This is a genomic window from Nocardiopsis mangrovi, assembly GCF_042653925.1.
GTDB lineage: Bacteria > Actinomycetota > Actinomycetes > Streptosporangiales > Streptosporangiaceae > Nocardiopsis_B > Nocardiopsis_B mangrovi.
In genome coordinates this window covers 168,479-397,337 of sequence record NZ_JBHSFQ010000001.1, presented here as the reverse complement: position 1 = coordinate 397,337, position 228,859 = coordinate 168,479, and the positions used below count along the sequence as shown (strand labels likewise).

At 72.6% G+C, this 228,859-nt stretch carries 201 protein-coding genes, 2 tRNA genes and 2 pseudogenes (1 of these 205 only partly in view); 112 read left to right on the top strand and 93 right to left on the bottom strand.

Annotated features, from left to right (window positions below):
• Positions 1-759 precede the first annotated feature (759 nt).
• The 4 genes from ACFO4E_RS01810 (at position 760) to ACFO4E_RS01795 (ending at position 5,903) form a co-directional block, all read left to right on the top strand.
• Complete coding sequence (locus ACFO4E_RS01810) at positions 760-2,781, top strand: hypothetical protein (RefSeq protein ID WP_378570826.1); 2,022 nt, start codon at positions 760-762, stop codon at positions 2,779-2,781.
• 73 nt (positions 2,782-2,854) lie between these two features.
• On the top strand, positions 2,855-3,787 hold the full coding sequence (locus tag ACFO4E_RS01805; protein WP_378570936.1) for a glycosyltransferase family 2 protein: 933 nt from the start codon (positions 2,855-2,857) through the stop codon (positions 3,785-3,787).
• A gap of 16 nt (positions 3,788-3,803) precedes the next feature.
• Positions 3,804-5,054: a glycosyltransferase family 4 protein gene (locus tag ACFO4E_RS01800; protein ID WP_378570824.1), complete on the top strand. Its 1,251-nt coding sequence runs from the start codon at positions 3,804-3,806 to the stop codon at positions 5,052-5,054.
• A 660-nt stretch (positions 5,055-5,714) separates the two neighbouring features.
• Positions 5,715-5,903 carry a hypothetical protein gene (locus tag ACFO4E_RS01795; protein WP_378570822.1) on the top strand — a complete coding sequence of 63 codons (189 nt, stop codon included), beginning with the start codon at positions 5,715-5,717 and terminating at the stop codon, positions 5,901-5,903.
• Between the two features lie 56 nt (positions 5,904-5,959).
• On the opposite strand, the gene ACFO4E_RS01790 is transcribed toward ACFO4E_RS01795, so the two are convergent.
• Complete coding sequence (locus ACFO4E_RS01790) at positions 5,960-7,426, bottom strand: HNH endonuclease (RefSeq protein WP_378570820.1); 1,467 nt, start codon at positions 7,424-7,426, stop codon at positions 5,960-5,962.
• 389 nt (positions 7,427-7,815) lie between these two features.
• On the opposite strand from ACFO4E_RS01790, the gene ACFO4E_RS01785 reads away from it, so the two are divergent.
• Entirely contained in the window at positions 7,816-8,961 is a 1,146-nt protein-coding gene (locus ACFO4E_RS01785) for a cystathionine gamma-synthase (protein ID WP_378570818.1), read from the top strand.
• A 43-nt stretch (positions 8,962-9,004) separates the two neighbouring features.
• Here ACFO4E_RS01785 and ACFO4E_RS01780 read toward each other — a convergent pair whose 3' ends face one another.
• On the bottom strand, positions 9,005-9,187 hold the full coding sequence (locus ACFO4E_RS01780; RefSeq protein ID WP_378570816.1) for a DUF397 domain-containing protein: 183 nt from the start codon (positions 9,185-9,187) through the stop codon (positions 9,005-9,007).
• Positions 9,174-10,004 (bottom strand): helix-turn-helix domain-containing protein, encoded by an 831-nt coding sequence (locus tag ACFO4E_RS01775; protein ID WP_378570814.1) that lies wholly within the window; start codon positions 10,002-10,004, stop codon positions 9,174-9,176. The genes ACFO4E_RS01780 and ACFO4E_RS01775 overlap by 14 nt, the downstream gene beginning before the upstream one ends.
• Positions 10,005-10,308: 304 nt before the next feature.
• On the opposite strand from ACFO4E_RS01775, the gene ACFO4E_RS01770 reads away from it, so the two are divergent.
• Positions 10,309-10,755, top strand: coding sequence for an ATP-binding protein (locus tag ACFO4E_RS01770; RefSeq protein ID WP_378570812.1), 447 nt, complete (start codon positions 10,309-10,311; stop codon positions 10,753-10,755).
• Positions 10,756-10,876: 121 nt separating this feature from the next.
• Complete coding sequence (locus ACFO4E_RS01765) at positions 10,877-11,845, top strand: nucleoside hydrolase (protein ID WP_378570810.1); 969 nt, start codon at positions 10,877-10,879, stop codon at positions 11,843-11,845.
• Between the two features lie 193 nt (positions 11,846-12,038).
• On the opposite strand, the gene ACFO4E_RS01760 is transcribed toward ACFO4E_RS01765, so the two are convergent.
• Entirely contained in the window at positions 12,039-13,997 is a 1,959-nt protein-coding gene (locus ACFO4E_RS01760; protein WP_378570808.1) for a vWA domain-containing protein, read from the bottom strand.
• Positions 13,998-14,054: 57 nt separating this feature from the next.
• Positions 14,055-15,482, bottom strand: a complete 1,428-nt coding sequence (locus tag ACFO4E_RS01755; protein WP_378570806.1) for a sigma 54-interacting transcriptional regulator — start codon at positions 15,480-15,482, stop codon at positions 14,055-14,057.
• A 173-nt stretch (positions 15,483-15,655) separates the two neighbouring features.
• Here ACFO4E_RS01755 and ACFO4E_RS01750 point away from each other — a divergent pair, with 173 nt between their 5' ends.
• Entirely contained in the window at positions 15,656-16,816 is a 1,161-nt protein-coding gene (locus ACFO4E_RS01750) for an FIST signal transduction protein (protein WP_378570804.1), read from the top strand.
• 24 nt (positions 16,817-16,840) lie between these two features.
• On the opposite strand, the gene ACFO4E_RS01745 is transcribed toward ACFO4E_RS01750, so the two are convergent.
• Positions 16,841-17,743 (bottom strand): alpha/beta fold hydrolase, encoded by a 903-nt coding sequence (locus ACFO4E_RS01745; RefSeq protein WP_378570803.1) that lies wholly within the window; start codon positions 17,741-17,743, stop codon positions 16,841-16,843.
• Positions 17,740-18,384 carry a TetR/AcrR family transcriptional regulator gene (locus ACFO4E_RS01740; protein ID WP_378570801.1) on the bottom strand — a complete coding sequence of 215 codons (645 nt, stop codon included), beginning with the start codon at positions 18,382-18,384 and terminating at the stop codon, positions 17,740-17,742. Before ACFO4E_RS01740 ends, ACFO4E_RS01745 begins: the two co-directional genes overlap by 4 nt.
• A gap of 298 nt (positions 18,385-18,682) precedes the next feature.
• On the opposite strand from ACFO4E_RS01740, the gene ACFO4E_RS01735 reads away from it, so the two are divergent.
• Positions 18,683-20,170 carry an SH3 domain-containing protein gene (locus tag ACFO4E_RS01735; RefSeq protein WP_378570799.1) on the top strand — a complete coding sequence of 496 codons (1,488 nt, stop codon included), beginning with the start codon at positions 18,683-18,685 and terminating at the stop codon, positions 20,168-20,170.
• A 6-nt stretch (positions 20,171-20,176) separates the two neighbouring features.
• Here the strand turns inward: ACFO4E_RS01735 and ACFO4E_RS01730 are convergent, their stop codons facing one another.
• The 5 genes from ACFO4E_RS01730 to ACFO4E_RS01710 all read right to left on the bottom strand — a co-directional run bounded on the left by ACFO4E_RS01730 (position 20,177) and on the right by ACFO4E_RS01710 (position 23,501).
• A complete protein-coding gene (locus ACFO4E_RS01730; RefSeq protein ID WP_378570797.1) occupies positions 20,177-20,746 on the bottom strand; it encodes an RDD family protein in 570 nt (189 codons plus the stop codon).
• 108 nt (positions 20,747-20,854) lie between these two features.
• Positions 20,855-21,421, bottom strand: a complete 567-nt coding sequence (locus ACFO4E_RS01725; RefSeq protein ID WP_378570795.1) for an RDD family protein — start codon at positions 21,419-21,421, stop codon at positions 20,855-20,857.
• Between the two features lie 101 nt (positions 21,422-21,522).
• Positions 21,523-22,170, bottom strand: a complete 648-nt coding sequence (locus tag ACFO4E_RS01720; protein WP_378570793.1) for an RDD family protein — start codon at positions 22,168-22,170, stop codon at positions 21,523-21,525.
• A gap of 190 nt (positions 22,171-22,360) precedes the next feature.
• Positions 22,361-22,858, bottom strand: coding sequence for a transcription elongation factor GreA (greA, locus tag ACFO4E_RS01715; RefSeq protein WP_378570792.1), 498 nt, complete (start codon positions 22,856-22,858; stop codon positions 22,361-22,363).
• Between the two features lie 229 nt (positions 22,859-23,087).
• Positions 23,088-23,501: a DUF4307 domain-containing protein gene (locus ACFO4E_RS01710; RefSeq protein WP_378570790.1), complete on the bottom strand. Its 414-nt coding sequence runs from the start codon at positions 23,499-23,501 to the stop codon at positions 23,088-23,090.
• A gap of 161 nt (positions 23,502-23,662) precedes the next feature.
• Between ACFO4E_RS01710 and mca the strand changes: the two genes are divergently transcribed.
• Complete coding sequence (mca, locus tag ACFO4E_RS01705; RefSeq protein WP_378570788.1) at positions 23,663-24,541, top strand: mycothiol conjugate amidase Mca; 879 nt, start codon at positions 23,663-23,665, stop codon at positions 24,539-24,541.
• Positions 24,538-24,756: a hypothetical protein gene (locus ACFO4E_RS01700; RefSeq protein ID WP_378570786.1), complete on the top strand. Its 219-nt coding sequence runs from the start codon at positions 24,538-24,540 to the stop codon at positions 24,754-24,756. The genes mca and ACFO4E_RS01700 overlap by 4 nt, the downstream gene beginning before the upstream one ends.
• Positions 24,757-25,009: 253 nt before the next feature.
• Here the strand turns inward: ACFO4E_RS01700 and ACFO4E_RS01695 are convergent, their stop codons facing one another.
• The 3 genes from ACFO4E_RS01695 to ACFO4E_RS01685 all read right to left on the bottom strand — a co-directional run bounded on the left by ACFO4E_RS01695 (position 25,010) and on the right by ACFO4E_RS01685 (position 27,884).
• On the bottom strand, positions 25,010-26,083 hold the full coding sequence (locus ACFO4E_RS01695) for a hypothetical protein (RefSeq protein ID WP_378570784.1): 1,074 nt from the start codon (positions 26,081-26,083) through the stop codon (positions 25,010-25,012).
• A gap of 66 nt (positions 26,084-26,149) precedes the next feature.
• The gene (locus ACFO4E_RS01690; protein ID WP_378570782.1) at positions 26,150-26,722 is read right to left on the bottom strand and encodes a TIGR03086 family metal-binding protein; all 573 of its coding nucleotides are present in this window, start codon (positions 26,720-26,722) and stop codon (positions 26,150-26,152) included.
• Positions 26,723-26,951: 229 nt separating this feature from the next.
• On the bottom strand, positions 26,952-27,884 hold the full coding sequence (locus ACFO4E_RS01685; protein ID WP_378570780.1) for a helix-turn-helix transcriptional regulator: 933 nt from the start codon (positions 27,882-27,884) through the stop codon (positions 26,952-26,954).
• Positions 27,885-28,056: 172 nt separating this feature from the next.
• Here ACFO4E_RS01685 and ACFO4E_RS01680 point away from each other — a divergent pair, with 172 nt between their 5' ends.
• On the top strand, positions 28,057-30,045 hold the full coding sequence (locus ACFO4E_RS01680) for a thioredoxin domain-containing protein (RefSeq protein ID WP_378570778.1): 1,989 nt from the start codon (positions 28,057-28,059) through the stop codon (positions 30,043-30,045).
• Positions 30,046-30,092: 47 nt separating this feature from the next.
• Here the strand turns inward: ACFO4E_RS01680 and ACFO4E_RS01675 are convergent, their stop codons facing one another.
• Positions 30,093-31,469, bottom strand: a complete 1,377-nt coding sequence (locus tag ACFO4E_RS01675) for a serine/threonine-protein kinase (RefSeq protein WP_378570776.1) — start codon at positions 31,467-31,469, stop codon at positions 30,093-30,095.
• Between the two features lie 176 nt (positions 31,470-31,645).
• Here ACFO4E_RS01675 and ACFO4E_RS01670 point away from each other — a divergent pair, with 176 nt between their 5' ends.
• From ACFO4E_RS01670 to ACFO4E_RS01650, 5 genes are all read left to right on the top strand, one after another.
• On the top strand, positions 31,646-32,239 hold the full coding sequence (locus ACFO4E_RS01670) for an RNA polymerase sigma factor (protein ID WP_378570774.1): 594 nt from the start codon (positions 31,646-31,648) through the stop codon (positions 32,237-32,239).
• 136 nt (positions 32,240-32,375) lie between these two features.
• Entirely contained in the window at positions 32,376-33,137 is a 762-nt protein-coding gene (locus ACFO4E_RS01665; protein ID WP_378570772.1) for an isoprenyl transferase, read from the top strand.
• Positions 33,138-33,500: 363 nt separating this feature from the next.
• Complete coding sequence (locus ACFO4E_RS01660) at positions 33,501-34,772, top strand: PhoH family protein (protein ID WP_378570935.1); 1,272 nt, start codon at positions 33,501-33,503, stop codon at positions 34,770-34,772.
• 201 nt (positions 34,773-34,973) lie between these two features.
• Entirely contained in the window at positions 34,974-36,551 is a 1,578-nt protein-coding gene (locus ACFO4E_RS01655; RefSeq protein ID WP_378570770.1) for an alkaline phosphatase D family protein, read from the top strand.
• 394 nt (positions 36,552-36,945) lie between these two features.
• On the top strand, positions 36,946-37,590 hold the full coding sequence (locus ACFO4E_RS01650; protein ID WP_378570768.1) for an aggregation-promoting factor C-terminal-like domain-containing protein: 645 nt from the start codon (positions 36,946-36,948) through the stop codon (positions 37,588-37,590).
• 90 nt (positions 37,591-37,680) lie between these two features.
• On the opposite strand, the gene ACFO4E_RS01645 is transcribed toward ACFO4E_RS01650, so the two are convergent.
• From ACFO4E_RS01645 to glpX, 6 genes are all read right to left on the bottom strand, one after another.
• Positions 37,681-39,387 carry a serine/threonine-protein kinase gene (locus tag ACFO4E_RS01645; RefSeq protein WP_378570766.1) on the bottom strand — a complete coding sequence of 569 codons (1,707 nt, stop codon included), beginning with the start codon at positions 39,385-39,387 and terminating at the stop codon, positions 37,681-37,683.
• Positions 39,388-39,578: 191 nt separating this feature from the next.
• Positions 39,579-40,973 (bottom strand): class II fumarate hydratase, encoded by a 1,395-nt coding sequence (locus ACFO4E_RS01640; RefSeq protein ID WP_378570764.1) that lies wholly within the window; start codon positions 40,971-40,973, stop codon positions 39,579-39,581.
• 87 nt (positions 40,974-41,060) lie between these two features.
• Complete coding sequence (locus ACFO4E_RS01635) at positions 41,061-41,657, bottom strand: DUF1707 SHOCT-like domain-containing protein (protein ID WP_378570762.1); 597 nt, start codon at positions 41,655-41,657, stop codon at positions 41,061-41,063.
• A 168-nt stretch (positions 41,658-41,825) separates the two neighbouring features.
• On the bottom strand, positions 41,826-42,776 hold the full coding sequence (locus ACFO4E_RS01630) for a lytic polysaccharide monooxygenase auxiliary activity family 9 protein (RefSeq protein WP_378570760.1): 951 nt from the start codon (positions 42,774-42,776) through the stop codon (positions 41,826-41,828).
• Positions 42,777-43,104: 328 nt separating this feature from the next.
• Entirely contained in the window at positions 43,105-44,583 is a 1,479-nt protein-coding gene (locus tag ACFO4E_RS01625; protein WP_378570758.1) for a hypothetical protein, read from the bottom strand.
• A gap of 177 nt (positions 44,584-44,760) precedes the next feature.
• Positions 44,761-45,786: a class II fructose-bisphosphatase gene (gene glpX, locus ACFO4E_RS01620; RefSeq protein WP_378570756.1), complete on the bottom strand. Its 1,026-nt coding sequence runs from the start codon at positions 45,784-45,786 to the stop codon at positions 44,761-44,763.
• A gap of 122 nt (positions 45,787-45,908) precedes the next feature.
• Between glpX and ACFO4E_RS01615 the strand changes: the two genes are divergently transcribed.
• The 3 genes from ACFO4E_RS01615 (at position 45,909) to ACFO4E_RS01605 (ending at position 47,634) form a co-directional block, all read left to right on the top strand.
• Positions 45,909-46,523, top strand: a complete 615-nt coding sequence (locus ACFO4E_RS01615; RefSeq protein ID WP_378570754.1) for a TetR/AcrR family transcriptional regulator — start codon at positions 45,909-45,911, stop codon at positions 46,521-46,523.
• 57 nt (positions 46,524-46,580) lie between these two features.
• Positions 46,581-47,105 (top strand): DUF4245 domain-containing protein, encoded by a 525-nt coding sequence (locus tag ACFO4E_RS01610; protein WP_378570752.1) that lies wholly within the window; start codon positions 46,581-46,583, stop codon positions 47,103-47,105.
• 139 nt (positions 47,106-47,244) lie between these two features.
• A complete protein-coding gene (locus tag ACFO4E_RS01605; RefSeq protein ID WP_378570750.1) occupies positions 47,245-47,634 on the top strand; it encodes a hypothetical protein in 390 nt (129 codons plus the stop codon).
• 128 nt (positions 47,635-47,762) lie between these two features.
• Here ACFO4E_RS01605 and ACFO4E_RS01600 read toward each other — a convergent pair whose 3' ends face one another.
• A complete protein-coding gene (locus tag ACFO4E_RS01600) occupies positions 47,763-48,728 on the bottom strand; it encodes a 4-hydroxy-3-methylbut-2-enyl diphosphate reductase (protein ID WP_378570748.1) in 966 nt (321 codons plus the stop codon).
• Positions 48,729-49,060: 332 nt separating this feature from the next.
• Between ACFO4E_RS01600 and ACFO4E_RS01595 the strand changes: the two genes are divergently transcribed.
• The 3 genes from ACFO4E_RS01595 to ACFO4E_RS01585 all read left to right on the top strand — a co-directional run bounded on the left by ACFO4E_RS01595 (position 49,061) and on the right by ACFO4E_RS01585 (position 51,718).
• Positions 49,061-49,756, top strand: coding sequence for a DUF8129 domain-containing protein (locus tag ACFO4E_RS01595; protein WP_378570746.1), 696 nt, complete (start codon positions 49,061-49,063; stop codon positions 49,754-49,756).
• 397 nt (positions 49,757-50,153) lie between these two features.
• Positions 50,154-51,392: an exodeoxyribonuclease VII large subunit gene (gene xseA / locus ACFO4E_RS01590; protein ID WP_378570744.1), complete on the top strand. Its 1,239-nt coding sequence runs from the start codon at positions 50,154-50,156 to the stop codon at positions 51,390-51,392.
• A gap of 29 nt (positions 51,393-51,421) precedes the next feature.
• Positions 51,422-51,718, top strand: a complete 297-nt coding sequence (locus tag ACFO4E_RS01585; protein WP_378570742.1) for an exodeoxyribonuclease VII small subunit — start codon at positions 51,422-51,424, stop codon at positions 51,716-51,718.
• A gap of 117 nt (positions 51,719-51,835) precedes the next feature.
• Here the strand turns inward: ACFO4E_RS01585 and ACFO4E_RS01580 are convergent, their stop codons facing one another.
• Positions 51,836-52,390, bottom strand: a complete 555-nt coding sequence (locus ACFO4E_RS01580; protein WP_378570740.1) for a DUF6542 domain-containing protein — start codon at positions 52,388-52,390, stop codon at positions 51,836-51,838.
• Positions 52,391-52,505: 115 nt separating this feature from the next.
• Positions 52,506-53,807, bottom strand: coding sequence for a DNA recombination protein RmuC (locus ACFO4E_RS01575; protein ID WP_378570738.1), 1,302 nt, complete (start codon positions 53,805-53,807; stop codon positions 52,506-52,508).
• A 278-nt stretch (positions 53,808-54,085) separates the two neighbouring features.
• Between ACFO4E_RS01575 and ACFO4E_RS01570 the strand changes: the two genes are divergently transcribed.
• The 12 genes from ACFO4E_RS01570 to ACFO4E_RS01515 all read left to right on the top strand — a co-directional run bounded on the left by ACFO4E_RS01570 (position 54,086) and on the right by ACFO4E_RS01515 (position 73,162).
• Complete coding sequence (locus tag ACFO4E_RS01570) at positions 54,086-54,628, top strand: hypothetical protein (protein WP_378570736.1); 543 nt, start codon at positions 54,086-54,088, stop codon at positions 54,626-54,628.
• A gap of 106 nt (positions 54,629-54,734) precedes the next feature.
• Positions 54,735-55,829 (top strand): redox-regulated ATPase YchF, encoded by a 1,095-nt coding sequence (gene ychF, locus ACFO4E_RS01565; protein ID WP_378570734.1) that lies wholly within the window; start codon positions 54,735-54,737, stop codon positions 55,827-55,829.
• Positions 55,830-56,128: 299 nt separating this feature from the next.
• Complete coding sequence (locus tag ACFO4E_RS01560; protein WP_378570732.1) at positions 56,129-57,112, top strand: conjugal transfer protein; 984 nt, start codon at positions 56,129-56,131, stop codon at positions 57,110-57,112.
• An 87-nt stretch (positions 57,113-57,199) separates the two neighbouring features.
• Positions 57,200-57,505: a hypothetical protein gene (locus ACFO4E_RS01555; protein ID WP_378533809.1), complete on the top strand. Its 306-nt coding sequence runs from the start codon at positions 57,200-57,202 to the stop codon at positions 57,503-57,505.
• 12 nt (positions 57,506-57,517) lie between these two features.
• Positions 57,518-64,423: a TcpE family conjugal transfer membrane protein gene (locus ACFO4E_RS01550; RefSeq protein ID WP_378570731.1), complete on the top strand. Its 6,906-nt coding sequence runs from the start codon at positions 57,518-57,520 to the stop codon at positions 64,421-64,423.
• Positions 64,424-64,499: 76 nt separating this feature from the next.
• Positions 64,500-67,019, top strand: a complete 2,520-nt coding sequence (locus ACFO4E_RS01545) for an ATP-binding protein (protein WP_378570729.1) — start codon at positions 64,500-64,502, stop codon at positions 67,017-67,019.
• 86 nt (positions 67,020-67,105) lie between these two features.
• Positions 67,106-69,415 carry a type IV secretion system protein gene (locus ACFO4E_RS01540; protein WP_378570727.1) on the top strand — a complete coding sequence of 770 codons (2,310 nt, stop codon included), beginning with the start codon at positions 67,106-67,108 and terminating at the stop codon, positions 69,413-69,415.
• Positions 69,416-69,537: 122 nt separating this feature from the next.
• Positions 69,538-70,197: a hypothetical protein gene (locus ACFO4E_RS01535; RefSeq protein ID WP_378570726.1), complete on the top strand. Its 660-nt coding sequence runs from the start codon at positions 69,538-69,540 to the stop codon at positions 70,195-70,197.
• Positions 70,198-70,275: 78 nt separating this feature from the next.
• A complete protein-coding gene (locus tag ACFO4E_RS01530; RefSeq protein WP_378570724.1) occupies positions 70,276-71,442 on the top strand; it encodes a C40 family peptidase in 1,167 nt (388 codons plus the stop codon).
• Between the two features lie 42 nt (positions 71,443-71,484).
• On the top strand, positions 71,485-72,240 hold the full coding sequence (locus ACFO4E_RS01525) for a hypothetical protein (protein WP_378570722.1): 756 nt from the start codon (positions 71,485-71,487) through the stop codon (positions 72,238-72,240).
• 194 nt (positions 72,241-72,434) lie between these two features.
• The gene (locus ACFO4E_RS01520; protein WP_378570720.1) at positions 72,435-72,620 is read left to right on the top strand and encodes a hypothetical protein; all 186 of its coding nucleotides are present in this window, start codon (positions 72,435-72,437) and stop codon (positions 72,618-72,620) included.
• Between the two features lie 143 nt (positions 72,621-72,763).
• Entirely contained in the window at positions 72,764-73,162 is a 399-nt protein-coding gene (locus tag ACFO4E_RS01515) for an MmcQ/YjbR family DNA-binding protein (protein ID WP_378570718.1), read from the top strand.
• A gap of 62 nt (positions 73,163-73,224) precedes the next feature.
• On the opposite strand, the gene ACFO4E_RS01510 is transcribed toward ACFO4E_RS01515, so the two are convergent.
• The gene (locus ACFO4E_RS01510; RefSeq protein WP_378570716.1) at positions 73,225-74,304 is read right to left on the bottom strand and encodes a serine/threonine-protein kinase; all 1,080 of its coding nucleotides are present in this window, start codon (positions 74,302-74,304) and stop codon (positions 73,225-73,227) included.
• Between the two features lie 346 nt (positions 74,305-74,650).
• Between ACFO4E_RS01510 and ACFO4E_RS01505 the strand changes: the two genes are divergently transcribed.
• From ACFO4E_RS01505 to typA, 6 genes are all read left to right on the top strand, one after another.
• A complete protein-coding gene (locus tag ACFO4E_RS01505) occupies positions 74,651-75,121 on the top strand; it encodes a YDG/SRA domain-containing protein (RefSeq protein WP_378570714.1) in 471 nt (156 codons plus the stop codon).
• Between the two features lie 3 nt (positions 75,122-75,124).
• A complete protein-coding gene (locus tag ACFO4E_RS01500) occupies positions 75,125-75,823 on the top strand; it encodes a YDG/SRA domain-containing protein (protein ID WP_378570712.1) in 699 nt (232 codons plus the stop codon).
• A gap of 44 nt (positions 75,824-75,867) precedes the next feature.
• Complete coding sequence (gene recD2 / locus ACFO4E_RS01495; protein WP_378570710.1) at positions 75,868-78,297, top strand: SF1B family DNA helicase RecD2; 2,430 nt, start codon at positions 75,868-75,870, stop codon at positions 78,295-78,297.
• Positions 78,298-79,801: 1,504 nt separating this feature from the next.
• The gene (locus ACFO4E_RS01490; protein WP_378570708.1) at positions 79,802-80,098 is read left to right on the top strand and encodes a hypothetical protein; all 297 of its coding nucleotides are present in this window, start codon (positions 79,802-79,804) and stop codon (positions 80,096-80,098) included.
• Positions 80,099-80,156: 58 nt separating this feature from the next.
• On the top strand, positions 80,157-80,567 hold the full coding sequence (locus tag ACFO4E_RS01485; RefSeq protein WP_378570707.1) for a (deoxy)nucleoside triphosphate pyrophosphohydrolase: 411 nt from the start codon (positions 80,157-80,159) through the stop codon (positions 80,565-80,567).
• Positions 80,568-80,856: 289 nt separating this feature from the next.
• Entirely contained in the window at positions 80,857-82,743 is a 1,887-nt protein-coding gene (typA, locus tag ACFO4E_RS01480) for a translational GTPase TypA (protein WP_378570705.1), read from the top strand.
• Positions 82,744-82,812: 69 nt separating this feature from the next.
• Here the strand turns inward: typA and ACFO4E_RS01475 are convergent, their stop codons facing one another.
• Positions 82,813-83,331: a nitroreductase/quinone reductase family protein gene (locus tag ACFO4E_RS01475; RefSeq protein WP_378570704.1), complete on the bottom strand. Its 519-nt coding sequence runs from the start codon at positions 83,329-83,331 to the stop codon at positions 82,813-82,815.
• Between the two features lie 196 nt (positions 83,332-83,527).
• On the bottom strand, positions 83,528-84,199 hold the full coding sequence (locus ACFO4E_RS01470) for a cupin domain-containing protein (RefSeq protein WP_378570702.1): 672 nt from the start codon (positions 84,197-84,199) through the stop codon (positions 83,528-83,530).
• A 379-nt stretch (positions 84,200-84,578) separates the two neighbouring features.
• Between ACFO4E_RS01470 and ACFO4E_RS01465 the strand changes: the two genes are divergently transcribed.
• Positions 84,579-84,830 carry a hypothetical protein gene (locus ACFO4E_RS01465; protein WP_378570701.1) on the top strand — a complete coding sequence of 84 codons (252 nt, stop codon included), beginning with the start codon at positions 84,579-84,581 and terminating at the stop codon, positions 84,828-84,830.
• Positions 84,831-84,869: 39 nt separating this feature from the next.
• Here ACFO4E_RS01465 and ACFO4E_RS01460 read toward each other — a convergent pair whose 3' ends face one another.
• Positions 84,870-85,400: a beta-class carbonic anhydrase gene (locus ACFO4E_RS01460; RefSeq protein ID WP_378570699.1), complete on the bottom strand. Its 531-nt coding sequence runs from the start codon at positions 85,398-85,400 to the stop codon at positions 84,870-84,872.
• Between the two features lie 16 nt (positions 85,401-85,416).
• Positions 85,417-85,965 carry a hypothetical protein gene (locus ACFO4E_RS01455; protein WP_378570697.1) on the bottom strand — a complete coding sequence of 183 codons (549 nt, stop codon included), beginning with the start codon at positions 85,963-85,965 and terminating at the stop codon, positions 85,417-85,419.
• 181 nt (positions 85,966-86,146) lie between these two features.
• On the opposite strand from ACFO4E_RS01455, the gene ACFO4E_RS01450 reads away from it, so the two are divergent.
• The 4 genes and pseudogenes from ACFO4E_RS01450 to ACFO4E_RS01435 all read left to right on the top strand — a co-directional run bounded on the left by ACFO4E_RS01450 (position 86,147) and on the right by ACFO4E_RS01435 (position 88,109).
• Complete coding sequence (locus tag ACFO4E_RS01450) at positions 86,147-86,851, top strand: DUF998 domain-containing protein (protein ID WP_378570695.1); 705 nt, start codon at positions 86,147-86,149, stop codon at positions 86,849-86,851.
• Positions 86,826-87,683, top strand: coding sequence for a helix-turn-helix transcriptional regulator (locus ACFO4E_RS01445; RefSeq protein ID WP_378570693.1), 858 nt, complete (start codon positions 86,826-86,828; stop codon positions 87,681-87,683). Before ACFO4E_RS01450 ends, ACFO4E_RS01445 begins: the two co-directional genes overlap by 26 nt.
• Positions 87,684-87,766: 83 nt before the next feature.
• A pseudogene (locus ACFO4E_RS01440) lies at positions 87,767-87,877 on the top strand (SDR family NAD(P)-dependent oxidoreductase); the annotation flags it as partial.
• A gap of 85 nt (positions 87,878-87,962) precedes the next feature.
• Positions 87,963-88,109, top strand: a complete 147-nt coding sequence (locus ACFO4E_RS01435) for an SDR family oxidoreductase (protein WP_378570691.1) — start codon at positions 87,963-87,965, stop codon at positions 88,107-88,109.
• Positions 88,110-88,205: 96 nt separating this feature from the next.
• Here the strand turns inward: ACFO4E_RS01435 and ACFO4E_RS01430 are convergent, their stop codons facing one another.
• The 4 genes from ACFO4E_RS01430 to ACFO4E_RS01415 all read right to left on the bottom strand — a co-directional run bounded on the left by ACFO4E_RS01430 (position 88,206) and on the right by ACFO4E_RS01415 (position 93,289).
• Positions 88,206-89,009, bottom strand: coding sequence for a succinate dehydrogenase/fumarate reductase iron-sulfur subunit (locus ACFO4E_RS01430; RefSeq protein WP_378570690.1), 804 nt, complete (start codon positions 89,007-89,009; stop codon positions 88,206-88,208).
• Complete coding sequence (locus ACFO4E_RS01425; RefSeq protein WP_378570688.1) at positions 89,006-91,000, bottom strand: fumarate reductase/succinate dehydrogenase flavoprotein subunit; 1,995 nt, start codon at positions 90,998-91,000, stop codon at positions 89,006-89,008. The genes ACFO4E_RS01430 and ACFO4E_RS01425 overlap by 4 nt, the downstream gene beginning before the upstream one ends.
• Positions 91,001-91,112: 112 nt before the next feature.
• Positions 91,113-91,931, bottom strand: coding sequence for a hypothetical protein (locus ACFO4E_RS01420; RefSeq protein ID WP_378570686.1), 819 nt, complete (start codon positions 91,929-91,931; stop codon positions 91,113-91,115).
• Positions 91,932-92,347: 416 nt separating this feature from the next.
• Entirely contained in the window at positions 92,348-93,289 is a 942-nt protein-coding gene (locus ACFO4E_RS01415; RefSeq protein ID WP_378570684.1) for a LysR family transcriptional regulator, read from the bottom strand.
• A 79-nt stretch (positions 93,290-93,368) separates the two neighbouring features.
• On the opposite strand from ACFO4E_RS01415, the gene ACFO4E_RS01410 reads away from it, so the two are divergent.
• Genes ACFO4E_RS01410 through ACFO4E_RS01400 form a run of 3 tightly spaced genes read left to right on the top strand, consistent with a single transcriptional unit; the run spans position 93,369 to position 96,763 of the window.
• On the top strand, positions 93,369-94,079 hold the full coding sequence (locus ACFO4E_RS01410) for a succinate dehydrogenase cytochrome b subunit (protein ID WP_378570682.1): 711 nt from the start codon (positions 93,369-93,371) through the stop codon (positions 94,077-94,079).
• Positions 94,080-96,020 carry a fumarate reductase/succinate dehydrogenase flavoprotein subunit gene (locus tag ACFO4E_RS01405; RefSeq protein ID WP_378570680.1) on the top strand — a complete coding sequence of 647 codons (1,941 nt, stop codon included), beginning with the start codon at positions 94,080-94,082 and terminating at the stop codon, positions 96,018-96,020.
• Positions 96,017-96,763 (top strand): succinate dehydrogenase/fumarate reductase iron-sulfur subunit, encoded by a 747-nt coding sequence (locus ACFO4E_RS01400; protein WP_378570678.1) that lies wholly within the window; start codon positions 96,017-96,019, stop codon positions 96,761-96,763. The genes ACFO4E_RS01405 and ACFO4E_RS01400 overlap by 4 nt, the downstream gene beginning before the upstream one ends.
• 104 nt (positions 96,764-96,867) lie before the next feature.
• Here the strand turns inward: ACFO4E_RS01400 and ACFO4E_RS01395 are convergent, their stop codons facing one another.
• The 9 genes from ACFO4E_RS01395 to ACFO4E_RS01355 form a co-directional block, all read right to left on the bottom strand.
• The gene (locus tag ACFO4E_RS01395) at positions 96,868-97,128 is read right to left on the bottom strand and encodes a hypothetical protein (RefSeq protein ID WP_378570676.1); all 261 of its coding nucleotides are present in this window, start codon (positions 97,126-97,128) and stop codon (positions 96,868-96,870) included.
• Between the two features lie 215 nt (positions 97,129-97,343).
• Positions 97,344-97,835, bottom strand: coding sequence for a hypothetical protein (locus ACFO4E_RS01390; protein ID WP_378570674.1), 492 nt, complete (start codon positions 97,833-97,835; stop codon positions 97,344-97,346).
• Between the two features lie 327 nt (positions 97,836-98,162).
• On the bottom strand, positions 98,163-100,988 hold the full coding sequence (locus tag ACFO4E_RS01385) for a DEAD/DEAH box helicase family protein (RefSeq protein ID WP_378570672.1): 2,826 nt from the start codon (positions 100,986-100,988) through the stop codon (positions 98,163-98,165).
• Positions 100,985-101,650, bottom strand: coding sequence for a TrmH family RNA methyltransferase (locus ACFO4E_RS01380; RefSeq protein WP_378570670.1), 666 nt, complete (start codon positions 101,648-101,650; stop codon positions 100,985-100,987). Before ACFO4E_RS01380 ends, ACFO4E_RS01385 begins: the two co-directional genes overlap by 4 nt.
• A gap of 109 nt (positions 101,651-101,759) precedes the next feature.
• Complete coding sequence (locus tag ACFO4E_RS01375; RefSeq protein WP_378570668.1) at positions 101,760-102,143, bottom strand: hypothetical protein; 384 nt, start codon at positions 102,141-102,143, stop codon at positions 101,760-101,762.
• A gap of 146 nt (positions 102,144-102,289) precedes the next feature.
• Positions 102,290-102,676, bottom strand: coding sequence for a DUF3054 domain-containing protein (locus ACFO4E_RS01370; protein WP_378570666.1), 387 nt, complete (start codon positions 102,674-102,676; stop codon positions 102,290-102,292).
• 126 nt (positions 102,677-102,802) lie between these two features.
• Positions 102,803-104,137: an MFS transporter gene (locus ACFO4E_RS01365; RefSeq protein ID WP_378570933.1), complete on the bottom strand. Its 1,335-nt coding sequence runs from the start codon at positions 104,135-104,137 to the stop codon at positions 102,803-102,805.
• A gap of 261 nt (positions 104,138-104,398) precedes the next feature.
• Positions 104,399-105,553, bottom strand: coding sequence for a S1 family peptidase (locus ACFO4E_RS01360; protein WP_378570664.1), 1,155 nt, complete (start codon positions 105,551-105,553; stop codon positions 104,399-104,401).
• Between the two features lie 492 nt (positions 105,554-106,045).
• Positions 106,046-108,229, bottom strand: a complete 2,184-nt coding sequence (locus tag ACFO4E_RS01355) for a S9 family peptidase (RefSeq protein WP_378570662.1) — start codon at positions 108,227-108,229, stop codon at positions 106,046-106,048.
• Between the two features lie 123 nt (positions 108,230-108,352).
• Between ACFO4E_RS01355 and mshB the strand changes: the two genes are divergently transcribed.
• Positions 108,353-109,213 carry an N-acetyl-1-D-myo-inositol-2-amino-2-deoxy-alpha-D-glucopyranoside deacetylase gene (gene mshB / locus ACFO4E_RS01350; RefSeq protein WP_378570660.1) on the top strand — a complete coding sequence of 287 codons (861 nt, stop codon included), beginning with the start codon at positions 108,353-108,355 and terminating at the stop codon, positions 109,211-109,213.
• 72 nt (positions 109,214-109,285) lie between these two features.
• Positions 109,286-109,741, top strand: coding sequence for a hypothetical protein (locus ACFO4E_RS01345; protein WP_378570658.1), 456 nt, complete (start codon positions 109,286-109,288; stop codon positions 109,739-109,741).
• Between the two features lie 31 nt (positions 109,742-109,772).
• Here ACFO4E_RS01345 and ACFO4E_RS01340 read toward each other — a convergent pair whose 3' ends face one another.
• The 3 genes from ACFO4E_RS01340 to ACFO4E_RS30145 all read right to left on the bottom strand — a co-directional run bounded on the left by ACFO4E_RS01340 (position 109,773) and on the right by ACFO4E_RS30145 (position 112,480).
• The gene (locus ACFO4E_RS01340; protein ID WP_378570656.1) at positions 109,773-110,672 is read right to left on the bottom strand and encodes a site-2 protease family protein; all 900 of its coding nucleotides are present in this window, start codon (positions 110,670-110,672) and stop codon (positions 109,773-109,775) included.
• Positions 110,673-110,835: 163 nt separating this feature from the next.
• The gene (locus ACFO4E_RS01335; RefSeq protein WP_378570654.1) at positions 110,836-112,167 is read right to left on the bottom strand and encodes a hypothetical protein; all 1,332 of its coding nucleotides are present in this window, start codon (positions 112,165-112,167) and stop codon (positions 110,836-110,838) included.
• Between the two features lie 79 nt (positions 112,168-112,246).
• Positions 112,247-112,480, bottom strand: coding sequence for a putative acetyltransferase (locus tag ACFO4E_RS30145; RefSeq protein WP_465263118.1), 234 nt, complete (start codon positions 112,478-112,480; stop codon positions 112,247-112,249).
• 209 nt (positions 112,481-112,689) lie between these two features.
• Here ACFO4E_RS30145 and fdxA point away from each other — a divergent pair, with 209 nt between their 5' ends.
• Positions 112,690-113,013 carry a ferredoxin gene (gene fdxA, locus ACFO4E_RS01330; protein ID WP_378570652.1) on the top strand — a complete coding sequence of 108 codons (324 nt, stop codon included), beginning with the start codon at positions 112,690-112,692 and terminating at the stop codon, positions 113,011-113,013.
• Between the two features lie 227 nt (positions 113,014-113,240).
• Positions 113,241-114,362, top strand: a complete 1,122-nt coding sequence (gene dapC / locus ACFO4E_RS01325) for a succinyldiaminopimelate transaminase (protein ID WP_378570650.1) — start codon at positions 113,241-113,243, stop codon at positions 114,360-114,362.
• Positions 114,363-114,483: 121 nt separating this feature from the next.
• On the opposite strand, the gene ACFO4E_RS01320 is transcribed toward dapC, so the two are convergent.
• Positions 114,484-115,338: a hypothetical protein gene (locus tag ACFO4E_RS01320; protein ID WP_378570648.1), complete on the bottom strand. Its 855-nt coding sequence runs from the start codon at positions 115,336-115,338 to the stop codon at positions 114,484-114,486.
• Between the two features lie 290 nt (positions 115,339-115,628).
• On the opposite strand from ACFO4E_RS01320, the gene ACFO4E_RS01315 reads away from it, so the two are divergent.
• From ACFO4E_RS01315 to ACFO4E_RS01305, 3 genes are all read left to right on the top strand, one after another.
• Entirely contained in the window at positions 115,629-116,465 is an 837-nt protein-coding gene (locus ACFO4E_RS01315) for a 2,3,4,5-tetrahydropyridine-2,6-dicarboxylate N-succinyltransferase (RefSeq protein WP_378570647.1), read from the top strand.
• Between the two features lie 94 nt (positions 116,466-116,559).
• Positions 116,560-117,630, top strand: a complete 1,071-nt coding sequence (dapE, locus tag ACFO4E_RS01310; protein WP_378570645.1) for a succinyl-diaminopimelate desuccinylase — start codon at positions 116,560-116,562, stop codon at positions 117,628-117,630.
• A gap of 74 nt (positions 117,631-117,704) precedes the next feature.
• A complete protein-coding gene (locus ACFO4E_RS01305) occupies positions 117,705-118,508 on the top strand; it encodes an LOG family protein (RefSeq protein ID WP_378570643.1) in 804 nt (267 codons plus the stop codon).
• Positions 118,509-118,524: 16 nt separating this feature from the next.
• Here the strand turns inward: ACFO4E_RS01305 and ACFO4E_RS01300 are convergent, their stop codons facing one another.
• Positions 118,525-118,881 (bottom strand): hypothetical protein, encoded by a 357-nt coding sequence (locus ACFO4E_RS01300; protein WP_378570641.1) that lies wholly within the window; start codon positions 118,879-118,881, stop codon positions 118,525-118,527.
• Between the two features lie 83 nt (positions 118,882-118,964).
• On the opposite strand from ACFO4E_RS01300, the gene ACFO4E_RS01295 reads away from it, so the two are divergent.
• The 3 genes from ACFO4E_RS01295 to ACFO4E_RS01285 all read left to right on the top strand — a co-directional run bounded on the left by ACFO4E_RS01295 (position 118,965) and on the right by ACFO4E_RS01285 (position 122,462).
• Positions 118,965-119,744, top strand: coding sequence for a hypothetical protein (locus ACFO4E_RS01295; protein WP_378570639.1), 780 nt, complete (start codon positions 118,965-118,967; stop codon positions 119,742-119,744).
• Between the two features lie 311 nt (positions 119,745-120,055).
• Positions 120,056-120,559 carry a hypothetical protein gene (locus ACFO4E_RS01290; protein WP_378570637.1) on the top strand — a complete coding sequence of 168 codons (504 nt, stop codon included), beginning with the start codon at positions 120,056-120,058 and terminating at the stop codon, positions 120,557-120,559.
• A gap of 49 nt (positions 120,560-120,608) precedes the next feature.
• Positions 120,609-122,462 (top strand): serine/threonine-protein kinase, encoded by a 1,854-nt coding sequence (locus tag ACFO4E_RS01285; RefSeq protein WP_378570635.1) that lies wholly within the window; start codon positions 120,609-120,611, stop codon positions 122,460-122,462.
• Between the two features lie 57 nt (positions 122,463-122,519).
• On the opposite strand, the gene ACFO4E_RS01280 is transcribed toward ACFO4E_RS01285, so the two are convergent.
• The gene (locus tag ACFO4E_RS01280) at positions 122,520-123,311 is read right to left on the bottom strand and encodes an enoyl-CoA hydratase-related protein (RefSeq protein ID WP_378570633.1); all 792 of its coding nucleotides are present in this window, start codon (positions 123,309-123,311) and stop codon (positions 122,520-122,522) included.
• A gap of 279 nt (positions 123,312-123,590) precedes the next feature.
• Between ACFO4E_RS01280 and ACFO4E_RS01275 the strand changes: the two genes are divergently transcribed.
• Positions 123,591-123,758 carry a DUF3117 domain-containing protein gene (locus tag ACFO4E_RS01275; protein ID WP_378570632.1) on the top strand — a complete coding sequence of 56 codons (168 nt, stop codon included), beginning with the start codon at positions 123,591-123,593 and terminating at the stop codon, positions 123,756-123,758.
• A 134-nt stretch (positions 123,759-123,892) separates the two neighbouring features.
• On the top strand, positions 123,893-125,413 hold the full coding sequence (locus ACFO4E_RS01270) for a leucyl aminopeptidase (RefSeq protein WP_378570630.1): 1,521 nt from the start codon (positions 123,893-123,895) through the stop codon (positions 125,411-125,413).
• Between the two features lie 90 nt (positions 125,414-125,503).
• On the opposite strand, the gene ACFO4E_RS01265 is transcribed toward ACFO4E_RS01270, so the two are convergent.
• Positions 125,504-126,127 (bottom strand): O-methyltransferase, encoded by a 624-nt coding sequence (locus tag ACFO4E_RS01265; protein WP_378570931.1) that lies wholly within the window; start codon positions 126,125-126,127, stop codon positions 125,504-125,506.
• 362 nt (positions 126,128-126,489) lie between these two features.
• Here ACFO4E_RS01265 and sigE point away from each other — a divergent pair, with 362 nt between their 5' ends.
• The 4 genes from sigE (at position 126,490) to ACFO4E_RS01245 (ending at position 130,666) form a co-directional block, all read left to right on the top strand.
• Positions 126,490-127,095, top strand: coding sequence for an RNA polymerase sigma factor SigE (gene sigE, locus ACFO4E_RS01260; protein WP_378570929.1), 606 nt, complete (start codon positions 126,490-126,492; stop codon positions 127,093-127,095).
• Between the two features lie 2 nt (positions 127,096-127,097).
• Positions 127,098-127,778 (top strand): anti-sigma factor family protein, encoded by a 681-nt coding sequence (locus ACFO4E_RS01255; protein WP_378570628.1) that lies wholly within the window; start codon positions 127,098-127,100, stop codon positions 127,776-127,778.
• The gene (locus ACFO4E_RS01250; protein WP_378570626.1) at positions 127,775-128,881 is read left to right on the top strand and encodes a sigma-E factor regulatory protein RseB domain-containing protein; all 1,107 of its coding nucleotides are present in this window, start codon (positions 127,775-127,777) and stop codon (positions 128,879-128,881) included. Before ACFO4E_RS01255 ends, ACFO4E_RS01250 begins: the two co-directional genes overlap by 4 nt.
• A 180-nt stretch (positions 128,882-129,061) precedes the next feature.
• A complete protein-coding gene (locus tag ACFO4E_RS01245; protein ID WP_378570624.1) occupies positions 129,062-130,666 on the top strand; it encodes a S1C family serine protease in 1,605 nt (534 codons plus the stop codon).
• A gap of 64 nt (positions 130,667-130,730) precedes the next feature.
• Here the strand turns inward: ACFO4E_RS01245 and codB are convergent, their stop codons facing one another.
• From codB to ACFO4E_RS01230, 3 genes are all read right to left on the bottom strand, one after another.
• Positions 130,731-132,080, bottom strand: coding sequence for a cytosine permease (gene codB, locus ACFO4E_RS01240; protein ID WP_378570622.1), 1,350 nt, complete (start codon positions 132,078-132,080; stop codon positions 130,731-130,733).
• Positions 132,077-132,544, bottom strand: coding sequence for a nucleoside deaminase (locus ACFO4E_RS01235; RefSeq protein WP_378570620.1), 468 nt, complete (start codon positions 132,542-132,544; stop codon positions 132,077-132,079). Before ACFO4E_RS01235 ends, codB begins: the two co-directional genes overlap by 4 nt.
• Before the next feature lie 177 nt (positions 132,545-132,721).
• Positions 132,722-133,861 carry an Mrp/NBP35 family ATP-binding protein gene (locus tag ACFO4E_RS01230; RefSeq protein WP_378570618.1) on the bottom strand — a complete coding sequence of 380 codons (1,140 nt, stop codon included), beginning with the start codon at positions 133,859-133,861 and terminating at the stop codon, positions 132,722-132,724.
• A 197-nt stretch (positions 133,862-134,058) separates the two neighbouring features.
• Between ACFO4E_RS01230 and ACFO4E_RS01225 the strand changes: the two genes are divergently transcribed.
• The 7 genes from ACFO4E_RS01225 to ACFO4E_RS01195 all read left to right on the top strand — a co-directional run bounded on the left by ACFO4E_RS01225 (position 134,059) and on the right by ACFO4E_RS01195 (position 141,832).
• On the top strand, positions 134,059-134,982 hold the full coding sequence (locus ACFO4E_RS01225) for an RNA polymerase sigma-70 factor (RefSeq protein ID WP_378570616.1): 924 nt from the start codon (positions 134,059-134,061) through the stop codon (positions 134,980-134,982).
• A 144-nt stretch (positions 134,983-135,126) separates the two neighbouring features.
• Positions 135,127-136,356 carry a CPBP family intramembrane glutamic endopeptidase gene (locus ACFO4E_RS01220; RefSeq protein ID WP_378570614.1) on the top strand — a complete coding sequence of 410 codons (1,230 nt, stop codon included), beginning with the start codon at positions 135,127-135,129 and terminating at the stop codon, positions 136,354-136,356.
• Between the two features lie 82 nt (positions 136,357-136,438).
• Entirely contained in the window at positions 136,439-137,104 is a 666-nt protein-coding gene (locus ACFO4E_RS01215) for a DUF6758 family protein (RefSeq protein ID WP_378570612.1), read from the top strand.
• A gap of 57 nt (positions 137,105-137,161) precedes the next feature.
• A complete protein-coding gene (locus ACFO4E_RS01210; protein WP_378570610.1) occupies positions 137,162-138,037 on the top strand; it encodes a PHP domain-containing protein in 876 nt (291 codons plus the stop codon).
• A 185-nt stretch (positions 138,038-138,222) separates the two neighbouring features.
• Entirely contained in the window at positions 138,223-139,365 is a 1,143-nt protein-coding gene (locus ACFO4E_RS01205; protein ID WP_378570609.1) for an MBL fold metallo-hydrolase, read from the top strand.
• Positions 139,366-139,876: 511 nt separating this feature from the next.
• Positions 139,877-141,148, top strand: a complete 1,272-nt coding sequence (locus ACFO4E_RS01200) for an acyltransferase family protein (RefSeq protein WP_378570608.1) — start codon at positions 139,877-139,879, stop codon at positions 141,146-141,148.
• Positions 141,149-141,187: 39 nt separating this feature from the next.
• Positions 141,188-141,832 carry a TetR/AcrR family transcriptional regulator gene (locus tag ACFO4E_RS01195; RefSeq protein WP_378570606.1) on the top strand — a complete coding sequence of 215 codons (645 nt, stop codon included), beginning with the start codon at positions 141,188-141,190 and terminating at the stop codon, positions 141,830-141,832.
• On the opposite strand, the gene ACFO4E_RS01190 is transcribed toward ACFO4E_RS01195, so the two are convergent.
• Both ACFO4E_RS01190 and ACFO4E_RS01185 read right to left on the bottom strand, forming a co-directional pair.
• Positions 141,829-142,713 carry an alpha/beta fold hydrolase gene (locus ACFO4E_RS01190; protein ID WP_378570605.1) on the bottom strand — a complete coding sequence of 295 codons (885 nt, stop codon included), beginning with the start codon at positions 142,711-142,713 and terminating at the stop codon, positions 141,829-141,831. The genes ACFO4E_RS01195 and ACFO4E_RS01190 overlap by 4 nt on opposite strands.
• 130 nt (positions 142,714-142,843) lie before the next feature.
• Positions 142,844-144,310, bottom strand: a complete 1,467-nt coding sequence (locus ACFO4E_RS01185; protein ID WP_378570603.1) for a DEAD/DEAH box helicase — start codon at positions 144,308-144,310, stop codon at positions 142,844-142,846.
• A gap of 1,076 nt (positions 144,311-145,386) precedes the next feature.
• Between ACFO4E_RS01185 and ACFO4E_RS01180 the strand changes: the two genes are divergently transcribed.
• The 3 genes from ACFO4E_RS01180 (at position 145,387) to ACFO4E_RS01170 (ending at position 147,084) form a co-directional block, all read left to right on the top strand.
• A complete protein-coding gene (locus ACFO4E_RS01180) occupies positions 145,387-146,130 on the top strand; it encodes a ferritin-like fold-containing protein (RefSeq protein WP_378570601.1) in 744 nt (247 codons plus the stop codon).
• 143 nt (positions 146,131-146,273) lie between these two features.
• Positions 146,274-146,585 carry a DUF6401 family natural product biosynthesis protein gene (locus ACFO4E_RS01175; RefSeq protein ID WP_378570599.1) on the top strand — a complete coding sequence of 104 codons (312 nt, stop codon included), beginning with the start codon at positions 146,274-146,276 and terminating at the stop codon, positions 146,583-146,585.
• 250 nt (positions 146,586-146,835) lie between these two features.
• The gene (locus tag ACFO4E_RS01170; RefSeq protein WP_378570596.1) at positions 146,836-147,084 is read left to right on the top strand and encodes a hypothetical protein; all 249 of its coding nucleotides are present in this window, start codon (positions 146,836-146,838) and stop codon (positions 147,082-147,084) included.
• 112 nt (positions 147,085-147,196) lie between these two features.
• Here the strand turns inward: ACFO4E_RS01170 and ACFO4E_RS01165 are convergent, their stop codons facing one another.
• Positions 147,197-147,820: a TetR/AcrR family transcriptional regulator gene (locus ACFO4E_RS01165; protein ID WP_378570594.1), complete on the bottom strand. Its 624-nt coding sequence runs from the start codon at positions 147,818-147,820 to the stop codon at positions 147,197-147,199.
• Between the two features lie 246 nt (positions 147,821-148,066).
• The gene (locus ACFO4E_RS01160; RefSeq protein WP_378570592.1) at positions 148,067-148,312 is read right to left on the bottom strand and encodes a hypothetical protein; all 246 of its coding nucleotides are present in this window, start codon (positions 148,310-148,312) and stop codon (positions 148,067-148,069) included.
• A 170-nt stretch (positions 148,313-148,482) separates the two neighbouring features.
• Here ACFO4E_RS01160 and ACFO4E_RS01155 point away from each other — a divergent pair, with 170 nt between their 5' ends.
• The 6 genes from ACFO4E_RS01155 (at position 148,483) to ACFO4E_RS01130 (ending at position 158,774) form a co-directional block, all read left to right on the top strand.
• Entirely contained in the window at positions 148,483-149,418 is a 936-nt protein-coding gene (locus ACFO4E_RS01155; protein WP_378570590.1) for an alpha/beta fold hydrolase, read from the top strand.
• 202 nt (positions 149,419-149,620) lie between these two features.
• Positions 149,621-150,799: an adenylyltransferase/sulfurtransferase MoeZ gene (gene moeZ / locus ACFO4E_RS01150; RefSeq protein WP_378570589.1), complete on the top strand. Its 1,179-nt coding sequence runs from the start codon at positions 149,621-149,623 to the stop codon at positions 150,797-150,799.
• A gap of 170 nt (positions 150,800-150,969) precedes the next feature.
• Positions 150,970-151,332: an SPW repeat domain-containing protein gene (locus tag ACFO4E_RS01145; RefSeq protein WP_378570587.1), complete on the top strand. Its 363-nt coding sequence runs from the start codon at positions 150,970-150,972 to the stop codon at positions 151,330-151,332.
• Positions 151,333-151,421: 89 nt separating this feature from the next.
• Positions 151,422-151,745 carry an MGMT family protein gene (locus tag ACFO4E_RS01140; RefSeq protein WP_378570586.1) on the top strand — a complete coding sequence of 108 codons (324 nt, stop codon included), beginning with the start codon at positions 151,422-151,424 and terminating at the stop codon, positions 151,743-151,745.
• Between the two features lie 145 nt (positions 151,746-151,890).
• Entirely contained in the window at positions 151,891-155,115 is a 3,225-nt protein-coding gene (locus tag ACFO4E_RS01135; RefSeq protein WP_378570927.1) for an ATP-dependent helicase, read from the top strand.
• Between the two features lie 248 nt (positions 155,116-155,363).
• Positions 155,364-158,774, top strand: coding sequence for an ATP-dependent helicase (locus ACFO4E_RS01130; protein ID WP_378570925.1), 3,411 nt, complete (start codon positions 155,364-155,366; stop codon positions 158,772-158,774).
• 109 nt (positions 158,775-158,883) lie between these two features.
• Here ACFO4E_RS01130 and ACFO4E_RS01125 read toward each other — a convergent pair whose 3' ends face one another.
• Positions 158,884-160,014, bottom strand: a complete 1,131-nt coding sequence (locus ACFO4E_RS01125; RefSeq protein WP_378570585.1) for a type III PLP-dependent enzyme domain-containing protein — start codon at positions 160,012-160,014, stop codon at positions 158,884-158,886.
• Between the two features lie 310 nt (positions 160,015-160,324).
• Here ACFO4E_RS01125 and ACFO4E_RS01120 point away from each other — a divergent pair, with 310 nt between their 5' ends.
• Both ACFO4E_RS01120 and nudC read left to right on the top strand, forming a co-directional pair.
• The gene (locus ACFO4E_RS01120) at positions 160,325-161,785 is read left to right on the top strand and encodes a M20/M25/M40 family metallo-hydrolase (protein WP_378570584.1); all 1,461 of its coding nucleotides are present in this window, start codon (positions 160,325-160,327) and stop codon (positions 161,783-161,785) included.
• Positions 161,786-161,829: 44 nt separating this feature from the next.
• On the top strand, positions 161,830-162,819 hold the full coding sequence (nudC, locus tag ACFO4E_RS01115) for an NAD(+) diphosphatase (protein ID WP_378570583.1): 990 nt from the start codon (positions 161,830-161,832) through the stop codon (positions 162,817-162,819).
• A 63-nt stretch (positions 162,820-162,882) separates the two neighbouring features.
• On the opposite strand, the gene ACFO4E_RS01110 is transcribed toward nudC, so the two are convergent.
• Together ACFO4E_RS01110 and ACFO4E_RS01105 are read right to left on the bottom strand one after the other, a co-directional pair.
• Positions 162,883-163,392 (bottom strand): ANTAR domain-containing protein, encoded by a 510-nt coding sequence (locus ACFO4E_RS01110; RefSeq protein ID WP_378570581.1) that lies wholly within the window; start codon positions 163,390-163,392, stop codon positions 162,883-162,885.
• Positions 163,393-163,464: 72 nt separating this feature from the next.
• Positions 163,465-163,725, bottom strand: coding sequence for a mycoredoxin (locus tag ACFO4E_RS01105; RefSeq protein WP_378570579.1), 261 nt, complete (start codon positions 163,723-163,725; stop codon positions 163,465-163,467).
• Between the two features lie 376 nt (positions 163,726-164,101).
• On the opposite strand from ACFO4E_RS01105, the gene ACFO4E_RS01100 reads away from it, so the two are divergent.
• The 6 genes from ACFO4E_RS01100 (at position 164,102) to ACFO4E_RS01075 (ending at position 169,136) form a co-directional block, all read left to right on the top strand.
• Positions 164,102-166,210, top strand: coding sequence for an ATP-dependent DNA helicase UvrD2 (locus tag ACFO4E_RS01100; RefSeq protein WP_378570577.1), 2,109 nt, complete (start codon positions 164,102-164,104; stop codon positions 166,208-166,210).
• On the top strand, positions 166,200-167,114 hold the full coding sequence (gene tesB / locus ACFO4E_RS01095; RefSeq protein WP_378570575.1) for an acyl-CoA thioesterase II: 915 nt from the start codon (positions 166,200-166,202) through the stop codon (positions 167,112-167,114). The genes ACFO4E_RS01100 and tesB overlap by 11 nt, the downstream gene beginning before the upstream one ends.
• Before the next feature lie 208 nt (positions 167,115-167,322).
• Positions 167,323-167,610, top strand: coding sequence for a hypothetical protein (locus ACFO4E_RS01090; RefSeq protein WP_378570574.1), 288 nt, complete (start codon positions 167,323-167,325; stop codon positions 167,608-167,610).
• Positions 167,611-167,802: 192 nt separating this feature from the next.
• Positions 167,803-168,081 (top strand): WhiB family transcriptional regulator, encoded by a 279-nt coding sequence (locus ACFO4E_RS01085; protein ID WP_378570572.1) that lies wholly within the window; start codon positions 167,803-167,805, stop codon positions 168,079-168,081.
• Positions 168,082-168,145: 64 nt separating this feature from the next.
• Positions 168,146-168,304, top strand: coding sequence for a hypothetical protein (locus ACFO4E_RS01080; RefSeq protein WP_378570570.1), 159 nt, complete (start codon positions 168,146-168,148; stop codon positions 168,302-168,304).
• 274 nt (positions 168,305-168,578) lie between these two features.
• On the top strand, positions 168,579-169,136 hold the full coding sequence (locus ACFO4E_RS01075; protein ID WP_378570568.1) for a M48 metallopeptidase family protein: 558 nt from the start codon (positions 168,579-168,581) through the stop codon (positions 169,134-169,136).
• Between the two features lie 34 nt (positions 169,137-169,170).
• Here the strand turns inward: ACFO4E_RS01075 and ACFO4E_RS01070 are convergent, their stop codons facing one another.
• The gene (locus tag ACFO4E_RS01070; RefSeq protein WP_378570567.1) at positions 169,171-169,584 is read right to left on the bottom strand and encodes a VOC family protein; all 414 of its coding nucleotides are present in this window, start codon (positions 169,582-169,584) and stop codon (positions 169,171-169,173) included.
• Positions 169,585-169,653: 69 nt separating this feature from the next.
• Between ACFO4E_RS01070 and ACFO4E_RS01065 the strand changes: the two genes are divergently transcribed.
• On the top strand, positions 169,654-170,277 hold the full coding sequence (locus ACFO4E_RS01065) for a TetR/AcrR family transcriptional regulator (RefSeq protein WP_378570566.1): 624 nt from the start codon (positions 169,654-169,656) through the stop codon (positions 170,275-170,277).
• A gap of 100 nt (positions 170,278-170,377) precedes the next feature.
• Here the strand turns inward: ACFO4E_RS01065 and ACFO4E_RS01060 are convergent, their stop codons facing one another.
• Both ACFO4E_RS01060 and ACFO4E_RS01055 read right to left on the bottom strand, forming a co-directional pair.
• A complete protein-coding gene (locus ACFO4E_RS01060; RefSeq protein ID WP_378570564.1) occupies positions 170,378-170,932 on the bottom strand; it encodes an NUDIX domain-containing protein in 555 nt (184 codons plus the stop codon).
• Complete coding sequence (locus tag ACFO4E_RS01055; RefSeq protein ID WP_378570562.1) at positions 170,929-172,392, bottom strand: zinc-dependent metalloprotease; 1,464 nt, start codon at positions 172,390-172,392, stop codon at positions 170,929-170,931. The genes ACFO4E_RS01060 and ACFO4E_RS01055 overlap by 4 nt, the downstream gene beginning before the upstream one ends.
• A 146-nt stretch (positions 172,393-172,538) precedes the next feature.
• Here ACFO4E_RS01055 and ACFO4E_RS01050 point away from each other — a divergent pair, with 146 nt between their 5' ends.
• The 3 genes from ACFO4E_RS01050 (at position 172,539) to ACFO4E_RS01040 (ending at position 175,305) form a co-directional block, all read left to right on the top strand.
• Entirely contained in the window at positions 172,539-173,606 is a 1,068-nt protein-coding gene (locus ACFO4E_RS01050; protein WP_378570560.1) for an NAD-dependent epimerase/dehydratase family protein, read from the top strand.
• A 147-nt stretch (positions 173,607-173,753) separates the two neighbouring features.
• Entirely contained in the window at positions 173,754-174,191 is a 438-nt protein-coding gene (locus tag ACFO4E_RS01045) for a molybdenum cofactor biosynthesis protein MoaE (RefSeq protein WP_378570559.1), read from the top strand.
• Between the two features lie 58 nt (positions 174,192-174,249).
• Positions 174,250-175,305, top strand: a complete 1,056-nt coding sequence (locus ACFO4E_RS01040) for a YlbL family protein (RefSeq protein ID WP_378570557.1) — start codon at positions 174,250-174,252, stop codon at positions 175,303-175,305.
• Between the two features lie 64 nt (positions 175,306-175,369).
• Here ACFO4E_RS01040 and ACFO4E_RS01035 read toward each other — a convergent pair whose 3' ends face one another.
• On the bottom strand, positions 175,370-175,891 hold the full coding sequence (locus tag ACFO4E_RS01035; protein WP_378570555.1) for a PPA1309 family protein: 522 nt from the start codon (positions 175,889-175,891) through the stop codon (positions 175,370-175,372).
• A 256-nt stretch (positions 175,892-176,147) separates the two neighbouring features.
• Between ACFO4E_RS01035 and ACFO4E_RS01030 the strand changes: the two genes are divergently transcribed.
• The 3 genes from ACFO4E_RS01030 (at position 176,148) to ACFO4E_RS01020 (ending at position 179,606) form a co-directional block, all read left to right on the top strand.
• Positions 176,148-179,171: a UPF0182 family membrane protein gene (locus ACFO4E_RS01030; protein ID WP_378570553.1), complete on the top strand. Its 3,024-nt coding sequence runs from the start codon at positions 176,148-176,150 to the stop codon at positions 179,169-179,171.
• Positions 179,172-179,292: 121 nt separating this feature from the next.
• Positions 179,293-179,369 (top strand) — tRNA-Met (locus ACFO4E_RS01025).
• A gap of 160 nt (positions 179,370-179,529) precedes the next feature.
• Positions 179,530-179,606 (top strand) — tRNA-Met (locus ACFO4E_RS01020).
• A 117-nt stretch (positions 179,607-179,723) separates the two neighbouring features.
• Here the strand turns inward: ACFO4E_RS01020 and ACFO4E_RS01015 are convergent.
• From ACFO4E_RS01015 to hisN, 5 genes are all read right to left on the bottom strand, one after another.
• Entirely contained in the window at positions 179,724-180,449 is a 726-nt protein-coding gene (locus tag ACFO4E_RS01015; protein ID WP_378570551.1) for an ABC transporter ATP-binding protein, read from the bottom strand.
• A gap of 1 nt (position 180,450) precedes the next feature.
• Positions 180,451-181,515, bottom strand: a complete 1,065-nt coding sequence (locus tag ACFO4E_RS01010) for an efflux RND transporter periplasmic adaptor subunit (RefSeq protein ID WP_378570549.1) — start codon at positions 181,513-181,515, stop codon at positions 180,451-180,453.
• A 12-nt stretch (positions 181,516-181,527) separates the two neighbouring features.
• Positions 181,528-182,733: an ABC transporter permease gene (locus ACFO4E_RS01005; protein WP_378570547.1), complete on the bottom strand. Its 1,206-nt coding sequence runs from the start codon at positions 182,731-182,733 to the stop codon at positions 181,528-181,530.
• A gap of 385 nt (positions 182,734-183,118) precedes the next feature.
• Positions 183,119-183,643, bottom strand: a complete 525-nt coding sequence (locus tag ACFO4E_RS01000) for a hypothetical protein (protein ID WP_378570544.1) — start codon at positions 183,641-183,643, stop codon at positions 183,119-183,121.
• A 65-nt stretch (positions 183,644-183,708) separates the two neighbouring features.
• A complete protein-coding gene (gene hisN / locus ACFO4E_RS00995; protein ID WP_378570542.1) occupies positions 183,709-184,515 on the bottom strand; it encodes a histidinol-phosphatase in 807 nt (268 codons plus the stop codon).
• 94 nt (positions 184,516-184,609) lie between these two features.
• Here hisN and ACFO4E_RS00990 point away from each other — a divergent pair, with 94 nt between their 5' ends.
• The 4 genes from ACFO4E_RS00990 (at position 184,610) to ACFO4E_RS00975 (ending at position 188,899) form a co-directional block, all read left to right on the top strand.
• Positions 184,610-185,347 carry a TetR/AcrR family transcriptional regulator gene (locus ACFO4E_RS00990; protein ID WP_378570540.1) on the top strand — a complete coding sequence of 246 codons (738 nt, stop codon included), beginning with the start codon at positions 184,610-184,612 and terminating at the stop codon, positions 185,345-185,347.
• 150 nt (positions 185,348-185,497) lie between these two features.
• Complete coding sequence (locus ACFO4E_RS00985; RefSeq protein ID WP_378570923.1) at positions 185,498-186,166, top strand: HAD family hydrolase; 669 nt, start codon at positions 185,498-185,500, stop codon at positions 186,164-186,166.
• 193 nt (positions 186,167-186,359) lie between these two features.
• Positions 186,360-186,905 carry a DUF2087 domain-containing protein gene (locus ACFO4E_RS00980; RefSeq protein WP_378570539.1) on the top strand — a complete coding sequence of 182 codons (546 nt, stop codon included), beginning with the start codon at positions 186,360-186,362 and terminating at the stop codon, positions 186,903-186,905.
• Positions 186,906-187,588: 683 nt separating this feature from the next.
• Positions 187,589-188,899 (top strand): YeeE/YedE family protein, encoded by a 1,311-nt coding sequence (locus ACFO4E_RS00975; protein WP_378570538.1) that lies wholly within the window; start codon positions 187,589-187,591, stop codon positions 188,897-188,899.
• A gap of 99 nt (positions 188,900-188,998) precedes the next feature.
• On the opposite strand, the gene rsgA is transcribed toward ACFO4E_RS00975, so the two are convergent.
• Both rsgA and aroA read right to left on the bottom strand, forming a co-directional pair.
• On the bottom strand, positions 188,999-190,015 hold the full coding sequence (gene rsgA, locus ACFO4E_RS00970; protein ID WP_378570537.1) for a ribosome small subunit-dependent GTPase A: 1,017 nt from the start codon (positions 190,013-190,015) through the stop codon (positions 188,999-189,001).
• Between the two features lie 94 nt (positions 190,016-190,109).
• Positions 190,110-191,384, bottom strand: coding sequence for a 3-phosphoshikimate 1-carboxyvinyltransferase (gene aroA, locus ACFO4E_RS00965; RefSeq protein WP_378570535.1), 1,275 nt, complete (start codon positions 191,382-191,384; stop codon positions 190,110-190,112).
• 118 nt (positions 191,385-191,502) lie between these two features.
• On the opposite strand from aroA, the gene ACFO4E_RS00960 reads away from it, so the two are divergent.
• From ACFO4E_RS00960 to thiC, 3 genes are all read left to right on the top strand, one after another.
• Positions 191,503-191,994, top strand: coding sequence for an OsmC family protein (locus ACFO4E_RS00960; RefSeq protein ID WP_378570533.1), 492 nt, complete (start codon positions 191,503-191,505; stop codon positions 191,992-191,994).
• 114 nt (positions 191,995-192,108) lie between these two features.
• Positions 192,109-192,975: an SOS response-associated peptidase gene (locus tag ACFO4E_RS00955; RefSeq protein WP_378570531.1), complete on the top strand. Its 867-nt coding sequence runs from the start codon at positions 192,109-192,111 to the stop codon at positions 192,973-192,975.
• Between the two features lie 280 nt (positions 192,976-193,255).
• Positions 193,256-194,926: a phosphomethylpyrimidine synthase ThiC gene (thiC, locus tag ACFO4E_RS00950; protein ID WP_378570529.1), complete on the top strand. Its 1,671-nt coding sequence runs from the start codon at positions 193,256-193,258 to the stop codon at positions 194,924-194,926.
• Between the two features lie 71 nt (positions 194,927-194,997).
• Here the strand turns inward: thiC and ACFO4E_RS00945 are convergent, their stop codons facing one another.
• Complete coding sequence (locus ACFO4E_RS00945; RefSeq protein WP_378570527.1) at positions 194,998-195,858, bottom strand: class I SAM-dependent methyltransferase; 861 nt, start codon at positions 195,856-195,858, stop codon at positions 194,998-195,000.
• 378 nt (positions 195,859-196,236) lie between these two features.
• Between ACFO4E_RS00945 and ACFO4E_RS00940 the strand changes: the two genes are divergently transcribed.
• The 4 genes from ACFO4E_RS00940 (at position 196,237) to ACFO4E_RS00925 (ending at position 200,607) form a co-directional block, all read left to right on the top strand.
• Entirely contained in the window at positions 196,237-196,881 is a 645-nt protein-coding gene (locus tag ACFO4E_RS00940; protein ID WP_378570525.1) for a sigma-70 family RNA polymerase sigma factor, read from the top strand.
• A complete protein-coding gene (gene rsrA / locus ACFO4E_RS00935) occupies positions 196,878-197,162 on the top strand; it encodes a mycothiol system anti-sigma-R factor (protein ID WP_378570523.1) in 285 nt (94 codons plus the stop codon). Before ACFO4E_RS00940 ends, rsrA begins: the two co-directional genes overlap by 4 nt.
• A gap of 812 nt (positions 197,163-197,974) precedes the next feature.
• A complete protein-coding gene (locus ACFO4E_RS00930) occupies positions 197,975-199,300 on the top strand; it encodes an HD-GYP domain-containing protein (protein WP_378570522.1) in 1,326 nt (441 codons plus the stop codon).
• A gap of 20 nt (positions 199,301-199,320) precedes the next feature.
• Positions 199,321-200,607, top strand: a complete 1,287-nt coding sequence (locus tag ACFO4E_RS00925; protein ID WP_378570922.1) for an HD-GYP domain-containing protein — start codon at positions 199,321-199,323, stop codon at positions 200,605-200,607.
• Between the two features lie 95 nt (positions 200,608-200,702).
• Here the strand turns inward: ACFO4E_RS00925 and ACFO4E_RS00920 are convergent, their stop codons facing one another.
• On the bottom strand, positions 200,703-202,364 hold the full coding sequence (locus ACFO4E_RS00920) for an acetolactate synthase (RefSeq protein WP_378570520.1): 1,662 nt from the start codon (positions 202,362-202,364) through the stop codon (positions 200,703-200,705).
• Positions 202,365-202,472: 108 nt separating this feature from the next.
• Positions 202,473-203,216: a GntR family transcriptional regulator gene (locus tag ACFO4E_RS00915; protein WP_378570518.1), complete on the bottom strand. Its 744-nt coding sequence runs from the start codon at positions 203,214-203,216 to the stop codon at positions 202,473-202,475.
• Positions 203,217-203,312: 96 nt separating this feature from the next.
• On the opposite strand from ACFO4E_RS00915, the gene ACFO4E_RS00910 reads away from it, so the two are divergent.
• Positions 203,313-204,863 carry a sensor histidine kinase gene (locus ACFO4E_RS00910; protein WP_378570516.1) on the top strand — a complete coding sequence of 517 codons (1,551 nt, stop codon included), beginning with the start codon at positions 203,313-203,315 and terminating at the stop codon, positions 204,861-204,863.
• 103 nt (positions 204,864-204,966) lie between these two features.
• Here ACFO4E_RS00910 and ACFO4E_RS00905 read toward each other — a convergent pair whose 3' ends face one another.
• Entirely contained in the window at positions 204,967-205,224 is a 258-nt protein-coding gene (locus tag ACFO4E_RS00905) for a WhiB family transcriptional regulator (RefSeq protein WP_378570514.1), read from the bottom strand.
• 328 nt (positions 205,225-205,552) lie between these two features.
• Positions 205,553-206,488: a diacylglycerol/lipid kinase family protein gene (locus ACFO4E_RS00900; protein ID WP_378570512.1), complete on the bottom strand. Its 936-nt coding sequence runs from the start codon at positions 206,486-206,488 to the stop codon at positions 205,553-205,555.
• A 105-nt stretch (positions 206,489-206,593) separates the two neighbouring features.
• Here ACFO4E_RS00900 and ACFO4E_RS00895 point away from each other — a divergent pair, with 105 nt between their 5' ends.
• A complete protein-coding gene (locus ACFO4E_RS00895) occupies positions 206,594-207,001 on the top strand; it encodes a hypothetical protein (RefSeq protein ID WP_378570510.1) in 408 nt (135 codons plus the stop codon).
• A 76-nt stretch (positions 207,002-207,077) separates the two neighbouring features.
• Here ACFO4E_RS00895 and ACFO4E_RS00890 read toward each other — a convergent pair whose 3' ends face one another.
• Positions 207,078-207,836 (bottom strand): RNA polymerase sigma factor SigF, encoded by a 759-nt coding sequence (locus ACFO4E_RS00890; RefSeq protein WP_378534076.1) that lies wholly within the window; start codon positions 207,834-207,836, stop codon positions 207,078-207,080.
• A 41-nt stretch (positions 207,837-207,877) separates the two neighbouring features.
• On the bottom strand, positions 207,878-208,303 hold the full coding sequence (locus tag ACFO4E_RS00885) for an ATP-binding protein (RefSeq protein ID WP_378534034.1): 426 nt from the start codon (positions 208,301-208,303) through the stop codon (positions 207,878-207,880).
• Between the two features lie 904 nt (positions 208,304-209,207).
• Here ACFO4E_RS00885 and ACFO4E_RS00880 point away from each other — a divergent pair.
• Positions 209,208-210,407, top strand: a complete 1,200-nt coding sequence (locus ACFO4E_RS00880; protein ID WP_378570508.1) for a methyltransferase domain-containing protein — start codon at positions 209,208-209,210, stop codon at positions 210,405-210,407.
• A gap of 65 nt (positions 210,408-210,472) precedes the next feature.
• On the opposite strand, the gene ACFO4E_RS00875 is transcribed toward ACFO4E_RS00880, so the two are convergent.
• The 8 genes from ACFO4E_RS00875 to ACFO4E_RS00840 form a co-directional block, all read right to left on the bottom strand.
• Positions 210,473-211,285 carry a protein kinase gene (locus tag ACFO4E_RS00875; RefSeq protein ID WP_378570506.1) on the bottom strand — a complete coding sequence of 271 codons (813 nt, stop codon included), beginning with the start codon at positions 211,283-211,285 and terminating at the stop codon, positions 210,473-210,475.
• Positions 211,286-211,295: 10 nt separating this feature from the next.
• Entirely contained in the window at positions 211,296-212,174 is an 879-nt protein-coding gene (locus tag ACFO4E_RS00870; protein WP_378570504.1) for a radical SAM/SPASM domain-containing protein, read from the bottom strand.
• A 1,105-nt stretch (positions 212,175-213,279) separates the two neighbouring features.
• Positions 213,280-213,573, bottom strand: coding sequence for a hypothetical protein (locus ACFO4E_RS00865; RefSeq protein WP_378570502.1), 294 nt, complete (start codon positions 213,571-213,573; stop codon positions 213,280-213,282).
• A 688-nt stretch (positions 213,574-214,261) separates the two neighbouring features.
• The gene (locus ACFO4E_RS00860; protein ID WP_378570501.1) at positions 214,262-215,494 is read right to left on the bottom strand and encodes a helix-turn-helix domain-containing protein; all 1,233 of its coding nucleotides are present in this window, start codon (positions 215,492-215,494) and stop codon (positions 214,262-214,264) included.
• A 260-nt stretch (positions 215,495-215,754) separates the two neighbouring features.
• Entirely contained in the window at positions 215,755-216,249 is a 495-nt protein-coding gene (locus ACFO4E_RS00855; RefSeq protein ID WP_378570499.1) for a GNAT family N-acetyltransferase, read from the bottom strand.
• 103 nt (positions 216,250-216,352) lie between these two features.
• Entirely contained in the window at positions 216,353-217,105 is a 753-nt protein-coding gene (locus ACFO4E_RS00850) for an amino acid ABC transporter ATP-binding protein (protein WP_378570921.1), read from the bottom strand.
• A gap of 35 nt (positions 217,106-217,140) precedes the next feature.
• Positions 217,141-218,106, bottom strand: a complete 966-nt coding sequence (locus tag ACFO4E_RS00845; RefSeq protein WP_378570497.1) for an amino acid ABC transporter permease — start codon at positions 218,104-218,106, stop codon at positions 217,141-217,143.
• A gap of 20 nt (positions 218,107-218,126) precedes the next feature.
• Positions 218,127-219,047 carry an ABC transporter substrate-binding protein gene (locus tag ACFO4E_RS00840; protein ID WP_378570920.1) on the bottom strand — a complete coding sequence of 307 codons (921 nt, stop codon included), beginning with the start codon at positions 219,045-219,047 and terminating at the stop codon, positions 218,127-218,129.
• A 400-nt stretch (positions 219,048-219,447) separates the two neighbouring features.
• Here ACFO4E_RS00840 and ACFO4E_RS00835 point away from each other — a divergent pair, with 400 nt between their 5' ends.
• Positions 219,448-220,626, top strand: a complete 1,179-nt coding sequence (locus tag ACFO4E_RS00835; RefSeq protein ID WP_378570495.1) for an NAD(P)-dependent malic enzyme — start codon at positions 219,448-219,450, stop codon at positions 220,624-220,626.
• 87 nt (positions 220,627-220,713) lie between these two features.
• On the opposite strand, the gene ACFO4E_RS00830 is transcribed toward ACFO4E_RS00835, so the two are convergent.
• Positions 220,714-220,914, bottom strand: coding sequence for a DUF397 domain-containing protein (locus ACFO4E_RS00830; RefSeq protein ID WP_378570493.1), 201 nt, complete (start codon positions 220,912-220,914; stop codon positions 220,714-220,716).
• Positions 220,915-220,926: 12 nt separating this feature from the next.
• Positions 220,927-221,823, bottom strand: a complete 897-nt coding sequence (locus tag ACFO4E_RS00825; protein WP_378570491.1) for a helix-turn-helix domain-containing protein — start codon at positions 221,821-221,823, stop codon at positions 220,927-220,929.
• A gap of 282 nt (positions 221,824-222,105) precedes the next feature.
• On the opposite strand from ACFO4E_RS00825, the gene ACFO4E_RS00820 reads away from it, so the two are divergent.
• Positions 222,106-223,074 (top strand): zinc-binding dehydrogenase, encoded by a 969-nt coding sequence (locus tag ACFO4E_RS00820; protein WP_378570489.1) that lies wholly within the window; start codon positions 222,106-222,108, stop codon positions 223,072-223,074.
• A 799-nt stretch (positions 223,075-223,873) separates the two neighbouring features.
• Here the strand turns inward: ACFO4E_RS00820 and ACFO4E_RS00815 are convergent.
• The 5 genes and pseudogenes from ACFO4E_RS00815 to ACFO4E_RS00795 all read right to left on the bottom strand — a co-directional run.
• A pseudogene (locus ACFO4E_RS00815) lies at positions 223,874-224,950 on the bottom strand (PadR family transcriptional regulator); the annotation flags it as partial.
• Complete coding sequence (locus ACFO4E_RS00810; RefSeq protein WP_378570487.1) at positions 224,947-225,801, bottom strand: DUF4097 family beta strand repeat-containing protein; 855 nt, start codon at positions 225,799-225,801, stop codon at positions 224,947-224,949. The gene ACFO4E_RS00810 and the pseudogene ACFO4E_RS00815, both read right to left, overlap by 4 nt.
• A gap of 529 nt (positions 225,802-226,330) precedes the next feature.
• Complete coding sequence (locus tag ACFO4E_RS00805) at positions 226,331-227,002, bottom strand: DUF6879 family protein (protein ID WP_378570485.1); 672 nt, start codon at positions 227,000-227,002, stop codon at positions 226,331-226,333.
• Between the two features lie 123 nt (positions 227,003-227,125).
• Positions 227,126-227,305 carry a DUF6104 family protein gene (locus ACFO4E_RS00800; protein WP_378570483.1) on the bottom strand — a complete coding sequence of 60 codons (180 nt, stop codon included), beginning with the start codon at positions 227,303-227,305 and terminating at the stop codon, positions 227,126-227,128.
• Between the two features lie 21 nt (positions 227,306-227,326).
• On the bottom strand, positions 227,327-228,859 hold the end of the coding sequence (locus tag ACFO4E_RS00795) for a multifunctional oxoglutarate decarboxylase/oxoglutarate dehydrogenase thiamine pyrophosphate-binding subunit/dihydrolipoyllysine-residue succinyltransferase subunit (protein WP_378570481.1). The gene runs 2,139 nt beyond the window's last position; only the last 1,533 of its 3,672 coding nucleotides appear in the window; the start codon falls outside the window, past its right edge; it ends in the stop codon at positions 227,327-227,329.

Here is a 228,859-nt window from a genome sequence, read left to right as displayed (position 1 = left end):
GTCGACCGGCCATGGGCCGGTCCGGGAGTTGACGGGAGGGGTGGTTCTCGCGCTGAGGAGCCTGGCGGCGGCGGTGGGACCGCGATATGGCGTGCCATGTGGCCTGCGGACGCTGGGCCGGTCCGTTTGCCGCTGGGCGGGGCGGTCGGTGGTCCCGGGGGCGTTCTCGCGCTGAGGAACCTGGCGGCGATGGGGTCGCGACGCGGCGTGCCCTGTGGTCTTCCGGCCACGGGCCGGTTCGCGTGCCGCTGGGTGGAGCGGTCCGCTGGGCGGGGCGGTTGGCGTGCCTGGGGTGGTTCTCGCGCCGAGGAGCCTGGCGGCGACGGTGGGGTCGCGACGCGGCGTGCCCTGTGGTCTTCCGGCCACGGGCCGGTCCGCGTGCCGCTGGGCGGGGCGGTCCGCCGGGCGGAGCGCTCGGTGTCCCCGGAGCGGTTGCCGGGAAGGCCGTCCGGCCGCAGCCCGCTCATCGCCTGAAGTGGCCGGAGCCGTGGCGCCTCCCCACGCGGTCGTCCAGGCCCGTGACCGAAGGTTTCCGGCGGCGGCCCGCCCCGTGCGCCCCTCGACGGCCCGCCCCGTGCGTCCCTCAGCGGGCCGGCCGGGGGCCGACCCGGGGACCCGTTCTCCCCGAGTTCGGTGGTGCGCCGCGACGGGCTTCGGTAGGTTCGGCCGGGTGGCGTCACCGGAGCGTGGCCGCGGCGCAACGCCGCGAAGCCGACTCCTTCACGCCGACCACAGTCCCCGACAGAGACACTTGCCGCCATGTCCCCGACCCCCGGACGCCTTTTCGCCCGCGTCACCGCCCTGCCGGCCATCGCCCTGGGTGCGTGGCTGCTGGTGGCGTTCCCGCTGCTGCTCCTCGGCCTGTTCACCCCGCTCGCCGGGGCGCTCGCCGGGATCCCGGCGGTGGCGGCGGCGGTCGTGCTGGTGCCCCGCCTGCTGCCGGCCCTGCCCGAGGACGACGTCCCGTGGTGGCCGCTCGCCGCCACGGCACTGATCACCGTGGCGTTCGCGGCCGTCCAGACCGCCTACCACGCCGAGGCGCTGGTGATCCGGCGCGACCCGTCGTCCTACGCGCAGTTCACCGCGTGGATCGCGCAGAACGGGTCGCTGCCCATCCCGCAGCAGCGCGACCTCATCGCCGGCGACGACCCGGCCCTGATCTACGGCAGCCTGGCCTTCTACGAGGTCGGCGACGAGGTCTGGCCGCAGTTCCTCGCGGGCGCGCCGCTGGTGCTGTCCATCGGCTACTGGATCGGCGGCCTGACCGGGATGGTCGTCGTCCCGCCGCTGCTCGGCGCGCTGGGCGTCCTCACCTTCGCCGGGCTGGTGGCGCGGCTGGCCGGGGCGCGGTGGGCTCCGCTCGCTGCGCTGCTGCTGGCGGTCTGCCTGCCCGAGCAGTGGGTGAGCCGGTCCACCTACAGCGAACCCCTCGCACAGGTCCTCCTGCTGGGCGCGCTCGTGCTCGCCTTCGACGCGCTGGCGTCGCGCGTCGGGCCGCGCGGGCGCTGGGGTGCGCCGCACGCGCTGTCGGCCGCCGCCGGGCTCGTGTTCGGGCTCGGCCTGGTGGTGCGCATCGACGCCCTCCGCGACCTGCTGCCCGTCGTCGCCTTCATCGGCCTGCTGCTCCTGGCCCGCCGGGGCCAGGCGCTCCCGCTGCTCGCCGGCCTGGTGGTGGGGCTGGGCTACGGGTTCACCGCCGGGTTCGGGCTCTCGGCCCCCTACCTGGAGTACCTGTCGGGGTCGCTGGACCCCCTGCTGCTGCTCAGCGCGGGGGTGGTCGCCCTGACCGCGGTGCTGACGGCCGTGCTGTGGCGCCGCGGTGTCCCGCGCACCGACCGGCCCGGGTGGCTGCCCACCGCCGGCGCCGTGCTGTCGGTCGCGGTGGTGGCGGTCCTGGCGGCCCGGCCCTTGGTCTACGTCTCGCGCGGCCACGGCGACGAGGCCACCGGCGTCTTCGTCGGCCAGGTGCAGCAGGCCGAGGGGCTGCCGGTCGACCCCGACCGCACCTACGACGAGATGAGCCTGTACTGGGTGGGCTGGTACCTGGGGCTGGGCACGCTGCTCTTCGCCACCCTCGGCGTCGCCCTGGTGGTGCGCCGGCTCCTCCAGCGCCGCGACCCGCAGTGGGCGCTGCCCGCCATGGTGTTCATCTGGACGGTGGCCACCACCCTCGCCCGCCCCGCCATCACCCCCGACCACCCGTGGGCCGACCGCCGCCTGGTGGTCCTGGTCCTGCCCGCGTTCGTGCTGTTCGCGGTCTGGTTCACGGCCTGGCTCATCCGGCGCCTGCGCCGGGCCGGACCGTCACCGGGCCCCTGGGCCGTGGCCGGTGCGACGACGTTCTGCGCCGCCGTCCTGTTGGTCCCCACCGCGATCACCGCCACCGGGGTGATGACCTACCGCTCCGACGTGGGCAGCATCCGCGGCGCCGAGGCGCTGTGCCGGGAGATCCCGTCGAATGCGAGCGTCATCATCGTCGACGGCCTCTACTACGCCTACATGCCGCTCATCCGCGGGGTCTGCGGGGTGCCGACCGCGGCGGTCTTCAGCACCGACCCCGCCGACGACGTCCAGCGGGTGATCGGCGAGATCGAGGAGAGGGGCCGCACGCCCGTCCTCGCGGCATCGGAGCCCGAGGCGATCTTCGCGGTCGAACCGTCGATCACGGCGGTCTCCCACCCCTTCGACGTGCACAGCGACCAGGATATGAGCACCCTTATGGAGCCGCCCGACGGTTCCTGGCCCTTCATCGGCGATGTGTGGATCGCCGTTCTGTCCTGACCACCGGGCCGCCACCCCCACCCCGCGGCGGCCCACGACCCCACCACCCCGCTACCCCACGACCGTGAGCCCCATCGTGAACGAGACACCCCAGCCATCCGAAGGCGCGGTGGAACCGCGCCCCCACGTCAGCATCGTGCTGCCCTGCTACAACGAGCAGGACCACGTCGTCCAGGAGGTCGAGCGGATCTGCGCCGCCATGGACGCCTCCGGCTACGGCTACGAACTGCTGGCCGTCGACGACGCCTCCACCGACGACACCCTCCTCCGGCTGCGCGGAGCCGAGCCCGCCCACCCCCACCTCCGCGTCATCGCCTTCGGGCACAACGGAGGCGCCGGGACGGTGCGCCGGATCGGCACCCAGCGGGCGCGCGGCGAGATCGTCGTGTGGACCGACGCCGACATGAGCTACCCCAACGAGCGGATCCCCGAGCTGGTCGCCATGCTCGACGCGGACCCCGACATCGACCAGGTCGTGGGCGCGCGAACGCACGAGGCCGGCTCGCACAAGCTGCTCCGCGTGCCGACCAAGTGGCTGATCCGCAAGCTCGCCGAGCGGCTGACGAACACCCGCATCCCCGACCTCAACTCCGGGCTGCGGGCGTTCCGCCGCGAGGTGTCGCTGCCCTACCTGCGCCTGCTGCCGCCCGGGTTCTCCTGCGTCACCACGATCACCCTGGCGTTCCTGTCCAACCAGCACCAGGTGCGGTACGTGCCCATCGACTACGCCACACGGTCGGGCAGGTCCAAGTTCCACTTCGTGCGCGACGCCTACCGCTACATCCTCCAGGTGCTGCGGATGGTCATGTACTTCAACCCGCTCAACGTGCTCATGCCGCTCGCCCTGTGGCTGCTGGGGATCGGCGCGGCCAAGTTCGTGTTCGACATGGTCCGCCAGCCGCTCTACGTGCCCAACAACACCATCATGCTGTTCATGACCGGGCTGATGGTGGCCTCCATGGCGCTCCTGGCCGACCTCATCGTCCGATCACGGAACGGGACCTGAGGAGGGAGCGGCGGCGATGCGGATCACGCTGATCGGCCCGGCCTACCCCTACAAGGGGGGCGGGGCGCGGCACACCACCGAACTCGCGCACCGGCTCGCGGCGCGCGGGCACGACGTCGTCATCGAGTCTTGGCGCGCGCAGTACCCGGCCGCCCTGTACCCGGGGCGGCAGACCATCGACGTGCCCGAGGCCGACCTTTTCGCCCACACCCGGCACGACCTGGCGTGGTACCGGCCCGACGGCTGGCGCCGCGTCGGCCGGCGGGCGGGGCGGGAGGCGGACCTCGTGGTGGCCGCGGTGTTCTCGCCGGTGCAGGTGGTGCCCTACCTCGGAATCCTCGGCGGGATCGGGAGGCGGGCGCGCACGGTCGCGCTCTGCCACAACGTGCTGCCGCACGAGCGGCGGCGGGCCGACGTCGTGCTGACCCGGACCCTCCTGCGCCGCGTCGGCACGGTCCTCACCCACTCCCCGGCCCAGGCCCGCCTGGCCCGCGCCCTGGTCCGGGGCACAGGAGCGGACGTGCGCACGGCGACGCTGCCGCCACACCTGCCGGAGACGGGAGGAGAGCGGAGCGGGGCGGTGGAGCCGGGGGCGACTGCGCTGCCGCCACACCTGCCGGACGCGGGGGAGGCGCGGAGTGCGGCGGCGGAGCCGGGCACGGACACCGGCGGGAAGACGGACCCGGCCGTGGCCACGGCCGGGGCGGGGGCCCCGGACGCCGATACCGGCGGGGAGACCGGGCGGAAGGTCCGCCACCACCTCCTCTTCTTCGGAATCGTGCGGCCCTACAAGGGGGTCGATGTGCTCCTGCGGGCGCTGGCCGCAGGCGCGCCGGCGTCGGTGACGCTCACGGTCGCGGGGGAGGTCTGGGGCGGCGCGGACGACCTGCGATCGCTCGCCGCGGAGCTGGGGATCGCCGAGCGGGTGGAGTTCCGCGAGGGCTACGTCGCCTCGGCGGAGCTGCCGGAGCTGTTCGGCGCCGCCGACGCGGTCGTCCTGCCGTACCGGTCGGCGACCGCCACCCAGAACGTCTGGCTGGCCCACGAGCACGGCCTCCCGGTGATCGCCACCCGCGCGGGCACCCTCGCCGACCAGGTCCGCGACGGCATCGACGGCCTCCTGTGCGCCCCGGGCGACCCCGACGACCTCGCCCGCGCACTGGCCGAGTTCTATACCCCGGGTACCCCCGAGCGCCTGCGCGCGGGCGTGTGCCCGGTCGACCCGGAACCGTACTGGGACGCCTACATCGAGGCCCTGACGGCCTGATGCCCTGATGCCCTGAACCGTCCTGAACTGCCTGCCGTGGGTGCTCTCTCCGGCTCGGTGGTGCTTCTCCCGGTGCGGCCTCGATCCGGCCGGGGCCGGCGTTGTGTGACGGTTCACGGTGCGGGTCGCGAGGCGCGGGGACCGGGGATCGGGGAGAAGCGGACGTCCCCTGGTGGCGTAGAGCCGCGGTTCAAGCGGGCCGCGAGGGCCCACGGGACAGCGCCGCGCGGAACGTGCGGAGTTGTGTCGGGGCCGGGGTTACGGCGGGCGGCGACGGCGGGTGGGGCCGGGTGCGGCGCGGGTGGTGGGGGTGGTCGCGGGGCCGGGGTTACGGCGGGCGGCGACGGGCGGCAACGGGGGCAAGGGCGCCGGTCGGGCGCCGGGTTCCCGGTGGTGCGGGTTTCCGACCCGGGGATCTCTGGGGCCGTTCCGCCGGGGCCGCGGTCGTCGGCACTGTCCTGACCGTCTTCCCTGCCCCCGTTGGGGACGGCGGGACTGGGCCGGTCGCTCCTGGGCCGGGAATGCGGCCCGCTGTGCTGTCGTGTCTCCGCCTTTCCCCGGGCTGTGCTCCGTCTCCCTCGGGCTCCCTTGGGATTTCGAATCCTTCGGAGGGTTCGAGGGGTCCGCTCCCTGCCTTATCGCTCCCCGTAGTATCCGCACATGCCGACTCTTGAAGAGATTGATGCGGCCCGGACGCCGGCCGGGGGCTGGACGCGCGAGCAACTCGCCGAGTGGGGTGTTCCCTGGCCCCCTCCCAAGGGCTGGCGCAAGCGGCTGGCCGCGGGGATTCCTGAACATCCCGACGCAGGTCAGGAAGGATCCGGAGACGCTTCGGAGACCTTGTTCTGAGTCGGGTCGAGGTGTGCCTTCCGGGGTGGCGCCGCCGCTCTTTCCGCCCGGTGCGGTCATTGGCCGGGGTAGGGGTCGCGGGTGGTGGTGTGGGTGCGGTTGTGCGGGGTGCGCCACACCAGGGTGCCGGGCGACGGCTGCGTGAGAGTCCAGGCCGGATGCTGCTTCAACCGGTGATGGCGACGGCACAAGGCGGCCAGGTTCGCAGCGCTGGTGGCCCCGCCGAGGTGGTGGGGGGTGGTGTGATCGGCATCGCACTCCACTGCGGGGCGGTTGCAGTGGGGGAACCGGCAGGTGCGGTCCCGCGAATCGATGTGCGATCTCAGTAGCGGCGGCGGCCGGTAGGCCGTTGTTCCGTCCGCGACCGGGTTTCCGTCCGCATCGACCACCGTGTAGCACCAGCGGGTGGCCTTGGAGGTGGCGCCCTTGGCGAGTTCCCGTGCCGCCTCGGCCAGGATCGGCCCGTGCCCCGGGATCTCTCCCAGGCTCCGGTTGTTCGCGCCGCCCATCTCCTTGGGCAGTGCGGAGAGCGGGATGATCACGTGGAGCTTGCCGACCGGGCTGAAGGGTGCGGGGGTGGGAACGGCCATCCCGGGGATGACGACCTGTGCCTGGGCGCCATCACCGCCCTCCGGGGCGGGGTCGGGGACGCCGTGCTCGGCCGCATCCGCCGGGACCTCGGTGCCGGTGGTGACCGGCAAGCGGCCCAGCAGCAGGCCGACGGCCACATCGGCGCGCAGCCGGTCCAGGGAGGCGTGTTCGTCGCCGGGGTGCATGTCCTGGGTGCCGGGGGCATCGGCCTGGATGGCGCGCGCGATACAGCCGAGCCGCTGGTGGATGGCCAGGGCGTCGGTGGCGTCGATGTCGGTGATGGACACCGTTGCGGTGCCGGGTGCGGTGGCGGGTTCTCCGTGGCGGACGCGCACGGCCCGGTCGGCGATGGTGCGGGCCTTGCGCTCCTCGGTGCCGGTGGGGTCGAGGGCGTAGACCACCTTCTTGGCCAGGTTCTTCAGCCTGACCCCGGACTTATCGTCCATCTCGGCCAGCATCCGCGCCTGGTAGGCGGCGGTGGTGGCGGGGTCCCAGTCCAGGGGTGCGGCGTCGGCGATGATGCGGGTCCGGTATTCGTCGATGTCCCCGGCCGCCAGGGCTTCGCGGACGGCGGGGAGGTCCTCGCTGAGCCGGTATGCGTGGGTGATGCGGGCAAGGACGAGGCCGGAGGGCAGGGCGAGTTCGCAGCCGATCTCGGCGGCGGCCTCTTCCTCGGCCGAGACCTGGACGGCATCCGGGGGCGCGTGGTGGCGGCGGGTGCGGGCGAAGGCGGACATGGCCTCCAGCTGCGCGGATTCCAGCCACCGCTTGGCGGCCTCCAGCCGACGGATCAGGTCAAGCTGCTCGTCCCCCGTCATGGCCGAGACATCCAGGGCGAGCACCCAGTCGGCCATCAAGCCCCCGGCAGGTGCGGGAGGCGGGTCGTCGGGGGTCACCTCCCGGGGGAGGTCGATGGCGGGGGGAGTGCTCATGACCTGATTCTATCGAACGCCTGTTCTATGCGCAAGGAGTCATCGACCGATTTCTCTGGGTGTTCGGTGCTGATCGGGCGTGACCCCGGACGCGTGCCCCGCCGCCTGCACCGTCTCTCACCGCGCGGGGCGCCCGACCGCCGACCCGGGCCCACCACCGGCCGTCGCCGCTCGCCTGAACCGGAGGACGCACCCACGGGAAGGCTGTGTGCCGGTCCTGCACCCGCTCCGCCGTCACCGCCCGCCTTGAACAACGACCACCCCGAGAACGGTGTTGCAGAACGACCAGCGTGCGGCGGAACAGGCGGTGGAACAGGAGGAATCTCAGGAGGGCAGGCTGCCCGGAGAACCGGCCCTCGGGGAGCAACGCCGCTACTAGTGTGGGGCGCATGACGTTCGACGGGTTTGAGACGCTGGCCATCCACGCCGGTCAGGAGGCCGACGCCGAGACGGGCGCGGTCGTTGTCCCCATCTACCAGACGAGCACATACGCCCAGGACGGCGTCGGCGGGCTGCGCGGCGGGTTCGAGTACTCCCGCACCGCCAACCCCACCCGTGTCGCCTTGGAGGAGTGCCTGGCGGCGCTGGAGTCCGGGATCCGGGGGCTGGCGTTCGCGTCGGGAATGGCGGCCGAGGACACCCTGCTGCGCACGGTGCTGAAGCCCGGCGACCACGTGATCATCCCCGGCGACGCCTACGGCGGCACGTTCCGGCTGTTCGCCAAGGTGCTGGAGCGCTGGGGCGTGAGCTGGGTGGCGGTCCCGCAGTCCGACCTCGACGCGGTCCGTGCGGCGGTGCGCCCCGAGACCGCGCTGATCTGGACCGAGACCCCCACCAACCCGCTGCTGAACATCACCGACATCGAGGCCCTGGCCGAGATCGCCCACGACGCCGGTGCGCTGCTCGTGGTCGACAACACCTTCGCCTCCCCCTACCTCCAGCAGCCGCTGCCGCTCGGCGCGGACGTGGTCGTCCACTCCACCACCAAGTACCTGGGCGGACACTCCGACGTGGTGGGCGGCGCCCTCGTCGTGGCCGACCCGGAGCTGGGGGAGCGGCTGGCGTTCCACCAGAACACCATGGGTGCGGTGGCGGGGCCGTTCGACGCCTGGCTGACACTGCGCGGGATCAAGACCCTCGGCGTGCGGATGGACCGGCACAGCGCGAACGCGGAGCGGATCGTCGCCGAGCTGGAGGGCCACCCGGCGGTGTCCGAGGTCCTCTACCCGGGACTGGCCGACCACCCGGGCCACAAGGTCGCCGACCGCCAGATGCGCGCGTTCGGCGGGATGGTCTCCTTCCGCCTCACCGGCGGAGAACCCGCGGCCCTGCGGGTCTGCGAACGGACGAGGATCTTCACCCTGGCCGAGTCCCTGGGCGGCGTGGAATCCCTGATCGAACACCCGGGCCGCATGACCCACGCGTCAACGGCCGGCTCCCCGCTGGAGGTCCCGTCCGACCTGGTCCGCCTCTCGGTGGGCATCGAGTCGGCCGACGACCTCGTGGCCGACCTCCGGGCGGCCCTGGAGCCCTGACGGACACGGCGGCCCCGCCCACGGGCGGGGCCGTTTTCAGAGGTCAGAGGGAGTCGATGTCGGCGAGGAATGCCCGCCACTCGTCGGATGGGAAGGCGAGAGTGGCAAGGGCGCGGTTCTGCGTGTCCCGGACGCGGACGAGCGCGCTCTCGGTCACCTCGACACAGCTCCCTTGCGCGCCGCTGTAGGAACTCTTGTGCCACTCAGGGGCTCTACGGCTTCTCATCGAGTTCGTCCTTGACCTTCCTGACCAGATCCCTGCTCACTCTGGGCGAGCAGGCTTCGGACTGAAGTATCCCGAAAACGGACGTGCACTGCTGCACGTGTATCCGGTTCTCGGAAACCTTCTCACCCCACATGTGTTCAGCCGACACGACCACAGGTTCATCCCGGAACGTGTAGATCCGGAACGGGCCACTACCGCCAGGATGGCACTCGGCATCCGCAGGCATGACCTGCATGCGAAGAACCCCGCGGGCGATGAGGTCGAGCACCCGGACGAGCTGGTCGGACAGAATCCGAAGGTCACCGGCGGCACCGACGCGCCGTTTGAGAACGGATTCCTCCACCACCATCGAGATCGACGGAGGCTCGTCCCTGTCCAGGATCTTCTGCCGACGCAATCGGGATTTCACCATTCGTTCGACCTCCTGCTTTGAGGCCCACGGTGCGGAGTCTCGAAGCAAGCCCCTGATGTATCCCTCGGTCTGGATGAGCCCCGGTATGACCGAAGACTGATACTCGCGAAGTTCGGAAACGTTTCGCTCCAACTCTTCGACTCGTTCGTACCACTCCGGCAGCTCCGTTGGCGTGTTGGCCTTGTCCCAAGCCCGCTGAATCCCGCCGGAAGTTCCCAGTAACTTATCGAGTTGAACGGCCTGATCTGCTGAGATTCCGTTGACGCCGGACTCCCACGCAGAGACCGCCGACTGAACTACGGACAGCGCTGCGGCCACCTGGGCTTGCGTCAATCCTGCCCTGTCCCGGGCCGTTCGGATCTCCCGTCCGATTCGCTTTTGGTGCTGTTTTGTCCCGTGTGTCATAAGTTGATCCTCTCTTGGTGTGCCATCGTCATCATTAACGCATGATGATAATACGACTGAGCATCATGGAAAACGACCCTTCTTGATGAACTGATGATCTTGCTGGTGCTCCGCATTCTTGATCATCCATGGTGTTTTTCGCGAGATCAAAATGAATCTCGCTCAGGGAGGACCGCACCATGAACACCCACGGCATGCAATCCCGACCGGGAAAAATCCGACACCATCGCGCGCGGCGAGTACGCCCCTACCTGCCCGCAACCGAATACCGGCGTCCCTGCGCCGTTGCGGGACGGTGATGGCGATGTCCTACACCCGCGAATTCCCCGGCTGGGCCGACCAGATCCGCCAGGCCCGCACCTGGGCCGACCGCGTCATGGCCACTCACACCGGATACGCCATCCCCGATGACACCGCCGCTGCCGCCGTCCTGTGCCTCTCGGAGGCGGCGACCAACGCCCTGCGCTATACGGCGAGCGGTCGGGGCGGCGTCTTCAAGGTGACGATCAAGCTCGACCGGCGGCGCGTGACCATCGAGGTCGACGACGAAGGGCGTCCCGCCGGCGGGACGATTCCCTTCGTCCGGCCCATCACCCCGATGGCGCAGCACGGCAGGGGGATGGCCCTCATCGACCACTACACCCACACCTGGGGCCCGCTCCCGAGACCGCGCACCGGCGTCACCTTCACCCTCACCTGGCAGGACACCCGAGCCAGGAAGACGGCGCCCGCCCCGCCCGCCGCTCCATGAACCCCCGCGTGCCGGTGCCTCAACGGGGAGACAGGGGAGACAAAGGCACCGGCACGCAGCCCGGCGTCCCCGCCACGTGCTAGACCGGATGGCCACGTATCCAGGGGAGTGAAGGGACACCGTGGGCGATACACGCGACGAGAGCGCCGAGGATCTGCGCCGTACCCCGCTGATCATCGACACCGACATCGGTGGCGATGCCGACGACGCGCTGGCCGTTGCGGTCGCCGCCCGCTGCGTCCCTGACCTGGCTCTGCTGCTCACCACCGACGAGACGGGCCCCGAGTACGGCCCAGGGCAGCGTGCCCGGTTCGCCCGCCACCTGCTGGACGGCATCGGCCGGCACGAGGTGCCCGTGGTGGCGGGCGCCTGCCTGGGGAAGACGCGCTACTACTGCGTCGACGGTCTGGTCCCCGCCGCTGTTCCCGCCCAGAAGACCGACGCCGTCGGCGCGGTGCGCGCGGTCGCGGCGGCCCACCCCGGCCCGATCCGGTGGGTCGGGATGGGGCCGCTGACCAACCTCGCCCGCGTCCTCGTGGAGGCTCCGGAGGTCGCGGCGCGGCTGCGGGTGACCCAGATGGGCGGCGCCCTGCGCTACCGCGATCCCGAGCGCGCCGAGCACAACTTCCGCCTGGACGTTCCTGCGGTGCACGAGGTGTTCGCGGCCGTGGCCGAGGGACGGCTGCCGACCCCGGAGTTCGTCACCTCCGAGATCACCTTCGTCCCGGACATCAAGGTGACCCCCGACCACCCTGTCCGCCGGCGCCTGGCCGCCCCGGACGCGCCGCCCTGGGCCCACCTGCTCCACGCCCACCTGGACCGCTGGTTCGCCGGATCCGGCCCTCTCCGGATCCCCGGCACCCTCCAACACGACGGCCTGACCCTGAGCGCCGCCCTGAGACTGCCCTACGTCGACTCCAGGCCCATGCCGCTCTCGGTCGACGCCATCGGCCGCACCACCCGGACCCCCGAGGGATCGGAGGGAACCGTCGTCCGGGTCAGCGTCGCGGCCCGTTACGCGGCCTTCATGACGTGGCTGGAGACCACCCTCGACCCGGCCGCCACCCCGTCCGGCCCCTTCCTGCCCTGACACACGGCCCGGCCTGCCCCCTCAGAGGCGCGCGATCCGGCCGCGGTCACGGGGGATCAGGCCGCGGTCACCTCCACCTTCCGGCCGTCCGGGTCGGTCAGCACGTGCCGCCCTAGTGCGAGCGGCGGCCGTACCGCCCCGCCGTCGACGCCGAACCCCAGCCGAACCGCCCCCGTCGCCGGCGGCCCGGGGGTCATGCCGTTCGTCTGCGGCGCGATAGGAAGTCGCGGACGACGTAGCCGCCCAATCGGTCCGTGGCGGGGCGGACGACTCGGCCGCCGTTGCGGCGGGCGACCTCGTCGACGAAGCGTTCCAGGCGGGGGTCGTCGGCGAGGAGGAAGACGTTGAGGGCCGCTCCGCGCCGGGTCATGCGGTCGACCTCGGCCAGTGTGGCCGTGGTGGTGTCCTGGGAGGGCGGCCAGGCGAAGGTCGCCTCGCCGTCGCGGCCGAGGTGGGCGGTGGGCTCGCCGTCGGTGACGATGAGCACGATCGGCTCGAAGTCGGAGTGGCGGTCCAGGTGGCGCCCGGCGAGGATCAGGGCGTGCTGGAGGTTGGTGCCCTGGACCGGCTCCCAGGTGAGTTCGGCCAGCCCCGCCGGCGGGAGTTCGCGGGCGTAGTCGCTGAACCCGATGATCTGCACCGCGTCCTGCGGGAACCGGCTGGTGACCAGGGAGTGGAGCGCCATGGCGGTCTGCTTGGCGCTGCCCCACAGGTCGCGCAGGGCCATGGAGTAGGACAGGTCGACCAGCAGGCACACGGCGGCGGCGTCGCGCCGCTCGGTCTCGGCGACCTCGAAGTCCCCGGGCGCCATCCGGATCGCGCCCCCCGGCCCCGCCCCGCCGCGCGCCACCGCGTTGCCCAGGGTGCGGACTGCGTCCAGCGGCTGCTCGTCGCCGAACTCCCACGGCCGGGTGGCGCCCGTGGGCTCCCCGGAGGACCCGGCCGCCGTCTGCGCGTGCGCGCCCGGGCGTCCGTGGTGGACGGTGTCGGTGAACACCTCGCGCAGCGCGGTCTCGCCGAGCCTGCGCACCGCCTTGGGGGTGAGCCGCATCTTGTTGCGGGTGCCTTCGAGGTATCCCTGGTCGCGCAGCTCGCGCTCCAGCGCACGCAGCCGCGCGAGGTCGTCGACCGCGGGCCGGCCCAGGGCGCGGCGCACGGCCTCCTCGTCGATGTCGTCGAGCCCCGCCCCCGCGTACCCCTGCCCGAGCGACGCCTCGAGTTCGGCGAGGTCGGCGAGGTCCTGCACGGCGCTCGTGGCGTCGCCCGCCCCTAGGCCCTCGGGGCCGTCGATCTCCTCACCGCCCGACCAGGCGAGGTCGGGGCGGCGCGACCGCAGCGCCCCGGCGAGCCGGTCGAGCGCGTCGCCCATGCCGGATTCGGCGGTGGCCTGCTGCATCAGCCCGTTCAGCTCGGCGCGCTGCTCGGGGGTGAGGGAGTCCATCATGCGCTGCGCGGCGGCGGACCTGCGGGCCAGGGTGTCGACGAGCTCCTCCAGGTCGCGCGGGCGCGGCTCCTCGGGGAAGAAGTCGCCGTAGGCGTCCATGAACCGGTCGAAGTCGGCCTGGGTGTGCTCGCCCCGCTGGTCGGCGTCGAGCATGTCGTTGAGGGCGTCGATCATCTCCCGCACCCGGCGCATGTCCTCGGGGGAGCCGTTCTGCAACGCCTCCTTCATGCCGCGGAACCGGGTGTCGAGGACCTCCCGCCGGAGGAGGTCGCGCAGTTCGGCGAACGACCGGGCGGCGTCCGCAGACCGCCACTGGTAGCCGGACAGGCGGCGGACCGCGGCGGCGGTGTCCGCGGGCAGGGAGTCGAGCTCGGTCTCGCGCAGGCGCGCGTCGTCGGACGGGTCGGGGAACAGCTCGGCCCGTTCCTGGCCGATCGCGCGGTCCAGGAGCGACCGCACCTGGTCCAGGGTTCCGTCGAGCCGCCCCTGCGACCGGATCCGCTCGCGGCGCTCGCGGGTCCGGCGCAGCAGGTCGTCGAGCCCGCTGATGCCCTGGGTGCCGCGGCGCAGCAGGTCGCGCAGCGCCCGCAGGGGCTTGGTGCCGGCCATGATGTCGCGGCCCAGCTCGTCGAGCGCGGCGCGCACGTCGTAGGGCGCCGCCAAGGGGTCGGGGCCCTCGTGGTATTCGCCGTACCGGAAGCGGTCCATCGGGGTCTCCCTTTCCCCTTCCCGTCGGTGGTGTGGGCCTGGTCGCCGCGGCGGGGGTCAGGTCCGGTAGACGGTGCGGTCGCGAACGGTGTCCTTGGACAGCCGCCGGTTCAGGTACAGCCCCTCCAGCGCGAACTCCACCGCGGAGGCGGCGAAGCCGGGGGTCTCGCCGGCGCCCTCCTCGGGCGACAGCCGGGCGATCAGGTCGGCGAGGCCAGGGAGCGGGCCGACCCCCTGCAAGAGGTCGGCGGAGGACACGAGTTCGCCCGACTCCACCGTTCCGCCCTCGGCGAACAGGTCGGTCAGCGCGGTGAGGTCGGCGCCGCCCAGTGTCTGCCGGAAGGTCTCGGCCGTGGCCCGGCGCAGCAGGTGCGCGAGGACCTCGGCCTCGCGCCCTTCCTCGCCGACCTCGAACTCGACCTTGCCCTGAAGGGTGTCGACGATCGGCGGGAGGTCGCACACCCGCGCGACCGCGTGCTCCTCGCCGCTGAGCGCCGCACGGCGCACGGCCGAGGCGGCGGCGGTCTCGATCCCGGCGATGGCGAACCGCGCGGACACGCCGGAGCGGTCGTCGACCGACGCGGAGTCGCGCACCAGCCGGGTGAAGCGGGCGACGATGTCGAGGAGGTGCCCGGGCACCGTGGGGCCGCCGTCGAGGTCGGCCTCCTGCCGGATCAGCGCGACCTCGTGGTCGAGGTCCGGCGGGTAGTGGGTGCGGATCTCGGCGCCGAAGCGGTCCTTGAGCGGGGTGATGATCCGGCCGCGGTTGGTGTAGTCCTCGGGGTTGGCGCTGGCGACCAGCAGCACGTCCAGCGGCAGCCGCAGCGCGTAGCCGCGGATCTGGACGTCGCGCTCCTCCAGCACGTTCAGCAGCGCGACCTGGATGCGCGCCGCGAGGTCGGGCAGCTCGTTCAGGCAGAACACCCCGCGGTTGAAGCGCGGCACCAGCCCGTAGTGCACGGTTTCGGGGTCGCCGAGGCTGCGGCCCTCGGCCAGGCGCACCGGGTCGATGTCGCCGATGAGGTCGCCCACGCCGGTGTCGGGGGTGGCGAGCTTCTCGCCGTAGCGGTCGTCGCGGTGCCACCACGTGATGGCGAGGGAGTCGCCGGCGTCGTCGGCCAGGCGGCGGCAGCGTACGCACACCGGTGCGTAGGGGTGGTCGTTGATCGGGCACCCGGCCACCACCGGTGTCCATTCGTCGAGCAGTCCCGCGATGGTGCGGATCAGCCGGGTCTTGCCCTGGCCGCGCTCGCCCAGCAGGACGGAGTCGTGCCCGGCGAGCAGCGCGCGCTCCAGCCGGGGCAGGACGGTGTCGTCGAAGCCGACGATGCCCGGGAAACGCGGCTCACCGGACCGCATGCGGTGCAGCAGGTTCGCGCGGACCTCGCCTTTCACGGTCCGGTGCGCGTGGTCCGAGGCGCGCAGCGCGCCCAGGGTGGTCGGGAGGCGGGTGGGGGGCGTGTGGCCGGATGTCGGGGCAGGCACAGGGTCGAGTCTATGCACCCTCGACGAGTTGGCTCCAGTGGCGAACCGCACACCTGTGTACGGTTCATGGTCCGACGTGAAAAATGCCGGGATCCGGGAAGGTTCACCCCGCAGGGGGAGGGAGTAGGGTCCAGGCAAGATCGAGTCCGTGGGCAAGGCGGGGGTGGCAACGGGTGGCCAGGTTCGGTGACGCGCTGGCGACGGGCGCGGACCTCGTGAGCGCGGCCGAAAGGGCGGTGCTCCAGGCCCTGCGGCCCCTCGACGGCGACCCCGATCTGATCTGCTTCTTCGTCTGCGGAGCCGACCCCGAAGAGGTCACCCTCGCCGGCGAGCGCGTGATGGCCCACGCGGGCGAGGCGCTGTCCATCGGGTGCAGCGCCACCGGCGTCATCGGCGGCGGGCGCGGCGTCGAAGGCCAGGGCGCGGTGAGCGTGTGGGCGGCCCGGCTGCCCGACGCCAGCCTGACCCCCTTCCGGCTCGACGTGCTCCCCGAGGGCGACCACCTCGCCGTTGTGGGCATGTCCGAGCCCGAGCCGACCGACCGCGTCGCGCTGCTGCTCGCCAACCCCTACGAGTTCCCGGCGCAGTCCTTCGTCGAGCGCTCCACCGATGCGCTGGGCGGCCTGCCCGTGGTCGGCGGCCTGGCCGACGGCATGCGCGGGCAGGACTCCGTGCGGCTGTTCTTCGAGGGCGGGGTGGCCGACGCCGGCGCCATCGGCGTGCTGCTGGGCGGCCCGGGCATCGTGGGCACGGCGGTGAGCCAGGGCTGCCGGCCGATCGGCCCCGCCATGGCGGTCACCAAGGCCGAAGGCAACATGATCTTGGAGTTGGCGGGCGTCTCCGCCTACGAGCGACTCGAATCCCTGGTCAACGCCCTTCCCCAGGAGGAGCAGGAGCTCGCCGCGGTGGGCCTGCACATCGGCATCGCCATGGACGAATACGCCGACCGGCACGAACGCGGGGACTTCCTGGTCCGCTCGGTGGTGGCCGCCGACCCCGAGATGGGCGCGCTGACCATCGGCGACATGGTCGAGGTCGGCCAGACCGTCCGCTTCCAGGTGCGCGACCAGGAGAGCGCAAGCTCCGACCTGCTGGAACGGCTCCAGAGCTTCGACGCCGACGCCCCCGGCCGCACCGCCGCCGCCCTGCTGTTCTCGTGCAACGGACGGGGCGCCGCCATGTTCGACGCCCCCGAGCACGACGTCCGCTCCGTGCAGCGGACCCTCGGCGCCGACGCGGTCGGCGGGTTCTTCGCGGCCGGTGAGATCGGCCCCGTCGCCGGACGCAACCACGTGCACAGCTTCACCGCCTGCCTGCTGGCCTTCGAGGGGTGACCGGGGCGGGCCGGCCCGCCCCGGTCACCCCTCGGCAGCGGGGCCGGCGTCCAGCCCCGTGAGGAAGGCCTCCGCTTCGGCGAGGAACCGCTCGTGGGCTTCGAGCTGCGCCCAGTGCCCGCACCCGGGCGCCACGACGAGCCGCGCGCGGGGCATGCGGGCGGCGGCGCGACGGGACCCCTCAGGATCGACGATCGGGTCGTCCGCGCCGTGGAAGAACAGCGTGGGCGCCCGGATCTCGTGCACCCGGCCGGTGAGGTCGTTGAGCATGCGGTGGCGGCCCAGCGTGGCCTGGTTGTAGCGGCCGTAGGCGAGCCCGCCGCGGGGGTCGCGGGCTTCGCGCGCGAACTCCTCGACCACCTGAGGCGGAAGAGCGGCCGGGTCGGCGACGATCGCGCGCAGCGCGGAGCGGACGAATCGGTTCGCCACCCGTGACGCGGGCAGCAGGATCCGGTCCGGGGACTGCGCGGAGAGCCACGCCCAGAAGTGCGCCGTGCGGTTGCGGAAGACCGGTACCAGGCCCCCGGGAGCGATGAGGACCAGCCCGGCGACGTGGCGGGCGTGGTCGAGCGCGAGGTTGAGGGCGACATCGCCGCCCATCGAGACGCCGAAGACGACGGCCCGGCCCGTTGCGAGCGCGTCGAGCGCGCCGGAGAGGACGGCCGCGAGTTCGCGCGGGCCGCCGGCCGGGGCCGCCTCCATGCTGCCGCCGAAGCCGGGGAGGTCGAGGGCCCACACCTCGCGTTCGCGGGAGAGGGGCTCGATGAGGCGGTACCAGGAGATCGCCGCGTTGTCGGATCCGCCGCCGTGTACGAGAACGGCGGGCGGGAGGCCGGCCGCGCCCGGACCCGCGTGCAGCACCCGCAACCGGCCGCTCGGGGTTTCGACGTGCCGCTGCTCCGCCCCGGGCGGCACCAGCCGGCTCACGCCGGGGCCCCCTCGCGGACGAGCGCGGCGGCGAACCGGGCGAAGCAGCGCTTGCCGGGAGTGGAGTCCGCGACGTCGGTGTCGGCGGCGCGCGCCACGAGCTCGCCCATGCCGAGGATGAGCGCCTCCAGGTCGTCGTGCGGCGCACGGGCGGCGAGCCCGTGGCTCCACAACGCGAGGTTGGCCGCGAGCACGCCGGCGTCGAGGGAGGGGTCGACCATGCCCTCCGCCTGCAACTCACGGATGAATCCGGCGCCCAGCAGCGCGCGTGAGCGGTGCCGGGATCCGTCGCGGTCGCGCACCACGCGGGCCAGGTGCGGCGGATCGCCCCGGTAGAGCCGGAGCAGCGCCGGCCGGGAGTGCAGTGCCGTGACGGAGTGCACGTACAGGCGGGAGAGCATGCCGCCGCGGGGATCGGCCTCGACCAGCTCGGCCGTCCGGCGCGTCGCCCGGGCGGCCTCGTGCGCGACGATGGCCGCCAGCAACTCGTCCTTGTTGGAGAAGCGCAGGTAGAGGACGCCCTTGGCGACGCCGGCGCGTCCGGCGATCGCTGCCATGGTGACGCTGTCGAACCCCCGCTCGGCGACGAGTTCGGCGGCCGCCTCCAGGATGACGCCGGTGTCCACGCTCGGTCGGACCACGTCCGCTTCCTCCGGTTCCTCCGGGCCAACGTAAATGACCGGATTTCTGTTTTCGGTCATTTACCGTAGTCGGCTCCCCTCGGGGTCGGCAATCCCGTGGGTGCGGCCATGGCCGCTTCCGGCCGGGAGCGGGGGCGCGGGCGCCCAGGGGGCGGGCATCCTCGCGTGCCGGGCGGCGGCCTTGTTGACCAGGTCTTTCATTCACCGTGGGGGATATGCCCGGCGTGTTCGATAGGTGACTTCTTGTCCATATGTGATTACTGAAAGTGACATATGTGGATCGATGAAGGGGCCGGCCATGATGCCTTCCCGGATCCGCGCCGGGGCGGTCGCGTCCCTGGCCGCGGTCGCGTTCTCGGTGGTGCCGGCGGGCGGGCCGCCGGCGGGGGCGGCGGACGGACCGCTTCCGCGGGCAGCGGACCCGGGCTGGATCGACGAGGACCTGGCGTCGGCCGAGCGCGCGGGCGCCGTGCTCGACGGAGGCGGCCTGCGGGCGGCTCCCGGATCGGGCGCGCCCCTCGGGGCCCCGCCCGGCGGCGCCTCCGCCCCGGACGCGCTGGTGACCTTCCCCGCGCACGCCGTCGGCGGTGCGGTGCGCGCGGTGGACGTGGACCTGGACACGAGCGGGCGCGCCGCGGGCTTCCCGGTCGAAGCGCGCGGGGTCCGCGCCGACGGGGCCTGGACCGAGTGGAGTCCCGCGGGGAGCGCCCCCGGTGAACCGCCAGAGGTCGTGCGGGTGGGGCTCCCCGCGGCCGTCGAGCGCGTGCAGGTGCGGGTCGGGATCGTCACGGCCCCGGACGCGGCCCCGGACACCGACGGCGACACCGCATCGCTGTCGGGGGTGCGGCTCCGGCCGGTCGCCGCCGCCGAGGGCGACGCGTCCGCGCTTCCGGGGGCGGCCTTCGCGGCGCGGGTCTTCACCACCCGTATCGGCCTCGTCGGCAACACGACCGCGAACGGCCACAAGGTCCGCACGAACGACAACTTCGCGGCGCTCCCCTCGCGCCGCGCCCTGTCCGCGAAGGGCAAGGGCGACTACACCGTGCGCGTGTGCACCAAGGGTGCGGACGAGCGGGCGGAGGCACCGCCGCCCGCCGCGGGCGCCCAGGGCGGCGAGCAGGACCACGGTGCCCGCGGCCGGTGCGTCTACCTGCCCGTGTGGGATGTGGGTCCGTGGAACACCAAGGACGACCACTGGAACGAGGAGCGGCAGACGTGGGACGACCTGCCGCGCGGCCTCCCCCAGGCGCAGGCGGCGTACAGCGACGGCCACAACGGCGGTCGGGACGGGTCCGGCCGGCGGGTGACGAACCCCGCGGGCATCGACCTCGCCGACGGCGCGTTCCGCAACGGGCTGCGGCTGACGGACAACGCGTGGGTCCACGTCGACTACCTGTGGACGGCCGGCCACCGCCACCGCGCCGAGATCTCCGCCACCTCGGCCGCCGGTACGGTCGACGTCCGGCCGGGACCGGGAACGGAGTTCCCGGTGACCGGGACCGCCGCGGACGCCGCATCGGTGGACGTGGAGTGCCGCCTCGCCGGCGAGGCCGTCAAGGGTCCCAACGGCGACGGGGCGGACTGGTACCGGATCGGCCCGGGCGACTACATCCCGGCGGCCTTCGCCGACGGGGGCGGCGACGCGCCCCGTTGCGGCGGAGCGGACGTGCCCTCACCGGACGTGCCCGCGCCCGGCGTCCCGATTCCCGATGTTCCCGCGCCCGATGTTCCCGCGCCCGGCGTCCCGGGCGTCGGAGGCGATCCCTTCGCCGCGGTCGCGGGGTGACGGGGGTCAGCGCACGACGACGACCGTCGCGACGGCCTTGTCGTGCAGCGCCGTGCCGCCTTTGCCGCCGTCGAGGGCGACGAGGCAGTCGACGAGGGTGATCAGGTGGCCGAAGCACGGCAGCGACTGCGGGAGGCCGAAGATCGCCGCGCGGCCCACGGCCTGCCCCTGGGTGAGCCCGCCGCCGTCATAGGCGCGGACGACCTGGATGCCCAGCATCATCTTGCCGATCGTGCGCCCGCGGCCGACGTGGAACAGCCAGTCGTAGAAGAACTGGGACGGTCCCCAGCCGAACATGAACAGCCAGGCCCACGCCTCGAAGTACTCGGGGGTCAGGTCGCTGCCGTTGGGGTTGTCGATCGAGGCGAGCATCGACACCAGGACGAAGAACACGAAGGAGACGGCGGCGAGGACGAAGCCGTCGATGAGGCGGGCCGCGATCCGCGTTCCGAAGGGCGCGCGGGTCCGGCCCTCGGGGATGGGGCCCCGCTGCCGGGGGTCGTATCCGGGGCCCGGACCAGGGGCGGGGTACGGGGGCGGTCCGCCGGGCTGTGGGGGGTACCAAGGCTGACTCACCCGGCGATTGTGCCACTTCCCATCGGATCGACCGAATCGGGCGAATGCGGAGGAATCTGTGTCGATGGTCCTGTTGCGCGGGCGCGGCGAGCAGCAGCGGCCCCGGGCTCAGACCCTGATCACCAGGGTGTCGCCGGCCTTGTCGTGGAGCGTCTGGCGCCGGTCGTCCCACAGGGGCCAGAGGACGTCGACGATCCCGATGCAGGTCTGGGCGAGGACGATGTAGACCACCTCCCGCAGGAACGAGCGTCCCTTCGTCGGCGGCAGCCCGGTCCCGCACGAGATCACCTTGATCCCCAGCCACCGCTTGGCGGGGGTCTGCCCGCTGCGCGAGTGCGGCAGCCACCGGTAGCAGAACGCCGCCGCCAGGCCGAGCAGGATGGGCGGGAACAGGAACAGCAGCATCGCCGGGGACTCACCGCCCTCGAACGATTCGGGGGCGACGAGCTGGACCACGAGGTAGATCGCCCCGAAGCCGACACCGGCGACCGCCAGGTACAGCAGTGCGGCCAGGACGCTGTCGATCAGGTACGCGGCCGCCCGGCGCCCCCAGCCCGCCGGCGGTGCCCCGCCCGGAGCCGCGGGGGGACCCGGCGGGTACCCCGGGCCGGGGGCGTATCCCGGCCCCGGACCGGGCGGCGGACCGGGCGGGAACGGGTGAGAGGGCTGGTTCACGCCGCCGATTGTGCCACCGGTCGCACGCGGCCGCGATTCCGCGACCGGTCGGCCCTTCCGGTCGGCGCTGCCGGTCGGCCTTTCTCCGTGTCTCCGTGTGGTTACGGGGTGTTCGGTGCGGCGGGTGGCACTGTGACCACCAGCGTGGCGGCCGCCTTGTCGTGGATGGACTGGCGCTGCTCGTCCCACAGGGGCCACAGGACGTCGAGCAGGCCGACGACGCCCACCTGCCCGAAGAGGATGTAGATGAGCTCCCTGACGAACGAGAGCCCCTTGGTGGGCGGAAGCCCGGTGTCGCGCGACACCACCTGGATGTTCATCCACCGCTTGGCGGGGGTCTGCCCGGTCCGGGCGTGGTGCAGCCACCGGTAGCAGAAGCCGGCGGCCATCGCGGCGAGGACGAACAGGAACATGCCGATGCCGGCGAAGGCCCACACCGACGAGGACGCTTCGGGATCGATGAGGTAGGCGGTACCGAAGCAGAGCAGTAGTCCGCCCAGCATGATGCCGATGACCATCACGGTGACGATGAGGCTGTCGATCAGCGCGGCGGCGGCGCGCGACCCCCAGTCGGCCAGCGGGCGGCCGTGCGGTGACAGCGGCGGGCCGGGCGGTGCGTAGCCGGTGTACGGGCCGTACCCGTACTGCCCGCCGTACCCCGGAGCGCCACCGTATTCGGGCCCGCCCCCATAGCCGGATCGCGGATGGCCGTAGCCGCCCTGGGGGTCGTTCCACGTGGGGGTGCTCATGGGGCCGTCGTCTCTCTCCATGGGGGCGGCGCCGGAAGGGGCGCGCCCCATTCTCCCGGCGTGCGGTGCGCGAGGTCCATTCCGGGGCCGCTACCGGCCGCGGCCCCAGAGAGCGGACCGGCGTCGGCCTACCCGCACAACGCGGAAGGGGTGGCTCCCGGCCACCCCTTCCGCGTCGTGTTGGGAGGGGTTACGCCCCGTACGGGACGGCGTCGATGATCTCGACCGCCAGGCTGCGCCCGTTGGGCAGTGTGTAGCTGGTGGATTCGCCGATCTTCTTGCCGTTGATGGCGCTGCCGAGCGGCGACCTGGGGGAGTACACGTCGATCGGCGCCCCGCTCTCCTCGCGCGACGCGAGCAGGAAGGTCACCTCTTCCTCGTCGCCTTCGAACTTGATCGTCACGGTCATCCCCGGACCGACGACCCCGGCCTTGCGCGGCGCCTCGCCGACCCGGGCGTTGCGCAGGATGCTCTGGAGCTGGATGATCCGGGCCTCGATCTTGCCCTGCTCCTCCTTGGCGGCGTGGTAGCCGCCGTTCTCCTTGAGGTCGCCCTCCTCCCGGGCGGCCTCGATCTTCTCGGCGATCTCGATGCGACCAGGTCCCGACAGGTGCTCCAGCTCCGCCTTGAGCCGGTCATACGCCTCCTGGGTCAGCCAGGTGACGTTGTCATCGCGGGTCTCGGTCACGGGAACTCCCTCGGTGCGTCTAGTGCCCGCGGCCACCAGGCGGCCGCGGATGAACTTACGAGATTATCACCGAGCCCCTTTGACGGTACTGCCATGAAACCCGGTCCTCCCAGGCCGGACGCCCTGCGGGCGCGGGTCTGGCGGGACCGGGCGGCGTGGCGGCCGTCGGGCTGCGGTGCGTGGCGGTAGGGGGCGGGCCCTGGGGCCCGGGCTCGACTGGATTACCGGACTACTTTGTCGAACCTTGTTCCCTGCACGAGGCCACTTGTACCGCGGAAGCCTCACGAATCGTCTCGACGGACGTCGTGACGTCCTGGAGGCCGGCCTCGACCTCGACGCTCGTCTGGCCGACCTCGACGTGCTGGGCGTCGGTCGCCGTCACCAGACACTCCACCGGTTCGCCGCTGTTGACCTGGAATGTGATGGTCGCCTCGGCGTCGGAGAGCACCCGCCAGGCGACCGTCTGCATGGAGACACCGCCCGCTCCGCCGTAGCTCAGCAGCGCCGATCCCCAGCCGATGGTGAAGACACCGGCGACCAGGACGCCGATGATGAAGATGACCGGCTTGTTCCCGTGGCGGCGCTTCGCGCCCGGCGCCTGCTCCCCGGGCGGGGGCGGGACATCGGAAGGGCTCTCGGGCATGCGGGAATCTCCGAACGTGATGGCTATGTTGTCTAAGATAGCTCCGTCCCGAGCGGCCGCCGCTCCACCCCCGACCTCGTGGATACGCCGAGGCAGGCGGCGCGGCGCTGACGCCGGAGCGGTCGAGTGCACATCCGTGACTATCCAAGGGGATCTGTCCGTTGTCCGAGCGCTTGCGGCTGATGGCCGTGCATGCCCACCCCGATGATGAATCCAGCAAGGGCGCAGCCACCATGGTGCGCTACGTGAGCGAAGGCGCCGAGGTGCTCGTCGTCACACTGACCGGCGGCGAGGCCGGGTCGATCCTCAACCCCGCGATGGACCGGCCGGAGATCCTGGAGAACATCGCCGAGGTCCGCCGCAAGGAGATGGACGCCGCGCGCCAGATCCTCGGCGTCCGCCAGGAGTTCAGCGGCTTCGTCGACTCCGGCCTGCCCGAAGGCGACCCGCTGCCCCCGCTGCCCGACGGCTGCTTCGCCGTCCAGCCCCTGGACGTCGCCTCCGAGCCGCTGGTGCGCTCGGTGCGGTCGTTCCGGCCCCACGTCATGCTCACCTACGACGAGCAGGGCGGCTACCCCCACCCCGACCACATCATGACCCACAAGGTCTCCGTCGAGGCGTTCGAGGCCGCGGGCGACCCCGAGCGCTACCCGGGCACCGGCGAACCCTGGCAGCCCCTCAAGCTCTACTACCACGTTTCCTTCACGCGCGAGCGGTTCGAGGTCATCGCCGCCATGCTGGAGGAGCGCGGCCTGGAGAACCCCTACGCCGAGTGGATCGAGCGGATGAAGGACCGCGAGCCGCCGAAGTGGGAGATCACCACCCGGGTCCGCTGCGACGAGCACTTCGAGACCCGCGACCGCGCCCTCATCGCCCACGCCACCCAGATCGACCCCAACGGGTTCTGGTTCGCCGTCCCCATGGACATCCAGCGCGAGGCGTGGCCCACCGAGGACTACCACCTGGCCCGCTCGGTCATCGATACGGAGGTGCCTGAGGACGACCTCTTCGCGGGTATCCGCGAGACGGTGAGAGCATGAGCGGTATGAACGCCGCTCTCGTCCTCGCCAACGCCGAGATCGCGACCGACACCGTGACCCCGGGTGTGCTGGGGTTCATCGTCGTCGCGCTCATCGGCTACGTCCTCTACCTGCTCATGAAGAACATGACCAAGCACCTGGCCGCCGTGAAGGAGCGCGGCTTCGACGACGCCCGCGCCGGCACCGCCGCGGCCGCCGACACGCGCGACGAGTGAGGACCGGCGGACGCACGCCGCCGTGTCCCCGTCGCGGGCCCGTTCGCCCGCTCGGCCCCGGACGGGGTCTCCCGCCCCGGTCCGGGGCCGAGCCGCGTCCGCGGTCCCGCGCCCTCCCCGGGCCGGCCACCCCGTCCGTCCCGTACACACGGAAGTGCGGTAGCCCGCCCTTGGGAGGGGGCTACCGCACGATGCCGGGTCCGCGACGGTACGCGGGGGTGGCCGCGGGCCGTCCCGGGCGACGGCCTGTGGCTTAGTCGGTCGCGACCGGGGTCAGGGCGAACCCGTCGTTGGGCCGGCCCGCGAGGAGGTCGGCGAGGCCGCCGCTGAGCGCGTAGGTCTCCCCGTCCGGTCCCACGGTCACGTCACTGGTGACCGGGTCCTCGACGGTGTCGGTCACCGTCACCGTGGCCTCCTTCCAGCCGTCGCCGGGCTCCACGCGCTGGATCCGGGCGGGCTCGCCGGTGAGCAGGCCGCTGCTGACCGCCGCGATCGAGCCGTCGTCCAGGACCCGCATGCCGGCCGCGGGGGCCTCCAGCGGCTCGGAGAGCTCCACCGGCTGCGCGCCTTCGGGGCTGTCGACCGGTACCCGCACCATGGAGCCGTCGCCCATGGTGATGATCAACTGGTCGCCCTCCACCCAGTCCACAGCGGCCATCCCGACGCCGTCCAGGAAGTCGGGGATGTCCAGGTCGCCCTTGAGCAGGTCGTCCCGCAGGAAGATCGAGGCGCTGCCATCGGGCTCGACGGCGAACACCGTCGGGGTGAGCTGGTCGACGGCGTAGACGGTGCCGTCGGGCGCCACCGTCACGTCGGCGATCAGGTGCTTCTCACCGTCCTCGAAGAGCGGCCGCAGGTCGACGCACCAGTCCTGCTCCCCGGTCTCCAGGTCGTAGCTGCCCACGCCGGCGAAGCCGAAGGGGTTGTCCTTGTCCGAACGGTCGGAGGTGCCGTAGTCGACGTTGCTGACCAGGATGCGGTCCCGCTCGGGGTCGATCTGGACCGCCTGCGCCGACACCAGCAGCGGGTCGTCGATGTGGGTGCGCACCTCTCCGTCCGGACCGAAGGCGAAGACCTTGCCCTGGCTCAGCGATCCGGCGTAGAACGTGTCCGTCTCCGCGTCGTAGTCCAGGGAGTGCGGGAAGACGTTCGCGCCGTCGACCTGGATGGGGTCGGCCGTCGGCGTGTCCTCCTTGGCCTGCACGGCCGTGGGCTTCTCGGAGCCGGATCCGGTGGGGAGCATGGTCGCGGCCATGGCCGTCCCGGTGGTCACGGCGGCGACGGCCGCCGCGCCCGCGATGACGAACTTCAGCTTCGGCTTCTTCATTGTCCTTGTTCCTCGGGGGTGTCGGGGGTATCGGGGGTGGCGTGTACTGCGGTGAGCCGTACGGGGTTACGCGCTGATGCCGCGTCCCAGCAGGGCGGCCAGCCGGTCGAGTGCGGGGGCGCCTTCCGGAGCGGTCCGGGACGGCGCGAACGGAGCACCCGGCCCGGACGGCACCTGGGCCATAAGGCCGCGGGCGAACCCGGTCTCCCGCTCGACCGTGGCGTCGTCGAAGAGGGCCTTCTGGCCGATGGCCTGAGCCAGGTCCCAGCCGTGCACCAGGTGCTCCAGGGTCTGCAGGCTCAGCGCCACGGCGCCCGGCACCTCACCGACCGGGGCCTGCACCGTCCGCTCCAGCGCACCCGGCCCCTGGAAGGCGGCCACCAGGGCGGCGGCCGACGTCCGGAACACCTCCTGGAGCGCCTCCGGAGCGGGGTCGGCATCGAGCGCCGGCAGGGGCGGCTCCGCCCCCATCACGGCGGCGAACGCGCGCTGTCCCGTCACCAGGTGCTCGACCAGCTCGCGGACGTCCCAGCCGGTGCAGGGCGTGGGCGCGCTCCACTGCTCCTCCTCAACGGCCTCGACCAGGTGGGCGACGGTGTCGACGACCTCCGCGAAAGCCGTGACGGGTGTAGTGGGCATGGGGAACCTCCAGCTCGACGTGAAAAGGGAATGCGTGTGTCAGCCCGTGGCGTGCGCGCACTGGACGGGTGGTGCCGACGGGCGGGGAAGAGGGGCGGCGCCGGGGGCGGAGAACGCGCGTGACGGTGCCCCGCGGCAGTCCTTGCCGGCCTCGGGCCGGGGCTGCCGGGTGGTGTTCGGGCGTGACGTTATGAGGGGACCGTTGTGGTGCGGCGGCCCTGCGGCCTGGTCAGGGGTGCACGGGCGGAGCGACGGATACGGGGGTGTCGACGGCGGGGGAGGCGGTCCCCGTCGCGTCCGCACCGGGCTCCAGGGTCTGGTTGAGCAGCCGCAGTGCCGCCTGGGAGGCGGAGCCGGGCGCCGCGGTCGTCACCACCAGCCGGATCCCCTGCCCCCGGGGGACCGCGAGTGTGTGCTGCAGCACGTCCAGCTCCCCGACCATCGGATGGCGCATCCGGTACTCGGCCACGTCCCAGGCGCGCACCCGGTGCTCGGCCCACAGCGTGGCGAACTGGGGGCTGCGCATCGTCAGCTCGCCGATGAGGGAGGCCAGATGCGGGTCCTCCGGATACTCGCCGACCGCCTGCCGCAGCTTGCCCACCACGTCCCGCGCCTTGCGGGGCCAGTCCACATACAGGTCCCGCGTGTGGGCGTCCAGGAAGAGCAGCCGGGCGGTGTTGGGCCGCGTGGCCGCTCGATCCGGGCCGTCCGGGGACAGGTGCCCGGCGAACAGCGCGTGCCCCGCGCGGTTCCACGCCAGGACGTCCGAGCGCCGGCCGACGACGACCACCGGTGCGTCCCCCATGGCGTCCATCAGCTGGCGGATCGCCGGGGTGATCCGCTCGGCGGGGAGCCGGCGGCGGCTCTGCCGGACGTCACCGGACAGGGTGTGCAGGTGGCGCCGCTCCGCGTCGTCCAGCCGCAGAGCGGTGGCCAGCGCGTCGAGGACCTGCGGCGAGGCGTTGAGCGACTGGCCCTGTTCCAGCCGCGTGTAGTAGGCCACGCTGACACCGGCGAGCTGGGCCAGTTCCTCACGCCGCAGCCCCGGAACCCGTCGTCGGTCGCCGTAGTCCGGCAACCCCACGTCCTCCGGCTTCAACTGCGCCCGGCGCCCGGACAGGAACTCGCCGAGGGGGGACTTGCCGCGCGGTGTGTCGTCCATGTGACCGAGTATGGCCAGACTTTCCATGTTCATCCTCCCCCTGGGAGTGGCAGGCACGGGGCCGCGGGCGTGTGGCGGCGCCGGCCCCCGCCGGCGGCGTCCGCACACGTGTCCGTCCACAGGCCGGCCGATCACCTGGTGTCGAGGCGGAGTGCTCGGGCAGAGTGGTGGTATGCCCAACCGCCTCGCAGACGCCACCAGCCCCTACCTGCTCCAGCACGCCGGCAACCCCGTCGACTGGCACCCGTGGGACGCCGCGGCGTTCGCCGAGGCGCGCGAACGCGATGTCCCGGTGCTGCTGTCGGTGGGGTACGCGGCCTGCCACTGGTGCCACGTCATGGCCCACGAGTCGTTCGAGGACCCCGACACCGCGCGGCTCATGAACTCCGCGTTCGTCAACATCAAGGTCGACCGCGAGGAACGCCCCGACGTCGACGCCGTGTACATGGAGGCCACCCAGGCCATGACCGGCCAGGGCGGCTGGCCCATGACCGTCTTCCTGACCCCTGACGGCGCCCCGTTCTACTGCGGCACCTACTTCCCCCGCGGCCGGTTCCAACAGCTGCTGACCGCGGTCTCGCGCGCCTGGGGCGAGGAGCGCCACGGCGTCGTCGAACAGGGCCGCCGGATCGTCGACGCCCTCAGCGCCCCCCGCTCCCTTGGCGGCGCCGGCGCCCCGGGGGCAGACGCGCTCGACACCGCGGTCGCCGTGCTCGCGGACGAGTACGACGCCGCCCACGGCGGGTTCGGCGGCGCCCCGAAGTTCCCGCCGTCGATGCTGCTGTCCTTCCTGCTCGCCCAGCACGCCCGCACGGGCGACCCCCGCAGCCGCGACATGGCCGCGGGCACGGCCGAGGCCATGGCGCGCGGCGGCATGTACGACCAGATCGGCGGCGGGTTCGCCCGCTACTGCGTCGATGCCGCCTGGATCGTCCCGCACTTCGAGAAGATGCTCTACGACAACGCCCTCCTGCTCCGCGCCTATACCCGGCTCTGGCTGGCCACCGGCGACCCCCTGGCGCGGCGGGTGGCGCTGGAGACCGCCGACTGGATGGTCGCCGGGCTGCGCACGGCCGAAGGCGGCTTCGCCTCGGCCCTGGACGCCGACAGCGAGGGCGTCGAGGGCCGCTACTACGTCTGGACCCCCGGGCAGCTGGCCGACGTCCTCGGCGCCGACGACGCCGCCTGGGCCGCACGGCTCTTCGGCGTCACCGAGACTGGCACCTTCGAGCACGGCTCCTCGGTGCTCCAGTTGCGCGCCGACCCCGACGACCCCGCCCGCTACGCCCGCGTCCGCGCCGCCCTGCTGGCCGAGCGCGCCACCCGGGTGCCGCCGGCGCGCGACGACAAGATCGTCGCCGCCTGGAACGGGCTGGCCATCGCCGCCCTGGCCGAATCCGGGGCCCTCTTCGAGCGGCCCGACCTCGTGGCGCACGCCCGCGAGGCCGCCCGGCTGCTGGCGCGGGTGCACATCAGCGACGGCCGCATCCTGCGCACCTCCCGCGACGGCGCCGCCGGAACCGGCGCCGGCGTCCTGGAGGACTACGCCGACGTCGCCGAGGGCCTGCTCGCCCTGCACGCGGTCACCGGCGAACCCGAATGGGTCGCCACCGCCGGCTCCCTCCTCGACTCCGTCCTGGAGCGCTTCGGCGACGGCGACGGCGGGTTCTACGACACCGCCGACGACGCCGAGGCCCTGTTCTCCCGTCCGCAGGACCCCACCGACAACGCCACCCCCTCCGGCCGATTCGCCGCTGCGGGAGCGCTCCTCGGCTACGCCGGGCTGACCGGGTCGCAGCGCCACCGCGACGCCGCCGAACGCGCGCTCGCACCGGTGGAGCCGCTGGCCCGCAAGGCCCCGCGCTTCGCGGGGTGGGGGATGGCCGTCGCCGAATCCCTGCTCGTCGGCCCGCTGGAGATCGCGGTCGTCGGTCCCGAGGGCGACCCCGCGACCGATGCGCTGCACCGCGAGGCGCTGCGCTCGGCCCCGTTCGGCACCGCCATCACCCGGGGAGACGGCCGCGGCCACCACGGGATCCCGCTCCTCGCCGACCGCCCGCTGCTCGACGGCGCCCCGGCCGCCTATGTCTGCCGGGGGTTCACCTGCAAGCTCCCGGTCTCCACGCCGGAGGCCCTGCGTGAGCACATCTCGGCCATCTAGCACCGGGTGCGGCGCCGGGCGCGCGCCGCCGCTCCCGGGGCGGCGGGTCAGTCGAGCCTGGTCCCCGCGATGATCCGGTTCACCACGTCGGGGCGGTGGTCCGGCTGGCGGATGTCCAGGAAGAGCGTGCGGCCGCCGGCGACCGAGCGCAGCACCGCCACGCTGTGGGCACCCGCGCAGTCGGGCCAGTGCCACACCTCGCCGCGCCAGCGCCGGTCGGCGAACGGCCGGCGCTCCACGCGGCTCGCGCAGGGCACCGTGCCCGCGAGCGCACCCAGGCCGTCGGGACCCTCGCTCTCCCACCCGCGGGGCAGCAGGGCGGCGAACACTCCCGAGACCGCGCCGTCCCGGTCGTCCCACGCGTCGACGTCGGTGGCCACCAGCAGGCCCTCGCCGACCTCGCGGCCGCCCTCGCCCACCTCGGTGGGGCGCCCGCTGTGGAACTGGCGCGCCCAGGAGTCCGGGACCGCCACGCGGAGGTCGCCGGCCTCCGCCCGCACGTCGGTGAAGTCCAGCCCGGGCGCGCCGGCGCCGGCCGTGGCCGCGAACACCAGCATGACCGCCGCGGCGGCCACGGCCGCGGTGCGCCGCCCCACCGAGCGCAGCCGGGCCGACCACGACCCCCGGCGCGATCCCGGGGCCATCCTGATGGCGCGGATCCGGTCGGTGAACTCCTTGGCATCCGACGGCCGCCCGGCGCGGTCGGCCGAGAGCGCCGACATGATCAGCGCGTCGAGTTCGCGGGGCAGCCCAGGCCGCAGCCGGCCCGGCGGCACCCGGATCGGCGGTGGCGGCGGCCGGCGGCCGGTGAGCAGCTCATAGGCGACCGCTCCCAGCGAGTACACGTCGGCCCGCACGTCGATGTCGCCGGCCGGGCTGCCCTGCTCGGGCGACATGTACCCCGGGGTCCCGGCCGCGGCGGTGAACCCCGACGCCCCGTCGATGCTCTTGGCGAACCCGAGGTCGGCCACGAGCACGCGCTGCCCGACCGGCGACGACTGCAGCAGCACATTGGACGGCTTGATGTCCCTGTGAATCGTGCCGTGCCGGTGCAGTACCGTGACACCCTGGCCGATTTCGGTCAGCAGCCGCAGGGCTTCATCCAGTGGCAGCCGCCCCCTGGCGACCAGATCGGCGACGCTGCCCTGGTCCGCGTAGGGCATGACGAAGTACGGCCGGTCGTCGGGGAGGGTGCCGATGTCGTGCACCCGCACGAGCCAGGCGGAGTCCGCCTGGCGCAGGATCCGGGCCTCCTCCAGGAACCGCTGGTGGATGTCGAGCTGGTGGGTCCAGTTCTCGGCGAGGACCTTGACGGCAACGGGGGTGTCGAGCCGGTCGTCATGCGCGAGCCAGACCGTCGCGAACGAGCCGGATCCCAGGTGTCGTATGACGCGGTATCGGCCGAACGAATCCGGTTGTGCCACAGATAGTGCTTTTACCAGAGCGGGGCGTCGCAAACGTCCGCCGACGCGCGGGGCGGGCCGTGAGGTTGTCCGGATCGCGTATACGGACGACCATGATGTGAACCTCGTAGTAGCGGATGGGCGTTTGTCATCGAAGACGAAGTGTGCGTTTTTCCGACAGCAGGGAGTTACCAGCCGTGCGAAACACTGACAAGGGCTCGGGATCCCGACGATCGGCCGCGAAGGTCGACGATTCCCTAGAGGAGCTGGCGCGGCGTGCGCGCGACGGCGACTCCGACGCCCTCGACGACCTCCTCCGCAGGATCCAGCCCGACGTCCTGCGCCGGTGCGCGCGTTTCCTCCCCTACCGCCAGGACGCCGAAGAGGCGTGCCAGGACGCGCTGCTGCGGGTGGCGCGCAACATCGGCCGGTTCAAAGGCGATTCGCTGTTCACCACGTGGCTGTATACGGTGGTGTCGAATTCGGCGCGGCAGACCTACCGGTCCATGAAGCGACGCTCCGCGGAGCTTCCGACCGAGGCCGACCGCATACCCCACCACCGCGACCCGCGCACCACGAGCGTCATCGCCGGGTCTCGGATCGATCTGCTGGAGGCCCTCGACCGGCTCGAACGCGACCGCCCCAACCTCGTCGCCCCGCTGGTCCTGCGCGACCTCTGCCAGATGGATTACAACGAGATCGCCGAAGAACTCGGCCTTGCCCTGGGGACCGTCAAGTCCCGGATCCACGAGGGCCGCAAGCACGTGCGCAAGTCGCTGGCCGTGACGTAGCGGTCTCAAGCCGCATACCCTTGATGTGTCGAAATGCGCATCACCAGGCTTGAGTCGCCGCGCCGGGTTCGGTGCGAGGGATCCGCGGAACTGTTCCGCGGGTCCCCTACGACGGCGGCGAAAGGGAGCGACGTCCATGGGGTTCCGTGATCCCCTGTACTGGCTGTACGAGCGTCGGATCGAGCGCAGGCTCGGCAGCTACGAGATCCCCCGGCACGTGGGTGTGATCCTCGACGGCAACCGCCGGTGGGCCAAGACCAGCGGGCTGGCCAGCGTCGACCAGGGGCATCGCGCCGGCGCCGACAAGATCTTCGAACTGCTGGGCTGGTGCGACGAAGTCGGTGTGCAGGTGGTCACCCTCTGGCTGCTGTCCACCGACAACCTCGGCCGGCCGCCCGAGGAGCTCGAACCGCTGTTGCAGATCATCGAGGACACCGTGACCCGGCTGCGCCGCGAGGGCTGGAACGTCAACCCCGTGGGCGCGCTGGATCTGCTGCCCGATTCCACCGGCCGTGTTCTGAAAGAGGCCGCCGAGGCCACATCCGGCGGTTCCGGCCTGATTGTGAATGTTGCGGTCGGGTATGGAGGAAGACGTGAGATCGCTGATGCGGTTCGGTCGCTCCTCCTGGCGGAGGCGGCCAAGGGCACCTCTATCGAGGAGCTGGCCGAACGCCTCGACCTGGAGCACATCTCCGAGCATCTCTACACCCGCGGCCAGCCCGACCCCGAGCTCCTCATCCGGACCTCGGGGGAGCAGCGGCTCTCCGGCTTCCTGCTCTGGCAGAGCGCGCACTCGGAGTTCTACTTCTGCGAGGTCTTCTGGCCTGCCTTCCGCAGAGTCGACTTCCTGCGCGCGCTCCGGTCCTACGGCGCGCGGAACCGACGGTTCGGCTCCTGAACACCGCCACCACGCTCCACGCCACCGCACAGATCGGAGGAAAACCCCCGTAACCGGGTGTTCACACGCCATGCGACCTGGGGGTCTTGCTCTTTTGGCGGAGCCGGGTACCGTCGAAACCAGTGGATGGTGCGCATCCGTCCGCTCGGGAGGCCCCGATCGTTTGAGGTCCTGGTCATTGAAGGAGCTCATGGTGACGAGGGCCGGTCCCGGCCCTCACGGGGCTGGTCCCGGTCCTTGGATTCCCGTGAGACCAGGGCACCCCGGTGCCCAAGGGGAGAACGAGTGGCTAGTTCCTCGACCTACCGCCGTGACCTTGACGCCCCTGCCGCGGACGGGGAGGTGAGTGAGCGGCGGATCTACGTGCTCGACACCAGCGTCCTGCTGGCCGACCCGACGTCGATCACCCGGTTCGCCGAGCACGAGGTGGTCCTGCCGATCGTGGTGATCACCGAGCTGGAGAGCAAGAGGCACCACCCCGAACTCGGATACTTCGCCCGTGAGGCACTGCGCCGGCTCGACGACCTCCGGGTCGCCCACGGCAGCCTCCACGACGACGTCCCGGTCAACGAGCACGGCGGCACGCTGCGGGTGGAACTCAACCACAGCGATCCCTCGGTCCTCCCCGCCGGCTTCCGGCAGGGCGACAACGACACCCGCATCCTCACCGTCGCCTGCAACCTGCGCGACGACGGCGGCGATGCCCGTGTGGTCCTGGTGAGCAAGGACCTGCCGATGCGCATCAAGGCGTCGTCCATCGGCCTGGACGCCGACGAGTACCGCGCCGAACTCGCCATCGAGCACGGTTGGACCGGGATGGCCGAGCTGGAGGTGCCCGCCCACGAGATCGCCGAGCTGTTCGAGGGCGGCACCGCCGACATCGAGGCCGCGCGCGACCTCCCCTGCCACACCGGCCTCGTCCTGGTCTCCGAGCGCGGCAAGGCCCTGGGCCGGGTCCTGCCCGACAAGTCGGTCAAGGTCGTCAAGGGCGACCGCGACGTCTTCGGCCTCCACGGGCGCAGCGCCGAGCAGCGCATCGCGCTCGACCTGCTCACCGACCCCGACGTCGGCATCGTGTCACTGGGCGGCCGGGCCGGTACCGGGAAGTCGGCGCTCGCCCTGTGCGCGGGGCTCGACGCCGTGCTCGAACGCGGGCTGCACCGCAAGGTCATGGTGTTCCGGCCGCTGTACGCGGTGGGCGGCCAGGACCTCGGCTACCTGCCGGGCACCGAGAACGAGAAGATGTCGCCCTGGTCGCAGGCCGTGCACGACACCCTCTCGGCGATCACCACACCGGAGGTCATCGACGAGGTCGTCGAACGCGGGATGCTGGAGGTCCTGCCGCTCACCCACATCCGCGGCCGGTCGCTGCACGACGCCTTCGTGATCGTCGACGAGGCGCAGTCGCTGGAGATCGGCGTGCTGCTGACCGTGCTCTCGCGCCTCGGCGAGAACTCCCGCGTGGTCCTCACCCACGACGTCGCCCAGCGCGACAACCTCCGGGTGGGCCGCTACGACGGCGTCGTCGCGGTGGTGGAGAAGCTCAAGGGCCACCCGCTGTTCTCGCACATCACCCTCACCCGCTCCGAGCGCTCGCCCATCGCGGCGCTGGTCACCGAGATGCTGGAGGGCTGACCGCCCGGCACCGCGGGCCCGCCGCCCCGCAAGGGGCCGCCGGCGGGCCCGCCCGGCGGTGCGCATCCACCCTCTCCCCGCGTCTCCCCGGGCACGTGCGCGTTCACGGCGGCGTCGGCGGCCGTTGGGCCGCACGTCGCGGCCGGGGTGTAGAAACCACGGTGCGCCCCCCGCACCGCCACGACGAGGAGAACCGCGCCCGTGACCATCCCACCCTCCCCCTCGGCACCGCCCCTGCCCGCAACCCCGCTCTCCCGCCGCACCCTGCTGCGCTACGGCGCCGTGGGCATCGGCGCCGCCGCGGCGGGCTCGATCTCCGCCGCCCCCGCGCTCGCCCAGGGCCGCAACCGCCCCGTTCTCACCCACGGCATCCAGCTGGGCGACCCGCGGACCGACGGCGCCGTGGTGTGGACGCGCGCCGACCGCGCCGCGCGCATGGTGGTCGAGGTCGCGGCCCGGCCCGACTTCGCCGGCGCCCGCACGGTCCGCGGGCCCCTGCTCACCCCCGAGAGCGACGGCACCGGGCGCCTGCGGATCACCGGGGTCGAGCCCGGCCGCGAGGTGTACGTCCGGGTGCGCGCGGAGTCCGGCCGCGCGTCCAGCGAAGCCGTCGAGGGGTCGTTCCGCACCCCCGGCGGCGGTGACCGCCCCATCCGCTTCGTGTGGTCGGGCGACGTGGCGGGCCAGGGCTGGGGCATCAACCCCGACATCGGCGGGATGCCGATCTTCGCGGCGATGGCCGACCGCGACCCCGACTTCTTCCTGCACAGCGGCGACGTCTGCTATGCCGACGGCCCCATCGAGGAGAAGGTCACCCTGCCCGACGGCCGGACCTGGCGCAACCTCGTCACCCCCGAGAAGACCAAGGTCGCCGAGACCCTGGCGGAGTTCCGCGGGCAGTACGCCTACAACCTGCTCGACGACAACCTGCGCGGCCTCACGGCACGGGTCCCGCAGATCGTCCAGTGGGACGACCACGAGGTCACCAACAACTGGTACCCGGGCGAGATCCTCGAGGACGACCGCTACACCGAGACCAGCGTGGACGTGCTGGCCCGGCGCGCGCACCGCGCGTTCCACGAGTGGCAGCCCATCATCCCCGCCGAGGCGGTCGACCGGCGCATCCACCGCCGCATCGGCTACGGCCCCGATCTCGACGTGTTCGTGATCGACATGCGCCCCTACCGCGACGCCAACTCGCCCGGCGAGGAGCCGCTGGAGCGCATCCTCGGCCGGCGCCAGGCCGACTGGCTGGTGCGCTCGCTGAGCGAGTCGACCGCCACCTGGAAGGTCGTCGCGGCGGACATGCCGGTGGGTGTGGTGGTGCGCGACGGTGACGACATCGAGGCCGTCGCCAACGGCCTCCCCGGTGCGCCCAGCGGCCGCGAGGCCGAGATCGGCGACGTGTTGCGGCGGATCCACCGCAAGGGCGTGCGCGACGTCGTGTGGCTGACCGCCGACGTGCACTACTCCGCCGCGCACCACTACTCCCCGGACCGCGCCGCGTCCGGCACCGAGTTCACCCCGTTCTGGGAGTTCGTCTCCGGCCCGCTGCACGCCGGGGCGTTCGGGCCCAGCGAGCTCGACCCCACCTTCGGCCCCGAAGCGGTGTTCGTGTCCGCGCCGCCCGCGCAGAACACCACTCCGCTGGACGGGTTCCAGCACTTCGGCGAGGTCGAGATCGACCCGGAGAGCAAGGAGTTCACGGTCCACTTGCGCGACATCGCCGGCGAGAGCCTGTGGTCGCGCACCCTCACCCCTGAGGGCAACGGCTCCTGAGGGGGAGCGGGCACGGGGGCCCGGGCCCATACGGGGGCGCGTCGCGTATGCCACACGGCGGAACCCCCTCACCGTCAGTGCGTTTGCCCTGGTCTCGGATGATTTGCAGCTGACTATCCGTAATGTGATTTACGTCATACTTCAAAGGGTGTTACGGTGCCGTGATCATGCGGCAAGGTAGGTCCCGTTTCAGAAGGAGCCCCTTGGGACGCGCGTGACGCATCGTCGAGATGCCCCCTGATCTTTACGCGCGTGACCTCCAGCGACGAGGGCGGCCAGCGATCACCGCACGCCACGTCCGTCGCCTGTACCCCGATGACACCACCTGCGAGCCCAGGGGCCGTGGTCGATCGTGCGCGTATCGCTGGGCGCACGGCTGACGAAAGGGCGATTCTTGCTACTCAACCGGATCTCGCTGCGGGTCGCCACGGCGGTCGGCTCGGCTGCGATGGTCGCCGGAGCCACCTTCGCCGTGTCCGCCTTCGCGGACAGTGATACCGATCCCGGCGACGCCGCGGCGTCCGCTGTCGTGCCGCCCGAGGCCGACGACACCGGGGCCGACTTCTTCGCCGCGGCCCCCGAGCTCTCCGACGACGAGCTCGCCGAGCAGCGCGCGAGCGTCCAGAACCGCATCGAGGAGGCCGGCGGCACGGTCAGCGGCTCGGCCACCGCCGCCGAGGAACAGGAAGAGGAAGAAGAGGAGGAGTCGGACGACTCCGGTTCCACCCCCGTTCCCTCGGGCGACCCCAAGGGCATCGCGCAGGCGATGCTGGGCGACTTCGGGTGGGGCGACGACCAGTTCAGCTGCTTGGAACCCCTGTGGGAGAAGGAGAGCAACTGGAACCCCTCCGCGGAGAACCCGAGCTCCGGCGCCTACGGCATCCCGCAGGCCCTGCCCGGCAGCAAGATGGCGACCGCCGGCAGCGACTGGCAGACCAACCCGGCCACCCAGATCTCCTGGGGCCTGGGCTACATCGAGGACCGCTACGGCTCGCCGTGCGGCGCCTGGGAGCACTCGCAGGCCAACGGCTGGTACTGACGGCCGGTACGGAAGGGGACGGCCCCCGCGATCGCATGATCGCGGGGGCCGTCCTCGTCCCTCCTGCTCCGGTCGCTGCGCTCAGGGCGCTCAGACGGGCTCGAAGGAGTCCAGGACGCTCTCGTACATCCTGCGGTGGTCGTCGGCCTCCGCGGCCGGCACATTCATGGTCACCGCGAACGCCTCCTTGCCGATCGTGATGATGTGGGAGTCGAAGTGCCGGGCGGGCGTGCTCCACCCGCCGGTCCGGAACTCCGCCTCCAGCGTCGCGACGTCCCAGTCGTCGGGGAAGCCGGAGTCGACCGCCGCCATCTCCAGGGCCTGGTAATCCGTGACGTCTTCGTTCTCGCGGAAGCCGTTGTCGTCGAACTCGACCCACCCGTAGCTCGTGCCGGGATCGGCGGAGCCGTTGTCCCAGGCGTTGACGTAGATTGTGGCGTCGTCGTCGGCGCGGCGGAAGTAGACGTAGGTCTGGCCGTCCTCCGAGGAGTCGTCGACCTCCCATTCCCGCGGGTAGTCGACGTTGAAGCGGGCGGATTCGAAGCGCTGGTAGTCCGTGGTGTCCATGCGCACCAGCGAGACCACCGCCACCACGACGATCACCAGGCCCAGCATGGCCACGCCCATCATGACGGGGATGAGGACGCTGCCGCGCCGCCCGTCGCCGCCCCCGGGCCGTCCCGGGCCGGAGAAGGCGCCGTGGGCGGGCCGGGGACCGCCCGCGGGCGGCCGGCCGGGGAACGGCGTGTGGGGGCCGGAGGCCGAGGGGTGCGGGGTGTTCGGGCCGGGAGCGGCGTGCCCGATCCCGGGGCGCGGGCCGGCGGGGTGGCCGCCCGTGGCCGGTCCGGGGAAGGGCGTGTGCCGCGCGGAGGGGTGGGGGGTGTGGGGACCCGCGCCGGAGGGGTGGGGGGTGCGGCCCCCGGACGGCGCCGGCACGGCCGGATGACCGCCCGCGGTGCCCGGGGCCGGCGCCTTGCCGAGGTCGTCGAGCAGGGCCAGGGCGGCGTCGGCGGTGAGGCGGCGGGCGGGGTCGCGTTCGAGGAGCCCGCTGATGAGGGGGATCAGGGGGCCGGCGCGGTCGGGGCGGGGGATGGGGGCCGACAGGACGGCCGCGATGGCGGCGGTGATGCCTTCGCGCTGGAAGGGGGAGCGGCCCTGGACGGCGGTGTGCAGGGTGACGCCGACGCTCCACAGGTCGGAGGCGGGGGTCGCGGCCTCGGACTGGAGGCGTTCGGGGGACATGTACTCGGGGGAGCCGATGAGGGTGCCGGTGCGGGTGATGGTGGACCCGCCTTCGACGGTGGCGATGCCGAAGTCGGTGAGGACGATGCGGGCGTCGTCGCAGACCATGACGTTGCCGGGTTTGATGTCGCGGTGGACGACACCGGCCGTGTGGGCGGCGCGCACGGCGTGCAGGAGCGCCGCGGCGACCTTGGCCGCCGCGGTGGGGGTCAGGGTGCCGTGGTCGGCCAGGTGCTCCTGGAGGGACCGGCCGCGGATGAGCTCCATGACGACCCAGGGGTGGCCCTCGGCGTCGAAGACGTCGTGGACGGTGATGACGGAGGGGTGGGCGATACGGGCGGCGGACTGGGCTTCGCGGCGGACGCGGGCGTTGGCGTCGGTCTTCTCGTCGTCGGTGAGGTGGCCGGGCAGGAGGACTTCCTTGACGGCGACGTCGCGGTCGAGTTGGGTGTCGCGCGCTGCCCAGACGATGCCCATGCCGCCGCGGCCGAGTTCGCGGCGGAGTTCGTAGCGTCCGGCGATGAGGCGGGTGTCGTCGCCGTTGTCCACTGACATGTATCGCCTCTCGGGGGGAGCGGGCGTGAGAAGGTCATCAAGCAGGTTACTTCCACCGCCGTGAGGGTCGGCGATGTCGGCTGATACGCCGATATGCCGGGAACATTAGTGGCGGGTACCGACGCGAAAGGGCCGGCGCGCGGGCTGCCCCGCGCACCGGCCCCGGACCCGGCGCCGGCGCCGGGCGAGCGCTAGGAGCGCTGCGAGTTCGTCATGCTCAGCACGTCGAGCGCGTCGTCGAGCTGGGCTTCGGTCAGCTTGCCCGCCTCGATGTAGCCGCGCTCCAGGACCACCTGGCGGATGGTCTTGCGCTCGGCCAGCGACTGCTTGGCGACCTTGGCGGCCTCCTCGTAGCCGATGTAACGATTCAGCGGCGTCACGATCGAGGGGGAGGACTCCGCGTACTCGCGGCAGCGCTCCTCATTGGCCTCGATGCCCTCGACACAGCGGTCGGCGAAGACCCGCGACACGTTCGCCAGCAGCCGGATCGACTCCAGGACGTTGCGCGCGATCAGCGGCAGCTGCACGTTGAGCTCGAAGTTGCCGGAGGCACCGCCGAACGCGACCGCGGCGTCGTTGCCGACGACCTGCGAGGACACCTGGAGCACCGCCTCGCACAGCACCGGGTTGACCTTGCCCGGCATGATCGAGGAGCCCGGCTGGAGGTCGGGCAGGAAGATCTCGGTCAGGCCGGTGCGCGGGCCGGAGCCCATCCACCGGATGTCGTTGGCGATCTTGGTGTGGCCGACGGCGATCGTCCGGAGCTGGCCGGAGAGCTCCACCAGGCCGTCGCGGGCGCCCTGCGCCTCGAAGTGGTCGCGGGCCTCGGTCAGCGGCAGCCCGGTGGCCGAGGCGATCTCCGCGATCACCCGGGCGGAGAACCCCTCGGGCGTGTTGATGCCGGTGCCCACGGCGGTGCCGCCCAGGGGCAGCTCGGCGACGCGGGGCAGGGCCGCCTCCAGGCGCTCCACGCCGTAGCGCACCTGCGCCGCGTATCCCGCGAACTCCTGGCCCAGGGTCACCGGGGTGGCGTCCATCAGGTGCGTGCGACCGCTCTTGACCACCGACGCGAACTGGGCCGCCTTGCGCGACAGCGCGCTTTCGAGGTGGCGCAGCGCCGGGATGAGGTCGTTGACGACCGCCGAGGTGGCGGCGATGTGGATCGACGACGGGAACACGTCGTTGGACGACTGCGACGCGTTGACGTGGTCGTTGGGGTGTACCGGCAGCCCGGAACGGGCGGTCGCCAGGGTCGCGACGACCTCATTGGTGTTCATGTTGCTCGACGTGCCCGACCCGGTCTGGAACACGTCGATCGGGAACTCGCCGTTCCACTTGCCCTCGGCGACCTCCAGAGCGGCGTCGCGCACCGCCTTGGCGAGGTCGTCGGGGATCACCCCCAGTTCGGCGTTGACCTTGGCGGCGGCGGCCTTGATGTGGCCCAGCGCCGCGATGTGCGCGTGCTCCAGGCCCTGGCCGGAGATGGGGAAGTTCTCCACCGCACGCTGGGTCTGCGCCCGCCACTTGGCGTCGGCGGGGACCTTGACCTCGCCCATCGAGTCGTGCTCGATGCGGAATTCACTCATTGTTCGAAGACACCTCCAGGAAACTGCGTCCAAGACTGCCAGATTCCCCGGTCAGAGGGCCCGGCGGCCCCGTGTGACCCGGGTCGGCTACTCCAGCCCGCGGCGCTCGCGGCGCCGGGGCAGCCAGGCGCGCCGCCGCCGGGGGGCGCGCACCGCGACCGAGCCGAGCACGCTGAACCCCTCGAGCTCCACAATGGGGGCGTCCACGTGCCGCGGCCGCCGGGCCGTGGTGGTGCGGCGGCCGAGGAAGGACCAGCCGCGCAGCCGCACTTCGACGCCGTCGGGGACCTCGATGTCGATGCGCCCGAGCACCGCCCAGGCGCCGATGCGCACGTGGTTGCGCATGAGCAGTGCGTCGCGCAGGTCCAGCCGGACGGTGCCGCCGATGGCGATCACGGTCTCGCGCGCCCGGACCACCCACCGGCCCGAGCGCGCGGTGTTGGTGAAGAACACGCCGAGCGGTTCGGCGGCCGGCCGGACCGGCTGGGCCTCGGGGGGAAGGAGGTCGGCGGTGACTGGGGGGAGGTCGCCCAGGGTGCGCGCGCGGTAGACGCGCTCGGCGCGGCCCTCGAACTCGGTGATGTCCAGCCGGCCGTCCTCCACCGCCGAGCGCAGCACGGCGATGACGCGCTCCCGGTCGATATGGGAGGCGCGCAGCCGGTCGGGGGTCACGCCGTCGCTCACGAGAACTCACGTTATCCGCACCCGCGGGGAGGGTCATCCCCCGCGCAGGCGAGATGCCCCGGCCGACTGGGGCCGGGGCACCGCGTGCGGGGCGAAGCGGGGGCGCCCCGCTGCTGGGGCGCGGCCCCGGCGGGCGGGCCGCCGCCCGCCGGGGCCGCCGGGGGAGGGCTAGGAGTGCCGGCTCCGCGGCGAGCGGCGGCGGCGCAGCCAGATGGCGCCCGATGCGGCGGTCAGCGCCGCGAACGCCGCGAGGAACAGGCCGGTGACGGCCGTCCCGCTCGTTGCGGTGCCGGGGGCGGCGGCCGCCTCCGCGTGCCCGCCGTGGCCGCCGGTGGCGGCCGATGCGAGCTGCGCCGTCGCCGCCTCGTCGCCGGCCGCCTCCGTGGTGGTGCCGGGGCCGTCGGCCTGCTCGTGGTCGGCGTGCGCCGCGTCCCCGTAGTCGTCCGGGGTCGCCTCGAACGCCTCGGCGCTCTGCCCGGCGGCGCCGCCGAACGTCACGTCCGAGCAGCTGTAGAAGGCTTCGGGGCTGTCGGTGCGCTGCCAGACGGCGTAGATGAGGTGCTGGCCGGTCTTGCCCTCGGGCAGGGCGCCGGTCAGTTCGTAGTTGCCGTCGACCACCTGGGGGTCGTCGACCCGCAGGAACGGCTCGGCTTCGAGGTCGCCCCAGGCGAGGGACCGGCTCTGGTCCCAGCCGTTCTCGGTCACGTACAGCTCGAAGTAGCCGCGGTGGGGGACGGCGGCGGTGTAGGTGAAGGTGAACTCCCCGCTGGCGGGGAGCGCGGTGGTCTCCCAGGCGCCGGGGGCGTCCAGGCCCGAGTACTTGTCCCGGCCGGCGCTGCACAGTTCCCCGTCGGGGATGATCTCGCGGTGCCGGCCGTCGGCGTTGGCGATGTTGACCTCGTGCCAGTCGTAGAGCGGCTGGGTGCCGTTCTCGGCGATGAGGGCGCGGCAGACGTCGGACGACGGGGTTTCGGGGCCCTCGGCGTAACAGGAGGCGACCCGGCTGATGGGGCTGCCCATGGTGCCATGGGCGTTGGCGGTGCCGGGGGCCAGGACGGCGAGGGCGATCGGTATGCCGGCCAGAACGGCGGCGGTGCGGGTGAGGCGTCCCAGATGCATGGGCGGTTCTCCTCGGGTCAGACGAGCGGGGGAGCGATGCGGCTCGCGACACCGCACCGCCGTCGGCTGGAGAAGAGGGCCGTCCGGGCCGGTTCTCCAGCCCGCCCGGGCGACCATTGCACGGGACTATACACAGCCGCGGCCATATTGGAAATAATCCTTCCAATTTTTCTCCCGGCCGCACGGACCGTCGGCCGTGCGGGTGCGCCGCCGCCCCGGCCGCCGCCACCTGCGGGGACGACCGCCCCCGCGCCGCATGCGAACGGCGCCGGCCGGGCCCCTGAGAGAGGGGCCCGGCCGGCGCCGTGGTGTGTGCGCGGGGGAGCGGTCAGCCGCCGCCGCTCGGGGCCCAGCGCGCCAAAATCGAGGCGTCGTTCTCGTTGACGGTGAGCGACCCGCCCATCGACCCCCACTGCTCGGGGCCGCTCTCGCCCGCGTCCTCGGCGAACGGGCGCAGATCCAGGTAGAAGCCCGCGCTGGCCTCCTCCATGCCCTGCATCGTCCGCTGGTAGACGGGGTCGTCGCCCAGCCGGCCGGTGCCGCTGGTGCCCGAGGACACGACCACGGCGTCGCCGTCGGTGTTCACCCCCGGCGGTGCCTCATAGCTGTTCGCGGACGACTGCGCGATGATGTCCTCCAAGGCGGCGGCGTCGGCGCCCAGGGCCCGGAGCTGCATCGAGGGGGTGGAGGAGGACCCGGTGCCGCCGAAGTCCATGAAGTCGCTCAGCAGGCCCTGCGGGTCGGTGACCCCTACGGCGGTCCGGGTGCCCAGCAGCTGGGTCAGGCCGTCGGGGTAGGCCAGGCCGACCTCCGACAGGGCGGCCTCGACGTCGCCGAAGTCCTCGGGGTTCTCGGCGACCAGCCGCTCCACGACGGAGTCCAGGCCGTTGGCGCCCAGAGCCATGACGGTGTCGTCCGGGAGGTCGCCCATCAGCTCCAGGCCGCGGTCCTCGGTCGCGTAGTCGCCCAGGGAGACGCCGTCGACGCCCACGTCGAACATGTCGCCGCGCAGCTCCGCGTACTCCGCCTCGATGTTCAGGCCGATGGCGATCCGCCCGGTGGCCTCCGCGGCCTCCCCGAGTTCCGACGACGCCAGGCCGGCCGCGGCCTCCACGTCCATCCACGCGGCGGCGATGCTGTCGCCGCCCACCACGTCCATGTCCTGGGCGAAGGCACCATCGTCGGCGAGCGGCGCGCGGTCGACCTCGCCGCGCAGCTCGGTGAGGGCGGCGTCGTTGGGCGCCAAGAGCGCGAAGCCGTCGCGGACCTCGAAGGTGAACCCGCCGGCCTCGTCCTCCAACCGGCCGAGCGCGGCGTTGGCGGCATCCTCGTCCTCGACCGCCAGCGCGAAGGCGACGGCCAAGCCGTCCGACGCCTCAGCGGCGGGATCGGCGGCCGGCCAGGCCGCGACGCCGAAGCGCCGCCCGAGCCACGGCTCGAAGTCCTGCTCGTAGTCCATGTCGACGCCCAACTCGTCGACCATGGAGGAGACGACCTCCTCGGCGGGGTCGGCCTCGGGGTCGATCTCGTCCTGGATCGAGTCCGGCAGCCGGCCCACGAACTGCGCGTAGTTCGCCAGCTGGCCGCCGCTCGGCTTCAGGTCGACCTTGGCGAACACCACCGCCGACGCCGGGAGCACGGTCTCGGGCTGCGGGCCGCCGAAGAGGTCCGACACCATGGAGGTCGACGCCCACACCGTGGTCGCCAGCAGCGCGACGCCCAGGCCCGCCGCCACCGGGACCATCCACACCCGGCTCCTGCGGGGCGGTGCGGCGTAGGGCTGCTGCGGCGGGTACCCCGTTCCCATGGGGTGACCCACGGGCTGCTGCGGGGGCTGCCCGCCCGTGGGGTGGCCGGGCGGTCCCCAGGGCGGTTGTTGGGGGGGATCAGGGTAGGACATCGAACCTCCGGGGAAACGCGCGTATCCGTAAGAAGGTACCAACGCCGAAATGCGCGACTGCCCTGATCCTGGGCCCGGAAGCGGTCAATTGCCCGTCGCGAAATCGATTCCGCTATAAGTGGCGAGTTTCGAGAGCCGGTGCTCGCTCAGCACTTTGCGGACCGTTCCACTGCGCCCGCGCATCACCAGCGAGTCCGTGACCGCCCCGCCGGACGCGTAGCGCACGCCTCCGACCAGCTCACCATCGGTGATACCGGTCGCGGCGAAGAACACGTCGTCCGACGACACGAGGTCGTCCGTCAGCAGGACGCGGTCGAGGTCGTGCCCGGCGTCGAGCGCCCTGCGCCGCTCCTCCTCGTCCGATGGCCACAACCGGCCCTGGATCACCCCGCCGAGGCACTTCATGGCGCACGCCGCGATGATGCCCTCGGGGGTGCCCCCGATCCCCAGGAGGAGGTCGACGCCCGTTCCCGGGCGGGCCGCCATGATCGCGCCGGCCACGTCGCCGTCGGTGATGAACTTGATCCGTGCCCCCGCCTCGCGGACCTCGCGCACGATGCCCTCGTGCCGCGGGCGGTCCAGGATGACCACCGTGACGTCCTGGGGCGTGCCGCCCTTGGCCCGCGCGACGGCGCGGACGTTCTCCCCGATGGGCGCGGTGATGTCGACGACCCCCGCCGCCTCCGGGCCCGTGGCGAGCTTCTCCATGTAGAACACCGCGGAGGGGTCGAACATCGAGCCCCGCGGGCTGACCGCGAGCACCGCGATCGCGTTGGGCATGCCCATGGCGGTCAGCCGGGTGCCGTCGATCGGGTCCACGGCGACGTCGCACTCCGGACCGCTGCCGTCGCCCACCCGCTCGCCGTTGAACAGCATCGGGGCGTTGTCCTTCTCGCCCTCGCCGATCACGACGGTGCCGTTCATCGCCACCGTGCTGATGAGGTGGCGCATGCCCCGCACCGCGACGCCGTCGGCGCCGTTCTTGTCGCCCCTGCCCACCCAGCGCGCCGCGGCCAGGGCCGCGGCCTCGGTGACCCGGACCAGTTCGAGCGCCAGGTTGCGGTCGGGCGCACCGGGGGACGCGGGCACGGTGGACGAGGATTCGGTCATGGTCGGCCTTCCTAGCGGGGCGGCCACCTTTTCGGGCGGCTGGGACCAGCGTAGTCAGCGTGGCGTAACCTCGACTAAGGCGGGCCGACCCTACGCCTCGCGAATAAGGACGGTATGCGGACGTGACTCCGGAGAAGGCGCGGCAACAGGTGCGGAGCTCGCACCGCGGGGCCGCCACACGCACCGCGCTCCTCGACGCCGCGGCCCACGTCTTCCGGACGGTGGGGTTCTCCCGGGCGGGCGTCAGCGAGGTCGTCAGCCACGCCGGGGCCAGCGTCGGCAGCCTCTACCACCACTTCAGCGGCAAGGCCGACCTCTACATGGCGCTGTACGAGGACTTCCAGCAGCGCCAGCAGGACCGCACCCACAGCGCCGTCGGCAACGCGCGGGCCCAAGGCGAGAACGACCCCACCCGCCTCATGTACACCGCCGCCCGCGCCTACCTCGACGGCTGTATCGAGGAACGGCACACCACCATCCTCTTCTTCAGCGGCGACGGCCCCCCGGGGTTCGACTCACAGCTGCGCGACCGGCTGCGCGAGTGGACCGACCGCAACGTGGCCCTGTTCCGCAAGGCCGACGAGCCCGTCGACGAAGCCCTGCTGATGGTGGTCAGCGGCGCGATGCTGGTCGCCGTCGGCGAGGTCGTCCGCCGCGACGACGACGGCGCCCGCGAACTCGCCGACGGCATCACCGAACTGCTCTCGCGGCTGGAACCCCGGCGCGGCCTGCGCTGACGCGCGGGCCCACCCCGGGTGCGGACCCGCTCCGGGGTGCGGCAAGCTGGAACCATCATGAGCACGTACAACCGGTCCGACGCGACGTTCGGCTCCATGGCCGCCGCGCTCGGCCTCATCGTCGCGATCCTGCTCGTCATGGCCTGGGTGGTCAACGGACGCTCGGGCGAGCACATCCCCAGCGTCGACTACGGCCCCGACGCCGCGGCTCTGCGCGACGGCGCCGCGTTCACCCCCTACGCGCCCGAGGGCCTGCCCGACGGATGGGTGCCCACGAGCACCCGGCTCGACACCGGCGACCCGATGAGCTGGGTGCTGGGGTTCGCCACCCCCGCCGACCGGCACGCGGAGTTCGCCATCGGCGACGCCGCGGACGACGCGCTCGTCGCCGAGATCACCGAGGACGGGGAACGCGACGGAAGCGCCGAGATCGGCGGCCGGACCTGGGAGCGGTATTACAACGAGGCCGAAACCCGGCGTTCGCTGGTGCTCCGGGAGGGTGACACCAGTCTCGTTGTCGCGGGCAGCTCCGACTACCAGGAGCTGGGCGTTCTCGCCGGATCGCTGCGCGAGCAGGGCTGATCGGCCGGCGCCCGACCGGACGCCGGGCCCGGCGCCCAGGGGTTTCCGGTGTCCTTTAACCGTAGCTGAGGCGTTACCGGGTACACCTATAGACGTACATCCATGATGCCAGGCGCGCCTGCGCCACACCACGGAGTTGATGACTGTGCTCAGCGATATTCTCGACTGGTTCAAGGGCTTGGTCGGCGACAGTGCCGCATCAGCAGTCGACCAGGCGACCGGTTCCGTCCAGGACGCGGCGGGAGGTCTCGGCGATGTCGCGGCCGACCAGATGGGCGGCGTCCAAGACCAGGCCGCGGCGGCCCAGGAGGCGTGGTCCGACCCGGCCGCCGCCGTGCAGGAGCAGGCCGGCGCCGCGGCCGAAGGCTACGCCGACCAGGCCCAGGAGTTCGGCGCGCAGGCGCAGGAGGCCGCAGGCGGCTACGCGGACGCCGCCGGCGGCTACGCCGAGACCGCGGGCGACATCGCCCAGGACCCCGCGGGCGCTGCCACCGACGCGCTGCGCGACCGGCTGGCCGGCGAGAACTGACCCGGGCCGGCCGGGCACCGGGCACCACCGCACACCACCGCACACACAGAGCCGCCGCCCCATCGGGGCGGCGGCTCTCGGTGTCTCGCGTGCGTGCCGCCGGGCGGGGCGGCGCGGCGGCGGGGGGCTCAGGCGGAGGTCGCCCGCAGGTCCTTGCGCAGCTCCTTGGGCAGCGAGAAGGTCAGGCTCTCCTGGGCGGTCTCGACCCCGTCGACGGTGTCGAACCCGTGCTCGGCGAGGCGTCCCAGCAGGTCCTGCACCAGGATGTCGGGGACGGACGCGCCGCTGGTGACGCCGACGGTGGTGACGCCGTCGAGCCATTCGGTCCGCATCAGCGAGGCGTTGTCGATCAGGTACGCGGCGTCGGCCCCCGCCTCCAGGGCGACCTCGACCAGCCGCACGGAGTTGGAGGAGTTGTCCGAGCCGACCACGATGACCAGCTCGCACTCCGGCGCCATCGCCTTGACGGCGTCCTGGCGGTTGGAGGTGGCGTAGCAGATGTCGTCGCTCGGCGGGTCGAGCAGATTGGGGAAGCGCTCGCGCAGCGCGTCGACCGTGGCATTGGTCTCGTCGACCGATAGCGTGGTCTGCGACAGCCACGAGACGTTGTCGGGGTTGCGGACCCGCACCTTGTCGACCTCATCGGGGCCGTCGACGATCTGGATGTGATCGGGCGCCTCACCGCTGGTGCCCTCGACCTCCTCGTGGCCGGTGTGGCCGATGAGGATGATGTCGCGGTCCTCGGCGGCGAAGCGCTTGGCCTCCTTGTGGACCTTGGTCACCAGGGGGCAGGTGGCGTCGATGGTCTTGAGGTGTCGGCGGTGGGCCTCTTCGTGCACCATGGGCGAGACCCCGTGGGCGGAGAAGACCACGATGGCACCCTCGGGCACCTGGTCGGTCTCCTCGACGAAGATCGCGCCGCGCCGCTCCAGCGTGCTCACGACGTGGGTGTTGTGCACGATCTGCTTGCGGACGTAGATGGGGGCGCCGTACTGCTCAAGGGCTTTCTCGACCGTGACGACAGCGCGGTCCACCCCGGCGCAGTAGCCCCGGGGCTTGGCGAGCAGGACACGGCGGCGATTCGTCGCAGTCATGATCCCATCCTACGGGGGCGGTGCAACGATGAGGGCGCCTGTGATCAGACGGACCGCCTCTGTGACCGGGCCCACTGTCCGGACGGCCGGGCCGGAACGTGGCGTTGGATGACTTCGTGATAACGGTCCGCGCTCGTTTCCGTCGCGGGAGGGAGAAACCATTCACATCCGGCGCACTTCAGGCGACCCTTACTCCCCTATTCTGGTTCACCTGCGTAGCCGAATAGCGCCGTGGCAGCGGTCCGCAGGGGCGGGACGGCGCGCTCCCGCCCGGTGCCTCGGAAGCGCACCGCCACGCCATCTCCGCCGATAGCTCAGGAGCCCCCAGTCCCATGTCGAATCCGTCCATCGCCAGCAAGCTGATCTCCGTGGTCAAGGGCATCTTCGGGCCTAAGGAGGCAAAGGAGGGCGCTGCCCCCGGCACCGCCGCCTCCGGCGCCGCCGCGCCCGCCGCAGCAAAGGACGAGGCGGTGGTGAAGGCACCCGCTCCGGCGGAGGCCGAGACCGCGGCCGACGCCCCGGCCGCCACCGCCACCGAGACCGAAACCGCCGCCACGCCGGCGCCCAGCCCGGCCGGGGACGACGCTCCCGCCCCCGCCGCAAGCGAGACCGAGGTGAAGGAGCCCGTCAGCGCCGCTCCGGCCGCCGGCGGCGGCACCGCGCCCGGCGCGAAGGCCGACCCCGAGCCCCCGGCCGCTGTTCCGGGGCAGGACGACTCCGAGATCACCCGGGAGGAGAAGACGGCGATCGCCGACGAGCTGGAGGCCGCGGCCGCCGCCACCCAGATCGCCAGCGACGACGTGCTGGAGAAGGTGCGCAAGGAGGCGGCCCCCGCGGCCGAGAACCTCGCCGTCCCGGGCTACGACGGCCTGTCCCTGCCCTCCATCCGCGCCCGCCTGCGCAAGCTCACCCTGGACGAGGTCCGCGAACTGCGCGCCTACGAGGTCGCCCACGGCGAGCGCGCGGAGTTCATCAAGATGTACGACAACCGTATCGCCAAGCTCCAGGCCGAACCCGCGGCGGAGTAGACGGCGACCGGGCCCGGGCGGCGCGACCGCGCGCGCCGTTCCCCCCACCGGCCCCGTGACCCGCTCATGCACCGGCTCGCGGCCGGTGGCAACGGCGGCTTCGCGTGCGTGGTGGGCCCGCCGTTCTGCGGCCGTGGGGGCTCACGTGCTGACTCGATGTGCCGCCGGGGGCGGGTGGCTGCGCCGCTGGAGCGGATGGCTGTGCCGCCGGGGCGGGTGGGCCTTCGGCGGTGGCACCGGCGGCTTCGCTCGTTCGGCGGCTCGCCGCTCTGTGGTTTGGGGGCGCTCGCCTTCTCACTCGCTGCGCCGCTGGAGCGGGTGGGCCTTCGGCGGTGGCACCGGCGGCTTCGCTCGTTCGGCGGCTCGCCGCTCCGTGTCCTCCTCTACTCTCGTGGCCATGGGGATGGAGAGTTCCGCCGAGGCGCCGCAGCCCGTTCGGGTCGTGATGCAGGCCGTCGGCGGCTGGATCGGCCGTCTGGGCCGCATCTGGGTCGAGGGCCAGATCGCCGAGCTGAACCGGCGCGGGGGCACGGCGTTCATCACGCTGCGCGACCCCGTGGCCAACGTGTCGGCGCGGGTGGTGTGCCCGGTGCGCGTGCTGGAGGCCGCCGCCCCGGCGCCGCAGCCCGGCGCGCGCGTCGTGATCCACGCCAAGCCCGACTTCTACGCGGCCCGCGGCACCTTCTCGCTGCTGGCGCTGGAGGTCCGGCACGTGGGGCTGGGGGAGCTGCTGGCCCGCCTGGAGCAGCTGCGCGCGACCCTCGCCGCCGAAGGCGTGTTCGCCGACAGCCGCAAGCGGCGGCTGCCGTTCCTGCCCGGCACCGTCGGGCTGATCTGCGGGCGCGGCTCGGCAGCCGAACGCGACGTCCTGGAGAACGGCAGGCGCCGCTGGCCCGCCGTGCGCTTCGAGGTCCGCGAGGTCGCGGTGCAGGGGGACCGCGCCGTGGGCGAGGTGATGACCGCCCTCAAGGAGCTCGACGGGCGACCGGGCATCGACGTCATCATCATCGCGCGCGGCGGCGGGTCGCTGGAGGACCTCCTTCCGTTCTCCGACGAAGCGCTGGTCCGCGCCGTCTCCGCCACCCGCACACCGGTGGTGAGCGCCATCGGCCACGAGCAGGACAGCCCGTTGCTCGACCTCGTCGCCGACCTGCGCGCCTCGACCCCCACCGACGCCGCCAAGAAGGTCGTTCCCGACGTCGGCGAACAGCTCCGGCTGGTGCGGCAGCTCCGCGACCGCGGTCGCAGGGTGATCCAGGGGGGCGTCGCCCGCGAGCAGGCGTGGCTGGACGCCATGCGGTCGCGCCCCGTGCTCGCCAGCCCGCTGCGCGAGATGGACCGGCTCACCGAGCACGTCACGGGCCTGCGCGACCGCGCCCGCCGGTGCGTGACCGTCTCACTGGACCGCGCCGGCGACGACCTCGCCCATACCCGCGCCCGCCTGCACGCGCTCTCCCCGGCCACCACCCTGGCCCGCGGCTACGCGGTCGTGCAGCGGGGCGACGGCGCGGTGGTCCGCTCGGCGTCCGAGGTGGCCGAGGGCGACACGCTGCGGCTGCGTTTCGCCGAGGACAGCATGGCCGCCACCGCCGGGGCGCCCGACGACCCGGACGCGACCCACGACAGCGACGACTGACCGACAACGAAGACGACCGAGGGGGCATATTGGCCGGCAAGAAGAGTGCGAGGGCGTCCGGCGCCGAGGCGAACGGAGGCGGCGAGGACGACGGCGCCGCCGCGGAGCCCGAGCTGGGTTACGAGGAGGCGCGCGAGGAGCTCGACTCCGTTGTCCGGCGGCTGGAGTCCGGCGGGCTGACGCTCAAGGAGTCGCTGGCGCTGTGGGAGCGCGGCGAGGAGCTCGCGCGCGTCTGCGAGCAGTGGCTCGAAGGGGCCCGCGCGAAGCTGGCCGTGGCGATGGAGGAGAAGACGGGCGGTCCGGCCGACCCCGACACCCCGTTCTGAGCGGGAGGCGCGCTGCGGCCGGGCGGGCGGCCACTCGATGCCCCGGGAGCCGGGGCCCAGTGGCGGCAGCGGGCCGACGTCGCCCCGGCGCCTTCACGGCCCGCGGTGCGGGCCGGTTCAGCGCACCGCCCGCCCGCTCTTGGCGGGGACCCGCCGCTGGCGGCCGTTGACCTCGTCGCTGAAGTCGCGAACGGTGCTCGGCAGCCCGCGGAACACCGCGATCACCAGCACCAGCGCCGTCCCCAGGAACAGCCACGGGGCGACGTCGGCCAGCCGGGTCGCCATGCCGATCGCCACGCCGCGGGAGAAACCGGGGCTGCCCAGGGTGAGCAGCGCCTCGGCGGCGAGCGCGGCGACGAAGTAGGCCAGGGGCGGGCTCACGGTCAGCGACAGCAGATCGGCGGGGCGGACCACGAGCGCGGTCGCCACGCACACCGCGACGAACACACCGCCGTTGATGCCCGCCAGCCCCGTGGCGTGGGCGAGCAGCGCGGCGATGAAGCTCAGGGCGACGATCGCGAGGATGCCGCCGCGGGCGGTGAGGCGCACTCCGCGGGAGGCCGCGGGGGGCACCGGATCGGTCCGGGGCCGGGGCGCGCGCCCGCGCGGCGGACGCTCGACGATGAACGGGGTCGGCGCCGTCGACGGGCCCTCCGCCTTGCGTGTCACCATCACCGCACGCTCCCTAGTGTGACTCACAGTATTCAGTGTGTCACTCTTAGTGAAAATCCGTGTCTTCCCGAAGGCTCGTGTCTCGGCCCCACCCCTGGCCGGCGCATGCCGCCGGCTAGAGGCCGACACGGGCGTCTCCGGACCTCGCCCCTTCGCGTTCTCCCCCGTTATGCCCGTTTTCATCTCGGATGATCGGGGTGTCCTCCGTGAGTTCCGCCGCGGTCAGCGGACGCGCCTGCTCGTCGACGCCCTTCGGCCGGTCCAGCTCGCCATCGACCAGGCCCAGCTGTTCGAACTCCCGGGCGGTGACCAGGACCCGGCTCTCCAGTGACCCCACGGCTTGGTTGTAGGCGGCGACGGTGCGCGACAGCGACCGGCCCAGCCCGTCGACGTGCCCGCCGAGCGTGGCGAGCCGGGAGTGGAGCCGCTTGCCCAGCTCGAAGACGGCGCGGGCGTTCTCGCTCAGCGCCTCCTGCTGCCAGGCGTACTGTGCGGTGCGCAGCAGCGAGATGAGGGTGGTGGGGGTGGCGATGTGCACCCGTTTGCCCATCGCGTGCTCCAGCAGCCCGGGGTCGTTCTCCAGAGCGGGGGCGAGGAAGGCCTCGCCCGGGATGAACAGGACGACGAACTCCGGCGCCGGGCTGAAGGCCGCCCAGTAGGACTTGGCGGCGAGCTGGTCGACGTGCGTGCGCAGGTGCCGGGCGTGCGCCTGCAGGCGTTCGGCGCGCACGCCGGGGTCGTCGGTCTCCACCGCCTCCAGGTAGGCGGCGAGCGACACCTTGGAATCGACCACGATGTTCTTGCCGCCGGCCAGCCGCACCACCATGTCGGGGCGCTGGACCCCGCTGTCGGTGCCGGCCGACGCCTGCTCCTCGAAGTCGCAGTAGGCGCTCATGCCGGCGAGTTCGGCGACCCGCCGCAGCTGCAGCTCGCCCCACCGGCCTCGCGCCTCGGGGCGGCGCAGGGCGGTCACCAGCGACTGGGTCTGGTCGCGCAGCCGCTCGGAGCCCTCGCGCACGTAGTCGACCTGCTTGGCCAGCGCCGCGTGCGCGGCGCGGCGGCCGGCGTCGACCTCGCGCAGCTGGCCCTCGACCCGGGTCAGCGTCTCGGTGAGCGGGGCGACGAGCTGTTCCACGGCCTCGCGCCGCCGGTCCATGTCCTGGCCGGCCTCCAGGCCGACGGCGCGCAGCCGTCCCTCGGCGAGTTCGAGGAAGCGCTGGTTGGTGGCGTCGAGGGCCTGCGCCGACAGGGCGCGGAAGCGGTCGGCGAGCTGCTCCTCGATGTAGGCCGCGCGCTCCTCGGCGGCGTCGGCCCGCGCCCGCGACTCCGCGGTCCGGCTCCGCGCCAGCAACCACCCCAGGGCCGTGCCGATCGCGACGCCCGCCAGTAGCACCAAGATCACGTCAAGACCGTCCATAGCCGCCCATGCTCTCAACCCTCCGGCCACCGCACCCGCGCGCCACGCGAGAGAGGGGGACATGCGGCGATAAGTCATCCCGCGGCACAGCGATGCCGCGCGCCGATCGGGTGGCGCGGTGGCCTGACCCGGCCATGGGGGGTGATGAATCCATATTCGTGGTGTTCATGGCGTTATACGGCAATCACGGCGAGAATTTCGCAATTGCGTGGATCATTCCGTGTGCGCATATTGATTCGGGGGAGGCGTCGAGTCCGCGCAACGGCCGTGGAGGACACGTGAGCACAGCGGTGGGGTCCGCGGGGGCGTCCCCTTCGCCCGGGCGTGGAACGGGGACCCGCGGGCGCGCCCGCGAGCGCGGGGCGTCGGTCGTCGAATACGGGGCCGTTGTGGCGCTGGTGGCGCTCATCATGGGCGGTCTGGCCACGACCACCGACATCCCGGGCTACGACCGCGACTACGCCCGCCACTTCACCGTGTTCAACGGGGAGTGGGGGCGCGGCGACTGCGGCGACAGCAACGGCGGCAACGAGGTCGACGACGGTGAGCAGGAGCGGCTCAACGAACTCGTCGGCCAGGCGCACCGGTCCGGGCTCCAGGTCCGCTTCTGGGGCGGCCCCGACGGACGGCCCCGGAACCCGGGGGACCCCGGGGAGTTCTACGCGTGCGACACCGGCATCTTCCCCGGCCGCCAGGGGTGCGAGAACGAGGCCCGGCAGGACGCGTGGGAGGCCCAGATGGAGGCCGGGGTGGACTTCTGCAACACCAACCACCTCACCCAGAGCGCCGAGTGGCTCAGGAGCTGCGGGGGCGAGTTCTGACGGCTTGGTGCGCGCCTCCGCCGCGGCGGTACCTGCGCGGATCGCGGGGCACCCCCTGTGGACGGCTGGATCCGCCGGGCCGGGTGAGCGCCTAGACTTCCCTCCTGTGAGCCTGTCCATCGGAATCGTCGGCCTGCCGAATGTCGGCAAGTCCACGCTCTTCAATGCCCTGACCAAGAACGACGCCCTGGCGGCGAACTACCCGTTCGCCACCATCGAGCCCAACGTCGGCGTGGTCGGGGTGCCCGACTCCCGGCTGGGGAAGCTGGCCGACATCTACGCGTCCGCCAAGATCATCCCGGCGACCGTCGACTTCGTGGACATCGCCGGCATCGTCCGCGGCGCCTCGGTCGGCGAGGGCCTGGGCAACCAGTTCCTCGCCAACATCCGCGAGAGCGACGCGATCTGCCAGGTCATCCGGGCGTTCGACGACCCCGATGTCACCCACGTCGACGGCGACATCGAGCCCGCGCGCGACATCGAGACCATCGACACCGAGCTGATCCTCGCCGACCTCCAGACCCTGGAGAAAGCGCTGCCGCGGCTGGAGAAGGACGCCAAGCGCAACGCCAAGGACAAGGCCGCCCAGGACCTCCTCGCCGCCGCGCGCGCCGCGCAGGGCGTCCTCGACGGCGGCCGGCGGCTCTTCACCGGCGGGCCCGAGGCCGGCATCGACCTCGCGCTGATGCGCGAGCTGAACCTGCTCACCGTCAAGCCGTTCATCTACGTCTTCAACCTCGACACCGACGAGCTGGCCGACGACTCCCTGCGCGCCAAGCTGTCGGGGCTGGTCGCCCCGGCCGAGGCGATCTTCCTCGACGCCAAGATCGAATCCGAGCTCGCCGAGCTCGACGACGACGAAGCGGCCGAGCTTTTGGAGTCCATGGGGCAGACCGAATCCGGTCTCGCGCAGCTGGCCCGTGTTGGGTTCGCCACTCTTGGGCTCCAGACCTACCTAACGGCCGGCCCGAAAGAGACCCGCGCGTGGACCATTAAGAAGGGGGCCACGGCGCCCGAGGCGGCGGGGGTCATCCACACCGACTTCCAGCGCGGGTTCATCAAGGCCGAGGTCGTGTCCTTCGACGACCTCGTCGCCGCAGGTTCTCCCCAGGCGGCCAAGGCCGCGGGCAAGACCCGCATGGAGGGCAAGGACTACGTCATGGCCGATGGCGACGTCGTGGAGTTCCGCTTCAACGTCTGACCCGCCCGGCGGTGTCCGAACCGCCAGATACACCTTTCCGAGCAGCGCTACCTTCCTTTCCGGCCGGCCCACAAATGCGGCGTTGACCCCGCCGGATTCTGAGGATTCGCTGGCAATGCCCCACTTGGGGGTTATCGGTCCTTTGCGGGCCGGGTACACCCGGCGGTTGGGGAGGAAACACGGACGCGTATAGGCGGCCGAGATCCTGAACAATGCCTCACCATAGGGATGGGGTAGACATGGCTCCGGGAACCCGGCAACGGCGGTCGTGACCGGACCCCGACGGATGGGGAGGCGTAATGGCGCGCAGGTCGACGCGGCGCGGTGGTGCACCCGATGAGGACACCGCCGCCGCGACCGGCCCCTACGACTACGACGCCCCGCCCGACCCCGCGCCCAAGCGGTCGCGGCGCCCCCGGGCCGGGGCCGGCGGGCGCTGGTGGGTCTGGGTCGGCCGGGCCGTCCTGTGGGCGTTCCTCATCGTCGTCCTGTTCAACGGCATCTGGATGCCGCTGCGCGACGGGATCGCCCAGCCCGCCGACGACCAGCCGGAGACCGAGGAGACGCCGGAGTTCCCCGAGAACGCCGCTGCGGCCTTCGCCACGCGCTTCGCCGAGACCTACCTCAACACCGGCGAGAACGAGGGCCAGGACCGCGCCGAAGCCCTGGCCGCGTTCGTGCCCGAAGGCCAGGCCACCGCCTTCAACATCGACGGCTCCCTCACCGGCCGGGACGTCAGCCTCGTGACGGTCGACATCCGCGACGCCAACAACGCCGTCGTCACCCTCACCGCCGACGTCAACGGGGAGCCGATGAGCCTGGACGTCCCCGTCTACGCCGACGGCCCCGCCTCGCTCGTCGTCTCAGGGCAGCCCGCCCTGCTGGCCGCGCCCGGCCGGGCCGAGCTCCCCGGCACCGCCTCGGTCGAGAACGACGCCGCGGCCCGCGACGAACTGACCCCGCGCCTGGAGGGCTTCTTCAGCGCCTACGCCGAGGACCCCGACTACCTCTCCACGGGCTTCCTGGAGCCCGGGGCCGGGATCGCCCCCCTTCCCGAGGGCACGCTGGAGTTCGCCGAACTCCAAGAGTTGTCCGTCCCCGCGCGCGCAGCGGGAGAGGATGATGTACGCCAGGCCATGGCCACGGTCGTGTGGCGGCTCGCGGGCGGGGACGCCGACTCCCGGGCCGACCTCACCCAGAGCTATCTGCTGACCGTCGTCAAGGACGGCGAGAACTGGTACGTGCGCGACATTCAAGGAGCCCCCCAGTCGTTCGGCGAGTGAGGGCCGCCGGCCCTCCTAGGGGCGCAGGAGCAAGGAGACGAAGAACCATGCAGCTCAGATGTGAGACACAGGAGGACGGCGCCTAACATGTTCCCCCTGGTTTCCGATGCCGCCCACGCGGCGTTCGAGGTCGCGGGCCCGATTGCGCTCGCCGCAACGGAAGACGCCCCCGATACATCGGGCCTGGCCGATTTCCTCCGTGGTTTCTTCGGTCCCCTCTTCCTGGTCATCGTGTCCGTCGTCGCGATCTTCTTCCTGTTCACGCGCGAGATCACCCGGTTCGCCCAGTTCATCATTCTGGCGATCTTCATCGGAATCGTGTTCTACGTGCCCGGGATCATCGAGGTCACGGCGCGGGCCATCGCACGAGCCATGGGCGTGCCGACCGAGTAGGAGGCCGGGGACGTGGACCTGCCCACGTACACCAATATCTGGCGCATCGAGAAGCGGCTGTACAAGCTCTACGATTTCCGGCTGCCCCAGCCGCTTCCCGTCGTCACGCTCGGTGTGTTCCTGGGCGTCTGTGCCGTGTGGGTCGCCCTGATGAGCCTCATCGGGGTCCCGTTCGTCACACCGTGGCACGTCATCTGGCTCGTCCCCCCGTTCATCATCACCTTCTTCGCGACCCGCCCGGTCATCGAGGGCAAGCGCCTGACCGAGCTGCTGCTGTCCTATGGCCGCTACTTCACCGAGGCGCGCGTCTACACCCGCCTCGCCCCCGAGCACGAGCAGGCCGAGATCCGGGTCACGGTGCGCGTGTGGCACCGCGACCCGGCGGCCGGTCCGCTGCCGGCCGTCGGCCGCGCAAGCGCCCAGCGCCGCGGCCGCCCGCGCTCCGCTGACACCGAGGCCGCCCGGACCGCGGTCCCCGCGGAGGGGCCCGAGCCCCTGCGCCTCGACCCCGTCGGCAATGGCGCCCCGCCCCTGCTGTGGGCCGCCACCGAGACGCTCGACCCCCTCCCGGCCCCGCGCGTCGACCCCGAGTCCGCGAACGCCGGGCACGCCCCTGAACCCGCCGGCCCCGGCACGTCCGCACCCGGTGCCTCCACACCCGCAGGAAACGGCGCACCCGCCGCCCGCGAAACCGACGGCGAGCGGCCCATGGCCCCCGCCGCACGCGCGCCCGGCCCCGCCGAATCCGGTGCGAACGAGCCGCACGGGCGACGGGAGGGCGAGGGCTTCGCGGAGCCCGCGGCTCCCGCCGTCCCGCCCGCCGGCCCGGCCCCCGAGACCACGCAGACCGCCGAGCCCTCCGCGCCCGCTGCCGCCGCCTCCGCCCATCCGGCCCGCGGATCCGCCTCGGCCGCAGAGCGGGCGGCCTTCGCCGCCCGTTCCGAGGCCGGCGGCGACGGCCGGCGTCCCGGCCGCGAGCAGGGGGAGCGCGACTCCGGGGCCGGGGTCGCAGAGCGGGCCGCCTTCGCCACTCGTTCCGAGGCCGGCGGCGACGATCGACGTCCCGGCCGCGAGCAGGGGGAGCGCGGCGTCGGGATCAAGGTCCTCAACTACTTCGGCTGGGCGCTGCCGAAGGAGGACCGGCGTCGCCCCGAGCGCACCCCGACCCCTTCCTCCGGGCTGCCCGCGGCCGAGCGGACCGAGCTGGCCACCGCCAAGCACAAGGACGACGCCCCTTCCCCGTTGGCATCCGGCCGACGCGACCGCGGCTTCGCCGCCGGCCCGCTGCCGGGCGCCGCCGACACCGGCCGCGAGCGCGCCTGGTTCAGCGAACTCGGCGCCTCCTCCGGCGAGACCCCCTACCCCCTCGCCTCCAAAGGCAGCGCCGACCATGGCCGCTTCGCGCCCTACGGCACCGCCGACGACCCCCACCCCGTACACGGCCGCTCCGCGCTCACGCCGCCCCACGGCACCGCCGGGTCCCCGGAGTCCTCCGCCCCGCAGTGGCACACCGAGGCGGCCGCCCCGCAGGGCGACACCGAGGCGGTCACGCAGGCACCCGCGTCCGGAGACGCCGCGGCCCGGAGACGCGCCGAGGAGATGATGTCGGCTCCGCTTCCCCCGACCGGCGACGACGGCCGGTCCGCGACCGCACACCGTCCAGGATCCCCATCGTCGGGCCAGGCGGGCCCGGAGCCCGGGCATGCGCCACCGCCGGAACAGGGCCGGACCCCGTGGGCGGAGACCCGCACCGCGGCCTCTGCGCCCCGGTCCCACCCGGCGACCGACCACCCCGACCGCGCCTCCGGCGAGGCCGCGCACAGGGCCGGCGAGACCGCCCCCGGTTCCGACGACGCCGCGCGTGAATACGGCGGGGCCGTCCACGGTTCCGGTGACGCGGCTCCCTCCTCCGACGACGACCCGCGCGCACACGCGGCCGCGGCTCGCCCCGAACGCGGGCCGAACCGCCGACTGCGTGCCCGGGTCCAGGGAATCGAGGCCGTCCGCCGGGTCCAGCGCAGGCGTTCCGCCTTCAACGAACCGACCCAGCCGCTGCGCGCTTCGGAGATCGCCCCGGCCGTCGATGGACGCGTGCCCCGCGGCGTTCCCGGCCGGGCCGACGAGGGCCGCGGGCCGGAGCACACGATGGCCGCCGGAGCACCGCACGATCAGCGGGGCCGGGAACCGGCCGGCCCGCAGTGGAGCCCGCACGCCCCCTCAGCGGAGCACCCGGAGCACGCGCAGGAGCCCGGCGCCCAGGAGCGGCTGCGCGAACGCGTTCTGCCGCCGGAGCCCGTCGAACGGGGCCACGGCCTCGGCGCACCGGCATCTCCCGCCGGCCCGGCCGTCCCCCAGGACGACCCGGATTCCCTGCGCGCCCAACGCCGGCGCCGCCGCCCCCACGCCGCTCCGTGGGACCTCCCCGTCCCCCTCGCGGACACCGGCACCGCGTCGACTCCCTCCACGGGGTGGGACGACCGCCACGACGCCGGCGCGCCGGACCGCCCGGCGAGCGTCGGCTCAACCGGCGCCGCGTCGACTCCCTCCACGGGGTGGGACGACCGCCACGACGCCGGCGCGCCGGACCGCCCGGCGAGCGCCGGCGCCGCCGACTCCACCGGTACCCCCGGCGCCGAGCAGACGGCCGCGACCAGCGGTTCCACCACTCCGCGAGCCGGAGGAACCCCTCCAGCGTCGCCGTCCCGCCCAACGGACACCCCGGCGGCGCCGCCCCGCACCGCGTCCGCGTCCCCGGACCAGGCGGCCGAGCCCCCGGCGTCACCCCGGGGACCCGCGAAACCGCCCCTCCAGCTCGACCACGGCACGGGCGAGCACGAGAGCATGTCCGAGGTCCTGCGGGTCTTCTCCGCCCCGGCGGGAACCTCGCCGGCCACCCCCCGCCGTTCGGCCGCGGACTCCCGCACGAGCACCGACCGGGACGGTGGCGAGGCCGCCGCAGCGTCCCAGGCCGCCCCGGCCACGGGCGGTCCGTCGGCTGAGCCCGAGTCCGCCGCCTCCGGCACGACTTCCCCTTCCCCGTCCGCCGCGGATACGACGGAGACCCGGCCGGCCCCCGGATCCGTCCCGGGCGAGCGCGAAGCCACCGCCGCGACCGGGTCCGGCGCCCTCTCCGCTGACGACAGGACCGCCGCCGATAGCGGCACGGACGCGGCTCGCCGCCCACCCGAACGCGCCCCCGCGTCCGGCGGGGCAGGGGCCGGGCAGCGGAGCTCCGCCCACGAGGGGCAGTGGGGTGCTCGCCAAGACGGCCGCGACGGTGCGGGTCCCGCACGTACCCACGGGCCGGGATACGACGACTCCATCGAATACGTCCGCGTCGTCCCGGCCCCGAAACGGCCCGCGACGACCGCCGATGGCGGCCCGGCCCCCTCCGGCGCCCCCGCGGATCCGCGGCCGGCTCCCGGGGCCGCTGGCCCGGCGGCCACTCGGGGGTCCGACGCCGTCGACAGCGGCGGACACCTCGATCCCGCATCCCCAGCTGACCCCGTGCTCCACCCGCGCACCCCGGCCGGCCCTGAGAACGCCGCCGCACCGCAACCGGAGGCCGGCTCCCCGACCGCCGCCCGGGACCACACGCCGCGCACCGACGCGTCCGCGGGCGCCGGGACGGCCGAGCCCGCACCGCACGCGTCGGAGCCCGGTGCCCGTCGAGCGGACACCGCCCGCCGCGACCAGGGGACGGCCCCCGCTGCCGCGCCCCACAGCCCGGCGACCTCGACCAGCCCGACGACCTCGACTCAGGGCACCGACCCTGCTGACGGCCGCACCCACGGCCCGGCCACGCCCTTCGGCACGTCGGCCCCCCGGGCCGAGGCGCCCGCAGAGGCCCAGGAGCAGCGGGCCGAGGACGCGCCGCGCGGTGCCGCCTACGGCCCAACGGCGGAGCCGACGCCCGCATCGCGGTCCGGCCTTCGCGGAGACACCCGAGAGGACCGGGGAGAAGCCGAACCGCACGCGACCGCATATCGGGCAGCGACCGAGGCCGGGGGATCCGTGCCCGGCGGATTCCCGCCACCCGTCGCATCGGCCCGAGACACCTCCGCTCCGGAGAGGACAGGGGCCACCGTCCCGGACAGCGGTACGGCTTCCGGCTCCGGCCCCTCCGCGCGCGACCCGCGCCCGGAAAAGGAGGCTCAGGCCGGGCCGGCGCCCGTCGGTGAGCGCGAAGAGGCCCACGGCCACGGGGCCGACCCTCGCAGCGGCCGGGAACACGCCGCCGACGCGCCCTCAGCCGCGTCCGGGAACTCCGAGCCCGGAAGCCGGGACACGCGGTCCCAGCGGTCCGGCGATCCAGCCGCGCCTGCCGCGGACGTCCCGGACGCCCCCACGAGCCGGGCGGCCGACCCGCAGGAGCAGACAGGTACACCCTCGGCCCGCGATGAGCGGCTCGACGTGCTGGACCGCTACCTCAGCCACACCGACACCCCCGCCCCGCCGCCGCCCCGGTTCGCCCAGGCGGGCGGGTCCGGCCCGCGCCGGCAGGGAGGCTGGTTCACCGACGCCGCCCCCGCGCGCGGGGGCTCGCGCACGCCCGGAGCGCCCGCGCCAGGCGGCGCACCGGAGCGGGCACACGGTGGCGGACCTTCCCAGCACGGCGAGGCCCCGCCCGCCGCTGCCGAGGGCGTCGCCGACCGTACCGACGCCGCGCGGCGGCCGGACGGCCCGGCGCAGGCGGGTGCCGCCGGTACGCAGGACGGGCCCGCGTCGCGGGAGGCGTCCGACGACCACGGGCGGTCCGCGTCCCCCGCCGGCACCCGGCCCCCCGCCCGCAGCGGGCCCCAGGGGTTCGCGGGCGACACCGCCGCCGAACGTCCGAGCGCGGCCGGGACCGGCGGCGAGGATACTCCGGCGCGGCACGACGCCGGTCGTTCCGGGGCCACGGCATCCGCCGAGCCGGACAACGCGGCCCGCACGCGCCCGTCCCCGGGTGAGACGGCGGACGTCCGTTCCCCGGGATCCGCGGCCGAGGACGCCGACGGTGCGGGGGCGGCGGGAAGCCGTGTCGCCGACGCTCCGGAGCGGCAGGACTCCGACCGCCCCGACGCGTCCGCACGCGATGCCGTTGCGCGTACCCACGACCACCGAGCCTCCGGCGACGGCGCGTCCCGAGACGCCGAGACGGCGTCGGCGGACGGTCGTCCCCGGGAATCCGCGGACGGCGTGCGCCCCGCGCCCGACGCACCCGCGACCCCCGCCGCCTCCGCAGCGGAGGAGGCCACCGACGCCGGCCCGCAGAGCGTCACGCAGCGCAAGCCCGCGCTCGAACTCGACCACGGGACCGGGGAACACGAAAGCTTCAGCGACGTCGACTCCCCGCGGCGCCGCACCACGGCCGCCGACCTGGAGGCCGCCGAAGCCGCCGCCATCCGCGCCCGGCTGAACCGGCCCGCGCCCCGTTCGGCGACGCGGCCCTCCGCCACGCCCCCGGCCTCCGCACCTCCGTCCTCCACACCCCCGGCCGACGCCGCCCCCGCCGCCTCTGCGACCGGGGGAGGGCGGGGGGCCACCGGTTCCCGGGCCGACACCCGCACGCCCGCGCCCCACCCCGGGCGCGAAGCCGGCGAGGACGACCCCGAGCGCTCCACGCGCCTCGCCCGCACCATGCGCGCCAACCCGGCCGACGGCCACTCCGCCCCCGGCTCCGCCCGGACGGGTGCCGACGGCTCCCCCGCACCCGCCCGCGCCGAGCAGCACGCGCCCAGCGGGGACGACGGCGTCTTCAGCCGCGTGGCCCAGAACGCCCGCCGCCTCAGCCACCTCTTCGGCCAGAACCCGACGGACACGCCGCACGCGTCCCCCGACGCCGACCGCGACCCCGCGTCCGCCGGGCCCGCCGGCGGACCGGTCGACCCCGACCCGGACCCCGGCAAACCCTCGCTCCAGCTCGACCACGGAACCGGTGAGCAGCAGCGCCTCACCGACACCCCCGGCGGCACGCCCGCCATGCGGCGTGCCGCCCCACCGCCCGCCCACACAGCGGACACCCCCGGCAGCGGGGGCACCCGCGGCTGGCGCCGCCTGGCCCGCGTGGTCACCGGCGGATCGGCCGCCCCGGCAAAGTCCGACCTGCCGGCCGGCGACCTCGAACGCCTGCGCGCGCCGCTCGGCGGCGCCCGCAGCGTCGTCGTCCTCGGCTGCACCGGGGGCGCCGGCCAGACGATCACCACCCTGATGCTCGGCCACACCCTCGCCGCCCACCGCGACCACCGCGTGGTGGCCGTCGACGTCAACCCGAGCACGAGCGGGCTGTCGCGCCGGGTACGCGTCGAGACGCCCGAGACCCTGACCTCCCTGCTGGCCAACGCCGACTCCGTCAGCGGCTACCTCGGCATGCGCCGCTACACGTCGCAGTCGGGGACCGGCCTGGAGGTCGTCTCCACCCTCGACGACCCCTATGTGCAGACCCTCGACGACCGTGACTACGCCGGGCTCACGGGGCTGCTCGAAGGGTTCTACGAGGTCGCCCTCCTCGACCCCGCCGCCACCGGTGTCGCCCGGGCGCTGCCCGTGGTCGACGGGCTCGTCCTCGTCGCCCCGGCCAGCGAGGACGCCGCGCGCTCGGTGGCCATGACCTTCGAATGGCTCGACGGCCACGGCTACGCGTCCCTGCGCGCCAAGGCGATCGTCGTCATCAACGGCGTGAGCAAGCGCAGCCTCGCCGACGTCGACGAGGCCGAGAAGGTCGCCCGCGGGCGCTGCCGCGCGATCGTGCGCGTGCCCTGGGACGACCACCTCTCGGCGGGCAAGGTCGTGGACGTCGACGCGCTGCGCGCGACCACCCGCCGGGCGCACGCCGCCCTCGGCGGCGTGCTCGTCCACGGGCTCGCCGGCGGTGTCGGGGCCGGCCCCGCCGCCCCCGGCGCCGGTACCGGCAACGGATCGGAGGCGCGCCGGTGACCGTCCACCCGCCGCCCGGCGGCGGGGACGACCGCCGGCCGAACACCACGCACGACACCACCCGGGAGGGCACCCGATGAACGGCAGCAGGGGCGGCAGCCGCCTGGCGGTCCGCTACTTCGACGATCGCATCCTGCTCAGCGACGCCGAAGCGTGGGCCTACTTCCGGCTGCCGACGGTGTCCTACGAGTTCTCCACGCCCGACGACCGCGAAGCGCTGGCCACCAACATCACCATCGCGCTGGCGGCCATCCGGATGAACGACGCCGAGGTGCACCTGCGCATCGCGCACCGCACCTACCCCGCCGCGGAATGGGCGACCCGGCTCGACGGCACCTCCGACTCCGGGCCGGGCTGGTACTCCTACCTCGACGAGATGTACCGGCACGTGTGGGCCAAGGACTTCTGGACCAAGGAGATCTACCTCGGGGTCCGGCTCGGCCAGCGGGGCGGTGTCGCGGGGCAGTTCTCCCAGGGGATGTTCGGCGGGCTGTTCTCCGCCTACCAGCGCACCGAACAGGTCCTCGGGATGGAGGACGACGCGATCGACGCCAAGGAGATCGCCCGCTGGTCCGGCCAGGCCGAGCGGCTGGGCCGCGCCCTCGCGGCCAGCGCCCTGCACGCCCGGCACGCCACCTCCGACCAGCTGGCCTGGCTGTTCCGGCACGCGGTCGCCGGGACCGTCGAAGAGCCGCGCACCTCCGCCGCCGGCCGCCGTACCTGGGGCAAGGGGGAGATCGAACAGATCGTCGACGGGGTCATCCACAACGGGCGGTCGATGCTGCGCCTGGAGCAGCCGCAGGGCTCCACCTACGTCGCCTACCTCTCCTTCTCGCGGTTCCCGGACCTCATGCCGTTCCCCGACGGCGAACCGTGGCTGCACTACGCCGACTCCCTGCCGTTCCCGGTCGAGGTGTCGCTGCGGATGAAACTCATCCCGCCCGCCAAGGCGAGCAAGGACGTCGGGCGCAAGCTCGCGCACGCGCGCGACATGGACGCCCACATCCGCGAAGCGGGGGTGGAGGCGCCCATCGCCCTCGCCGAGCAGATCGACGCCGCGCGCATGCTGGAACACGGCATCACCAAGGAGCGCCTCCCGTTCGTCTACGGGTGGCACCGGCTCATGGTGTCCGCGCCGACCGAGGACCTGCTCGTGCAGCGGGTCGAAGCCGTGGTCGAGCACTACCGCGACATCGGGATCGACGTCACCAACTCCACCGGCGACCAGTTCTCCCTGTTCTCGGAGTCGCTCCCGGGCGACCGGATCCGGCTCAACGCCTACGCCCAGCGCCAGCCGCTGCGCACCATCGCCGGCGGGATGCCCACGGCGACCGTCGACCTCGGCGACCGGCGCGACACCGGCACGGGCGGCGGCGGGTGGACCGGGCCCTACATCGGGGAGACGCTGGGGCGCGCGCGGTCGATCGTGCACTTCGACCCCATGGTCGCCGCGGCCCGCAACCGGCCCACGGCCATCGCGATCACCGGCGAGCCCGGGGGCGGCAAGACCACCCTCGCGCTCCTGCTCATCCACCAGCTGGCGCTGCGCGGGGTCACCGTCGTCGCCATCGACCCCAAGGGCGACGCCGAATCCCTGGTGGAACTGCTGCAGCGGCGGGGGCGCAAGGCGCGCATCATGTCGCTGGGCTCCGCCGAACCGGGGCTCCTCGACCCCTTCGGGTTCGGCGACGACCTGCCCACCAAGAAGACCATGGCCACCGAGACCCTGAGGCTGCTCCTGCCGCGGATGAGCGAGGAACGCGAGTCCGCCATGATCCAGGCGGTCGCCGCCGTGGCCAACCAGCCGCGGCCCAGCCTCGCCAAGGTCATCACCTACCTGGAGAACTCCCACGACGCCGCGTCGCGCAACCTCGGCGCGGTCCTGCAATCGATGTCGGACATGCGGCTGGCGAGCCTGTGCTTCGACCCCCAGGGCGAGTCGCAGATCGACACCGAGGGCTGGACCACGGTGTTCACCCTGGGCGGGCTGACCCTGCCCGACTCCACGATCGGCCGCGACGACTACTCCTATGAGCAGCGGCTCTCCGTGGCCCTGCTCTACCTGGTCAGCCAGTTCGCCCGGCGGCTCATGAACGGGCTCGACCGCCACCTGCCGAAGGCGATCTTCCTGGACGAGGCGTGGGCGGTGACCTCCACACCCGAGGGCGCCAAGCTGGTGCCCGAGGTGTCGCGGATGGGGCGGTCCCGCAACACGGCGCTCATCCTGGTCAGCCAGAACGCGGGCGACCTCCTCAACGAGCAGGTCACCAACTGCCTGTCCAGCGTTTTCGCCTTCCGCTCCAGCGAGCGGTTCGAGGTCGAGAGCGTGATGGCCCTGCTGGGCGTGGAACCGTCCGAAGACCACATGGCCATGCTGCGCAACCTCGGCAACGGCGAGTGCATCTTCCGCGACCTCGACGGACGGGCCGGGCGCATCGCCGTGGACCTAGTGTCCGACGAGCTGCTGCGGTGGCTCGACACCAACCCGACCCGGCAACGGCCCGACGAAGACGACGACCACGAGGCCACCCCCGACGGCGCCCTCGTGGGCACCGGCGGCATCGGAACCATGGGAACCATGAGGCAGGAGCGCTGAGGATGAGCCCGAGGTCGACACCCTTGCACCGGTGGTCACCCCGGTCGGCGGGGGGCCGGCAGCTGAAACGCTACGTGACAACGGCCATGCTGGTCCTGGCCTTCCTCCTCATCCCCCTGAACCCCGCCCAGGCGGCCCCGGTCTGCGAGGGAGAACCCGCCCCCCAGCCGGAGGCGGCGGGCAGCGGCGCGGACGGGTTGCTGGTGCCGCCGCAGTCGGCGGATGCGATCGCGGCGTCGCCCGACGGTGAACTCCCCGACCAGAGTCTCTACGGCCAGTATGGAACGGCAGGTCAGCAATGGCATGTCATCCGTGACTCATGCGTCGACAAACTCGGTTCCAGTGCCGTGGCCACGCTGAGCAATACGGCGTGGGATCTTTCGAAGACGATCAACCAATCGACCATCACCGTCTATCAGGCGGCGACGTCAGACGGACTGCTCGCGAGCTTCAACGGTCTGGTGGAGAACGTCGTCGCCGAGCTGCGTGAGGGCCTCTGGCGTCCGTTGCTCCCGACGGTCATCATCCTCGGCGCGGTCTGGCTCGGCTGGTACGGGCTTATCCGAAAGCGTATGACGCTCACTATCGAGAGTGCCATCTGGATGGTACTCGCGACAGCTCTGGGAATTTGGATCCTGGTCAGCCCTGGGCAGATCCTCAGCCTGGCCGGTCAAGTGGTGAACTCCGGCGGTCAACTGGTGAATACCGCCGTTTCGCGCGTCTCCTTCTCCGGGGTCGCGACCACCTGTCCGGCTGGAGCTCCGGAGATGGAAAGGGCCGAGTGGGAAGGCGATAACGACTTCGCCGTTCGGCAGAATTCGCAGATGCTGTGGACCGGTCTTGTCTGCCAGCCCTGGGTCGCCGGGGAATTCGGGAGCGGTCCGACCGCGAGCGTCGCGGCCCAAGAGTACGGCGTTCCGCTCCTGCAGGCTCAAGGAATCAGCCGGTCAGAGCAGTTCTTGATCGAACAAGGGGAACTCGACGCTGCCGATCTCGCCGAAGACAAGCAGCGTGAGTACGAGGAGATCGCAGCCGGGATCCAGGATAACTACCCGGAAGTCTATCCCTTGTTCGAAGGTGACCAACAAGGGGGGCGATTCGGTGTTGCGATCCTCGCGCTCTTCGCGTCCGTCTTTGCCGGTGGGCTGATCCTCGCGGGATCAGTGGCGCTGATCGTCCTCAAAATCGGATTCCTTCTTCTGCTGCTGCTCTCCCCGATATTCCTTCTGATCGGTATCCATCCGGGCTACGGGCGGTCCGTGCTGCTGCGATGGTTCGAAATGATGCTGGGTCTGCTGCTGAAACAAGTCTTCATCGTTCTGCTGATTTCCCTGCTCGTGATGTGCTACGGCCTGGTGATGGCGACTGATCTCGGCTGGGGCCTCCAGATGATCCTGCTGGCGCTGTTCACGCTCGCGCTGTTCATCTACCGCAAGCCGTTCGCGCACCTCTTCGCTTCGGTGAACGCGAACACCTTCACCTCTCGGATGGTCAGCGATGCGGTGACCAGCAGTGCTCTCAGCAGGAGTGCGAACGTCCTCCCGCCCGTGGCGTACATGCGCGCCCAGAGGTGGGGGCTGCGACGCGCACCGCAGCTCGCCGCAGCGGCCGGAGCCGTTCCTGCGGGGGCCGGTGCCGCAGGCGTCGCCGGGGCGGCAGCGGATACGGCGGATTCCGTTCGCGGTACGGCTGCCGGCGGGGATCCGGGCGAGACCGACGGCTCCACCACTCGCGCCGACGCCGGCCGCGCCCGCGGAACCGCCGGCTACGGCCGGGTCCGGGACGCGTCGGCTCCGCCGCCGCTGCACCTGGGCCAGGCGGGCGCAGGGGAGGCCGGCCGGGCACCCCAAGGCGCGACCACACAGCGGAGCTCCGCGCAGGCGCCGCGCTTGAGCGAGGCGGCGTCAGGAGGGCTCGGTACGGGGGCGGCCGCTCGCGGCCCGATTCCGCAGCGCCCTGCGGGCGGGTACACGGGAACGGGCGACACCGGGTGGGCGTCGGTGTTCGGCACCGGATCCGGCAGCGGGCAGCGCTCGGCGCCGGCCCGCGGCGGCGGCGACGCCGGCGGGGCGGCAGCGGCGGCGGACCGCCCGGCGCCCAGTTCCGGGCAGGGCATCTTCCGCGGCCGCTCGGCAGCCCCGCTGATGGGCGACACATCCCAAGGCTCCCGATGGGGCGGTCCGCGTACCCGGCAGGACCGGCCGGTACCGCCCGCGCGCGCGCCCCGCCAGGCGCCCGCTCCGCCTGCACGGGGCGAAGGCGGGAACTGGATCACCGGTTCCGGCAAGTCGAAGAACGACGCGCCGATCAGCCCGTTCTGGACCGGTTCGGACGGCCAGGGCCGGCGCAACCAGCAGCGGAAGGACATCCCGTTCTGGCTCCGCGGCGATGACTGACCCGAATCCGTCGGCCGTGGCCCGCTCTCCCCAGCCGAGCGCGGACCGCGGCCGACGGTCGGCACTCCGTCCCACGAACCCTCCGACCCGCCTCGTCCGCTCGCCATAGGGAACGCCCAGCCATGCCCAAGTCGCTTTCCGAGGGGCAGCAGCGCCTCGTGTTCGGCCTCCTCGTCGCCGTCCTGGTCGCCTTCGGCATCTACCTCAGCGTGGGCGGATTCTCTGGCGGCGACGACGGCGCCGAGCAAGATCAGCAAGCCGACGAGCAACCAGCGGGGGATGAGCAGCAGGGCGGCGACCAGCCCGCCGCGGCCGCTCCCAGCCCGATCCCCACCACGGCCGTCGACGACATGCGGGTGACCGATTGGCTGCCCTTCCCCGAGGACGAGATGAAGGCGGCCGCGGCGACCGCCCAAGGGTTCGCCGCCGCCTACGGCACCATCGACTACACGCGTTCCCCCGAGCAGTACTTCGCCGCGATGGAAGAGCTGGCCACCCGCGACTACGCGCAGACGCTCGCGCAGAGCTCGGGCGCCGGCGCCATGTGGGATGAGATGGGCGAGCAGGAGGCGGTCGCGGAGGGGCGCGCCAATGTGGAGTCCATCCGGAGCTTCGATGACGAGTCGGTCGTGTTCGTCGTTCAGGCGCAGTCCATCACCGAGGACGACGGCGGAGCCTCCGAAGACCTGGGGGACTTCGCCATCACGGTGGTGCAGGAGCGCGGGCAGTGGCGGGTCTTCGACTTCCAGCCCGCCGACGCGGGCAACCTCGGGGAAGGGTGATGGAGTTGGCCAACAGCCGTCCGTACTCGGAAATCTCGGCCTGCGGTGCCCTGCGCACGATCTTTCGGAGATGACGCCATGATCCCTCTCTTGGTGCGAGCCGTCCCCGACGACCGCGGCTCCGCTGCCACACGGCTCGCCGTCGCCCTCGGACTCGTGATCGCCGGAGTGATCGCCCTCGCCATCGTCGTGCTGCCTATGGCCACGATGAACCCGGGCATCCTCAATGTCGCCGGAGGGCTGCGCTGCACCTCCCAGGACAGCGCCGCTCAAGCCGACAGCAGCGGATACGCGGAAGACTCCATTCCAGCGAATTACCTGGAGATCTACCGGGAGGCGGGGGAGGAGAAGGGGGTCCCCTGGAACATCCTCGCCGGAATCGGGCAGGTCGAGACCAAGCACGGCCGCTGGGAGGGGCCGGGGGTCAGCGAGGGGCACAACGACTGGGGTGCGTCCGGACCCATGCAGTTCGGTTCGCTCGACGGTTCCGCGGCCGGCAACAGCTGGGGCGGAGAACCCGTCATGGACGCCGATGACCGGCCGGACGAGGGATACGGCCAGGACGGCAACGGCGACGGCGTCGTCAACGTCTACGATCCCGCCGACGCGATCCCCGCGTCCGCCGACTACCTCATCGCGAATGGGGCGCAAGACGACATGCGCCAGGCGATCTTCGCCTACAACCACGCGTGGTGGTACGTGGACGACGTCATGGAGTGGGCCGAGAGGTACGCCGACGGCGACTTCGATACCAGTGGGTCGATCGATACCGCGGTGAACTGCGAGGTCAACGAGGACGGGGTGGTCGTCGGGCGCGCGTCGAGTGAGGCGGCACAGGGCGTCGTGGACTGGGCGATGGATCAGCGGGGCAAGCCCTACATCTGGGGCGGGACCGGGCCGGCCGGCTACGACTGCTCCGGGCTGCTGCTCAAGGCGTACGAGAGCATCGGGGTGACGATCCCGCGGGTCTCCCAGGACCAGTGGAGCTTCGGCCCGGAGATCCCCCAAGGCGAGGAACAGCCGGGAGATTTCGTCTTCTTCGACGTCCAGCGTCCCGGGGAGCCTCCAGGGCCGGGGCACGTCGGCATGGTGATCGGCGACGGGCTCATGGTCGAGGCGTGGTGCACCGCCTGCGGTCCCATCGCCGCCCGTGAGTACGATGACCCGAGCCGTGCCGACATCCTAGGATTCACCCGCCCCCTGGAACACCCCGACGTCAAGGCGCAGCTGGAGGCCCAGGGGTAGCCCTGATCCGCTGGTGGTCCCTACTCCTGCTGAGGACGACAGATGCCCAACACACAGGCCGACCGGCGGACTGGAAAAGGAGTTCGAGGGTGGCGCGCATTTCTCCTGGTGTTCGGTTGCGGAACGACCGCGGCTCTTGTGTTCGTGGCGGCCATCGTCGGCGGCGCGCGCATGCTGGCTTCGGGGTTCAGCCCGTCATCCCCAGGTCCTGCTTCCGGCACGGAGTCGCGGGAGCCGAGAGAGACCACGCCGCCTGAACTGCTCGATCTGTGTGAACTAGTGGAAGCCCAAAGCCTGATGTCGGCGTCGCCCTATAACCGCACAAGCGATGACGATGTCTACTCGGACACGGCTGTCGATGATCCGGAAGCCGACCCGCGTACGGTGAGCGATGACTGTGCATGGGAAGTCACGGCGGGGTCGACGAGCGTGTGGGACTTTGAACTTTCCTATCGCGCGTTTTTAGAGACCGAAGGAAACACGTCGCTGGAGGAGTTGGCAGAGGCCGAATTCAGTGACCGCATGGATGCTGCGGGTGAGGAGATCCCGACCCCGGACTCGGAGGGCGCGGTCCCGGGGATGCCCGGAGAATCTCATCAGGTATACGATCAATCCGCATCATCCGGTGATTCATATTTGGTAATTCGAATAATGAAGAGCGGTGTCTATCAAATAAAATTGACCGGGCCGAGTGAATCGACGGCAGAACCGACTTCCGAACAGGATTTTCGCCAGGAAGCCCTGAAAGTAGCCCGCTACCTCGATCGGGCTTTCGAGCGGCAGATCCCCGACGCCTGAGGTGCGTGGCGTGGCTGTGAGGAGTGTCCGGAGCCACGGCGGGAGAGAACCATGCCGGAACCCAGGGTGGCGGCGGTCAACGGGGTGAGGGGTCTTCCGTCCAGTTCCAGGCGCGGGTCAATACCTTCCGCGGGGTATATGGATCTCGGTGAGCAAGCGCCTTCCCGTTCCCCGTTGCGTCGAAGGAGCCCCCAGTGCCTGCGATTCCCGCTGTCCTCGTCATCGTGCTCGGCTCGGCCCTGGCATCGATGGTCGCCCTGTTGATCTGCTACGCAGCCCGCCGGACATGGAGTGAGCCCGCGATCATGGCCACGCGGACCTTCGCGGGGGCGGTCGGGGTCGCGACGGCCCTGGCCGGCTTCGTGCTCCTCGCGCTGTGAAGATCCTCCGGGATGGAGTCATCCAGCCCGACCACCCTTGAGCGTGGGGCGGCCGAAGTGGGGTGGGGGTGTCGGCGCCGGGAAGTGTCCGATCGGCGTGATACGGCTACACCGCAGGTCCGTAGCGCGGAAAGGGATCCCTGATGACCCCCGAGCAGTTCATCGATGTCGCATTGTGGTTCCCCGAGGCGGTGGAGACCGAGCCGTTCTCGCCGGGCATGCCCGTCTACAAGGTGGCCGGACGGATGTTCGCGATCCTTCAGGACGACAAGACGCGGTCTCCGCGGATCTCCCTCAAATGCGAGCCGTCCTTGGCGCTGGAGCTGCGCGCGCAGTACACCGCGGTGACCGCCGGCTACCACCTGAACAAGCAGCACTGGAACACGGTCATGCTCGACGGCGACGTGCCGGCCGATGAACTGGTCGAGATGGTGTGGCACTCCTACCGCCAGGTCGCCAAGGGGCTGCGGAAGGCGGATCGCGACCGGGTGCTGGCGGTACTCGGCGAGGACATGCCGCCCACCCCGCCGTCCGGCGCCTGATCGGAGCAGGGGCGGTTTCGGCGCTGTGGCGCCACGCCGATGGCAATGGACGCCTACCGCCCCTACGTCTCGGACTTCAGGCCCAGGAGCCCGCTCCAGTCGCGGGCGGGTTGCGGGAGCCGGATGGACACGTCCGTCCACGTCTCCTTGAGCAGTGAGCGGACGGCCACGGCTCGCTGCGCGCTGGTGGGCCGCGGGGGATCGGCGACCGCGTCGTCGGCGGCCAGCGCCAGCGCGCGGTCGAGGAGCACCCCGGAGTCGGGCCGGTCGGCGGGGTCCTTGGCCATCGCCGCTAGAACCAGTTTCTCCATGGCGGGGGTGAGTCCGGCGAGGTCGGGGTCCTCCGCGACCACGCGACGGGCCATCTCTTTCGGATGCCCGTGGCCGAACGGATCGTGGGCGGCTGCGGCGAAGGCGATGAGGCAGCCCCACAAGAACACATCCGAGCGGTCGGTCGCGGGTCGCCCCCGATACTGCTCAGGGCTGATCCACCCGGGTGTCCCGACGCGGTCGCGCGCCGGCTGAGTCGCGTGGTCGGTTCCGCTGACGTCAGGCTGCTCGGCGCCGCGCAGCTCCTGCAGCCGCCGACGGAGCCGGCGCACCCGCATCCAGCGAGTCGGGTCCTCTCCGGCGGTGGGGCGCGCGATCCCGAAGTCCAGCACCTTGGGGCCGGTGGGGGAGATGACCACGTTGCTCGGTTTGAGGTCCCGGTGCACGATCCCGGCCGCGTGAATGGCCCGCAGCGCGTCTGCGGCTCCGACAGCCAGCCCCAGCAGCATCCCGCCCCGGAGCGCGCCGTGACGCTCGACGTGGTGCCGCACCGTGGGCCCGGGGACATACTCGGTGGCGATCCAGGGCGGATCGGCTTCGACATCGGCCTGCACGAACCGCGCCACACACGGACTGTTCACCCGCGCCAGCAACCGCGCCTCGTGCGCGAAGTTCCGCCGGAACTCGTCCCGGGCGGCGTGCTCGGCATGGATGACCTTGATGGCCAGGTACCCGGTGACCCCATCGGCCGTCCCGGCGTACACGACCCCCATCCCCCCGTCCCCGACCCGCCCCACCAGCCGGTACCGCCCGACCTCGGAGGGATCCCCATCAACCAGCCGCCCCAACCGCCGAGCTCCGCGTGCCTTCACAGGGACCTCCGTCAGCTCCTAGTCGCCCGAAATGACCACTTGCGACAAGATCTCTAAAAATGACTGAGCGTTAGCATGCCGTCGTGCACGCACACACGCTCAGAAGCCTTGTAGTCCTGAGTGACGTGGTGTTCTACTGCTGCCCGAAGATGATAACAGTGTTGCCGCGCCCCATTGCAGAGAGTGATATCTCACTCGAAGGATCCCACGATGCCCTGAAGGGTTGTCGATCCCCCTTGTGAGGCATGGATTCATTGACGAAAATCTGGCAAAATCCGTCGTTGCGAGGAGTCTAGTTGACGGCGCCTGAAAATTTCAGATAACGATATCTTTTTCTGGAGAAATAATGATCGGAAATATCGATGGCGTGCGCCCTGGGGATCATTTCAATAGCTATTTGGAAATGAATAAAAAAGGAGTTCATCGTGATGCGCAAGCTGGGATTTGTTGGCGGAAGGACACTGCTGCTGAGTCAGTTGTCCTGTCAGGAGGTTACGTTGATGACGAGGACCATCTGACGAAGATCTTGTATACGGGCCATGGTGGCAGGGATGACAGTACTGGGCGCCAAGTGGCGCACCAGAAGATGGCCATGGGAAATAAGGCGCTGACGATCAACCAAGAACGTGGATGGCCAGTTCGGGTAATTCGAGGCGTGAGTAAGAAGCGGAAGCGGGCGCATCATAGCCCGTATGCGCCAAGCTCAGGGTATCGATACGACGGGCTGTTCTATGTTGCCGATCATTGGTCTGAAATTGGAAGAGACGGGTACATTATATTCCGTTACTGGCTTGTGTCTGTGGATACAAGCCAGTAACGGATGGCCATGGGAAATAAGGCGCTGACGATCAACCAAGAACGTGGATGGCCAGTTCGGGTAATTCGAGGCGTGAGTAAGAAGCGGAAGCGGGCGCATCATAGCCCGTATGCGCCAAGCTCAGGGTATCGATACGACGGGCTGTTCTATGTTGCCGATCATTGGTCTGAAATTGGAAGAGACGGGTACATTATATTCCGTTACTGGCTTGTGTCTGTGGATACAAGTGATATCTTCAGGCCGCGGGTTAATATTGCGGTTCCTCTGAATGGGAAAATGCATGGTGATGTTCCGCACCCTTCAGAGGAGGGGGTTGGTGATGATAATTTCCCCGAAGTGAAGAGGGGATATTCTCGGAGGCTGATGCGCGACGACAAGCTTGGGATTCGTGTTAAAGCTCTCCATGAGTTCCGGTGTCAATTTTGTGGCGCCGTTCTTCTGACTCGAAGAGGGCACTACGCCGAAGCTGCCCATATCCAGGCTCTGGGTAGGCCTCATCATGGTCCGGATGTTCTTGCTAACATGCTCTGTCTCTGTTCGGATGATCATGTAAGATTTGATACCGGGACTGTCGTAGTGAATGAAAATAAACGAGTCTTCAACATTCTCGACGGTGCGGAAGTCGGTCCCCTGCGGGAAGTTCCTGGTCACCATCCCAGTGACGAGTACTTCTCCTATCACCGAGAGTACTTCGCAACCTGACTTCGTCTCCGATGCGATGAACTCAGATCTGTCGAAGGGGGTATATGACCGGCGGACGGGTGGCGCACGGCGCTCACCAGATGGCGGTGCTCGAAGGGGTCCTTGAGCGTGTCACCTATGCCAACGAGGACACCGGGTACACCGTTGCCAAGGTGGACAACGGGCGTGGTGGGGGCGGGGAGCTGACCACGGTCGTTGGAGCCTTGCTCGGGGCGCAGCCTGGGGAGTCGTTGCGGATGCGGGGGCGGTGGGGGTCGCATCCGCAGTATGGGCGGCAGTTCATCGTGGAGGACTACACCACCGTGCTGCCCGCGACCGTTCAAGGGGTGCGGCGGTATCTCGGGTCCGGGCTGGTGAAGGGGATCGGGCCGCGGTTGGCGGAGCGGATCGTGGAGTACTTCGGGGTCGAGGCGCTCGATGTCATCGAGACGACGCCCGAGCGCCTGATCGAGGTGCCCAAGCTCGGGCCGAAGCGCACGAAGCTGATCGCCGACGCGTGGGAGGAGCAGAAGGCCATCAAGGAGGTCATGGTCTTCCTCCAGGGCATCGAGATCTCAACGTCGCTGGCCGTGCGCATCTACAAGAAGTACGGCGACGACTCCATCCGGGTCGTCCGCGAGGAGCCCTACAAGCTCGCGTCGGACGTGTGGGGGATCGGGTTCAAGACCGCCGACACCATCGCGCGCGCCGTCGGGATCCCGCATGACAGCCCCCAGCGGGTCATGGCCGGCATCCAGTTCACGCTGTCGGAGTCGACCTCCGACGGCCACTGCTACCTCCCCGAGGAACGCCTGATCGCCGACGCGGTGAAGATCCTCCAGGTCGACTCCGGGCTGGTGATCGAGTGCCTCGCCGACCTGGTGGCCGACGAGGGCGTGGTGTCCGAGAAGGTCCCGGGCCCCGACGGCGTCGCCGTCACCGCCATCTACCTGGTGCCCTTCCAACGGGCCGAGGCCGCGCTGGCCGCCCAGTTGCGAACCCTGCTCCGCCACCCCGACGACCGGCTCGGCGCCTTCGCCGGCGTCGACTGGGACAAGGCGCTCTCCTGGCTGCGCACCCGCACCGGGGCCGACCTCGCGCCCGAGCAGGAGGCCGCCGTCCGCCTGGCCCTCACACGCAAGGTCGCGGTCCTGACGGGCGGCCCCGGGTGCGGGAAGTCGTTCACGGTCGCGTCGGTCATCACCCTCGCCGCCGCCAAGCGGGCGAAGATCATCCTGGCCGCGCCCACCGGCCGCGCCGCCAAGCGCATGACCGAGCTGACCGGGCACGACGCGTCGACCGTCCACCGGCTGCTGGAGCTGAAGCCCGGCGGCGACGCGTCATTCGACCGCGATCGCCCCCTCGACTGCGACCTGCTGGTGGTGGACGAGGCGTCGATGCTGGACCTGCTGCTCGCCAACAAGCTCGCCAAGGCCGTGCCGCCCGGGGCGCACCTGCTGCTGGTGGGCGACGTCGACCAGCTCCCGTCGGTCGGGGCGGGGCAGGTGCTCCGCGATCTGCTGGCGCCCGTCGGCGGTGGAGCCGGTAGCGATGGCGGAACCGGCTCCCCCGACCCCGCCGGCTTCGCGGACGCCACTGGCAGCCGAAGCGTCGACGGCGGCTCCGGTCCCCTCCCCGCCGCCTCTTCGGCCCCCTCCGGCACGACCGATCCCACCGGACCCCTGAGCGTCGGCGACGATCCCGATCCCGCCTCCTCTGCTGTCGGCTCCTCGCCGATTCCGAGTGTGCGGTTGACCCATGTCTTCCGGCAGGCGCAGCAGTCCGGCGTGGTCGTCAACGCCCACCGGGTCAACCGCGGTGCGCCGATCGCGCTGGACGGGATGACCGACTTCTTCCTGTTCCCCTGCGACGACACCGAGGAGACCGCCGGTCTCACCGTGGACGTCGTGGCCCGCCGGATCCCGCGCAAGTTCGGCCTGGACCCGCGGCGGGACATCCAGGTGCTGGCCCCCATGCACCGCGGCCCCGCCGGCGCGGGGAATCTGAACACGCAGCTCCAAGCCGCCCTCACCCCGCCGGGCGACGGGGTGCCCGAGCGCCGGTTCGGCGGGCGGGTCTTCCGCGTCGGCGACAAGGTCACCCAGATCAGGAACAACTACGACAAGGGTGCCAACGGCGTCTTCAACGGCACTCTTGGTGTGGTCACCGGGATCGACTCCGACGCGCAGGAGCTGACCGTGCGCACCGACGAGGACGAGGACATCGCCTACGACTTCGCCGAGCTCGACGAGCTGACCCACGCCTACGCCGTCACCGTGCACCGTTCCCAGGGCAGCGAGTACCCCGCCGTCGTGATCCCCGTTACGACCAGCGCGTGGATGATGCTGCAGCGCAACCTGCTCTACACCGCGATCACGCGCGCCAAGAAGCTCGTCGTCCTGGTGGGCTCGCGCAAGGCGATCGCCCAGGCGGTGCGCAACGCGAGCGCGGGCCGCCGCCATACGGCCTTGGCTCACCGTCTCTCAGGTATGTGAGTCCTCTCCCCGGCCACGTCCCCCCGGCCCTCGTCCTCTCCGGGGGCGGTCCCCCACTGCGGGTGCCGCGGCTTCCCCGGAGGTCCCGAGCTTCCGTTATCCGTCATTCGGCTCGAACGTCGCCTATTGCGCCCAACTCGCTCATCTCGGGCTTTCGCGACGAAGAACGTGGAAGGTGATGAAAGGTGAAATGGGGTGTTTTCCTATTCGGAGATCACGGTCATTTGATCGTCATAGGTGACGTTCCGGGCGGCCATTGGTGTCGGCCACGCGAAAATAATTCACATTCATTCCTCCAGTGCAATCAACCGGCCCCCTTCGTCCCCTAACGTGGAGCCTGCGACCCTGCGGGCCGACCCTCCCTCTCCCGGTCCGCCGGTGTCGCCCCGGCCGTGCCGGTGCCCGCTCCTCTCCCGGGCACACGTCGCGGCAAGGCCAGGGTCGCCGCCTCGGCGAGGCGGCGATCCCGTCACCCCCTGTGTGCGGGGAAAGGCGGGGCGGCGGCCCCTGGCCGTCATCATGTGGACGCCTTGAGTTTTTTGAGTTTCCGCCCCGGAGGCGCTCAGGTATGAATAGGCTCCCCTTATGAGGCTGAAACCGGGGCGCAATCTGCGGATCGGGCGTGGCCGCCCGGCCGCGGGCGTGGTGGATCCGCTGTGCGCGGCCGCCGCCGCACATCGGTTCGGCGCCGCGGGTACCCCCACCCGCCGCGGCCGCACCGTGTGGCGGTGTGACCCTGGCCGGTCCGGTGCCCTCGCGTCCCACGTGTCCGTCCGCCGTCCCCGGCCCGACTCCCCTCCCCGTCTTCCGGACCGCCCTGGGCGCCCGCCGCGTACCGCGGTGCCCCCGACCCCATCGGCGCGCCACCGGACCATCGGCCACTCCGGACGCTGACGCTCTTTCCACTCCCCCCGGAGAGCGTCGGCCCCCTCGGGCGCCGGCCACAGGCCGGCGCCCGAGGCTTTGGCCCCTCCGCTCCTCCCGTTCGATCCGGTGGCCGTGACCCCGCGTGTCCTGTGTGCCCCCTCTGTGGCCCCTGGTGCCGCTGGTGCTCCTGGCGGCTCTGGGCCGGGATCCCGGGTCTCCGGTGCGGGGAGCCGTTCCCGTCGGCCGGATGCGGTCAGCGGGTGTGCCCGCGCCCCCGACGCTCCCCGCCGCGACCGCTCCGGCCGCGGCGTCGGTCCCTGTCCGCCGGTCGGCGACGGCTCCGCCCGGGGCCGCGACCGGCTCCCGCGAAGCGCGGGGGCCCGGACGCCCGGTGTTCCCGCAGGCCACGCGCCACACCGTGTTCCGCGGGGGCTCCTAGCGCGGCGGCGGCGCGTCCGTCAATGCCGATTCTGTGATCATGCGGTGACTCCGTGATCAAGAAGTGATCGAATCGAGCAGAACTGTTTGCACATGCTGCTCAGAGGGGTATGAGCGACGCTGGCGGGACGCCCCGCCGACGACCATCACCGTGGGCCCACATCGCCGCCCGCGGGACCGTACGGAAAGGCACGCGTTCGTGGGCACCCTCTCGAGGATCATCGCCTCCTCCCCGGTTTCCCCCGCCGAGGCCGTCGGCCGGCTGCACGGCCACTTGGCGGCGGCGGGCGAGCGCCGCCTGTACGCGGGGGAGCGGTCCACGGTGGCGCTGCTGTCGGTGCGCGCGGGCCTCACCGTGTGGTGCATGCACGGCGAGTTCCGCTGGCGCGACGGCCAAGGCGCCCCCTATGCCCACCCCGCGACCGATCCCGAAGGCGCCGCCCGCCGGCTCGTCGGGGCCGGACGCGCCCAGCAGCCCGCGCGCAGAGCGGCGTGACCCGGCTCTCGGAGCGGTTCTCATGCCCGCCTCCGATTCCTCGCTCTACCCTGGCCCCGTGACACAGGAGATACAGGTCGTCGTCGGCGCGGCCATCGTCCGCGACGGAGCCCTTCTCGCAGCGCAGCGGGCCGATCCCCCGCAGTTGCGCGGACGCTGGGAGCTGCCCGGCGGCAAGGTCGACCCGGGGGAGGCCGACATCGACGCCCTCATCCGGGAGTGCCGGGAGGAGCTGGGCGTGCTCGTGAAGCCGCGCCAGCGGGTGGGCGGCGACGTCGCGTTCCCGCGGCGGGGGCAGGGGCGGCCCTCGATCCTGCGGGTGTGGATCGCCGATCTGCTGGAGGGCGAGCCCGCGCCGCTGGAGCACCTGTCGCTGCGCTGGCTGCGGCCCGAGGAGCTGACGGAGGTCGACTGGCTGCCGGCGGACGTCCCGTTCATCGACGACATCCGCCCCCATCTGCTGGGGTGAAGGGCGCGATCCCCGTGCCAGCCGGCCCGTAGCCCGTAGCCCGCAGTCCACGACTCGCCGATCCGTTGACCCGCCGGTCCGGCTCCCCGAGGGGCGGCGATCCGCTGCCGCGCCGCCGCCCGCGGGTCCGCGCCCGGCGGCGCGCCTCGACAGTCCGTTATGTCCGCCGAATACCCTTTATTTCCCGTGTGACCAGCTCGTCTCTCCGGAGGTTGGACCGCACCGCATAAACTGGGTACCGACCGCGGGAGTCGCGGTTCTTCCCAGCAGATGAGATCGAGACTTTCGCATGTCCAGCGCCACGCCTCTCGAAGGCTCCGCACGTCGGACTGACCTCCGCAACGTCGCCATCGTCGCCCACGTCGACCATGGCAAGACCACGCTCGTCGACGCCATGCTCTGGCAGTCGGGTGTCTTCCGGGCCAACCAGGACGTTGATGAGCGCGTCATGGACTCCAACGACCTGGAACGCGAGAAGGGCATCACCATTCTCGCGAAGAACACCGCGGTCCACTACACCACCCCTGAGGGCGACGACGTCGTCATCAACATCATCGACACCCCGGGCCACGCCGACTTCGGCGGCGAGGTCGAGCGCGGCCTGTCCATGGTCGACGGCGTCGTGCTGCTCGTCGACGCCAGCGAGGGCCCGCTGCCGCAGACCCGCTTCGTCCTGCGCAAGGCCCTGGCGGCCAAGCTCCCGGTGATCCTGGTGATCAACAAGGTCGACCGCCCCGACAGCCGTATCGCCGAGGTCGTCGACGACACCTACGAGCTGTTCATGGACCTCGACGCCGACGAGTCCCAGATCGAGTTCCCGATCGTCTACGCCTGCGCCCGCGACGGCAAGGCGTCGCTGAACCGCCCCGACAACGGCGTGGTGCCCGACAACGACAACCTGGTGCCGCTGTTCAGCACCATCCTCGACACCATCCCGGCGCCGGAATACGTCCCCGGCGCCCCGCTCCAGGCGCACGTCACCAACCTCGACGCCTCCCCGTTCCTGGGCCGCCTGGCGCTGTGCCGGGTGCAGCAGGGCGAGATCCGCAAGGGCCAGCAGGTGGCGTGGATCCGCGCCGACGGAACCTCGCAGCAGGTGAAGATCACCGAACTGCTGATGACCGACGGCCTGGAGCGCAAGCCGGCCGAGCTGGGGGGCCCCGGCGACATCATCGCCATCGCCGGCATCCCCGACATCATGATCGGCGAGACCCTCGCCGACCCCGAGGACCCGCGCCCGCTGCCGCTGATCACCGTCGACGAGCCCGCGATCTCCATGACCATCGGCACCAACACCTCGCCGCTGGTCGGCAGGGTCAAGGGGGCCAAGGTCACGGCCCGCCTGGTCAAGGACCGGCTCGACAAGGAACTGGTCGGCAACGTGTCGCTGCGCGTGCTGCCCACCGACCGCCCCGACACCTGGGAGGTGCAGGGCCGCGGTGAACTCGCCCTGGCGATCCTGGTCGAGCAGATGCGCCGCGAGGGCTACGAGCTCACGGTCGGCAAGCCGCAGGTGGTCACCAAGGAGATCGACGGCAAGGTCCACGAGCCCGTCGAGCGCCTGACCGTCGACTCCCCCGAGGAGTACATGGGCGCCATCACCCAGCTCCTGAGCGTGCGCAAGGGCCGCATGGAGAACATGACCAACCACGGCACCGGCTGGATCCGGATGGACTGGTTGGTCCCCTCGCGCGGCCTGATCGGCTTCCGCACCGAATTCCTGACCGAGACGCGCGGCAGCGGCATCGCCCACCACGTCTTCGAGAGCTTCGAGCCGTGGTTCGGCGAGCTGCGCACCCGCCCCAACGGCTCCATGGTGGCCGACCGCAGCGGGCAGGCCGTCGCCTTCGCGATGTTCAACCTCCAGGAGCGCGGCATCCTCTTCGTGGAGCCGGGCACCGAGGTCTACGAGGGCATGATCGTCGGCGAGAACTCGCGCGCCGACGACATGGACGTCAACATCACCAAGGAGAAGAAGCTGACCAACATGCGGTCGGCCACCGGCGACGAACTGGTCCGCCTGGTGCCGCCGCGCAAGCTCTCCCTGGAGCAGGCGCTGGAGTTCTGCCGCGAGGACGAGTGCGTCGAGGTCACGCCCGAGGCCGTGCGCATCCGCAAGGTCATCTTGGACCAGAAGGAGCGCGGCCGGCTCACCGCGCAGAAGAAGCGCGGCTGAGTCGAGCGGACGCCGGGCCGGGCCGCTGGTGCCCGGCCCGTCTGCCGCCCGGCGGATGCCGCGCCGTGCTCAGCCGGACCGCGGCACCAGCCGGAACACCCGCGGTTCGCGGCCTGATCTGGCGGCGTAGGCGTCATAGGGCCACATCGCGGTGAGCCGGGGCCAGACCTCGGCTTTCTCCGCGGCCGAGAGCAGGACCGCCGTCACATCGATCTCCCGGCCCTGGTAGTTCACCCGCGCCCGCGGGGTGCGCAGCAGGTTGCCCGTCCAGGACGGATGGTGCTCGCGGCCGAAGTTGCTGCCCACGACGAGGAACGACCCCGTCGCGCGCTCGGGAAGGCAGGCCACGGGCGCCTGGCGGGGGAGCCCGCTGCGCCGGCCGGTGGTGGTGAGCAGGAGGCTGGGCACCGTCCCCCGTGCGGTCTGGATCCGGCCGCCGGACAGCCGGCCGAGGAGCCGGTCCAGCCGGGGGAGAACGTGCGGGGCGAACCGCGCGAACGCCGCGCTCGCCGACATCCGTTTCGCGGACGCCAGCAGCGCCCGGCGTAGCCGCAGGGCTGGACTGGGACGCTTGGCCTGCGCGGACACGGCGATCCACCCTCTCCGACCCGGTTTCCGGTGGCTCGATCGGCACTACGGTCCACCGCACCCACTAACCTAACAATTGCTTGCTTCGCTGGGAAGGCGGGGGACCCGCGCTCGCCGGCGACCGGGCACCGTCCGGCCGTGCGGCCCTCCAGATCCGCCCTCGCGCTCGTTCGCCCGCGGGCGGCGACGCCGCCGGCTAGCCCTCGCGCGGCGCCGGGATCCCGCGCCGTGAGATCACGACGCGGCGCAACGTCTTCGGGATCGCGTCGAAGACGTCGGGCGCCGTGCCGAAGACCGACGCGAGGACGTCCCGGGGGATCGCGCTGAGCGCGTGGACGATACCGATGTCGTCGTCGGGCTCGGTCGCCGAGGAGTTGAACACGATGAGCACGTCGAGGTCGTCGGTCGCACTCGCGTTCTCGAAGTAGTGGAAGTGGCCCTGGGGGGCGAAGACGACATCGCCCGCTCCGGCCTCGAACGCGTCCTGGGTTCCCGCCGGACCGACGAAGACCCAGCGGACGGTGCCGGAGATGACGTAGTTCACCTCCCAGGCGCTCGGGTGCCAGTGCGGTTCGCGGATACCGCCGGGCCGGAGCCTCACGAGGTAGACGGCGGCCTGCTGGCCGGCGAGGATGGGCCAGTTCTCGCCGTTGCCGCCCTGGAGCTGTCCGCCGTCGAAGACCGAGGCCTCGGACCGGGAGAGGTGGAAGGCGTGCGGGTTCACCGGATCAGGGCCGTCTCCGGCGACGGTGCGGCCCGGCTGGGGCGGGGTGCCGACGCTCCCGGAGGCGGCCGCGGGCCGGTGCCGGAACCCCGAGTCCGTGTCGGGCTGCTCGTTGGCGCCTCTCGGCCCGGAGCCTTCGGTCATGGTCGTTGTTCCCTCGTTCGTCGTGCCGGCCGCGGTGGGGCACCGGTGCCCCACCGGGCGGCACCCGGCCGGGCGGTCACGGGTCCATGGTCGCAGGGGGCGGTCGGCGGACCGGCGAGGCGCGCGGGCGGGCGCCGGGGAGTCCGGAGGCCGCGGACGTCCCCGCTGGGCTCCCCGCCGCGGGCCGGTGCCGGTCGGCTCCTCTCCTTCTGATGCGGCCGCAGCCGCCGCGTCGGTTTCCGGGTCGTTCCCCCGCCCCCGAATTCCAGGGTTCGAACGCACCGGAATCCGCGCCTTGCCTTCAGGGCGGCGGAGGTGCCGGGAACGGCCCCCGGACGCGGCGCCTGCTGGTACTGATCGTCGGTAGGAAGGGTTACCGGTGCCCGTCCCCGACGGACGGCCGCCGCACGGCGTCAGCGCGCTGGAGGAACGCACCGTGATCGAACTCCGCAACGGACCGCTCGACGGCACCCCGATCAGCGCCGATCTGGCCAGGCTGGTGGAGCGCCTCCACCTGGGCGGGATCGACCTTCGCCTGGCCGACTTCCTCGGCCCGCACGTCAGGGGCACCGCCACCTACGCACCCGACCACAAGGGGACATGGCTCTACCGCGGCACGGCCTTCGGGTGACCGGCCCCGTTCCGGCCGCCGAAGGGCGCCGCGGACGTGTCAGTCGCAGGCCACCTCGCGGAGGCGGCCGGTCTCGACCTCATAGTCGAAGCCCCGGACGCGGTCTTCGAAGGGAATGAAGGGGCCGCCCCTGATCCTGCGGATCGACCGGCGGACGTCGGCCTCCGGATCGGTGAACGCCTCACTCGCCCCATCCGGCCGGATACCGGTCTCGCGTTCGATCCGGTCTTTGAACTCGTCGTCGGTGAAGGTGGGCATTCCGCACTGGGTGTGGTGAATGAGGTGGATTTCGCGGGTGTCGAGCATGCGCTGGCTGATGGCGGGGCTGCGGCGCTCGTCCTTGGTGATCACGCCGCCGGCGTTGCGGATGACGTGGGCGTCGCCCTCCTTCAGCCCGAGGAGCAGGTACACGTCCATCCGGCGTCCATGCGGGCGACGACCGCCAGGCGGCGGGCCGGGGCGGCGCCGAAAGTCCGCCCTATGATCGATGATTTCATCCGTCATGCCCGCATCTCGCTTTTCGTCGCGATTCAGGGAAAGGTGAACGGAACGGAATGCGCGACCGTTCACGCGACGATTTTAGAGATCAGGGAATTATTTCGGCGGGGAATACCGAGAACGGCAGGATCCCGCCGGGCTCGCGCCGTCCGGCCCTCGGGGCGGTCGGGCGCAGGCCGGGGCGGCCGGCGCGGACGACGATCGCGGATCCGATCCGGATGTCCGCGTGGAAGCGGAGGTAGCCGATGGTGCGCTCGGTGCCGCCGCCGACGGTCCGTGCCGCGAGCCCGTGCACGAGCGGGCCGATGGCCTCGCCCGCGTCGGGGTGCACCTCCTGGCGGCACATCAAAGACCAGACGCCGTCGTCGCGGGGCTCCAGGTCGGCGAAGAGGTAGCCCCCGATACGCGCCGCGAGGCCCCGCTGCTCCAGCGCCGGGTAGGGGGCGTCGTCCTCCGGGAACGCGTCGGCGGCGCCGGCGGCGCGGCCCCCGTCGTCGCGGCCCGGCCCGAGAGCGGCGGTGAGTGACGCCGGCCCCCGCGGCCGCGGGCCCCGGCCGAGGTGCCACCGGAGCTCGGCGGCCTCGGCATCGGACAGCGCGAGGTCCAAGACCAGCGTGAGTTCGAAGAGGTCGCTCATGGGGGCACGCTAGCGCGCCCCACTGACGCGGCCCGCTGCCCGCGACCGCGCGCCGTCCGCACCGTGGGAACCGGCCGCGTGCGGGTAGTGGCGGCCCTACATCCGAATGGGGCGCCGTGCGCGGCCGGAGCCGGCCGGACCGCCCCCGCCCCCACGAACCCGCTGAGGAGTGCTCCCACCCGTGACCACCGCACCGCCCTTGACCGCCCCCTCCGCGCGGCGCACCCGGATCGGTGCCCTGCTGTGGGTGCTGAGCTCGATCCAGTTCTTCGCCGCGCACCTCATCGTCCAGTCGGCGTGGCCCCGGCCCTACAGCTGGGCGCTGAACAATGTCAGCGACCTGGGGGCCGTCACCTGTTCCACGGCCGGTGCGGAGCCCCATGTCCGCTACGTCTGCTCGCCCCTGCACGACGTCATGAACGTGTCGTTCCTGGTGCAGGGGGCGATGCTGATCGCGGGCGCGGTGCTCCTCCCCGCGCTGTGGCGCCGGCGCGCGATCATCGCGTGGGCGGGCGGTGCGCTGCTCTGCCTCCAGGGCGCCGGGTGGCTGGTCGTGGGCCTGGCTCCGGCCGATGCGCACGAGGACCCGCACTCGCTGGGCGCGCTCCTGGTGGCGGCCGGCAACATCGGCCTGATCGTCACCGCGGTGGGCGCCACCCGGGGCGCGCTGCGCGACGTCCGGATATCGGCGCTACTGGCCGGCACCGTCGGGTGCGCCGCGACCTGGCTGTTCGCCACCGACTCCGACCTCGGCCTGGGCCTGGGCGCGATGGAGCGCCTGTGGCTGTTCCCGGTCCAGGTGTGGATCGCCTACGCGGGCATCCGGCTGCTCGCCGGCACGGGCTGTCTAGCATGGACGCATGGAGACATCCGGGCCGACCGCTGACGCGCGCCGACGGCGCGGATCCGAGATGCGCGAGTTCCTCCGGTCGAGGCGGGCCCGGGTGACGCCCGAGGACGTCGGCATGCCCGACAGCGGAGGACGCCGGACCCCGGGGCTGCGGCGGGAGGAGGTGGCGGTGCTCGCCGGGGTCGGGGTGTCCTGGTACACCTGGCTCGAACAGGGGCGCGACATCAACGTGTCCGCCGGCGTCCTGGACGCCGTCGCGCGGGTCCTGCGGCTCGACCCCGCCGAGCGCGAGCACCTGTACCTCCTTGCCGGCCTCAACCCGCCGCAGTCGCCGCCGTCCGGGCGCCACGTGCCCGATGAGCTGCGGCGGCTGATCGAGGGCTGGCTGCCGCGGCCCGCCTACGTCATCGACCGGCACTGGAACACCGTGGCGTCCAACCGCGCCGCGCACCTGGTGTTCCGGTGCCACGAGAACGACCACAACTGCCTGGTCAGCTTCTTCACCAACGCCCGCTACCGTGCCGCGCACAAGGAGTGGGAGCACGCGGCACGGGAGATCGTGGGGCAGTTCCGGGCGGACGCCGCCCGCTACCCGGACGACCCGGAATTCGGCCGGCTGGCCTCCGACATGTGCGCCGCAAGCCCGGACTTCGCGGCGATATGGGCGGAACTCCCCGTGGGCGGCGCCACCCACGGCACCAAGGCGGTGGAGCTCCCCGGGCTGGGGGCGCTGACCTTCGAATACACGTCCCTGCCCCTGCCCGAGCTGCCCGGCCACCGCGTGCTGCTGCACACTCCGGTCCCCGGGACGGGAACGGAGGAGCGGATGGCCGGGCTGCCGGCGCTGCCGGAGCCCTCGGCGGCCTGAGCGCCGGATGCCTGGGTGGTGGTGCCGGACCCAGGATCGGCCGGCACTGCCGGATCCGCCGCCGCCCCCGGACGATCAGGGGTATGCACAGATTCACGGACAAGACGGTCCTCATCACCGGCGGCACCAGCGGGATCGGGCTCTCGACCGCGCGTAGGCTGCTCGACGAGGGCGCGTACGTCGTCATCACCGGCCGCGACCAGGCCCGCCTCGACGCGGCCGCCGCCCGTCTGGGCGCGGACCCGGAGCGCGTCCTCGCCGGCCCGGATCACGGCGGAGGTGCCGCTCGGCTCGCTCGGCCGCCCGGACGACGTCGCCGCGGCCGTCGCCTTCCTGGCCTCGGACGACGCGTCCTACATCACCGGGCAGGACCTGGTGATCGACGGCGGGCTCGTGGGGGCGGCACCCGCGGGGCTCCAGGGCTGACGCACGGGGGGAGGGGCCGCGCGCCAGGGACCCGGCCGTGCCCGGCCCGTACAGGGGGCCGGGCACGGCCGGGTCACGCGCGGGTCCCGCCCGGTCTCAGCGCGTGCCGTCGGCGGGCGCGGGGCGGGTGTTGGGGACGATGGGGGTGTCGGCGCCCTTGCGGAGGCCGATCTTGGTGCCGAGCCACACCAGCGGGTCGTACTGCCGGTCGGCCACCCGCTCCTTGAGGGGGATGAGCGCGTTGTCGGTGATCTTGATGTTCTCGGGGCAGACCTCGGTGCAGCACTTGGTGATGTTGCAGTAGCCGAGCCCGAACTCCTCCTGCGACACCTTGCGCCGGTCGGCGGTGTCCTCCGGGTGCATCTCCAGTTCAGCCGCGCGCATCAGGAACCGCGGGCCGGAGAAGTGCTCCTTGTTCTCCTCGTGGTCGCGGATCACGTGGCAGACGTTGTTGCACAGGAAGCACTCGATGCACTTGCGGAACTCCTGCGGCCGGTCGACATCGGCCTGCGCCATCCGGAAGTCGCCGGGGGCAGTGTCCGCGCCGGGCGTGAACGACGGGATCTCCCGTGCCTTCTGGTAGTTGAACGACACGTCGCACACCAGGTCGCGGATCACCGGGAAGGTGCGCATCGGGGTGATGGTGACGGTCTCGCCGGGCGCGAACGTGCTCATGCGGGTCATGCAGGACAGCCGGGGCCGCCCGTTGATCTCCATGGAGCACGACCCGCACTTGCCCGCCTTGCAGTTCCACCGGACCGCGAGGTCGGGGGCCTGGGTGGCCTGCAGCCGGTGCAGGATGTCGAGGACGACCTCGCCCTCGTTGACCTCCACCTCGTACTGGGCGAGTTCGCCGTCGCCGTCGCCGCGCCACACGCGGAACGTCCGCTTGGTGGTCATTCCTTCTCCTCCTTCGCGGTCTTTTCCGTGTCCGCGGTGCGTGCCGCCGCCTCCACCGCGCTCTCCGGTGTGCTCCCGAGGGCGGCACCCTCGCCGGCGGCGGCCGATGCGGCGGCCAGCTCCTCCTCGGTGAGGTACTTGGCGAGCTCGTCGCGCTCGAACAGATCGAGCAGGTCGGCGCGGAGCGGGTCGAGCTCCTGGCGGCGCAGGGCGACGCGGTCGCCGCGCAGCGAGGCGACCAGGTTGACGGTGCGCCAGGCCGGCGACATCGCCGGGAAGTCGTCGCGGGTGTGCCCGCCGCGCGACTCCTCCCGCTCCAGCGCGGCGAGGGCGATGGCGTGCGAGACCAGGAGCATGTTGCGCAGGTCCAGCGAGAGGTGCCAGCCCGGGTTGTAGGTCCGCCCCCCTTCCGCGCGCACGCCGGCGACGCGTTCGGCGAGCTTGTCCAGCGCCTCGATGGCGTGCTCGATCTCGGGCCCGCGCCGGATGATGCCGACCAGGTCGTTCATGGTCTGCTGGAGTTCCTGGTGCAGGGCGTAGGGGTTCTCGCCGGTCGCGCGCTCCAGGGGCGCGCGGAGGTCGGCGGACGCCTCGCGCAGGTCCTCCTCCGCGACCGGGGGCCGGCCGGTGCCGGACCGGTCCAGCTCGTCCAGGTACCGGGCGGCGCCGATCCCGCAGCGGCGGCCGAAGACCAGCAGGTCCGACAGCGAGTTGCCGCCGAGCCGGTTGGAGCCGTGCATGCCTCCGGCGACCTCGCCCGCCGCGAACAGCCCCGGGACCAGAGCGGCACCGGAGTCGGCGTCGACCTCGACCCCGCCCATCACGTAGTGGCAGGTGGGGCCGACCTCCATGGGTTCGGCCGTGATGTCGACGTCGGCCAGCTCCTTGAACTGGTGGTGCATGGACGGCAGCCGCCGCATGATCTCCTCGGCGGGCAGCCGCGTGGAGACGTCCAGGAACACCCCGCCGTGCGGCGAGCCGCGCCCCTCCTTGACCTCGTTGTTGATGGCCCGGGCCACCTCGTCGCGCGGCAGGAGCTCCGGCGGGCGCCGGTTGTTCGCCGGGTCGGTGTACCAGCGGTCGGCCTCGTCCTCGGTCTCGGCGTATTGGGCGCGGAACACGTCGGGCACGTAGCCGAACATGAACCGCTCGCCCTCGGAGTTGCGCAGCACCCCGCCGTCGCCGCGCACGGATTCGGTGACGAGGATGCCCTTCACCGACGGCGGCCAGACCATGCCGGTGGGGTGGAACTGCACGAACTCCATGTTCAGCAGGGTGGCGCCCGCGCGCAGGGCCAGTGCGTGGCCGTCGCCGGTGTACTCCCAGGAGTTCGAGGTGACCTTGAAGGACTTGCCGATGCCGCCGGTGGCGAGGATGACCGCCGGCGCCTCGAAGAGCAGCGGGTCGCCGGTCTCGCGGACGTAGCCGAACGCCCCGGAGATCCGCTCGCCCTCCTTGAGCAGTTCGGTGACCGTGGTCTCGGCGAACACGCGCAGCATGGCCTCGGGGTCGCCGAGTTCGGCGGCGTCGGCCTGCTGGAGCTGGACGACCCGCTGCTGGAGGGTGCGGATCAGCTCCAGGCCGGTGCGGTCGCCGACGTGGGCGAGGCGGGGGTACTCGTGGCCGCCGAAGTTGCGCTGGCTGATCCGCCCGTCCTTGGTGCGGTCGAACAGCGCCCCCCAGTACTCCAGTTCCAGGATGCGGTCGGGGGCTTCCTTGGCGTGCAGTTCCGCCATGCGCGGGTTGTTCAGGAACTTGCCGCCGCGAATGGTGTCGCGGAAGTGCACCTGCCATCCGTCGTCGGGGTTGACGTTGCCCAGGGCGGCCGCGGCGCCTCCTTCGGCCATCACGGTGTGGGCCTTGCCGAACAGCGATTTGGAGATGATCGCGGTCTTCTTGCCCTGCTGGCGGGCTTCGATCGCGGCGCGCAGACCGGCGCCGCCGGCGCCGATCACCACCACGTCATAGGAGTGCCGTGTGATCTCGGACATCTGCCTGACTTTCGATTGCGTCGGATATCCGTCGTGCCGCGTCCCGTGCGGCCGTGACGGCCTGGAGGCACTGCGGCCGCGATATCCGCGGGCGGGGGAACGGGGGATCCGCTCAGTTGTAGATCCGCAGGTCGGTGATGACTCCGCTGGAGACCAATGCGACGTAGAGGTCGGTGAACATGAGTGTTCCCAACGTGACCCAGGCGAATGTCATGTGCCGGGTATTGAGCCGGGAGATCCGGGTCCACATCCAATAGCGCACGGGGCTGCGCCCGAAGCTGTTGAGCCGGCCGCCGAACGCGTGGCGGCAGGAGTGGCAGCTCAGCGTGTAGCACCACAGCAGCACGACGTTGGCGACGAGGACGAGGTTGCCGATCCCGATCCCGAACCCGCCGTTCTCCCCGTGCCCCAGGGCGATGATCGCGTCATAGGTGTTGACCAGCGAGATCAGCACGGCGGCGTAGAAGAAGTAGCGGTGCAGGTTCTGCCCGATCATCGGGAAGCGGGACTCCCCGGTGTAGCGGGCGTGCGGCTCGCGGACGGCGCAGGCGGTGGGCGACTGCCAGATCGAGCGGTAGTACGCCTTGCGGTAGTAGTAGCAGGTGAACCGGAAGAGCAGCAGGAACGGCAGGCTGATCAGGGCGTAGGGGAGGAACCAGGGGAACGCCCAGGGCAGCGTGCCGAAGGCCGCGGAGCCCGGTGCGCACGACGCCGAGAGGCAGGGCGAGTAGAACGGCGTGAGGTAGTGGTACTGCTCGACCCAGTAGTGGTCCTGCTGGAAGACCCGTGCCGTGGCGTAGACGATGAAGACGGCCAGCCCCAGGGTGGTCACCAGGGGGCCGAGCCACCACCGGTCTGTTCTGAACGTCCTTTCCGCTATACGCGCGCGCCTTAGGCCGGAATTCTCCGGCGGGGGAAGTGTGGAAGTCATGTCCCAGCCGTCTCCATCTCGCGCGGGGGCGGGCCGGCGCAGGGCGTACACGGTGCGCGGAGGCCGACCGGCCGCTTGTATCGCATTCCACCGGGGCCGCTCGCGCGGGCCGGCCGACCCGCCGCATGTGCGGGCGGTGCGGAGGGTCAGGGAAGCCACGTTAGGCCGGTGCCATAACGAAATCAGCAAGAAATTCGCGCGAAACGGATGTGAAAAATGCCACGCCTGTGAATTCACAATGGGCGGTTTATGGGTAAAAAGAGGTGAATGGCCACATATGGGGCGCGTGTTCTTTTTGTGGCGAAAGGTGCAGAAGGTGGCGAATGGGTCTCGGGAAAGTAAGCCAAGCCTTCATTCGAACAATTTATCGGATCTTGCGCGGGGGCGCGCGCACGCGTTCCCGGCGCGTCGGCGCGTCAGCCGCGTAGCGGCGCGATGACCTCCAGGTCCTCGCCCAGGTCGGCGCGGGTCAGGTGGGACAGGTAGGCCATCAGGTGGCGGCGGAACGCGTTGGCCGTGTGCGAGGGGTCGACGTCCTTGCGGTGGGCCAGCGCGATGGTGCGCAGCAGGCGGGGCCGGGCCAGCGGCACCCCGCGCAGCCCCGGCCGGTTCTTCAGCACCATGCTGGGGACCACGGCCAGGCCGAGCCCGGCCTCGACGAACCGCAGGACGGCGTCCATCTCGCCGCCTTCGACCGCGAGGTGCGGTTCGAACCCGGCCGCGCGGCAGGCGTGCAGGGTGGCCTCGCGCACGTCGTAGCCGCGCCGGAACATCACCAGGGGGCGGCCCCGCAGGTCGGTGATGCGCAGTGAGGCGCGGTCGGCGTGCCAGGAGGAGTCGGCCGCGCCGACCACCACCAGGTTCTCCCGGAGGATCGGCGTGGTCACGAACGCGGGGTCGCTGCTCTGCAGCGGCAGGATGATCAGCGCGAGGTCCAGTTCGCCCTTGCCCAGGGCGCGGATCAGGTCGCGCGACCCGCTCTCCTCCACCAGGAGCTCGATCCCGGGAAAGCGGTCGTGGAACCCCGCGAGCGCGTCGGCGAGCAGCCCCGCGCACAGCGACGGAGTGGCGCCCAGCCGGACCCGGCCGCGGCGCATGCCCGCCAGCTCCTGGACCTCGCGGCGGGCGGTCTCCATGTCGGTGATGATCCGCTGGGCCAGCGGGAGCAGGGCCTCGCCGGCCGGGGTGAGTGTGATATTTCCCCGTGCCCGGCTGAACAGGGACGCTCCCAGCTCCTCTTCGAGGTTGCGGATCTGCTTGCTCAGGCTGGGCTGGGCGACGCGCGAAAGCTCGGCTGCGCGGGTGAAATGGCGCGTTTCGGCCACCGCGAGGAAGTAGGCGAGCTGTTGGAACTGCATGACCATAGCCTAAAGCTATGGACACCAGCTTTCCTATGACTTGGACGACTTCCTTTATCGAGTCCTAATGTGACAGGTTGTGGCGAACAGTACCCTGACCAAACAGCGATCCGAGGCGTTCACCTCCTCGGTCGCGCTCAAATCCGCGATGGCGGTCACCGGTGCGATCCTTGTTCTCTTCCTGATCGCACACATGTACGGCAACCTCATGATCTTCGGGGGTCAGACGACCTTCGACACCTATGCCCACCACCTGCGCGAGATCGGCGAACCGATGCTCCCGCACGAGGGCTTCCTGTGGATCATGAGGATCGTCCTCCTGGCGGCCGTCCTCATCCATGCCTACGCGGCCTTCACCCTGTGGCGACGCGCGAACAAGGCCCGTCCCGCGGGCCAGCGCTACGCGGTGAAGAAGAGCGCGCAGGCGCCCTCGCGGCGGTACGCGACCCAGACCATGCGCTGGGGCGGCGTGATCGTCATCCTCTTCGTGATCTACCACATCCTGCATTTCACGACGAACACCATCCACCCCGGCGGGGCCTCCGACAGCCCCTACATCCGGGTGGTCAACGGCTTCCAGATCTGGTGGGTCGTGCTGAGCTACACCATCGCCCTCCTGGCGGTCGGGCTGCACCTGCGGCACGGCATCTGGAGCGCCCTGGCGACGCTGGGCGCGAACAAGGCGAGCCGCGAGCGCGCCCTCCACTCCATCTCGACCGCTGTGGCGGCGGTCATCACGGTGGGCTTCCTGCTCCCGCCGTTCTCCGTTCTCTTCGGGCTGGTGAGCTGAATGACCGAACTCTTCATCGAGGGCGACCCGATCCGCGACGAGAAGGCGCCCGAGGGCCCGATCGCCGAGCAGTGGGACAAGCGCCGCTTCAACGCGAAGCTGGTCAACCCCGCGAACCGGCGCAAGCTGTCGGTCATCATCGTCGGCACCGGCCTGGCCGGCGCCTCGGCGGCGGCCACCCTGGGCGAGGCCGGCTACAAGGTGACGTCCTTCTGCTACCAGGACAGCCCCCGCCGGGCGCACAGCATCGCCGCGCAGGGCGGCATCAACGCGGCGAAGAACTACCGCAACGACGGCGACAGCATCTACCGGCTGTTCTACGACACCGTCAAGGGCGGCGACTTCCGCTCGCGCGAGTCCAACGTCTACCGGCTCTCCCAGGTCAGCGTCGAGATCATCGACCAGTGCGTGGCCCAGGGCGTGCCGTTCGCGCGCGAGTACGGCGGCCTGCTCGACAACCGCTCCTTCGGCGGCGTGCAGGTGTCGCGCACCTTCTACGCGCGCGGCCAGACGGGGCAGCAGCTCCTCATCGGCGCCTACCAGGCCCTGGAGCGCCAGATCGCGGCCGGCACCGTCGAGATGAACACCCGGCACGAGATGCTGGAGCTCATCGTCGTCGACGGCAAGGCGCGCGGCATCGTCGCCCGCGACATGGTCACCGGCGAGATCGAGACCCACTTCGCCGACGCCGTGGTGCTGGCCTCCGGCGGCTACGGCAACGTCTTCTACCTGTCGACCAATGCCATGGGCTGCAACGTCACGGCCACCTGGCGGGCGCACCGCAAGGGCGCGCACTTCGCCAACCCGTGCTTCACCCAGATCCACCCCACCTGCATCCCGGTCAGCGGCGACTACCAGTCCAAGCTGACCCTGATGAGCGAGTCGCTCCGCAACGACGGCCGCATCTGGGTGCCCAAGGAGGGCGGCGACGCGCGCGACCCGCGCGAGATCCCCGAGGACGAGCGCGACTACTACCTGGAGCGCATCTACCCCGCCTTCGGCAACCTCGTGCCCCGCGACATCGCCTCCCGAGCCGCCAAGAACGTGTGCGACGAGGGACGCGGCGTGGGCCCCGGCGGCCTGGGCGTGTACCTGGACTTCGCCGACGCCATCAAGCGCATGGGGCGCCCGGCGGTCGAGGCCAAGTACGGCAACCTCTTCGACATGTACCAGCGCATCACCGGCGAGAACCCCTATGAGGTTCCGATGCGCATCTACCCCGCGGTGCACTACACCATGGGCGGCCTGTGGGTCGACTACGACCTCCAGAGCTCCATCCCCGGCCTGTTCGTGACCGGGGAGGCCAACTTCTCCGACCACGGCGCCAACCGCCTGGGCGCGAGCGCGCTCATGCAGGGCCTGGCCGACGGCTACTTCGTGCTGCCGAACACGATCAACGACTACCTCGCCGCCGGGCCGTTCGAGAAGGTCGACGAGAACACGCCCGAGGCCAAGGAGGCGGCCGACGCGGTGCGCGCGCGCATCGACAAGCTGCTCTCCATCAACGGCACCCGCACGGTCGACTCCTTCCACAAGGAGCTCGGCCACATCATGTGGGACTACTGCGGCATGGAGCGCTCCGAGGAGGGCCTGCGCAAGGCCGTCGAGCGCATCCGCGAGCTGCGCGACGAGTTCTGGCAGAACGTCAAGGTGCTCGGCACCAACGACGAGCTGAACCAGGCGCTGGAGAAGGCCGGCCGGGTCGCGGACTTCTTCGAGCTGGCCGAGCTGATGTGCATCGACGCCCTGCACCGGCGCGAGTCCTGCGGCGGCCACTTCCGCGCCGAGAGCCAGACCGAGGACGGCGAGGCGCTGCGGCACGACGACGAGTTCGCCTACGTCGCCGCCTGGGAGTTCACCGGGACGGGCGAGCGGCCGGTGCTGCACAAGGAAGACCTGGAGTACGAGTACGTCGAGATGAAGCAGCGGAGCTACAAGTGAACATCACCCTGCGCGTTTGGCGCCAGAAGGGCCGCGGCGACGAGGGCCGGATGGTCACCTACAAGGTCGAGGACGTGTCGCCCGACATGTCCTTCCTGGAGATGCTCGACGTCCTCAACGAGAACCTCACCCTGGCGGGCGAGGACCCGGTGGCGTTCGACCACGACTGCCGCGAGGGCATCTGCGGCGCCTGCGGCGTCGTGATCGACGGTGTCGCGCACGGCCCCGAGACCACGACCACCTGCCAGCTGCACATGCGCAGCTTCTCCGACGGCGACGTCATCACCGTCGAGCCGTGGCGGGCCAAGGCGTTCCCGGTCGTCAAGGACCTCGTGGTCGACCGCGGCGCCTTCGACCGGATCATCCAGGCGGGCGGCTACATCAGCGCCCCCACGGGCACCGCGCCCGACGCCCACGCCGCGCCGGTGCCCAAGGTCGACGCGGACCGCGCGTTCGACGCGGCCACCTGCATCGGCTGCGGCGCCTGCGTGGCCGCCTGCCCGAACGCCTCGGGCATGCTGTTCACCGCGGCGAAGGTCACCCACCTGGGGATGCTCCCGCAGGGGCAGCCCGAGCGGGAGGCCCGCGTCGTGAACATGCTGAACCAGCACGACGAGGAGGAGTTCGGCGGCTGCACCAACATCGGCGAGTGCGCGGCGGTCTGCCCGAAGGGCATCCCGCTGGACACGATCTCGCAGCTCAACCGCGACCTCCTGGGGTCGCTGGCCAGCGGCAAGGTCTGACGCCCGCCGGCCGTCCCGGCTCAGGCAGGCCACGGGCCCGTTCTCCGCAGAGGAGGGCGGGCCCGTGGCCGTTGCGCTCAGGGGGGGCGCGGGCCGCCCCGGGGTCACCAGCGGCGGCTGGTGTCGGCCGCGCCGGTCTCCTCCAGCAGGTGGGTCAGCGGGTGGTGCTCGCCGTGGGTGCGGTGGTACTCGCTGCACGCCCCGGCCAGGAACGCGGGCAGGTGGTCGGGCGGGAAGGCGATCACCGTGCCGTCCTTGAGCGTCAGCGTGATCTCGCGCTCGGTCACCGTGGTGTCGCGGCCGATCATCCCCACGGTCTCCAGCGCCGTGACGATGGCCAGATCGAGGTCCGTCGGTCCGCTCACGCTCTGTTCCCCTCGGCTGAACACCCGCCGTCTCCGGCCGAGCGGTCCGGGTGATGGGCCGATGCTACCGCCCGGCGCCGGTGGCCGGAGAACGGGCGGGTACCCCCTCCATTTCGCCGGATTCCGCGCGCGGACAGCCGGAACCGAATTCCCATTTCCGATGGAAAAAGCGGGACCGGTGGGGAGGTGTTCCGATCCCGCTTTCGCTTATCGCGTCATCCGCAATTCCCCCAGCTGCTCCGGCCTCCCGTGGCAACGGTCCCGCCGCTGCTTCCGGGTGCGCTTCTGATCGTGCCGGCGTAGGCGACGCACAGGCCGGCGGTGGCGGCCCGGGTGGAGGCGTAGTGGCCGTAGTCCCCTTGTTCGTAGTAGCGGCCGTTCGGCTGGATGAAGAGTTCCGCCTGCGTCCAGGTCGCCGTGCCGTGGAAGGGGCTGCCTTCGGGTTTCAGGGTGATGACGCAGTTCTGCTGATAGGTGCCGCTCCACAGCAGGTACACCCTGCCGTACACCGCGCCGGAGGAGGTGGTGACCGGCGATGAGTGCAGGGTGTCGTAGCCGCCGGTGAGCCAGCTGCACCCCGCCGGCGCCCGTACGGCGTCCTCGACGGTGTGCGCGGACGCGGGCGGCGCGGCCAGGGCCAGGGCGGCCGCGAACAGGGAAAGGAAAACCGCGGAACGCCGGAACGCGCGCTTGAATGTGGGCAGCATGACGCCTCTTCGGATATAGGGGGATGGGCCCGCCGGTGGCCGGATTCCACTCTCGGGCACTTTCAACATATACAGTGCTCCCGTGAATTTGCGTCCGGCGTCCGGCTCCGGTCATCCGATCGCGATATGTTTATGCGTCGGCCGATTCACACCGGGATCAGCGGCAACTCCCGTTTCCCCCGGGGCCGCGGCGGTCGCGAATTCCCAGCGGGACGCGGTTCGGCCGGAGGCCGGGGCAACGGGTCCGATGGCCGTCCCTGCCAGGGCGGACCGGATCGGAGCTTGAGGGCCGGCCGAATCCCGCGCGGGGACGGATCCGCCCGGTCGTCAGCTCCACGTGAGGCGGGTGGCGGTCTCCACCGGGTAGGGGTCGGTGGCGTAGTGGGAGTAGAGCAGCCGGGCGCCGGCGGAGCTGGCCGTGTAGACGGTCTCGCCGGTGGAGATCCACGTGTTCCAGGCCGCGGTGAACGCCTCGGCGCCCTTGCGGTTCCTGGCCAGGAGCGACGGCACCGCGTGGAACACCACGGGGTTGGCGGGGGCGCGGTCGCGCAGCCAGGCGCGGCCGGCCGCCGATGCGGCGGCGGCGTCCTCCGGGACGGGCAGCGTGTAGCGGGGGATGATGTAGCGGGGGGTGCCCACCAGCGGGGAGACCAGTTCGTCCAGGGCGGTGGTGAACGCGCCCGCCGCCCGGGGGCCCGCCCCCGTGAGGGTGAGGCGCAGGATCCCGTCGGAGTCGACGTCCAGCCGCACCCCCTCGGCCCCTGCTGAGGAGCGCCCCGCCCCCTTCAGCGCGTCGGCGACCGCGTAGCCGAACCGCACCAGGTCCGGTTCGCCGGACGCCGCCTCCACGAGGCGGGCGGCCCGCGCCGTGCGCGACCGCCGCACGACGGTCCGCTCGGCGACCACGCCCAGTACGGTGGCCGAGGCGGTCGGCACGAAGGGCGGCAGGCCGAGGACCGGGCCGGCGAGCCCCAGCACGGCGGCGAACGCGCCGGCGCCGGCCGGGACGGAACGGAGGGTCGGCCGCCGTCCGGGGGGCGTCGCCGTGCTGATCCCCGCGACGGCCGGTACCGCCGCCGGCGGTCCGGGGGCGCTCCCGGGCGGCACCGGCACCGCCGGTGCGCGCCGCGGGGCGCGCACGCGCAGGGTGGGCAGGAGCTCATCGGTGTAGGGCAGCCCGATCCGCCAGCGCTCCCGGGTGGCGCCGCGGTCGTCGGCGCGGGTCAGCATCCGGGCGTTGAGCGCGTCCAGCCCCTCAACGGGGGGAGGGGTGTAGGGCGAGAGCGCCGGATCGACGTGCGCGACCCCGCTCATGACCTCGCCGTCGGCCGCGACGCCGAGGTAGCCCTCGTGCTTGCGCACGAAGCGGTCCCAGTCGGCGCCGCCCTTGGGGTGGGCGTCGCTGACGCACACCACCGTCCAGGTGTGCGCGGTCTTGTCCGGCCAGGCCGGGTCGAGCCGCAGGGCGCGGCCGCGCCCCTGGACCACGGACGTGGGCGTGGTCGCGGTGGTGAGGTCGATGACGGTGTTCACGCCGCGGGCGTCCCACCCCTCGCCGAGCAGCGCGCGCGTGCCCACCAGCACGCGGCACCCGCCGCTCTCCAGGTACGCGGTGACCAGCCGCACCCAGGCGCGGGAGGTCCAGCGGCCCTCGATACGGACGAGGCCGTCGGCGGGAGCGTCGCCGGCGGACAGCTCCAGGCCGGGGCGGCGGTCCCGGGCGAAGGCGATGAAATCCGCGGCCGTGTGCGTCCCCGCGGCCACCGTCCGCCCGGTGACCAGCATCGGGTCGAGGTCGCGGGTGCGCGGGTCGGCGGCCAGCAGCTCCAGCTGCGACCACGCCGACCCCGCCTGGTCGCCGAGCACTTCGCGCAGCCGTGCGGAGGGGCGGGCGGTCGCGCGTTCGTGGTCGCAGAGCACCAGGGCGCGCAGCCGGTCCCCCAGCGACGCCGATTCCGCGGCGGCGATCTCCACCGCCCCCTGCGCCTTGGCGAGGCTGCGCGCCAGCACCCGGTCGACCGGGGACCGGCCGGTGCGCACACCCCGCTTGGTCAGGGTGTAGCCGACCGCGGGCAGCGCGGAGCGGATGCGGTCGATGGCCTTCTCGTCGGCGCCCTCGGGATCGGCGCGCAGGCAGTTGGCCACGTAGTCGCCCAGCAGCGCCATCCAGTCGGCGGCGTCGGGGGCGCGCCGGTGCCGCTCCAGCATCCGGGCCCCGGGCGGAAGGGGGCCGAGGCCCGCGTGGTGCAGCCGGAGCACCGCGTCGGTGAGCGCGGGTTCCTCGGCGGCCAGGCGGCCCCAGGCCAGGCGCTCCCCGGTGTCGAGCACGCGGTCGTCGAAGCGGCGCCGCAGCCACGGGAGGAAGTCGGTGCGGGAGAAGCCGGGGGCGAGCAGGTCGGTGCAGAGTTCGGTGAACCGGACGCCCTCGCCGGCGATGTAGTCGCGTTCGACGGGGGTGGGCCGGGTGGCCCAGACGAGTTCGGCGAACGGGGCGAGGTGGCCGTCGCGGACCAGGGCCGGGATGGAGGCGCCGTGGATCGGGGCGCCGAAGAGGGTGGCCACCAGGTCGGCGTCGGCGGACGACAGGGTGGCGGCCGGGGTGCCGGTCAGCCCGATGACGTGCGCGTCGGGCAGGCCGGACAGGACCTCCGACAGCAGCCGCCCCCAGGTCTGGAGCAGGTGGTGGCACTCGTCGAGGACGATGGTCAGCGGGCCCGCGGTGTAGAGGGCTTCGACCAGGTCGGCGCCGTTGCCGTGCAGCCGCCGGACGAGGGAGAGCGCGTGCCCCTCTTCGTCGGTCTCGGCGTCGGGGTCGAACACGGCCAGCGACTGGTAGGTCAGGACGGTGACGTCGTGCTCCATGGTGCGGGTCGTCCCGGCGGTGCACCCCGCGGGCCGGCCGTAGGCGCGCCACTGCGCCGCCCACTGCCCCTGGATGGCGGTGTTGGGGGTGAACACCACGACGGGCCGGCCCAGCCGCCGCGCCGCCTCCAGCCCGACCAGGGTCTTGCCGGCGCCGGGCGGCAGCACCACCCAGGCGCGCCGGTCGCCGCCGGACCAGCGCCGGGCCAGCGCTTCCAGCGCCCGGTGCTGGTAGGGGCGCAGTTCAACGGGCGGCCGCGCAGCCGCGATCCGGCTGGTGCTGAAGGTCATATCGCCTGGTCGTAGACGTGGGCGCGGATCCAGGCGTGCATGGCGACGGCCGCGGCGGCCCCGGCGTTGATCGATCGGGTGGAGCCGAACTGGGCGATGGACAGCACCGCCGCGCACACGTCGCGTACCTCCTGGGAGAGTCCCGGGCCCTCTTGGCCGAAGACCAGCACGCAGGACCGCGGCAGCGGGTAGGTCTCCAGCGGCACCGCGCCGGGCAGGTTGTCGATCCCGATGAGCGCCAGCCCGTTCCCGGCGGCCCAGGCGACCAGGGCCGCGGTGTCGGGGTGGTGGTGCACGTGCTGGTAGCGGTCGGTCACCATGGCGCCCCGCCGGTTCCACCGGCGGCGCCCGACGATGTGCACGGCCTTGCTGCCGAACGCGTTGGCGGTGCGCACCACCGACCCGATGTTGAAATCGTGCTCCCAATTCTCGACCGCCACGTGGAAGGGGTGCCGCCGGGCGTCGAGGTCGGCGACGATCGCCTCGTGCCGCCAGTAGCGGTAGCGGTCCACGACGTTGCGGCGGTCGCCGGCGGTGAGCAGCCCGGGGTCGTAGTGGTCGCCCTCGGGCAGGGGGCCGTCCCACGGGCCCACGCCCACATCGGGGCGGTCCGCCGTGGTTTCGGCCGTGCCGGAATGGGAGGGAGTGACCTGCTCTTTCACGTGTTCCAGCTTACGGGTACCCGGCGGGGCGGTCGCTGGGCGACCGGTCGGCGCACGGGACGCCGGGACGTGTCGGCCCGTGGCGGAGGGGAGGGGCGGCATGGGGGCGTCAACGGCGGCCGAGATGGACCCCGCCCGTAATGGTGCCCGTCTGGATCACGGTGCCGTGGACGTCGCCGTGCACGGAGTTCACCACCCCGCCGCGGTCGGCGGTGAAGTGCGGGCGGAGTTCGGCGACGAGGTCGCGCACGCCGGGATCGTCGTGCTCGGCGGCCGCGAGGTGGCCGGCCAGCTCCTCGACCAGGACGGCGTCCTCGCCGTCGGTGTCGCGGGCGGCGTCCAGGGCCGCGAGCGCCTCGGGCGCGGAGCCGGAGAAGCGGGTGCGCAGCGCGCCGCGCAGCTTGCGCACCACCTGCCGGACCCCGTCGGTCAGGGCTTCGGCGGCCTTGCCCGCGACGGCTGCGGCGATGGCGATGGTGACCTCGTCGACCATGAGGGCTCCGTGGGGGTGTCGGGACGTGGGGCGGCACCGTGGGGGCGGCTTTCCTCATTGTGCCCCGGTGTGCCGCGGGTTATCCCCGTGTGGCCCGGCTCACGGGTCCCATCCGTCCCACGCGTCACCGTGCGGGAGCGCCCGGCTCAGGTCGCCGGGGTGCCGGACCGCTCGCGTCGCCGCAGGTAGAGGGCTGCGACGGCGCGCCAGCCGAGGAGGGTGGCGCCGAGGAAGACGGTGGTGACGATGGTGAAGGAGAGCTGCGTCCCGTCGCCGCCGGCGACCCGCAGGGCCATGCCGGCGGCCACGGTGACGGGCCAGATGACCAGGCCGGACGGCACGATCCGCCCGGGGGCGCGCCACGCGCGCACCACGGCCCAGCCGATCGCCAGGGCGGCCACAAACGGCCACGCGGTCCCGGCCACCCCCGCCGGGGTGATCCCTTCGACATGGCTGGCCCGCCCGACCACGACGAAGACGAGGACGCACAGCAGGTCGAGGAGGGCCGCGGGCACGACGGGTACGGAGCGCATACCTGCCAGGTTAGGGGCGGTGCGGAGGGTCGCTCGCGCGGGTCGGGCGCACGCGGCGACGGCCGCGCCGGAGGAGGAGGAGCCGGCGCGGCCGTCGGGGCGGGGCGCGGTGCGCGCCGCGGGTGCTCAGGAGCCGGAGGCCGCGGGCACCTCGTCGAGCGAGGAGCCCTTGGTCTCTCGGGCCATCAGCAGCGCGACCAGCGTCAGCGCGGCGGCACCGATGAGGTAGCCGCCCACGGCCCACAGGCCGACCTCCGCGGCCAGCCAGGTGGCGGCGTACGGCGCCAGCGAGGCGCCCAGCAGCCCGCCCAGGTTGTAGGCGATGGAGGCGCCGCTGTAGCGGACGTTGGTCGGGAACAGTTCGGGGAGCAGCGCGCCCATGGGGCCGAAGGTGAGGCCCATCAGGGAGAGCCCGATGACCAGGCAGGCCAGGACCGCCGGGGTCGACCCCGATCCCAGCATCGGTCCCATGGCCAGGCCGAACACCATGATGGCGACTGTGACCGCGATCAGCGTGGGCCGGCGGCCGTAGCGGTCGGCGATCAGGCCCGCCACGGGGGTGAGGGCGCCGAAGAAGACCACGCCGATGAGCAGCAGCACCAGGAATTCGGTGTAGGCGTAGCCGAGGCCGTCGGGGCTGGTGCCGTACGACATCGAGAACACGGTCATCAGGTAGAAGAGCACGTAGGTCGCGACCATGATGAGCGTGCCCAGGACGATCGACCGGGTGCTGGTGCGGAAGACCTCCAGGACGGGGGTCTTGGCGCGCTCGCCGGAGGCGACGATCCTGGTGAAGGCCGGGCTCTCGTGCAGCGTCAGCCGCACCCACAGGCCGACGATGATGAGCACGGCCGAGAGCAGGAACGGCACCCGCCAGCCCCAAGCGAGGAACGCGTCCTCGCTGAGCACCCCCGACAGGATGAGGAAGACGCCGTTGGCCAGGAAGAAGCCGATGGGCGCGCCCAACTGGGGGAACGTGCCGAACAGGGCGCGCTTGTCGCGGGGCGCGTTCTCGGTGGCGAGCAGCGCCGCCCCGCCCCACTCGCCGCCCAGCCCGAGCCCCTGTCCGAAGCGGCACAGCGCCAGCAGCAGCGGGGCGATCACGCTGATCTGGTCGTAGGTGGGCAGCAGCCCGATGACCACCGTGGAGATGCCCATGGTGAGCAGCGACGCCACCAGGGTCGCCTTGCGGCCGATCCGGTCGCCGAAGTGGCCGAACAGCGCCGATCCGACGGGGCGGGCGATGAAGGCGATGGCGAAGGTCGCGAACGACTGGAGGGTGGCGGCGGTGTCGTCGCCGGCGGGGAAGAAGAGGTGCGGGAAGATCAGCACCGCCGCGGTGGCGTAGACGTAGAAGTCGTAGAACTCGATCGACGTCCCGATGAGGCTTGCGGTGATCACCCGCCCGGGCCGGTTCACCGGCGGCGCTTCATGCCCCTGCCCGTCCTTGGATTCCTGCACGGACACTGTCCGCTACCTCCCAATTCATGACGTTTAACCGATTCATGATAAGCGGGATCGACTGTCATGCGAGATATCGCGTCCAGAATATGAGACGGCGGAGTGGTGCGCAGGCGGTTCCCCCTGGCCGGGCGCTCCCGTGTCCGTGCCCCGGGCGTGTGCGGGCGGCGGCCGGATCCATCGCGTCGACGGCCTGAAAGCGCGAGGCCCCGGCGCCCCCGTGGGTGGGGGCGCCGGGGCGCTCGTGCGGCAGGGGCGGGGTCAGCTCGTGACGAGCTCCACGCCGAACTCCTCCAGGATCGGGTTGACGGGCTGGAAGAAGGTGACGCCGCCGGAGGTGCAGTCGCCGGAACCGCCGGAGGTGACGCCCTGGGCCTGGTCACCGCTGATCCAGGAGCCGCCGGAGTCGCCGGGCTCGGCGCAGACGTCGGTCTCGGTCAGGCCGTTGACGGTGCCTTCGGGGTAGGTGACGGACTGGTTCGCGGCGCCGACGGTGCCGCAGTGCATGCCGGTGGTGGAGCCGGAGCGGCAGATCGCCGAGCCTTCGGGGGCCTCCTCGGAGCCGGCCACCGCGATGGTGCCGCCTTCGTAGTCGTTGACCACGCCCGTGGGGGTCCAGTTGCTGTCGGCCTCGACCACGCCCATGTCGCTGCCGGGGAAGACGGAGCCGGTGACGGTACCGGTGCCGCTGCCGTCCTCGGTGCCAACGGGGGTGCCGGTCTCGCCGCAGTGGCCGGCGGTCACGAAGCCGGTGGTGGTGGCGAAGCCGACCGAGCAGCGGCCGCTGCTGTCGATGAAGTAGGGGTCGCCGCCGATGATGTCGGCGTAGAGCCGCGGGGCCTCGGCGACCTCTTCGACCTCGACCGCGTCGGGCGAGAGCCCGGCTTCGGTGGCCCACGCCTCGGCGGCGTCGGCCTCGCCTTCGAGCGCCCGGACCACCACGGAGTCGCCCATGGTGTCGGGGTACCAGCCGGCGATGCCCTGGTCCTGGGTGGCGCCCTCGGCGTTCAGGGTCGCGACCATCTCATTGAGGGAGTCCTCGCCGTAGGTCACGACCTTGGGCTCGGCGCCGGCCTCGGTCACCTGCGCGGCGGCGGACTCGTCGGTGATGGCCACGGTGAGGCCGCCGGTCTCGATGTCGAACCAGCCGCCGCCGAAGGTGGTGCCGAGCTGGTCGCGCAGCCGCGATTCGAGCGCACCGGCCTCGGCCTGCTGCGCCACGAGCTCTGTGGCCTCCTCGGAGGTGAGGCCGAAGCCCTCGGAGATCGCGCTGACCTGTTCGGCCGACGCCTGCGGGGCGGCCGCTTCCTCGGCGCCGTCGACGGCCGCGACCGCGACCGCGCCGAAGACGCCGAGCGCCAGCACCGAGCCGCCCACCGTGTAGTAGACGGACGGCTTTCGTGCGGACTTTCTCATGGGGTCTGCCCTTTCATTGGGGGGACGAGCAAGGGCGGGACCGTTTCGCTGGCGAGCGGGGACCCAGCGCCGATCCCTGGCCGCCCGCCATGGGGGCGGTGGGCGACCTGGTGTCCACCGGCGTGCGGCACGGCGGGCCCGGACCTGCCCATGGGGGCGCAGGGCGGGAGGGCCCTACCGACCGACGTTCGGTAAACGACTGGAAACCATAGGTCATGGGCCGCGCATCGCGACAGGGCCGATTCCGTCGCCGGAAGTCATCGTTCGGGGAAATTTTCGTCACTCAACGTGACATTCGATGTGCGCGGGATCACGTCGCCGGTGTGAAAATCGATGTGATGGTGGAATCTTGTGATTCCTGGCGATGTGACGGGGAGATAAAGGGCCGAATGAGCAAGGGGTGCACAGTGGCCGGATGCGGTCAATTCGTGCACAGGGGGCGTGAACGGGGCCCGGCGCCCGCACCCGGCCGGCGTGCGGGCACCGGACCGGTCAGCCCGCGGCCACCCCGGCGAGGCGGCTCTTCAGCGCCGTGTGCAGGAAGTCGACCTGGATCAGCAGCAGGTTCTCGGCGGTGGTCTCCTCGGCCGCCATGTGGGTGATCCCCGACAACGGGAGCACCGTGTGCGTCCGCCCCGCCGCCAACAGCGCCGACGACAGGCGCTGCGTGTGCGCGAACACGACGTTGTCGTCCACGAGGCCGTGGATCAGCAGCAGCGGCCGATTGGGGTCGGCCCGGTCGGCGAGCAGCGAGCTGCGCGCGTAGGCGTCGGCCTGCTCCTGCGGCAGCCCGAGGTAGCGCTCGGTGTAGTGGGTGTCGTACAGCGTCCAGTCGGTCACCGGAGCCCCCGCGACCGCGGCGTGGAAGACATCGGGCCGGCGCAGCACCGCCAGCGCCGCCAGGTAGCCGCCGAACGACCAGCCGCGGATCGCCACGCGCTCCACGTCCAGGAACCCGAACCGCTCCGCGGCGTCGCGCAGCGCCGCGATCTGGTCGGACAGGACCACATCGGCCATATCGAGGTGGATCGCCTGTTCCCAGGCCGTGCCGATCCCGGGCGTGCCCCGGCCGTCGGCGATCAGCACCGCGAACCCCTGGTCGGCGAACCACTGCGAGGTGAGGTGCGCCGAGCGGCAGCGCAGCACCCGCTGCGCGTGCGGCCCGCCGTAGGGGTCCAGCAGGACGGGCAGCGACCCCGAGCCCTCCTCGTACCAGGACGGCAGCACCAGCGCCGAAGGGATCTCCCGCTCGCCCGCGGACCAGAACGCGACCCGCGGCGCCGGCAGGTCCGGCGCCTGTGCCAGGCTCGCGACCCCGGCCACCCGCGGCCGCTCCGCCGCCGCCCCGTACACCACGGCCGTGCGCACGCCGTCGTGGTCCATGTCGCGGCGCTGGAGGACGACGGTGCCGCCGCGCAGCCGGCCGGAGTCCAGCCCGCCGCCGTGCGGCGCCCCCGGGAACTCCACGGGGGTGGCCCGGCCGTCGGCGGTGTCGATCAGCCAGAGCGCGACCTCGCCGGGCCGCCCGGCCGGCGACCCCGACACCAGGACCCGGTCGCCGTCGATGTCGGCGACGGACCGCAGGTACACGTCAGCGGGCCCGATCACCCGGCCGCCCACGTGCAGCCGGCGCTCCGCGCCGTTCTCCGGGCGGCCGATCCGCACCAGGTCGCCGCCCGCGGTGAAGCCGGGGACGCCCGGCATGATCTCCACCCAGACCGGATCGGTGTCCCGGTGCAGCTCGGACACCGCGCCGGTGGCGGGATCCGCGCGGAAGAGCGCCAGGGTCCGCTGGTCGCGGCTCTGCGCGCTGAAGACCACCGCGGGGCCGGCCCCGGGGCGGTCCGTCCAGCCGGCGCGCACGAGGTAGGGGAGTGCCGCGCGGTCCCAGTCCACCCACACCGGGGCCGCGGCGCCCGCGCCGTCCGCCCCGGCGGCGTCCAGGGCCAGGACGGCGAGCCGCACATCGGCGTTGGGGGTGCCCGCGGCCGGGTAGGCGACGGTCTGTGGGACCGCCCCCGGGTCGGCGGGATCGGCGATCGTCCACCGGCGTACGGGGGTGTCGTCCACCCGCGCCGCCAGCAGCGCGGAGCCGTCGGGCGCCCACCACATGCCGCGGAAGCGGCTCATCTCCTCGGCGGCGATGAATTCGGCCAGGCCCCAGGTGACGCCGGGGGAGCCGGCCGCGGCCAGGACGCGGTCGCGGCCGTCCGCGATCCCGGCCACCCGCAACGCGCCCCCGCTGACGTAGGCGACGTGCTCGCCGCGGGGGCAGATCAGCGGGTCCACGACCGGCCCCGCGACCGGCAGTTCGCGCGGCCCGGCGCCGCCGTCGGCGAGGCCGACGTGGTAGAGGCGCCCCGAGAGGGTGAAGGCCGCCGCGGTGAAGGCGTCGTCCACGGTGTAGGCGACGATGCCGCCGCCGGTCTCGCGCAGCCGCTCGCGGCGGGCGCGCTCCTCGGGCGGCAGGTCCTCGTCGTCCGCGCCGATCGACCTGGGGTCGGCCACCACCCGTTCACGGCCGTCCGGCTCCAGGATCCACAGGCAGGCGGCGGGGTCATCGCCGTCCCGGCCGCGCAGGAACGCCACGCGCCGTCCGTCGGGGGAGATCTGGAACGCCCGCGGCACCCCGATGGTGAATCGCCGGGTCCGGGCCTGTTGGCGAGGGAAACTCATGCGCTGATTGTGGCGCATCGACCGCGGGACGTGCCGGGAGGCGGGGCGCGGTGCTCCGCGGGACCCGTCGGCATCGGGCCGGGCCGGGCGCCCGCGCGGTCCCCGCGATAGGGTCTGTGTTCCATGACGGATCGGCGACTGCTGCTGGTGCACGCCCACCCCGATGACGAGACCATCGTCACCGGCGCCACCATGGCCAAGTACGCGGCCGAAGGGGCCCGGGTCACCCTGGTCACCTGCACCCTCGGGGAAGAGGGCGAGGTCATCCCGGCCGGCCTCGCGCACTTGGCCGCCGACCGCGAGGACGCGCTCGGCGCGCACCGGGCCGGCGAACTCCAGGGGGCGTGCGCCGCGCTCGGCGTCCGCGACCACCGCTTCCTCGGCGGCCCGGGCCGCTACCGCGATTCCGGGATGATGGGCGCCGCGACCAACGACCGCCCCGGGTGCTTCTGGCGGGCCGACGTCGAGGCCGCCGCCCTCCGGCTCGCGGAGGTCATCCGTGCGGTCCGCCCCGATGTCATGGTCACCTATGACGACAACGGCGGCTACGGCCATCCCGACCACATCCAGGCCCACCGCGTGGCCCTGCGCGCCTTCGACAGGGCGGCCGAGCGCACGCTGCCCGGCGCGCCCTGGTCGGTCCGCAAGCTCTACGCGATCGCCCACCCCTTCTCCGTGCTGACCGAATCGGTGCGCCGCCTGCGCGCGGCTCCGGGGCCGTTCACGGCGCCCGAGACCATCGCCGACATCACCCCCGGGGTCCCCGACTCCGCCGTCACCACGCGGATCGACGCCTCCGCCCATTGGGCCGCCAAGGCCATGGCCCTGCGCGCCCACGCCACCCAGGTCGCCGTCGAGGGCGGGCTGTTCGCCCTGTCCAACGGCATCGCGCAGGAGATCGACGCCGTGGAGCGCTTCACCCTGCTGCGCGGGCGCATCGGGCGGCGCGGCGCGGACGGCATCGAGACCGACCTGTTCGCCTAGCGCGCGGCCCGGACCGGCGGTGTCACCGCAGGCCGCGGTGGTTCGGACGGCGAGGGCCAGTAGGCTGCCCTCGTGTCGGCATCCAGCTCTTCCCACCCCGTCCCCGGCGAGCGGCCGGAGGCGCCCGCCGGGCGGCGCCTCGCCGTGACCGAGCGGGGCGTGGCCATCGCGGCGTACGTGTTCCTGCTGCCGGCGGGCTTCGCCGCGGGGATCGTCGGCGGGCCGGCGGCGCGCTGGCTGACCTGGCTGTGGAACACCGGGCTCGGCGGGCAGATCGTGGCCGGGATCGCCGCCGCGGCCGTCCTCGCCGTCCTGTTCACCGCGTGCCGTGCGGCGGGCTTCGGAACGGGGTCGCGGCTGGGTGCGGGGCTGCCCGCGGTCGGCTGGACCGCCGCGAGCTTCGCCCTGGTCACCGTCTCCTCCGGTGGCGACATCATGCTCACGTCCAACGTGATGGAGCAGGTGTACCTCTTCGGCGGCGTGTTCGCGGTGTCCATGGCCACCGTGCTCACCCCGCCCGGTCCCTGACCCGCGCCGTTCTGCGGCGCGGCCGCCCGCGTCAGGACACCCAGAAGCGGAACAGGATCTCGCCGAAGCCGATGTCCATCTGGGGCAGGCCCAGCGCCCCGAACAGCCCCAGCATCGCGTTCAGGAACGCCAGGTTCACCTGCGGCAGCCAGAGGACCGCGAACAGCGCGATCACACCGAACAGCCCCCACGTGCGCGCCAGGTCGGCGACCCGCTCGGGCAGGTAGGGCGCCAGGGCGGCGAAGCCGTCCAGGCCGGGCACCGGCAGCACGTTCAGCAGGGCCGCGGTCAGGTTCAGGTAGGACAGGTACATCAGCCCGACGAGCATCCAGTTGTCGGTGAACATGTCCGCCGGCACCAGCACGGTCACCACCGCGGTGAGGGCCGCCGCCAGCACCAGGTTCACCGCGATGCCCGCCAGCGCGGCGAGGCTGCGCCCGGCCCGGCCGCGCACCGCCGAGGGGTCGTGGGGCGCGGGCCCCGGCAGCCCCACACCGCCCAGGATGAGGAAGGCCACCGGCATCAGCAGGCCGGCGAACAGCCCGCGGTAGGCGAACGGGTTGAGCCGCAGGTAGCCGCCGCCGCGCACGCTCCGGTCACCGAAGCGGTAGGCCACCAAGGCGTGGCCGAACTCGTGCAGGGCGAGCGACACGATCCAGCCGAGGAGGATGAACACGAACGGCAGGTAGACGGTGGAGTCGTCGCCGGTCCAGTCGACCTCGGCGCGCGTCCACGAGAACCAGCCCGCCAGGCCGGTGAGCCCCAGCAGCAGCACGAAGACGGGGCTGGGCAGCAGGTCGGCCCGGCCCGGTCCGGAGGCGGCACCGGCACCGGCGTCGGCGGTGCCGGTGCCCTCCTGGGCGAGGGCGGAGGCGGGCGCCCCGTCACCCGCGCGGGTGTCGTCCGGATCGGTCGGCTCAGGGGTGGACATGCTGCTCCAGCTGGTCGCGGTGGTGCTCGGCGGTTCGGGAGGCGCCCATTGTCGCGGGCGCCCCGTTCGGGTTCTGCGGACCGCGCCGCCGCGCTCCCGGCGCACGGCCGTCGTCCACGTGCGTCCCCAGGCTATTGGCCCCGGCCGACGACCCGGCACCGGGTCAGAGGGACGCGGGAGGGGTGGTCGCCGACAGGTGCATGGCGGTCAGCGCGAACGACCGCCCGGCCTTGGTCAGCTGGTGCGAGCCGCCGCTCAGCAGGTCGCCGCCGGTGACGAACCCTAGGGTCTCCAGCAGCCATGTGACCGTGATGAGCACCGAACGGACCTGCTGGGTGTCGGGGGTGCGGCCCGGGCGGTCGCCGCCCCAGCCGGATTCGGCCAGCACCAGCCGCGCCTCCTCGGCGATCGTGGTGTCCTCGGCGCGGGCATGGCTGCCCGTGGCCTTCGGCGACCGCGACAGCAGCAGCCCGAGCAGGGTCTCGGTGGTGGCCTGCGCGAAGCCGTCGGTGTCGAGCGCGGCCTCGGCGACCGCGCGCCACAGCGCCGCGGTGTCGGCGTGCAGCTGCCGGCCCCGCCGGGTCAGCACCAGCCGCCGGCCCGACCGGCGGACCGCGCGCATCGTGCGCAAAAGCTTGTGCAGGGCGATGAGCTGCATGACATCGGTCTCGCTGCGCGGCGGCGACGGCGATGTGGACCAGCCGAACTCGGCGCACAGCCCCCGCACGACGGTGGGGGAGATGTAGCCGATCTGGGTGAGCACGATGCCCTCGTCGGCGTGGTCGAGCAGGCGGCGCACCGGGGCCAGCGCCTCGGCGGCGTCGTGCGGGGGCTCGGCGCCGCTGATGAGCCGCCCCAGCAGCGGCCAGAGCCGCTGGCGGTGCGGGTGCGACGGCGAGCCGAGCCAGCCGCGGACGCGCTCCTCGCGGACGCGGTCGAGCCGGCTGCGGCCCTGGGGGTCGGGCTGGGTGAGGAACGTGCGCGCGTGCTGCTCCTGGGCCGCCCGCCAGCCGCGTCCCCCAGGCCGCACGTCCTCCAGCGCCACCGCCAGCTCCAGCGACGCCGATGTGGCCTCGAACGCCTCGATCTCCGCGCTGCCCAGGGCGGTGCCCCACGTGAGCTCGGCGAGGTCGGGCGGCTCCACGCCAGAGGAGCGCATGGCGCGCCGGTAGCCCTGGAGCCCGGAGTCGTGGCTCACCGTGTAGGCGGCGAGGATCTCCTCGGTGGCGTCGGCGGTGCAGATCAGGGCGTAGCGGTCGAGGTCGAGCAGTGCGAACAGGCGGCCGAGCGAGCGGGTGGTGAAGAGGCGCTCGGCGGGGTCGGCCGAGAAGCGGACCGGCAGCACGTACCAGCAGAACTTCTGGACGCCGTACTGGGTCAGGGATTGCAGGCTCTGCCCGGCGGTGAGGGTGGAAAGGGCGTTCTCCGCGACCTGGGCGGCCCTGGCGTCGAGGCGTGCCAGTTGAGCGAGGGCGGACGCGACGGTCTCCTGCATGGGTGAACCCACCACCTCCCCTGTCAGCTCGGCCGCCGCGGGGGCGGGGCCGGGCGCCCCGGGCGCGGGCCGGCCGGGTTCAGCCTCGGGCGGTGCCCTCGGATCTCCCTGCCCGGCGCCGCGGTGGCTCCTGGGGCACGATCTTGCTGGCGACGATATCGCCCGCCGTGACCTCCGTCACGCCCCCGTTGCGCCGACGTACCCGTATCACGCCGTCTTGCCACGATTCCAGCACCCCGACGATATCCCGGAAGCGGCCATCGGGCACACGGACGCGCAGAGTGGCCCGCCGGCCGACGTCGTCCGGGGTCACGTTGTTCGCCAGGCGCGAGACATACCCCACTGGATCGACCCCCAATTGCGCGGAAAAGCGAGACGAGCGCAATACTGGAAACTGCGAACCGCTCACGGAAACGCCAGGCGGATCCGCGTGCCGGCCTCCCGGCACCGCCCAGGCTATGTGACGGCAGCGAAGACACTTACACGCGGTCAACGTGGCGAAGACCGAAGAGGAGTACGGACGTGACCTACGTCATCGCGGAGCCCTGCGTCGATCTGCTCGACAAGGCCTGCATCGAAGAGTGCCCCGTCGACTGCATCTACGAGGGCCAGCGGATGCTGTACATCCACCCGGACGAGTGCGTCGACTGCGGCGCGTGCGAGCCGGTGTGCCCTGTGGAGGCGATCTTCTACGAGGACGACCTCCCGGACCAGTGGTCGGGCTTCTACAAGGCCAACGTCGAATTCTTCGATGAGCTCGGCTCGCCCGGCGGCGCCTCGAAGACGGGCAAGATCGAGGGCGACCACCCCCTCGTCGCCGCCCTCCCCCCGCAGTCCGAGGACTGACGCGGTACCCGCGGCGCCTGAGGGCGCCGCGGTGCGGGCGCGCCCCACGGGGGAGACCCGCCGTCCGGCCGGACGGCGCCGGTCGACGGGGCCTCCCGCGCACTCCGGCGCGCCGGACACCGCACGACCCGACCCGCGGCCGGGGCCACCGGCCCCGCGGCGGGGTGCGGGCCCGGCCGCGCACACGCACACGCACTGGACCATGACGACACTGGGGGACCTGACCGATGGCCGACCGCCGACGCGTGGTGGACCGCCTGCCGGACTTTCCGTGGGACCGGCTGGCACCGCACAAGCAGGCCGCGGCGTCCCACCCCGGGGGCATCGCGGACCTGTCGGTCGGCACACCGGTCGACCCCGTCCCCGCGCAGCTGCGCACGGCCCTCGCCGAGGCGGCGGACTCCCCGGGCTACCCCACCACCCACGGCACCCCGGCACTGCGCGACGCCGCTGCCGCCTGGCTGGCCCGGCGCCACGGCGTGACCGTCGACCCCGCCGCCGTGCTCCCCACGATCGGCTCCAAGGAGCTGGTCGCCTGGCTGCCGACCCTTCTGGGCCTGGGCCCGGGCGACACCGTCGCGCACCCCGAACTCGCCTATCCGACCTACGACATCGGCATCCGGCTGGCCGGGGCCACCCCCGTCGCCGCCGACGGCCTCACCGCCCTCGGCCCCCGGCGGGTGCCGCTGGTGTGGGTCAACTCCCCGGCCAACCCCACCGGGCGCGTGCTGGGCGCCGACCACCTGCGCAAGGTGGTGGCGTGGGCGCGTGAACGCGGCGCGATCGTCGCCTCCGACGAGTGCTACATCGACCTGGGGTGGGACGGCGCCGAGCCGGTCTCGATCCTGCACCCCGACGTGTGCGGCGGCTCCCACGAAGGACTGCTCGCCCTGCACTCGCTCTCCAAGCGCTCCAACCTGGCCGGCTACCGCGCCGCCTTCGTCACGGGCGACCCCGCCCTGGTGGGGGAGTTGCTCGCGGTCCGCAAGCACGCCGGGATGATCGTGCCCGCACCCGTGCAGGCGGCCATGCGCGCGGCGCTCGACGACGACGGCCACACGCGCGAGCAGAAGGAGCGCTACGGGCGGCGCCGGACCCGGCTGCGCGCCGCTCTGGAGGGCGCGGGGTGGGACATCTCGCACTCCGAGGCCGGCCTGTACCTGTGGGCCGCGCACCCCGCGCACGCGGACTCCTGGGACGCCGTCGCCGCCCTGGCGTCCCTCGGCATCCTGGTCGCCCCCGGCGACTTCTACGGCCCCGCGGGGGCCGGGCGCGTCCGGGTGGCCTTCACCGCCACCGACGAGCGGGTGGACGCGGCGGCCGAGCGCCTGGCCGCCACCGCCGGCTGACCGCGCCGCCCCTCCCGCCCCCGCGCACTCCGGCCCCGGGTCCGGAGTGCGGCGCGTGCCCCGGACACACCGGCGGCCGCCGCATCGCGGTGCGACGGCCGCCGGAGCGCGTTGCGCGCGGCTACTCCACGACGACCTCGCCCGCCGGTGCGGCGTCGGGCACGGTGGTCCAGCCGGCCTCGGCGTCGGCCAGGGTCCAGCGCTGATCGCCGTAGGTGACCCGGGTCAGGCCGTACTCCCCGGCGTTGGCCATGGCCCACACGGCCATGGCCCACCCGAGGTCGCCGGTGGTCCGCGGCCCGGCCGCCGAGATCGCGGTGGGCTCCACGCCGAACACGCGGGTCATCTCGGCGCGCGCGGCGTCGGGATCGGCGTCGCCGAAGCCCGCGGGGTCGTAGACGCACGTCACCGCGCCGCCCTCGGCGCCGGTGAACGCCGCGGCCATCACGCGCGAACGGGATTCGTGCTGGTCGTAGGCGAAACCGTCGGCGCTGGCCTGCACCGCCTGGGCGGCCTCATAGACCGGCATCCGCTCGTAGCCGGAGATCTCGGCGAGCGCGTCGTAGAACGCCGCCGTGGCGTAGACGGGGTCCATCAGCTCGTCGGGCTCGCCCCACCCCTTGGACGGGCGCTGCTGGAACAGGCCGAGGGAGTCGCGGTCCCCGTAGTCGATGTTGAAGAACTTGGACTCCTGCCACACCGTGGCGTAGGCGATGACAACGGCGTCCTCGGGCAGGTCGCGGGCGAAGGCCACCCCGCCGACGGTGGCGGCGTTGGCGGCCTGCTCGGGGTGGAGGACATCGGTGTCGCCGCTCGCGGTGACGGTGCAGTCCTCGGCGGGCTCCTCAGGTTCGACCTCAAGCGGTTTGATCGACCGCATGACGTAGATCCCGCCGGCGACCAGCGCACCGCAGACCAGGGTCAGCACGGTGAGGATCTTGAGGAAGGCGGAGACTCTTCGCAGCTTTCTGGGCACAGGCAGACCGTAGGGGTTAGGGGACGCACACCGGCGCGGTACCGGGGACGACCTCGACCGATAAGGAGGCGAAGCCCTGTGGCGCACAACGGCGGAGGCGGGGCCGTTCGGCACGGAGGGAAGGGGCTCCAGACCGCATAGTAGAGCGTGCCGGTGAACACGCTCCGCGTCCATAGCCCGCCGATTCGCCCGCCACAAGCCCCATTCGCGCCACGGTCCGGTCACCCGCTGTGCCGGGCGCGTGCGCCGGGTTCGTCCGGCCCGGTACCGACCCAGTAGGCTCGATGGCCATGACCACCGCGTTCACCAGTCCGCTTCCGCAGGAGATCGACGACCTCTGGGAGCGCCGCACCGAGCTGACCCCCGACCACACCGAGGCCCGCGACACCATCGTCGGCGCGGTCGACGAACTCGACACCGGCAAGGCCCGGGTCGCCTTCGTCGACCCGGCGACCGACCAGGTCGTCGTCGACGAACGGGCCAAGCGCGCCATCCTGCTCAGCTTCCGGGTGCTGGGCATGGAGGAGAGCGCGGTCGGTGACTTCCGCCACCACGACCGCATCCCGCTCAAGACCCGGCTCGACGGCGTCCGCGTCGTCCCCGGCGCCATCGCCCGCTGGGGCGCCTACCTCGCGCCCGGCGTCGTGCTGATGCCCTCCTTCACCAACTTCGGCGCCTGGGTCGGCTCGGGCACCATGGTCGACACCTGGGCCACGGTGGGCTCCTGCGCCCAGGTCGGCGAGAACGTCCACCTCTCGGGCGGTGTCGGGGTCGGCGGCGTGCTGGAGCCGCCGCAGGCGTCCCCGGTGGTCATCGAGGACGAGGCGTTCCTCGGCTCGCGCAGCATGGTCGTCGAAGGCGCCCGGGTGCGCCGCGGCGCCAAGCTCGGCGCGGGGACCATCCTCACCTCCTCCACCCGCGTCTTCGACGCCGAGACCGGCGACGAACTCGCCCGCGGCGAGGCCCCCGCCTGGTCGGTCTGCGTCACCGCCAACCGGGTCAAGAGCTTCCCGGGCGGCGACTTCGGGCTGCCGTGCCTGCTCGTCCTCAAGCGGCTCGAAGAGGGCCAGGAGCACGAGAAGCTCGCGCTCAACGACCTGCTCAGGGAGCACGGCGTCAACGCCTGACCCCGACCGCCGTACCGGCCCGCCCCGCCCCCGCGCGGGGCCGGGCCGCCACCGCCCGCCGTGCCCCATGGCCCGATCCCGTGAAAGCGCCGCCATGCTCGATCTCACAGCAGACGTCCGGACCCTCACCGCAGCCCTCGTCGACACCGAATCGGTGAGCGGCGGGGAGCGGGCGCTCGCCGACGACATCGAGCAGGCGCTGCGCAGGCTCCCGCACCTGGCGGTCGACCGCGACGGCGACGCCGTGGTCGCCCGCACGAACCTGGGCCGGGCGCGCCGGGTGGTGCTCGCCGGGCACATCGACACCGTGCCCATCGCCGGGAACGTCCCCTCGCGCCTCGACGGCGAGGGGCGCCTCTACGGCTGCGGCACCTCCGACATGAAGAGCGGCGTCGCGGTGCAGCTGGCGGCGGCGGCGAAGGCCACCGAGCCGGTGCACGACGTCACCTACGTCTTCTACGACAACGAGGAGGTCGACGCCGAGCGCAACGGCCTGCGCCGGCTCGCCCGCACCCGCCCCGACTGGCTCGCCGGCGACTTCGCGGTGCTGTTGGAGCCGACCGGCGGGGTCATCGAGGGCGGCTGCCAGGGCACCATGCGGGTGGACGTCATCGCCCACGGCGAGCGCGCCCACAGCGCGCGCTCCTGGATGGGCCGCAACGCCGTCCACGAGGCCGGGCGCGTCCTCGACATCCTGCGCGCCTACGCGCCGCGGGAGCCGGAGGTCGACGGCCTCCGCTACCACGAGGGGCTCAACGCGGTCTTCGTCAACGGGGGCGTGGCCGGCAACGTGATCCCCGACGAGTGCGTCGTCACCGTCAACTACCGCTTCGCCCCCGACCTCACCGTGGTCGACGCCGAAGAGCACCTGCGCGAGGTCTTCGCCGAGTTCGACGTGCGCGTCACCGACTCCGCCCCGCCCGCGCGCCCCGGACTCGACGACCCCGCCGCGGCGGAGTTCGTGCGCACCGTCGGCGCCGGGCAGGCCCGCGCCAAGCTCGGCTGGACCGATGTGGCGCGAATGGCCGAGCTGGGCATCCCCGCGGTCAACTACGGGCCGGGCGACCCCACCCTCGCCCACACCAGGGACGAGTTCGTGGAGCTCGGCGCCGTCGTGGCGGCGGAGGAGCGCATGGTCGGGTGGCTGAACGGCGCCGTCGGCTGAACGTCCGGTTCCGGACGCATCGACGCGGCCCGCCATTCAGCTCGCGCGCGGTCCGCTCCGGATAGCGTTGATCCATGACGGAATCTCGAAAGGTCCGCCGTGCAGGTCCGCTGACCTACCACGGCAGCGCTATCCCCGACTCCACCACCGACCAGCGCCTCCTGGACCGGCGCGGACCGACCGACTGGGTGCACACCGACCCGTGGCGGGTCATGCGGATCCAGTCGGAGTTCGTCGAGGGGTTCGGCCTGCTCTCCGAGGTCGGCCGGGCGGTGAGCGTGTTCGGGTCGGCCCGCATCAAGCCGGGGACCCCCACCTACGCCCTGGGCGAGCGGATCGGCCGGCGGCTCGCCGAATCCGGCTACTCGGTGATCACCGGCGGCGGTCCCGGCATGATGGAGGCGGCCAACAAGGGCGCGCAGGAGGCGGGCGGGCACTCGATCGGGCTCGGTATCGAGCTGCCGTTCGAGCAGTCGCTCAACGACTACATCGACATGGGCGTCACGTTCCGGTACTTCTTCGTGCGCAAGACCATGTTCGTGAAGTACTCGCAGGCGTTCGTGGTGCTGCCGGGCGGGTTCGGCACCCTCGACGAGCTGTTCGAGTCGGTCACGCTCGTGCAGACCGGGAAGGTCACCCGGTTCCCCGTCGTGCTGGTCGGCTCGCGATTCTGGGGCGGCCTGGTCGACTGGGTGCGCTCGACCCTGCTGGACGAGGGCGTCATCTCGCCCGACGACCCCGATCTCATCCAGGTCACCGACGACCCCGACGAGGTCGTGGAGATCATCCGCAAGGCCCACGTGAGCCTGGCGCGGCGCGACTTCGAGCTGGAGCGGGTGGCCGACGAGGGCCACGCCGCGGGCGACGACGCCGGCTGACCGCTCCGGCGGCGGATCAGGCCAGCCCGCGCCGGGCCACCGCCGGCGGGCGGTCCCCCCGGATCGAGGCCACCATGTCCAATGCCCGGCGGGCCTCGCGCGGCTGCGAGGTGGCGAACACGGTGGCACCCATCCAGGCGTAGAGGGCGACCAGCGCGATCTCGGCGGCGTCGTCGCGCGGCGCCGCACCGCCCGCGCCCGGTCCGCCGGCGGTGCCCGCCGCCGCGGAGCACCGCACCAGGACCGGCCTGCCCCCCGAAGCCAGCGATCGGACCACGGCGGCCGGGGGCCGGCGGCCGGCGTCGACCGCGTCCGCCACCACAGCGTCGGCGGGGACCACCTGGTAGGGACGGGCTGCGTCGTCGGTCTGCACATCCCGAGTCTGGCACGCCGCCGGCCGCGGGGCGCCCCGGCACGGGTCCGTGTGGGGTGCCGAGGTATGGCACCATGTCGAAAATGAGTGTGACCATCCTCGTCCTGATCTCCGTCGCCGCCGCGGCGGTGCTCATCGGCGTGGCCTTCACGGTCATGGGGAAGGGCGGCCAGCTCGCGCGCTTCGAGGCCGACCACCCCCCGTTGGACCTGCCCGACGACCGGCTCCTCACCGGCCCCGACGTGAGCCGGGTGGCGCTTCCGCTGTCCGTGTGGGGCTATCACGTGCGGGCGGTCGACGACGTGCTGCGCCGCGTCGTCGGCGCGCTCGCCGAGCGCGACGCCGCGATCCGCGACCTGGAGCAGCGCCTCGCGGCGCTCGACCCCGAGCACGGCGACGGTGCCCGCGACACCGATGACATCGACGGCCCCGGCGCGTACCCGGAGACCGAACCCGGATCCCTGTCCGCGGCTCCCGAGCCGGAGTTCGCGGCCGGCCATGCCCCCGACGACGTCCGCGGTACCGGGCTCCCCGGGGACCACGACCATGCCCCCGACGACGTCCGCGGTACCGGGCTCCCCGGGGACCACGACCATGCCCCCGACGACGTCCGCGGTGCCGGGCTCCCCGGGGACCACGACCATGCCCCCGACGACGTCCGCGGTGCCGGGCTCCCCGGGGACCACGACCATGCCCCCGACGACGTCCGCGGTGCCGGGCTCCCCGGGGACCACGACCATGCCCCCGACGACGTCCGCGGTAATGGACTCCCCGGGGACCACGACACCGATCACGAGCAGTGGGCGCTGCACGGCGGATCCGAGACCGCGGGAGGGGCTGCCAGGGCCTCCGACCCGGCCTGACCACCGCTTCGGCGGCCGTTCGGTACCCGGCCGCCCCCGCCGCGCACCGGGCCGTTCCGCCCCACTGGGGCGAGCGGCCCCGTGTGGGTCTCGTCACTTCCCGCGGGTGAGCGGCCGGCGGTGCCGTGACTTATTCTCTGTCGCTGTACCCGCGAACCGCCCCCTGCGCGGTTCGCCTTGGAGGATTGAGCGATGACCAACTCGAACGGCCCCACCTGTCCCCGTCCCGGGGAAGCCCGGTGAGCGAGGCGCCCAGCCGCGGGCCGGAGCAGGCACCCGGCTCCGCGGGGCCGGCCTCGCCTATTCGCCAGATGTCCCTGTGGCCCCCGCCCCGCTCCACCCGGCACTCCGCCAAGCGGCGCAAGACCATCATCGTCGCGGCGCTCGTCGGCGCGCTGATCGGGCTGGCCGCCGTCGGCTCGGTGGCGTGGGCGCTGCGTGCCGGCTCCGGCGGTCCCGACACCGGGGGGAGCGTGCCCGACTCCCACGCCGGGACCTGGAGCGGCGACATGTCCCAGGAGGACGACGAAGGACGGCACGTGACCGACTGGCACGTGCAGATCAAGCTCGAATCCGGTGAGGAGCGCGGCTCCGCGGACTACTCGATGGACTGCCGGGGTAGCCTCACCCTGCGCGAGCGCGAGGGCGACCGGCTGGTCTTCGACTACGTCGAGACCTACGACCGCGACGGCCGCTGCATCGACGAGTCCGAGCTCTACCTGGAGCCGGGGAGCAGTGCCGACGTCCTGGACGCCCGTTGGGAGGCCGTCTCGCACGACGGCGTACCGATGACCTCCACCGGGACCCTCCGCTAGGGTGGCCCCGCCGGACGGTCACGTTCCGGCACTGCTCCGGGAGGAACCCATGACCGGCACCGGTCCTTTGACCGACGACGATCCGCGCCTCATCGGGGGCTACACCCTCACCGGCCGCCTGGGACAGGGCGGCCAGGGGGTGGTCTACCTCGGGCAGGGGTCCGACGGCGTGCCGGTGGCGGTCAAGACCCTGCACGCCGACGACCTCGACGCCGCCGGGCTGCGGCGCCAGCTCGCCGAGGAGGTCGAGACCGCGCGCCGGGTCGCACGGTTCTGTACCGCCCAGGTGCTGGCTGCCGATATCGACGCCGACCCGCCCTACGTGGTCAGCGAGTTCATCGACGGCCCCACCCTGCGCGAGGTGGTGCGCCGCGACGGTCCGCTGCGCGGGGCGGCGCTGGAACGGCTCGCGGTCGGCACGCTCACCGCCATCGCGGCCATCCACCAGGCCGGCATCGTGCACCGCGACTTCAAGCCGGGCAACGTCCTCATGGGGCCCGACGGCCCGCGGGTGATCGACTTCGGCATCGCCCGGGCGCTGGAGGGCACGGCCATCGTCACCAGCCGGATCGCCGGGACCCCCGCCTACATGGCGCCCGAGCAGATCACCGGCGGCTCCATGGGGCCGGCCGTCGACCTCTTCGCGTGGGCGGGCACCATCGTCTACGCGGCGGGCGGCCACGGGCCGTTCGGCGCCGATTCGATGCAGGCGATCCTCCAGCGCGTCCTGTACGAGCCGCCCGACCTCGGGCAACTGGAGGGCAACCTCCGCGGGATCGCCGAACGGTGCCTGGACAAGGACGCCTCGCGTCGGCCCAGCGCCGCCGAGACCCTGCTGGGGCTGCTCGGTGTCGAGGCGGCCCCCGCCGCGGCGGCCCCGGCGGCCGACGCCGCCGTGCCGCTCCCGTTGCAGACCCTCGCGGCGGGCGCCGTCGCCGCCGCCGCGCCCGAGGCGCAGGAGCGCGCCGCCGCCGACGTGTACCGGTCCCACCCCGGCCTGCCCCCCGGGCAGGCGCCGGCCGGACCCGGGCCGGCCCCGCATTCGGGACCGCAGCGGCCCATGGCGCCGCGGCCGCCGGCACCCCCCACGGGACCGCAGTTCAGCCCCCAATACGCTGGTCCGTACGGACCACCCGGCGGGCCGCCCGCGGGGCCGCCCGGAGGCGGGCCGCCGCCGGTCGGCCACCCCGGCGGTCCCTACCCCGCCCAGCCCGGCGCCCCCGCGCCCGGGGGCTGGGCGCAGCCAGGAGGACAGCAGATGTCGCAGAACACACCCGGCCCCGCAGGGCCGGGCCAGCAAGGCCCACAGCACGGCCAGCCGGGACAGCCCACGGGGTGGGAGACCGGCCCCAACCCCGCCACCGGTCCCGGTCCGGGCTTCGCCCCGACCGGCCCCGGCCCCGCCTACCCCACCGGCCCCGGGCAGGGGTACGGCCCGGCGGGCGGGCAGGGCCCTACAGGCCCTGAGCAGGCGTACGGCGCGGCCGGCCAGTACGGCTACCCCACGGGACCCGAGCAGGGGTTCGGCGCCCCCGGGCAGCCCTACCCCGGTCCTGATCAGGGCTACGGGGCTCCGGGAGTCCCCCCGGGCTACCCCGGCGCGGACCAGGGCTATGGAGCGCCCGGAGCGCCGCAGGGCTACCCGGGGCCGGATCAGGGCTACGGGGCTCCGGGAGCGCCCCAGGGCTACCCCGGACCCGACCAGGGCTACGGCCCCGGACCGCAGCAGCAGCTCGGGCAGTGGGGCCCCGGCGGCCCGCCCGGCGGTCCCGGGTGGCAGCCGCAGCCCGAGCAGCCGCGGCGTCCCGGGACCGGAATGATCGTGGGGCTGGTGTCGCTGGTGGCGGTGCTCGTCATCGCCGGGGCCGGCCTGCTGATCTGGGCGTTCACGCTCGGCGGGTGACCCCCCGGCCCCGTCGGCCGGTGCGCGGCGGCACGGGGGGCGCCCGGCGGGGCGTTCCTAGTGGCCTTCGAAGGAGGGCTGTTCCTTCTTCAGGAACGCCAGGGTCGCGTTCATGTGGTCGGCGGTCTCGGCGCACTGGTCCTGGAGGCTCGCCTCCATCTCCAGCGCGTTCGCGAGGTCCAGTCCCGAGCCGAACGTCATCTCGGCCTTGATCGCCGCGTAGGCGACGGTGGGCCCGTTGGCCAGCCGCACCGCCAGCTCGCGGGCCGCGCCGTCCAGTTCCTTCTTGGGGACCACGCGGCTGACCAGGCCGATCTCCAGTGCCCGCTGCGCCTTGACGGGTTCGGCCAGCATCAGCATCTCCATCGCGCGGGCGTGGCCCACCAGCCGGGGCAGCGTCCAGGAGGCGCCGGAGTCCGACCCCAGCCCGACATTGGCGAACGCCATGAGGAACGACGCGCTGTCGGCGGCGATCCGCAGGTCGCAGGCGAAGGCGAGCGAGGCGCCGGCGCCGGCCGCCACCCCGTTGACGGCGGCCACCACCGGCTTGGGCATCCGCGCGAGCCCGAGCACGATGGGGTTGTAGTGCGAGCGGACGGTGTCGTTGAGCCCCTTGCCCGCGCCGAGCAGGTCGGCGTGCTCGCGCAGGTCCTGTCCGGCGCAGAACGCCTTGCCCGATCCGGTGAGCAGGACCGCGCGGGCCTCCTTGTCGCTCTTGGCGCGCTCGATCGCCGCGAGCAGCGCCTCCTTGGCTTCGGCGGTCAACGAGTTCATCGCGTCCGGGCGGTTGAGCGTGATCGTCGCGACGCCGTCGCTGAGCTGGTAGACGACGCTGTCTGAGTCGGGCACGCGGGGCTCCCTGATGGTGTCGGCGCGGGCGGTCCCGGCGACCGCTGTCCGTTGCTGCGGCTATAACCTTACTGTTCGGATTCTTCGGCGGTGCTGGCCCGAGCGCTGTCCGATCGTTCCCAATCGGTTCCCAAAACCGAGATAATGACAGAACAGTGATTCATTCCCTGAGTCACGCGGATGAGGCCCGACCCCGGACGGTGCGCGCCGTGCGCGAGCCGCTCCCCTGGCGGACCGGCCCATTCACCCGCGAGAGTTTCCTACGAAAGGGGATACGGCATGGCGGCGATGAAGCCGAGGACCGGTGACGGTCCGATGGAGGTCACCAAGGAGGGTCGCGGCATCATCATGCGGGTCCCGCTGGAAGGCGGCGGGCGCCTCGTCGTCGAGCTGACCCCGGACGAGGCGACCGAGCTGAAGGATGCGCTGGACGGCGCCGTCGGCTGAACCGCCGCCGATCCACCCGACAGGATCCGCCGGCGGGCCGTCGCCCATCGACCGGTAGCCGCCCGCACGGGCGGCGGGGGCGGGGGTCGCCTGCGGTGCCTTCTGAAGCAGCCTCGTGAAGATTGTGAGCGTCCGTGCCTTTCGCAACGGAGATTCACCCGGTCGCGGGCTCTCTCGCCGACTCCACCGCCGACCTGGTGGTGCTTCCGGTCAGGTCGGGAGACGACGGCCCGGTGGCGGTCGCCGCGGGCGCGTGCGACGCCCCCGCTGACCTCGACACCCTCTTGCCGGCCCCTCTGGCCGACCTCGTCGCCCACTACGACCTCAAGGGCCGTCCCGGCGAGTTCGCGCAGTTCCCGGCCCGCCTCGGACAGGGGCGAGAACTGGTCCGGTTCGGGCTGCTGGGCGTCGGCGCGGCGACCCCGGCCGACCTGCGCACGGCCGGCGCCGCGCTGGCCCGCGCCGCCAAGGGGCGCACCCGGGCGGCGACCACCCTGCCCCACCTCTTCGGCCCCGGCGAGCCCGGAGAGGCCGGCCTGACGGCCTTCACCGAAGGGGCGCTGCTGGCGTCCTACACCTTCACCCTCGCCGCCTCGCCCAAGGGCCCGGCTCCGGCCGCGGCCATCGAGCTGGTGTCGCCCGACCCCGGCGCCGCCGAGGGGCCGGTCGGCCGGGGCGCGGCGCTGGCGGGGGCCACGGCCCTCGCCCGGGACCTCATCAACACGCCGTCCGCCGAGAAGGACCCCGCCTGGCTCGCGGCGCGGGCGGTCGAGATCGCCGGGGACGCCGGGCTGGCGGCGACGGTCTGGGACGAGGAGGCGCTGGAGCGCGACGGGTTCGGCGCGATCCTCGCCGTCGGGCAGGGGTCGGCGCGGCCGCCGCGGCTGGTCCGGCTGGACTACCGGCCCGACGACCCCGCGGGGCACGTGGTGCTGGTGGGCAAGGGCGTCACCTTCGACACCGGCGGCCTGTCGCTGAAGCCCAACGACAACATGAAGCTCATGAAGACCGACATGAGCGGGGCCGCCATCGTCTTGGGCGTGCTGTCGGCCCTGGGCGGGCTGGGCGCGCGGGTGCGCGTCACCGGGCTCATCGCGGTGGCCGAGAACTCCTTCTCCGGCGCGGCCCAGCGCCCGGGCGACGTCCTCACCACCTATGACGGCCGCACGGTCGAGGTCCTCAACACCGATGCCGAGGGCCGCCTGGTGATGGCCGACGCCATGGCCTACGCCGTGGCGGAGTGCGCGCCCGACACCCTGGTCGACGTCGCCACGCTCACCGGGGCGGCCAAGCTCGCGCTGGGCACCGGTATCGGCGCGCTGTTCAGCACCGACGACACCCTGGCCGCGGAGCTGGCCGCTGCGGGCGACCGCTCCGGCGAGCAGGTGTGGCGGATGCCGCTCGTCGAGGAGTACGCCGCGACCCTGCGGTCGCCGGTGGCCGACCTCGCCAACATCGGGACCAGCCCCGAATTCGGGCGCCCCGGCGCGACCGAGGCGGCGCTGTTCCTGCGCGAGTTCGCCGGCGGCGTCCCGTGGGCGCACTTCGACATCGCCGGTCCCGGCCGGTCGATGTCCGACGACGGCCTGCTGACCAAGGGCGGCACCGGGTTCGCCACCCGCCTGCTGCTGCGCTGGCTCAGCGAACGCGACTGACCCGCGCACGGTGGGGCGGGACCGGCGGCCGGTCCCGCCCCACCGGCGTTCCCGGGCGCCCGATGCGCGGCCCGCGACCTCGGTGCCGTGTCAGCGCCCGGGGGAGGCGTCCTCGCGGATCGCGGCGAGCAGCCCTTCGCCGACCGGGAGCAGCAGCGGCACGAGCCGGTCGTCCTCCCGGACCAGCCGGCCGACCTCGCGGATCGCGGCGGTGCCGGGGCCGGGCACGCTCAGCGGGCCGTCGCTCAGCGGAGCGGCGTCGAGCGCGTTGTTGAAGACCGCGATCCCGCCGGGGCGCAGCAGGCGCAGCGCCTCGGTCAGGTAATCGGGGTACTCGGTCTTCACGGCGTCGGCGAACACCAGGTCGTAGGCGCCGTCGGTGAGCCGCGGCAGCACGTCCAGGGCACGGCCCTGGATGAGCCGGGTGCGGTTGGCCGCGAACCCGGCCCGGCGGTAGGCGTCGCGGGCCAGCTCCTGGTATTCGGGATCGATGTCGACGCTGGTCAGGATGGCGTCGGGGCGCATGCCGCGGAGCAGCCAGATGCCCGAGCTGCCGCACCCGGTGCCGATCTCGACCACTGAGCGCGCCCCGATGGCCGCCGCCAGGAAGCGCAGCGCCGCGCCGCCGGCCGCGCTGATGGGGGCGGAGTCGGCGCGTCGCCCGACCTCCCGCGCCGTGGCGAGGGGGTCGTCCTCGGCGGCGTACTGCTCGATGTGGTGGGCCAGTGTGTCGTCTCGACCGGCGATGGCGGCCTCCCGCGCGTGTTCCCGACGTGATCGGTGCAGGGAACACGGCGATCGTCACGCGGTGTCGCCATGTGCTCACCCAATGGCCGTGCTCCAGGGCACACACTAGCCTGCCGGATGCCTCACACGGTGTGTTCGCCACCACCGGGAACTTAATCGGCCGGTGCCGGCGTTGCAGCGGTGGAAGGGTTTCGTCAGAGGGCCGGTGTCCCCCGAAGGCCGGCGCAGGCGACCGGCCGCGGATCCTCCGCACCCGGCGCACCCCCGCGCCCCGTGGATCCGGGGTCGAATGCGAAGGAGGAGTACCTGTGGCAGATTCCGACTCTGCCGTGGACTTCGAGCAGTGGGAGCCGCCCAGCTGGGACGAGGTCGTCCGGAACCATTCCGCGCGGGTGTACAGGCTCGCGTTCCGCCTCACGGGGAACAAGCACGACGCCGAGGACCTCACGCAGGAGGTCTTCATCCGGGTCTTCCGGTCGCTGTCCAGCTACACTCCCGGCACGTTCGAGGGCTGGCTGCACCGCATCACCACCAACCTCTTCCTCGACATGGCCCGCCGCAAGGCGCGCATCCGCTTCGAGGGCTTCGGCGAGAACGCCGACGAACGCCTCCAGGGGCGCGAGCCCTCCCCCGCCCAGTCCTATGACGACCGGCACCTCGACGCCGACATCCAGAGCGCGCTCGACGCGCTGCCCGCGGAGTTCCGCGCGCCGGTGGTGCTGTGCGACATCGAAGGGCTCTCCTACGAGGAGATCGCCGCCACGCTGGGGGTCAAGCTCGGCACGGTCCGCAGCCGGATCCACCGGGGGCGGGCGCAGTTGCGCAAGGCGCTGGAGCACCGCCGGCGGCTGGCCGCCGAGCAGGAGACCGCCGCCCCCGACGGAGGCGACGGCGGCGTGGCACACGGCTGGACCCGGACCCGGGAGGTGGAGTGAGCATGGACCACTTGGGGGAGCGCCTTTCGGCACTCGTCGACGGCGAGCTGGGCCATTCGGAGCGCGACCGGGCGCTGCGCCACCTGGCCGCGTGTGAGAACTGCCGGTTCGAGGCCGAGATGCTGCGCCGGCTCAAGCGCCGGCTGCACGGGCTCGACGCCCCGGAACCCTCGATGGACTTCATGGGCCGCCTCTCCGCGCTGAGCGGGCCGCCGCCGGCCGACCCGCCGGCGGGGCCGCCGGGCGGCGGAGCGGGACTCTTCGGGTCGCGGCCCCCGATCGGGTCCAGCCGTCCCATCGGCGGCGGTCTGCCGCGCAGACCCGCGGGCCCCGCGGTCGCGGTCGACACACCGGCCCCGGCCGGCCCGGAGCCCGGGCGGGCCCGGCAGCGGCGTCCCCGCACCCCGCAGCCCCTCTCGGTGCTGCGCCCCGCGTGGGGCCGCGCCCGATACGCCGTGGCCGGCGTATCGGTGGCGGCGCTCACACTGGGCACCGCGTTCGTCGCGGGCGGCGATCCCCAGGACGCGCCGCTGGTCAGCCCGCCGCTGGACGCCTTCGCCGTGGAGCACGCGGTCACCGCGCGCCAGGCGGCCTTCCCCGAATCCGAGCCCTACCGGGGCACCGAGCACACCGTGCACGCACCGGGCGAGGCCGACTCGCCCGGCTCCCTCCCCACGCGGTGAGGGGGCGCGCCGCCGGCGGCGGACCCGCGGGCGGCCCCCGTGCGGGCGCCCGCCGGATCCCCGCCGATCTCGTCGTTCTCCTGCTGTCGACCTCGCTCGTCCTCGTCGTGGCGCTGTCATCGGCCACCAGCCCCTACGCGTCGTGGGTGCCCGCGTCCGGTGACGACGACGGCATGGCGCTACTGCGCCGTGCGGCCCAGGCCGGGCAGGCCGTTGCCTACGAGGGCGTGCAGTCGGTCACCTCCGGCGCGGGCGCGGGTGCCGAGCGGCTGGTCGAGGTCGTGCACCGGCCGGGGGAGGGCACCGGCTTCACGAGCGCGGGGACGCCGCCGCTGAACGAGAAGTCCGCTCTGGTCGTGGGGAAGTCGGCCGCCATGCTCGCGATCGACGACGGACTCCTGCGCGATCTGGCGGCGAACTACCGGGTGACCCGTTCGGGCACCGCCGAAGTGTGCGGGCGTACGGCCGCGGTGGTCGACGCCCGGCGCGCGGACGGCACCGTGGCCGGCCGGTTCTGGATCGACCGCGAGACCGCGCTGCCGCTGCGCAAGGACACGATGGACGCCTCGGGGCGGGTCGCCCACTCGACCGGGTTCGTCGAGGTCGCGGTCGGCGACGGCACCGGGCCGCTGCCCGCCTCGGCTCACGAGGCCGCCCCCTGGGGCGACCGCCTCTCGGGCGGCGAAGCCGGGGCCCTGCGCGCCGACGGCTGGTACCTGCCGGGCCACGTCGCCTGGGACCTCCGGTTGGTCGAGGCGCGGACCACGAGCCGCGACGGCGGCCGGATCGTGCACCTGGGCTACTCCGACGGGCTCTCCATGGTCTCGGTGTTCGTCCAGCAGGGCCGCTTGGCGGGGGAGGCGCCGGGGGCCGCCGAGGGGATGGTGCCCGTCGCGGACGACGGCGGCACCGTCTACGTCGGCGACGACGGCCAGCAGCGCCGGATGTGGGAGTCGAGCGGGTTCGTCTACACGGTGATCGCCGATGCGCCGCCGGAGCTCGTCGACTCCGCGGCCGCGGCCTTCCCGGCCCCCGACGGCAGCGGGCTGGGGCCGCGCATGGGGCGCGGCTTCGACCGCCTGGGAGCGTGGGTCGGCCTCTGATCCCCGTGCCGGGACCGCGCAGCGTACCTCCGCGGCGCGGCGAGTAGGAGCCGGGCGCCGCCGCCCGCCGCGGAAGGGACATAGGGTGCGCCGGAGGGCATGGCTCGCAGATGATCGATTAACAGACGGTTTATGTCCGCCGCGCCACAATGGGGGCGGCAGCGACAGACGGAGATGTGCATGACGGACGAAGCCGGATCCCGCCCCCCGGAGGAGACCGGGGATCAGTCCTGGCCGCGCCCGCCCGCAGCCGCGGAGCAGGGAGCCGGCTCCGCCGCGCCCCGGATGCCGCCCGGCCCGGAGCACGGAGCGTCCTACCCGGCGGCCGGGCCGCCGCCCCCTCCCGGCGGCCCGGGGCAGGGCCCCGCCGCCCCCCTGTGGAGCGGCGCCGCACCCGCACCGGGCCCCTCGGCGCCGGGCATGGCGCCCCAGCCCGCCGACCGCGCCGGCGGCCCCGTCCACCAGCGCCCGGCCCCCGCGGCGACCGGAACCGGCCAGTGGCCGGTGCCCGGCGCCCCGATGGCCCCACCCACCTCGCCCTCGGCCGCGGTCCCGGGCGCCCCGGCGTTCGCCGGTCCGCCCCCGGCCCCCAGTGGCCCGGGGGGTCCTGGTGGCCCCGGCGGTCCGTGGTCCTACGGTCCGGCCGGGTCCGGCGCGCCCGTTCCCGGCCCCGCGCCGCGGCGGCGCCGCGGCATGCCCGTCTGGGCGGTCGTGCTGACCGTCGTGGTCGTGGCGCTCGCCTCGGCCGGTATCGGAGGCGCCGTCGGCGGCCGGTTCGCGGCGCAGGGCGCCGAGCCCACCGAGGACCAGGCCCCGCAGCTCGACAACGAGCCGCCCAGCGGTGCGCCCAGCCGCGCCCCCGACACCATCGCGGGCGTCTCCCAGCGGGTGAGCCCGAGCGTGGTCTCCATCCAGGACAGCGACGCCCGGCTCAGCGGCAACGGCTCGGGCTTCGTCATCGCCGGCGACCACGTGGTCACCAACAACCACGTCGCCGCGGCGCTGGACGGCGGCCTGGAGGTCGTCTACAGCGACGGCAGCACCAGTGAGGCCGAGATCGTGGACACCCGGCCCGAATCCGACCTCGCCGTGCTGAAGCTGATCGAACCGCTCGCGGTGGAGCCCCTGGAGTGGGGCGATTCCGGGCAGGCGACCGTGGGCGACAGCGTCATCGCCATCGGGGCGCCGCTGGGGCTGGCCGGCACCGTGACCACCGGCATCATCAGTGCGGTGGACCGTCCGGTGAGCCTGGGCGAGGGCGAGCGGGGCGCGGAGGCCGCGATCGAGGCGCTGCAGACCGACGCCGCGATCAACCCCGGCAACTCGGGCGGGCCGCTGGTCGACATGCAGGGGCGGGTCATCGGCGTGAACTCCGCGATCGCCACCATGGGGGCGCCCGAGGGCGGCCAGAGCGGGAGCATCGGACTCGGCTTCGCCATCCCCTCGGCCGATGCGGAGGCGGTCGTCAACGACCTCTTGGGCGGCGACCCGGCGGCTGAGGCCGACCTCGGCGCCGAACTCGACGCCGGGTACGAGAACGGCGCCCGGATCCAGTCCGACGCCAACGCGGGCGGCGAGGCGGTGGAGCCCGGCGGCCCTGCCGACCAGGCCGGACTGCGGCCGGGCGACGTGATCACCGAGTTCGACGGCGAGCCCGTGGGCGACGCCGACGCGCTCCTCGCCCTGCTCGCCGAGAAGCGCCCCGACGACGAGGTCCGGGTCACCTACGAGCGCGACCGCGAGCCGCGGACGGCCGACATCACGCTCGGGGCCTCCACCGACTGACACGGGAACGCGCCCGGGACGGGCCCCAGCGGGGGCGGGGGCCGGGCCGCGGCCCGGCCCCTCCTCATGCGGCGGCGTCCGCCCGGCGCCCGCGCGCCGCGGCCACCGCGACCGCGCCCAGCGCGGCCAGGACGACGCCCACCACCGGCGGGATGAAGACCTCGGTCTCGCTGCACCACCACGCCGCGAGAGCGGCCGCGGCGTAGACGGCCACCGTGTCCCAGCGGACCAGCGGCAGCCCCGCGGCCGGGGGCAGCTCGCCCCGCCGGCGGAGCAGGAAGTCACCGATGATCACCCCGCCCAGGGGCGGGATCAGGATGCCCAGCCAGGTCAGGTAGCCGATGAGGTGGTCGTAGATCCCGGTGACGGCCAGAGCGGTCCCGGCGACCACGCACACCAGCACCCACGGCTTGCGCGACCGGGTGTTGAAGATCTCCGCCCCGGCGACCCCGACGCTGTACGCGGCGTTGTCATTGGTCGTCCAGATGTTCGCCACCAGGAACACCACGCCCCACGCCACCAGGCCCAGCTGGAACAGCACCAGGACGAAGTCGCCCTGGCCGAAGGCCAGGGCGCCGATCGCCCCGCAGAACAGCATGAGCAGCTGGCCGCCGAAGAACGCGGCGATGCTCGCCCAGAACCCCGCTGCGGGGCTGCGGGCGAAGCGCGTCCAGTTGGGCGCCTGGGTGCCGCCGGAGGCGAAGGTGCCGACGATGACGGTCATGGCGACGGTCAGCGGCATGGTCGTGCCCGGCTCGATCGCGGCGAGGCCGGACACCCCGCCGGCCTCGCCGAACGCGCGCCAGGTGACCCAGGCCGCGAGGGCGAGCAGCAGCGGGACGGAGACCACCGACAGCCAGTACATGCCCGCGTAGCCGATGTAGGCGGTGGCGCCCATGACGGCCCCGGCGGCCACCATGACCAGCGCGCCCGGCAGGTCGCCCGCCCAGCCGGCGGCCTGGGACACGAGCAGCCCCACGGTCGCTATGGAGACTCCGTACCAGCCGACCTGGGTGCCGCCCAGCAGCAGCGACGCCGCCTTCGCGCCGCCGGTGCCCAGGGTGTAGCGGGCCATCATGACGGTGGTCAGGTTGGCGCGCGCCCCGATCCAGCCGATCACCCCGACATAGAGGCCCAGGATGGCCGATCCCAGTACCAGCACGCCCATGAGCGGCCAGAACGCGTAGGCGGCGCCCACCTGCGCGCCCGCCAGCATGGTGGGGGTGAACAGGGTGAACCCGACCAGGACCACCGTCAGGGAGAACAGCGACTTGCGGGCGTGGACCGGGACCGGTTCCACGGGGTAGTCGGGGTCGGGCACCGGGCCGGCGCCGGCGGGCCCGGGCAAGGGTGCCGCGTCCGGGGCGGGGGGCGGGTCCGCGGGTGCGTGCCGTGCGGTGTCCTCGGTGCTCATGCGCCGTCCTCGCCGATGTCCTCGTGCCACAGAGCGGGGTGGGCGGCGATGAACTCGGACATCAAGCCGATGCAGCGGGCATCGTCGAGCAGCACGACCTCCACCCCGTTCTCCGCGAGCCACGGGTGGCCGCCCGAGAAGGTCTCGGCTTCGCCGATCACCACGCGCGAGATCCCGAACTGGCGGATCAGGCCGCTGCAGTACCAGCACGGCGACAGCGTCGTGACCATGGTGGTGCCGGCGTAGCTCCGCTGGCGCCCGGCGTTGCGGAACGCGGCGGTCTCGCCGTGAACGGAGGGGTCGTCGTCCTGGACCCGGCGGTTGTGGCCGCGGCCGAGCACCTCGCCGCCGCGGCCGATCAGTGCGGCGCCGATCGGGATGCCGCCTCCGGCGAGCCCGGCCTCGGCCTCCTCGATCGCGGTGGTCAGCCAGCGCCGGTACAGCGCGGTCTCGGATTCGGGCATGGGCGGGTCCCTCTCGATCAGGTGGTGTGCGTAGTTGCTGACGTTATGGACCCTTTTTTACAGGTTTGTGAATGTCCCGTTTCCCGCGGACCCGGGTCATCGTCCGCACCCGCTCATGGGAACGGGCCCCTCACCGCGGGATGAGGGGCCCGTTGGGCCGGCCGTGGGGCGACGGGGTCAGCGGCGCGCCGGGCTGATGCCCAGCTGCATGCCCGACAGCCCGCGGGGCTTGCCCACCAGGTTGTCGGCGACGGTGCGCAGCACCTGCGCCGCCTCGGTGTCGGGGTCGCTGAGGACCAGCGGCATGCCGTCGTCGCCGCCCTCGCGCAGCCGCATGTCGAGCGGGACCCGGCCCAGCAGCGGGACCTCGGCGCCCAGCGAGCGGGTCAGGCCCTCGGCCACGATCTGGCCGCCGCCCTCGCCGAAGAGGTAGGTGCGCTCGTCGCTGCCCGGTGCGACGAAGTACGACATGTTCTCGATGACCCCGGCCACCCGCTGGTGGGTCTGCGCCGAGATGGCGCCCGCCCGCTCGGCGACCTCGGCCGCCGCCTGCTGCGGGGTGGTCACGACCAGGATCTCCGCGCCCGGAAGGAGCTGCGCCACGGAGATGGCGATGTCGCCGGTACCCGGGGGCAGGTCCATGAGCAGGACGTCGAGGTCGCCCCAGAACACGTCGGACAGGAACTGCTGGAGCGCGCGGTGCAGCATCGGGCCGCGCCAGACCACCGGCTGGTTGCCCTGGGTGAACATGCCCACCGAGATGACCTTGATGTCGTGGGCGGTCGGGGGCAGGATCATGTCCTCGACCTTGGTGGGGCGATCGGACACCCCCAGCATGCGGGGCACGGAGTGGCCGTAGATGTCGGCGTCGACCACACCCACCTTGTGGCCCTGCGCGGCCAGCGCGGCCGCGAGGTTGACCGTGACCGACGACTTGCCGACCCCGCCCTTGCCCGAGGCCACGGCGTAGACCTTGGTCAGCGAGTTCGGCTTGGCGAAGGGGATCTCCTTCTCGGCCTGGCCGCCGCGCAGCTTGGTCTGGAGGGCCTTGCGCTGGTCCTCGCTCATGACGTCGAGCTCGACCGAGACCCGGGTGACACCGGCGACCTTGGAGACCGCTTCGGTGACGTCCTTCTCGATGCGGCCCTTCATCGGGCAGCCGGCCACAGTGAGGAAGATGCCGACGTGGACGGATCCGTCGTCGGCGATGTCGACGCCCTTGACCATGTCGAGGTCGGTGATCGGGCGGCGGATCTCGGGGTCCTGGACCGTGGCCAGGGCCGCGTTCACCTGCTCGGTGGTGGGTGTGGAGGACATGTACTCCATGGTAGTGAAGGCCGTCCACCCGCAGCGACCCCGGAGCCGTCGGCAGGCGGGGTCCGAAACCCAGGTCAGCAGGGCATTCCCGGATCGGCCGGGGGAGACTGTCACATGCGGTGGCCCGGAGGTGTCCTCATGGGAGGGGCGGCGTCTGCCGCGCACCCCTTGCCGACGACGCGAAGGGATGGGCGCACATGGGAACGCTCGGGGCGGCCGGGGCCGCTGAGCACGGCGGGGACGGCGGCGCCGCGGTCTTCGAACGGAACCGCGGCCTGCTGTTCAGCGTCGCCTACGACATGCTGGGCAGCGTCGCCGACGCCGAGGACTGCGTCCAGGACACGTGGATCCGGTGGGCCCGCGACGACCGCTCGGGGGTGGCCGACCCGAAGAGCTATCTCGTGCGCATTGTGGTCAATGTCACTCTCAACCGGATGCGCGGCACGCGCTCCCGGCGTGAGACCTACGTGGGCCCGTGGCTGCCCGAACCACTGGTCACCGCGCCCGACGTCGCCGACCGCGTCGAGCTGGCCGACACGGTCTCCTTCGCGATGCTCGTGGTATTGGAGACCCTCGCCCCCGTCGAGCGCGCGGTGTTCGTCCTGCGCGAGGTGTTCGGCCTGCCCCACGCGGAGATCGCCGAGGCCGTCGGCCGGACCGAGGCCGCCGTACGCCAGGTCGCCCACCGCGCACGCGAGCGCGTGCACGCCCGGCGCCCCCGGTTCCCCGCCGACGCGGCCGAACACCGCCGGCTCACCGAGGGCTTCCTCGCCGCCTGCGCCGACGGTGACGTCGACCGCCTCACGGCGATGCTCGCCGATGACGTCGAGGTGGTCACCGATGGCGGCGGTCGGACTCGCGCAGCACTCCGGCCGCTGTCCGGCGCGGCCAAGAGCGCCCGGTTCCTGGCCGCGGTCAGCACGCACTACACGGGGTTCCGGGCCGAGATGACCGGCGTCAACGGAGTACCGGGGATCGCGATGTTCGACGCGGACGCCATGCCGATGGCGGTGGCGGTACTCGAAGCCCGCGACGGGCTCATCACCCGGGTGCTCGTGGTCCGCAACCCCGGCAAACTACAGCACCTCGGACCGGATACGGGCAGGTCACCGGCGCAATGACGCGTCCGCGGCACGGGTTCTTAACGCGGCCAATACAACCCCGGCTAGTAATCTCGACAAACGATGAGAAATACGCCGCCGCAACCCGGTTCATCCTGGTCGCCCGAGCCGCAGGGCCGGGGCGGCCCCGAGCATGCGCCGTCCGTGCCCCAGCCGGAGCAGGTGTGGGCCTGGCCCCCGGGACCCGGAACCGGTGGCCCCCAGGCGGTCCAGGCATGGGCCTGGCCGCCGCCCGTCCAGCCGCGCCGCACCGGCGGCTCCCTGGCCCGTCCCCGCCCGGGAACGGCGTACCACCGCATGGCGCGCACCTGGCGCTACCGGTGGTGGGTGCCGCTGGTCGCGATCGGGGTGGCCGTCGGGCTGATCATCGTGGTCCAGCTCGTGATGGGCATGGCAGCGGTCATCCTGGCGCTGGTCAACGGCTACGAGGCCACCGGCGACTCCTTCTTCGGCGCGCTCCTGCCGGACCTGGCCTTCCAGCTCATCGTGATCACCACCATGACACCGCTGGTGATGCTGGTCGCGTGGCTGGTCCAGCGGCGGCCCGTGGGCACGCTGTTCTCGGTCACCGGCCGGCTCCGGTGGCGGTGGATGCTCGGCTGCGCGGCGATCGCGATCATCCCGATGGTGCTGTCCTTCGCGTTCCTGGCGGGGCTGCTCCGGGCCACCACGCCGGGCACGCCGTTCCTGGGGGCGTTCGGCGGCGGCCCCGACTTCGTCGGCGCCCTCCTGATCATCCTGCTGCTCGTGCCGTTCCAGGCGTCCGCCGAGGAGATCGCCCTGCGCGGATTCCTCATGCAGTCCGTGGGGTCCCTCGGCGCTCCGGCCGACGACCCGCGCGGGGGCAGCGTGGTCTCCCGCTTCCTGCGCAGCCCGGTCCTCGGCATCCTCATCAGCGGCACGGTCTTCACCTTCCTGCACGCCTACGTCGGCTGGGGGCTGCTCGACGTCGCCGTCTTCGGTATCGCCATGGCCTGGCTGACCTGGTACACCGGCGGGCTGGAGGCGGCGATCGGGCTGCACGTCGTGCACAACCTCGCCGCGTTCGGGCTCACGGCCTACGAGGGCGGCCTCGCCGACGTCGGCACGGGCGGCGGGTCCTGGCAGGGCGTGGTCGCCACGACGGTCGAGGTCATCCTCTACTGCCTGGTCGTGGCCTGGCTGGCCCGGAAGGTCGGGCTCCAGCGGACCGTGCCCGACGACCCCGCGGCCGCCGCCGGGCAGGGGTACCGCCCCGCGCCGCAGGCGTGGGCGGCCGGGCCGCGGCAGGGCACCACCGGGGCTTCCGCCTACCACGACCCCTACCGCGCACCCGCGACCCCCCGGTTCCGGCAGGAGCCCCCCGCCGGCGGGCCGCCGGCCCCGCCTGCCTGACCGCGCCGCGCCGCGGACGCGCCCCGCGCTTTGCCGCGGCGGGAGTTTTCGTTCGGGCCACACGGGTACCCCTCGTCACAGCATGAACAACGTGCCGTCGTGTCCACGCTGCGGACGCGCCGTCCAGCCGCCCGGCCTGTGGACGAGCGCGTGGCAGTGCGGCGCTCACGGACCGGTCCCCCCGCTCCACTCCGTGCGGCCGCCCGGCACCGACCCCCTCGACATGCTCGCCGCCTCCTCGCACGTGCCCCTGTGGCTGCCCTGGCCGCTGCCCGCGGGCTGGGTGGTCAGCGGCTTCGCCGACGCCGGCGACGAGCGCAGCGGCGCCGTCGCCACGGTCGTCGGGCTCTCGGGCCCCGCACCCCTGGGCGGGCCGGGCGAGCTGGCGATCGTCGCGGAGGACCCCGGCATCGGCCTGGGGGCCCGGATCGCCGGGCTCGACGCGCCCGACCCGGGCGGCGTGGCCGGCTCCGGGGCGGCCGACGCCAAGATCCGCCACCAGGGCCACGACATCGCCCTGTGGAGCGTCGACGCCGGCGACAGCCGCGCCGTCTACGCCGGCGAGGCGCTGGCCAGCTGGCTGTGGTTCATCTTCTCCCCCGCCGACGCGGGGGTGCTCATCTGCGAGCTCGGCACACTGCGCGACCTGCGCGACCGTGTCGAAGGCGGCGTCGCGCAGGACCCCCCGTTCGGGGCGACCTCCGCGTTCCTCGCCTCGGTCCTGGCCGTCCGCGAGGAGCCGTCCTGACCGCACGTCCCGCCGGTGCGCCGCCGCGGGAGGGGCCGATTGCCTAGAATCGTGCCGATGCGCATCGACCTGCACTCCCACAGCTCGGTCTCCGACGGCACCGAGCCCCCCGCCGGGGTCGTCGAACGGGCCGTGGCCGCCGGCCTCGACGTCCTCGCCCTCACCGACCACGACACGGTCGCCGGCCTGCCCGCCGCGGCCGCCCGCGTGCCCGCCGGCTTCACCCTCGTCCCGGGCATGGAGCTGTCCTGCGCCCACGCCGGCGCCAGCGTGCACCTCCTCTGCTACCTGTTCGACCCCGCGGCCGCGGTCCTCGCCGCGGAACTCGACCGCATCCGCCGCGACCGCGTGCTGCGGGCCGAGGCCATGGTGCACCGGCTGCGCGACGCCGGTGTGGACGTCACGTGGGAGGGCGTGCGCCGCATCGCCGACGCCGATGCCGACGGCGGCGCCGAGGGCGGCGTGATCGGCCGGCCGCACATCGCCCGCGCCATCGTCGAAGCCGGGGCCGCCGCCGACGTGCAGGGCGCGTTCGACGCCTGGATCGGCTCCGGCGGTCCGGCCTACGTCGCCCGCTACGCCCTCGACCCCGTCCGGGCCGTGTCCCTGGTGCGCGCCGCGGGCGGCGTGTGCGTGCTCGCCCACCCCGCGCGCTCCGAAGGCGTGCTGACCGGGGCGGTGCCGACCGGGGTCGTCGAGCGCATGGCCGAGGCCGGTCTCGGCGGGATCGAGGCCGACCACCCCACGCACGACGACACCGAGAGCGCGTACTGGCGCGACATCGCGGCCGGGCTCGGCCTGGTCGTCACGGGGTCGAGCGACGACCACGGCGACCTCACCGGCCACCGGCTCGGCTGCCGCACGACCGCCCCCGAGGCATACGAACGCCTCGTCGCACCCGCCACCGGAGCCGTGCCCATCACAGCCGGATGACGATCCACGGTGCGCGCATAAGGCCGCCGACCACGTGCTTCGTGGTCGTACGGGGCTTATCGAAGCCTTAGGGACGGGGTGGGATCCTCACGTGTCGCGCTACCGGGTACCTACATGTACCCCGTTACGGCCAGAATGGTCCCGCACACAGGCAGAGTTCGGACGCGAATCGAAGGGTCGGCACCGTGTTCTGGAAGCGGAAGGGCAAGAAGAAGGACGGCGGCGACGGCGACTCCGGCGCGGCGTCCTCGACGGTGACGACCGGGGCCGCGGCCGACGAGGAGCCGGAGGCGGCGCCCGACACCGCCGAGGGCGCGGCGCGGAAGGCGGACGACCGCGACGGTGAGGCCCCGGAGAAGCCGGGCGCGGCCGCGGAGGCGAAGGACGAGCCCGCCGAGGACGCGGCGGACAAGGGGGAGCCCGGCACCGCCGAGGGCACGCCCTCCGCCGGCACGGCCGTTGACGACGAGGCCGAGGCCGCGGACAAGGCGGAGGACGGCACGGCGGAACCCGCGGGCGCGGACGACGACGGCAAGGCCGACGCCGCCGACGCCGCCGACGCGGACGACGACGGCGGGGTTGCGGCCGCCGGCTCCGATGACGAGGCCGATGACGGCGTCGGCGACCCGGCGGACGACGACTCCGGCGAGGAGGCCGTCGCGCCCGAGCCCGATGTGCCCGGAACCGGCAAGGTCGACGCCGAGGGCGTCCAGCGCGTCCGTACGGCCGGGGTGCTGACGGCCGACGACGAGGAGTTCGACGTCGTCAGCAGCACCTGGATCATCGACGCCGACAAGGAAGGCGTCATCGTGATCGACCCGGCCAACGACGCCGCGGCGATCCTGGAGGCCATCGGCGACCGCGAGGTCTACCTCGTGGCCTGCACCAACGGCTACAACACACACATCAGTGCGGCCATCGAGGTGGCCGCGCGTGACGAGGCCCCGATCGCGCTGCACCGCCGCGAGCTGCGGGCGTGGCGCCGGGTGCACGGCGCGGAGCACCGGCCCGACCTGGAGATCGAGGGCGGCGGCTCGCTGAGCGCCGGTGACCTCGAGGTCGACATCCTGCCGATCCCCGGCACCTCCGCGGGCAGCGTCGCCTACTACATCTCCGAGCGCGGCGTCGTCTTCACCGGCGACTCCCTGCGCGCGGGCGAGCTGGGCACCGTGGGCGGCGCCTACATCGACTACACCCGCCAGCTGCACTCCATCGGCGAGGTGGTGCTGTCGCTGCCGCCGGACACCCGCGTGCTGCCCGACAGCGGGCCCGAGACCACGGTCGAAGCGGAGTCCAAGAACTTCGACTCCTGGGTGGCCGCCGACTAGCGTGCCCCCCGCGCCCCCGCCCGGGGCGCCGCAGTGACCGCGAGGCGCGGCCGGAACCTTTCCGGCCGCGCCTTCGTGCTGCCCGCCCCCCGGATACCGGAGGCCGGTCGTGCGCCGCGCCGCACGACCCGGCCGCCCGCGCCGGCCCCGCCGGGCGCGGATGAGCGGTCCGGCCGGGGACGTGGAGCGCGCCGTCACCGGACGGGGCCGGGCTGCGAAACCGGCCGCCCCGCCGTCCCATGGCGGCGGGACACGGCCGTGCCCGGGTGCCGGGCGGGTGCGGTGCCGGGCGGCATCCGCTCGGTGCCGGCCGCCTACCGCGTGACGCTCGTCGACGCCGAACAGAACAGGCGGGCGCGGACGTGGTCGCCCGCCCATGACATCACGGGGCGCGTCTTCGACGCCGGACCGGCCGTCGGCTGCGGGGGAACCCTGAGGCGTCCCTGATTCCGTCCCTGGGATCGCCGTCTCGGCTATGGGCGGAGCGTTTCCGCACCCTACGATGCTGTCCATGTGGACAGTAAAGAATCCAGATGGACAGGAACCGCCCCGCGGTCCCCGGACCCCGATGGCGCCGCCCCCTCCTGAGGCGGCACCCGCGACGGGCCGGCGCCGCTACCACTACCTCGACAACCTCAAGCTGCTGCTGATCGTGCTCGTCGTGGTCCACCACGCGAGCCAGCCCTACGGCCCCGCCGACTGGTGGTACTTCGAGGGCGACGACGGGGAACCGCTGCTCGGCACCTTGTCCATGGTCAGCGGTGCGTTCCGGATGGCCCTGTTCTTCCTGATCGCGGCGTTCCTGCTGCCCCCCGCCTTCGACAGCAAGGGCGGCCGGCGGTTCGTCGGCGACCGCTTCCGGAGCTTCCTCCCGCCCATCCTCGTGGGCTTCTTCGTGCTCGTGCCCGCGCTCATGTACGGCTACTACCTGAACTTCCGGGACCTGCCCCCGCTGGACTTCCCGAGCTACTACCTCGACGTCTACCTCGGCCTGGGCGACGAGCCGGCCGGCTGGACGGGGCCGATCTGGCCGGACCGCCAGTTCGCCCACCTGTGGTTCCTCCAGCATCTGCTCGGCTACGTGCTGCTGTACGCGGGCTGGCGGTGGATCACCGCCCGGTTCCGCCGCGGCGGGGACGCCACCCGCACGACCGCGCCGCGCAGCGTCCCCCAGGCCGTCGGCACCGGCGCCATCGTCGCGTTCACCGCGGTGGTCGCCCTCGCCACCTTCGTCCTGCGCATCTGGTACCCGGTCGACCAGTGGGTGCCGATGCTGGAGTTCATCCAGACCGAGCCCGCCGACATGGCGCAGTACGGGTTCTTCTTCCTGGCGGGCGTGGCGGCCTACCGGCGCGGCTGGCTGGAGGGCATATCGGCGCGGGCCGGCTACGCGTGGCTCGCCGTGGCCGTCGCCCTGGGCGGCGCGCACTTCGCGGCGGGCGGGCGCCTGGAGGCCCTTTACGCCATGGGCGGCTTCAACGCCGGGAACCTGCTGTGGTCCGCGGTCGAGACGACGATCTGCGTGGGGCTGTCCCTCGGGCTGCTCGTGGTGTTCCGGGAGTGGGCGGACCGCCCCAACCGGCTGCTCACCGCACTGGCCCCGCTGACCTTCAGCGTCTACGTCCTGCACGTGCCCGTGGTGGTCGGCTTCCAGTACGCGCTGGCCGGCGTGCCCGCCGGCGCGGTGGCGAAGTTCGCGGTGGTGTCGGTCGCGGCGACGGTGGTGAGCTTCGCCGCCGCGTGGCTCGTCCGCAGGACCCCTGTCCTGCGGCGCCTCATCTGACGCGCGGCCGGCGACGGCGGCGCGGGTAGGTTGGCCTCCATGACCCACAGCAGCGAAGCGGACCTGACGGCGCGGGCGCGCATCCGGCTGGCGGCACTGCGCCTGTTCGCCCGGCAGGGGTTCGCGGCGACGGGTATGCGGGCCATCGCCGCCGAGGCCGGGGTCTCCCACGCCCTCGTCCGCCACCACTTCGGCTCCAAGGAGGGGCTGCGCGCGGCGGTGGACGAGGACGTCCTCGACTCCTTCGACGCGGTCCTCGCCGGCTTCGGCCCCCAGGGGTCCGACGCCGACCTGCTCAGCGCGTTCGGCGCCGCCAGCGCCCGGCTGTTCGGCTCCGACGAGGTGCGGCGCGAATACCTGCGCCGGGCGCTGGTGGAGGGCGGTGAGGTCGGGGCCCGGCTGTTCGCCCGGATCCTGGAGGGCGCGCGCGCCCGCCTCGCCGACCTGCGCGGCGGCACCGCACCCGGCGGCGCCGACGAGCGGTGGGCGCCCTACCAGGTCCTGTTCCTCATCCTGGGCCCGATGCTCCTGGAGCCGCTGATGCAGCGGACCCTCGGCGGCCCCGTCTTCGCCCCCGAGGTGCTGGACGAGCGCAGCGCCGCCAACCAGCGCCTGCTGATGCACGGGCTGCCCGGTACGCCGGCCGGGGCACGCGGAACCGGGGGCCGCCCGGCCGGCGGCTAGGCGGTGCGCTCGGGGGTCTCGGACGCGTTCCAGAAGGCGGTGAGGGCGCCGGCCGTGGTCTCGGGGGCTTCGACGTTGGGGGAGTGCGTGGCGCCCGGGACGACCACGCGGCGGGCACCGAGGTCCTTGGCCATGGCGGCCTGGACCTCGGGTGGCCAGGCGTCGTCGTCCTCCCCGTAGAGCACCAGGGTGGGCAGGCCCGTCGCCGCGAGTTCGAGGGTGCGGTCGGGGGCGGAGACCAGGGTGTCGGCCATGCGGGTGAGCGCGTAGGGGTCGTTGGCGAGCATCCGGTCGCGCAGGAACGCGTAGATCTCGTCGGGGACGCCCTTGCCGCGGGCGAGGGCGTCGAGGTGCTGGGTCCAGACCTCGCGCAGGCGCTCGCCCGTGGGCCGGTCGCCGAGGACCGCGGCGAGGTTGCGGGCATCGGTGGCGCGGGCGCCGCCGACCGCGGCCGGGCCGGAGCTCATCAGGGTGAGGGAGATCAGCGGTACCTGGCCGGCGAGGACGGTGTCGCGGCAGACGAGCCCGCCGAAGGAGTGGCCGGCCAGGTGCACGGGCCCCTGGTCGAGGGCCACGACGACCTCGGCGACGGCGGCTCCCAGGCCGTCGAGCGTGTAGAGGAGGGGGTCGGCGAGCCCGGGGGACTCGTACTGCCCCGGCAGGTCGATCGCTGTCACGGAGCGCCCCGCCTGGGCCAGGGTCTGCAAGAGGGCGATGAAGTCCTCTTTGCTGCCGGTGTAGCCCGGAACGAGGACCGCGGGCTGGAGCTCACACCCCCCGGCCGCGGGCACCGCGCTGAGAGCGGCGACGGTACCGAAGGGCGTGGGGAGGTCGGTCCGCCGCACACCGGGCGGAAGATCCAGGAACCGAGGTGTACTCACGGCGATTCACTATATTCCCCGCGGATAAAAGAGCGCGATCGCACTGGAGGCGGCGCCGTGCGGTCGGCGCCGCGCCCTGCGGCCGGTCCGCCCTGTGCGGGCCGGCGCGCGCGTGTCCATCAGCGGCGGGTCAGTCCTGCTGGTCCCGCTGCACGTCGACACCGCTGCGGGTGCGGCGCCGCCGGCGCCGCCGCGCCGGAGCGGTGGCGGATTCGGTCGCCGGAGCCTCGGCCGGGGCCGCGGTGTCGTGCTCGCCGGAGGCGGCCTGCGCCGACCCGCGGGTGCGCTTGCGGTTGCGTCCGCCGCGCGCGTTGCGCCCGCCGCGGTCGCGGTCGCGGGGCTCGCGGTCGGCGCCGCGCGGACGCCCGGTGTCGCCGATGTCCTCGACCTCTTCGGCCTCCAGCCCGGCGCGGTCGCGCCGCTCCACGGCCAGCCGGCCCTTGGTGCCCTCGGGGATGCCCAGCGCCTCGAAGAAGTGCGGCGAGGTGGAGTAGGTCTCCTCGGGCTCGGCGAAGGACAGCCCCAGAGCCGTGTTGATCAGCTTCCAGCGGGCGATCTCGCGCCAGTCGATGAAGGTGACCGCGGTCCCCGAGCGCCCGGCGCGGCCGGTGCGGCCGATCCGGTGGGTGTAGGTCTTCTCATCATCGGGGCACTCGTAGTTGACGACGTGGGTGACGTCGTCGACGTCGAGCCCGCGCGCGGCGACATCGGTGGCGACCAGGACGTCGATCTTGCCGTTGCGGAAGGCCCGCAGCGCCCGCTCGCGCTGGCTCTGCCCGAGGTCGCCGTGGACGGCGGCCGCGGCGAACCCGCGCTCCTTGAGTTCGGAGGCGACCTTGTCGCACGCGCGCTTGGTCTGGCAGAACACCATGGCCAGCCCGCGGCCGTCGGCCTGGAGCAGCCGGGCGAGCATTTCGGGCCGGTCCATCTGGTGGGTGCGCCACGCGTGCTGCTTGATGTTGCCCGTGATGGCCTGGCCGGGCTCGTCGTCGTCGCCCGCGCGGACGTGGGTGGGCCGCCGCAGGTAGTTGCGCGAGAGCGACACGATCTCACTCGGCATGGTCGCCGAGAAGAGCATGACCTGGCGCTCCTCGGGGATGCGGGTGAGGATGCGCTCGATGTCGGGCAGGAAGCCGAGATCGAGCATCTTGTCGGCCTCGTCGAGGACGACCGCGGAGACGCCCGCCAGGCTGAGGTGCCGCTGCTTCTCCAGGTCGAGAAGGCGGCCGGGGGTGCCGACGACGATGTCGACACCGTTCTTCAGACCCTCGATCTGCGGTTCGTAGGCGCGCCCGCCGTAGACCGTGAGGATGCGCCCGCCGGTGCGCTTGCCGGCCGTGGTGAGGTCGGCCGCGACCTGGATGGCGAGTTCGCGGGTGGGGACGACCACCAGGGCCCGCGGGCGCTTGGCCTCGCCCGGCGCGGCCTGGGACCGCTGGAGCAGCGGAAGCCCGAAGGCGAAGGTCTTCCCGGTGCCCGTTCGGGCCTGGCCGATGATGTCGGAGCCGGTGAGCGCGAGCGGGAGCGCGAGGGACTGGATCGGGAAGGGCTCGGTGATGCCCTCGGCTTCGAGAGCGTCCGCGATCTGCGGGATCACCCCGAGATCGCGGAACGTGGTACGGGGTTCGGTGGTGTTCTCTGTGCTGGTCAGGGCTCATGCCTCCATCTGGCGGGCCGCAATGGCGTTCGTGGCCTGTGGCTGGAGCGGACGGGCTCGGTGGGCGGCGAGCCGGATGCCCCGGCGGAAGTCGCCCCACTGCTGGAGGGGGCGGAACCGGCGCGGCACGGTGGCCCGGGGATGTCCCCCCGGTCCCGGCGCGGTCTGGGTCGTGTTCCGCGGCTCGGTGCAGGCGGTCACGCGGTGGTGACCGGGTGCACAGGGGCCGTCCGCTATGGTGTCGTCGCGCCGGCGGGGTGCGGTGGCCGGACCGTCGCCGGCCGCGCTCGGTGCGCGGCCGTGGGAATCGGCTGACCGGCACCCGTCCTGGCGCCGCGATGTGTTGTCATGGTGCGCGGCGGAGATCACCGCGCGATAGATCCCGCGTTCGGCCGCGGAGAGACTGTCGCGCACCTATCCCCCTGACGGCCCGCTCGGGCTCCCGTCCGGCCACCCGGATCAGGCGGCGACCTGGCCCGGGCTCCGCGGTGAGCTGCGCCCTGCGTGCCTCGGGGGACTCCGCGCGGTGACCGGCCGGTGCCGGTCACAAGAGAAGAGTCTATCCTGCCGTTCCGCCGCTGGATATGCCGCTTTTCCTGCGGCGGAGCACCGTGGCGCGTCTATCCCCGGGTCACGCTCGCCTCCTCGCTCCGCTCCAACGGCCCCGCAGGTGGCCTTCGGCCCTGCGCGGCGCCGCCTTCGCTCGCTTGTCGGCTCGCCGTGACATGTCCCCGGGTCACGCTCGCCTCCTCGCTCCGCTCCAACGGCCCCGCAGGTGGCCTTCGGCCCTGCGCGGCGCCGCCTTCGCTCGCTTGTCGGCTCGCCGTGACGTGTCCCCGGGTCACGCTCGCCTCCTCGCTCCGCTCCAACGGCCCCGCAGGTGGCCTTCGGCCCTGCGCGGCGCCGCCTTCGCTCGCTTGTCGGCTCGCCGTGACGTTCTGCTGGAGAGAACGCCATCCGGCCCCCTAATAATCCGCGCGGTGTTCGCGCAGCCGATGGGCGCTAACCTTTGCAGCATGACGAACGGCTCCCCCTCCGACCCCGAAGCCGCGGCCCCCACGGCGACCAAGGCCGCACCGGTCTCCGCCGACCGTCCGGCGGGCGTCGTCGACCTGCTCGGCCTGCTGGCCTATGCGGAACTGGTGGCGTTCTTCCGGCTCGCCGCCCACGCCGAGCTCGCGCCCACCCTGGCCGCCAAAGGCGAACTCGCGGAGCTGGCGGCCACCGAGCAGGACCACTACCGGAACCTGCGCGACCGGCTGGGCGAGCTGGGCGCCGACCCCGAGGCCGCCATGGCGCCGTTCGTCGAGCCGATCGACGCCTGGCACGCCCGCACCGAGCCGCAGAGCTGGCTGGAAGGGCTCGTCAAGGCATATGTGGGCGACGGCATCGCCGGCGACTTCTACCGCGCGGTCGCCGAATCCGCCGACCCCGCCACCAGTGAACTGGTGGCCAACGTGGTCGAGGAGTCCGGGCGCGCCGAATTCGTCGCCGCGCGGGTCCGGGCGGCCGTCGCCGACGACCCAAAGCTGGCCGGGCGGCTGTCGCTGTGGGCGCGCCGCCTCGTCGGCGAGGCGCTGAGCCAGGCCCAGGTGGTGGCGGCGCAGCGGGTCGAGCTCGCCGCGCTGCTGGTCGGGGCCGGTCCCGACGGCGAGTCCGGTCAGTCGCCCAGCGGCGACCTCGGCGCGGTGAGCCGGATGTTCGCCAAGCTGACCGACGCCCATTCCGCCCGCCTGGCCGCGATGGGCCTGACCGGCTGAGCCCCGCCGGCCGGGAACGGAACGGCTTCGCCACCGATCCGGTCAAATGTCCTATTTTAGGACAAAAGGTAACGTTAAGGTATTTAGTTCGTATATAGTCGGTCGGGTTCCGTCCAGCGTCCCCTGCTCCGAGGTATCGATCCATGCGTCGTGGGTTCTTCGCCGAGAGTTCATTGGCACGGCTCTCCCGCGAGTTCGGGATGTTCGGACCGCTGCACGGCAGCCCCGACCCGTGGCTGACAGCACAGTTGGACCAGCACGCCGCGGCCGTCCGCGACTCGATCTCGGCCGAAGGGGCCCGGGTGAGCCATCGCAGCCTCGCCCGCTACCTGCACGGATTCATGGACGGCTGCCGGGAGCGCGGCTGGTGTTCGGGCTCCGACACCTACGACTGGGAGACGCTCCGAGTGCTCTCCGTCTGCCGCCTGGCGAAGGAATACGGATTCGTCCGCTAGGTTGGTCTCGCAAGGGCGGAGACCCTGCGGATCGGCGTGCGCGCGCCGATCCCTGAAGTGTCCCCACTGGCATCCTCACCGAGCGTAGGCTTCGGCCATACCGTCAGTGCGGCCGCAGCGGCCGCGAACGCCCCGCCACGGGGCGTCATCCCGGATCCCGGCGGTGAGCGGTGACCCACCCACCCGACAGGGGACTCCCCACGGGATCCGAACGTGCGGCCTCCAAGGCGCCGCGAGAAAGGAAGAGCGCATGGGGAGCGGACGGCATGGGGCGGCGCGTCCACCGATCGGCGTCCTGATCCAGCAGGATCGCGTCGACTTCTCTCTTTTCGCCTCCATCATCGTGATCGCCCTGGCGGTCATGGTCCTCATCGGTGTCGGCCTCGCGAGCGCCGCCTTCTGGCTCGCGTTCCTGCCCATCATCGTGACGTCGGCGCTGATCGTGCGCCGTATCGGGCGACTTTCGCGCGACGAGCTGCGCGACGACGAACTCCTCTGAGGGGCGGCGGCCCGATCGCCGCGCCGCACCCGGAGCCTCCTGCGCCGACAACGCGTGAAGGGCGGGACCAGTTCACGTCGGCCCCGCCCTTCACCGTGTTCCGGTGCCCGGATCAGCCCCGGGTCAGGTCCCAGCCGCTGATACCGCGCCACGCCAGGCGCGCGACGAGGAGTTCGGCGGCCTCCTTGGGGATGGCACCGTAGGTGCTCAGCCAGTAGCGGGCGCTGGTCTCGGCCATGCCCACCAGGCCGATGCTCAGCAGGTGCGCTTCGTCGTCGGAGATGCTGGTGTCCTGCCGGATCACCTCGCCGATCAGCTCGGCGCAGCGCTGGAGGGTGTGCTCGGTCTTCTCGCGGACCGCGGGCAGGTTGCGCAGGTCGGACTCGAACACCAGGCGGAACGCCTCGCCTTCGCCGGCGACGAAGTCGAAGTAGGCCTGGAAGCTGGCGGTCACCCGCTGGCGGTTGTCGTCGGTGCTCTCGAGCGCCTCGCGCTGCTTGTCGACCAGCGACTCCGAGTGCTCCTCCAGCAGGGCCAAGTACAGGTCCAGCTTGCCGGGGAAGTGCTGGTAGAGCACGGGCTTGCTGACCCCGGCGCGGTCGGCGATCTCGTCCATGGCCGCGGCGTGGTAGCCCTGGGCGACGAACACCTCCTGGGCGGCGGCCAGCAACTGGCGCCGGCGCGCGAGCCTGGGCAGGCGGGTCCCTCGCGGGCGGGCGTCTGAAGGAGCTGTCACACCCACACCCTCCGAACTCCTCGTGGCGCAGCGCCACGCTCGACGTCCATGCGGCGGGTGCGCCGTGGCTCCGGCGCGCTCCCGCGGGTAGCCGGGGCCGCATCCGCGGCCGGGCCGCCGGGAACGGTCCGGCCCGGTGGCCCCGGGATACCCATCTTACTCGCACGTAGGTTCGGCCCCGCCAGGATCACGCATTCACCGATCCCGCGCAGGGCGCCGCCCCCGCCCTCCCCGAGAAGGGGCACGTCAGCGGTACTCCTCGTCGACTCCGTCGCCGACGACCTCCTGCGCCTGCTCCACCGCGTCGGCCTCGGGTACCTCGACGTCGTCCTCGAGGTCGGTGTCCTCCAGCCAGTCGGGATCGGTGGACTCGTCGAGGACGGCGGACCGCTGCTCGGCGATGTCGGCCTCGGCGGCCTCCAGAGAGAGTTCCTCGCCCTCGCTCTCGCCCTCGCCGGGGCGCGGAGCGGCCTGCTGCGGATCGGACGTCACGGTCCCTCCCCTGATCGCGGTCGTGGACGGCTGTCCGGCACCCCTACCCGAGCGGGCCGCGACGACACGGGCCAGGGCCGCGGCGTGCGCCGACGGGCCGGGCGGGTGATGAGGGCCCGCGGCGGGCACCGGTGGTTAGAGTGCAACGGAGGGGAGTTCGGAGGGGGACCATGCCGGAGCCGATCGCGTTGTGGCCGGGGAAGACGGAATCGTTCGCCGGCCGGAGCATCTTCGTCCGCCGCGACCGGCCGCCCGGGTCCTCCGCGGCGGCCGGCGCGCCGCGCGAGCGCGCCGTCTACGTCCACGGGCTGGGCGGGGCCTCCACCAACTGGACCGACCTCATGGGGGCGCTCTGCTCCGACGTCGCCGGGGAGGCACCGGACCTGCCCGGGTTCGGGCAGTCGCCGCCGCCCGACGACGGCGCATACGGGCTCGACGCCCAGGCGGCCGTGGTCATCGACCTGATCGAGGCCGGCCCGTACCCCGTCCACCTGCTCGGCAACTCCATGGGCGGCGCCGTGGCGGTGCGGGTGGCGGCGTCGTCCCCGCACCTGGTGCGCTCGCTCTCGCTGCTCTCACCTGCCCTGCCCGACCTGTGGCCGCGGCTGATCCCCTACCAGATGACCGGTGCGCTGATCCCCTTCCTCGGCCCGGCCGTCTACGCCCGCATGCAGAGCCGCCCGCCCGAGGTCCGGCTCCAGGACACGCTCAACACCACCTACTTCGACCCGTCCGCGACACACGCGCGGCGGATCGACGAGGCACTGGAGGCCGAGCGCGAACGCGAGAACCACGGGCACGCCCACACCGCGGTCCTGGAGTCGCTGCGCTCGCTGGTGGCGGAGTACGTGCGGCGCGGCGCGCACTCGCTCTGGCGGCAGGCGGCCCGTGTGCACAGCCCCACGCTGCTCGTGTTCGGGTTCAACGACCGCTTCGTCAATCCCCTGATCGCCCGGCGGGCCGCCCGGACCTTCCCGCGCAACCGGGTCGTGATGATGCCCGAGACCGGCCACCTGCCGATGATGGAGCACCCGATGCGCGTCTCCCGCCTGGTGCGCCCGTTCCTCCTGGAGCACTCCGGCGGCGGTCCGCGGCCGCGCCGCTGAGCGCGCGCGGCACCGCCGGGGACGCCCTCGCGGCCGGCCGCCGGGCCGCGGTGACGGCAAAGCCTCACCCGGGGGTGGGAATGCCATACCCCACCCCCTAGGTTGGGTATGAGTGGAAGCCCGTCACGTGCCCGGACGCCCTCGCGTCCGCCCCGGCGACGCCCAGGGGACGTGACGCCATCGAGGAATTCAAGGAGCTGCTGTGTCGCTGCCGCCGCTGGTCGAACCGGCCGATGAGCTGACCGTCGACGAGGTGCGCCGCTACTCTCGTCACCTGATCATCCCCGACGTGGGTATGGACGGCCAGAAGCGCCTGAAGAACGCCAAGGTCCTGGTGGTGGGGGCGGGCGGTCTCGGCTCCCCCGCGCTGCTGTACCTGGCCGCCGCGGGCGTGGGCACCCTCGGGATCATCGACTTCGACGTGGTCGACGAGTCCAACCTCCAGCGCCAGATCATCCACGGCCAGAGCGATGTCGACCGCCCCAAGGCGGTGTCCGCTCGCGACTCCATCCGGGAGACCAACCCGTTCGTCGAGGTCGTGCTGCACGAGGAGCGCCTCGACTCCGACAACGTGTTCCGCATCTTCGAGCCCTACGACCTGATCGTCGACGGCACCGACAACTTCGCGACCCGCTACCTGGTCAACGACGCCGCCGTGCTCCTCGGCAAGCCCTATGTGTGGGGGTCGATCTACCGGTTCGACGGCCAGGCGTCCGTCTTCTGGTCCGAGCACGGCCCCTGCTACCGCTGCCTGTACCCCGAGCCGCCGCCGCCCGGCATGGTGCCCTCGTGCGCCGAGGGCGGCGTGCTGGGCGTGCTCTGCGCGTCCATCGGGTCCATCCAGGTCAACGAGGCCATCAAGCTGCTCGCCGGGTTCGGCGACCCGCTCGTCGGCCGGCTGATGATCTACGACGCCCTGGAGATGTCCTACCGCTCGGTCAAGGTCCGCAAGGACCCCGAGTGCCCGCTGTGCGGCAAGAACCCCACGATCACCGAGCTGATCGACTACGAGGCGTTCTGCGGCACGGTCTCGGAGGAGGCACAGGAGGCCGCCGCGGGGTCCACCATCACGCCGGCCGAGCTGAAGCAGAAGATGGACGACGGCGAGGACTTCCTCCTCGTCGACGTCCGCGAGAAGAACGAGTTCGAGATCGTCCGGATCCCCGGCTCGGTGCTCATCCCCAAGGGGGAGTTCCTCAACGGCGAGGCGTTCGCCAAGCTGCCGCAGGACAAGCAGATCGTGCTGCACTGCAAGTCCGGCGGCCGCTCCGCCGAGGCGCTGGCCGCGCTCAAGCGCGCGGGGTTCGGCGACGCCGTCCACGTGGGCGGCGGCGTCCTGGGCTGGGTCCACCAGGTCGACCCGAGCCTGCCGACCTACTAGGCCGGTCCGCGTCCCGGGCTCCGGGGCGCGGCCGCCGCACGGGCCGCCGCGGTCTTCCGCGGCGGCCCGTGGCGTGTGCCCCCACCGCCCCGCGGCGCATCCGGAGGTGAGATGTGTGTCACATCGGGTAGAACCGGGGTGAGCGCTCGCACGCGGACCGGAGGTGCGTGATGAAGCCGGTGAAGTCGACCGCACGCTGGGACGATTGGACGGCCCTCGCCGCCGGGCTGGTCGTCGCCGTCAGCTGGATCTGGCACCAGACCATCGGGCCGCCCACCGCGGCCCTGTTCCTTCTCGGGGTCGCCGCCGTGTTCATGGCGGTCCTGGCGCTGACCCACCCCGACCTCATCGCCACCGAGGCGGTCATGATCGTCGTCGGCCTCGGCATGATCGTCGCCCCGTGGGCCCTGGGGTTCACCGGCGTCGCGCCCATGGCGTGGACCGCGTGGATCCTGGGCGCGGTGATCGTCGCCATGGGCGCGATCGGGCTGCCGCAGGCGATCGCCCTGCACCGGCGGCCCGCGGCCCACTGACCGCCCCCGGGCCCGCCGCACGGGCCCGGGCCGCGGCACCCGGCGCGCGCGGCCCCGCGGGCCGCGCGGCCGGTCGGTAGGGTCGTGCCATGCCCCGGCCCGACGCGCACCCCACCGACTACGCCGAGCGCGTCCTCGACCTCGTCGAGCGCATCCCCTCCGGCCGGGTGATGTCCTACGGCGACATCGCCGAGTACCTCGGCGAGGGCGGGCCGCGCCAGGTCGGCGCGGTCATGTCCACCTGGGGCGGCGGCGTCCCGTGGTGGCGGGTCCTGCGCTCCGACGGCACGCCGCCCGCCGGCCACGAGGTGCGCGCGAGGCGCAACTACGCCGCCGAGGCGACCCCCATGCGGGGGGCCACCGGCCGCGTCGACATGCGCCGTGCGCGCTGGGAGGGCCCCGGCGCCGAGTGACCGCACCGATCCCCTCCGTGGTGTGAGCAGGTCCACGCCGCACCCCCGATCGCGGTCCACGCGGAGCCCGAGCGGCGGGTGGGGTCCCGGCGACTCGCGATCATCTGGTGAACTTGGCGGGGTGAGCCCATCCCCGTACCGCCTCGTGCGGCGCGCGCACCGCGAGGTGCCGCCGCCCGTGCTTGACGCCGACCAGCGGCGCGTGGTCGACCACGGGGGCGGGCCGCTCCTGGTGCTCGCCGGGCCGGGCACCGGCAAGACCACCACGATCGTCGAAGCCGTGGTCGACCGCATCGAGAACCGCGGGATCGACCCGTCCCGGATCCTCGTGCTCACCTTCAGCCGCAAAGCGGCCCAGGAGCTGCGCGAGCGCATCACCGCCCGGCTGCGGCGCACCACGCGCGAACCGCTCGCCCTCACCTTCCACAGCTACGCCTACGCCCTGATCCGCCGCGAGTTCCAGCGCCTGGGGGACGGCGCGCCGCGGCTGCTGTCGGGCCCCGAGCAGCTCATGGAGATGCGCGAACTGCTCGCAGGGGAGGCCGAGGACGGCGCACCCATGTGGCCCGAGCGGCTGCGCCCCGCGCTGCGCACCCGCGGGTTCGCCGAGGAGCTGCGCGACTTCCTCATGCGGGCGCAGGAGCGCGGGTACGACTCCGCCGAGCTGGACCGCCTCGGCCGCGCCTACCGGCGCGACGACTGGGTGGCGGCCGGCGACTTCCTGGACCGGTACACGGGGCGCTTCGACGTCGCACCGGTGCCCACGTTCAACTACGCCGAGCTGGTGCGGGTCGCCGCCAACCTGCTCAACGACCCGCAGGTGCAGGCGCGCGAACGCGCGGCGCGCGAGACCGTGTTCGTCGACGAGTACCAGGACACCGACCCCGCCCAGGAGGAGCTGCTGCGGGCGCTGGCGGGCGACGGCCGCGACCTCGTCGTGGTGGGCGACCCCGACCAGTCGATCTACGGGTTCCGCGGCGCCGACGTCCGCGGGATCCTCGACTTCCCCGAGCGCTTCCCCGCCGCCGGCGGCACGCCCGCCCCGGTGGTCGCGCTGCGCACGTGCCGCCGCAGCGGCGCCGCGCTGCTGGCGGCCTCGCGCGGGGTGGCCGGGCGGCTGCCCGCCGCTCCCGCTCCCGGAGGCGGCCCCGTCAACGCCCACCGGGCGCTGGCCCCCGTCGCCGAGGCGCCGGAGGGCGACGTCCAGGTGCTCTTGGCGGAGAGCCCGGCGCAGGAGGCCGCCGTGGTCGCCGACACCCTGCGGCGCGCCCACCTGATCGACGGGACTCCGTGGTCGCGGATGGCCGTGCTGGTCCGCTCGGCCAGCCGGCAGGTTCCCGTGCTGCGCCGGGCGCTGGCCGCGGCCGGGGTGCCGGTCGTGGTCGGCGGCGACGAGCTCCCCTTGGCCGCCGAGCCGCTGGTGCGCCCGCTGCTGCTGCTCATCCGGTGCGCGCTGCGCCCCGGCGCGCTCGACGCCGATACCGCGCGGGAGCTGCTGGCCAGCCCGTTCGGCGAGGCCGATGCGGTGCGGCTGCGCCGGCTGGGGCGCGCGCTGCGCCGCCTGGACCTCGACGTCCGGGCCGCGCGGCGCCGCATGGCGGCCGAGCGGGCCGAAGCCGGGGCGGACGCGCCCGCGAGCGGGGCCGGCGACCCGCCGGACCCGGACCCCGACGACGGCGCGGGGACGCGCACCGCGGGAGACCTGCTGGCGGCGGCCCTGCGCGATCCCCGCGAGCTGACCCTGGTCGACCCCGACGTCGCCGCGCCCGCCCGGCGGATCGCCGGCCACCTGCGGCTGATCTCCGACCGGGCGGCGGCCGGGGCCTCGGCCGAGGACGTGCTGTGGGAGGTCTGGCGCGCGAGCGGGCTGTCCGACCGGCTGCTGGCCGCGGCCCAGGCCGGGGGCGGCCGCGGCGCGGCGGCCGACCGCGACCTCGACTCCGTCGTGGCGCTGTTCGAGAGCGCCGCCCGCTACTGCGACCGCCTGCCGCCGGGGGTGCCCGAGGGCTTCCTCGACGACCTGGAGGCCCAGGAGATCCCCGGCGACAGCCTGGCCGAGCGCGCCCCCGAGGGCGAGGCCGTGCGCATTCTCACCGCCCACCGCTCCAAAGGGCTGGAATGGGACCTCACCGTGGTGGCCGGGGTCCAGGAGGGCGACTGGCCCGACCTGCGCCTGCGCGGGTCGCTGCTGGGCGTGGAGCAGCTCGTCGACACCGTCGCCGGATTCGCGGACAGCTCCGGTGCGGCCGTGGCCTCCAAGCTCCTGGACGAGGAGCGGCGCCTGTTCTACGTCGCGGTCACCCGGGCGCGGCGCTCCCTGGTCGTCACCGCGGTGGGCGGCGAGGACACCGAGGAACGGCCGTCGCGCTTCCTCGCCGAGCTGGGCGGGGGCGAGCCGGAACGGGTGGCCACCGGGCGCCGCTGGCTGTCGCTGCCCGCGCTGGTGGCCGACCTCCGGTCGGTGGTCACCGACCCGGCCCGGCCCGACCCGCTGCGCCGGGCGGCGGCGGCGCACCTCGCCCGGCTGGCCGACAAGGGGGTGCGCGGGGCCGACCCGGCGGAGTGGTACGCGCTGACCCGCTTCTCCGACGACCGGCCGCTGGTCGGCGACGACGGCACGATCCGCGTCTCGCCGTCGCAGGTCGAGAGGTTCACCACCTGCGAGCTGCGCTGGCTGCTGGAGAACGCGGCGGGCGCGTCCTCGATGGAGATGTCCTCGGCGCTGGGCAACATCGTGCACGCGGTCGCGGTCCTCGTCGCCGACGGCGCGGGGATGGAGGACGTCCGGCTGCGGATGGACGAGATCTGGTCGGAGCTGGACTTCGGCGGGCCCTGGTTCGCGGGCAAGGAGCGCGAGCGCGCCGACGAGATGGTGCGCAAGCTCATCTCCTGGCACGAGCGCAACGACCGCGAGCTGGTCGTCACCGAAGAGGGGTTCAAGGTCGACATCGGCGGCATCGAGATCACCGGCCGGGTCGACCGGCTGGAGCGGGACGGCGAAGGCCGCGCCGTGATCGTGGACATCAAGACCGGCGGGACCCGGCCCAAGGACGACGAGCTGGCACGCCACCCGCAGCTCGGGGTCTACCAGCTCGCCGTGCTCCGCTCCGCGTTCGCCAAGTTCGGCCTGGTCGAGCCCGGTGGAGCCGAGCTGGTCCAGGTCGGCAAGGCCGCCACCGCCAAGGCGGCCCGCGAACAGGGGCAGCGCCCCCTGGGCGACGACCCCGACCCCGAGTGGTCCGACCGGCTCGTCCGGGACGTGGCCGGCGGCATGTCGGGGGCGCGCTTCCAAGCGGTCCGCAACTCCTTCTGCGACTCCTGCGCGGTCCGGTCGAGCTGTCCCGCCCACGACGAAGGGAAGCACGTGTGATCCCCGCCCCGCCTCCGTGAACAACGCGGCGGCCCCGCGGACCGCCGGCCGGGCCGGGGAGCGGCGCGTTCCGGGCCGGGAGCGCCGGTCCCCGCCCGCCCCCGGTCGTCCGACCTCGTAGGATGCGATCTCCCCCCGGCCCCCGCCGGGGGCGTGCAGGCAAGGAGCCCCAGGTGACAGCGAGCGAACAGGCGGCGCCGGAGTCCGCCGCGCCGCGGCGCGCCCTCACGCCGGCCGAACTCGCCCGGATGCTCGGCCAGCCCGAGCCGACCGCGGAGCAGGCCGAGGTGATCTCGGCGCCCCTGGGCCCGGGGGTGGTGGTCGCCGGAGCGGGGTCGGGCAAGAGCGAGACCATGGCGGGGCGGGTGGTATGGCTCGTGGCGAACGGCCACGTGCGGCCCGAGCACGTGCTGGGCCTCACCTTCACCCGCAAGGCGGCATCGGAGCTGGCCGAGCGCGTGCGCCGGCGGCTCGACCAGCTGCGCGCCACCGAGCAGGTCCCCGCCGACGTCCTCGACGCCGACCCCACGGTCTCCACCTACAACTCCTACGCCGCCCGGCTGGTCGGCGACCACGCGCTCCGGGAGGCGGTCGAGCCGTCGACCCGCCTCATCAGCCCCGGCCAGTCCTACCAGCTCGCCACCCGGATCGTGGGCGGCTACGACGGCCCGATGGACGCCGTCACCGTGGGGCCGCGCACGGTGACCGACCGGGTGCTGGAGCTGGCGGGCGAGCTGGCCGACCACCTGCGCACCCCCGACGACGTGCGCGGGGTGGGCCGGTGGATCGCCGACCAGGTCGCGGCGCTGCCCCGCAAGCCGGTCAAGGAGACCCGGGACCTGGTCGCCACGCAGCGCAAGCGCGAGCAGCTGCTGCCGCTGGTCGAGCGGTACGCCGCGGCCAAGGCCCAGCGCGAGGTCATGGACTACGGCGACCAGGTCGCGCTGGCCGCGCGCATCGCCACCCGCCATCCCGAGGTCGGGATGATCGAGCAGAGCCGGTACCGGGTGGTGCTGCTCGACGAGTACCAGGACACCAGCCACGCCCAGCTGCTCCTGCTGCGAGCGCTCTTCGGCGGGGGCCACCCGGTCACCGCGGTCGGCGACCCGTGCCAGTCGATCTACGGCTGGCGCGGCGCCAGTTCGGGCAACCTCACCAGCTTCCCCACCGACTTCCCCGTGGCACCGGGGCGGCCGGCGCCGGTGCGCCGGCTCGCCACCAGCTTCCGCAACGGCGAACGCGTGCTCGACGTCGCCAAGCGGCTGTCGGGACCGCTGCGCGAGGAGGCCGATTACGTCCCGGTGCTCTACCCGGGGCCCGCGCGACGCGGGCGCGGAACGGTGGCCTGCGCCCTCTTCGCCACCGAGACCGAGGAGGCGGCGTGGATCGCCGCCACGGTCGACGCGGCCCTCTCCCAGGCCGGCCACCTCGCCCCCGACGGCATCGCCTGGCCCTCGGGAGAAGGGGGCGCGGCGATCGGCCCCGGCGACATCGCGGTGCTGTGCCGCAAGCGGTCCCAGTTCCCCGTGCTGCGCGAGGCGCTGGAGGAGCGCGGCATCCCCGTGGAGGTCGTGGGCCTGGGCGGGCTGATGACCGTACCCGAGGTGCGCGACATCGTCGCGACCCTGCGCGTGGTGCACGACGCCACCGCGGGCAACGAGCTGGCCCGGCTGCTGACCGGTCCCCGGTGGCGGCTGGGGCCGCGCGACCTCGTCGCCCTCGGCGAGCGCGCCGCCGAACTCGCCAAGGAGACCCGCCGCGACCTCACGGGCGACGCCCCCGACCCCGGCGACGACGGCACCGAGGACCTGCTGCGCCGCACCGTCCTGGACCTGACCGCCGAGAGCGGCAGCCTGGTCGACGCGGTCGACGACCTCGGGCCGGCCGACCGCTACTCCGCCACCGGGTACGAGCGCCTGGCGGCCATCGCCGACGAGCTGCGCACCCTGCGCCGCCAGGCCGGCCAGCCGCTGCCCGACCTGGTCAGCGAGATCGAGCGCACTCTCGGCCTGGACATCGAGGTGGGGGCGCGCACCGGCCGCGACCCGGTGGCGGCGCGCGCCGACCTCGACGCGTTCCTCGACGCCGCCGTCCGGTTCGTCGGCAACAGCGACGACCCCACACTCGGCATGTTCCTCAACTACCTGCGCTCGGCCGAGGACGCCGAGAAGGGGCTGGAGCCCGGCGAGCGCGTCGGCGGCAGCGACACCGTCAAGCTCATGACCGTGCACGCCGCCAAGGGGCTGCAATGGCCGCTGGTGGTGGTGCCGGGGCTGTCGGGCGGGACCGCCTCGCCGGTCTTCCCCACCAAGGCCCGCGACGCGGGCGGCTGGGTGTCCAAGGAGCAGAAGCTGCCCTTCCCGCTGCGGGGCGACGCCGCCGGCCTGCCGCGGCTGGCCGCGGTCGACAAGGCGGGCATCGCCGACTTCGTCGCCGCCGACCGCGCCCGGCACCGGATGGAGGAGCGGCGGCTCGCCTACGTCGCGGTGACCCGCGCGTCCTTCGCGCTCGTGTGCACCGGGCACTGGTGGGGGCGCGGCAGCACCGCCAAGCGGGGGCCGTCGGACTTCCTGGAGGAGGTCCGCGAGGCGTGCGCCGCCGGGGCCGGCCGGGTCGCGCGGTGGGCGCCCCCGCCGGAGGAGGGCGCGGCCAACCCGCAGACCGCCGAGGCCGCGCCGGTCACCTGGCCGCAGTCCCCCGAGGACTACGAGGACGCCGCCGCGCGCCGGTACCGGGAGATCGTCGACGGCGCCGAGCTGGTGGCGCGCGCCCGCGCCCGCCGCGGATCGCCCGAGGCGGGACCGGTCGCCGAGGACGCTCCGGCCGCCGCTGCCGGAGAGGGAGCGGATACCCGTTCCCCCGTCCCGGCGGCCGAGGCCGTTCCCGGCAGCGAGGGCCGCAGGTGGCTGGAGCTGCTGGACCGCGCGACCGTGCCCGCCTCCATGCGCCGCCGCCTCGACGGGTGGGCGCGCGACACCGACCTGCTCCTCGCGCACCGCGACACCCGCAAGGGGTCCGGCGACGGCGCGATCGCCGTGGAGCTGCCCGCCCACCTGTCCGTGTCGTCGCTGGTGACGCTGGCGCGCGACCCGTCCGCGCTGGCCCGCCAGATCCGCCGGCCGCTGCCCCGCCCGCCCGCGCCCCACACCCGGCGCGGCACGGCGTTCCACGCGTGGCTGGAGCAGCGGTTCGGCCAGCAGAGCCTGCTCGTCCCCGACGAGCTGCCCGGTGCGGCCGACGACGGCGCCGGGGGCGATGAGGACCTGGCGGAGCTCCAGCGCCGGTTCGAGGAGAGCGCGTGGGGCGGGCGCACGCCGCTCGACGTCGAGGTCCCGTTCGAGACCATCATCGGCGACCGGCTGGTCCGCGGCCGGATGGACGCCGTGTTCGAGGACGCCGGCGACGGCCGCTACGACGTCGTCGACTGGAAGACGGGCCGGCCCCCGGAGAACGCGCGCGAACGCCGCGCGGTCGCGGTCCAGCTCGCCGCCTACCGGCTGGCCTGGGCCGAGCTGGCGGGCGTCCCGCTCGACCGTGTCCGCGCCGCCTTCCACTACGTCCGCGCGGACGCCACCGTCCGCCCCACCGACCTCCTCGACGCAGAGGGGCTGGCCGCTCTGGTCGGGGCGGTGCCAGAGGTCCCGGACGAGCGGCCGTGACGGACGGCCGGCTCCGATGGGCGGGCACGCGGGGCACGGGGCGGGCTCGCGAGTCGCCGGTCGTGACCGTCGCGCTCGGCCGCGTGCCGTACCGCGGCCGGTGAGCCCGTCACGCCGTGAGGGTGTGGACCCTCGGCGGTGGTCCCGGGGCGGCGGGGGTGGTGAAGGCGGCCGGGAAGGCCACGGCGTCTCCGACGCGGAGCAGGTCGACGGGGACGTCGCGGGCCAGGACGCGTTCCATGCCCGCGTCGCGGCAGGTGACCGTGACCGGCTCGGCGGCCACCTCCGGCCGGGGCCAGGGGCGGTCCCACCCCGTCTCCAGCGGGACGACGCCGATGTCGTCCGGCGGGGAGCCGCCGATCCACTCGCCTCCGGCGACCACGGCCACCGCCCGCCCGAGGTGGTGCTTGACGTCCAGCACCCGGGTCAGGAACCAGCCGCAGCAGGGCTCCGGCGGGCCGGACGGGGTGACGCGCAGCGTCTCCCCGGGGGCCGCCAGCCGCGAGAGCAGGGACCCGTACTGCCGCCAGTCGAATCCGCCGCCGCCCCTGCCGGGCGCCGGGGGAGGGGCGCCGCCGCCGATCGCGTACTGGGGCCGGTCGATGCGGAACATCGAACTCCACGGGCGCAGCGCGTCCAGCATCTCCTTGGCCAGCCGGCCGAGGGTCCGCGCATCGGGCCGATCGGCGGTGCCCGTGCTGAACCCCAGCGGGCGGACGAGGGCGGCCCCTTCCAGGATCTCGGCGCACTCCACGAGCGCGGCCGGGTCCATGCCGGCGGGGCCGGCGAGCGCGTCGCGGCCCGCCCCCTCGGGCGGGTCGACCCGCAGCAGGACGTCCACGCCGCGGCCGGCGTACCGGGCGGCCAGCAGGATGAGGCGCAGCTCCTCGGGGCTGTCGACGTGCAGCACGGCGTTCCCGGCGGCAACGGCGGCGGCGATCTCGTCACGGGTCTTGCCGGGGCCGCGCAGGGCGGCCCGGGCCGCGGGGCGCTCTCTGCGGACGGCGACCAGGCCGTCGGTCGAGACCACCTCGAACCCGGACGCGTGCCGGGCGAGCGCCGACACCGCGCCCGGGGGCGGGTCGTGCAGGCTGAAGTAGAGCTCCACCGACCGGGGCAGGCTGTCGCGCAGGGCCCGGCCGCGGGCGTCGAGCCGGGGGAGGTCGTAGACCCGCACGGGCAGCTGGTCGGCGGAGAGGGTCAGGGCATGCTCGTGGACGCGCTTGGGCAACTCGATCATGGGGGGCTCCTACAGCGCAGCACGGAAGCGGTAGCCACTCACCCATATCACCTGATCCGGGACGACCGGCGTCCGGCGTGCTCCGCCGCCCCGCACGCCGGCACCCTCCGTCCCGCGTCCAGGCCGAAACCCCGAAAGGTCCCCGGCGCGGGCGACCGAAACCGCGTTCGCGCCGCGCGCGGCGCTCCCGCCGCCGTTCGCGCCGTTCAGCGGCGGTGCGCCCGCCCGCGGCGGCCGCGTGTCCGAGCGGGGGGCGGAGGTTCTAGGCTCGAAGCGTCGGAGGACCACCCGGGAAGGGAACGCGGTACTGATGGACGTGCGCACCTACATCGAGGACCGGCGTGCCGAGTTCGTCGGTGGGCTCAAGGAGTGGCTGGCGATCCCGTCGATCTCCGCCGACCCCGGCCACCGCGACGACGTCCGGCGCTCCGCCGCGTGGCTGGCCCGCCACCTGGAGGCCACCGGGTTCCCGGTCGTGGAGGTCTGGGAGACCCCCGGAATGCCCGCCGTCTTCGCCGAGTGGCCCGCCGCCGACCCCGATGCCCCCGTCGTCCTAGTGTACGGCCACCACGACGTCCAGCCGGCCGACCCCGTCGGGGAGTGGGAGACCGATCCCTTCACCCCCGTCGAGCGCGGCGACCGGCTCATCGGCCGCGGCGCCTCCGACGACAAGGGCCAGGTCCTCTTCCACACGCTGGGGCTGCGCGCCGCCCTCGCCGCCTCGGGCGCCGACGCGCCGCCGGTCACCGTCAAGCTCCTGGTCGAGGGCGAGGAGGAGTCCGGGTCGCCGCACTTCGCCGATCTGCTGACCCGCAACCGCGACCGCCTGGCCTGCGACGCCGCGGTCATCTCCGACACCACCATGTGGGCCGCCGGCACCCCCTCGATGTGCGTGGGGATGCGCGGCCTGACCGACGGGCAGATCGACGTCCACGGGGCGGAGACCGACCTGCACAGCGGGTCCTTCGGCGGCGCCGTCCCCAACCCCGCCGAGGCGCTGGCCGACCTCCTCTCGGGGATGCACGACGCCGACGGCCGGGTGGCGATCCCCGGCTTCCACGACGGCGCAGCCGAGGCCACCGAGGCCGAGCGCGCGCTCATCGCGAAGCTGCCCTTCGACGAGGCCGCGTGGCTGCGCACCGCCGGCGGGAGCACCGCGACGGCCGGCGAGGCCGGGTACAGCACCCTGGAACGCGTCTGGGTGCGCCCCACCGCCGAGATCAACGGCATGTGGAGCGGGCACACCGGTGCCGGATCCAAGACCATCGTGCCCCGCTCGGCCCACGCCAAGGTGAGCTTCCGGCTCGTGCCCGGCCAGGAGCCGCTGCACGTCCAGGACCGGGTGCGCGCCTACGTCGAGGCGGGCCTGCCGCCCGGGCTGCGGGCCGAGGTGACGTTCACCGGGCCGGGCGTGCGCGCGTGCGCGTCCGACATCTCCGCCGTCGTCGGCCCCTCACCCGCCCTGGGCGGCCCCGCGCCGGCGGGGAGCCGCCTCGACGGCGGCACGGCGGTGCGCGCGGCCCGCACCGCGATGGAGCGGGCCTTCGGCACCGAGGTCCTGTTCACCCGCGAGGGCGGCAGCGGCCCCGAGGCCGACATCGCCGACATCCTCGGCGCCCCGCTGGTCTTCGTCGCCGTCGGGCTCGACGACGACCGCATCCACGCGCCCAACGAGAAGGTCGAGATCCCCCTGCTGCTCAAGGGGGCCGAAAGCGCGGCCCACCTCTGGGCCGAGCTGGGGCGCGCCCGGACCGGTCCCGCGGACCGCTGAGCGCACGCACCCGGCCCGCCCGTCCCATCGCCGAGAAGGTTGGCATGTTCGCACCACACGAGACACCCGCGCTCTCACGCGGCCACATCGACGTCGCCGGGCACCGGCGCACCGACGACGCCTGGCTGCGCAAGGCGTGGGCCGACCCCGAGACGCGGGTGCTGGTCCTCCAGGGCGGCGATCCCGGCTCCTACGGCTGGCAGGCGATGCTGGCGCGGCAGTCGCAGGCGCTGGTGACCACCGCGCCCGGCGGCGACGGGACGTCCCGCCCCCGCCTCCTGCTCGTCGGCCCCGGCGACGCGCCCGAGGGCGACCGCTACCTTCTGGGGACCGACGCCGACGGCCTCTCCTACTTCGCGGTGCGCGCCGCCGGCGACGACCCGTTCGCGGACCTGCCCGGTGCGGCGGACGCCGAGCCCGCGTCGCTGCGCGAGGTGGGGGCGCTGCTCGACGCCCGCGACTCCGGGCTGCTCACCCACGCCGTGGCGGTCGCCAACTGGAACGCGGCGCACCGTTTCTGCCCGATGTGCGGCGCGCCCACCCGGCCGGAGGCGGCGGGGCACCTGCGGATCTGCACCGAGGACGGCACCGAGCACTACCCCCGCATGGACCCCGCGGTCATCATGCTCGTGCACCGCGAGACCGACGGGGTGGAGCAGTGCCTGCTGGGCCACAACCCCCGCTGGCCGGGCGGCCGCTACTCGGTGCTGGCGGGGTTCGTCGAACCGGGGGAGTCACTGGAGCAGGCCGTGGTGCGCGAAGTGGCCGAGGAGACGGGCGTGCGGGTCTGCGACCCCGTCTACCTGGGATCGCAGCCCTGGCCGTTCCCGCGCAGCCTGATGCTGGGCTACACGGCCCGGGCCACGGGGACCGCGGAGCGGACCGACGACGAGATCTCCGAGGTCCGCTGGCTCTCCCGCGACGAGCTGTACGCCGCCGCGGAGTCGGGCGAGATCCTGCTGCCCGGGTCGGTGTCGATCGCCCGGAAGATCATCGAACACTGGTACGGCGGCCCGCTGCCCGGCGAGTGGTAGCCGTCGCGCGCCGGAGCGGCCGTGCGCCCTCCCCCCGGGGCGCAGGGCACGCGGCGCGCCCGGTCACGACGAGGCGCCCTGATCGGCCCGGCGGCCGCGCCGGGCCGGCTCGGCCTCGGCCGCCGTGCCCTCGCCCGCGAGCTCGCCCGGCAGCGCCGTGAGCGGATTGGTGCTGCTCGTCACGACGTCGCGGGCCATATCGGCGACCTTGCGCCCGCGCGAGCGCGCCGCCGACCGCAGCCGCTCGAACGCCTTGCGCGGCGTCAGCCGGTGGCGCTCGACGAGCACCCCGATCGCCTGCTCCACCACGACGCGCGTGTGCAGCGCGTGTTCGAGCTGGGCCACGGTCACCCGCAGGCGCTCGACCTCGGACGCCTCCTCGGCCGCCCGCGGCGGGGTGGCGGCCGGCCGGTCGGCCTGGCGCTCCTCCGCGGCGAGCAGATCGGCGAGGACCATGGCGTTGAGCAGGTCCGGCAGTTCTTCGCCGTCCTGCACGCGCCACCCCTCAGGGGTCCGCCTGATCAGGCCGTAGGTGGCAGTCCCCTCGCCACGGACAGTTCGGTGAGCCGTCACGTCTTTCCCCCATTCCTTGCCCCCGCCCGGGGTGCCGGCCGCCGCCCGAGCGGGCCGGGCGGCGCCGTGCGGCTACACTTGCGCCGCTATCTTCTCCTTGACCTGTGTCAAAGACGGGTTCGTCATGGCGGTGCCATCCGGGAACACCACCGTCGGGACGGTCTGGTTCCCGCCATTGACCTGCATGACGTACTCGGCCGCCTCGGGGTTCTGCTCGATGTCGACCTCGTCGATCTCGATCCCCTCGCGGGCGAGCTGGCTCTTCAGCCGCTTGCAAAAGCCGCACCAGGGTGTGGAGTACATCGTGATCCGCCCGGTGTCGGGGGTGGTCATAGGGCCGTCTCCTTCGTCCACGTGGATGAGAACACCGCCTATTACCAACGCCGCAAAGCGCGCGGAGCTTCCCCAATGCCTTTTATGTCAGCAGGTGGGACGCTCCTTCGCGGACTTCGGTTCCCCGGACCGCGGCCGCACGGCCGGTTCCGGCGCGCCGGCGGTACCTCCGGGCCTCGGCCGCCGCGGTCGTCCGCGGTCGTCCACAGTCCGGCGGTCGCGGTGCGGGTATGCACGTATCTCCACTGATACTTGAGAGACTGGGCCGGGTGAATGGGGTCGGCGTGGCCGGACGTGGCCGAACACGGGCCGCCGCCGCACCGGGCCGGTGATCACCTGAAGGACGCACGCCCCCGAGCCGAACGGAGCGGACAGGATGGACCCCGACCGGGTACTCGACGGCCTCGACCCCGAACAGCTTGAGGCCGCCCGCGCACTGCGCGGGCCGGTGTGCATCCTCGCCGGCGCCGGCACGGGCAAGACCCGGGCCATCACGCACCGGATCGCCCACGCGGTCGCCAGCGGCGTCGCCACCGAGCAGCAGATCCTGGCCGTCACCTTCACCGTCAGGGCGGCCGGCGAGATGCGCGGGCGGCTGCGGGCGCTGGGCGCCCCGCGGGTCCAGGCCCGCACCTTCCACTCCGCTGCCCTGCGCCAGCTGTCCTTCTTCTGGCCGCAGGTCATCGGCGGGCCGCTGCCCACCCTCATCGACAGCAAGATCCAGGTGGTCGCGCGCGCGGCCAATTCGTGCGCCCTGCAACCCGACCGCACCGGCCTGCGCGACCTCGCCGGCGAGATCGAATGGTCCAAGGTCACCCAGACCCGGCCGGCCGACTACGAATCCGCGGTCGCCAAGGCCGGCCGCACCCCGCCGATGCCCGCCCACGACGTCGCCCGCGTCTTCGAGGCCTACGAGGACATCCGCCGCGACCGCAACCTGCTCGACTTCGAGTCGATGCTCGAACTCACGGCGGCCATGCTCGCCGAGCACCCCCAGATCGCCGACCGCGTGCGCGACCAGTACCGCTACTTCGTCGTCGACGAGTTCCAGGACGTCAACCCGCTCCAGAAGCTCCTGCTCGACGCCTGGCTGGGCGACCGCGACGACGTCTGCGTGGTGGGCGACCCCAGCCAGACCATCTACTCCTTCGCGGGGGCCACCCCCGGCTACCTCACCGGCTTCTCCGCCGCCTACCCGCACGCCACCGTCGTCAAGCTCGTGCGCGACTACCGCTCCACCCCCCAGGTGGTGCGGGTCGCCAACCTCGCGCTCAAGTCCGCGCCCGGCGCCGCCGGCCAGCGCCTCGAACTCGTCGCCCAGCGGTCCGAGGGCCCCGAGCCCACCTACACCGAATACGACGACGAACCCGCCGAGGCCACCTCGGTCGCGCGCAAGATCGCCGCGCTCATCGACTCCGGCACCCCCGCCCGCGAGATCGCCGTGCTGTTCCGCACCAACTCCCAGTCGGCCGCCTACGAGCAGGCGCTCGCCGACGCCGGGGTCGCCTTCTCCGTGCGGGGGGCCACGCGGTTCTTCGACCGCGCCGAGATCAAGCAGGCCGTCCACACCCTGCGCGGCGCCCGGCAGGGGGCGGCCGACGACCCGCTCGCGGCCACGGTGCACCACATCCTCGCCCCGCTGGGCCTCACCCCCACCGCGCCCGAGGGCCGCCAGGCCCGCGAGCGCTGGGAGTCCCTCGCGGCGCTCGCGCAGCTCGCCGAGGACATCGCCGCCGCGCGCCAGGGCGCGACCATGGAGGATTTCGTCGCCGAACTCGACGCCCGTGTGGCCAGCGAGCACGCTCCCGAATTCGAGGGCGTCACCCTCGCCTCGCTCCACTCCGCCAAGGGCCTGGAATGGGACGCCGTCTTCCTCGCCGGGCTCACCGAGGGCATGCTGCCGATCGTCTACGCCGAAACCGACGACCAGGTCGAGGAGGAGCGGCGGCTCTTCTACGTGGGGGTCACCCGGGCCCGCGAATACCTCGCCATGTCCTGGTCGCTGGCCCGCTCGCCCGGCGGGCGCAAGATCCGCAAGCCGTCCCGGTTCCTCGACGGCCTGCGGCCGGCCTCGCCCTCCCTGGCGAGCGGCCGGCGCGACCGCAGGCAGGCCAAGGTCGTGCGCTGCCGCATCTGCGGCAGCACCCTCATCGAGGCCGCCGAGCGCAAGCTCTCCCGCTGCCTCGACTGCCCCGCCGACTACGACGAAGCCCTGCTCGAACGGCTCAAGGCGTGGCGCCGCGGCACCGCCGAGGAGCAGAAGGTCCCCGCCTACGTCATCTTCACCGACGCCACCCTCCAGGCCGTCGCCGAGCACGTCCCCGGCAGCGTCTCCCAGCTGTCGCGGATCTCGGGCGTGGGCGCGGTGAAGCTCGAACGCTACGGCGAGGCGGTGCTGGCCCTGTGCGCCGGGCGCGACCCCGCCCCCGCCCCCGAGCACGCCGTCGACGACGACTCCGACCAAGGGGGCCCCGATGACAGATGACCTCGCCGTGGGCGGTCCGGAGCCGGCCGTACCGGCCGGCCAGACCCTTGAGGGCCTGCTGCGCATCCTCGACCTCGAACGCATCGAGGACGACATCTTCCGCGGGCGCAGCCCCCACGGCGGGCCCCAGCGCGTCTTCGGCGGCCAGGTGGCGGGCCAGGCGCTGGTCGCGGCGGGGCGCACCGTCCCCGCCGACCGCCACGTGCACTCGCTGCACGCCTACTTCATCCGCCCCGGCGACCCCTCGGTGCCGATCGTCTACGAGGTCGACCGCGTGCGCGACGGCCGCTCCTTCACCACCCGCAGGGTCGTCGCCGTGCAGCACGGCAAGGCGATCTTCACGCTTTCGGCGTCGTTCCACAAAGAGGAGCCCGGGCTGGAGCACCAGGTCCCGATGCCCGACGTCCCGGCCCCCGAGGACCTGCCCACCACCCGCGAGCGCCTGTTCGCCGCCTTCGGCAAGGTGCCGCGCTTCGCGAGCTGGCACCCGATCGAGATGCGCCCGGCCGGCCCGCTGTCGTTCGAGGTCGAGCGCGACCCCGGGCTCAGCACCACCCGCAACCTCGTCTGGCTGCGGGTCGACGGCGAACTGCCCGACGATCCGCTGCTGCACGTCTGCCTCATGACCTACGCCTCCGACATGACCCTGCTCGACACCGTGCTGCTGCGGCACGGGCGCTCCTTCGCCGGCATCTCCATGGCCAGCCTCGACCACGCCATGTGGTTCCACCGTTCCTTCCGGGCCGACGAATGGCTGCTCTACGCCCAGGAGACCCCCAGCGCCACCGGCGCCCGGGGGCTCGCCCGGGGCCTGTTCTTCACCCGCGGCGGCACGCTCGTCTGCTCGGTGGTGCAGGAGGGGCTCATCCGGGTCCTCGACCGCGGGGACTCCGCCTCGTCCTGACCCCGCGAATCCGGCCGGTGCGTCCCGGCCCGGTCCGGATCCGCCGCCGGTATTCCCCGCGCGCTCCGGCCGGATTCGGCCAAACACGCAGGTCAAAAATGAGTTGCCGGTTTCGATCGGCGGCCTCTAGGGTTAACCCATCAGCGTCCGCGCCTGGCCCGGGACCACAATCCCGCCGGCCCGCCCATAGAAGGAGGTGTCCCGTCAGATGATCGGCAACATCAGCGAATCCGGCTTGATCGAGCAGCCAGGCCTGCTCATCGCCATGTCCCGGGGCACCGTCGTCGGCGGTCGCGTCCTCACTTCCGGACTCCGTTCGTCCGCCGGGGTGGTGCCGCAGACCAAGGCACCCAACGGCAGCGGTCGCGGGGCGAAGTATGCCCACGCGTGGTCCGAGACCACGGCCGATTCCGGCCACACGGAAGTCCAGATCGATTCGGAAACCCCGCGCCCCAAGGGCGCAGTGGGCACGTGTCCACGGAGCGTACCGGCCTAGCAGCGAAAACGGCCGGGTGTCTCTCCCGTGGCCGCGGACCCCACACAGGGGGCCGCGGCCATTTTGATCTCCACCGCAACCACCTTCCTCACCGAGGGCGGCCAGGTGGACACGTCTGATGTCGGGGCCCCACCACCGGATGAACATCCGGTCGCCAACCGCGTTCAAGACGAAACATCAGGGAGGACACCGATGCTCGCGTCGGTCCTGGAGACCCCTCTGCCCGGCGACGTCGAGGTTCCGTGCCGCTGGGAGCCCGACCTCTTCTTCGCCGAGGCTCCGGCGGACGTCGAAGCCGCGAAGGCGGTCTGCCTGGCCTGCCCCGTCCGCGAGCAGTGCCTCGCCGACGCCCTTGAGCGGCGCGAGCCGTGGGGCGTCTGGGGTGGCGAACTGCTCGTCGCCGGCCAGGTCGTCGCCCGCAAGCGCCCGCGCGGCCGGCCCCGGAAGAACCCCGAGCCCGTCGCGGCCTGAGCGCCCGGCCCACGACGCCTCCGCCACGCCGCCGAACACCTTCGTGAAAAGGACCTGATCTCCGATGCTGCTCTTCGAACTGATCCAGTTGCAGGACTCCGTCGACCGCAAGGTCGAGCGTCAGCGCCACCGCCTGTCGGCCCGCCAGCTCCGCGCCGAACTGCGCGAGCGTCGCCGTGCCGAACAGGAACTCATGACACTGCGGGTATCACGCCTGTGTTGACGCGGGCGCGCTGACCGATCGGGGCCGGTGACCCTCCCGGGGGCGCCGGCCCCGCCGCGTGCCGTCCCGGCGCTGGACACGGGGGCAGTGGCACCATGGGAGTGGCCGCATCCGGCCACGGTTGAATCTTGGTGACACACTGTGCGCATCTGCCGATCACGCGGGGCGCGGAGTCGGCGCCTCGGTCGGCTCAAGGGACGAATGCGGAGTTCATAGAGTAAAAATCCGCAATGCGGCCCTTTGGCGCCCGGCGCCTCTGAGCTAACGTGATTTCGTGCCTCCGAACACAAAAGTCGAGGTACGCCGCAGTCCTCGTCGACGGCGAACGGTGTCCGCCTATCGAGACGGAGACAAGACGGTCGTCCTCGTGCCAGCATCGTTCTCCCGCGCCGAAGAGCAGCGGTGGGTGGGCCGCATGCTGGAACGGCTCGACGCGCGCGAGGGACGCCGCCGGCCGGGCGACGACGACGCGCTCCAGGCACGGGCGCGGGAACTGGCCGAACGCTACCTCGACGGCCGGGCGCTGCCCGAAAGCGTCCGCTGGGTCGACAACCAGCAGGCGCGCTGGGGCTCCTGCACACCCGACAACGGCTCCATCCGGCTGTCGCGCCGGCTGTCGGGCATGCCCGGCTGGGTGGTCGACTACGTGCTCGTCCACGAGCTCGTCCACCTGGTCATCCCGCACCACGGGGCGGAGTTCTGGGACATGGTACGCCGCTACCCCAAGGCCGAGCGGGCCCGCGGCTACCTGGAGGGCGTGAGCGCCGCCCCGCGCCTCGACGCCGGCGGCAGCGGTGAGGTGGAGGAAGAGGACGACGTCCTCGGCGACTGACCGCGCTCCGCCGCCTCCGCGCGTGCGCCCCGGGTCAGGACGCGTAGCCGGCGGCGAACTCCGCCGATGGCGCGATGGGCGTGATCACGTCGACCAGCACGCCGTTCGGGTCGGCCACGATGAAGTGCCGCTGGCCGAAGTCCTCGCTGCGCAGGTCCAGTTCCGGGCGCAGCCCCGCCGCGCCCACGAGCCGCGCGTACTCCGCGTCGACGTCCTCGACCTCGAAGTTCAGCAGCAGCCCGGCCGCCGGGGACCGGTATCCGGCGGGCAGGGTCGGGTGGGTGTGGTCGAGCAGCGCCAGCTCCTGGTGGGGCGGTGCCGTGCGGCGCAGGCTCACGTACCAGTCGGCGGAGAACGTGGTCTCGAAGCCGAAGAGCGCGGTGTAGAACTCCACGGACTCCGCCAGCCGGGCGGTGCAGATGACGGGGTAGAAGCCGGTCAGGGTCATGGCGGTCGTCCTCCGAGAAAAAACGCATACTGACGGTATGTCCGAGTACGCTAGATGCGTACCGTCGGTATGTCAATTGTGGGAGGGGACGTCACCGTGCCACCAGGGCCGCGCACCAAGGCCGGGCAGAGCGAGGCGACCACCCGGATCCTCCTCGCCGAGGCCGGGCGCCTGTTCGCCCGCGACGGCTACGCGGCCGTCCCCCTCGACGAGATCACCCGCGCCGCGGGCGTGACGAAGGGGGCGCTCTACCACCACTTCGGGAGCAAGGCCGGGCTCTTCACCGCGGTCGTCGCCCGCGTCCAGCAGGAGGTCGCCGCCCGGGTCGCCGCCGCCGCCGACGCGGAGTCCGACCCCTGGGACCGGCTCACGGCCGGGTGCCGGGCGTTCCTGGCCTCCGCGGCCGATCCGGACGTGCAGCGGATCATGCTCATCGACGGCCCGGCCGTCCTCGGGTGGAACGAGTGGCGCCGGATGGACGAGGAGTCGTCGGCGCGGCACCTCACCGAGGCGCTCACCGCCATGGCCGAGACCGGAGCCATCGCCCCCCAGCCCGTGGAGCCGCTGGCGCGGCTGCTGTCCGGCGCGATGAACGAAGCCGCCCTCTGGCTCGCCCGCTCCGACGACCCTGCCGACCTCGATGCCACGGTGGCCGCGCTCACCCGGATGCTCACCGCGCTGCGTCCGTCCTGACCGGCGGAGGCCGCCGGCGGTGCCGGGCGTTCGGAAGCGGGGCCTCCGGCCCCGCTCGGAGCCCGGGGAGCGACGCGGTCCCGCGCCGCGCCCCGGGAACTCAGCCGGCCCGGCGGACCGCCGCGGCGGCCTCGCCGACCAGCGTTCGGCAGGCGTCGTCGGTCGGCTCGGGGACCGCATCGACGGAAAACCAGCGGAGGTCGTCGGATTCGGCTTCGGAGCGGACCAGCGCGGCGCCCTCGGGGGCGATGGCCGCGAACCGCACGTCGAGGTGGAGGCTCCCGTCGCCGCCCCCGCACGGCACTTCGTGCCGGTCCAGGCTCACGGGAACGGGCAGCAGCCGCAGCCCGCTGATGCCCGACTCCTCCTCCGCTTCGCGCAGGGCGGCCGCGGCGAGCGTGGCGTCGCCGGCCTCGCAGTGGCCGCCGGTCTGGAGCCACATGCCCATGAGGCGGTGCAGGACGAGCACCACGTGGTGGCCTGACGCGTCGATGATCGCGGTGCTGGCGGTCAGGTGCCCGGGGCGGCAGTCCCGCCACATGGCGTCGGGATGGGTGTCGAGGTGGTGGAGGTAGGAGCGGCGCAGCTCGTCTTGCCGGGGGTCGGGCGCGGCCCAGGATGTGAGGACGGCGCGCGCGTCGTCGTGCAGGCTCACGCGCCGCCCTTGGGGCCGGTGCCGCCGTGGCCGGACTCGGGGGTGTCGTCGCCGTCGTCACCCTCTGCGCCGCCCTCGCGGCCCTCGGCCGCACCGCCGTCGGCCTCCGACGGCGCACCGGACTCGCCGGTGAACTGGGAGATGTCGAGGTCGGCGGCCGCGTCGCCCCCTTCTCCGCGGACGAACGCGTCGGGGTCGTCGAGATCGTCGCCGGACGGCATGAGGTCGGGGTGTTCCCAGACGGCGTCGCGGCCCTCGACCCCGCGCGCGTCCAGCAGCCCCCGCCACAGCACCGCGGCCTCGCGCTGCCGGCGCGGCCGCAGCTCCAGGCCGACCAGCGTGGCGAAGGTGTGCTCGGCCGGCCCGCCCGTGGCCCGCCGCCGCCGGGTGGCCTCGGCCAGCGCGGCCGCGTGCGGAAGGCGGTCGGCGACCGCGGCGTCGACGACCACCGACACCCAGCCCTCGATCAGCGCGAGCGTGGTCTCCAGGCGGGCCAGCGAGGCCTTCTGCTGCGGGGTGTCCTCGGGCTGGAACAGGCCCTCGCCGTCGGTCCCGGACAGCGCCTCCTGGAGTGCCTCGGGGTTGGACATGTCGATCCCGCCGAGCTTCTCCTCAAGCCCGCTCATGTCGAACGACATGCCGTGCGCGTACTCCTCGACCAAACTGAAGAGGTGCGAGCGCAGCCACGGCACGTGCCCGTAGAGCCGGTGCAGCGCGACCTCGCGCGCCGCGAGGTACAGGCGGACCTCGTCCTTGGGGATCTCCAGGCCCTCGCCGAACTTCTCGACGCCGGGCGGCAGCAGGGCCGCGCGCCCCTCGCCCGCCAGCGGCAGGCCGACGTCGGTCGAACCGATCACCTCGCGGGCCAGCTCGCCGATGGCCTGCCCGGCCTGCTGGCCGACCAGCATGCCGCCCATCTGCTGCACCATGCCCAGCAGCGGCCCGGCGACCGACTGCATCTCATCGGGGAGGTTCTGGCCCATCGACTCGACGATGCGGGAGGTCAGAGGGTCGCACAGGCGGGACCAGGTCGGCATGGTGCGCTCGACCCACTCCGACCGGCTCCACGCCTCGACGGTGTTGACCCCCGAGGGCAGCGTGGTGACCTCGTTGAGCCACAGGTCGGCCAGGCGCAGCGCCTCCTGGACCTTGGCGAAGTCGAGGGGGCCGACGCTGGGATCGCCGCCCTGCGACACCGTGTGCCGGGCGATGTTCTTCGCCACATCCCAGTTGACGGGGCCGCCTCCGCCGCCCTGTCCCGACGCGGCGGGGGGCTGCGCCGACATCATGTCGGCGAATTGGCGGAGCATATGGGCCATCTGTTGCGGATCGCCGAACGGGAAGCCGCCCGGCATGTTCATGTCCGGACCACCACCGCCTGGGCCGCCGTGGCCGGAGCCGGAACCGGAACCGGAATCGCCGGATCGGCGCCCGGACTCGTCGTCCGGATCGTTCGGCATGCTGAAACCAAAAGGCAGGTCGCTCACGATTAGACCTCAGGCAGGATTAGGTTTGTCTCCACTGTCACGTTAGCTGGGAGCCGCCCGGAGTGAATACCGAAAACGACCAGGTTCGCCCACAGCACAGCCCCCGCGGGGGAGGGCCGGTGGTCGCCGTCACCGGAGCATCCTCCGGTATCGGCCGCCTGCTGGTGGAACGCCTGCTCACGGCCTCGGGTTCCGGGAAGGCCGCAAAGCCGGTCGCGATCGACACCGAACGCGGCGACATCGAGGGCGCCACCTGGCGTATCACCGATGTCCGCGATCCCCGCCTCGCCGGGCGGCTCGACGGGGTCGACGTCCTCGTGCACACCGCCGACGACCGGTCGCTGGAGACCCCCGCCAAGGAGCGGCGGGCGGCCAACGTCCGGGCCGCGCAGACCGTGCTGACGGCCGCCGCGGCCGCTCGCGTCCCCCGTGTCGTCGTGGTCACGGGCACGACGGTCTACGGCGCCCACCCCGGTGCCGCCGTCCCCCTCCCCGAGGACGCCCCCCTGGTGGAGGAGGCGGGTCCGGGGATCGCCGGCGACCACGCGGAGATCGAGGACCTCGTGCGCCGCGCCCGCCGCGGCCACCCGGGGCTCTCGGTCACCGTCGTACGCCCGGCGCCCCTGGTCGGCCCCGGCCTCGATTCCGCGCTCACCCGTCATTTCGCCGCCCCCCGGCTGCTCAGCGTGAAGGGCGTCGAGCAGGAGTGGCAGTTCTGCCACGTCGAGGACCTGGCGAGCGCCCTGGAGTTCATCGCGGTCGAGGGTGTGGACGGCAAGGAGGGCGCGCTCGCCGTCGGCTGCGACGGAGCGCTCGGGCAGGCGGAGGCGGAGGAGATCGCCGGCCTGCGCCGCTTCGAGCTGCCCGCGAACCTGGCGTTCGGTACCACGCGGCGGTTGCACAGAGCGGGCATCACCCCGGCCTCCGCGGAGGAGCTCAAGTTCCTCGTCTACCCCTGCGTCGTGGACTGCGCGACCCTGCGCGACGCCGGCTGGCGCCCCGCGTACGACAACGCCGCGGCGCTGCACGCCCTGCTGGACGCCCGCAGCGGAAAGCACGCGCTGGTCGGACGCACCCTGGGCCGCAAGGAGGCGACCATCACCGCCGCCGGGGCCGCGGGCGCCGCCGTCGCCGCGATCGGCACCGCGGCGGCGGTGCGGCACCTGCGCAAGCGCCGGAAGGGCTGAACCGGGCCCGGCGACCGCGTGACCAGGGGCGGACGGGAGTCCGCCGGGGCCGATCGCACGCGTCGCCGGTGGCCGGTTCCGGATGAACCGGGACGAGAGGGAAGGCACTGGGGCACCGAGGGGGTAGGCGTTGGTAACGTCGTGCCTGTGGATCCCATCACCCTGGTAGGACTGCGCGCCACCCCGCTCGCCATCGACGACGTCGTCTCCGCCGTCGACGACCCCCGGGCGGGCGGTACCGCGTTCTTCGTCGGCACCGTCCGCGACCACGACCACGGCCGCGGCGTCACCGCCCTTTCGTACTCCGCCCACCCCCGGGCCGAGGCCGACATGCGCCGCGTCATGGAGAAGATCGTCGCCGACACCTCGCGCGACGGCCGCCCGGTGTGGCGCGTCGCCGCGCTGCACCGCGTCGGCGACCTGGAGATCGGCGACATCGCCGTCGCCGTGGCCGCCTCGGCCGCACACCGCGAGGAGGCGTTCGACGCCTGCCGCCGGCTCATCGACGACATCAAGGCCGAGGTCCCCATCTGGAAGCACCAGTCGTTCACCGACGGCGGCACCGAATGGGTCGGAATCGACTAGCGGCGCCGGGCCGGGGACCCGGGTGACCGGACGCCGCGGTCCCTTTAGGCTGTGGTCCATGCTCCGTCGCGCAAGCACCCTGATCGCCGCGGTCGTCCTGCTGGCCGCCTTCGCGGTGGGCGGGCTGTACCTGCCGGTGCCCTACCTCGTGGCCTCGCCCGGGCTCGCGCTCGACACGCTCGGCGAGGCCGACGGCGAACCGGTGATCCAGGTCGACGGCGCCGACAGCTACGCGCACGACGGCGGCCTGTCCATGGTCACCGTCCAGTACACCGGCGGGCCCGGGGTCCGCATGGACCTGTTCACGGTCCTCAGCGCATGGCTGTCGCCGAGCCAGGCGGTGCTGCCCGAGGAGGCGCTGTTCCCGCCCGACCGCAGCGTCGAGGAGATCAGCGAGACCCAGACCCTGGAGATGGACGACTCCCAGACCAACGCCACGGCGGCGGCGCTCACCGAGCTGGGCGTCGACTACGACACCGAGGCGTTCGTCGCCGGGGTCGCCGAGGGGATGCCCGCCGAAGGGGAGCTGCGCGAGGGCGACGTCGTCACCGCCGTCGACGGCGAGCCGGTCGGCGGCAAGGACGAGGCGGTCCGGCTCGTCGCCGACCGCGCCCCCGGCGACCCGGTCGAGATCACGGTCGACCGCGACGGCGAGGCCGTCGAGGCCGCGCTGACCACCACCGAGAGCGACGACGGCACCGCGATCGTCGGGATCATGGTCGCCGACGACCTGCTGTTCCCCTTCGACGTCGAGATCAGTGTCGGGGACGTCGGCGGCCCCAGCGCCGGGATGATGTTCGCGCTGGGCATCATGGACCGGCTCTCCGAGGAGAGCCTGACCGGCGGCCACGAGATCGCCGGCACCGGGACGATCGCCGCCGACGGCACCGTGGGCGGGGTCAGCGGCGTCGCCCAGAAGATGGTGAGCGCCGAGCGGCTGGGGGCGGAGTACTTCTTCGTCGCGGCCGACAGCTGCTCGCAGACCTTCGACTCCGCCGCCGCGGGCGACATCGAGGTCGTGCGGGTCGAGCGGCTGGAGGACGCGGTCGGCGCCCTGGAGGCGATCCGCGGCGGCGGCGCCCCGGCGGACCTGCCCCGCTGCGAGCAGGGCTGACCCGGCCACGCCCACGGGCGCGCGGCCCCGCCGCGGCAGCGGCGCGGGCCGGCCCCGCAGCGGGTCACTCCTCCTCGAAGGTGAGCGCCAGCGCCGAGGTGAGCGCGGGCACCAGGTCCTCCCCGTGCAGCACCTGCTCGTCGCTGTCGTGGCTGCGCATCCGCAGCGCCGAATGGCGGCCGCCGTCGCGCAGCACCCCCGCGACCATCCGGATCTCCTCGGCACCGTCCTGCCGCCGGGCCCATTCGCCCGGATCGGCGTCGCCCGGCGGGGTCAGGGTCTCATCGGACCCCTTGACCACCAGCCGCTCCATGACCAGGGCGCATCCGGCGACGGTCTCGGGCCAGGCCATGCGCCCCAGCGCCTCCTCCACGGCCATGTCCGAGGGCAGCGGCTCCTGCTCCACAGGGGTCAGCTCATCGGCGCCGACCTGCCCGCTCACCCCGAGCATCTCGGCCAGCGCGGGCTCCCGGCCGACCAGGTCGGCGGTCGGGACCAGGGCGTAGACCCGGATCGGCTGATCCCAGCCCTGCCCGGAGGCATGGCGCTCGATATCCATCACGACTTCGCGAATGTTGAAAGACACCCCACCATGGTGACGGATGCCCGGGGCGGCGGCGCGGTATCCGGCGAGTAGGGTCGGAACACAACAGGCTGACGCGGGCCGTCGTAACAGGCCCGAGTCCCAGCCGATGTGATGTTGTCATCGGTTCGGCGCGGAGATTCGGGAACCTGCCGCACGGCCAATAAGTTGCCCGTACGTAAGGGGACACCCGTCTCACAATTAGCTAGAGCGAGGGGGAGGCGTGAGCTTCCGACCGCCCGGCGCGTCCGCGCCGCGTATGCCTCGTCGATCACGGCTGCTCGCGCCAGTCGTCTTGGTCGTCGCCGTCATCTTCGTGGGGCTGTGGCTGGCCGCGAACTTCTGGACCGACTACAAGTGGTTCGACTCCGTCGGCTATACCTCGGTCTTCCTGACCGAACTGCGGACGCGGGCGCTGCTGTTCGTCTCCGGCGCGATCGTCATGGCGCTCATGGTCGGGGCGAGCATGTACTTCGCCTTCCGGACCCGGCCGCTGGCCCGGCCCGTGAGCCTGGAGCAGCAGGGCCTCGACCGGTACCGGATGTCGATCGACCCGCACCGCAAGCTCTTCTTCTGGCTGATCGTGGCCGGGCTCGGGCTGCTGACCGGAGTGTCGGCCAGCGGTGACTGGGGCGTCTTCCTCCAGTTCGCCAACTCCACCGAGTTCGGAGTCGAGGACCCGCAGTTCGGCACCGACGTCTCCTTCTACACCTTCGTCTACCCGTTCCTGCGGGTGGTGCTGGGCTACCTGTTCGCGGCCGTGATCCTGGCGTTCATCGCCGCGCTGGTCGTGCACTACCTCTACGGCGGTGTGCGCCTCCAGGGCCAGGGCCAGCGCGCCACCCCCGCGGCGCGGGTGCACCTGTCGGTGCTGCTCGGCGGGTTCGTGCTGCTGAAGGCCGCGGCCTACTGGCTCGACCAGTACGGCCTGGTGTTCTCCAACCGCGGCTACGCGTTCGGCGCCGCCTACACCGATGTCAACGCCGTCCTCTACGCCAAGATCATCCTCGCGATGATCTCGGTCGTCTGCGCGGCGCTGTTCTTCGCCAACATCTACTTCAAGAACGCCATGGTGCCGTTCGCCAGCCTCGCGCTCCTGGTGCTGTCGTCGGTCCTGATCGGCGGGCTCTGGCCGCTGATCGTCCAGCAGTTCCAGGTGAGCCCGAACGAGCAGCGCGTCGAGCGCCCGTTCATCCAGCGCAACATCGAGGCGACGCGCGAGGCATACGACGTCGCCGATGTCGAGGTCGTCGACTACGACGCCCAGACCCAGCTCACCCCCGAGCAGCTGGCGGAGGAGGCCGCGACCATCCCCAGCGTCCGGCTGCTCGACCCCTCCGTGGTCTCCCAGACCTTCCAGCAGATGCAGCAGGTCCGCGGCTTCTACCAGTTCCCCGATGTGCTGGACGTCGACCGGTACCAGGACCCCGAGGGCAACAACGTCGACACCGTCGTCGCGGTTCGCGAACTGAGCGGACCGCCCGAGGACCAGAACAACTGGCTGACCCGGCACACCGTGTACACGCACGGGTTCGGCATCGTCGCGGCGGCCGGCAACCAGGTCGACACCGAGGGCCGGCCGGTCTTCACCGAGTACAACATCCCGCCCACCGGCGAGCTGTCGGAGGTCACCGGCGAGTACGAGCCGCGGATCTACTTCGGCCGCGAGGGCGCCGAATACGTGATCGTCAACGCGGAGCCCGAGTACGACTTCCCGCTCGGGGGCTCCACGGAGGACGTTCCCACCACCGAGGACGCAGCCGACCCGACCCCCTCCGCCTCGCCCGAGGCCGACAACGCCAACCCCCCGGCCAGTGGGGACCAGAGCGCCGAAGCCGACGCCGACGCCGAGCAGAGTCCCGACCCCGAGGCGAGCCCCGGAGCCGGCGCCGAGGCCGGCGAGGGCGACGCGAACAGCACGGGGCAGCAGACCAACCACTACGACGGCGACGGCGGGGTGCGGCTCAGCAGCTTCTTCGACCGCATCCTCTACGCCATCAAGTACCAAGAGATGGACATCCTGCTCAACAACGCCATCACGTCGGAGTCGCAGATCATCTACGATCGCGACCCCGTCCAGCGCGTCGAGCAGGTGGCCCCGTTCCTCACCACCGACAGCAGGCCCTACCCGGCCATCGTCGACGGCAAGGTCCAGTGGATCGTCGACGCCTACACGACCACCAACGGCTACCCCTACGCCAACCGCATCGACTTCGCCGACGCCACTGAGGACACGTTCACCCAGGGCAACAACACGGTCGACTCGCTGCCGGGCAACCAGGTCAACTACATCCGCAACTCGGTCAAGGCCACCGTTGACGCCTACGACGGCACGGTCACCCTGTACGGGTGGGACGAGGAGGACCCCGTCCTCCAGACGTGGTCCAAGGCGTTCCCCGGGATCATCACCGAGCGCGATGAGATCGACGCCGAGCTGCTGTCCCACCTGCGCTACCCGGACGACCTGGTGAAGGTGCAGCGGGAGATCCTGAGCCGCTACCACATCACCGACGCCGACGCCTTCTACGGCGGCCAGGACTTCTGGACCGTTCCCAACGACCCCACGAGCGAGGAGGGCGAGGGCGCCCGCCCCGAGCCGCCGTACCGGCAGACGATCCGGTTCCCCGGCGACGACCGGGCATCCTTCTCCGTGACCTCGACCTTCGTGCCGCGGGAGCGGGAGAACCTGGCGGCGTTCATGGCGGTCGACAGCGATCCGACCTCCGACAACTACGGCCAGTTGCGGGTGCTCAACCTGCCGCAGGACACGGTTGTCCTGGGGCCGGGCCAGGTGCAGTCGCAGTTCCAGGCCGACAGCAATATCCGCGACGTCCTCCTGCCCCTGCAGCAGAACGACCAGTCGCGGATCATCAATGGCAACCTGCTGACGCTGCCGTTCGCCGACGGCCTGCTGTACGTGGAGCCCCTCTACGTGCAGGCCGAGGGGAGCGACAGCTCCTATCCGCTGCTCCAGCAGGTCATGGTCGGGTTCGGCGAGGAGGTCGCCATCGGCGGCAACCTCCAAGAGGCGCTGAACAACCTCTTCGCGGGGGGTGAGGGCCCGCTCGACGAATCGGGTGACCAGCCGCCCGCCGAGAACGAGGGCGACGCCGGCGGCGATGCCGCGGGCGGCGACCTCGCCGACGCGCTGGCCGAGGCCGCGGACGCCTACCAGGAGGGGCAGGACGCCCTCCAGGAGGGCGACTTCACGGCCTACGACGAGGCCAACGACCGCCTCGCCGACGCGCTGGAGCGCGCCGAGCAGGCCGCGGGCGAGAGCTAGCGCCCAGGCCGCGTACCACCGCCGTGCGGCGGGGCACCGCCCCGCCGCACGGCACGCCCCGCGGCCCCGGTAAACGATTTGGTGTTACCGCCCCGGGGGCGCTAGTCTGAAGACACACCGACGCGGGGTGGAGCAGTTCGGTAGCTCGCTGGGCTCATAACCCAGAGGTCGCAGGTTCAAATCCTGTCCCCGCTACCAAAACGAAGAGGCCCGGTTTCCCGAAAAGGGAAACCGGGCCTTTTCCGTTCGGCGGTGCCGGCCGCGCCGGTGGGTCCGAGCTGGAGCGGACACGCCGCGGCGCCGTGCTCGGGCCGATTTGGTGCCGGGGCCGGATCGCGCTACTATAAAGACACACCGACGCGGGGTGGAGCAGTTCGGTAGCTCGCTGGGCTCATAACCCAGAGGTCGCAGGTTCAAATCCTGTCCCCGCTACCAAAACGAAGAGGCCCGGTTTCCTGAAAAGGAGACCGGGCCTCTTCCGTGTCTCCGTGATGTGCCGGGTCCGTGCGCGGCCCTTGGGCCGGGAGCGGCCCCTGTCACGCGGCCGGACGGTCAGACCGTCCGGCCCTCCACGATGCCGACCGTCCGGTCGGCCACCGCGGCCACATTGGGGTCGTGGGTGACCACCACGACCGCCGCCCCGCGGCTGCGCGCCTGGCCGAGCAGCTGCTCCATGATCATCTCGCTGCTGGCGGCGTCCAGGGCGCCCGTGGGCTCGTCGGCGAGGATGAGCGAGGGGTCGCGGCTCAGTGCCCGCGCGAGCGCCACACGCTGCTGCTCACCGCCGGAGAGCTGGTGCGGGTAGGAGGAGAGCCGGTGGCCCAGGCCGACCGCTGTCAGCAGCTCCTTGGCCACGGCGCGGCGGCGCACCAGCGGCACACCGCCCAGCACCATCGGCACCCCCACGTTGGCCAGCGCCGTACGCCGGTCGAGCAGGTGGAACTGCTGGAAGACGAACCCGATGCCCTCGTTGCGCAGCCGCGCCCGCCCGCCCTCGCGCAGCCGGGTCACGTCGACCCCGTCGAAGACGTGCTCGCCGGCGTCGGCCGTGTCGAGCAGGCCGAGCACGTTGAGGAGGGTGGACTTGCCCGACCCCGATTGGCCGACGATCGCGACCACCTCGCCGCGGCCCACCTCCATGGAGCAGTCGTCCAGGACCCGGAGCACCGCGCCCGAGACGGTGAACTCCCGGCGCAGCCCGCTCACCCGCAGCAGGCTGTCGGCGTGGCGGCCCCGGGCCAGGAGGCGCCCGGCGCGGGGGGAGGTGAAGGCCGACATCTCAGAAGCCCCCGTCCATCATCGGGCCGTCCTCGGCAGAGGCCCCGGACTCCGACGGGACGTCGAACTCCTCCTCCAGCGGAACCGGGTCCAGGACCTGGTCGTCGAGCGTCAGGCCGTCGGTGACCTCCACCATCGTGCCGTCGGAGACGCCCAGCTCCACCTCGCGCGGCTCCTCGGTGCCGTCCTCGCCGACCACGATGACCTCGCCCTGGTCGATGCTGCCGCGCAGGGCGGTCAGGGGCACCAGGAGCGCGTTCTCGGCCCGGCCGGTGACCACCGAGAGCTTGCCCTGCACACCGGGGAAGACCTGGAGCGAGTCGGGTACCCGGCAGTGCAGCTCGGCGGTCGCCTCCGCCCCGCCGTCGCTCTCGCCGCCCATCATGTAGGGGTCGCCGCCGGCCTCCTCGTCGTTCCCGCTCTGGGCGGTCTCCTCGCTGATCTCACCCAGCGACAGGAACTCGCACGCCTCGGCGGCGGGACCCTGGTCGATCTTGAGCATGATCTCGCGCGGGTCGTCGTAGAACCGGTAGAGGTCGTTGGGCGGGATGGCGGCGACCGCGCGGAACTCGTCCTGGGTGATCCGCGCGACCGCGGTCCCGGGCTCGACCGGGTCGCCCACGGCGAGGTCGTCGAGCCCGTCGACGGTGCCGGAGGCCGGTGCGGTCAGGGCCACCGATTCGGTCGCCGGGGCGCCGCCGCCTCCACCGTCCGCGTCGTCGCCCCCACCGGTCCCGCCGTCACCGGCGACGGTGACGGACACGATGGGCGCGCCCTCCTCCACCGCCTGGCCGTCGGCCACCCAGAGCCGGGAGACCTCGCCGGCCTCCTTCGGCTCCACCGCGGACGCCGCGTCGGCGCGCACGGTGGCGTCCAGGACCACCTGGGAGTCGATCTCGCCGCGTTCCACGGGGACCGGTGCGCTCTCGGTCACCAGCGCCGTACCGTCCTCGGGCATGAGGCCGTCGTCGCTCCCGCCGGTCGGCCCGCCGAGCAGCATGTAGCCCCCGCCCGCCAGCCCGGCGAGGACGGCCGGCACGACGCCGGCGATGATCCACTTCTTCACGCGATTCCGCTCCTATTCCCGCAGCCCGGCCACCACGGACGCCCTGAGCGCCCGCCAGGCGGGGATGACTCCGGCCAGCAGCCCGACGGCCGCGGCGCTGCCCAGGCCGACGAGCACGGCCTGGAAGGGTACGTACACCGCCACATCGGGCGGGAGAAAGTCGGTGGCCAGGGCGTCGGCCGCCGCCGCCAGCCCGTAGCAGGACGCCAGCGCGATCACCCCGGCCACCAGCGACACCACAACGGATTCGGTGACCACGGCGACGAACAGGGTCAGCCGGCTCGCGCCCAGCGCCCGGTAGGTCGCCAGCTCCCGGCGCCGCTCCCGGACGGTCACCAGGCCGACGTTGAGCACGCCGAGGAGCCCGGTGGTCAGGGTGACACCCGCGATGCCGAAGAGCCCGAGGGAGAGGTAGAACAGGAGCTGCTCGACCTCGTCGGCCCCGTCGACGCGGTAGACCGAGAGCGTCTCGGGGTCGTCCACCCCCCACCGCCAGGCGGCGGTGGCCAGGCGCGACCGGATCGCCTCCTCGTCGGCGTCCCCGGGGTCGACCCGCACGGCGTAGGTGAGCTGGGTGCCCGCGCCGCCCAGTTCGGTGCCGGGGTAGGCGATGTCGGCCGACGCCGGCGAGCGCAGCAGGTAGGCGCTGCTCCACCCGGAGTCCATGGCGGTGCCCTCGACCACTCCGACGATGCGGACGTCGCGCCACTCCGACGTGCCGATCTGGATGTCGGCGGAGTCGCCGATCTGGTCGGCCAGGACCTCGTTCACGACGAGTACGGGCGCCAGCGACGCGGTGTCCCCCTCGGTGAACCAGCGGCCCTCCCGCATGTTCAGGCGGCGGATGTCACCGAGTTCGGCGTCGACGACGGTCGTATCGACATCGGGGATCACCTGGTCGCCGGAGCGCACCACGACCGAGCCCGACGGGAAGCCGACGAGTGAGACCGCCTCGCCGCCCGCGCGGCGGAGGTCGGTCTCCAGGGCCTCGACGTCGGACACCTCGGCCATGAGATCGACCTGCATGGTCGCCGCGACACCGAAGTTCGCCTCCGTGTAGGAGGTGGCGAAGCGCTCCCCGGTGTCCCCGGCCGTGACGACGGTGATGAGCGCGCCGATCCCGACCACGATGCCCGCGCACGACAGGATCGTGCGGGAGACATTGGCGCGGGAGCCGGCGAAGGCCAGCACGATGCCGGCGATGAGGGAACGCAGCAAGCCGTCGGCCTTTCTGCATGGGGGGCAGGCGGCGCGTGGGGGATCCGCACACTGAAGACGTCATCGCATCGGCCGGCCGAAACGGTTCATTCTTCGTGCGGAGAAACGCGCATCCGCGAGTGTGGCGGGCCCAACGGCGGGGCGAACCGCCGATTCGACGGCTTTCCGCGACGGCGAACGGGGCGTTCGGCTCCGGGGCGCGCGGGCAGATGACGTCCGACCGCGACGGCGGGCGGCGGCGCACCTTCGACGGGGCGGACGGCCCCGGCCCGGCCGCGGGGCCCTGCTGCCGGGCCGGGGCCAGGGGCGGGACCGGGGCGGCAGCGGGAGGATCCGGCGGACGCGGGACGGGGCGGGCTGACAGGGACGGACGCGGGCGCGGCGGTCAGCCGATGCGGAAGCCGTCGCAGGAGATGAAGGCGGAGTCGGAGTCCCCGCTCGTCCAGATGACCGTGTAGGTGCCCTCGCCCGGTTCCCCGGGCGCGGCCTCGAACCCGGACGGGAACGCCAGTTGCGCCCACCCGTCGCCGGCGGCGGTCGTGGCGGCGTCGTAGCGGTCGCCGTCGGGGGTGACCACCTGCGCGCTCACCGCGGTCTCGCCGGAGCCCTCGGTGTCGCGGAGCCGGAGGTCGGCGTCCTCGCCGGCCGGGACCTCCTCGCGCGGGGCGGAGGTCTCCCAGGCGCCGGGGGCATCGCCTTGGAGTAGCGGGGCGCAGGCGACGGTGTCGGGGTCGAAGGCCAGCTCGGTGAGGTCGGCCTCGGCGGCGCCCGGGGACGCCTCGGGCGCGATCATCGCCTCCAGCTCGCTCTGCGACGGCCCGGTGTCGCCGCCGCAGGCGGTGACCAGCAGAGACCCGGCCAGGGCCGCGGGGAGCAGGAGGAAACGGGGGAGGTGCGGGAGATCGGACACGTGCGGCACCTTACTACGGGTTCCGTGGATCCGTTCGCGAAACCTCCGTTCCGTGTGGAGACCGGTCACGTGAGCCGCAACGGGGTGGGGCCGCCGTTGAGCCAGGTGAGCACCTGGCTGTGCAGCGCCCCATTGGTGCACACCAGCGAGCCGCCGTCGGTGAAGTCCTGTCCGCGCAGGTCGGTGGCCCGTCCGCCCGCCTCTTCCAGGATCACCGAGAGCGGGGCGGCGTCCCACAGCGACAGCTCGGGCTCAGCGGAGATGTCCACGGCCCCCTCCGCCACCATGACGTGGGACCAGAAGTCGCCGTAGGCGCGCGTCCGCCAGACCGCGCGGGTGAGGCCGAGGAAGGAGTCGAGCCGCTGCTGCTGCTCCCACTCCGACAGCTCGGAGAACGACAGGGAGGCGTCGCCCAGCTCCGTGACCCGCGAGACCGCGCAGCGGCTGGCCTTGGTCAGGCTGCGCCCGGTCCAGCTGCCGCTGCCCTTCGACGCCCACCAGCGGCGGGTCAGAGCGGGGGCCGAGACCACCCCCAGGACGGGGCGGTCGTGCTCCAGCAGGGCGATGAGGGTGGCCCAGACGGGCACACCCCGCACGTAGTTCTTGGTGCCGTCGATGGGGTCCACGACCCACACGCGGTGGCTGTTGCCCGTCTTTCCGTACTCCTCGCCCAGGACCGCATCGCGGGGGCGGGCACGGGAGAGGACGCCGCGCAGCGTCTCCTCGACGGATCGGTCGGCCTCGGTGACAGGGGTGAGATCCGGTTTGGTGTCGACCTTGAGATCGAGTGCCCGGAAGTGCTTGAGGGAGATGTCGTCGGCCGCGTCGGCGAGGACGTGGGCGAGACGCAGATCATCGTCAAAGGACGCCATGGCCGGTAACGCTACCTTCCCGCGTCCCGGGGCGAGCCGACGGCACTCCCGCGTGACCAGAGTGTTAGCCGCGGGGCGTGGCACTATGGGGCCCATGACACCCGGGAGCCCGCGGCCCGCACCCCGTGCCGCCGCTGCCCGCACCCCTGAGACCGGCCCGGGCGGGACGGCGTCCCCGGAGGCGACGGCCGGCCCGGGTGGAGCAGAGCCCCCGACCGCGACGGCCGCCCCGGGCGAGGCGGCCGGCTCCGACGGCGCGGCCGCCGGCGGAGGTGTGCGCGGCCGGCTCATCGACGCCGCCTATACCGGCGTCGTGGCCGGGCACTGGTCCCGGATGCGCATGGCCGACATCGCCGCGGACGCGGGGGTCTCCCGGCAGACCCTCTACAACGAGTTCGGCAGCAAGGAAGGGCTGCTGCAGGCGGTCGTGGTCCGCGAGGCGAACGGGTTCCTCGACGGTGTCATGGACATCCTCACGGGCCATGACGACCACGTGCCGGGCGCGGTGGGAGCCGCGACGCGCTGGACCCTGCGCGCCACGGCCGGCAACCCGCTCTGGCGCGCGATCATCACCGGCGACGCCGCGATGCTGCCCGTGCTCACCACCCGCGCCGAGCCCCTCCACGTCGAACTGGGCAAGCGGATGACCGGCCACCTCCGCGCCACCCACCCCGATCTCGGGGGCCATGCTGAGGCCATCGCCGAGGTCGCCCTGCGGCTCACCATGTCCTACATCCTCCTCCCCACCGACCCCGACCAGGCCGCCGACCGGGTCGAGATGGCCGTGAGCGGCATGTTCCGCACGGTCGCGGACCGCACCGGTGGGCTTTAGGGCGCGCCACGCCGGGGGCGGACCGCTCATCGCGTGCGCGCCGGGGGAGACTGGGTTCCCGTGACCTCTTCATCTTCCGTGCCCTCAGCCGCATCGCCGTCCACCGCGCCCGCGGACGGCCGCTACCCGTCGCCGGAGCCGCCGGCGTTCCTGTTCGACCTGGACGGGACGCTGATCGACAGCGTCTACCAGCACGTGATCGCATGGCGTGCCGCCCTGTCCCGGATGGGCATCGACCTCGCCGTGTGGCGCATCCACCGGCGTATCGGCATGAGCGGCGGCCTGTTCGTCTCGGCCCTGATGCGCGAGACCGGGCGGCGGCTGACGGCCGGACAGGTCGAGGAGCTCCAGGCGGCGCACGCCGAGGAGTTCCTGCGGCAGCACGACACCGTCCGGCCGCTGCCGGGCGCCGCCGAGCTCCTCCGCCATCTCACCGAGCGCGGGGTGAAGTGGGCCATCGCCACCAGCGGCCGCCGCCGGACCGCGGGCCGCTCGCTGGAGCTGCTGGGGCTGCCCGCCGACACCCCCATGATCACCCGCGACCTGGTCCGGCACGCCAAGCCCGACCCCGACCTGTTCCTCGCGGCGGCGGCCCATCTCGGCGTCGACCCGAGCCAGGCGATGGTGGTCGGCGACAGCGTCTGGGACCTCCTGGCCGCCCGCAGGGCCGGGGCGCTCGGCGTGGGCGTGCTCTCGGGCGGCTACGGGCGCGACGAGCTGGAACGCACCGGCGCCTTCCGCGTCTACACCGACGTCGGCGACATGCTCGACCGCCTGGACGAACTGGGCGTCCGCGGCGCCGGCGACCTGGACCGGTGAACCGGGACATCCGGTGCACGCTCCCCGGGGCGTGCGCCGGACCGGCCGCACCCGCCCGCGGGGAGCGCGGCCGGGGACGCACCCCGGCCCGAGGCGGCCCGGGCCGGCGGCGTGCGGCGGGTCGGGGGCGCCGGCGGCGGATGTGCGGCGGGCCGGGGGTGACGCGGGGCGCTCGCTCTGCTTCCATGAACCCATGCCCGCTGGCGAACCGCTCCGGCTCCTCAGCCTGCTGAGCGCTCCTGAACGGCTGCGGATCTTCTCCGCCGTGGTGCTCGGGGCCACGACCACCGACGACGCCGCCGAGCGCGCCGGCATCCCGGTGCGTGAGGCTCTGCGATGCCTGGGCCGCCTGGAACGGGGCGGCCTGGTGGAGCGCCGCGGCGCGCGCTGGGCGGCCAGACCCGATGTCCTGGGCGACGCGGTGGCCGCCGCGTCCGCCCCCGATCCGTCGGACCTCGCCGAGGAGGACGGCGACGAGGCGGACTCGGCGGTGGCCGCGTTCACCCGCGACGGGCACATCGTGGCGCTTCCGGTCCGGCGGTCCGAGCGGCTGGTCCTGCTCGACCACGTGGCGCGCGCCTTCGAGCCCGGCGTCCGCTACGCCGAAGCGGAGGTCAACGCCGTCCTCCGGTCCATCTCCACCGACCACGCCACGCTCCGCCGCTCCCTGGTCGACGAGGGCTTCCTCGACCGCGACACCGGCCACTACTGGCGCTGCGGCGGCACAGTGGACGTGTGAGCCCCGGGCCGCGCGGGACGGGGCCGCGTCGGGTCCGGGCCCGGTGCGCCGCGGCGCGCGGTGCCGGGGATCGGTGCAGTCGCGCGAACCGGGGGTTCCCGGCCGGCTTCGCGGGAAGCGTGGGATCGCCGCTGCGGGGCGGCGGGTTCCGGTGGATGCCGCGGTGCGTCCGTCGGCCGCATGCGTCCGTGCGTGCGGCCGGGCAGCGTTGTGCCGGGACGGTGGGTGGGGGGCGATCCTTTGTCGGGTGTCCGTTGCGACGTATTCTGATGTCGTATGTCCGGTCCGACGCGTTTCCTGCGCATGGTGTTGATCTCCATGTCGCTCACGAGCACCGATGACGGCCTGTGTTGCCGCCGGTGCCGCTGTCGCGTGCGCTGATGCGGTCCGCCGGCCGCTGACCGCCGGCCTCACTCTTTTTCCTCCCGTGCCGCTGACACCGTCGTCGCGGCACCCTTCCCGGCCCTGTTCACGTGTGCGACCGGGCCCGCCCTCGGCGCGGCACCCGGCCCGGGGCGGGCCCGGCCCCCCGGAACGGCCGGCCACCGTCCCGAAGGCGCCATCCCGCACACGCCCACCATCGCCTGAACACGCCCACCATCGCCTGAACACGCCCACCATCGCCCGAACACGCACACCTTCTCCCGGCCGCCGCCGGGAGGTGTCCCCGCAAGGAGATCACCGTGACGGCACCCGCCACGCCCCCCGATACCACCGGTGTCCCCGGAACGGCACCGCCCGCCTCGCTGGCGGCGCGCCTGCTGTTCCACAACGCCCTTTCCGCCCCGCCGCCCGTCGCCCCCCGGCCGGAGCCGGTCCGCTGGGTGCCCCTGGCCGTCGCGCTCGCCGGCCTCGCCGCGCTCGCCGCCTTCGTCGGCGCCCAGCACGGCACCCGCCAGGCGGTCCTGCTGCTGCTGGGCGGCGGGCTCGGGCTGGCGCTCTTCCACTCCCGGTTCGGGTTCACCTCGGCCTGGCGGCAGCTCGTCGCGGTCGGCAACGGCTCCGGGCTGCGCGCCCACGCCCTGCTGCTCGGCGCCACCGCAACCCTGTTCGCGCTGGTCATCGGTACGGGAACGGGCCTGTTCGGCAGTGTCCCCGCGCCCTCGGCCGGGCCGATCGGCATCGCGCTGTTCCTCGGCGCGTTCCTCTTCGGGATCGGCATGCAGCTGGGCGGGGCCTGCGCCTCCGGCACGCTGTTCGCCGTGGGCTCGGGCCAGTCCGCCATCCTGGTCACGCTGGGCGGCTTCATCGCCGGATCGGTCATCTACAGTGCCGCCTGGCCCCTCGTGGCCGACCTGCCGGCACTGCCCCCGTTCCTGCTCGCCGACCACGTGGGCTGGGGCGGGTCCTGGGCGATCACCGTCGCCCTGCTCGCCGCGCTGGTGGTCGGCACCCGCGTCGTGCAGAACCGGCGCACCCCGCCGCCCGTGGGAGCGGTGCCCAGCGCCTCCGGCGCCGCCCGTATCCTGCGCGGCAGCTGGCCGATGCTGGTGGGCGCGCTCGTCCTCGCCGTCCTGGGCGCGGCGGTGCTGCTGGTCTCCGGCGGCGCCTGGGGGATCACCAGCGCGTTCAACCTGTGGGGCGCGAAGTTCCTCCAGCTCATCGGCCTGCACCCCGAGACATGGGCGTTCTGGCGGCAGCCCGACCAGGCGGCGCAGCTCGCCGGGCCGGTCCTCGCCGACAAGAACAGCCTGACCGACATCGGCATCATCCTCGGCGCGGCCATCGCCGCGGCGGCGGCCGGAGCCTGGAAGCTGCACACCGGGCTGCGCTGGAACACCGTGGCCGCCGGCATCGTCGGCGGGATCCTGATGGGGATCGGGGCCCGGCTCGCGGGCGGCTGCAACATCGGCGCCTACCTGGCGGGCATCGCCTCGGGCAGCCTGCACGGCTGGCTCTGGGCCGTCGCGGCGATCGCCGGGACCTGGGTCGGGCTGCACGCCCGGTCGCTGTTCGGCCTGGCCAACCCGAAGCCCGGCGACAGCGTCTGCTGATCCGATTCCGGTCGTCCTGCGCCCGGCCGGTCCCCGGCCGGTCCCCGGCCGGGCTCCCCTCCGGGCGCGTCGCGGCCGGCCGCTCCCGGCGGACCGTTCCTAGGGTGCTTCGGGCTGGGGCGACGGCTCCGGGTGGTCGTCGCCCTCGCGGCTGCTGAGGAGGCGGCGCAGGGAGGCCACGCGAGCGGGGTCCAGGCGGCCTTCGGCGAGCCAGACGTCCAGGGCGCAGCCGGGGGTGCCCGCCGTATGCGGGCAGCCCGGCGGGCACTCGGCGACGGCGTCGTCCAGTTCGGGGAAGCCCGCCACGACGTCGCCGGGGCTGATGTGCGCCAGGCCGAAGCTGCGCACCCCGGGGGTGTCGACGATCCAGCCGCCCTCCACCGGCAGCGCGACGGCCGAGGTCGAGGTGTGCCGGCCGCGCCCCGTGACCGGGTTGACGTGCCCCACCGCGCGCTCGGCCGCGGGCACCAGCAGGTTCACCAGGGTCGACTTGCCGACGCCGGACGAGCCCACCAGGACGCTCACCCGGCCCGACAGCCGCTCGACCAGCGGCCCGAGGTCACCGTCGCGGCGGGTGACCACCGAGCGCAGGTGCAGCGCCGAGTAGGTGTCGAGCAGGTCGCCGGGGTCGCCGAGGTCGGCTTTCGTCAGGCAGAGCAGGGGTTCCAGCCCGGCGTCGTAGGCCGCGACCAGGCAGCGGTCGATGAAGCGCGGCTGCGGGTCGGGGTCGGCCAGGGCGCACACGATGACGAGCTGGTCGGCGTTGGCGACGATGACGCGCTCGACGGGGTCGGTGTCGTCGGCCGTACGCCGCAGGACCGAGGCACGTTCCTCGACCCGCACCACGCGTGCCAGCGTGTCGGGGCGCCCCGAGAGGTCGCCGACCAGCGCGACCCGGTCGCCCACCACGATGCTGCCCCGGCCCAGCTCGCGCGCCTTCATCGCGACCACCGGACGGTCGCCCACCAGGCACCGGTAGCGGCCGCGGTCGACCGCGGTGACGAACCCCTCGACCGCGTCCTCGTGCTTGGGGCGGGTCCGGGTACGCGGGCGCGATCCGCCGCGCGCGCGGACCCGCACGTCGTCCTCGTCGATGTAGCGCCGTCCGCGGGTCATGGGGCCGCCCCCTCGGCCGGCCGGCACCGTGGCGCGGGTGCCCGCCCGGACACCGTCGCGGGACCGGTGGCGGCGCCGGGGCGCGCGGCGCGGGTCATGCCACGGCCTTCGCCCAGAGGGCGGGGAAGTCCGGCAGGGTCTTGCCGGTGGTCGCGATGTTCTCCACCTCCACTCCGGGCACCGCGAGGCCGATCACCGCTCCGGACGTGGCCATCCGGTGGTCGTCGTAGCTGTGGAACACACCGCCGCGCAGGGTGCTCGGCCGGATCGCCAGGCCGTCGGGAAGTTCCTCGGCGTCACCGCCGAGGCGGTTGATCTCACGGACCAGGGCGGCGATCCGGTCGGTCTCGTGGCGCCGCAGGTGCGCGATGCCGGTGAGGCGCGACGGGGAGCCCGCGAGCGCGGCGACCGCGGCGATGGTCGGGGTCAGCTCGCCCACCTGCCGGAGGTCGGCCGTGATCCCGCGGATGTCGCCGGTGCCGCGCACGGTCAGTCCCTCGGCCCCGAGGGTGACCTCGCCCCCCATATCGGCGAACAGCCCCCGCAGCGCGTCGCCCGGCTGCGTGGTGTGCTCCGGCCACCCGGAGACGGTCACCCGCCCGCCCGTGACCAGCGCCGCGGCCAGGAACGGAGCGGCGTTGGAGAGGTCGGGCTCGACGACGACCTCGCCGGCCTCGACCGGCCCCGGCGCCACCCGCCACACGTCGGGGGTGGCGGTGTCGACGTCGACCCCCGCCGCGCGCAGCATGGCGGCGGTCATGTCCAGGTGCGGCTGCGAGGGGACCGGGGGCCCGGAGTGCCGGACCTCGACGCCCTCGGTGAAGCGGGCCCCGCTGAGCAGCAGTGCCGAGATGAACTGGGAGGAGCCCGAGGCGTCGACGGTGACCGTGCCGCCGCGGACCTCGCCGGTGCCGCGGACGACCAGCGGCAGCGCGCCCCGCCCGGCGTCGTCGATGCCGGCGCCCAGCGCGCGCAGGGCGTCGAGCAGCGGGCCGACGGGCCGTTCGCGCGCCCGGGGGTCGCCGTCGAAGCGCACCTCTCCGTCGGCCAGCGCGGCAACCGGCGGCACGAAGCGCATGACGGTCCCGGCGTTGCCGACGTCGACGGCGGCCGGGCCGTGCGGCGGAGCGGGGGTGACCACCCAGTCGGCGCCGGAGTCGGTGATACCGATGCCCAGCGAGCGCAGCGCCGCCGCCATGAGGTCGGTGTCGCGGCTGCGCAGTGGGGCGCGCACCACACTCGGTGTCGCCGACAGCGCCGCGATGATCAGGGCGCGGTTGGTCATCGACTTCGAGCCGGGCAGGCTCACGGTGGCGTCGACGGGTCCGGCGGCCGCCGGAGCCGGCCAGTGCGGTGCGGAATTCTGCATGGTCCAAGGTTATCCGTCCACCGTGCGGGGGCCGTCGGAAACGCAGCAGGGCGGGTAGGCGAACCTGGAGGCGGGTGGCCCGCAGCGGGGCGGGCCCGAGACGACGGGGGTGACCGCGATGGCCGACAAGGCACACCGCTACGAGGTCCGCACGCGCTGGACGGGCAACACCGGATCGGGGACCGCGACGTACCGGGGCTACGGCCGCGACCACGACGTCGAGGCCGACGGGCGCCCCCTGCTCCGGGGATCGGCCGACTCCGCCTTCCGGGGCGACCCCGAGCGGTGGAATCCCGAGGACCTGCTCGTGGCCGCGCTCAGCGAGTGCCACATGCTGTCCTTCCTGTCGCTCTCGGTGGCGGCCGGGGTCAACGTGGTCGCCTACGAGGACACCGCCACGGCGGAGATGGTGACGCACGCCGATTCGTCGGGGGAGTTCACCGAGGCCGTCCTGCACCCGGTCGTGACCGTCGCTGAGGAGGGCATGGTCGAGGCGGCCCGCGTGCTGCACGCGAAGGCCCACGAGAAGTGCTTCATCGCCCGCTCCGTGGCCTTCCCGGTGCGCAACGAGCCGGTCGTCCGGGCCGCCGCCGGGACCCCGGAGGCGTGACGGCGGGCCGGACCCGCCGGCCGGCGGGTCCGGCCCGCGCCGTGCGTCGCCAGAGGGCCGGGGCCCGGGCCCGGGCCGGTGGAGGCGTCACCGGCAGGGCCTAGTCTGGGCGCCATGTGCGGTCGGTACGCGCAGGCGCGCAATCAGCATGAGCTGCAATTGGCCTTCGACTTCCCCGAAGCCGATCCGGAGGCCGGCCCGGCACCCGGCGGCGGAACCCGGGCCTGGCCGCCGCTGGAAGAGCTGGCGCCCCACTACAACATCGCCCCCGGCGCCTCGGTCTACGCGGTCGTGGGCACCCCGCCCGCGCGGGCCGGCGGCGGTGCGCGCGGCCCGCAGGCCCTGAGCACCCTGCGCTGGGGCCTGATCCCGTCGTGGGCCAAGGACGCCGCTGTCGGCTACAAGATGATCAACGCCCGCGCCGAGACCGTCGCCGAGAAACCGGCCTTCCGCGCCGCGTTCGCGCGCCGCCGCTGCCTGCTGCCCGCCGACGCCTACTACGAATGGCAGCTGCTGCACGGCGGTACGCGCGCCGCCGAGCCCGGCACCTCGCCCGCCACCGACCCCGGCCACAAGCGCCGCAAGGCCGGATCCAAGAAGCTCCCGTTCTCCATCGCCTACAGCGACGGCGCTCCGCTGGCGCTGGCCGGCATCTTCGAGCGCTGGCGCGATCCCGGCCGGCCCGATGACGACCCCGCCGCGTGGGTGTGGTCCTGCGCGGTGATCACCACGGCCGCGGCGGGCGGGCTGGAGGCGCTCCACGAGCGCATGCCCGTCGTGGTGCCGCGCGGGGCGTGGGACGCCTGGCTCGACCCCGCGTCGGGGCCGGCCGACCTCATGCACATCCTCGACGCGACGCCGGTGGCCGACTTCGCCGTCCAGAGGGTGGGCCCCGACGTCAACAGCGTGCGCAACAACGGCCCCCACCTGCTGGAACCCGTTGCCGATGAGCCCGGACCCGAGCCCGCCACCCTGTTCTGACCCGTTCCGGCCCGCGATCGCCGGAGCCACCGCGGGCCGCCCCCGGGGTGGATCGCGCCCGGGGCGTCCGGGTAGGGTGGCCCCGGTCATATGACGGCGGGCCCGTCCGCGGACCCGCGCGGCGCCGTGACGACGGCGCAGGCACGACTGCCAGAGACCGACAATTCCATAGCACGGGAGCTCGCGCCTTGGCGGGCTGAGAGGGCGGCTGTCCCCTGAAGGGGCCGGTGCCGCCGACCGCAGAACCTGTTCGGGTAATTCCGGCGTAGGGAGGCGTGCCTTGACGGCACTCGACGATCGCGATGTCCACCCCTCGGTGACCACCGGCCCCATCATGGGCTCGGAAAAGGTGCACCTCGAAGTCGGCGACACGGCGTCCGGCCGGACGCTCCGGGTCCCGCAGCGGCGGGTGCGACTCAGCAACGGCGGCCACATCGACCTGTACGACACATCCGGCCCCTATACCGATTCCGCGGCGACCATCGACGTGCACGCCGGCCTGCCCCGGCTGCGCGAGGAGTGGGTGCGCGACCGCGCGCCCGTCGGCGGCGCGGTCACCCAGTCGGCCTATGCCAAGGCCGGCATCACGACACCTGAGATGCGGTTCATCGCCGCGCGCGAGGGTGTCGACCCCGAGTTCGTGCGCTCCGAGGTGGCGATCGGGCGCGCGGTGATCCCGCTGAACCGCCGCCACCCGGAGGCCGAGCCGATGATCATCGGCAAGAACTTCCTGGTGAAGGTGAACGCCAACATCGGCAACTCCGCCGTCACCTCCTCGGTGGCCGAGGAGGTCGAGAAGCTGGTGTGGGCGACCCGCTGGGGCGCCGACACCGTCATGGACCTGTCCACCGGCAAGCGGATCCACGAGACGCGCGAGTGGATCGTGCGCAACTCGCCGGTGCCCATCGGTACGGTGCCGATCTATCAGGCCCTGGAGAAGGTCGGCGGCGACCCCGCCCGGCTCTCCTGGGAGGTCTACCGCGACACGGTGGTGGAACAGGCCGAGCAGGGCGTCGACTACATGACGGTGCACGCGGGGGTGCTGCTGCGGTACGTGCCGCTCACCGCCCGGCGCACCACCGGGATCGTCTCGCGCGGCGGGTCGATCATGGCGGCGTGGTGCCTGGCCCACCACGAGGAGAGCTTCCTCTACACCCGGTTCGAGGAACTGTGCGAGATCTTCCGTTCCTACGACATCACGTTCTCGCTGGGCGACGGCCTGCGACCGGGGTCGATCGCCGACGCCAACGACGAGGCGCAGTTCGCCGAGCTGCGCACCCTGGGCGAGCTGACGCACATCGCCCGCGGCCACGACGTGCAGGTGATGATCGAAGGGCCGGGGCACGTCCCGCTGCACAAGATCGCCGAGAACGTGCGGCTGGAGGAGGAGCTGTGCGGTGAGGCCCCGTTCTACACCCTGGGCCCGCTGGCGACCGACATCGCGCCCGGCTACGACCACATCACCTCCGCCATCGGGGCGGCGCAGATCGCCTGGCACGGCACCGCGATGCTCTGCTATGTCACGCCCAAGGAGCACCTGGGGCTGCCCGACCGCGACGACGTGAAGACCGGTGTGATCACCTACAAGCTCGCCGCCCATTCCGCCGATCTCGCCAAGGGCCACCCGAGGGCCCAGGAGTGGGACGACACGCTGTCGCAGGCGCGCTTCGAGTTCCGCTGGCAGGACCAGTTCCACCTGGCGCTGGACCCGGAGACCGCCCAGTCGTTCCACGACGAGACCCTGCCGGCCGAGCCGGCCAAGACGGCGCACTTCTGCTCGATGTGCGGGCCCAAGTTCTGCTCGATGAAGATCTCGCAGGACGTCCGCCGGTACGCCGAGGAGAACGGCCTGTCGACGGTCGCCGCGATCGAGAAGGGCATGCGCGACAAGTCCGCGGAGTTCGCCGACCACGGCAACCGGGTGTATCTGCCGCTCGCCGACGACGCCTGACGAGCGGCCGCGAAACCCCTGACACCCACCGGGCCCCACGGGCCCGGTGGGTGTCAGGGCCACCGGAGGAGCTAGCCGGCCGCGGCGGGCTTGCGGGCGCTGGCGAGGAGGTGCACGCCCACGTAGTCGTCGGATTCGGAGGCTTTCAGCTCCATCTCGACCAGGCGGGCGAGGACGTGGGGGTCGCCGGGCACCATCATCTCCACGGTGGAGGCCGAGAGCACCGTGCGCGGCCGGATCCATTCTAGTTCGAGCCCGACGTCGGTCAGCAGCTCGGACAGCTGTTCGGCGGTGAAGCACCGGGTGATGGAGCCGTCGGGCCAGGGGACCAGCAGCACATCGGCGCTGGGCGCGAAGCTCAGCTCCGGCCAGCAGTCCTGTTCGGCCAGCAGCGCCATGCCGAGGACGACGGAGTCGACGCACAGCAGCGTGCGGCCGCCGGGCCGCAGCACCCGGGCGATCTCGGTGAGCGACGCCTCGGTGGCCAGATGCCGTGACAGCACGCGGTTGTCGGCGATCACGCCGTCGAACACGCCGGTGGCGAATCCGGTCAGGAACGTGGAGTCGCCGACCACCCGGCGCAGCCGTCCCGGCGGGAGCCGGCGGGCGGCCGGGGCGTGGCCGTTGACCAGGGTCAGCGGCGGCCGCAGGGCGAGGTCGGACGACGGCAGCAGGGTGACGACGTCGTGCCCGGAGGCCACCGCGCGCTGGGCGCCGCGGAAGTCGGGGCTCGACAGGTCCAGGATGCGCCCGGGCTGCTCGGGCAGCCACCGGGCGAGCTGGGCGTCGGCCACCGCCCAGTAGAAGCGCCAGTAGGCCGAGAGCGAGTCGGTGGTGGCGAACTGCTCGGCCGGGGATCTGGAGCGCCGGGGGTCGCCGTCGACGGGCGCGGACGCCGACGGACCGGACGCGGAACTGGCGGACGGTCGCACGCACGCTCCTCTCCCACGTCTTTGCTGACGGTTTTACCCGTACTCTCGCGGGCCTCACCTATCCGGACCGCGGAAAACGAAAGTTCCGCAGCGGGACCGGCCGCGGCCGCCCCCGGAATCAGGGCGGGCCCCCGGTTGTTGGCACGTGCATCACCGCCCCGACGGACGGCGGGTGCCCGCGTCATCGGCACCGCGATCGCCCACCGGGCAGCCGAGGAAGAGAGTAAAGGCAGGTCAATGCCGGTCGCTACTGCGAGCTTGCCGGACACCCGCCCCGGTGCGGCCCCGCCGGGCGCGGAAGCGTCGCCTGTTTCCGCTGAGTCGCTTCGTGAGGCTACGGTGGCCTCACGGGAGACCAGTACAAGGAGGCAGGCCGGCTTGAATCAGGGCCAAGAGACAGTCGACGAGCGCGGGGCGCGGTTCGAACGGGACGTGCTGCCGTTCTTGGACCAGCTGTACTCGGCCGCGCTGCGGATGACCCGCAACCCGTCGGACGCCGAGGACCTCGTCCAGGAGACGTTCGCCAAGGCGTTCGGTTCGTTCCACCAGTTCAAGGAGGGGACGAACCTCAAGGCGTGGTTGTACCGCATCCTGACGAACACGTTCATCAACTCCTACCGCAAGAAGCAGCGCGAGCCGAAGCAGGCCGGGACCGAGAGCGTTGAGGACTGGCAGCTGGCGCAGGCGGCGTCCCACTCGTCGTCGGGGCTGAAGTCGGCTGAGGCCGAGGCGCTGGAGCACCTTCCCGACAGCGATGTGAAGCGCGCCCTCCAAGAGCTGCCGGAGGACTTCCGGATGGCGGTGTACCTCGCCGACGTCGAGGGGTTCGCCTACAAGGAAGTGGCCGAGATCATGGACACCCCCATCGGGACCGTGATGTCGCGGCTGCACCGCGGTAGACGCCAGCTCCGCTCGCTGCTGGAGGAGTACGCGGTGGACCGCGGCATCCTCCAGGGCGGCGATCGCGCGTCCTTGGCAATGGGGGCGTCCAACGGTGGGGCAACGCGGAGGGATCGACGATGAACTGCGGAGGAACGCACGCCACGCCGTGCAGCGAGATTCTCGCGAGGGTGTACTCCTACATCGACGGCGAGCTGGGCGAGGACAACTGCCACGAGATCCGCCTGCACCTCGACGAGTGCGGCTCGTGCCTGGCGGAGTACGGCCTGGAAGAGGCCGTGAAGAAGCTGGTGGCCAAGCACTGCGGCTGCGATCCGGTTCCGGGGGACCTCCGCGGCAAGGTCCTGCACCGGTTGGAGCTGGCCCGCGCCGATCAGGAGTTGCGGGAGGCGGGGGCCGACTGAGCGGCCCGTTCTTCCCCTGAGCATCAGGGAAAACGGAAAAAACCGTCAATGACAGCATTATCGTCATTGCGGTCATCTCACGCAGAAGGCGATCGAAGGCGGCTGTCATCCATATGACCGCCGCCTTCGTCATTTCCGACGAATCACTGCAAATCGGATAGAGGCTCGCGATCGCGTCCGGTTTTCGGACGCGGGCCGTCCGGATGGCGGGCCGGGGGGCCGGGCGGGCGACACGCCCGGAGGTCGCGGATATTTCGCCGGGAGCCGATCAGGGGAGGTGTGCGCCCGATACCGCGCAACCCGGTCACGATTCGTTACTCTGGGTCATCGTGCCAGCTCGTGACTGCGGCCGCATTGCCGCGAATTACACGTAGCGCCTGGTGTTCCCCGGCTCGCCGGGTTTTGGAATGATGATTGCGCAGCGTCACACCGGCGGCTACGAATAGGGATAGTATTTCCACTATTTGAAACAAACTAGAACTCGGTTCCTCACGTTTGGCTCACGGTGTCGACGCGGTAAATCGGACGCCCTCCGGTGGCCGTTAAACTGGCCGCCATATCCACCGTATGGGGTAATTCGCGTGCCGTCTCCCAGGGGAGCGGTAGAAGGCGGCGGCGAATCAGGAGAGGGAGTTGCACCGTGGGATTGCTGATCGCGAAAGTGAGCTACCTGGTAATCGTCGTGAGCTGGCTCGTGCCGGATCTCAACGGGTGGTCCTGGTGGTAGAACGGAATCGATGAAATCATGACAGTTCGGTCGGCTTGGGGGCGGGAGGTACCGGGAATTGCGTGCGCTTCCGGGAGCGGCACGGTTGTTCGTCGGCCTCGTCGTCGTCTGCGCCATCGCCGTGGTGGTCGCGGGCCCCTATGACGGGATCGACCCCGCCACGCTGGTCCTCCTCGCGCTGCTGTTCGTGATCGCCGAGTCCATCAGCACGATGATGGACAGCGGCCGGGCCGGGATCTCCCCCAGTTCCTCCGCCTCGCTCGCCGCCGTCGTGCTGGTCGGCCCCGTGGGCGCCGCGCTGGTGGGGTTCGTCGCCTGCCTCCTCGTCTTCCGCAGACAGAGCTTCGTCAAGCGGGTCTTCAACGGTGCGCAGTTCGGGCTCGCCGGCTATGCCTCCGGCCTGGCATTCCAGGCTCTGGGCGGCGGCATCGGGATTCCCATGCGCACCGACTTCCCCTGGATCGTGCTGCCGTTCACCGTCGCGATCCTCGTCCACACGCTCGTCAACAGCGCGCTCATGGCCGGACTGATGTGGTGCCTGGGCGTCATCCGGCTCCAGCGCCCGCGCCGCGTCCGGTGGCGCCCGCTGGCCGTCCTGGAGCTGTCGTCGATCGGCTACGGCATGCTCGGCCTGTTCATCGCCGCCATCTGGGGGGTCGTCGGGGCCTTCGCCGTGGTCCTCGTCCTGCTGCCGCTGTTCATCGCGCGCTGGGCCTTCGACCAGTACGTGGCCGAGCAGCGGGCCCACGACGCCACCCTGGCCACGCTGTGCCAGGCCGTCGAGACCAAGGACTACTACACCCGCGGGCACTGCATGCGGGTCTCCAAGGCCAGCGGGATGATCGCGCAGGAGATGGGCATGCACGCCGAACGCGTGCAGACCATCCGCTACGCCGGCATGCTGCACGACGTCGGCAAGCTCGGCGTGCCCACCAAGGTGCTGCAGAAGTCCGGCCGGCTCACCGAGGAGGAGTTCGCGGCCATCCAGCTGCACCCGATGCGCGGGTACGAGATCGTGCGCGAGATCGGCTTCCTCGACGAAGCGCTCGCCGGGATCATGCACCACCATGAGCGCATGGACGGCCGCGGGTACCCCATGGGGCTCGCGGGCCGCGACATCCCCGAGTTCGCGCGGATCATCTCCGTCGCCGACGCCTTCGACTGCATGACCTCCACCCGCTCCTACCGCCAGGCGCGCAGCACCGACGAGGCGATCGCCGAACTGCGCCGCTGCGCGGGCCCGCAGTTCGACCCCGACATGGTCGACGCGCTGATCGCCGCGGTCGGCCGGGACGGCTGGGACGCGCCCGACGCCGTCGAACCGCCCGCGGACGACCTCGCCGAGGTCGCCCAGCAGGACCACGACGACCCGAGTGTGCCGTTGCGGGTGGCAGGGGAGGCCGAACGTTGATCACCCAGGAAGCCGGCGCCATGGAGGCCCCCCTCCGGGGGGACCGCCGACCGCCGCGCATGCGGCCGACCCGCCTCCTGCTCACCCTGCTGGCGGCCGGATTCGCCGCCGGATCGGTGCTGTGGACCCTCGTCAACGGGTTCATCGAGCCGCACGCCGCTCTGGCGTTCGGCACCCTGATCGCAGTGGGCGAGCTGGCCCGGATCACCCTGCCGGGCCACCGCGAGGTGGCGCCCATCGCCTCCGCCGGCGCCATCGGCTACACGTTCCTGCTCGACATCGGCGGTGCCCCGGTGCACCACAGCGCCTGGCAGGTCATGGCCGTCCTGGCGCTCGGGTTCGCCGTGGGCGAGCTGCCGCACATCGCCGTCGGGCGGCCCCCGCAATGGGACGGCCTGGCCCGGCGGATGCTCATCATCGTCGTGCTCTCGCTGATCTTCCGGTCGCTCGTGCACGTGCTGCCCTGGCCGCCGCCGCCCGAAGGCGAGTGGTGGCCGGTGCTGGGCCTGATGGGCGTCCTGGTCATCGCGGGCTGGCTCACCGACGCCGTCTTCGCCGCCGCACTGCGCTCCGAGCGCCTGCGGATGCGCGTCAGCGTGGCGCTGCGCGACGAGCTGCGCGCGCAGTTCGGCCTGGGCATGGCCATCGGCTCCAGCGGCATCCTCATCTCGCTGGCCAGCACCGTCACGGGCCTCGCCGGCCTGCTCGTCTTCACCGCGCCGCTGCTGGTGACCCAGGTGGCGTTCCGCCGCTTCGCCGAGATCCGGCTCACCTACCTGCAGACCGTGCGCGCGCTGTCGCGCGTCACCGAGGTCGGCGGGTACGTCGAGACCGGCCATTCCCGCCGAGTCAGCAAGCTCGCCACCGCCATCGGCAGCGAACTCAGCATGCGCGAGTCGGAGCTGCTGGAACTGGAGTACGCCGCGCTCATGCACGACATCGGGCAGCTGTCCCTGCGCGACCCCATCGCCAGCGGCGCCACCGTCCTGGCGGCACCCCGCGAACAGCGCCGCATCGCCGAACTGGGGTCCGCCGTCATCCGCGAGACCGGCGTGCTCGACGGCGTGGCCGAGCTCGTCCGCCGCCAGTGCGAACCCTGCGACGGCGACGGCGGGGACGGCCCGCCCCCGCTGGGCAGCCGCATCATCAAGGTCGCCAACGCGTTCGACGACCTGGTGGGCGAGTCCACCGACCGCGACCGCACCGAAGCGGTCCTGGAACGGCTGCGCATGGACAGCGGGGTGGAGTACGACGCCGAGGTCGTCGACGCCGCCGCGCGCGTGCTGCGCCGCTCCGGCGCCTGGTGACGGCCGGCACTGCGGCGGCCGGTATTGAGGCGGCGGCCGGCGGCCGGCCCCGCACGCGGAGCGGGCGGCGCCCGCCGGCGAACGGGCCGGTGCCCTCACACCCCCATCGTCTTGCGCGGGTACACGTCGGCGGGGTCGGTGGCGATGTTGACCATGTAGGGCACCCCGGAATCGAAGGCGCGGCGCAGGGCCGGGCCGATCTCGCCGGGGTCGGTGACCAGCTCGCCGCCGCCGCCCAGGGCGCGGACCACTTCGTCGTAGCGGGTCTGCGGTGTCAGCTCGGTGATGACGTCGTAGCCGTAGATCAGCTGCATCGGCGCCTTCTCCAGCCCCCAGATCCCGTTGTTGCCGCAGACCATGACCACCGGCAGCTTGTGCCGGACCAGGGTGTCGACGTCCATCAGCGAGAACCCGGCCGCGCCGTCGCCGAGAAGGGCGACCACCTGCGAGGACGGCCGCGACAGCCGGGCGGCGATCGCGTAGCCCATGCCGGTCCCCAGGCAGCCGAAGGGGCCGGGGTCGAGCCAGTTGCCGGGACGCTTGGGCTCGATGTACTTGCCCGCGTAGGAGACGAAGTCGCCGCCGTCCCCGATGACCACGGCGTCGTCGTCGAGCACCCGGTTCAGCTCGCCGTAGATGCGCGCCGGGTGGATGGGGTCGGCGTCGCTGGCCAGCGCCGCGGCATCGCCGGCGGCGGCCGCGGCGGCGGCCCCGGCCAGCTCGGTGCGCCAGGCGGCGACGGAGGACGCGGGCTTGGCGGCGTCGCCGATCCCCCGGAGCACCGCGGTGAGGTCGCCGGAGGCGGCGCCGGCGAGGGTCAGGTGGGCGGCGCGCTGTTCCGGCGCGTCGGTGACGTGCACGACCTTGGCCAGCGGGGCGCCGTCGCGCCCGCCGAAAAGGCCGTGGCCGATCCGGAAGTCCAAGGGGGTGCCCACGACGACCACCAGGTCGGCCCGGCCGAAGGCGGCGCCGCGGGCGCGCGTGGCCAGCAGCGGGTGCCCCGGCGGCAGCACGCCGCGGCCCTGCCCGTTGGTGACGACGGGGATGCCCAGCTCCTCGGCGACCGCCAGGGCGGCCTGCTCCGCTCCGTCCATCCACACGTCGGAGCCGTAGACGAACAGGGGCCGTTCGGCCTCGCCGATCAGCCGGGCGATCTCGGCGACGGCACCGGGGTCGGGGGAGCGGTCGGCGGGTGCGGGCCGCGGGCCCAGATCGACCTGGGCCTGGTCGTAGAGCCGGTCCATCGGGACGTCGAGGAACACCGGGCCGCGGTGCGCGCCGTTGGCGAGGAGGAAGGCGTCGTCGACGGCGGCGGCGATGGCGTCGGTGGCGTGCACGGTCGAGGCGCGCTTGGTGATGGGCGCGAGCAGCGGCGGCTGGTCCAGCTCCTGGAGCAGCCCCTGCCCCCAGCGGCCGTCGGGGGCGCGCCCGCCGAGGACCACCAGCGGCGAGCCGTTGAAGTGCGCGGTCGCGACCCCGCTGACCACGTTGGTCACGCCGGGGCCGGCGGTGACCACGGCCAGCCCGGCGCGGCGGGTGAGCTTGCCGACCGCCTCGGCGGCGAACACGGCGGTCTGCTCGTGGCGGACGTCGAGCAGCCGCACGGTCGGCTCCGGGGACACCGCGGCGTCGTAGAGGGGGAAGACGTGCCCGCCGCTCAGCGTGAACATGGTGTCGATGCCGTGGTGGCGGGCGACGGCGACGGCCTGCGAGCCGCCGTGGCCCGCGATGGAGCCGGAGAACGGGGGCGTGTGCATCGGTTCGTCTTCCTCCGGGGTGTGTGCGGTCGCACCGACCCTACTCGTCGGTAATCGGAGCCTAGTGAGACGGGACACATCCCGGCAAGGGGCCGCGGGCCCGGCCGGCTATTCGTCGCGCGGCGGGCGCAGCCGGGTGACGAACTTGTAGCGGTCGCCCCGGTAGAGCGAGCGCACCCATTCCACCGGGTGCCCTTCGGCGTCGAAGCTGTGCTGGGAGTGCAGGACCAGGGGGAGGCCCACATCGACCCCCAGCATCCTGGCCTCGTTGGGGGTTGCCAGGACGGTCTCGATGGTCGCCTCGGCCTCGGCGAGCCGGACGTCGTAGGCGCTGGCCAGCGCCTCGTACAGCGACGCGTAGCGGTCGAGCTGGCGGCGCAGACCCGGGAATCGGCGGGCCGCGAGGTGGGCGGTCTCGACCGCCATGGGCTCGCCGTTGGCCAGCCGCAGCCGCTCGATGCGCAGGACCCGCCCGCCGGAGCGGATGGACAGCAGTTCGGCGAGCTGGTCGTCGGCGTTGATGTAGCTCACATCCAGGATGCGCGTGGCGGGGTGCAGGCCGTGCGCCCGCATCTCCTGGGTGTAGCTCGTGAGCTGGAGGACCTGCGCGACCTTGGGTTTGGCCACGAACGTGCCCTTGCCCTGGATGCGCAGCAGCCGCCCCTCGACGACCATCTCGGTCAGGGCCTGGCGCACGGTGGTCCGCGAGGTCTCGAACCGGGTGGCGAGGGCGCGCTCCGGCGGCACCGGGTTGCCCGCGGGCATGGTCTCGATCAGTTCCAGGAGCAACTTCTTGACCTGGTAATACTTCGGAACTCGGGGGCCCTCTTCGAGCGCTCGCTGACTCGTCACGTCGGCTTCCTCCACCGCTTCCCCGGTCGTGATTGGTTTGGACCACTGGTCGAGCCCGTCCCTTGAGTATGCCCCCATCCATGGGATGATTTGTGAGTGCCTCACCTCAGTGATCTCATCCGGCGGTACACGGTGCTCAAGACCGCGGACCTCGAATGGCTCCACTCTCTGGTCTCGGACTGGCAGCTCCTCGCCGACCTCTCCTTCGCCGACCTGGTGCTCTGGGTCCGGCTGCGCGACGACACCGGCTGGGTGGCCGTCTCGCAGATGCGCCCCACCACCGGTCCCACCGCCTTCCAGGACGACCTCGTCGAGACCGTCCTGCGCGACGACGTGACGGAGATCGCCGACGACACCGTCCAGGGCCGGCTCGCCGGCCGGCGGGTGCTGATCGACCGGGCCTGGGCCGAGGGCCGCATCTGCCGCGAGGGCGACCCCGACTGGTCGGGGGGCGTCCCGGTGCGCGAGGAGACCATCCCGGTGCGCCGCGCGGGCACGCCGATCGCCGTCATCCAGCGCAGCACCAACCTCAGCTCGGCGCGCACGCCGAGCCGCCTGGAGCTGACCTACCTGCAGAGTGCGGGCGACCTCGCGCAGATGATCGCCGAGGGCGCGTTCCCCTTCAGCGACCAGGAGCCGCTGATGGTGCGCTCACCCCGGGTGGGCGACGGCCTCCTGCGCCTGGACCAGGACGGCGAGGTCGTCTACGCCAGCCCCAACGCGCTGTCGGCCTACCGCCGCCTCGGGCTGACCGCCGATCTCGTCGGCGCGCGGCTGGCCCGCACCACGCTCGACCTCGCCGCAACGGGCGATCCCCGCGACGAATCGCTGACCTGGACCGCCGGCGGCCGTATCCCGCAGGAGTCCGAGGTCGAGGGGCGCGGCTCCACCATCCAGCTGAGAGCCATCCCGCTGGTGGTCGGCGGGGTGCGCATCGGCGCCCTCATCATGGTGCGCGACGTCACCGAGCTGCGGCGGCGCGAGCGCGAGCTGATGACCAAGGACGCCACCATCCGCGAGATCCACCACCGGGTGAAGAACAACCTCCAGACCGTGGCCGCGCTGCTGCGGCTCCAGTCCCGCCGGCTCGACATCCCCGAGGGCCGCGCGGCGCTCGACGAGGCGGTGCGCCGGGTGGGGTCGATCGCGATCGTGCACGAGATGCTGTCCCACACCCCCGATGAGGTCGTGGACTTCGACGACATCGCCGACCGGGTCATCGAGATGGCCGCGGAGGTGTCCTCGACGGGCGCCCCGGTGGTCCCCCGGCGAATGGGCCGGTTCGGCCTGTTGTCGGCGCTCGTGGCCACCCCGCTGTCGATGGTGCTCGCGGAGCTGGTGCAGAACGCGGTGGAACACGGCCTGGCCTACGGGCCCGGCGTGATCGAGGTGCACGTCCACCGCGAGGACCCCGGCCCGGGCGGCGACGACGCGGTGGCCCGGCTGCGGGTCGAAGTGACCGACGACGGCAAGGGGCTGCCCGACGACTTCGACGTCGAGGGCACGACCAGCCTGGGCCTGCAGATCGTGCGGACCCTGATCGTCGGTGAGCTGGGGGGGACGCTGGAGATCAAGCCGCGCGACAACGGCGGCACGATGGTGTCGATCGGGCTGCCGGTCGAGCACAACGTGGAGCCCTACGGCTGAGGCGGCGCATGGGCGTCCCCCCGCGGGGGGCGGGAGCGAGGGGGACGCGCGGGGGACACCGGGGTCGGGGGACGGGAGGCGAAGCGGGCGGGGAAGGGGCGGGTCAGACGGCGGTGCGCACCATCGGGCGCGCTCCGCGGCGGCGGCGCAGGGCGCGGCGCTCGTCCTCGCTCATCCCGCCCCAGACACCCCCGTCCTGGCCGGTCTCCAGCGCCCACGCGAGACAGGAGCTGGTCACCGGGCAGGCCCGGCATACTTCTTTGGCCTCTTCGATCTGGAATACCGCCGGGCCGGAGTTCCCGATCGGGAAGAAGAGCTCGGGGTCTTCGTCACGGCAGGCGGCGTGGTGGCGCCAGTCCATGCGGGTCATCTCCTCACAGTGAGGCGGTCTGGGGCGCGCGCTTTGTGAAGCAATTCACGAACTCGACGCTGGTCCGGCGGTACGTCATCGTTGCCTCCGGTCCGCTCGTGCGCCCGCCCAACGGGGTCGTCTTCGGGAGACCCGTCGGCAGCCGGAGTAGTGTTACGCCCGCTGACCTCGGAAACTCCGTTTTACTCGCCCGTAACGTGCGGCGACACTTTGAGCCTGACAGGCTTGATCGGTGCATGCAAGAGTGGCCGTCGTCCATCCTGGCCAACGGCGTGTCGTATGCGTCACAAGGGTCCCGACCTGCGAAGTTGTCGCTCTCTTAACCGATGATTCGTAATGCCTTCGGTACGGATTGGAAATTGACACGCTTCCGGTGGCCCAGGTATTCGCCGTCGATCTGGAAGGCGCGCGGACGGCGCGATTCGATGGTCAGCGAACTCTGGTCGTGCCACCCGACATAGCCGCGCCCATAAGGCGGCACGCCCTTGTGCGAGAGCATCTGCCGCAGCAGCCGGCTCGTATTGACGGCGTTGAGCTGGGTCATGGCGAAGACGTCGAGCCCCAGGTCGAACCGCGACCGCGGGGTCGGCTGCACCGGGACCGACCCGGCATAGGTCCAGGGCGTGGTGTTGGTGACGATGGCGAAATGCAGGTCGTGCACGGAGTCGTGCCCGGGGGCGTCGATCCGCAGCGACGGCAGCCGGATGTCGCCCTTCAGGAACTTCTGGAACGCGATGCCCACATAGAGCGCCGGCGAGGCGCGGCGCCCCCGGCGCCGCTGCCGCTCGACCTCGTGCACCACCTCGGCGTCCCAGCCGAACCCGGCGCAGAAGGTGAAGTACCGGTCGTCGACGTCGCTCACGATGCGCCCGAGCCCGACCTCGCGGCCGTAGCCCGAGCGCAGGGACTCCAGCATGGCGCCGGTGGCCTCGATCGGGTCGGCGGGCAGCCCGAGCGCGCGGATGAACACGTTGGCGCTGCCGCCGGGCAGCGCGGCGTAGCTGGGCCGGGACAGCCCCTCGGGCGTGGCCAGCAGGCCGTTGACGACCTCGTTGACCGTGCCGTCGCCGCCCAGGCTGATGACGAGTTCGTAGCCCTCGGCTGCGGCGCCGCGCGCGAGTTCGCGTGCGTGGTCGCGGTACTCGGTCTGCGCGACCCGGAGGTCGACGTCGCGCGCGATGGCGCCCACGATGACATCGCGGGACCGGGGTGTCGTGGTGGTCGCCTGGGGGTTGACGATGAAGAGCGCGCGCACGGGCACAGTCTATTGATCACTGTCGGTCATCCGTACCGAGGGCATCCCCCGCGGCGGTGGGGGAGGGCGGGCGCGCCGCGGTGACCACCGGGGATAGGCTGGAACGTGTCTTCCCGACCTTTCACCATCACCGCGGCGGCGGCGGTCGAGGCGCTCGTCGCCGCGGCGGCCGGCGCCGGCGGCGTCTACGTCCTGATCGGCACGCTGCTCGGCCAGGCCGACGACGCCGAATCCGCCGTCCCCCTCGCCGTCCTGGCGCTCGGCGCCGCAGCGGCGATCGGCTACGCCGCCTGGGGGCTCTTCCGGCTGCGGGACTGGGCGCGCAGCCCCGTGGTGGTCACCCAGCTGTTCGTTCTGGTCATCGCCTACTACATGGCGACCAGTGGGCAGTACGCGGCCTGCGCGGCCCTGGTGGCACTGGCGGCGGCCGGGCTCGCCGCCGTGCTGGCCCCCGCGACGACCGCGGTCCTGTTCCCCGCCGACGACGCGTCCGGATCACGCGGGCGGACGTGAGAGGGCCCCGTACCCGGGAGGATCCGGATACGGGGCCGCGATGCGCGCGGGCCGGCGGGCGGCGGGACCGCGCGGTTCAGTCGTCGGTGGTCAGCGCCTGGCGGAGCTGGGCCAGCGTGCGCGCCAGCAGGCGCGACACGTGCATCTGCGAGATCCCCAGTTCCTGGGCGATCTGCGACTGGGTCATGTTGCCGAAGAAGCGCAGCAGCAGGATCCGCTTCTCCCGCGGCGGCAGCTGCTCCAGCAGCGGTTTGAGGGATTCGCGGTACTCCACGCCTTCGAGGGAGTCGTCGACGATCCCGAGGGAGTCGGCCACGGCCGGGGCGTCTTCGTCGCCGCTGTCGGGTGCGTCGAGCGAGACCGTGGAGTAGGCGTTCGCCGATTCCAGGCCCTCCAGCACCTCCTCCTCGGTCATCCCGAGGTGCTCGGCGAGCTCGTGCACGGTCGGTGCCCGGCCCTCGCGCTGGGAGAGGTCGCTGACCGCCTTGGTCAGGGAGAGCTTCAGCTCCTGGAGCCGGCGCGGCACGCGCACCGCCCAGCCCTTGTCGCGGAAGTGCCGTTTGATCTCGCCGACGATCGTGGGGGTGGCGTAGGTGGAGAACTCCACGCCGCGCTCCAGATCGAACCGGTCGATCGACTTGATGAGCCCGATCGTGGCGACCTGGGTGAGATCGTCGAGCCATTCGCCGCGGTTGCGGAAGCGGCGCGCGAGGTACTCCACGAGGGGCAGGTGGAGTTCCACGAGTTCATCGCGGATCCGCTGCCGTTCGGGAGCGTCCTCGGGAAGCTCGCTCAGGCGCTCGAACAACTCTCGTGCACGAGCCCGGTCGGGCACCGCGTGCTCCGTTTTCGCCGTCAGAGCGGGCCCCCTTTCGCTCACGCCGGCTCCACCATGCCGCGCCGCTTGTGCAGGACGATGGAGACGCGGTCGTCCGGGCCGACGCCGGCGTCGACCTCTCCGGCCAGTGCCGACAGGACGGTCCACGCGAAGGTGTCGCGCTCGGGGAGCCGGCCGTCGGCGGTCAGCACCGAGACGGAGATGCGCATGCCGTCGCCGGTGAGTTCGAACTCGGTGGTCAGATCCGTTCCGGGGAGGGCCTGAGCGAGCAGCATTGCGCAGGCTTCGTCGACGCCGATCCGGAGATCCTCGATCTCGTCGAGGGTGAAATCGAGGCGGGCCGCCAGGCCGGCCGTTGCCGTGCGCAACACGGAGAGGTAGGCGCTGTCCGCCGGCATCTTGACGGTGACAGCGTCGCGTACGTCCGTGGCGCCCGATGTCGGCGCGGCGGTTTCTTCGGTCACGTCCCTCCTCCGGGATGTGGGATTGCCGCTTGAAAGCAATCTATCTTGTTTCTCTCGCCGCCCGGTGCACACGTTCGCGAACCGTGTCCGTACCGGGGCTCCGGGCGCTGCATGGTTTTCCGCGGATCGCCGACGGAACGGCGGCCCAATGGGCGCCAAGGCGCCGTGAGTGCGTCCACCGATCGCCGGAAGACAGCCCATTCGGTCATGGGCCGGGCGCCCGGCGGGCGGTTCGGAGTCGATCGACGGCGTTTTCCCATCCAGACCACATTGATGTGATGTGTCCGCTCTTGCGCCGAGTATCCTAGCGCCAGGGGCGTACAGCCCCGGTGGTACGGCCCGCGACCTAGGAATTCGCCCTGATGGGCACGGTCTTCGACGCCCCGCCCGCCGACGGCCCCCCGGTCCGGCACACGCGCCGGCACGTGTGGAGGGCCGGAAGCCGTGTCCCCGGCGCCCTTCCGCCCGGCGGCCCACGCCGCGCGCCCCGGCGGCCCTTCGCCGTGAGCCTGGCCGCCATTGGCCGCGCCGATCCGGCGCACCGGGGGCGCGAGCGCCGGTCGGCCCGCCGGCCGAAGGTGGCGATCCCGCGTCGCGAGGTGCCGCACGAAACACCACAAATCATTTTTCATCCCACATGGAAGTGGCGAAAATCCGGTTTTCGTATAGGCCGGGTGCCTTAGGCCATGCCACTTGCGGTCACGCCGCGTTCGTTTTGCCTATCGGACGCGCGGGGATCACTCCGGGCGTCCGGGCGGTTTCGCTACGCGAACAGGGGTGTGGGAATGGGAAAGCATGAAGATCCGTCTCGTTGGGACGGCCAGAAGGACAAGCCGCCGCCCCCGCCGACCCCCAATGACGGGGGAAGTGGCGGCGGAAGGCACGAGAGGGACGATGAAGAGAAGTGAGTGACCCTCGTGCGCTTCAGGCCCGCCTCGCCGGGGCGATGCCCCCGGCGTGGCGGGCCGCGTTCTCTGCCGTCCCGCGCCACCTGTTCATCCCCGAGACCATCTGGCTTCGGACGAATGGGAAGCCCGTTCCGCTCCGGCGGAGCGACGCGCCGGACGCGTGGCTGGCGGCCTGCTATTCGGACGAGCCCATCGCCGTGCAGCTGGACGACGGGACCGGTACCGGACGCGGATACGTGTCGTCGTCGGCCTCCATGCCCAGCGTGGTCGCCTTCATGCTCGACGCGTCGGACATCGAACCGGGAACGCGCGTCCTTGAGATCGGGGCCGGGACCGGGTTCAACGCCGCGCTGATCGCGTTCCGCGCGGGCGCGGAGAACGTGACCACGGTGGAGATCGACACCGACCTGGCGCTGCGGGCCCGTGCCGCCTTGGCCAACGCCGGTTGGCCTGTGGAGGTGGTCAGCGGGGACGGCACCAAGGGCCACCTCCCGAATGCCCCGTACGATCGGGTCTTGTCCACGGCGGCCGTGCACCGCGTTCCCTATGCGTGGGTCGAGCAAACGGCTCCCGGTGGGAAGGTCATCACCCCGTGGGGGACGGCGTTCCATAGCGGGGCCCTCCTCCGCCTCCGGGTCTCCGGCGACGGGACCGCCTCTGGTCGCTTCGCCGGCGACACCGGGTTCATGTGGGTACGCGACCAGAGGACGCCGCACGGGGCGGTCGAGGACAGGGTCAGGCCGGAGCACGACTACACGGAGACGGTCACCTCCCTTCACCCGCACGAACCCGTAGGTGATTTCTCGGCGTCCTTTGCGATCGGTGTACGCGTCCACGGAATGCAGTCGACCCTCGTCCATGACGACGACGATCGGGCGGGACAGCGGTACACGGTATTCCTGATGGACCCGGAATCGGGATCGTGGGCGTCATGGAGAATCCAGGCGGAGTCGCAGGACTACGGGGTGAAGCAGCATGGCCCCCGGAACCTGTTCGATGAACTGGCCGCCGCCTACGAATGGTGGAAGGACGCCGGAGAGCCCGACCACACGAGGTTCGGCCTCACGGTCACCCCGGACGGGCAAGCCGTCTGGCTGGACGATCCCGCGTGCCCTGTGGCGAAGCGCCACCCGGCCGACTCACGCCCGCGGCCGGTCGCGAGCGCCGCCCGATGTAGCCGTCCACCTGCTTCTTGAGAATGTTCTGTCGCAATGCGAAAGGCCCCGGAGCCGACTCCGGGGCCTCTCTCCCCGTGATCCGGTCACTCCGGGGGACTCACCTTCACGCCCCGATGCTCCGTCCACGAGCGGGCTGCGTTCGCCATGGCGCGGAGCCACGCGGAGTCTGGCTTACGTTCTGTGAAGACGGTGTACATGCGCACCGTAGCCGCCGCGAACGCGTCCACGGCCACGGGGTCCGCCGTGACCCACGCGTCGCACCTATCCGCCCACGACTCCGCTTCGGCCGGAGTGTGGCCGGCGGCCACGAGCTGTAGGACGAGTAGCGCGGGATCGATGAACGCGGCTCCCCGCGTCGGCCACGCCCAATCAACGGCCCACACGGATTCGGCTCCGATGATCACGTTACTCGGATGGATGTCCGTATAGAGCAGAGCGTCACCCGCGAACAGTTCGGCCTCCGCCGCCGCATTCTCGGCGAACCGGTCCCACCTGGTCTCACGCCAATCCTTGGCGACGTCCGGTAGCTCCAATCTGCCGATTCGGTCGATTACATCTGTGACCGCCGCAAGATCAGGAGAGCCGGGCGTGATGTCCGCGTGACGACCTTCGATGTACTCGAATCCGAGAACCGCCCATGCCTCGTCCTCCGCATACCAGAGCAGATGTGGCGAGATGCCGTGAACGGCCGGGTTGACGAGGCGTTCGCGAGAGAGGGAGTCCAACCGACCGCCGGGCTTGTTCTTCATAGCCTTAACGAAGAACGTACCTTTTTCGCTCTCGACAACCGCCGTGATATCGGACATGAATCCGCGTTCAGTTCGTCGGATATCCGCGACGTCTCCGCTATGCTGCTGGATTAGCGATCGGAAATCAGGTCCGGGGAGGTCGCTCATAGATTCCTCTTTAGTTACGGGGGCTGCACTCACTTCCTGGGACACCGGGCGTACATTCGTCCTCGGTGTCATCATCGACCGCATCAGGGTCGCATGCTCCGGCCCGGACCGTGGTGCGGATCGCGGCATTCGCGCGCTCCATCTCCGGACCCATGAGGATATCGGCCAGCGTCGCGGCCTGGACGTTGCCCGTGCGCATCCACGAGGACATCACGCACGGGGACACGGTACCGTCCGGGCCGACGGCGGCACGGCCCGTTCCGCACCGACCGCACAGGTTCGCTGTGTCCGGGGCCTCGTTGCCCGCACGCCCGAACTCCCTCGCGCGGTCTACCCGGATGCGCTCCGCGGCCACGCCCATGGATTCCAGCTCCGCCCGTGCCTGCGCCACGCGCTGTTCATCGGAGGCCGCGATGATGCCCACACGGAGGGGGATCTTGAAGCCGACGGCCCGCACGATGTTCGCCCGCGTACGGGCGTGGCTCCGGCGGCCGGTCACCGCGTCGTGCTCGTCCGCGCTGTCCGAGTAGTACGACGTGGCGAGAGAGACGCCGGGCCGCTGGAACAGCGTCCAGTTCGCGGGAGAGACGTGGACGAGATTGCTGAACACCTCTGTTTGGATGCCCGCGTTCAGCGCGTGCGTCACCAGCTCCGCGAAATCGGGATGCATGGTGGGCTCACCACCGATCATCTGAATCCGCCGTACACCTTGCGCGGCGGCCTGATCGATAGTGCGAATCCAGTCCTCACGAATCATGATGCCGTGGCCGCCCCTGGGGCCGCTGTCGTTGTAGCAGTGGACGCATTCGAGCTGACATTTCCTGGTGAGGTCAAGGAAAAGCAGGTCCAAGAGGGGAGCGGTGATCTTTTCGGGGAGAATCGCGGTCACTGGCGTATCCTCTCGTTGGGGCGTTGCGCCGAGACTCCATAATCCAGGAGGGATATCGTGCTGTCGCCTGTCGGAGGGGTGAGGAAACGCTATCGGTAGATAGCTACAATGGAGTTTCCGGGCATGGGAATTGGGGCCGTGGCTGAACGAACTAACCACGGCCCCTATGGACGCCTCCGCATGCCCGGGGAGGGCATCTGTGTACGGAGTGTCTACGCTGGCGCTATTGCGTACGCGAAGGAAAGTTCAGATTGGGGCAGTCTTCGAAATCCTGGCGCGCCGTTCCGCATTCCTCGCAGTCGGCGAGCATTCGGATTGCGCGTCTGATTGATCGGATAAGGACCTTCATGGGGGATCCTCCTTTCATCGGTTAGGGGGACTTAGCCCCATTGGTACCTCCGCGCACGCCCGAAGTTGGATTCCTGAGCGTGTGCGGAGGGCTTATGCACGGCCCCGTAGCGACTACCGTTACCCCAAGTGCAGGTAGCCGCCTACCATGCGCGGCGCTCAACCAACACCGCGCACCGCCGGGGCCGCGCCGGACAGGGGACTCCAGAACCCCATCCGGCCCGCGCGTGGGATCGCCAGGGGTGCCGATTGCCCACGCGCGGAGCCAATTAAATCCACTTCCCAAAGCGCTTTTGCTTGGCGCGCTCTCCGCCCTGGCTGTTCGCCTGACCCACGATTTTGCCCGCTTCCCAGATGGTTTCGCATTTTTGAGAAAACATTGGCGCTCCGGCCGTGCCATAAGGCGAATCAATGGGGCATTGGGTCTTGCAGTTCAGGCACGGAGTTGTAGGTGTGTCGCTCACGGTGCGCTCTCCGTCGTCTCGCCCTGGTCGTCCGCCCATGCCCGTCCGTAACCGCTGTGCGGCCACGCGGGATGCGGGGGAGGGGCCGGGGCACTCCGGGTGCCGTACGACGGCCGGTATCCGTGTGCAGGGTTGTCACGGTCGCGGCAGGGGAGCGGCGGGGGCCGGTCATAGGGGCCTTTCGTCGTGCTTGCGCGCGGGTGGCTTGGCCTTCCGGCTGCACTTCCCGCGTCGCGTTGGAGGTAGGGGGGTGCGGCGGGCCGCGTTCCTGTCCCCGGAGCGGCCCGCTGGTCCTAGGTCTGGGGACCGGTGTAGCCGTACGTAAGGCGCTGCCAGACGTAATTACGTAGCTGTACGTCGGACATGCGCGAAAGCGCGTCGTAGAGCCTTGCGTCCCATGCCTCGCGGACCGTGACAGGTTCATCCGGCGGAACCGTGGCCACGCGGCTCTCGTCCCCGTCGGAGGCCGTGAAGATCCGGTTTCCCGCCAAATCCCGAGAGTTGATCTCTACGATTTCCGCCGCACGCTCCCCTGCCCACACCCGCAACTCAGACATGCTCACCTGCTGGATGTTGACCGTCATCATGCGGCCCGCCGTTCAGGCTGAGCCCGGAGCGCCGCGATCACGGGCGTGAGCTTGAATCGCGTGCGCTTCGCGTGCCACGCGGCTACGGCGAGACGCCGGGCGCGTTCGGCATCCGCTTCCCATTTGGCCCGGTATGGCCGTACGCGCCTCCGGCGGGCCGGTACGCTGTTTTCTGTCATCGTTCGCTCCAGGTGCGATCGGTGGCCGTGCCCCGGGTCGTTCGCGCGACGCCGGGGCGACCTGGTTTTTTGGGGTGGTATACGTCGATTGCGGCTAGCGGCTCGTGCCTGTGAGGCAGCGCCATTCGTCACACGGAACGTCAGGAGTCACGGATGACGCGGCGACTGCCGCTACGTCTCGTGGCTCATCTGCGCCAATTACGGGCAATCCGGAATGTGCTGTTCCGAGAGTGCGGCCGTGGGGTGTTGAGTCACCGCGCCACGGCGTATCACGTCCGCCAAGCGGCAAGCAGTAGAGAAGTTCACGCGTCCCAGCTCAACCAGGCGACTGTTCAAAACCTGGGAGGGGTCAATGGCAAGCGACGGGAAGACCAGGCCCGCCGCGCTAAGCGACGTCTCAAGACGGCGAAGGACGTCCTCCGGGGGGATTTCGTTCTCACTCATGCAGGGACCGTATGGCCTGCACAAGCTCATGAGGGGGACAGACTGTCCCCCTCATGAAACAGGCACTATGCGGCTTTTGCTCCGATTTCTTCGGCCAATGCCACGGCATCCGATTTCAGGGGACCACGTGCCACGTTCACGAGATCCCGCGCCACGCCACGGGCCATTGGAACGTAGCGGACACCCTCCGGGGACGTCTTGTGTGCCCGGGACAGGTAGTGAACGGCCGCCGCTGCTTCCCCGCGCTGGACGTGACCCGCCGCGATATCGAGAAAGAGGCGGCTCCGTCGTTCGAGAGACGGAATCGTCTCCGGGTCCACGTCCTCCGCCGCGCGAAGGGCGTCCCCCGGCGTCATGAGACCAACACCAACGCTCACCGAGTGAACACCGACGTTCCCCGAGTCGAACGCGGACATGGGGTGCGAGTAGCCGTGTGGGAGCCGTTCCGCGATCCGGTCCGCCTCGTCCAGGTACCGCGCCGCGTCCCCGCCTCGTCCATCAAGTCCGGCGGATGTGGCCGCCTGAAGGTGTAGTGCTCCGAACATCCCCACGTAGTCCGGTCCCTCGTCCAGCCGGTCACCTATGAGGGCGATTCCGGCCTCGTCCGACCGGATCGCCTCGTCCGGGTACCCGGATGCCCGTTGGCCGATCGCGAGAGACCACGCGGCGGACGCGAGGGAAAGCGGGTCGTCAGCCTCTTCGGAATGGGCGCGGCCACGATCAACGGCCAACCAGTAAAGTTCGGGTTCGCAGATGTGCGCTAGGTGCCGCTGGACGAGGCGGTAAAGGTCGGCCGTGGCCGCGTGCGCGGCTCTGCGGTCGTCCCCAGAGTGGCCACGGATGGACGCATGAGCGTCCTGGAGAAGGGCAGGCAGGATTCCCCCGACTTCCGTCCGCTGGTGTGCGCTCGTGTGCCACAGCTTCCACGCGGCGTCCACGCGTCCCCGGAGGCGTTCCGGCGTTTCGACACCGAACGTTGGTGTTCCGGAGAACGACGCCCCGTGCATCGCGGCCCGGATGTTCGGAACGGAGGCGTGCGAGAGCTTGCCGACGGGATTCGTGGGGATGGAAAGTTCGTCCCCGGTCAGAACGGCCACGTTGGGGACGTGGAGCGCGTGGGCCAAGCGCACGAAGTGCGTGATGCTCCGTAGCTCCCTGTCTCCGTTTTCGATCTTCTTAAGCCAGTCTTCCGACCGACCCACGAGGCCCGCGAGAACCTTCCGGGTTAGTCCCCGGCGCTCCCGAATGATGCGGATCCGCTCCCCCGTAGTGAGTTCTGGGGGCAACTCGTCAAACATTGGGCACCACCCTCAAGGTTGATCCTTGGGGTCAGAGTACGCCCACAGTGGCGGTTCACCGTGGGCTGTGAGCGGAGTTGAGCCTGTAGAGTGCGAACGCAAGGCGGCATCAGGCCCCGGGACGGATTCCCGGGGCCTTTTTTGTGTCCAGTGTGGAGGAACCACGACTTGCCGTGGGGCGTGCCGGTAGGCGTCGATTCACGGGCGTGAGAACGCCTCTGCGCGAGCGAGAGCGGTCCCGGCTGCTCGTCGGCCGGGCGCTACGAGGCGCGTACGCCTCCGCCGAGCTTCGCCAGCGCGTCCCCGTGGAGCCGGAAGACGGTCCATTCGTCCATGGGCACGGCGCCCAGCGCGCGGTAGAAGTCGATCGAGGGCGTGTTCCAGTCCAGAACGGACCACTCAAGACGCGTGTAGCCCTGGGCCGCGCAGATGCCGGCGAGTTCGGCGAGCAGTGCCTTGCCGTAGCCGTGTCCGCGCAGCTCGGGGCGGACGTAGAGGTCCTCCAGGTAGATGCCGTGGCGGCCCGTCCAGGTGGAGAAGTTGCGGAACCACAGGGCGAACCCGGCGATCTCCGTGCCGCCGTCCCCGGCGTGCTCGGCGATGTGGGCGAAGGCCGCGGGGTGCGCGCCGAACAGGGCCGCGTGGAAGTCGGCCTCGGTGGCCGTGGCCGACTCCGGCTCCTTCTCGTACTCGGCGAGGTCGCGCACCAGCCGGTGGATGGCCGGGACGTCATCGGGGCGGGCAGGGCGGATCACGGTGCTGCTCCTCGTTGTGCGGCTGTGCGGGTGTGCGCGGTGCACGCGCGGAAGGGGCGGGCCGGCCCGTTCCGGCCGCCACCCGCCCCCATCGTAGGAACTGTCAGAGGACCTTGGACAGGAACGCCTGGGTCCGCTCGTGCCGGGGCGAGCCCAGCACGTCGCGCGGCGCTCCCGATTCCACCACGACGCCGCCGTCCATGAAGACCAGGGAGTCGCCGACCTCGCGGGCGAAGCCCATCTCGTGGGTCACGACGATCATGGTCATGCCCTCTTCGGCCAGGTCCTTCATGACGTCGAGGACCTCGCCGACGAGCTCGGGGTCGAGGGCGCTGGTGGGCTCGTCGAACAGCATCAGGTCGGGGCGCATGGCCAGCGCCCGGGCGATGGCCACCCGCTGCTGCTGGCCGCCGGAGAGCTGGCGCGGGTAGGAGGCCGCCTTGTCGGCGAGGCCGACCCGCTCCAGCAGGTGCAGGGCGTTCTCCCGCACCTCGTTCTTCTTCTCGCCCTTGACCTGGACCGGCGCCTCCATGACGTTGCCGAGCACCGACATGTGCGGGAACAGGTTGAAGTTCTGGAAGACCATGCCGATGCCGCGCCGCTGGGCGGCCACCTGGGTGTCGCGCAGCTCGTAGAGCTTGCCGCCCTTTTGGCGGTAGCCCATGAGCTGGCCGTTCACCCACAGCCGCCCGGACGTGACCTTCTCCAGGTGGTTGACGCAGCGCAGGAAGGTGGACTTGCCGGAGCCGGACGGCCCGATCACGCACATCACCTCGCCGCGGCGCACCTCGAGGTCGATGCCGCGCAGGACCTCCAGGCGGCCGAAGCTCTTGTGCACCTTCTCGGCCACGACCATGCGGTCGTCCACCGGGCCGTCCGTCGCTTCCCGAATCAATGTCCCGCCTTGCTGCGCATCATGGTGATCCCGGCCTGTGCCTGCCGGTCCCCCTTGCTGAACGACCGCTCCAGGAAGTACTGGCCGACCATCAGCACGCTGGTGATCGCCAGGTACCACAGGCATGCGGCGACCAGCATCGGGAAGAGGTTGAACGTCCGCGCCCCGACCGCCTGGAGCTGGAAGAACAGCTCGGTGGTGAGCGGGATGGCGGACACCAGGGAGGTGTCCTTCAGCATGGCCGTGGCCTCGTTGCCGGTGGGCGGCACGATGACCCGCAGCGCCTGCGGAAGGGTGATCCGCCGCAGCACCTTGCCCCGGCTCATGCCCAGGGCCTGGGCGGCCTCGGTCTGGCCCTTGTCGACCGACAGCAGGCCCGCGCGCACGATCTCGGCCATGTAGGCGCCCTGTGACAGTGACAGCGCCAGCACCGCGGCCAGGAACGGGGTGAGCAGCGTGTTCATCGGGACCGAGAAGAACCGGGCGTCGCCCTCGAGGCCGAGCAGCGGCATCCAGTAGTTGTCGAACGGGATCCCGAATTCCAGGGTGGTGTAGAGGATGCCGAGGTTGCCGAAGAGGACGCACAGGACCAGCCGCGGCACGGCCCGGAAGAACCAGGTGTACAGCCACGCCAGGCCGACCAGGATCGGGTTGGCCGACAGCCGCATGATGGCTGCGACGATGCCCAGGACGATGCCGATGAACAGGGACAGCGCCGCGAGGATGACCGTCGTGCGCACCCCGATGAGCACGGGCGGCGCGAACATGTTCTCGAAGAGGAACGGCCACTGGAACGCGTCGTTCGTCAGCAGCATGTTGACGAACATCGCGGCGAGGACCAGCAGGACGGCCGAGGCCGCCCAGCGTCCGGGATAGCGGACCGGCACCGCCTTGATCGTCTCGGGCGGGGCGGACCCGGCCGCCGGGGGCTCCGGCGGCCGGGTGTCGTCAGAGTCAGGCATTGTCGTCACGCTTTGAGTCTCTAGCCTTCGACGCTCGGGTTGACCTCGGCGGTCTCCAGGGTGCCCTGCTGGTCGAGGCCCCAGCCGGCGAGGATCTCGGCGTAGGTGCCGTCGTCGATGATCGACTGGTACCCCGCCGCGATCGCGTCGGCCAGCTCGGTGTCGTCCTTGGCCACGATCGCTCCGTAGGGAGCGGCCTCGTACTGCTCGCCCAGGGTCTCCAGCTGGTCGCCCGTCTGCTCGACCGCGTACACGGCGACCGGCATGTCGGCCAGGCCGGCGACGTTGCGCCCGGAGACGATCGACTCGGTGGCCTGGTCCTGGCCCTCGAACTGGTTGATCTCGATGGCGGGCTCGCCGTCCTCCTCGCACTGTGCGCTGCGGGCCTCGATGTCCTCGACCTGGACGGTGTCGGCCTGCACGGCGATGGCCAGCCCGCACGCGCTCTCGGGGTCGACCCCCTCGGGGTTGCCCGCGGTGGTGAACCACTGGGTGCCCACGGTGTAGTAGCCCACCATGTTCACCTGCTCCAGGCGCTCCTCGTTGATGGTGAAGGAGGAGACGCCGACGTCGTAGCTGCCGGTGGAGACGCCCTCGACGATGGTGCCGAACGAGGACGGCTCCCACTGGGTCTCCAGGTCGAGCTTGGCGGCCACGGCGTTGAAGAGCTCGACATCGAAGCCGATGACGGTCGAGCCGTCGGTGTCGAGGAACTCGCTGGGGGCGTAGCTCGGGTCGGTACCGATCCGGACGCTGCCCTGGTCCCGGATGTCCTGGGGTACCAGCTCGGCCAGCTCCGGGTCGGCTTCGACCTGGGGAGCGGAGGCGGCCCCGTCGCCGGCGGGCTCCTCCCCGCCACCGCCCCCGCCGCATGCGGTGAGGGCGAGAACAGCGGCGATCGCGCCAACGGAGGCGAGGCGTCCGCTGCGGGCGGCCGACAGGATCGCGTGCTTCGGCACAGCCACGTCAGTACTCCTTCATCCGGGTGTCGTGCGGCCGTAGGGTGGTCGGTCCAACACTGCGGTACGCCTGATCTGTGGTTTGGCGCATCTTACGAAATATCGTAAGAAAGGTGGACGATACATCGTGCCGGTCCGGCATGTTGCGGTGGTCACCGTTGTGAGATGATTCTGTAACGGGTCAACCCCGTGCTCACGGCAGCGCCTGGTTCGCATACGAGCCCAGTGGAGACCACCCCCTCCCCATCATCCCGGCCCTGGTCGGCCGCTGTGGAGGGGTTCCCCTAGCACCCTCGGGTCCCCACGCGCTGCCTTTGTTCGTACACAGGCCGTTCGCGTCATGGCCGGCGCGGGCGAGCACCTAGACGAGGGGTTTGAAGAGTTGACCACCGATTCCCACTCTCATCTCGACGCGGATCCGGCGTTCGCCCTGCACCGGGGCGGAAAGCTCGGCGTCCGCCCCACGGTCGACGTCGTCGACCACGAGGGCCTGGCCCTCGCCTACACCCCCGGTGTGGCGCGCGTGTGCAGCGCCATCGCCGAAACCCCGGAACTGGTCGACACCTACACCTGGAAGAGCAATCTGGTCGCCGTGGTCACCGACGGCTCGGCCGTCCTGGGCCTCGGTGACATCGGCCCCGAGGCCGCCCTGCCGGTCATGGAGGGCAAGTCGCTGCTGTTCAAGCAGTTCGGCGGCATCGACTCCGTTCCGGTGGCCCTGGCCTGCACCGATGTCGACGACATCGTCGAGACCGTCGTGCGCATGGCCCCGTCCTTCGGCGGGATCAACCTGGAGGACATCTCCGCCCCCCGCTGCTTCGAGATCGAGAAGCGGCTGCGCGAGCGGCTGGACATCCCGGTCTTCCACGACGACCAGCACGGCACCGCCATCGTCACGGTCGCGGCGCTGCGCAACGCCGCCCGCCTGACCGGCCGCACGCTCGGCGACCTGCGGGTCGTGGTGTCGGGCGCCGGAGCCGCCGGCGTGGCCGTCACCAAGATGCTGGTCGACGGCGGGATCGGCGACATCGCGGTGGCCGACAGCAAGGGCGTCATCTACGCCGGGCGCGAGGGGCTGAACCCGGTCAAGGCCGAGTTGGCCGGCATCAGCAACCGCGCCGGGCTCCAGGGGTCGATCGAGGCCGCGCTCGCCGGGGCCGACGTCTTCATCGGGCTGTCCGCCGGCGAGGTGCCGGAATCCGTGGTCGCCACCATGGCCCCCGACGCCATCATCTGCGCCATGGCCAACCCCACCCCCGAGATCCACCCGGATGTGGCGCGCAAGTACGCGAGCGTCGTGGCCACCGGGCGCAGCGACTTCCCCAACCAGATCAACAACGTGCTGGCGTTCCCGGCGGTGTTCCGCGGGGCCCTGGAGGCCCGCGCCACCGACATCACCGAGAACATGAAGCTGGCCGCCGCCGACGCTCTGGCCGACCTCGTGGGCGACGACCTCGCCGCCGACTACATCATCCCGAGCACCTTCGACGACCGGGTCGTTCCCGCGGTCTCGGCCGCGGTGGCCGAGCAGGCGCGCAAGGACGGCGTGGCCCGAGCGTAGTCGTACGGTCATTCTTAGTAGTCGGTCCGGAGCGGGGTTCTCCCGCTCCGGATCACCATCTGACGGGGGCCCTCCGGCTCCCTCGTCTCAGAGGCGGCGGCGTGCGGCGGCCCGGATGAAGGCCGCCCACGCACCATGGGGGAAACTCAGTACCGCTGCGTCCGGGGATTTCGAATCGCGGACCCCGACGCCCGTGTTCAGCTCCGCGACCTCCACGCACTGCCCTCCACCAGTGCCGCTGTAGGAGCTCGTGCGCCACCTCGGACGCTGCGGATCATTCGCGGCCATGCCGCGCCTCCTTCATTCTTCATCTGGTTCCTCTTCCTCCCGGCGACGCAGGCACTGCTCCACCTCACTGATGACCTCCCGTGTCCTCTCCGGATGCAGCGCCGCGGTGCGCAGGTGTTCGAAGGCGACGGTGTACACGCGGACCTCTTTCGCCTTTTCTATGTAGAGACTGCTGGTGAGATTTTCCAAATGGACGAGCCGCGGTGCGTACAGATCCGATTCCGTGAACTCCAAGATGTCGAACGACCCGTTCAGGCCTGAATGGGCTCCTGTGGTGAAGGGAACGATCTGTACGGTGATATGGGATCGTTCGCCCAGTTCAAGCAAATGAGCCAGCTGATCGGCCATCACCGTGCGCCCCCCAACGCAGCGGTGCAGTACCGATTCGTCCATGACCACCCAGACGTCCGGGGGGTCCTCTGCGAGCAGCAGCTCCTGCCTCCGGGTCCGCAGTTCGGTCCGGCGGTCGATCTCCTCCCTGCTGACCGGTGCCGGGTGCGCGCCCATGAGGGCGCGTGCGTAGGGCTCGGTCTGGAAGAGGCCCGGCACGATCTGGGACTGATAGAAGCGGAGTGTGCTCGCCTCGGGTTCGAGCCCCAGGTAGACCTCGAAGCGCTCGGGCATGACGTCTCCGTAGACGTGCCACCAGCCGCGCCGGCGCGACTCCCGTGCGAGCATCACGAGGGTCTGGCGAAGGCCGGGGTCGCTGACGCCGTAGAGTTCCAGCAGGTCACGGACATCGTCTGAGTTGGTCGCGACCTGTCCGCGTTCGATTCGCGACAACTTGCTGCCCGACCACGACATGCGCTCGGCGGCTTCTTCTCCGGTCATTCCGGCGTTCTCTCGCAGACGTCGCAATTCAACACCAAGGCGACGTCGGCGGACGGTTGGGTTGTTGGCTACAGCCACTGGAGCCTCCTTTTCCGGGGGGAGAGGCCGAATCGAGAACCGGGAGAAGGCTACTCGATAACCGAGTTGCCGTTTTTCTGCGGTGCAATTGCGCGAGGGAGATAAGAGAGGGGCGGTGTCGTCGAGTGGAACGCACGTTCGCGATCCACCGCGCGAACACGGTCGCTTACCCAACGTGGTTATATGATCACATGGATTTGTCGGGCACTCGCCGCAGTTGATCGGGGCCGAGCCCCGGGTCGGTGTGCGCCTCGCCACTCCCGCTCGTTTAGTGTCGGTGCCATGTTCGCCATCACCGCAGCGCGCATCGATAGGGACGACCCGATATCCGGCCTGCACGCCGGGGAGCACCCCGATCCCGAACCGGGGGAGGGCTGGACCACCGTCACCGTCAAGGCGGCGGCCCTGAACCACCACGACCTCTGGAGCCTGCGCGGGGTCGGGCTCTCCGCCGATCGCCTGCCCATGGTGCTCGGCTGCGACGCCGCGGGCGTCGACGAGGACGGCCGCGAGGTCATCGTGCACGCGGTGATCGGCGACCCCGGCGCCGGCGGCGGTGACGAAACCCTCGACCCCCGCCGTTCGCTGCTCTCCGAGGTGTACGACGGCACGCTCGCCGAGAAGGTCGCCGTTCCGCGCCGCAACCTGGTCGCCAAGCCGGCCGAGCTCTCCTTCGAGGAGGCCGCCTGCCTGCCGACCGCGTGGCTGACCGCCTACCGGATGGTGTTCGAGAAGGCGGGCCTGGAGCCGGGCTCCACCGTCCTGGTGCAGGGCGCGGGCGGCGGTGTGGCCGGCGCGCTGATCCGGTTGGCGAGCGCCGCGGGCCACCGTGTCTACGCCACCAGCCGCAGCGAGGCCAAGCGCGAGAGCGCGCTGCGCCTCGGGGCCTACGCCGCGGTGGAGGCGGGTGAGCGGCTGCCCGAGAAGGTCGACGCCGTCTTCGACTCCGTCGGCGCGGCCGTGTGGCCCCACTCGGTGCGGTCCCTGCGCGCCGGCGGGCGGATCGTCACCTGCGGTGCCACCAGCGGCGACGCTCCTTCGGCCGAACTCACCCGGATGTTCTTCCTCCAGTTGTCCGTGGTCGGCTCGACCATGGGCACCCGGGACCAGCTCCGCCGCGTCGCCGAGCTCTGCGCCCGGACCGGTGTCCGCCCCGAGATCGACCGGGTACTGCCGCTGACCAGGGCCGAAGAGGGTTTCGCGGCCATGGCGAAGGGCGAGCTGTTCGGCAAGGTCGTCTTCACGGTGTGACCGGGCGGGCGGGGCGCGGCCCGCTCCCGGGGCGGCCGGCGGGCGGGCGCCGGCCCGGCGGCCCGGCGCCCGCGCGCCGCGGCGGGCCGTCCGCGTACCCGCGATCCCGTCCACCGCAAGGGCGGAAGGGCCCTGGGCCGGAACCGGACAGGGCGGGGCCGTACCACAGGGTGCGCGGTGGCCCCCGGCCCGAACACCCTCCCCTCGCGGTGGCTGGCGCCCCGCCCGCGCCGCGGGCGGTCCCCGCCCCCGGCCCCGTGGCCATAGGCGGCCACCGGTTCCGCCGCCCGGGCGTCCACCTGGAGTCCCGGACCGCGGGTCGGGCGGACCGTAGGGGTGCGGTCCGCCGACCGGTACGGCCGTCGGGAGCGGACGGCCGTGGGACGGCGGCCGGATCCGTCGCCGATACGGCGATGGGCGCCACCCCGCAAGGGGTGGCGCCCATCGTGTCCGCGGGTCAGCGGCGGGTGCCGTCACCCGGCTCCGGGCCGGAGCCGGGCTCCGGCGAGCCGGAGGCCGGTCCGTCCTCGCGCGTCGCGGTGGCCCACTGGTCGCCTCCGTCGTCCGACGGGGCGGCCGCGCCCTGTCCGCCGGCGTCCGGTCCCGGTCCGGTCACGGATTCCGCGTCCGGTTCCGGTCCGGCATCGGAAGCGGTTCCGGTCTCCGAACGGGGGCCCGATTCCGGTTCCGTCTCCCGCCCCGCTCCGGGTTCGGGCGCACTCCCGTTCTCGGACCGGTCGGCCGGGCCCGCCGTGTCCCCGGGAGCGGACGCCGGCGGCGCGGACCCGGCGGTTCCGCCCGCGCCGGGACCGTCCTCGCGGGTCGCCGTGGCCCACGTATCGCCGTCCTCCGCCGGCTCGCTGTCGGCGGGGCCGGTGCCCGGGGCCGCCGCCTCGCCGGTGGCCGTGCTCCAGGGGTCGCCCGCCGTTCCGGCGGAGGAACGGTCCCCGGAGGGGCCGGCGCCCGGTTCCGCGGGGCCTCCGGCGTCCGCGCCCTCTCCTCCGGCGGCCGAACCGTCCCGGGGCCGGTCCGTGCCGGCGTCCCGCGGGCCCCAGGTGCTCACGTCGCGCCGGATGACGTCCACGGTGTCGTCCAGGATCCGCCGCAGGTCGTGGGCGGCGGACTCGCCGACGTGGCCCGCCTCCCGCACGACGTCGCGCACGCGCTCGGAGAAGTCGCGCAGGGCCTGCTCGAACTCCGGGCGCTCATTGGACCCGCGCCGCGCCCAGCCGCCGCCCAGGGAGCCGAAGCCCTGGGCGAACCGCTCCCAGTCGCGCTCCCACCACGAACCGGTGCGGTCCTTGCCGTCGCGGGACTCCGTCCCGGCGTCGCCGCCGGGGGAGCCCGACGCCCCCGCGCCGCCGGTGTCCGCGGACTGCGCGTCCCCGGTGCCCCCGGCGGAGCCGGCCGTGCCGGAGCCGCCGGAGTCGCCCGCCCGGCCGCCGTGCGGCGGCGCCGCGGACGTTCCGGTCTCGGTCCGGGACGAGCGGCGCCCCCCTCCGGCGGCGAACTTCAGCTCCTCCCGGAGCGAGCTGATGGTGTCGCGGACGTCCTCCTTCACCGCGCGGGCGACGTCGCGCACCGAGTCGGTGATCTCGCGCTCCAGGTCGTCGAGGTCCTTGCCCCGGCTGCGCAGCTCCGCGCGCCCCTTGTCGGTGAGGCGGTAGACCTTGCGCCCGTTGACCTCCTCGTGGGTGACCAGGCCCTCCTCCTCCAGCCGCGCCAGGCGCGGGTAGATGGTGCCGGGGGAGGGCGAGTAGACGCCCAGGAACCGGTCGCGGAGCAGGCTGATGATCTCGTAGCCGTGCCGCGGGCTCTCGTCCAGCAGCTTGAGCAGGTACAGGCGCAGGCGGCCGTGGCCGAAAATGGTGCTCATCGCGTGCCCTCCGGGATGGCGGCGGGTGCGTCGGGCGAGCGCCGCAGCAGCGACGTCGCGCCCGAGACCGTCGTGGTGGTGATGCCGGCCGGGTCGACCCCGCTGCCGATCTTGCCGCTGAGGTGGCTGCGGCCGCGCAGGTCGCGCCGGTCCAGGCCGAAGGCGGAGTCGAGCCGCCCGGACGCCGAGCGCAGGTCGACGGTCGCCGATGTCTCGGCCGGGAGCCGCAGGGCGATCTCGCCGGAGATCGACGCCAGCCGGACCCGCGCGGACGGGGCCAGGTCCACATCGGCGAGGAGCTGGCCGGAGGCGGTCTTGCCGGAGAAGTCGGCGAGCCGCCCCCCGGCGACCGCGACCTGCCCGCCGACGCTGTTGAACCGCAGGCCGCCGTTGAGGCCCCGCGCCGCGAGGTTGCCCGAGACGGTGTTGACCTCGACCTCGCCGCCGAGATCGTCGACGGTGATGTCGCCCGAGGTGGTGCGCAGCTGGGTCTTGGCGGTCAGCCCGGCGGCCACGACCGGCGCGGAGAGGGTCGTGACCTCCACCGGGCAGTCGCGGGGGACGCGCACGCCGATCGTCGCCGAGCGGCGGGCGACCCCGAGGTAGCCCGAGAGCTGGATGGGCCAGAGGCGGTCGAGCAGGCCGCTGCCGGTCAGGTCCTCGTAGGTGATGGTGAGGATCCCGGCCTCCTGGGTGGCGAGGACGGGTTCCCCCACGATGTCGGAGACCTCGAAGGTCACGGGGTCGTCAGTGGGGAGGATGTTGACGTGGCCGCCGATGATGCGCACGCGCAGGGCCACGATCCCGTCGAGTGTGCGCGTCGTCGGCTGGTCGATGGTCCATCGCGCCATCGGATCCCTTTCGGTTCGCGGTTCTGATAGGAATCACGATATGTCGCGAGTCGGGCGACTTCAAGATATGTCGCGAGAATTCGGGGGCGCTCCGGGGTAGCCCCAGGGACATCCCTGAGCAGGACGCGCGACGGGGCCGGACCTGAACCCGGACCCGGACGGGACGCTGGGCCGCCCGCAGGCGCAGCGGGGGCGGCGCGCCTGCGGGCGGCGGCCGGCTCCGCGACCTCCCTCGAACACGGAACCGGTGGGTCGGCACGCCCGGCCTCCCTCAAGGCCGCGGGCGTGCCCGTGGTGCGGGGCGAAGCCCGGGGGCAGGACCGAACCTTACGCCCTCGCGGCGCACGAGGGGAGGACCCGGGGTGGTCCGGCCGGCGAACGCCCCGGTCGGACGGGGAGAGCGCGGCTCACAGTGGAACGCCGCCGGTGTCCGGGGGAGGCGGGAAGGGCTCTCGCGCGCCGGGCCGGCGGGCCCGGGCCGGCGCCCCGGACGCGGGACGCGCGGGGCGGGCGCAGCGGGGCGGGCCGCCTACGCCGACGGCCGGGGCGGCGGCAGGCGGAACACGTAGCGGTCGGTGTAGGACCGGACGTCCTCGCCATTGGCGAAGAGCTCGCCGATGAAACGCTGCCAGCGCCCGGCGAGGCCGGGATCGGTGAAGAGGACCGCCCCGTCGATGAGGCCGGCCTGCGTGTGGACGATCTCGTAGAGGGCACGGCCGCCGACGACGATGACCTCGGGCAGGGGGGCCGAGGTTTCGAGCGCGCCCAAGGCCGCGCCGGGGACGATCCGGACCGGCCGGCCGCATTCGGCCTGGATCCGGAGCAGGTGCAGCTCCCATTGCAGGTACGGGGTGAGGGGTTCCTCCACCACGCGCACGCGGCGGGCGGCGGCGCCGAGGTCCTGCTCTCCGCGCACCTGCGCCCGTAACCCCGGGCGGTGGCGCTCGAGGAGGCGGAGCGATTCGTCCCACCGGCCCCGCTCGAACTCCGCCCAGCCCGGGTGGTCGCGCTCCCTGGCCTGCTGGCGCCGCTCGAACCGCCAGGACTCCCGGCCCGGGGTCTCTCTGCGGCGCCGGAGGAGATCCCTTTCGAACTCCTCATAGGACAGCCGGACACCCCGTTCCGGGGCGAGTTCGAGGGCGGTGAAACCCCGGTCGGCCGGGTGGGTCCGGTCGGGGTGCCCAGGGGTCTGCGTGCTCATGGGGTGACGGTAACCCCCGCCGACGCGCCCTGTCAGGGGAATGTGCCAGTGAGGCGAAAACGGCCCCGGCCGCCGCCCGCCCCCCGTCGGGGCCGGAACGGCGGCCGGGGCCGCTCGCCTCTGTCAGTCCTCTTCGTCGTCGTCCAGCCGGGCCAGCCAGGTGGCCAGCCGGTCGACGGCGGTCTCGAACTCCGGGTTGAGGTCGGTGAAGGTCCGGAGCCGGTCGGCCAGCCAGGCGACGGACACGTGGTCGTCGCCGCGCCGGCTCTCCAGCTCCTCGATCCCCCGGTCGGTGTAGTACATCAGGGCATCACCGGACCCCGCCTAGTCGGTCGGCGGGAACACGGTGTTGACCAGCGCCTGCTGCTCGGCCTCGTGCCGCTTGCCCGACCCCGCCGCCGGCGATGAGCCGGCCGCGCGGGAGACCCGGGTGAACGGGCGGTCGAGCTGCTCGGAGAACACCAGCGCCACGAACGGCCACGGGCCCATGTTCGCCGGCTCCTCCTGCACCCACAGCACCTCGCCGGCGTCGGGGTAGGCGGCGAGCTGCTGGCGGATCTCCTCGATCGGCAGCGGGTACAGCCGCTCCACCCGGATGATCGCGGTGTGGGTGTCGCCCGTGCGCTTGCGCGCCGCGTCGAGGTCGTAGTACACCTTGCCCGAGCACAGCACCACGCGCCGGACGCTCTTGGCGTCGATACCGGAGGAGTCCGGGATCAGCGGCCGGAACGAGCCCGACGTGAAGTCGACCACGGCCGAGGTGGCGGCCTTGAGCCGCAGCATCGACTTGGGCGTGAACACGATCAGCGGCCGGCGGTACGGCGACTTCACCTGCCAGCGCAGCAGGTGGAAGTAGTTCGCCGGGGTGGTCGGCATCGCGACGGTCATGTTCTCCTGGGCGCACAGCTGGAGGAAGCGCTCGATGCGCGCCGAGGAGTGGTCGGGGCCCTGGCCCTCGTAGCCGTGCGGCAGCAGCAGGGTGACGCTGGAGCGCTGGCCCCACTTCTGCTCGCTGGCGCTGATGTACTCGTCGATGACGCTCTGCGCGCCGTTGACGAAGTCGCCGAACTGCGCCTCCCACGCGACCAGGGCGTCGGGCCGCACCACGGAGTAGCCGTACTCGAAGCCCAGCGCCGCGTACTCGCTCAGCAGGGAGTCGTGCACGTAGAACCGCGACGTCCCCTTGTCGAACTGCTTGAGCGGGGTGTGCACGTCGCCGGTGTTGCGGTCGACCAGGGCGGCGTGCCGCTGGCCGAACGTGCCGCGGCGGGTGTCCTGGCCGACCAGCCGCACCGGGTGCTCGTCGATGAGCAGCGACCCCAGGGCCAGGGTCTCGCCCGTGGCCCAGTCGATCGCGTCCTCTTCGACCATCTGCGCCCGGCGCTGGAGCTGGGGCTGGAGCCGCGGGTGCGGCGTGAAGCCCTCGGGCAGGTTCACCTGGGTCTCGATGACCTGCTTGACCACCTCGTGGGTGATCGAGGTGGAGACCGCCGCGTGGTCGATCCGGCCTTCGTCGAACACCTCGGGCTTGATGACCGACCCGGGCTCGACCGGCTTCTTGCCGGCCTCGCGGGTCTCGGCGAAGGCGCGCTCCAGCTGCTGCTGGTAGTCGCGCAGCGCCTGCTCGGCCTCCTCGACCGTGATGTCGCCCCGGCCGATCAGCGCCTCGGTGTAGAGCTTGCGCGTGGACCGCTTGGCGTCGATGACGTCGTACATCAGCGGCTGCGTGAACGAGGGGTTCTCGGCCTCGTTGTGGCCGCGGCGGCGGTAGCAGACGAGGTCGATGACGACGTCCTTGTTGAACGCCTGCCGGTAGGCGAAGGCGAGCTGCGCCACCCGCACGACCGCCTCGGGGTC

What these genes read in the sequence shown, in the direction of transcription:
- ACFO4E_RS01810 (WP_378570826.1), top strand. Translation starts at nt 760, where the DNA reads ATGTCCCCGACCCCCGGACGCCTTTTCGCCCGCGTCACCGCCCTGCCG.
- ACFO4E_RS01800 (WP_378570824.1), top strand. Translation starts at nt 3,804, where the DNA reads ATGCGGATCACGCTGATCGGCCCGGCCTACCCCTACAAGGGGGGCGGG.
- ACFO4E_RS01795 (WP_378570822.1), top strand. Translation starts at nt 5,715, where the DNA reads ATGCCGACTCTTGAAGAGATTGATGCGGCCCGGACGCCGGCCGGGGGC.
- ACFO4E_RS01790 (WP_378570820.1), bottom strand. Translation starts at nt 7,426, where the DNA reads ATGAGCACTCCCCCCGCCATCGACCTCCCCCGGGAGGTGACCCCCGAC.
- ACFO4E_RS01785 (WP_378570818.1), top strand. Translation starts at nt 7,816, where the DNA reads ATGACGTTCGACGGGTTTGAGACGCTGGCCATCCACGCCGGTCAGGAG.
- ACFO4E_RS01780 (WP_378570816.1), bottom strand. Translation starts at nt 9,187, where the DNA reads ATGAGAAGCCGTAGAGCCCCTGAGTGGCACAAGAGTTCCTACAGCGGC.
- ACFO4E_RS01775 (WP_378570814.1), bottom strand. Translation starts at nt 10,004, where the DNA reads ATGACACACGGGACAAAACAGCACCAAAAGCGAATCGGACGGGAGATC.
- ACFO4E_RS01770 (WP_378570812.1), top strand. Translation starts at nt 10,309, where the DNA reads ATGTCCTACACCCGCGAATTCCCCGGCTGGGCCGACCAGATCCGCCAG.
- ACFO4E_RS01760 (WP_378570808.1), bottom strand. Translation starts at nt 13,997, where the DNA reads ATGGACCGCTTCCGGTACGGCGAATACCACGAGGGCCCCGACCCCTTG.
- ACFO4E_RS01735 (WP_378570799.1), top strand. Translation starts at nt 18,683, where the DNA reads ATGATGCCTTCCCGGATCCGCGCCGGGGCGGTCGCGTCCCTGGCCGCG.
- ACFO4E_RS01720 (WP_378570793.1), bottom strand. Translation starts at nt 22,170, where the DNA reads ATGAGCACCCCCACGTGGAACGACCCCCAGGGCGGCTACGGCCATCCG.
- ACFO4E_RS01710 (WP_378570790.1), bottom strand. Translation starts at nt 23,501, where the DNA reads ATGCCCGAGAGCCCTTCCGATGTCCCGCCCCCGCCCGGGGAGCAGGCG.
- ACFO4E_RS01700 (WP_378570786.1), top strand. Translation starts at nt 24,538, where the DNA reads ATGAGCGGTATGAACGCCGCTCTCGTCCTCGCCAACGCCGAGATCGCG.
- ACFO4E_RS01695 (WP_378570784.1), bottom strand. Translation starts at nt 26,083, where the DNA reads ATGAAGAAGCCGAAGCTGAAGTTCGTCATCGCGGGCGCGGCGGCCGTC.
- ACFO4E_RS01690 (WP_378570782.1), bottom strand. Translation starts at nt 26,722, where the DNA reads ATGCCCACTACACCCGTCACGGCTTTCGCGGAGGTCGTCGACACCGTC.
- ACFO4E_RS01685 (WP_378570780.1), bottom strand. Translation starts at nt 27,884, where the DNA reads ATGGACGACACACCGCGCGGCAAGTCCCCCCTCGGCGAGTTCCTGTCC.
- ACFO4E_RS01680 (WP_378570778.1), top strand. Translation starts at nt 28,057, where the DNA reads ATGCCCAACCGCCTCGCAGACGCCACCAGCCCCTACCTGCTCCAGCAC.
- ACFO4E_RS01665 (WP_378570772.1), top strand. Translation starts at nt 32,376, where the DNA reads ATGGGGTTCCGTGATCCCCTGTACTGGCTGTACGAGCGTCGGATCGAG.
- ACFO4E_RS01645 (WP_378570766.1), bottom strand. Translation starts at nt 39,387, where the DNA reads ATGTCAGTGGACAACGGCGACGACACCCGCCTCATCGCCGGACGCTAC.
- ACFO4E_RS01640 (WP_378570764.1), bottom strand. Translation starts at nt 40,973, where the DNA reads ATGAGTGAATTCCGCATCGAGCACGACTCGATGGGCGAGGTCAAGGTC.
- ACFO4E_RS01630 (WP_378570760.1), bottom strand. Translation starts at nt 42,776, where the DNA reads ATGCATCTGGGACGCCTCACCCGCACCGCCGCCGTTCTGGCCGGCATA.
- ACFO4E_RS01625 (WP_378570758.1), bottom strand. Translation starts at nt 44,583, where the DNA reads ATGGGAACGGGGTACCCGCCGCAGCAGCCCTACGCCGCACCGCCCCGC.
- glpX (WP_378570756.1), bottom strand. Translation starts at nt 45,786, where the DNA reads ATGACCGAATCCTCGTCCACCGTGCCCGCGTCCCCCGGTGCGCCCGAC.
- ACFO4E_RS01610 (WP_378570752.1), top strand. Translation starts at nt 46,581, where the DNA reads ATGAGCACGTACAACCGGTCCGACGCGACGTTCGGCTCCATGGCCGCC.
- ACFO4E_RS01605 (WP_378570750.1), top strand. Translation starts at nt 47,245, where the DNA reads ATGACTGTGCTCAGCGATATTCTCGACTGGTTCAAGGGCTTGGTCGGC.
- ACFO4E_RS01600 (WP_378570748.1), bottom strand. Translation starts at nt 48,728, where the DNA reads ATGACTGCGACGAATCGCCGCCGTGTCCTGCTCGCCAAGCCCCGGGGC.
- ACFO4E_RS01595 (WP_378570746.1), top strand. Translation starts at nt 49,061, where the DNA reads ATGTCGAATCCGTCCATCGCCAGCAAGCTGATCTCCGTGGTCAAGGGC.
- xseA (WP_378570744.1), top strand. Translation starts at nt 50,154, where the DNA reads ATGGGGATGGAGAGTTCCGCCGAGGCGCCGCAGCCCGTTCGGGTCGTG.
- ACFO4E_RS01580 (WP_378570740.1), bottom strand. Translation starts at nt 52,390, where the DNA reads ATGGTGACACGCAAGGCGGAGGGCCCGTCGACGGCGCCGACCCCGTTC.
- ACFO4E_RS01575 (WP_378570738.1), bottom strand. Translation starts at nt 53,807, where the DNA reads ATGGACGGTCTTGACGTGATCTTGGTGCTACTGGCGGGCGTCGCGATC.
- ACFO4E_RS01560 (WP_378570732.1), top strand. Translation starts at nt 56,129, where the DNA reads ATGGCGCGCAGGTCGACGCGGCGCGGTGGTGCACCCGATGAGGACACC.
- ACFO4E_RS01555 (WP_378533809.1), top strand. Translation starts at nt 57,200, where the DNA reads ATGTTCCCCCTGGTTTCCGATGCCGCCCACGCGGCGTTCGAGGTCGCG.
- ACFO4E_RS01545 (WP_378570729.1), top strand. Translation starts at nt 64,500, where the DNA reads ATGAACGGCAGCAGGGGCGGCAGCCGCCTGGCGGTCCGCTACTTCGAC.
- ACFO4E_RS01540 (WP_378570727.1), top strand. Translation starts at nt 67,106, where the DNA reads ATGCTGGTCCTGGCCTTCCTCCTCATCCCCCTGAACCCCGCCCAGGCG.
- ACFO4E_RS01535 (WP_378570726.1), top strand. Translation starts at nt 69,538, where the DNA reads ATGCCCAAGTCGCTTTCCGAGGGGCAGCAGCGCCTCGTGTTCGGCCTC.
- ACFO4E_RS01530 (WP_378570724.1), top strand. Translation starts at nt 70,276, where the DNA reads ATGATCCCTCTCTTGGTGCGAGCCGTCCCCGACGACCGCGGCTCCGCT.
- ACFO4E_RS01525 (WP_378570722.1), top strand. Translation starts at nt 71,485, where the DNA reads ATGCCCAACACACAGGCCGACCGGCGGACTGGAAAAGGAGTTCGAGGG.
- ACFO4E_RS01515 (WP_378570718.1), top strand. Translation starts at nt 72,764, where the DNA reads ATGACCCCCGAGCAGTTCATCGATGTCGCATTGTGGTTCCCCGAGGCG.
- ACFO4E_RS01505 (WP_378570714.1), top strand. Translation starts at nt 74,651, where the DNA reads ATGATCGGAAATATCGATGGCGTGCGCCCTGGGGATCATTTCAATAGC.
- ACFO4E_RS01500 (WP_378570712.1), top strand. Translation starts at nt 75,125, where the DNA reads ATGGCCATGGGAAATAAGGCGCTGACGATCAACCAAGAACGTGGATGG.
- recD2 (WP_378570710.1), top strand. Translation starts at nt 75,868, where the DNA reads ATGACCGGCGGACGGGTGGCGCACGGCGCTCACCAGATGGCGGTGCTC.
- typA (WP_378570705.1), top strand. Translation starts at nt 80,857, where the DNA reads ATGTCCAGCGCCACGCCTCTCGAAGGCTCCGCACGTCGGACTGACCTC.
- ACFO4E_RS01470 (WP_378570702.1), bottom strand. Translation starts at nt 84,199, where the DNA reads ATGACCGAAGGCTCCGGGCCGAGAGGCGCCAACGAGCAGCCCGACACG.
- ACFO4E_RS01455 (WP_378570697.1), bottom strand. Translation starts at nt 85,965, where the DNA reads ATGAGCGACCTCTTCGAACTCACGCTGGTCTTGGACCTCGCGCTGTCC.
- ACFO4E_RS01445 (WP_378570693.1), top strand. Translation starts at nt 86,826, where the DNA reads ATGGAGACATCCGGGCCGACCGCTGACGCGCGCCGACGGCGCGGATCC.
- ACFO4E_RS01430 (WP_378570690.1), bottom strand. Translation starts at nt 89,009, where the DNA reads ATGACCACCAAGCGGACGTTCCGCGTGTGGCGCGGCGACGGCGACGGC.
- ACFO4E_RS01425 (WP_378570688.1), bottom strand. Translation starts at nt 91,000, where the DNA reads ATGTCCGAGATCACACGGCACTCCTATGACGTGGTGGTGATCGGCGCC.
- ACFO4E_RS01420 (WP_378570686.1), bottom strand. Translation starts at nt 91,931, where the DNA reads ATGACTTCCACACTTCCCCCGCCGGAGAATTCCGGCCTAAGGCGCGCG.
- ACFO4E_RS01415 (WP_378570684.1), bottom strand. Translation starts at nt 93,289, where the DNA reads ATGCAGTTCCAACAGCTCGCCTACTTCCTCGCGGTGGCCGAAACGCGC.
- ACFO4E_RS01405 (WP_378570680.1), top strand. Translation starts at nt 94,080, where the DNA reads ATGACCGAACTCTTCATCGAGGGCGACCCGATCCGCGACGAGAAGGCG.
- ACFO4E_RS01390 (WP_378570674.1), bottom strand. Translation starts at nt 97,835, where the DNA reads ATGCTGCCCACATTCAAGCGCGCGTTCCGGCGTTCCGCGGTTTTCCTT.
- ACFO4E_RS01385 (WP_378570672.1), bottom strand. Translation starts at nt 100,988, where the DNA reads ATGACCTTCAGCACCAGCCGGATCGCGGCTGCGCGGCCGCCCGTTGAA.
- ACFO4E_RS01375 (WP_378570668.1), bottom strand. Translation starts at nt 102,143, where the DNA reads ATGGTCGACGAGGTCACCATCGCCATCGCCGCAGCCGTCGCGGGCAAG.
- ACFO4E_RS01370 (WP_378570666.1), bottom strand. Translation starts at nt 102,676, where the DNA reads ATGCGCTCCGTACCCGTCGTGCCCGCGGCCCTCCTCGACCTGCTGTGC.
- ACFO4E_RS01360 (WP_378570664.1), bottom strand. Translation starts at nt 105,553, where the DNA reads ATGAGAAAGTCCGCACGAAAGCCGTCCGTCTACTACACGGTGGGCGGC.
- ACFO4E_RS01355 (WP_378570662.1), bottom strand. Translation starts at nt 108,229, where the DNA reads ATGAGTTTCCCTCGCCAACAGGCCCGGACCCGGCGATTCACCATCGGG.
- mshB (WP_378570660.1), top strand. Translation starts at nt 108,353, where the DNA reads ATGACGGATCGGCGACTGCTGCTGGTGCACGCCCACCCCGATGACGAG.
- ACFO4E_RS01340 (WP_378570656.1), bottom strand. Translation starts at nt 110,672, where the DNA reads ATGTCCACCCCTGAGCCGACCGATCCGGACGACACCCGCGCGGGTGAC.
- ACFO4E_RS01335 (WP_378570654.1), bottom strand. Translation starts at nt 112,167, where the DNA reads ATGCAGGAGACCGTCGCGTCCGCCCTCGCTCAACTGGCACGCCTCGAC.
- dapC (WP_378570650.1), top strand. Translation starts at nt 113,241, where the DNA reads ATGGCCGACCGCCGACGCGTGGTGGACCGCCTGCCGGACTTTCCGTGG.
- ACFO4E_RS01315 (WP_378570647.1), top strand. Translation starts at nt 115,629, where the DNA reads ATGACCACCGCGTTCACCAGTCCGCTTCCGCAGGAGATCGACGACCTC.
- dapE (WP_378570645.1), top strand. Translation starts at nt 116,560, where the DNA reads ATGCTCGATCTCACAGCAGACGTCCGGACCCTCACCGCAGCCCTCGTC.
- ACFO4E_RS01305 (WP_378570643.1), top strand. Translation starts at nt 117,705, where the DNA reads ATGACGGAATCTCGAAAGGTCCGCCGTGCAGGTCCGCTGACCTACCAC.
- ACFO4E_RS01295 (WP_378570639.1), top strand. Translation starts at nt 118,965, where the DNA reads ATGAGTGTGACCATCCTCGTCCTGATCTCCGTCGCCGCCGCGGCGGTG.
- ACFO4E_RS01290 (WP_378570637.1), top strand. Translation starts at nt 120,056, where the DNA reads ATGTCCCTGTGGCCCCCGCCCCGCTCCACCCGGCACTCCGCCAAGCGG.
- ACFO4E_RS01285 (WP_378570635.1), top strand. Translation starts at nt 120,609, where the DNA reads ATGACCGGCACCGGTCCTTTGACCGACGACGATCCGCGCCTCATCGGG.
- ACFO4E_RS01275 (WP_378570632.1), top strand. Translation starts at nt 123,591, where the DNA reads ATGGCGGCGATGAAGCCGAGGACCGGTGACGGTCCGATGGAGGTCACC.
- ACFO4E_RS01255 (WP_378570628.1), top strand. Translation starts at nt 127,098, where the DNA reads ATGGACCACTTGGGGGAGCGCCTTTCGGCACTCGTCGACGGCGAGCTG.
- ACFO4E_RS01245 (WP_378570624.1), top strand. Translation starts at nt 129,062, where the DNA reads ATGACGGACGAAGCCGGATCCCGCCCCCCGGAGGAGACCGGGGATCAG.
- codB (WP_378570622.1), bottom strand. Translation starts at nt 132,080, where the DNA reads ATGAGCACCGAGGACACCGCACGGCACGCACCCGCGGACCCGCCCCCC.
- ACFO4E_RS01235 (WP_378570620.1), bottom strand. Translation starts at nt 132,544, where the DNA reads ATGCCCGAATCCGAGACCGCGCTGTACCGGCGCTGGCTGACCACCGCG.
- ACFO4E_RS01230 (WP_378570618.1), bottom strand. Translation starts at nt 133,861, where the DNA reads ATGTCCTCCACACCCACCACCGAGCAGGTGAACGCGGCCCTGGCCACG.
- ACFO4E_RS01225 (WP_378570616.1), top strand. Translation starts at nt 134,059, where the DNA reads ATGGGAACGCTCGGGGCGGCCGGGGCCGCTGAGCACGGCGGGGACGGC.
- ACFO4E_RS01215 (WP_378570612.1), top strand. Translation starts at nt 136,439, where the DNA reads ATGAACAACGTGCCGTCGTGTCCACGCTGCGGACGCGCCGTCCAGCCG.
- ACFO4E_RS01210 (WP_378570610.1), top strand. Translation starts at nt 137,162, where the DNA reads ATGCGCATCGACCTGCACTCCCACAGCTCGGTCTCCGACGGCACCGAG.
- ACFO4E_RS01200 (WP_378570608.1), top strand. Translation starts at nt 139,877, where the DNA reads ATGTGGACAGTAAAGAATCCAGATGGACAGGAACCGCCCCGCGGTCCC.
- ACFO4E_RS01195 (WP_378570606.1), top strand. Translation starts at nt 141,188, where the DNA reads ATGACCCACAGCAGCGAAGCGGACCTGACGGCGCGGGCGCGCATCCGG.
- ACFO4E_RS01180 (WP_378570601.1), top strand. Translation starts at nt 145,387, where the DNA reads ATGACGAACGGCTCCCCCTCCGACCCCGAAGCCGCGGCCCCCACGGCG.
- ACFO4E_RS01175 (WP_378570599.1), top strand. Translation starts at nt 146,274, where the DNA reads ATGCGTCGTGGGTTCTTCGCCGAGAGTTCATTGGCACGGCTCTCCCGC.
- ACFO4E_RS01170 (WP_378570596.1), top strand. Translation starts at nt 146,836, where the DNA reads ATGGGGAGCGGACGGCATGGGGCGGCGCGTCCACCGATCGGCGTCCTG.
- ACFO4E_RS01155 (WP_378570590.1), top strand. Translation starts at nt 148,483, where the DNA reads ATGCCGGAGCCGATCGCGTTGTGGCCGGGGAAGACGGAATCGTTCGCC.
- ACFO4E_RS01145 (WP_378570587.1), top strand. Translation starts at nt 150,970, where the DNA reads ATGAAGCCGGTGAAGTCGACCGCACGCTGGGACGATTGGACGGCCCTC.
- ACFO4E_RS01140 (WP_378570586.1), top strand. Translation starts at nt 151,422, where the DNA reads ATGCCCCGGCCCGACGCGCACCCCACCGACTACGCCGAGCGCGTCCTC.
- ACFO4E_RS01130 (WP_378570925.1), top strand. Translation starts at nt 155,364, where the DNA reads ATGCTCGGCCAGCCCGAGCCGACCGCGGAGCAGGCCGAGGTGATCTCG.
- ACFO4E_RS01125 (WP_378570585.1), bottom strand. Translation starts at nt 160,014, where the DNA reads ATGATCGAGTTGCCCAAGCGCGTCCACGAGCATGCCCTGACCCTCTCC.
- ACFO4E_RS01120 (WP_378570584.1), top strand. Translation starts at nt 160,325, where the DNA reads ATGGACGTGCGCACCTACATCGAGGACCGGCGTGCCGAGTTCGTCGGT.
- nudC (WP_378570583.1), top strand. Translation starts at nt 161,830, where the DNA reads ATGTTCGCACCACACGAGACACCCGCGCTCTCACGCGGCCACATCGAC.
- ACFO4E_RS01105 (WP_378570579.1), bottom strand. Translation starts at nt 163,725, where the DNA reads ATGACCACCCCCGACACCGGGCGGATCACGATGTACTCCACACCCTGG.
- ACFO4E_RS01100 (WP_378570577.1), top strand. Translation starts at nt 164,102, where the DNA reads ATGGACCCCGACCGGGTACTCGACGGCCTCGACCCCGAACAGCTTGAG.
- tesB (WP_378570575.1), top strand. Translation starts at nt 166,200, where the DNA reads ATGACAGATGACCTCGCCGTGGGCGGTCCGGAGCCGGCCGTACCGGCC.
- ACFO4E_RS01090 (WP_378570574.1), top strand. Translation starts at nt 167,323, where the DNA reads ATGATCGGCAACATCAGCGAATCCGGCTTGATCGAGCAGCCAGGCCTG.
- ACFO4E_RS01085 (WP_378570572.1), top strand. Translation starts at nt 167,803, where the DNA reads ATGCTCGCGTCGGTCCTGGAGACCCCTCTGCCCGGCGACGTCGAGGTT.
- ACFO4E_RS01080 (WP_378570570.1), top strand. Translation starts at nt 168,146, where the DNA reads ATGCTGCTCTTCGAACTGATCCAGTTGCAGGACTCCGTCGACCGCAAG.
- ACFO4E_RS01070 (WP_378570567.1), bottom strand. Translation starts at nt 169,584, where the DNA reads ATGACCCTGACCGGCTTCTACCCCGTCATCTGCACCGCCCGGCTGGCG.
- ACFO4E_RS01065 (WP_378570566.1), top strand. Translation starts at nt 169,654, where the DNA reads ATGTCAATTGTGGGAGGGGACGTCACCGTGCCACCAGGGCCGCGCACC.
- ACFO4E_RS01055 (WP_378570562.1), bottom strand. Translation starts at nt 172,392, where the DNA reads ATGCCGAACGATCCGGACGACGAGTCCGGGCGCCGATCCGGCGATTCC.
- ACFO4E_RS01040 (WP_378570557.1), top strand. Translation starts at nt 174,250, where the DNA reads ATGCTCCGTCGCGCAAGCACCCTGATCGCCGCGGTCGTCCTGCTGGCC.
- ACFO4E_RS01030 (WP_378570553.1), top strand. Translation starts at nt 176,148, where the DNA reads ATGCCTCGTCGATCACGGCTGCTCGCGCCAGTCGTCTTGGTCGTCGCC.
- ACFO4E_RS01015 (WP_378570551.1), bottom strand. Translation starts at nt 180,449, where the DNA reads ATGTCGGCCTTCACCTCCCCCCGCGCCGGGCGCCTCCTGGCCCGGGGC.
- hisN (WP_378570542.1), bottom strand. Translation starts at nt 184,515, where the DNA reads ATGGCGTCCTTTGACGATGATCTGCGTCTCGCCCACGTCCTCGCCGAC.
- ACFO4E_RS00990 (WP_378570540.1), top strand. Translation starts at nt 184,610, where the DNA reads ATGACACCCGGGAGCCCGCGGCCCGCACCCCGTGCCGCCGCTGCCCGC.
- ACFO4E_RS00980 (WP_378570539.1), top strand. Translation starts at nt 186,360, where the DNA reads ATGCCCGCTGGCGAACCGCTCCGGCTCCTCAGCCTGCTGAGCGCTCCT.
- rsgA (WP_378570537.1), bottom strand. Translation starts at nt 190,015, where the DNA reads ATGACCCGCGGACGGCGCTACATCGACGAGGACGACGTGCGGGTCCGC.
- aroA (WP_378570535.1), bottom strand. Translation starts at nt 191,384, where the DNA reads ATGCAGAATTCCGCACCGCACTGGCCGGCTCCGGCGGCCGCCGGACCC.
- ACFO4E_RS00960 (WP_378570533.1), top strand. Translation starts at nt 191,503, where the DNA reads ATGGCCGACAAGGCACACCGCTACGAGGTCCGCACGCGCTGGACGGGC.
- ACFO4E_RS00955 (WP_378570531.1), top strand. Translation starts at nt 192,109, where the DNA reads ATGTGCGGTCGGTACGCGCAGGCGCGCAATCAGCATGAGCTGCAATTG.
- rsrA (WP_378570523.1), top strand. Translation starts at nt 196,878, where the DNA reads ATGAACTGCGGAGGAACGCACGCCACGCCGTGCAGCGAGATTCTCGCG.
- ACFO4E_RS00925 (WP_378570922.1), top strand. Translation starts at nt 199,321, where the DNA reads ATGGAGGCCCCCCTCCGGGGGGACCGCCGACCGCCGCGCATGCGGCCG.
- ACFO4E_RS00920 (WP_378570520.1), bottom strand. Translation starts at nt 202,364, where the DNA reads ATGCACACGCCCCCGTTCTCCGGCTCCATCGCGGGCCACGGCGGCTCG.
- ACFO4E_RS00905 (WP_378570514.1), bottom strand. Translation starts at nt 205,224, where the DNA reads ATGGACTGGCGCCACCACGCCGCCTGCCGTGACGAAGACCCCGAGCTC.
- ACFO4E_RS00875 (WP_378570506.1), bottom strand. Translation starts at nt 211,285, where the DNA reads ATGAGCGACCTCCCCGGACCTGATTTCCGATCGCTAATCCAGCAGCAT.
- ACFO4E_RS00865 (WP_378570502.1), bottom strand. Translation starts at nt 213,573, where the DNA reads ATGATGACGGTCAACATCCAGCAGGTGAGCATGTCTGAGTTGCGGGTG.
- ACFO4E_RS00860 (WP_378570501.1), bottom strand. Translation starts at nt 215,494, where the DNA reads ATGTTTGACGAGTTGCCCCCAGAACTCACTACGGGGGAGCGGATCCGC.
- ACFO4E_RS00850 (WP_378570921.1), bottom strand. Translation starts at nt 217,105, where the DNA reads ATGGTCGTGGCCGAGAAGGTGCACAAGAGCTTCGGCCGCCTGGAGGTC.
- ACFO4E_RS00845 (WP_378570497.1), bottom strand. Translation starts at nt 218,106, where the DNA reads ATGCCTGACTCTGACGACACCCGGCCGCCGGAGCCCCCGGCGGCCGGG.
- ACFO4E_RS00830 (WP_378570493.1), bottom strand. Translation starts at nt 220,914, where the DNA reads ATGGCCGCGAATGATCCGCAGCGTCCGAGGTGGCGCACGAGCTCCTAC.
- ACFO4E_RS00820 (WP_378570489.1), top strand. Translation starts at nt 222,106, where the DNA reads ATGTTCGCCATCACCGCAGCGCGCATCGATAGGGACGACCCGATATCC.
- ACFO4E_RS00810 (WP_378570487.1), bottom strand. Translation starts at nt 225,801, where the DNA reads ATGGCGCGATGGACCATCGACCAGCCGACGACGCGCACACTCGACGGG.
- ACFO4E_RS00805 (WP_378570485.1), bottom strand. Translation starts at nt 227,002, where the DNA reads ATGAGCACGCAGACCCCTGGGCACCCCGACCGGACCCACCCGGCCGAC.
- ACFO4E_RS00800 (WP_378570483.1), bottom strand. Translation starts at nt 227,305, where the DNA reads ATGTACTACACCGACCGGGGGATCGAGGAGCTGGAGAGCCGGCGCGGC.